The sequence below is a fragment of the Streptomyces sp. NPDC048142 genome, assembly GCF_043202835.1.
In the GTDB taxonomy this organism is placed as follows: domain Bacteria; phylum Actinomycetota; class Actinomycetes; order Streptomycetales; family Streptomycetaceae; genus Streptomyces.
This window is the reverse complement of sequence record NZ_JBIDBC010000010.1, coordinates 1-227,697: the sequence shown is the minus strand read 5'-3', so window position 1 is coordinate 227,697 and position 227,697 is coordinate 1. Positions and strand designations below refer to the sequence as shown.

194 protein-coding genes, 2 tRNA genes, 4 pseudogenes and 1 riboswitch (1 of these 201 only partly in view) are annotated in these 227,697 nt (G+C 71.7%); of the genes and pseudogenes, 123 read left to right on the top strand and 77 right to left on the bottom strand.

Features of this window, described 5'->3' with window-relative positions; translation table 11 throughout:
• Window positions 1-1,083, top strand: the 3' portion of a protein-coding gene (locus tag ACGF2Y_RS16315; RefSeq protein WP_392947313.1) for a sigma-70 family RNA polymerase sigma factor. The gene continues 477 nt to the left of window position 1, outside the view; 1,083 of the gene's 1,560 nt are visible here — the last part of the coding sequence; the start codon falls outside the window, past its left edge; it ends in the stop codon at window positions 1,081-1,083.
• Window positions 1,084-1,127: 44 nt separating this feature from the next.
• Window positions 1,128-1,625 (top strand): GNAT family N-acetyltransferase, encoded by a 498-nt coding sequence (locus ACGF2Y_RS16310; RefSeq protein WP_392947232.1) that lies wholly within the window; start codon window positions 1,128-1,130, stop codon window positions 1,623-1,625.
• A 466-nt stretch (window positions 1,626-2,091) separates the two neighbouring features.
• On the opposite strand, the gene ACGF2Y_RS16305 is transcribed toward ACGF2Y_RS16310, so the two are convergent.
• The gene (locus ACGF2Y_RS16305) at window positions 2,092-2,583 is read right to left on the bottom strand and encodes a GNAT family N-acetyltransferase (protein ID WP_392947229.1); all 492 of its coding nucleotides are present in this window, start codon (window positions 2,581-2,583) and stop codon (window positions 2,092-2,094) included.
• Between the two features lie 48 nt (window positions 2,584-2,631).
• On the opposite strand from ACGF2Y_RS16305, the gene ACGF2Y_RS16300 reads away from it, so the two are divergent.
• A complete protein-coding gene (locus tag ACGF2Y_RS16300; RefSeq protein ID WP_392947226.1) occupies window positions 2,632-3,447 on the top strand; it encodes an exodeoxyribonuclease III in 816 nt (271 codons plus the stop codon).
• Window positions 3,448-3,462: 15 nt separating this feature from the next.
• Here ACGF2Y_RS16300 and ACGF2Y_RS16295 read toward each other — a convergent pair whose 3' ends face one another.
• The gene (locus ACGF2Y_RS16295; RefSeq protein ID WP_392947311.1) at window positions 3,463-4,107 is read right to left on the bottom strand and encodes a MerR family transcriptional regulator; all 645 of its coding nucleotides are present in this window, start codon (window positions 4,105-4,107) and stop codon (window positions 3,463-3,465) included.
• A gap of 168 nt (window positions 4,108-4,275) precedes the next feature.
• Between ACGF2Y_RS16295 and ACGF2Y_RS16290 the strand changes: the two genes are divergently transcribed.
• The 6 genes from ACGF2Y_RS16290 to ACGF2Y_RS16265 all read left to right on the top strand — a co-directional run bounded on the left by ACGF2Y_RS16290 (window position 4,276) and on the right by ACGF2Y_RS16265 (window position 9,821).
• A complete protein-coding gene (locus tag ACGF2Y_RS16290; RefSeq protein ID WP_392947224.1) occupies window positions 4,276-5,886 on the top strand; it encodes a flavin-containing monooxygenase in 1,611 nt (536 codons plus the stop codon).
• A complete protein-coding gene (locus ACGF2Y_RS16285; protein ID WP_392947222.1) occupies window positions 5,883-6,878 on the top strand; it encodes an alpha/beta fold hydrolase in 996 nt (331 codons plus the stop codon). The genes ACGF2Y_RS16290 and ACGF2Y_RS16285 overlap by 4 nt, the downstream gene beginning before the upstream one ends.
• A complete protein-coding gene (locus ACGF2Y_RS16280) occupies window positions 6,875-7,768 on the top strand; it encodes an SDR family oxidoreductase (RefSeq protein ID WP_392947219.1) in 894 nt (297 codons plus the stop codon). The genes ACGF2Y_RS16285 and ACGF2Y_RS16280 overlap by 4 nt, the downstream gene beginning before the upstream one ends.
• A gap of 100 nt (window positions 7,769-7,868) precedes the next feature.
• On the top strand, window positions 7,869-8,084 hold the full coding sequence (locus ACGF2Y_RS16275) for a hypothetical protein (protein ID WP_392947217.1): 216 nt from the start codon (window positions 7,869-7,871) through the stop codon (window positions 8,082-8,084).
• 218 nt (window positions 8,085-8,302) lie between these two features.
• Window positions 8,303-8,902, top strand: coding sequence for an isochorismatase family protein (locus ACGF2Y_RS16270; protein ID WP_392947214.1), 600 nt, complete (start codon window positions 8,303-8,305; stop codon window positions 8,900-8,902).
• A 10-nt stretch (window positions 8,903-8,912) separates the two neighbouring features.
• A complete protein-coding gene (locus ACGF2Y_RS16265; protein ID WP_392947211.1) occupies window positions 8,913-9,821 on the top strand; it encodes a GlxA family transcriptional regulator in 909 nt (302 codons plus the stop codon).
• A gap of 32 nt (window positions 9,822-9,853) precedes the next feature.
• Here ACGF2Y_RS16265 and ACGF2Y_RS16260 read toward each other — a convergent pair whose 3' ends face one another.
• Window positions 9,854-13,234 (bottom strand): S41 family peptidase, encoded by a 3,381-nt coding sequence (locus ACGF2Y_RS16260; RefSeq protein WP_392947209.1) that lies wholly within the window; start codon window positions 13,232-13,234, stop codon window positions 9,854-9,856.
• A 212-nt stretch (window positions 13,235-13,446) separates the two neighbouring features.
• Between ACGF2Y_RS16260 and ACGF2Y_RS16255 the strand changes: the two genes are divergently transcribed.
• Both ACGF2Y_RS16255 and ACGF2Y_RS16250 read left to right on the top strand, forming a co-directional pair.
• Window positions 13,447-14,019 carry a TetR/AcrR family transcriptional regulator gene (locus ACGF2Y_RS16255; RefSeq protein WP_392947206.1) on the top strand — a complete coding sequence of 191 codons (573 nt, stop codon included), beginning with the start codon at window positions 13,447-13,449 and terminating at the stop codon, window positions 14,017-14,019.
• A 124-nt stretch (window positions 14,020-14,143) separates the two neighbouring features.
• Window positions 14,144-16,378, top strand: a complete 2,235-nt coding sequence (locus ACGF2Y_RS16250; protein ID WP_392947203.1) for an MMPL family transporter — start codon at window positions 14,144-14,146, stop codon at window positions 16,376-16,378.
• Window positions 16,379-16,523: 145 nt separating this feature from the next.
• Here ACGF2Y_RS16250 and ACGF2Y_RS16245 read toward each other — a convergent pair whose 3' ends face one another.
• Complete coding sequence (locus tag ACGF2Y_RS16245) at window positions 16,524-16,955, bottom strand: SsgA family sporulation/cell division regulator (RefSeq protein ID WP_392947202.1); 432 nt, start codon at window positions 16,953-16,955, stop codon at window positions 16,524-16,526.
• A gap of 236 nt (window positions 16,956-17,191) precedes the next feature.
• Here ACGF2Y_RS16245 and ACGF2Y_RS16240 point away from each other — a divergent pair, with 236 nt between their 5' ends.
• From ACGF2Y_RS16240 to ACGF2Y_RS16205, 8 genes are all read left to right on the top strand, one after another.
• A complete protein-coding gene (locus ACGF2Y_RS16240) occupies window positions 17,192-18,271 on the top strand; it encodes an energy-coupling factor ABC transporter permease (protein ID WP_392947199.1) in 1,080 nt (359 codons plus the stop codon).
• Window position 18,272: 1 nt separating this feature from the next.
• A complete protein-coding gene (gene cbiQ / locus ACGF2Y_RS16235) occupies window positions 18,273-19,034 on the top strand; it encodes a cobalt ECF transporter T component CbiQ (protein WP_392947196.1) in 762 nt (253 codons plus the stop codon).
• Window positions 19,022-19,825 (top strand): energy-coupling factor ABC transporter ATP-binding protein, encoded by an 804-nt coding sequence (locus ACGF2Y_RS16230; protein ID WP_392947193.1) that lies wholly within the window; start codon window positions 19,022-19,024, stop codon window positions 19,823-19,825. The genes cbiQ and ACGF2Y_RS16230 overlap by 13 nt, the downstream gene beginning before the upstream one ends.
• 220 nt (window positions 19,826-20,045) lie before the next feature.
• Complete coding sequence (locus tag ACGF2Y_RS16225; RefSeq protein ID WP_392947309.1) at window positions 20,046-21,212, top strand: serine hydrolase domain-containing protein; 1,167 nt, start codon at window positions 20,046-20,048, stop codon at window positions 21,210-21,212.
• Window positions 21,209-21,994: an SDR family NAD(P)-dependent oxidoreductase gene (locus ACGF2Y_RS16220; RefSeq protein ID WP_392947191.1), complete on the top strand. Its 786-nt coding sequence runs from the start codon at window positions 21,209-21,211 to the stop codon at window positions 21,992-21,994. The genes ACGF2Y_RS16225 and ACGF2Y_RS16220 overlap by 4 nt, the downstream gene beginning before the upstream one ends.
• Before the next feature lie 40 nt (window positions 21,995-22,034).
• Window positions 22,035-22,505 (top strand): GNAT family N-acetyltransferase, encoded by a 471-nt coding sequence (locus ACGF2Y_RS16215; RefSeq protein WP_392947188.1) that lies wholly within the window; start codon window positions 22,035-22,037, stop codon window positions 22,503-22,505.
• Window positions 22,506-22,724: 219 nt separating this feature from the next.
• Complete coding sequence (locus tag ACGF2Y_RS16210; protein WP_392947185.1) at window positions 22,725-23,678, top strand: hypothetical protein; 954 nt, start codon at window positions 22,725-22,727, stop codon at window positions 23,676-23,678.
• A gap of 261 nt (window positions 23,679-23,939) precedes the next feature.
• On the top strand, window positions 23,940-25,490 hold the full coding sequence (locus ACGF2Y_RS16205) for a hypothetical protein (RefSeq protein ID WP_392947183.1): 1,551 nt from the start codon (window positions 23,940-23,942) through the stop codon (window positions 25,488-25,490).
• A gap of 143 nt (window positions 25,491-25,633) precedes the next feature.
• On the opposite strand, the gene ACGF2Y_RS16200 is transcribed toward ACGF2Y_RS16205, so the two are convergent.
• Window positions 25,634-26,695: a hypothetical protein gene (locus ACGF2Y_RS16200; protein ID WP_392947182.1), complete on the bottom strand. Its 1,062-nt coding sequence runs from the start codon at window positions 26,693-26,695 to the stop codon at window positions 25,634-25,636.
• A gap of 353 nt (window positions 26,696-27,048) precedes the next feature.
• Window positions 27,049-27,489: an ATP-binding protein gene (locus tag ACGF2Y_RS16195; protein ID WP_392947180.1), complete on the bottom strand. Its 441-nt coding sequence runs from the start codon at window positions 27,487-27,489 to the stop codon at window positions 27,049-27,051.
• Between the two features lie 164 nt (window positions 27,490-27,653).
• On the opposite strand from ACGF2Y_RS16195, the gene ACGF2Y_RS16190 reads away from it, so the two are divergent.
• The 5 genes from ACGF2Y_RS16190 (at window position 27,654) to ACGF2Y_RS16170 (ending at window position 33,005) form a co-directional block, all read left to right on the top strand.
• Window positions 27,654-28,532: a helix-turn-helix domain-containing protein gene (locus ACGF2Y_RS16190; protein ID WP_392947177.1), complete on the top strand. Its 879-nt coding sequence runs from the start codon at window positions 27,654-27,656 to the stop codon at window positions 28,530-28,532.
• Window positions 28,529-28,738: a DUF397 domain-containing protein gene (locus ACGF2Y_RS16185; RefSeq protein WP_392947175.1), complete on the top strand. Its 210-nt coding sequence runs from the start codon at window positions 28,529-28,531 to the stop codon at window positions 28,736-28,738. Before ACGF2Y_RS16190 ends, ACGF2Y_RS16185 begins: the two co-directional genes overlap by 4 nt.
• Before the next feature lie 304 nt (window positions 28,739-29,042).
• Window positions 29,043-30,053 carry a PucR family transcriptional regulator gene (locus tag ACGF2Y_RS16180; RefSeq protein WP_392947307.1) on the top strand — a complete coding sequence of 337 codons (1,011 nt, stop codon included), beginning with the start codon at window positions 29,043-29,045 and terminating at the stop codon, window positions 30,051-30,053.
• A 21-nt stretch (window positions 30,054-30,074) separates the two neighbouring features.
• Window positions 30,075-30,986: an alpha/beta fold hydrolase gene (locus tag ACGF2Y_RS16175; protein ID WP_392947173.1), complete on the top strand. Its 912-nt coding sequence runs from the start codon at window positions 30,075-30,077 to the stop codon at window positions 30,984-30,986.
• A 444-nt stretch (window positions 30,987-31,430) separates the two neighbouring features.
• Window positions 31,431-33,005, top strand: coding sequence for an alanine/glycine:cation symporter family protein (locus ACGF2Y_RS16170; RefSeq protein WP_392947171.1), 1,575 nt, complete (start codon window positions 31,431-31,433; stop codon window positions 33,003-33,005).
• A gap of 410 nt (window positions 33,006-33,415) precedes the next feature.
• Here ACGF2Y_RS16170 and ACGF2Y_RS16165 read toward each other — a convergent pair whose 3' ends face one another.
• Entirely contained in the window at window positions 33,416-35,059 is a 1,644-nt protein-coding gene (locus tag ACGF2Y_RS16165) for a penicillin-binding transpeptidase domain-containing protein (protein ID WP_392947169.1), read from the bottom strand.
• 250 nt (window positions 35,060-35,309) lie between these two features.
• Here ACGF2Y_RS16165 and ACGF2Y_RS16160 point away from each other — a divergent pair, with 250 nt between their 5' ends.
• On the top strand, window positions 35,310-36,722 hold the full coding sequence (locus tag ACGF2Y_RS16160) for a hypothetical protein (protein WP_392947168.1): 1,413 nt from the start codon (window positions 35,310-35,312) through the stop codon (window positions 36,720-36,722).
• 100 nt (window positions 36,723-36,822) lie between these two features.
• On the opposite strand, the gene ACGF2Y_RS16155 is transcribed toward ACGF2Y_RS16160, so the two are convergent.
• On the bottom strand, window positions 36,823-37,668 hold the full coding sequence (locus ACGF2Y_RS16155; RefSeq protein WP_392947166.1) for a hypothetical protein: 846 nt from the start codon (window positions 37,666-37,668) through the stop codon (window positions 36,823-36,825).
• Window positions 37,669-37,748: 80 nt separating this feature from the next.
• A complete protein-coding gene (locus ACGF2Y_RS16150; protein WP_392947165.1) occupies window positions 37,749-39,515 on the bottom strand; it encodes a dolichyl-phosphate-mannose--protein mannosyltransferase in 1,767 nt (588 codons plus the stop codon).
• A gap of 53 nt (window positions 39,516-39,568) precedes the next feature.
• On the opposite strand from ACGF2Y_RS16150, the gene rsmI reads away from it, so the two are divergent.
• Window positions 39,569-40,489, top strand: a complete 921-nt coding sequence (gene rsmI / locus ACGF2Y_RS16145) for a 16S rRNA (cytidine(1402)-2'-O)-methyltransferase (RefSeq protein WP_392947163.1) — start codon at window positions 39,569-39,571, stop codon at window positions 40,487-40,489.
• Between the two features lie 44 nt (window positions 40,490-40,533).
• Here rsmI and ACGF2Y_RS16140 read toward each other — a convergent pair whose 3' ends face one another.
• The 5 genes from ACGF2Y_RS16140 to ACGF2Y_RS16120 are packed head-to-tail and all read right to left on the bottom strand — an operon-like array spanning window position 40,534 to window position 44,467.
• A complete protein-coding gene (locus ACGF2Y_RS16140; RefSeq protein WP_392947161.1) occupies window positions 40,534-41,589 on the bottom strand; it encodes a serine hydrolase domain-containing protein in 1,056 nt (351 codons plus the stop codon).
• Window positions 41,586-42,518 carry a DUF6895 family protein gene (locus ACGF2Y_RS16135; RefSeq protein WP_392947158.1) on the bottom strand — a complete coding sequence of 311 codons (933 nt, stop codon included), beginning with the start codon at window positions 42,516-42,518 and terminating at the stop codon, window positions 41,586-41,588. The genes ACGF2Y_RS16140 and ACGF2Y_RS16135 overlap by 4 nt, the downstream gene beginning before the upstream one ends.
• Entirely contained in the window at window positions 42,515-43,576 is a 1,062-nt protein-coding gene (locus tag ACGF2Y_RS16130; protein ID WP_392947156.1) for a DUF6895 family protein, read from the bottom strand. Before ACGF2Y_RS16130 ends, ACGF2Y_RS16135 begins: the two co-directional genes overlap by 4 nt.
• Complete coding sequence (locus ACGF2Y_RS16125) at window positions 43,573-44,280, bottom strand: hypothetical protein (RefSeq protein ID WP_392947153.1); 708 nt, start codon at window positions 44,278-44,280, stop codon at window positions 43,573-43,575. The genes ACGF2Y_RS16130 and ACGF2Y_RS16125 overlap by 4 nt, the downstream gene beginning before the upstream one ends.
• A 10-nt stretch (window positions 44,281-44,290) precedes the next feature.
• Window positions 44,291-44,467 (bottom strand): hypothetical protein, encoded by a 177-nt coding sequence (locus tag ACGF2Y_RS16120; RefSeq protein ID WP_392947150.1) that lies wholly within the window; start codon window positions 44,465-44,467, stop codon window positions 44,291-44,293.
• A 452-nt stretch (window positions 44,468-44,919) separates the two neighbouring features.
• Between ACGF2Y_RS16120 and ACGF2Y_RS16115 the strand changes: the two genes are divergently transcribed.
• The 5 genes from ACGF2Y_RS16115 to ACGF2Y_RS16095 all read left to right on the top strand — a co-directional run bounded on the left by ACGF2Y_RS16115 (window position 44,920) and on the right by ACGF2Y_RS16095 (window position 49,670).
• Window positions 44,920-45,291: a hypothetical protein gene (locus tag ACGF2Y_RS16115; RefSeq protein ID WP_392947147.1), complete on the top strand. Its 372-nt coding sequence runs from the start codon at window positions 44,920-44,922 to the stop codon at window positions 45,289-45,291.
• Between the two features lie 162 nt (window positions 45,292-45,453).
• Complete coding sequence (locus tag ACGF2Y_RS16110) at window positions 45,454-46,320, top strand: TatD family hydrolase (protein WP_392947145.1); 867 nt, start codon at window positions 45,454-45,456, stop codon at window positions 46,318-46,320.
• 262 nt (window positions 46,321-46,582) lie between these two features.
• The gene (locus tag ACGF2Y_RS16105; RefSeq protein WP_392947304.1) at window positions 46,583-47,866 is read left to right on the top strand and encodes a ubiquitin-like domain-containing protein; all 1,284 of its coding nucleotides are present in this window, start codon (window positions 46,583-46,585) and stop codon (window positions 47,864-47,866) included.
• The gene (gene rsmA, locus ACGF2Y_RS16100) at window positions 47,863-48,753 is read left to right on the top strand and encodes a 16S rRNA (adenine(1518)-N(6)/adenine(1519)-N(6))-dimethyltransferase RsmA (protein ID WP_392947142.1); all 891 of its coding nucleotides are present in this window, start codon (window positions 47,863-47,865) and stop codon (window positions 48,751-48,753) included. The genes ACGF2Y_RS16105 and rsmA overlap by 4 nt, the downstream gene beginning before the upstream one ends.
• Window positions 48,750-49,670 (top strand): 4-(cytidine 5'-diphospho)-2-C-methyl-D-erythritol kinase, encoded by a 921-nt coding sequence (locus ACGF2Y_RS16095; RefSeq protein WP_392947140.1) that lies wholly within the window; start codon window positions 48,750-48,752, stop codon window positions 49,668-49,670. The genes rsmA and ACGF2Y_RS16095 overlap by 4 nt, the downstream gene beginning before the upstream one ends.
• On the opposite strand, the gene ACGF2Y_RS16090 is transcribed toward ACGF2Y_RS16095, so the two are convergent.
• The 3 genes from ACGF2Y_RS16090 to ACGF2Y_RS16080 all read right to left on the bottom strand — a co-directional run bounded on the left by ACGF2Y_RS16090 (window position 49,648) and on the right by ACGF2Y_RS16080 (window position 51,128).
• Window positions 49,648-50,358: a hypothetical protein gene (locus ACGF2Y_RS16090; RefSeq protein WP_392947137.1), complete on the bottom strand. Its 711-nt coding sequence runs from the start codon at window positions 50,356-50,358 to the stop codon at window positions 49,648-49,650. The two genes, ACGF2Y_RS16095 and ACGF2Y_RS16090, sit on opposite strands and share 23 nt — an antisense overlap.
• Before the next feature lie 261 nt (window positions 50,359-50,619).
• Window positions 50,620-50,880, bottom strand: coding sequence for a Txe/YoeB family addiction module toxin (locus ACGF2Y_RS16085; protein WP_392947134.1), 261 nt, complete (start codon window positions 50,878-50,880; stop codon window positions 50,620-50,622).
• Window positions 50,877-51,128: a type II toxin-antitoxin system Phd/YefM family antitoxin gene (locus tag ACGF2Y_RS16080; protein WP_392947131.1), complete on the bottom strand. Its 252-nt coding sequence runs from the start codon at window positions 51,126-51,128 to the stop codon at window positions 50,877-50,879. Before ACGF2Y_RS16080 ends, ACGF2Y_RS16085 begins: the two co-directional genes overlap by 4 nt.
• Before the next feature lie 134 nt (window positions 51,129-51,262).
• Between ACGF2Y_RS16080 and ACGF2Y_RS16075 the strand changes: the two genes are divergently transcribed.
• The 7 genes from ACGF2Y_RS16075 (at window position 51,263) to galK (ending at window position 61,737) form a co-directional block, all read left to right on the top strand.
• A complete protein-coding gene (locus tag ACGF2Y_RS16075; protein WP_392947129.1) occupies window positions 51,263-53,080 on the top strand; it encodes an ABC-F family ATP-binding cassette domain-containing protein in 1,818 nt (605 codons plus the stop codon).
• A 328-nt stretch (window positions 53,081-53,408) separates the two neighbouring features.
• Window positions 53,409-55,334, top strand: coding sequence for a PQQ-binding-like beta-propeller repeat protein (locus ACGF2Y_RS16070; RefSeq protein ID WP_392947127.1), 1,926 nt, complete (start codon window positions 53,409-53,411; stop codon window positions 55,332-55,334).
• An 85-nt stretch (window positions 55,335-55,419) separates the two neighbouring features.
• Window positions 55,420-57,327, top strand: coding sequence for a PQQ-binding-like beta-propeller repeat protein (locus tag ACGF2Y_RS16065; protein WP_392947124.1), 1,908 nt, complete (start codon window positions 55,420-55,422; stop codon window positions 57,325-57,327).
• 252 nt (window positions 57,328-57,579) lie between these two features.
• The gene (locus ACGF2Y_RS16060) at window positions 57,580-58,290 is read left to right on the top strand and encodes a LuxR C-terminal-related transcriptional regulator (protein WP_392947121.1); all 711 of its coding nucleotides are present in this window, start codon (window positions 57,580-57,582) and stop codon (window positions 58,288-58,290) included.
• 164 nt (window positions 58,291-58,454) lie between these two features.
• Complete coding sequence (gene galT, locus ACGF2Y_RS16055; protein WP_392947119.1) at window positions 58,455-59,498, top strand: galactose-1-phosphate uridylyltransferase; 1,044 nt, start codon at window positions 58,455-58,457, stop codon at window positions 59,496-59,498.
• Window positions 59,499-59,530: 32 nt separating this feature from the next.
• Entirely contained in the window at window positions 59,531-60,511 is a 981-nt protein-coding gene (gene galE / locus ACGF2Y_RS16050) for a UDP-glucose 4-epimerase GalE (RefSeq protein ID WP_392947302.1), read from the top strand.
• Complete coding sequence (galK, locus tag ACGF2Y_RS16045) at window positions 60,508-61,737, top strand: galactokinase (protein WP_392947116.1); 1,230 nt, start codon at window positions 60,508-60,510, stop codon at window positions 61,735-61,737. Before galE ends, galK begins: the two co-directional genes overlap by 4 nt.
• Before the next feature lie 18 nt (window positions 61,738-61,755).
• Here galK and ACGF2Y_RS16040 read toward each other — a convergent pair whose 3' ends face one another.
• On the bottom strand, window positions 61,756-62,196 hold the full coding sequence (locus ACGF2Y_RS16040) for a GNAT family N-acetyltransferase (protein WP_392947113.1): 441 nt from the start codon (window positions 62,194-62,196) through the stop codon (window positions 61,756-61,758).
• Between the two features lie 445 nt (window positions 62,197-62,641).
• On the opposite strand from ACGF2Y_RS16040, the gene ACGF2Y_RS16035 reads away from it, so the two are divergent.
• Entirely contained in the window at window positions 62,642-63,415 is a 774-nt protein-coding gene (locus tag ACGF2Y_RS16035) for a LuxR C-terminal-related transcriptional regulator (RefSeq protein WP_392947110.1), read from the top strand.
• Here the strand turns inward: ACGF2Y_RS16035 and ACGF2Y_RS16030 are convergent.
• On the bottom strand, window positions 63,371-63,868 hold the full coding sequence (locus ACGF2Y_RS16030) for a MarR family winged helix-turn-helix transcriptional regulator (protein WP_392947107.1): 498 nt from the start codon (window positions 63,866-63,868) through the stop codon (window positions 63,371-63,373). The two genes, ACGF2Y_RS16035 and ACGF2Y_RS16030, sit on opposite strands and share 45 nt — an antisense overlap.
• Before the next feature lie 89 nt (window positions 63,869-63,957).
• Here ACGF2Y_RS16030 and ACGF2Y_RS16025 point away from each other — a divergent pair, with 89 nt between their 5' ends.
• Both ACGF2Y_RS16025 and ACGF2Y_RS16020 read left to right on the top strand, forming a co-directional pair.
• On the top strand, window positions 63,958-64,767 hold the full coding sequence (locus ACGF2Y_RS16025; RefSeq protein ID WP_392947104.1) for a trans-aconitate 2-methyltransferase: 810 nt from the start codon (window positions 63,958-63,960) through the stop codon (window positions 64,765-64,767).
• Window positions 64,767-65,144, top strand: coding sequence for a VOC family protein (locus tag ACGF2Y_RS16020; RefSeq protein WP_392947101.1), 378 nt, complete (start codon window positions 64,767-64,769; stop codon window positions 65,142-65,144). Before ACGF2Y_RS16025 ends, ACGF2Y_RS16020 begins: the two co-directional genes overlap by 1 nt.
• A 10-nt stretch (window positions 65,145-65,154) precedes the next feature.
• Here ACGF2Y_RS16020 and ACGF2Y_RS16015 read toward each other — a convergent pair whose 3' ends face one another.
• The 3 genes from ACGF2Y_RS16015 to ACGF2Y_RS16005 form a co-directional block, all read right to left on the bottom strand.
• Entirely contained in the window at window positions 65,155-65,757 is a 603-nt protein-coding gene (locus tag ACGF2Y_RS16015) for a Uma2 family endonuclease (protein ID WP_103534942.1), read from the bottom strand.
• 102 nt (window positions 65,758-65,859) lie between these two features.
• Complete coding sequence (locus ACGF2Y_RS16010) at window positions 65,860-66,546, bottom strand: TetR family transcriptional regulator (RefSeq protein ID WP_392947098.1); 687 nt, start codon at window positions 66,544-66,546, stop codon at window positions 65,860-65,862.
• A complete protein-coding gene (locus ACGF2Y_RS16005; RefSeq protein WP_392947095.1) occupies window positions 66,543-67,529 on the bottom strand; it encodes an acyl-CoA desaturase in 987 nt (328 codons plus the stop codon). Before ACGF2Y_RS16005 ends, ACGF2Y_RS16010 begins: the two co-directional genes overlap by 4 nt.
• 399 nt (window positions 67,530-67,928) lie before the next feature.
• Here ACGF2Y_RS16005 and ppc point away from each other — a divergent pair, with 399 nt between their 5' ends.
• Window positions 67,929-70,658: a phosphoenolpyruvate carboxylase gene (ppc, locus tag ACGF2Y_RS16000; protein ID WP_392947093.1), complete on the top strand. Its 2,730-nt coding sequence runs from the start codon at window positions 67,929-67,931 to the stop codon at window positions 70,656-70,658.
• 187 nt (window positions 70,659-70,845) lie between these two features.
• Here ppc and ACGF2Y_RS15995 read toward each other — a convergent pair whose 3' ends face one another.
• The 7 genes from ACGF2Y_RS15995 to ACGF2Y_RS15965 form a co-directional block, all read right to left on the bottom strand.
• The gene (locus ACGF2Y_RS15995) at window positions 70,846-71,595 is read right to left on the bottom strand and encodes an LPXTG cell wall anchor domain-containing protein (RefSeq protein ID WP_392947090.1); all 750 of its coding nucleotides are present in this window, start codon (window positions 71,593-71,595) and stop codon (window positions 70,846-70,848) included.
• 201 nt (window positions 71,596-71,796) lie between these two features.
• A complete protein-coding gene (pth, locus tag ACGF2Y_RS15990) occupies window positions 71,797-72,390 on the bottom strand; it encodes an aminoacyl-tRNA hydrolase (protein WP_392947088.1) in 594 nt (197 codons plus the stop codon).
• A gap of 183 nt (window positions 72,391-72,573) precedes the next feature.
• Complete coding sequence (locus ACGF2Y_RS15985) at window positions 72,574-73,158, bottom strand: 50S ribosomal protein L25/general stress protein Ctc (RefSeq protein ID WP_392947086.1); 585 nt, start codon at window positions 73,156-73,158, stop codon at window positions 72,574-72,576.
• Between the two features lie 243 nt (window positions 73,159-73,401).
• Complete coding sequence (locus ACGF2Y_RS15980) at window positions 73,402-74,379, bottom strand: ribose-phosphate diphosphokinase (RefSeq protein WP_366817786.1); 978 nt, start codon at window positions 74,377-74,379, stop codon at window positions 73,402-73,404.
• Between the two features lie 119 nt (window positions 74,380-74,498).
• Complete coding sequence (gene glmU, locus ACGF2Y_RS15975; RefSeq protein WP_392947082.1) at window positions 74,499-75,947, bottom strand: bifunctional UDP-N-acetylglucosamine diphosphorylase/glucosamine-1-phosphate N-acetyltransferase GlmU; 1,449 nt, start codon at window positions 75,945-75,947, stop codon at window positions 74,499-74,501.
• A 108-nt stretch (window positions 75,948-76,055) separates the two neighbouring features.
• Window positions 76,056-76,126 (bottom strand) — tRNA-Gln (locus tag ACGF2Y_RS15970).
• The gene (locus tag ACGF2Y_RS15965) at window positions 76,112-77,005 is read right to left on the bottom strand and encodes a hypothetical protein (RefSeq protein WP_392947080.1); all 894 of its coding nucleotides are present in this window, start codon (window positions 77,003-77,005) and stop codon (window positions 76,112-76,114) included. The genes ACGF2Y_RS15970 and ACGF2Y_RS15965 overlap by 15 nt, the downstream gene beginning before the upstream one ends.
• Window positions 77,006-77,161: 156 nt before the next feature.
• Between ACGF2Y_RS15965 and ACGF2Y_RS15960 the strand changes: the two genes are divergently transcribed.
• Window positions 77,162-78,484 (top strand): sensor histidine kinase, encoded by a 1,323-nt coding sequence (locus ACGF2Y_RS15960; RefSeq protein ID WP_392947078.1) that lies wholly within the window; start codon window positions 77,162-77,164, stop codon window positions 78,482-78,484.
• A 171-nt stretch (window positions 78,485-78,655) separates the two neighbouring features.
• Here the strand turns inward: ACGF2Y_RS15960 and ACGF2Y_RS15955 are convergent, their stop codons facing one another.
• Window positions 78,656-79,153 carry an SUKH-3 domain-containing protein gene (locus ACGF2Y_RS15955; protein ID WP_392947075.1) on the bottom strand — a complete coding sequence of 166 codons (498 nt, stop codon included), beginning with the start codon at window positions 79,151-79,153 and terminating at the stop codon, window positions 78,656-78,658.
• 10 nt (window positions 79,154-79,163) lie between these two features.
• Window positions 79,164-79,688, bottom strand: coding sequence for a YwqJ-related putative deaminase (locus ACGF2Y_RS15950; RefSeq protein ID WP_392947073.1), 525 nt, complete (start codon window positions 79,686-79,688; stop codon window positions 79,164-79,166).
• A 235-nt stretch (window positions 79,689-79,923) separates the two neighbouring features.
• Between ACGF2Y_RS15950 and ACGF2Y_RS15945 the strand changes: the two genes are divergently transcribed.
• The 4 genes from ACGF2Y_RS15945 to ACGF2Y_RS15930 all read left to right on the top strand — a co-directional run bounded on the left by ACGF2Y_RS15945 (window position 79,924) and on the right by ACGF2Y_RS15930 (window position 86,010).
• A complete protein-coding gene (locus ACGF2Y_RS15945) occupies window positions 79,924-80,901 on the top strand; it encodes an SMI1/KNR4 family protein (protein ID WP_392947298.1) in 978 nt (325 codons plus the stop codon).
• A gap of 5 nt (window positions 80,902-80,906) precedes the next feature.
• Entirely contained in the window at window positions 80,907-83,471 is a 2,565-nt protein-coding gene (locus ACGF2Y_RS15940; protein ID WP_392947071.1) for an SUKH-4 family immunity protein, read from the top strand.
• A gap of 270 nt (window positions 83,472-83,741) precedes the next feature.
• On the top strand, window positions 83,742-84,635 hold the full coding sequence (locus ACGF2Y_RS15935) for a cellulose-binding protein (RefSeq protein ID WP_392947070.1): 894 nt from the start codon (window positions 83,742-83,744) through the stop codon (window positions 84,633-84,635).
• Between the two features lie 388 nt (window positions 84,636-85,023).
• Complete coding sequence (locus tag ACGF2Y_RS15930; RefSeq protein WP_392947067.1) at window positions 85,024-86,010, top strand: aldo/keto reductase; 987 nt, start codon at window positions 85,024-85,026, stop codon at window positions 86,008-86,010.
• A gap of 85 nt (window positions 86,011-86,095) precedes the next feature.
• Here ACGF2Y_RS15930 and ACGF2Y_RS15925 read toward each other — a convergent pair whose 3' ends face one another.
• Genes ACGF2Y_RS15925 through ACGF2Y_RS15915 form a run of 3 tightly spaced genes read right to left on the bottom strand, consistent with a single transcriptional unit; the run spans window position 86,096 to window position 88,594 of the window.
• Complete coding sequence (locus ACGF2Y_RS15925) at window positions 86,096-87,538, bottom strand: PLP-dependent aminotransferase family protein (protein WP_392947064.1); 1,443 nt, start codon at window positions 87,536-87,538, stop codon at window positions 86,096-86,098.
• A 29-nt stretch (window positions 87,539-87,567) separates the two neighbouring features.
• Window positions 87,568-87,687 carry a DUF397 domain-containing protein gene (locus ACGF2Y_RS15920; protein ID WP_392947295.1) on the bottom strand — a complete coding sequence of 40 codons (120 nt, stop codon included), beginning with the start codon at window positions 87,685-87,687 and terminating at the stop codon, window positions 87,568-87,570.
• The gene (locus ACGF2Y_RS15915) at window positions 87,650-88,594 is read right to left on the bottom strand and encodes a Scr1 family TA system antitoxin-like transcriptional regulator (protein WP_392947062.1); all 945 of its coding nucleotides are present in this window, start codon (window positions 88,592-88,594) and stop codon (window positions 87,650-87,652) included. Before ACGF2Y_RS15915 ends, ACGF2Y_RS15920 begins: the two co-directional genes overlap by 38 nt.
• A 137-nt stretch (window positions 88,595-88,731) precedes the next feature.
• On the opposite strand from ACGF2Y_RS15915, the gene ACGF2Y_RS15910 reads away from it, so the two are divergent.
• Window positions 88,732-89,304 (top strand): ATP-binding protein, encoded by a 573-nt coding sequence (locus ACGF2Y_RS15910; protein ID WP_392947059.1) that lies wholly within the window; start codon window positions 88,732-88,734, stop codon window positions 89,302-89,304.
• A 67-nt stretch (window positions 89,305-89,371) separates the two neighbouring features.
• Here ACGF2Y_RS15910 and ACGF2Y_RS15905 read toward each other — a convergent pair whose 3' ends face one another.
• The 5 genes from ACGF2Y_RS15905 to ACGF2Y_RS15885 all read right to left on the bottom strand — a co-directional run bounded on the left by ACGF2Y_RS15905 (window position 89,372) and on the right by ACGF2Y_RS15885 (window position 95,050).
• Window positions 89,372-89,761: a VOC family protein gene (locus ACGF2Y_RS15905; RefSeq protein ID WP_392947057.1), complete on the bottom strand. Its 390-nt coding sequence runs from the start codon at window positions 89,759-89,761 to the stop codon at window positions 89,372-89,374.
• Complete coding sequence (locus ACGF2Y_RS15900; RefSeq protein WP_392947055.1) at window positions 89,758-90,051, bottom strand: ArsR/SmtB family transcription factor; 294 nt, start codon at window positions 90,049-90,051, stop codon at window positions 89,758-89,760. The genes ACGF2Y_RS15905 and ACGF2Y_RS15900 overlap by 4 nt, the downstream gene beginning before the upstream one ends.
• Window positions 90,052-90,268: 217 nt before the next feature.
• On the bottom strand, window positions 90,269-92,386 hold the full coding sequence (locus tag ACGF2Y_RS15895; RefSeq protein WP_392947052.1) for a trehalose-6-phosphate synthase: 2,118 nt from the start codon (window positions 92,384-92,386) through the stop codon (window positions 90,269-90,271).
• Between the two features lie 29 nt (window positions 92,387-92,415).
• Entirely contained in the window at window positions 92,416-93,339 is a 924-nt protein-coding gene (locus ACGF2Y_RS15890; RefSeq protein ID WP_392947049.1) for a carbohydrate kinase family protein, read from the bottom strand.
• 211 nt (window positions 93,340-93,550) lie between these two features.
• Complete coding sequence (locus ACGF2Y_RS15885) at window positions 93,551-95,050, bottom strand: MFS transporter (protein WP_392947292.1); 1,500 nt, start codon at window positions 95,048-95,050, stop codon at window positions 93,551-93,553.
• Between the two features lie 790 nt (window positions 95,051-95,840).
• On the opposite strand from ACGF2Y_RS15885, the gene ACGF2Y_RS15880 reads away from it, so the two are divergent.
• The 3 genes from ACGF2Y_RS15880 (at window position 95,841) to mfd (ending at window position 103,232) form a co-directional block, all read left to right on the top strand.
• Window positions 95,841-96,629, top strand: coding sequence for an ABC transporter ATP-binding protein (locus tag ACGF2Y_RS15880; RefSeq protein ID WP_392947047.1), 789 nt, complete (start codon window positions 95,841-95,843; stop codon window positions 96,627-96,629).
• Window positions 96,626-99,211, top strand: a complete 2,586-nt coding sequence (locus ACGF2Y_RS15875; RefSeq protein WP_392947044.1) for an ABC transporter permease — start codon at window positions 96,626-96,628, stop codon at window positions 99,209-99,211. Before ACGF2Y_RS15880 ends, ACGF2Y_RS15875 begins: the two co-directional genes overlap by 4 nt.
• Window positions 99,212-99,698: 487 nt before the next feature.
• The gene (gene mfd / locus ACGF2Y_RS15870) at window positions 99,699-103,232 is read left to right on the top strand and encodes a transcription-repair coupling factor (protein WP_392947041.1); all 3,534 of its coding nucleotides are present in this window, start codon (window positions 99,699-99,701) and stop codon (window positions 103,230-103,232) included.
• A 169-nt stretch (window positions 103,233-103,401) separates the two neighbouring features.
• Here mfd and ACGF2Y_RS15865 read toward each other — a convergent pair whose 3' ends face one another.
• A complete protein-coding gene (locus ACGF2Y_RS15865) occupies window positions 103,402-103,989 on the bottom strand; it encodes a TetR/AcrR family transcriptional regulator (RefSeq protein WP_392947038.1) in 588 nt (195 codons plus the stop codon).
• 115 nt (window positions 103,990-104,104) lie between these two features.
• On the opposite strand from ACGF2Y_RS15865, the gene ACGF2Y_RS15860 reads away from it, so the two are divergent.
• Complete coding sequence (locus tag ACGF2Y_RS15860) at window positions 104,105-105,007, top strand: hypothetical protein (protein WP_392947035.1); 903 nt, start codon at window positions 104,105-104,107, stop codon at window positions 105,005-105,007.
• A 107-nt stretch (window positions 105,008-105,114) separates the two neighbouring features.
• Here ACGF2Y_RS15860 and ACGF2Y_RS15855 read toward each other — a convergent pair whose 3' ends face one another.
• On the bottom strand, window positions 105,115-105,777 hold the full coding sequence (locus tag ACGF2Y_RS15855) for a hypothetical protein (protein ID WP_392947032.1): 663 nt from the start codon (window positions 105,775-105,777) through the stop codon (window positions 105,115-105,117).
• A gap of 284 nt (window positions 105,778-106,061) precedes the next feature.
• On the opposite strand from ACGF2Y_RS15855, the gene ACGF2Y_RS15850 reads away from it, so the two are divergent.
• Together ACGF2Y_RS15850 and ACGF2Y_RS15845 are read left to right on the top strand one after the other, a co-directional pair.
• A complete protein-coding gene (locus ACGF2Y_RS15850) occupies window positions 106,062-106,808 on the top strand; it encodes an N-acetyltransferase (RefSeq protein ID WP_392947030.1) in 747 nt (248 codons plus the stop codon).
• Window positions 106,809-106,881: 73 nt separating this feature from the next.
• Window positions 106,882-107,067: pseudogene (locus tag ACGF2Y_RS15845) on the top strand (isochorismatase family protein); the annotation flags it as partial.
• Window positions 107,068-107,078: 11 nt separating this feature from the next.
• Here ACGF2Y_RS15845 and ACGF2Y_RS15840 read toward each other — a convergent pair.
• Complete coding sequence (locus ACGF2Y_RS15840; protein WP_392947027.1) at window positions 107,079-107,807, bottom strand: hypothetical protein; 729 nt, start codon at window positions 107,805-107,807, stop codon at window positions 107,079-107,081.
• 207 nt (window positions 107,808-108,014) lie between these two features.
• Between ACGF2Y_RS15840 and ACGF2Y_RS15835 the strand changes: the two genes are divergently transcribed.
• From ACGF2Y_RS15835 to ACGF2Y_RS15815, 5 genes are all read left to right on the top strand, one after another.
• Window positions 108,015-110,492 carry an N-6 DNA methylase gene (locus tag ACGF2Y_RS15835; RefSeq protein ID WP_392947025.1) on the top strand — a complete coding sequence of 826 codons (2,478 nt, stop codon included), beginning with the start codon at window positions 108,015-108,017 and terminating at the stop codon, window positions 110,490-110,492.
• Between the two features lie 121 nt (window positions 110,493-110,613).
• Window positions 110,614-111,165, top strand: coding sequence for a hypothetical protein (locus ACGF2Y_RS15830; protein ID WP_392947023.1), 552 nt, complete (start codon window positions 110,614-110,616; stop codon window positions 111,163-111,165).
• Complete coding sequence (locus tag ACGF2Y_RS15825) at window positions 111,162-112,763, top strand: protein kinase (protein WP_392947020.1); 1,602 nt, start codon at window positions 111,162-111,164, stop codon at window positions 112,761-112,763. The genes ACGF2Y_RS15830 and ACGF2Y_RS15825 overlap by 4 nt, the downstream gene beginning before the upstream one ends.
• A 141-nt stretch (window positions 112,764-112,904) precedes the next feature.
• Complete coding sequence (locus tag ACGF2Y_RS15820) at window positions 112,905-113,558, top strand: SurA N-terminal domain-containing protein (protein WP_392947018.1); 654 nt, start codon at window positions 112,905-112,907, stop codon at window positions 113,556-113,558.
• A 46-nt stretch (window positions 113,559-113,604) separates the two neighbouring features.
• Window positions 113,605-114,588: a nucleoside triphosphate pyrophosphohydrolase gene (locus ACGF2Y_RS15815; protein ID WP_392947015.1), complete on the top strand. Its 984-nt coding sequence runs from the start codon at window positions 113,605-113,607 to the stop codon at window positions 114,586-114,588.
• A 102-nt stretch (window positions 114,589-114,690) separates the two neighbouring features.
• On the opposite strand, the gene ACGF2Y_RS15810 is transcribed toward ACGF2Y_RS15815, so the two are convergent.
• Window positions 114,691-115,992 carry a cytochrome P450 gene (locus ACGF2Y_RS15810; RefSeq protein ID WP_392947013.1) on the bottom strand — a complete coding sequence of 434 codons (1,302 nt, stop codon included), beginning with the start codon at window positions 115,990-115,992 and terminating at the stop codon, window positions 114,691-114,693.
• 109 nt (window positions 115,993-116,101) lie between these two features.
• Here ACGF2Y_RS15810 and ACGF2Y_RS15805 point away from each other — a divergent pair.
• From ACGF2Y_RS15805 to ACGF2Y_RS15765, 9 genes and pseudogenes are all read left to right on the top strand, one after another.
• Window positions 116,102-116,359, top strand: a pseudogene (locus tag ACGF2Y_RS15805) (hypothetical protein); the annotation flags it as partial.
• Window positions 116,360-116,535: 176 nt separating this feature from the next.
• Complete coding sequence (locus ACGF2Y_RS15800) at window positions 116,536-117,657, top strand: transglycosylase family protein (RefSeq protein ID WP_392947010.1); 1,122 nt, start codon at window positions 116,536-116,538, stop codon at window positions 117,655-117,657.
• A 291-nt stretch (window positions 117,658-117,948) separates the two neighbouring features.
• Window positions 117,949-118,131: riboswitch (cyclic di-AMP (ydaO/yuaA leader) on the top strand.
• A 2-nt stretch (window positions 118,132-118,133) separates the two neighbouring features.
• Window positions 118,134-118,829, top strand: a complete 696-nt coding sequence (locus tag ACGF2Y_RS15795) for a transglycosylase family protein (protein WP_392947008.1) — start codon at window positions 118,134-118,136, stop codon at window positions 118,827-118,829.
• Window positions 118,830-119,182: 353 nt separating this feature from the next.
• Complete coding sequence (gene eno, locus ACGF2Y_RS15790; RefSeq protein ID WP_392947005.1) at window positions 119,183-120,463, top strand: phosphopyruvate hydratase; 1,281 nt, start codon at window positions 119,183-119,185, stop codon at window positions 120,461-120,463.
• A 93-nt stretch (window positions 120,464-120,556) separates the two neighbouring features.
• Window positions 120,557-121,036, top strand: a complete 480-nt coding sequence (locus ACGF2Y_RS15785) for a septum formation initiator family protein (RefSeq protein WP_392947002.1) — start codon at window positions 120,557-120,559, stop codon at window positions 121,034-121,036.
• A gap of 81 nt (window positions 121,037-121,117) precedes the next feature.
• Window positions 121,118-121,660 (top strand): DUF501 domain-containing protein, encoded by a 543-nt coding sequence (locus ACGF2Y_RS15780; protein ID WP_392946999.1) that lies wholly within the window; start codon window positions 121,118-121,120, stop codon window positions 121,658-121,660.
• Window positions 121,657-122,610 carry an exopolyphosphatase gene (locus tag ACGF2Y_RS15775; protein ID WP_392946996.1) on the top strand — a complete coding sequence of 318 codons (954 nt, stop codon included), beginning with the start codon at window positions 121,657-121,659 and terminating at the stop codon, window positions 122,608-122,610. The genes ACGF2Y_RS15780 and ACGF2Y_RS15775 overlap by 4 nt, the downstream gene beginning before the upstream one ends.
• Window positions 122,611-123,099: 489 nt before the next feature.
• The gene (locus ACGF2Y_RS15770; protein ID WP_392946993.1) at window positions 123,100-124,485 is read left to right on the top strand and encodes an NAD(P)/FAD-dependent oxidoreductase; all 1,386 of its coding nucleotides are present in this window, start codon (window positions 123,100-123,102) and stop codon (window positions 124,483-124,485) included.
• Between the two features lie 339 nt (window positions 124,486-124,824).
• A complete protein-coding gene (locus tag ACGF2Y_RS15765; RefSeq protein WP_392946991.1) occupies window positions 124,825-126,186 on the top strand; it encodes a class I SAM-dependent methyltransferase in 1,362 nt (453 codons plus the stop codon).
• A 126-nt stretch (window positions 126,187-126,312) separates the two neighbouring features.
• Here the strand turns inward: ACGF2Y_RS15765 and ACGF2Y_RS15760 are convergent, their stop codons facing one another.
• Together ACGF2Y_RS15760 and ACGF2Y_RS15755 are read right to left on the bottom strand one after the other, a co-directional pair.
• On the bottom strand, window positions 126,313-128,847 hold the full coding sequence (locus ACGF2Y_RS15760) for an ABC transporter permease (RefSeq protein WP_392946988.1): 2,535 nt from the start codon (window positions 128,845-128,847) through the stop codon (window positions 126,313-126,315).
• Between the two features lie 122 nt (window positions 128,848-128,969).
• The gene (locus tag ACGF2Y_RS15755; protein ID WP_215107609.1) at window positions 128,970-129,740 is read right to left on the bottom strand and encodes an ABC transporter ATP-binding protein; all 771 of its coding nucleotides are present in this window, start codon (window positions 129,738-129,740) and stop codon (window positions 128,970-128,972) included.
• A 656-nt stretch (window positions 129,741-130,396) separates the two neighbouring features.
• Here ACGF2Y_RS15755 and ACGF2Y_RS15750 point away from each other — a divergent pair.
• From ACGF2Y_RS15750 to cutA, 4 genes are all read left to right on the top strand, one after another.
• Window positions 130,397-130,482: transfer RNA gene (locus ACGF2Y_RS15750), tRNA-Leu, on the top strand.
• A 99-nt stretch (window positions 130,483-130,581) separates the two neighbouring features.
• A complete protein-coding gene (locus ACGF2Y_RS15745; RefSeq protein WP_392946984.1) occupies window positions 130,582-131,562 on the top strand; it encodes a hypothetical protein in 981 nt (326 codons plus the stop codon).
• Between the two features lie 166 nt (window positions 131,563-131,728).
• Complete coding sequence (locus tag ACGF2Y_RS15740; RefSeq protein WP_392946981.1) at window positions 131,729-132,079, top strand: hypothetical protein; 351 nt, start codon at window positions 131,729-131,731, stop codon at window positions 132,077-132,079.
• Window positions 132,080-132,428: 349 nt separating this feature from the next.
• The gene (gene cutA, locus ACGF2Y_RS15735; RefSeq protein WP_392946978.1) at window positions 132,429-132,752 is read left to right on the top strand and encodes a divalent-cation tolerance protein CutA; all 324 of its coding nucleotides are present in this window, start codon (window positions 132,429-132,431) and stop codon (window positions 132,750-132,752) included.
• Here the strand turns inward: cutA and ACGF2Y_RS15730 are convergent.
• A complete protein-coding gene (locus ACGF2Y_RS15730) occupies window positions 132,749-134,053 on the bottom strand; it encodes a helix-turn-helix domain-containing protein (protein WP_392946976.1) in 1,305 nt (434 codons plus the stop codon). The two genes, cutA and ACGF2Y_RS15730, sit on opposite strands and share 4 nt — an antisense overlap.
• A 217-nt stretch (window positions 134,054-134,270) precedes the next feature.
• Here ACGF2Y_RS15730 and ACGF2Y_RS15725 point away from each other — a divergent pair, with 217 nt between their 5' ends.
• The 8 genes from ACGF2Y_RS15725 (at window position 134,271) to ACGF2Y_RS15690 (ending at window position 141,336) form a co-directional block, all read left to right on the top strand.
• Window positions 134,271-134,804 carry a hypothetical protein gene (locus ACGF2Y_RS15725; RefSeq protein WP_392946973.1) on the top strand — a complete coding sequence of 178 codons (534 nt, stop codon included), beginning with the start codon at window positions 134,271-134,273 and terminating at the stop codon, window positions 134,802-134,804.
• A gap of 86 nt (window positions 134,805-134,890) precedes the next feature.
• Window positions 134,891-135,175 (top strand): hypothetical protein, encoded by a 285-nt coding sequence (locus ACGF2Y_RS15720; protein WP_392946970.1) that lies wholly within the window; start codon window positions 134,891-134,893, stop codon window positions 135,173-135,175.
• A gap of 214 nt (window positions 135,176-135,389) precedes the next feature.
• On the top strand, window positions 135,390-136,643 hold the full coding sequence (locus ACGF2Y_RS15715; protein ID WP_392946967.1) for a hypothetical protein: 1,254 nt from the start codon (window positions 135,390-135,392) through the stop codon (window positions 136,641-136,643).
• Window positions 136,640-137,545: a lactate dehydrogenase gene (locus tag ACGF2Y_RS15710; RefSeq protein WP_392946965.1), complete on the top strand. Its 906-nt coding sequence runs from the start codon at window positions 136,640-136,642 to the stop codon at window positions 137,543-137,545. The genes ACGF2Y_RS15715 and ACGF2Y_RS15710 overlap by 4 nt, the downstream gene beginning before the upstream one ends.
• Window positions 137,542-138,681: a hypothetical protein gene (locus tag ACGF2Y_RS15705; protein ID WP_392946962.1), complete on the top strand. Its 1,140-nt coding sequence runs from the start codon at window positions 137,542-137,544 to the stop codon at window positions 138,679-138,681. Before ACGF2Y_RS15710 ends, ACGF2Y_RS15705 begins: the two co-directional genes overlap by 4 nt.
• 88 nt (window positions 138,682-138,769) lie before the next feature.
• Entirely contained in the window at window positions 138,770-139,267 is a 498-nt protein-coding gene (locus ACGF2Y_RS15700; protein WP_392946959.1) for a hypothetical protein, read from the top strand.
• Window positions 139,268-139,358: 91 nt separating this feature from the next.
• Window positions 139,359-140,012 carry a class I SAM-dependent methyltransferase gene (locus tag ACGF2Y_RS15695; RefSeq protein WP_392946957.1) on the top strand — a complete coding sequence of 218 codons (654 nt, stop codon included), beginning with the start codon at window positions 139,359-139,361 and terminating at the stop codon, window positions 140,010-140,012.
• Window positions 140,013-140,451: 439 nt separating this feature from the next.
• Window positions 140,452-141,336, top strand: a complete 885-nt coding sequence (locus ACGF2Y_RS15690) for a Bax inhibitor-1/YccA family protein (protein WP_392946954.1) — start codon at window positions 140,452-140,454, stop codon at window positions 141,334-141,336.
• A 112-nt stretch (window positions 141,337-141,448) separates the two neighbouring features.
• Here ACGF2Y_RS15690 and ACGF2Y_RS15685 read toward each other — a convergent pair whose 3' ends face one another.
• On the bottom strand, window positions 141,449-141,679 hold the full coding sequence (locus ACGF2Y_RS15685) for a DUF4287 domain-containing protein (protein ID WP_392946951.1): 231 nt from the start codon (window positions 141,677-141,679) through the stop codon (window positions 141,449-141,451).
• Window positions 141,680-141,778: 99 nt separating this feature from the next.
• Here ACGF2Y_RS15685 and ACGF2Y_RS15680 point away from each other — a divergent pair, with 99 nt between their 5' ends.
• The gene (locus tag ACGF2Y_RS15680; RefSeq protein ID WP_392946950.1) at window positions 141,779-142,096 is read left to right on the top strand and encodes a hypothetical protein; all 318 of its coding nucleotides are present in this window, start codon (window positions 141,779-141,781) and stop codon (window positions 142,094-142,096) included.
• Between the two features lie 27 nt (window positions 142,097-142,123).
• Here ACGF2Y_RS15680 and ACGF2Y_RS15675 read toward each other — a convergent pair whose 3' ends face one another.
• The 3 genes from ACGF2Y_RS15675 to ACGF2Y_RS15665 form a co-directional block, all read right to left on the bottom strand.
• Window positions 142,124-142,990 carry a hypothetical protein gene (locus tag ACGF2Y_RS15675; protein WP_392946948.1) on the bottom strand — a complete coding sequence of 289 codons (867 nt, stop codon included), beginning with the start codon at window positions 142,988-142,990 and terminating at the stop codon, window positions 142,124-142,126.
• Between the two features lie 338 nt (window positions 142,991-143,328).
• A complete protein-coding gene (locus ACGF2Y_RS15670) occupies window positions 143,329-144,549 on the bottom strand; it encodes an acetyl-CoA C-acetyltransferase (RefSeq protein ID WP_392946946.1) in 1,221 nt (406 codons plus the stop codon).
• Between the two features lie 154 nt (window positions 144,550-144,703).
• Window positions 144,704-145,705, bottom strand: a complete 1,002-nt coding sequence (locus tag ACGF2Y_RS15665) for a GDSL-type esterase/lipase family protein (RefSeq protein ID WP_392947289.1) — start codon at window positions 145,703-145,705, stop codon at window positions 144,704-144,706.
• Between the two features lie 159 nt (window positions 145,706-145,864).
• Here ACGF2Y_RS15665 and ACGF2Y_RS15660 point away from each other — a divergent pair, with 159 nt between their 5' ends.
• Complete coding sequence (locus ACGF2Y_RS15660) at window positions 145,865-147,271, top strand: cystathionine beta-synthase (protein ID WP_392946945.1); 1,407 nt, start codon at window positions 145,865-145,867, stop codon at window positions 147,269-147,271.
• Window positions 147,272-147,861: 590 nt separating this feature from the next.
• Here ACGF2Y_RS15660 and ACGF2Y_RS15655 read toward each other — a convergent pair.
• Window positions 147,862-148,287 (bottom strand): hypothetical protein, encoded by a 426-nt coding sequence (locus ACGF2Y_RS15655; RefSeq protein ID WP_392946943.1) that lies wholly within the window; start codon window positions 148,285-148,287, stop codon window positions 147,862-147,864.
• 238 nt (window positions 148,288-148,525) lie between these two features.
• On the opposite strand from ACGF2Y_RS15655, the gene ACGF2Y_RS15650 reads away from it, so the two are divergent.
• Window positions 148,526-149,344 carry a MurR/RpiR family transcriptional regulator gene (locus ACGF2Y_RS15650; protein ID WP_392947283.1) on the top strand — a complete coding sequence of 273 codons (819 nt, stop codon included), beginning with the start codon at window positions 148,526-148,528 and terminating at the stop codon, window positions 149,342-149,344.
• 210 nt (window positions 149,345-149,554) lie between these two features.
• The gene (locus tag ACGF2Y_RS15645) at window positions 149,555-150,094 is read left to right on the top strand and encodes a hypothetical protein (RefSeq protein ID WP_392947280.1); all 540 of its coding nucleotides are present in this window, start codon (window positions 149,555-149,557) and stop codon (window positions 150,092-150,094) included.
• A 144-nt stretch (window positions 150,095-150,238) separates the two neighbouring features.
• Here ACGF2Y_RS15645 and ACGF2Y_RS15640 read toward each other — a convergent pair whose 3' ends face one another.
• The 4 genes from ACGF2Y_RS15640 to ACGF2Y_RS15625 form a co-directional block, all read right to left on the bottom strand.
• Complete coding sequence (locus tag ACGF2Y_RS15640) at window positions 150,239-150,613, bottom strand: hypothetical protein (RefSeq protein ID WP_392946941.1); 375 nt, start codon at window positions 150,611-150,613, stop codon at window positions 150,239-150,241.
• Between the two features lie 145 nt (window positions 150,614-150,758).
• A complete protein-coding gene (locus tag ACGF2Y_RS15635) occupies window positions 150,759-151,229 on the bottom strand; it encodes a roadblock/LC7 domain-containing protein (protein ID WP_392946939.1) in 471 nt (156 codons plus the stop codon).
• A gap of 38 nt (window positions 151,230-151,267) precedes the next feature.
• Window positions 151,268-152,077: a winged helix-turn-helix domain-containing protein gene (locus ACGF2Y_RS15630; RefSeq protein ID WP_392946936.1), complete on the bottom strand. Its 810-nt coding sequence runs from the start codon at window positions 152,075-152,077 to the stop codon at window positions 151,268-151,270.
• Window positions 152,074-152,481 (bottom strand): hypothetical protein, encoded by a 408-nt coding sequence (locus tag ACGF2Y_RS15625; RefSeq protein WP_392946934.1) that lies wholly within the window; start codon window positions 152,479-152,481, stop codon window positions 152,074-152,076. Before ACGF2Y_RS15625 ends, ACGF2Y_RS15630 begins: the two co-directional genes overlap by 4 nt.
• A gap of 611 nt (window positions 152,482-153,092) precedes the next feature.
• On the opposite strand from ACGF2Y_RS15625, the gene hutU reads away from it, so the two are divergent.
• From hutU to hutI, 4 genes are all read left to right on the top strand, one after another.
• Complete coding sequence (hutU, locus tag ACGF2Y_RS15620; protein WP_392946932.1) at window positions 153,093-154,751, top strand: urocanate hydratase; 1,659 nt, start codon at window positions 153,093-153,095, stop codon at window positions 154,749-154,751.
• Complete coding sequence (locus ACGF2Y_RS15615; RefSeq protein ID WP_392946929.1) at window positions 154,751-156,031, top strand: allantoate amidohydrolase; 1,281 nt, start codon at window positions 154,751-154,753, stop codon at window positions 156,029-156,031. Before hutU ends, ACGF2Y_RS15615 begins: the two co-directional genes overlap by 1 nt.
• Window positions 156,022-157,389 carry a formimidoylglutamate deiminase gene (locus ACGF2Y_RS15610; RefSeq protein WP_392946926.1) on the top strand — a complete coding sequence of 456 codons (1,368 nt, stop codon included), beginning with the start codon at window positions 156,022-156,024 and terminating at the stop codon, window positions 157,387-157,389. Before ACGF2Y_RS15615 ends, ACGF2Y_RS15610 begins: the two co-directional genes overlap by 10 nt.
• Before the next feature lie 140 nt (window positions 157,390-157,529).
• Window positions 157,530-158,702 (top strand): imidazolonepropionase, encoded by a 1,173-nt coding sequence (gene hutI, locus ACGF2Y_RS15605; protein ID WP_392946923.1) that lies wholly within the window; start codon window positions 157,530-157,532, stop codon window positions 158,700-158,702.
• A 23-nt stretch (window positions 158,703-158,725) separates the two neighbouring features.
• Here the strand turns inward: hutI and ACGF2Y_RS15600 are convergent, their stop codons facing one another.
• Both ACGF2Y_RS15600 and ACGF2Y_RS15595 read right to left on the bottom strand, forming a co-directional pair.
• Window positions 158,726-159,127, bottom strand: coding sequence for a hypothetical protein (locus ACGF2Y_RS15600; protein WP_392946921.1), 402 nt, complete (start codon window positions 159,125-159,127; stop codon window positions 158,726-158,728).
• Window positions 159,128-159,571: 444 nt separating this feature from the next.
• The gene (locus ACGF2Y_RS15595) at window positions 159,572-160,582 is read right to left on the bottom strand and encodes an RNA polymerase sigma factor SigF (RefSeq protein ID WP_392946918.1); all 1,011 of its coding nucleotides are present in this window, start codon (window positions 160,580-160,582) and stop codon (window positions 159,572-159,574) included.
• A gap of 285 nt (window positions 160,583-160,867) precedes the next feature.
• Between ACGF2Y_RS15595 and ACGF2Y_RS15590 the strand changes: the two genes are divergently transcribed.
• The 7 genes from ACGF2Y_RS15590 (at window position 160,868) to ACGF2Y_RS15560 (ending at window position 167,491) form a co-directional block, all read left to right on the top strand.
• Entirely contained in the window at window positions 160,868-161,236 is a 369-nt protein-coding gene (locus ACGF2Y_RS15590; protein ID WP_118899212.1) for an STAS domain-containing protein, read from the top strand.
• A 202-nt stretch (window positions 161,237-161,438) separates the two neighbouring features.
• On the top strand, window positions 161,439-161,930 hold the full coding sequence (locus ACGF2Y_RS15585; RefSeq protein WP_392946915.1) for an ATP-binding protein: 492 nt from the start codon (window positions 161,439-161,441) through the stop codon (window positions 161,928-161,930).
• A 261-nt stretch (window positions 161,931-162,191) separates the two neighbouring features.
• Entirely contained in the window at window positions 162,192-162,914 is a 723-nt protein-coding gene (locus tag ACGF2Y_RS15580; RefSeq protein WP_392946912.1) for a peptidase, read from the top strand.
• A 186-nt stretch (window positions 162,915-163,100) separates the two neighbouring features.
• The gene (locus ACGF2Y_RS15575) at window positions 163,101-164,117 is read left to right on the top strand and encodes a hypothetical protein (protein ID WP_392946909.1); all 1,017 of its coding nucleotides are present in this window, start codon (window positions 163,101-163,103) and stop codon (window positions 164,115-164,117) included.
• Window positions 164,118-164,332: 215 nt separating this feature from the next.
• Window positions 164,333-165,466 carry a hypothetical protein gene (locus tag ACGF2Y_RS15570; RefSeq protein ID WP_392947277.1) on the top strand — a complete coding sequence of 378 codons (1,134 nt, stop codon included), beginning with the start codon at window positions 164,333-164,335 and terminating at the stop codon, window positions 165,464-165,466.
• 14 nt (window positions 165,467-165,480) lie between these two features.
• A complete protein-coding gene (locus ACGF2Y_RS15565; RefSeq protein WP_392947274.1) occupies window positions 165,481-166,875 on the top strand; it encodes a hypothetical protein in 1,395 nt (464 codons plus the stop codon).
• A gap of 250 nt (window positions 166,876-167,125) precedes the next feature.
• Window positions 167,126-167,491, top strand: coding sequence for a hypothetical protein (locus ACGF2Y_RS15560; protein ID WP_392946906.1), 366 nt, complete (start codon window positions 167,126-167,128; stop codon window positions 167,489-167,491).
• A 125-nt stretch (window positions 167,492-167,616) separates the two neighbouring features.
• Here the strand turns inward: ACGF2Y_RS15560 and ACGF2Y_RS15555 are convergent, their stop codons facing one another.
• A complete protein-coding gene (locus tag ACGF2Y_RS15555) occupies window positions 167,617-169,116 on the bottom strand; it encodes a peptide MFS transporter (protein ID WP_392946903.1) in 1,500 nt (499 codons plus the stop codon).
• Between the two features lie 490 nt (window positions 169,117-169,606).
• Between ACGF2Y_RS15555 and ACGF2Y_RS15550 the strand changes: the two genes are divergently transcribed.
• Entirely contained in the window at window positions 169,607-170,284 is a 678-nt protein-coding gene (locus ACGF2Y_RS15550; RefSeq protein ID WP_007450117.1) for a response regulator transcription factor, read from the top strand.
• A gap of 130 nt (window positions 170,285-170,414) precedes the next feature.
• Window positions 170,415-171,680, top strand: coding sequence for an ATP-binding protein (locus tag ACGF2Y_RS15545; protein WP_392946900.1), 1,266 nt, complete (start codon window positions 170,415-170,417; stop codon window positions 171,678-171,680).
• 20 nt (window positions 171,681-171,700) lie between these two features.
• On the opposite strand, the gene ACGF2Y_RS15540 is transcribed toward ACGF2Y_RS15545, so the two are convergent.
• Window positions 171,701-172,222, bottom strand: a complete 522-nt coding sequence (locus tag ACGF2Y_RS15540; RefSeq protein ID WP_392946897.1) for a GtrA family protein — start codon at window positions 172,220-172,222, stop codon at window positions 171,701-171,703.
• 115 nt (window positions 172,223-172,337) lie between these two features.
• On the opposite strand from ACGF2Y_RS15540, the gene ACGF2Y_RS15535 reads away from it, so the two are divergent.
• The 3 genes from ACGF2Y_RS15535 to ACGF2Y_RS15525 are packed head-to-tail and all read left to right on the top strand — an operon-like array spanning window position 172,338 to window position 175,287.
• Window positions 172,338-173,540, top strand: a complete 1,203-nt coding sequence (locus ACGF2Y_RS15535) for a 5-(carboxyamino)imidazole ribonucleotide synthase (RefSeq protein WP_392946894.1) — start codon at window positions 172,338-172,340, stop codon at window positions 173,538-173,540.
• Window positions 173,537-174,079, top strand: a complete 543-nt coding sequence (gene purE / locus ACGF2Y_RS15530; RefSeq protein ID WP_392946891.1) for a 5-(carboxyamino)imidazole ribonucleotide mutase — start codon at window positions 173,537-173,539, stop codon at window positions 174,077-174,079. The genes ACGF2Y_RS15535 and purE overlap by 4 nt, the downstream gene beginning before the upstream one ends.
• Window positions 174,080-174,090: 11 nt before the next feature.
• Complete coding sequence (locus tag ACGF2Y_RS15525) at window positions 174,091-175,287, top strand: dipeptidase (RefSeq protein WP_392946888.1); 1,197 nt, start codon at window positions 174,091-174,093, stop codon at window positions 175,285-175,287.
• A gap of 153 nt (window positions 175,288-175,440) precedes the next feature.
• On the opposite strand, the gene ACGF2Y_RS15520 is transcribed toward ACGF2Y_RS15525, so the two are convergent.
• Window positions 175,441-176,784, bottom strand: coding sequence for a UDP-glucose dehydrogenase family protein (locus tag ACGF2Y_RS15520; RefSeq protein WP_392946885.1), 1,344 nt, complete (start codon window positions 176,782-176,784; stop codon window positions 175,441-175,443).
• Between the two features lie 207 nt (window positions 176,785-176,991).
• Between ACGF2Y_RS15520 and ACGF2Y_RS15515 the strand changes: the two genes are divergently transcribed.
• Both ACGF2Y_RS15515 and ACGF2Y_RS15510 read left to right on the top strand, forming a co-directional pair.
• Window positions 176,992-178,149: an acyl-CoA dehydrogenase gene (locus ACGF2Y_RS15515; RefSeq protein WP_352240183.1), complete on the top strand. Its 1,158-nt coding sequence runs from the start codon at window positions 176,992-176,994 to the stop codon at window positions 178,147-178,149.
• Between the two features lie 58 nt (window positions 178,150-178,207).
• Window positions 178,208-178,303 (top strand): annotated as a pseudogene (locus ACGF2Y_RS15510) (XRE family transcriptional regulator); the annotation flags it as partial.
• Between the two features lie 176 nt (window positions 178,304-178,479).
• Here the strand turns inward: ACGF2Y_RS15510 and ACGF2Y_RS15505 are convergent.
• The gene (locus tag ACGF2Y_RS15505; RefSeq protein ID WP_392946883.1) at window positions 178,480-179,052 is read right to left on the bottom strand and encodes a dihydrofolate reductase family protein; all 573 of its coding nucleotides are present in this window, start codon (window positions 179,050-179,052) and stop codon (window positions 178,480-178,482) included.
• A gap of 159 nt (window positions 179,053-179,211) precedes the next feature.
• On the opposite strand from ACGF2Y_RS15505, the gene ACGF2Y_RS15500 reads away from it, so the two are divergent.
• Window positions 179,212-179,682 (top strand): hypothetical protein, encoded by a 471-nt coding sequence (locus ACGF2Y_RS15500; RefSeq protein ID WP_392946880.1) that lies wholly within the window; start codon window positions 179,212-179,214, stop codon window positions 179,680-179,682.
• Window positions 179,679-180,614: a class I SAM-dependent methyltransferase gene (locus tag ACGF2Y_RS15495; RefSeq protein ID WP_392946877.1), complete on the top strand. Its 936-nt coding sequence runs from the start codon at window positions 179,679-179,681 to the stop codon at window positions 180,612-180,614. The genes ACGF2Y_RS15500 and ACGF2Y_RS15495 overlap by 4 nt, the downstream gene beginning before the upstream one ends.
• Here the strand turns inward: ACGF2Y_RS15495 and ACGF2Y_RS15490 are convergent.
• Both ACGF2Y_RS15490 and ACGF2Y_RS15485 read right to left on the bottom strand, forming a co-directional pair.
• Window positions 180,533-183,103, bottom strand: a complete 2,571-nt coding sequence (locus tag ACGF2Y_RS15490) for a PQQ-binding-like beta-propeller repeat protein (RefSeq protein ID WP_392946874.1) — start codon at window positions 183,101-183,103, stop codon at window positions 180,533-180,535. The two genes, ACGF2Y_RS15495 and ACGF2Y_RS15490, sit on opposite strands and share 82 nt — an antisense overlap.
• Window positions 183,104-183,314: 211 nt before the next feature.
• Window positions 183,315-183,839 carry a hypothetical protein gene (locus tag ACGF2Y_RS15485; protein WP_392946871.1) on the bottom strand — a complete coding sequence of 175 codons (525 nt, stop codon included), beginning with the start codon at window positions 183,837-183,839 and terminating at the stop codon, window positions 183,315-183,317.
• Between the two features lie 480 nt (window positions 183,840-184,319).
• On the opposite strand from ACGF2Y_RS15485, the pseudogene ACGF2Y_RS15480 reads away from it, so the two are divergent.
• A pseudogene (locus ACGF2Y_RS15480) lies at window positions 184,320-185,201 on the top strand (IS5 family transposase).
• Window positions 185,202-185,503: 302 nt separating this feature from the next.
• Here the strand turns inward: ACGF2Y_RS15480 and ACGF2Y_RS15475 are convergent.
• From ACGF2Y_RS15475 to ACGF2Y_RS15465, 3 genes are all read right to left on the bottom strand, one after another.
• Complete coding sequence (locus tag ACGF2Y_RS15475) at window positions 185,504-185,902, bottom strand: heme-binding protein (RefSeq protein ID WP_392946869.1); 399 nt, start codon at window positions 185,900-185,902, stop codon at window positions 185,504-185,506.
• Window positions 185,895-186,671 carry an SDR family oxidoreductase gene (locus ACGF2Y_RS15470; RefSeq protein ID WP_392946867.1) on the bottom strand — a complete coding sequence of 259 codons (777 nt, stop codon included), beginning with the start codon at window positions 186,669-186,671 and terminating at the stop codon, window positions 185,895-185,897. Before ACGF2Y_RS15470 ends, ACGF2Y_RS15475 begins: the two co-directional genes overlap by 8 nt.
• Window positions 186,672-186,871: 200 nt before the next feature.
• A complete protein-coding gene (locus ACGF2Y_RS15465) occupies window positions 186,872-187,867 on the bottom strand; it encodes a hypothetical protein (RefSeq protein ID WP_392946865.1) in 996 nt (331 codons plus the stop codon).
• A 590-nt stretch (window positions 187,868-188,457) separates the two neighbouring features.
• On the opposite strand from ACGF2Y_RS15465, the gene ACGF2Y_RS15460 reads away from it, so the two are divergent.
• Window positions 188,458-189,504, top strand: a complete 1,047-nt coding sequence (locus ACGF2Y_RS15460; protein ID WP_392946863.1) for a DUF5954 family protein — start codon at window positions 188,458-188,460, stop codon at window positions 189,502-189,504.
• A 104-nt stretch (window positions 189,505-189,608) separates the two neighbouring features.
• Here the strand turns inward: ACGF2Y_RS15460 and ACGF2Y_RS15455 are convergent, their stop codons facing one another.
• Window positions 189,609-190,946 (bottom strand): LCP family protein, encoded by a 1,338-nt coding sequence (locus tag ACGF2Y_RS15455; protein WP_392946860.1) that lies wholly within the window; start codon window positions 190,944-190,946, stop codon window positions 189,609-189,611.
• A 117-nt stretch (window positions 190,947-191,063) separates the two neighbouring features.
• On the opposite strand from ACGF2Y_RS15455, the gene ACGF2Y_RS15450 reads away from it, so the two are divergent.
• Entirely contained in the window at window positions 191,064-191,633 is a 570-nt protein-coding gene (locus tag ACGF2Y_RS15450) for an acyl-CoA thioesterase (RefSeq protein WP_392946857.1), read from the top strand.
• A gap of 100 nt (window positions 191,634-191,733) precedes the next feature.
• Here ACGF2Y_RS15450 and ACGF2Y_RS15445 read toward each other — a convergent pair whose 3' ends face one another.
• Window positions 191,734-193,116 carry an LCP family protein gene (locus tag ACGF2Y_RS15445; RefSeq protein ID WP_392947271.1) on the bottom strand — a complete coding sequence of 461 codons (1,383 nt, stop codon included), beginning with the start codon at window positions 193,114-193,116 and terminating at the stop codon, window positions 191,734-191,736.
• Between the two features lie 323 nt (window positions 193,117-193,439).
• On the opposite strand from ACGF2Y_RS15445, the gene ACGF2Y_RS15440 reads away from it, so the two are divergent.
• The gene (locus ACGF2Y_RS15440; protein WP_392946854.1) at window positions 193,440-194,468 is read left to right on the top strand and encodes a glycosyltransferase family 2 protein; all 1,029 of its coding nucleotides are present in this window, start codon (window positions 193,440-193,442) and stop codon (window positions 194,466-194,468) included.
• 70 nt (window positions 194,469-194,538) lie between these two features.
• Here ACGF2Y_RS15440 and ACGF2Y_RS15435 read toward each other — a convergent pair whose 3' ends face one another.
• The 4 genes from ACGF2Y_RS15435 to ACGF2Y_RS15420 form a co-directional block, all read right to left on the bottom strand.
• Complete coding sequence (locus tag ACGF2Y_RS15435) at window positions 194,539-196,290, bottom strand: LCP family protein (RefSeq protein ID WP_392946852.1); 1,752 nt, start codon at window positions 196,288-196,290, stop codon at window positions 194,539-194,541.
• 37 nt (window positions 196,291-196,327) lie between these two features.
• Complete coding sequence (locus ACGF2Y_RS15430; RefSeq protein ID WP_392946849.1) at window positions 196,328-198,103, bottom strand: LCP family protein; 1,776 nt, start codon at window positions 198,101-198,103, stop codon at window positions 196,328-196,330.
• Between the two features lie 224 nt (window positions 198,104-198,327).
• On the bottom strand, window positions 198,328-199,809 hold the full coding sequence (locus ACGF2Y_RS15425) for an LCP family protein (protein WP_392946847.1): 1,482 nt from the start codon (window positions 199,807-199,809) through the stop codon (window positions 198,328-198,330).
• 177 nt (window positions 199,810-199,986) lie between these two features.
• Window positions 199,987-200,739: a TIGR03089 family protein gene (locus ACGF2Y_RS15420; RefSeq protein WP_392946845.1), complete on the bottom strand. Its 753-nt coding sequence runs from the start codon at window positions 200,737-200,739 to the stop codon at window positions 199,987-199,989.
• Window positions 200,740-200,876: 137 nt separating this feature from the next.
• Here ACGF2Y_RS15420 and ACGF2Y_RS15415 point away from each other — a divergent pair, with 137 nt between their 5' ends.
• The 3 genes from ACGF2Y_RS15415 to ACGF2Y_RS15405 all read left to right on the top strand — a co-directional run bounded on the left by ACGF2Y_RS15415 (window position 200,877) and on the right by ACGF2Y_RS15405 (window position 204,641).
• On the top strand, window positions 200,877-202,412 hold the full coding sequence (locus tag ACGF2Y_RS15415) for a peptidoglycan recognition protein (RefSeq protein WP_392946843.1): 1,536 nt from the start codon (window positions 200,877-200,879) through the stop codon (window positions 202,410-202,412).
• 80 nt (window positions 202,413-202,492) lie between these two features.
• A complete protein-coding gene (locus tag ACGF2Y_RS15410; RefSeq protein ID WP_392946840.1) occupies window positions 202,493-203,584 on the top strand; it encodes a sugar phosphate nucleotidyltransferase in 1,092 nt (363 codons plus the stop codon).
• 61 nt (window positions 203,585-203,645) lie between these two features.
• Window positions 203,646-204,641, top strand: coding sequence for a DNA-3-methyladenine glycosylase family protein (locus ACGF2Y_RS15405; RefSeq protein ID WP_392946837.1), 996 nt, complete (start codon window positions 203,646-203,648; stop codon window positions 204,639-204,641).
• Between the two features lie 256 nt (window positions 204,642-204,897).
• Here the strand turns inward: ACGF2Y_RS15405 and ACGF2Y_RS15400 are convergent, their stop codons facing one another.
• The 3 genes from ACGF2Y_RS15400 to ACGF2Y_RS15390 are packed head-to-tail and all read right to left on the bottom strand — an operon-like array spanning window position 204,898 to window position 207,693.
• Window positions 204,898-206,226: a coenzyme F420-0:L-glutamate ligase gene (locus ACGF2Y_RS15400; protein WP_392946834.1), complete on the bottom strand. Its 1,329-nt coding sequence runs from the start codon at window positions 206,224-206,226 to the stop codon at window positions 204,898-204,900.
• Entirely contained in the window at window positions 206,223-207,179 is a 957-nt protein-coding gene (cofD, locus tag ACGF2Y_RS15395) for a 2-phospho-L-lactate transferase (RefSeq protein ID WP_392946832.1), read from the bottom strand. The genes ACGF2Y_RS15400 and cofD overlap by 4 nt, the downstream gene beginning before the upstream one ends.
• A gap of 13 nt (window positions 207,180-207,192) precedes the next feature.
• On the bottom strand, window positions 207,193-207,693 hold the full coding sequence (locus ACGF2Y_RS15390; RefSeq protein WP_392946829.1) for a cysteine dioxygenase: 501 nt from the start codon (window positions 207,691-207,693) through the stop codon (window positions 207,193-207,195).
• Between the two features lie 738 nt (window positions 207,694-208,431).
• Here ACGF2Y_RS15390 and ACGF2Y_RS15385 point away from each other — a divergent pair.
• The 3 genes from ACGF2Y_RS15385 to ACGF2Y_RS15375 all read left to right on the top strand — a co-directional run bounded on the left by ACGF2Y_RS15385 (window position 208,432) and on the right by ACGF2Y_RS15375 (window position 214,953).
• Window positions 208,432-208,695, top strand: coding sequence for a WhiB family transcriptional regulator (locus ACGF2Y_RS15385; protein WP_392946826.1), 264 nt, complete (start codon window positions 208,432-208,434; stop codon window positions 208,693-208,695).
• A gap of 730 nt (window positions 208,696-209,425) precedes the next feature.
• Entirely contained in the window at window positions 209,426-213,412 is a 3,987-nt protein-coding gene (locus ACGF2Y_RS15380) for a glycosyltransferase (protein ID WP_392946824.1), read from the top strand.
• Window positions 213,409-214,953, top strand: a complete 1,545-nt coding sequence (locus ACGF2Y_RS15375) for a DUF5719 family protein (RefSeq protein ID WP_392946821.1) — start codon at window positions 213,409-213,411, stop codon at window positions 214,951-214,953. Before ACGF2Y_RS15380 ends, ACGF2Y_RS15375 begins: the two co-directional genes overlap by 4 nt.
• A gap of 133 nt (window positions 214,954-215,086) precedes the next feature.
• Here the strand turns inward: ACGF2Y_RS15375 and ACGF2Y_RS15370 are convergent, their stop codons facing one another.
• Window positions 215,087-215,515: a metallopeptidase family protein gene (locus ACGF2Y_RS15370; protein ID WP_392946818.1), complete on the bottom strand. Its 429-nt coding sequence runs from the start codon at window positions 215,513-215,515 to the stop codon at window positions 215,087-215,089.
• A 538-nt stretch (window positions 215,516-216,053) separates the two neighbouring features.
• Here ACGF2Y_RS15370 and ACGF2Y_RS15365 point away from each other — a divergent pair.
• The 8 genes from ACGF2Y_RS15365 to ACGF2Y_RS15330 all read left to right on the top strand — a co-directional run bounded on the left by ACGF2Y_RS15365 (window position 216,054) and on the right by ACGF2Y_RS15330 (window position 225,142).
• Entirely contained in the window at window positions 216,054-216,431 is a 378-nt protein-coding gene (locus ACGF2Y_RS15365; RefSeq protein WP_015608934.1) for a DUF3499 domain-containing protein, read from the top strand.
• Between the two features lie 128 nt (window positions 216,432-216,559).
• Entirely contained in the window at window positions 216,560-217,930 is a 1,371-nt protein-coding gene (locus ACGF2Y_RS15360) for a phosphomannomutase/phosphoglucomutase (protein ID WP_392946816.1), read from the top strand.
• 692 nt (window positions 217,931-218,622) lie between these two features.
• Window positions 218,623-218,805, top strand: a complete 183-nt coding sequence (locus ACGF2Y_RS15355) for a Trm112 family protein (RefSeq protein ID WP_392946814.1) — start codon at window positions 218,623-218,625, stop codon at window positions 218,803-218,805.
• A gap of 229 nt (window positions 218,806-219,034) precedes the next feature.
• Entirely contained in the window at window positions 219,035-220,171 is a 1,137-nt protein-coding gene (locus ACGF2Y_RS15350; protein WP_392946812.1) for an SIS domain-containing protein, read from the top strand.
• Window positions 220,172-220,319: 148 nt separating this feature from the next.
• Window positions 220,320-221,495 carry a mannose-6-phosphate isomerase, class I gene (manA, locus tag ACGF2Y_RS15345; RefSeq protein ID WP_392946809.1) on the top strand — a complete coding sequence of 392 codons (1,176 nt, stop codon included), beginning with the start codon at window positions 220,320-220,322 and terminating at the stop codon, window positions 221,493-221,495.
• Window positions 221,496-221,582: 87 nt separating this feature from the next.
• On the top strand, window positions 221,583-222,569 hold the full coding sequence (locus ACGF2Y_RS15340) for a cation diffusion facilitator family transporter (RefSeq protein WP_392946807.1): 987 nt from the start codon (window positions 221,583-221,585) through the stop codon (window positions 222,567-222,569).
• A gap of 277 nt (window positions 222,570-222,846) precedes the next feature.
• Window positions 222,847-224,304 carry an adenosylhomocysteinase gene (gene ahcY, locus ACGF2Y_RS15335; protein ID WP_392946804.1) on the top strand — a complete coding sequence of 486 codons (1,458 nt, stop codon included), beginning with the start codon at window positions 222,847-222,849 and terminating at the stop codon, window positions 224,302-224,304.
• 175 nt (window positions 224,305-224,479) lie between these two features.
• On the top strand, window positions 224,480-225,142 hold the full coding sequence (locus tag ACGF2Y_RS15330; protein ID WP_392946803.1) for a hypothetical protein: 663 nt from the start codon (window positions 224,480-224,482) through the stop codon (window positions 225,140-225,142).
• A 7-nt stretch (window positions 225,143-225,149) separates the two neighbouring features.
• Here ACGF2Y_RS15330 and ACGF2Y_RS15325 read toward each other — a convergent pair whose 3' ends face one another.
• Window positions 225,150-226,142: an RDD family protein gene (locus tag ACGF2Y_RS15325; protein WP_392946800.1), complete on the bottom strand. Its 993-nt coding sequence runs from the start codon at window positions 226,140-226,142 to the stop codon at window positions 225,150-225,152.
• Window positions 226,143-226,261: 119 nt separating this feature from the next.
• Between ACGF2Y_RS15325 and ACGF2Y_RS15320 the strand changes: the two genes are divergently transcribed.
• Window positions 226,262-227,269 carry a stage II sporulation protein M gene (locus ACGF2Y_RS15320; protein ID WP_392946797.1) on the top strand — a complete coding sequence of 336 codons (1,008 nt, stop codon included), beginning with the start codon at window positions 226,262-226,264 and terminating at the stop codon, window positions 227,267-227,269.
• Window positions 227,270-227,697: the final 428 nt, after the last annotated feature.

The window sequence follows — 227,697 nt, the reverse complement described above, 5'->3', positions numbered from 1 at the left end:
ACCCGGCCCGAACTCGCCGAGGCGCTGGGCCTTTCCCCGCAGCATGCCGCCGTACGCGTCCAGCGGGTGAAGAACCAGCTCGACGTCGGGCGCGCGGTCGTCCGGGCCCTGGCGTCCGACCCGCGCTGTCCGGAACTGGAACAGCTGCTGGTCGACTGGGACGGTACGCCGACGCCTCTGTGGCGCAAGCGGATCGCCCGCCATGTACGGGGCTGCGCCTCCTGCTCCGACGGCGGTACGGGGCTGGTCCCGCCGGAGGGCCTGCTCTCCGGGCTCGCCCTCGTGGTGCCGCTCTACGACAGCGGGCAGCAGGCGGCGGTGGCCGTCGCCTCATCGGCCGCGCCGGTCACCGTGTCCGCGGTGGCTCCTTCCGTTTCGGCCCCCGCCGCACCCTCCGCCTCCGCCTCCGCCGCGTTCCCGGCCGGGAAGGCGGCGGGGCTCATAGCCGGCGCGGCCGCCGTGACCGCCCTCGCCGTACTGATCTGGCCCTCCGCCCCCGCCCCGCCCGAGTCGCGGGGCGGCGGCGTCACGTACAGCCCTTCGCCCCCGCCGCCCGCGGCCGCTCCCGCCGAGCCGCTGCCCACGCCCTCCACGGCCTCGCCCTCGCCCACGGCCTCGCCGGGGCGTACGGCTGCCGCCTCCCGGCCGCCCGCCGTCGCCCCGTCGCCCTCCGCATCGCCCGCGCCCGCCGGGCCGCCCCCCGGCCCGGACGCCGGCGTGGTCACCCGGGTCAACACCCTGCGCGCCGCGAACGGCTGCCCGGAGCTGGAGACCGACCCCCGGCTGACCGAGGTCGCCCAGCGGCACTCCGAGGACATGGCCGCGCGGAACTACTTCGACCACACCGACTCCTCGGGCCGGGGCACGGGCGACCGGGTCGACGCCACGGGTTACGACTGGTCGGCCGTCGGGGAGACCATCGCGACCGGCATGAGCGATCCGGCCGCGGTCGTCGAGGAGTGGCGCAACAGTCCCGGCCGGGACGGGGACATCTTCAACTGCGACTTCGTCCATGTGGGCGTGGGCATCGCCGACTCCCCGCGCGGCCCCTACTGGACCCAGGTGCTGGCCACCCCGCGGTGAGCGGCCGGGCCGATTGTCAGTGGCGGGTGCCAGACTCGGTGGGCATGGAGAACAGCGTGCGGCTCAGGGATGTCGGACCAGCGGACCTGGAGGTTTTCCTCGCGTACGAGCACGACCCGGAGGCGGTCCGGAGATCGCGGTTCGCTCCCCGGGAGCGGGAGGCGTTCATGGCGCACTGGACGACGAGAGTGCTGGGGGATCCCACGGTCCTCGTGCAGACGGTCGACGTGGACGGCGAGCCGGCGGGGAACGTCGTGGCCTGGTGGGAGGGGGAGCGGCGCTATATCGGCTATTGGTTCGGCCGGCCGTACTGGGGCCGGGGCATCGGCACCGCGGCGCTGACCGCGTTCCTGGAGCGCGAGCCGGTCCGCCCGTTGTACGCGGACCCTGTCGTCGCAAACACCGGATCGATACGGCTGCTGGAGAAGTGCGGGTTCACGGCGACCGGCACGGTGCGGCACGGGGAGGACGAGCATGTGGTCCTGGTGCTCGGGACGGGCGCGGGCACTGGCACGGGCGCGGGCGCGGGCACTCGCGGGTGAGCAACCGCCGTGCCCAGGTGGATGGTTGACCTTGGGGCGGCGTGTGCTTTCCGGAGCCGGGTCGGGGCCGGGTCGGGCGCCGGGGATTCAGCGCCGGGCCCGCCGCCTGGCCGGCGTACCAGGGCGTGAACCAGTTCCTCGGCGTGGGCGCCGCATACCCATCGCCCTCACCGCCCCCGGATGACTCCGGCGGTCCGGATCGTCCACGCGGACACCGCCCCGTCGTCCTGCGGCACGTGGAGGAGCCGGACTTCGACCGGCCGGTCGCCCTGTCCCTGAACGCGCTGACGCACTTCCCGCGGACGAGGAGGATCCGTGCGGCGTTACGCGGACGCTCGTCGGCGAAGCGGCCCCGCGAAGCTTCCCCGTGCGGTCGCACGGCACGCCCGATCAGCACCCGGAGCTTCGGCCCGGTGGTGCCGGCCCCGTGGCACCGGTCCCATGGTGTCGGCCCCGTGGTGCCGGATCACGCCCCGGGCTGCTGGAGCGGCTTGGCCATGCAGATGCTGCTCTCGTACTCCCGGTAGTGGCCGAACTTCTCGCACACCGTGTAGCCGCTGGACGCGTACAGCGCTATGGCCTCGGGCTGCTGGTCGCCGGTCTCCAGGACCATCCGGATCCGGCCTGCGGCGCGCGCGTTCTCCTCCAGGGCGGCCAGCATCCGCCGGGCCAGTCCTCGGCCGCGCCCCTCGGGGATCACGAACATCCGCTTGATCTCGGCGTCGCCGTCCCAGTAGCCCTCGGCGTTGCGGTCCTGCGTCCGCCAGCCGCCGGTCGCCACCGGGCGGTCCCGCTCGTCGTAGGCGAGCAGGTACAGGCCGCGAGGCGGGAGGAACATCGAGGGGTCGAGCGGTGTGAGATCGCCCCCATCGCCGTAGCGCTCGTCGTATTCGAGCTGCACCTGGTCGTTGAGTTTGACGGCGTCGGGATGATCGAAAGGCCGATGCTGAATAATCATGCTATATACCGTACATCTATGCGCTGTGGGAGTGGGTACTGTTTCGGGATGCTCACAGTGACCTCCGTGAATGTTAATGGGCTCCGTGCCGCCGCCAAGAAGGGCTTCGTCGAGTGGCTGGCGGGGACCGACGCCGATGTGGTCTGCCTCCAGGAAGTGCGGGCCGAGCTCGCCCAGCTGCCCGAAGGGGTGGGCACTCCGGAAGGGTGGCACACCGTCCACGCGCCCGCCGCCGCCAAGGGTCGCGCCGGAGTCTCGCTCTACTCGCGGCAGGCCCCCGAGCGGGTCCAGGTCGGCTTCGGCGGCTTCGGGATTCCCGGGGCGGAGGAGTTCGACACGAGCGGCCGGTATGTGGAGATCGACCTTCCCGGCGTCACCGTCGCGAGCCTGTATCTGCCCTCCGGCGAGGTCGGTACCGAGCGCCAGGACGAGAAGGAGCGCTTCATGGCCGCCTTCCTGCCCTATCTCCAGGGGCTGAAGGCGCGGGCGGCGGCGGACGGCCGCGAGGTCGTGGTCTGCGGCGACTGGAACATCGCCCACCAGGAGGCGGACCTGAAGAACTGGAAGGCCAACCGCAAGAGCTCCGGCTTCCTGCCCGAGGAGCGCGCCTGGCTGACCCGGGTTCTGGAGGAGGCCGCGTACGTGGACGTCGTGCGGCAGCTGCACCCGGACGTCGAGGGTCCGTACAGCTGGTGGTCCTACCGGGGGCGCGCCTTCGACAACGACTCCGGCTGGCGGATCGACTACCAGATGGCGACCCCGGGGCTCGCCGAGCGCGCGGTCAAGGCGTGGGTCGAGCGGGTCGCCACACACGACGAGCGGTGGAGCGACCATGCGCCGGTGACGGTCGTCTACGAGCGGTAGCGCCTGCGGCCAGGCTCAATCCGCCTTCGGCGGCCGCATGCCGTCCTCGCGGCGCAGTCTGCGGTCCAGGGCCATGGACAGCTCGGCGTCCACCACCGCACGCGCCAGCGGGCGGAGTTGGGACGGTTCGGTCTCCTTCGTGTGGGCATGCAGTGCGCGTACGAAGATCTCGGCGAGCGCGTCCGCGTGCTCGCGGACGCGGCGGCCCGAGGAGAGCACCGTGGACAGCGGTACCCCTTCCCGTACGAGCTCGGCCGACACCTCCAGGAGGCGGCGGCTGATGTGCACGATCTCGTCCCCGTCGGTGGCGAGATAGCCCAGGTCCAGTGCGGTGGCGAGGTTCTCCGGCGTGACCTCGCCCTCGAAGTAGTCCGCGAGCTGCTCCGGGGTGAGGCGGACCGGGGTCTCCTCGGTCGGTTCGCCCAGGCCCAGCACCTCGGCGACATCGCGGCCGCTCTCGAAGGTGGCCGCCAGGTCGGCGATGCCGTTGAGGGTGTGGCCGCGCTCCAGCAGGCCCGCGATGGTCCGCAGCCGGGCCAGGTGGTGGTCGTCGTACCAGGCGATGCGGCCCTCGCGGCGAGGCGGCGGGATCAGGCCGCGCTCCCGGTAGAAGCGCAGGGTGCGCACGGTGATGCCGGCCTCCTTGGCCAGTTCCTCCATGCGGTATTCGCGGTGCTCGCGTCCTTCGGCCACAGGGGCACCCTATGTTGTACCGCCGGTAACTTTCCTCGCCCTGCCCCCTACCCATCGGTACGGTCCTGCTCTACTCTCCGAACAATGCCAGTGATTGCTGGCAGAGTCGTGTGGCGTACCGCGGGAGGCGGCAGCATGGCCCAGCAGGAACACGTACGTGTGGCGGTGATCGGAACCGGATTCGGGGGCCTGGGGGCCGCCGTCCGGCTGCGCCGCGAAGGCATCACCGATTTCGTCGTCCTGGAGCGGGCCGACTCGGTGGGCGGCACCTGGCGCGACAACAGCTATCCCGGCTGCGCCTGCGACGTACCGTCGCATCTCTACTCGTTCTCGTTCGCGCCCAACCCCGACTGGCCGCGCACCTTCTCCGGGCAGGAACACATCCGCGCCTACCTGGAACGCGTCGCCGACACCTTCGGGCTCCGCCCGCACATCAGGCTGAACCACGAGGTGAAGCTGATGAGCTGGGACAAGGAGAACCTGTACTGGGTGATCGAGTCGGCCGACGGGTCCGTCCTGCGTGCGGACGTCGTCGTCTCCGCCACCGGGCCGCTCTCCGACCCGAAGATGCCGGACATCCCCGGGCTCGGCTCCTTCCCCGGCAAGGTCTTCCACTCCGCGCGCTGGGACCACGACTACGACCTGGCCGGCAAGCGCGTCGCGATGGTCGGAACGGGCGCCTCCGCGATCCAGATCGTCCCGGCGATACAGCCGAAGACCGCGAAGCTCACGCTCTTCCAGCGCACCCCGCCCTGGGTCATGCCGCGCATGGACCGCACCATCAGCAAGGCCGAGCGCGCTCTGCACCGCGCTGTCCCCGCCACCGGCACGGCACGCCGTGGACTGTTGTGGGGCATAAGGGAGTTGCAGGTCAGTGCCTTCACCAAGCATCCCGACCAGCTCGGCCTGGTGGAGAAGATAGCCAAGTCCAACATGGCACGGGCGATCAAGGACCCGGCCCTGCGCGCCAAGCTGACCCCCGACTACCGCATCGGCTGCAAGCGGATCCTGCTCTCCAGCACCTACTACCCGGCCCTCGCCCAGCCCAATGTGGACGTCGTCGCCTCCGGGCTCGGCGAGATACGCGGCAGTACGGTGGTCGCCGCCGACGGGAGCGAGGCGGAGGTCGACGCGATCATCTTCGGCACCGGCTTCCATGTGACGGACATGCCGATCGCGGAGCGGGTCGTCGGCGAGGAGGGCATCACGCTCGCCGAGTCCTGGAAGGACGGGATGAACTCGCTGCGCGGCGCGACCGCCGCCGGGTTCCCCAACTGGATGACGATCATCGGCCCCAACACCGGGCTCGGAAACTCCTCCATGATCCTGATGATCGAGTCCCAGCTGAACTACCTGGCCGACTACCTGCGGCAGTTGAACGTGCTGGGCGGACGGGCCGCGCTCGGCGCCCGCTCCACCGCCGTCACCGCGTGGAACGACCGGGTCCAGCAACGGATGAAGCGCACGGTGTGGAACACCGGCGGCTGCACCAGCTGGTACCTGGACGCCGAGGGCCGCAACACCACGGTCTGGCCGGGTACGACGGGGGAGTTCCGGCGGCAGACGCGCTCGGTGGACCTCGCGGAGTACGACGTCATACGGGCCGGAGCTACCGGCGGTACGCGGCGGGCCGCCGGGGCCGGGCGCGTACCCGAACAGCCCGGCCGCATCGATCGCGAGACCGTGACCGCCGCTTCCGAAACCGCTTCCGAAACCGCATCCGTCGCCGAGGAGGCCGCGCGATGAGCAGCCTCCCGCATCGCGACGCCGCCGCCCCGGCGCCCGCGGCCGAACTGACCGCGCGTTCCGCCGACGGTTCGCGCATCCACGTCGAACTGCACGGTCCCGAGGACGCCCCGGCCGTCGTCCTGGCCCACGGCTGGACCTGTAGCACCCGTTTCTGGGACGCCCAGATCCGCGACCTGGCCGCCGACCACCGGGTCATCGCCTACGACCAGCGCGGCCACGGGCTCACCCCCGAACCGGCCCCCGGCGGCTACAGCACGAACGCGCTGGCCGACGACCTCGAAGCGGTCCTCGCCGCGACGCTCGCCCCGGGCCGCAAGGCGGTGCTCGCCGGGCACTCCATGGGCGGGATGACACTGATGGCCGCCGCCGCCCGCCCCGGACTGCGCGAGCACGCCGCCGCCGTTCTGCTCTGCTCCACCGGCAGTACGCGGCTGGCCGCCGAGGCGCGCGTCCTGCCGCTGCGCGCGGGCGCGCTGCGCACCCGGCTCACCACCGCCGTACTGGGCGCGAAAGCCCCGCTCGGGCCGGTCAACCCGGTCTCGAAGAAGATCCTCAAGTACGCGACGATGGGGGCTGGTTCGGCTCCCGAACGGGTCGACGCCTGCGCCCGTATCGTGCACGCCTGTCCGCGCCGCGCGAGGGTGGGGTGGGGCCATGTGCTCGCCGGGCTGGACCTCGCGGCGGGCGTGCGCGAGCTGCGGGTGCCGACCGAGGTGATCGCCGGCACGCACGACCGGCTGACCCCGCCGGTCCTCGCGCGGGCCATCGCGGCCGCCCTGCCGGTCGGCCTCGGGCTGACCGAGCTGGCCGGAGTGGGGCACATGACGCCGGTGGAGGCCCCGGAGGCCGTCACGGCGAAGATCAGGGAGCTGGCCACCCGGTACGTCGGCACGGGGACGGCCGACACGGGGCCGGCCACCGGGACCGTCGGTACGGGGGCCACCGCCACGGGGACCGCCGGCACGGCGGAGAAGGAGGATGTCGCATGAGCGGCAAGCGGAATCTGGAGGGCCAGGTCGTCGTCGTCACCGGCGCGGCCCGAGGCGTGGGCGAACTGCTGGCCCGCAAGCTGTCGGCACGCGGGGCGACGCTCGCGCTCGTCGGCCTGGAGCCGGACGAGCTGATGCAGGTCTCCGAGCGACTGCACGGCGAGAGCGGCCACTGGTTCGCCGATGTCACCGACCACGAGGCGATGGCCCAGGTGGCGCGCGAGGTGAAGGAACGCTTCGGCAAGGTCGACGTCGTCGTCGCCAACGCGGGCGTCGCCTCGGGCGGCCCGTTCGCCGACTCCGACCCGGACGCCTGGCGGCGGGTCATCGAGGTGAACCTCATCGGCGGCGCGGTCACCGGGCGGGCCTTCCTGCCGGTGCTGATGGAGAGCCGCGGCTACTTCCTCCAGATAGCGTCGCTGGCCGCGATCACCCCGGCCCCGATGATGACCGCGTACTGCGCGTCCAAGTCGGGCGTCGAGGCCTTCGCGCACAGCCTGCGCGCCGAGGTCGGCTACAAGGGCGTCAAGGTCGGCGTCGGCTACCTCTCCTGGACCGACACCGACATGGTGCGCGGCGCGGACCGGGACGATGTGATGCGCGAGCTGCGCCGGCGGCTGCCGTGGCCGATGAACCGTACGTATCCGCTCGGCCCGGCCGTCGACCGGATCGTCGACGGGATCGCGCGGCGCTCCCCGCATGTGTACGCCCAGTGGTGGCTGCGCGGGATGCAGTCGGTCCGCGGGTATCTGCCCTCCGTCATCGCGATCGGCGGGCAGCGCGAGATGCGGCGCTTCGAGCCGCGGCTCCACACTGTGTCGAAGGGGCTGGTGGGGGCCGGGGGAGCGGCGGACCAGGAGGCCCGCGCGGAGCGTGCTGACCGACCGTAACGGTACGAAATGCGTGGGATGTCGGGCCGTGCAACGCTGGGCGAGGCCCCGCAGGGGGCCATCCCCCACGTACCCCACGCATCCCACAGGAGTGAACAGCATGGGTATCGCAGACCAGTTCAAGGACAAGGCGCAGGAGCTCGCCGACCAGGCCAAGCAGAAGGCCGGCCAGGGCAAGGAAGAGGCCAAGGACCAGGCCGGCCGGGCCAAGGACCGGGCTTCGCAGGCCCGCGACCAGAAGTCGGACTCCTCCCCGGGCATGAAGGACCGTGCCCAGGACGCGGCGGACCAGGTGCGCGAGCGCTTTGACCGTTGACGGTCTTTGAGGTGTGACGCGTGCGCGCTGCGGTTCGCGCGTGCGTACGCGTCGCGTCAGGAGGCGCATCCGGGTGACCGGGTGCGCCTCCTTCTTGCGCGGGGGAGCGCCCCGGGCTGGAGGAGGCCCGGGGCTGGGCGTCCAGGTGACCGGATCGGTCCGCTTCCGGACCCGATGCGGTCTGTCGCCGCCCCGGTCCCACGGATCAGGGTGGGGGCATGAGCCGAGCACTGATCGTCATCGATGTCCAGGAATCCTTCCGCGCCCATCCGCTGTGGGAGACCACCTCCGACCTGCGGATCGCCGACCGGGTGAACCGGCTGGTCCGGCTCTTCCGCCAGGCCGGGGACCCGGTGGTGTGGGTACTGCACTCCGAGCCCGGCACCGGAGACGTCTTCGACCCGGCCCTCGGCCACGTCCGGCTGATGGAGGAGCTGGAGCGGTCGGAGGGGGAGCCGCTGGTCCACAAGACCTCGCACAACGCCTTCACCACCACCAACCTGCAGCAACTCCTCACCGAGCGCGGCATCCGCGACCTCACCGTCTGCGGCATCCGCACCGAGCAGTGCGTGGAGACCACCGCGCGCGTCGCCGCCGACCTCGGCTACCGGGTCACCGTCGCCATCGACGCGACCGCGACCCATCCCATCCCGCACCGTGACGCTCCCGCCGGCCGGAGCGTCGCCGAACTGCTGGCCGACCCCCGCACGCTGCCCGCCGAAGAGGTCATCAGGCGCACCGAGTACGCGCTCGCCGGACGCTTCGCCACCATCGAGACGGTCGACCGGCTGGAGGCCGCGGCGGCACTTCGGGCATGATGACCGGATCGTGAGTCACGTCGTCTTCTTCCTGGTGCCCGGAGTCCATCTGCTGGACCTGGCCGGCCCCGCGCAGGTCTTCTCCACCGCCGCCGGCTTCGGCCACCCCTACACGCTCGCGTACGTCGCCGAGCAGCCGCAGATCCTCACCGCCCAGGGGCTGCCCCTGGTGGCCGGGCTCGACTGGCCCGAGCTCGGACCCGGGGATCTGATCGTGGTGCCCGGCTGGCGGACGGGCGCCCGGGACGACGCCCCCGCGATCGGCCCCGCCTCCCTGCGGGCCCTGCGGGACCACCACGCCGGGGGCGGGACGGTGGCCAGCGTGTGCGGCGGGGCCGAGGCGCTCGGACAGGCCGGCCTGCTCGACGGCCGCCGCTGCACCACCCACCACGACGTACAGGACGGGCTGGCGCTGCGCCACCCCGAGGCGGTCGTCGTCCGGGACGTCCTGTTCACCGTCGACGACCGGGTGATCACATCGGCCGGCATCGCCAGCGGCATCGATCTGGCCCTGCACCTGGTCGCGGTCCGGCACGGCCCGGCCGCCGCCGCCCGGGTGGCCCGGGAGATGGTCGTCTACGCCCGCCGCAACGGCCATGAACGGCAGTCCAGCGCGATGCTCCGGCACCGGTCACACCTCGACGACACCGTGCACCGCGCCCAGAACCTCATCGACGCCCGCTTCGACCGGCCGCTTCCCCTGCCCGCGCTGGCCTCGGCCGTCGGCGTGAGCGAGCGCACCCTGACCCGCCTCTTCAGCCGCGCCACCGGACTCACCCCCCTGCGCTACCAGCAGACCCTCCGCCTCGAACGCGCCCAGCACCTCATCAGCCACGGCGCGACGATCGACGCCGCCGCCCGCGAGGTCGGCTTCGAGGACCCGCGCATGCTGCGCCGCCTCCGCGCCCGCACGGCCTGACCGAAGCCCGAAGCCCGGCCCCGAGCCCCGGGTCACCTCGGCGGCAGCGGCGGCCGCCGCAGATTCGGGGCCGTGTCGTACGACGGTGGCGTCGCCGCCGGGTGGGCGGCCAGGAGCTCCAGGGCCAGGCGGACCGCGTCGTCGAGGACGGCGTAGCGGCCCTCCGCCCAGTCCAGCGGGGTACGCAGGGCCTCCACGTCCGGTTCCACGCCGTGGTTCTCCACCGACCAGCCGTACGTGTCGAACCAGGCCGCGTTCATCGGGACCGTGATCACCGTGCCGTCGCCCAGCCGGTGGCGGCCGGTCATGCCGACCACCCCGCCCCAGGTGCGCTGGCCCACCACCGGGCCCAGCTTCAGCAGCCGGAACGCGGCGGTGATCATGTCGCCGTCGGAGGAGGTCGCCTCGTCGGCCAGGGCGACGACCGGGCCGCGCGGGGCGTTGGAGGCGTAGCTCACCGCCTGGGCGTTGCGGGTCAGGTCCCAGCCGAGGATCTTGCGGGTGAGGTTCTCCACGACCAGCTCGCTGATGTGGCCGCCCGCGTTGCCCCGTACGTCCACGATCAGGGCGGGGCGGGACACCTCCAGGCGCAGGTCCCGGTTGAACTGGGCCCAGCCCGAGCCGCCCATGTCCGGGATGTGCAGGTAGCCGCACTTGCCGCCGCTCAACGCCCGTACGACGTCACGGCGTTTGGCCACCCAGTCCTGGTAGCGCAGTGGGCGCTCGTCCACCAGCGGCATGATCGCCACCCGGCGGGAGGTGCCCCCGCCCGCCGGGGAGAACGTCAGCTCCACCGTCGTGCCGCCGGCCGCCGTCAGCAGCGGGTACGGGCCCGCCACCGGGTCCACCGGGCGGCCGTCGACGTGGGTGAGGACCGCGCCCTCCCTGATCCCCGTGCCCGCCAGCGGTGAACGCGCCTTGGAGTCCGAGGAGTCGCCGGGCAGGATGCGCTGGATGGTCCAGGCCCCGTCCCGGCACACCAGGTTGGCGCCGAGGAGGCCGATCGCGCGCTGGTAGTGCGGCGGGCCCTCGTTGCGGCGGGCGGGGGAGACGTACGCGTGCGAAGTGCCCAGCTCGCCCAGCACCTCGCGCAGCAGGTCCGCGAACTCGTCGGGGGACGCGACCCGTTCGACCAGCGGGCGGTACTGGTCCAGCACCCCGTCCCAGTCGATGCCGCACATGTCCGGCTCCCAGAAGTAGGAGCGGATGATCCGCCCCGCCTCCCCGTACGCCTGCCGCCACTCCGCCCCCGGGTCGACCTCGTGCAGGATGCGGCGCAGGTCCAGGTGGACCGTGGAGTCGGTGTCGCCCGGCTCGGTCGCCGGCACGGCGCGCAGGTCGCCGTCGTCCATCACGACGAGGCGGGACGCGTCGCCGCTGACCGCGAACCAGTCGAGGTGGTCCACCAGTTCGGTCTTCCGCGCCTTCGCGATGGTGAAGTGCTCCAGGGTCGGCCGCCCCGACATGTCGGCCGGGTTCGCGAACGTCTCGCCCAGCGCCCCCGAGATCGGCCAGCGCAGCCAGACCAGGCCGCCGCCGCTCACCGGAGCCAGTGCCGAGTACTTGGAGGCGGAGACAGGGAACGGTGTCACCCGGCTCTCCAGGCCCTCGAACTCCACCATCACCGTCGACCCCTCCGGCATACCCCCGTCCGGTACGTCCACCGGGTCCAGGCCGCCCGCCGCCGGACGCCCGTCCGGGGAGAGCGCGAAGGGGGAGGGCGTCGCCGAGGAGAGCGGGACCAGGTAGGGGCGGCAGCCGAGCGGGAAGGACAGGTCGCCGGTGTGGACGTCGTACACCGGGTCGAAGCCCCGCCAGGACAGGAACGCCAGATAGCGGCCGTCCTCCGTGAAGACCGGGTTCTCGTCCTCGAAGCGGCCGTTGGTGACGTCCACGATCACCGGGGCGCCGGGACCGTTGATCCGGGCCAGCTTGATCTGCCGCAGCGAGCGGCCGACACCCGGGTGCGACCAGGTCAGCCAGTCGCCGTCGGGGGAGAAGGCCAGGTCGCGGACCGGGCCGTTGACCGAGCGGATCAGCTCGGTGAGCCCGGGGTGCTCGTCGACCGGTGCCGCGCTGTCCGGGGCCGCCGCGCCCGTGGCCGCGTGGAGGTCGGCGCGGGTCGAGCCGCTGGGGGCCCGGCTCCCGGACTCCTCTTCCTCCGGCTCCGCCGTGTCCAGGAGCAGCAGGCGGCCGTCGTTCGACGCGATGGCCAGGCGCTCGCCCTCCGGGTCGGAGATCATCTCCTGCACCCGGCCCAGCTGCCCGGAGGCCAGTCTGCGCGGGGGCCGGTCGCCGCTGGCGCGCGGCAGATAGGCGATCTCGACCGCGTCCGGGCCGTCCGCGTCGGTGACGTACGCGACCTGCCCGCCGCTGCCGAGCATCTCCGGCAGCCGCACCCGGACGCCGGGGGTGTCGGCGATGGTGCGGGCGGGGCCGTCGCGGTGGGTGAGCCAGTAGAGGCTGCCGCGTACGGTGACGGCGCTGGCCCGGCCCGTCTCGTCGACGGAGAGCGAGTCGACGTTGCTGGCGGCGGGCACCTGGTGGACGCGCCGGCCGGTGCGCGGGCCGCCGAGGCGTACCTCCAGCTTGCGCGGGGTGGCGTCGGGCGAATCCAGGTCCTCGACCAGCCAGAGGTCGCCGGCGCACTGGTAGATCACCCGGCGGCCGTCGCTGGAGGCGTTACGGGCGTAGAAGGCGTCGTGGTCGGTGTGCCGGCGCAGGCCGGTGCCGTCCATCCGGCAGGAGTAGAGGTTGCCGACGCCCTCGTGGTCGGAGAGGAACGCGATGCGGCGGCCGACGAACATCGGGTTGGCGAGGTGGCCGTCGATGTCCGGGAGCAGGCGTTCGCCGTGCAGCCACAGGCGGCCCATGGCCCCGCCCCGGTAGCGCTTCCAGGCGGCCGGTTCGTGCGGGGGCGTGCCGGTGAGCAGCAGGGTGCGGCGCTCGCCGTCGATGTCGGCGACCGCGATGTCGGAGACCGGGCCCCAGGGGAGCTTGCCGCCGGGGCCCCCGTCGGTGGGGACGCTGTAGGCCCAGGAGAAGTACGAGAACGGCTGGTTGTGCGAGGACACGGCGAGGATCTGGGACGCCTCGCCCGGATCGGGGCTCCAGCCGCAGACCCGGGCGTCCGTCGAGCCCCAGTGGGTGAGCCGGCGGGCCGGGCCGCCGGCCACCGGGGCGAGGTGGATCTCGGGGTCCAGGGTGCGCCAGGTCGTGTAGGCGATGGAGGTGCCGTCGGGGGAGAAGCGCGGATGGCTGACCCGGGTCCGGTCGACGGTCACCCGCCAGGCCCGTCCGGGGCGGTGCCCCGTGGGGGCGAGGGGTGCGACCCAGAGGTCGTCCTCGGCCGCGAAGCACAGCAAGTCCTGGTGAAGGTGCGGGAAACGGAGATACGCGACGTCGTCACTCACCCCCCAATGTTTTCGGTGCGCGGGGCCCGGGGCAACTTGTGGTGCAGGACACAAGCGAAACGATTTCGTTTCGCTGGAAGGTGGGGGTACGGTTCAGGTGTACGAAACAGTTTCGTTCGATGCCGAGCGGGACTGAGCTGGACCGACCGGGATACCGGATCGGAAAGTGGCAGCGTCAGTGGAAGCGGAAGCGGAAGCGAAGGAGGCCGGCAATGGCACGCACCAGGCTGACCCCCGAGCGTGAGGGCGAGCTGTACGAGGCCGTCCTCGACCTGCTCCGCGAGGTCGGTTACGACGCTCTGACCATGGACGCCGTCGCTGCCCGCACCCGGTCGAGCAAGGCCACCCTCTACCGCCAGTGGGGCTCGAAGCCCGAGCTGGTCGCGAAGGCGCTGCGGCACAACAAGCCGGGGAGCCTCTCGGACATCGACACCGGTTCGCTGCGCGGCGACTTCCACGCCGCGCTGAGCCGGACCGACGACTGCCAGATGGAGAAGGACGCCGCGCTGATGCGGGGTCTGAGCCATGCCGTCCATGAGTACCCCGAGCTGCTCCAGGCCCTGCGCGAGCTGCTGATCGAACCGGAGATGACCGGTCTCGCCCAGCTGCTGCAACGGGCGGTGGACCGGGGTGAGCTGCGTCCGGACAATCCGGCGCTGAAGTACATCCCGCACATGCTGGTCGGCGCCATCGCCGCCCGGCAGCTGATCGAGGACCGTCCTGTCGACCAGGCCTTCCTCATCGATTACGTGGACTCCGTGGTTCTCCCCGCTCTCGGTGTTTGACGTCCCCGTCCCCACCCCCGTACGGCCCTCTCCCCGACGCTCCACCTGACGCGCCGCTCTCGTCGTCGGGCTGGTTCCTCACGCCCAGTTTCCACTCATACGACCTGACCGGGAGTACGCCCCCGTGGCCACTTTCCTCTACAAGCTCGGACGGCTGACCTTCCGCCGCCGCCGCTTCGTCGCCCTGATCTGGGTGGCGTTGCTGGCGGTCGCCGGAATCGGTGCGGCCACCGCGCCCACCGCCACCTCCAGTTCCTTCTCGATCCCCGGTACGGAGGCGCAGCGCGCCTTCGACCTGCTGGAACAGCGCAACCCCGGCTCCAGCGCCGACGGCGCCACCGCACGGGTCGTCTTCAAGGCGCCCGAGGGCGAGAAGGTGACCGACTCCGCCAACAAGAGCGAGATCAGCGGCATCGTCAAGGAGCTGCGGTCCGGCTCGGACCAGGTCGCCACGGTCGCCGACCCGTTCGAGCAGCAGGCCGTGAGCCAGAACGGTTCGACGGCGTACATATCGGTCAACTACAAGGTCAGCTCCATGGAGCTGACCGACAAGACCACCGACGCCCTGAAGGACGTGGGCAAGGACGCGCAGGACAGCGGCATGAAGGTGGAGATCGGCGGTGACGCCCTCCAGGTCATCCCGCACACCGGGGCCGCCGAGATCATCGGTGTCGCCATCGCCGCCGTCGTCCTGGTCATCACCTTCGGCTCGCTGATCGCCGCCGGGCTGCCGCTGGTGACCGCCCTCATCGGGGTCGGCATCGGGGTCTCGTCGATCACCGCGCTGGCCGGCGTCCTGGATCTCGGCTCGACGACCTCGACCCTCGCCATGATGATCGGCCTCGCGGTCGGCATCGACTACGCCCTGTTCATCGTCTCCCGCTACCGCGCCGAGCTGGCCGAGGGCCGGGAACACGAGGAGGCCGCGGGACGGGCCGTCGGCACGGCCGGATCCGCGGTCGTCTTCGCGGGCCTGACCGTGGTCATCGCCCTGGTCGGCCTCGCCGTCGTCAACATCCCGATGCTGACGAAGATGGGCTTCGCCGCCGCCGGTACGGTCGCGATAGCCGTCGTCATCGCCCTGACCCTCGTCCCGGCCCTGCTGGGCTTCGCGGGCAAGCGGGTCGTGGGCCGAAAGGCGCGCAAGGCCGCCGAGGCGGAGAAGAGCCTTGAGGCCAAGCCGAACATGGGCACCCGCTGGGCGCGGTTCGTGCTGCGCAAGCCGGTCTGGGTCATGCTCGTCGGCGTCCTCGGCCTCGGCGTCATCGCCGTACCGGCCGCCTCGCTGGAGATGGGCCTGCCCGACGACGGCGCCCAGCCGAAGTCGACCACGCAGCGTCAGGCGTACGACATGCTCTCGGACGGCTTCGGCCCCGGGTTCAACGGCCCGCTGATGGTCGTCGTCGACACGAAGAACAGCTCCGACGGCAAGGCCGCCGCAGCGCGGGTCTCCGAGGAGATCGAGTCCATCGGCGTCGCCGCCGTCGTCCCGGCCGAGTTCAACAAGGCCGGCGACACCGCGACGATCGTGGTCATCCCGAAGGACCGGCCCTCCTCGGCCGCCACCGAGAACGTCGTCCACTCCATCCGCGACGCGGGTGCGGACATCACGTCCGACACCGGGGCAGAGGTCCTGGTCACCGGCGCCACCGCGATGAACATCGACTTCTCGCAGAAGATGAACGACGCGCTGCTGCCCTACCTGGCGCTCGTCGTCGGCCTCGCGTTCCTGCTGCTGATGCTGGTCTTCCGCTCGGTCCTCGTCCCGCTGAAGGCGGCCCTGGGCTTCCTGCTCTCGGTGGTCGCGGCCCTCGGCGCGGTCGTCGCGGTCTTCCAGTGGGGCTGGCTCGGCTCGCTCTTCGGCGTCGAGCAGACCGGTCCGATCATGAGCATGATGCCGATCTTCATGGTCGGCGTGGTCTTCGGTCTCGCGATGGACTACGAGGTCTTCCTCGTCACCCGGATGCGCGAGGCGTACGTCCACGGCGAGAGTCCGGGCCAGGCCGTCGTCACGGGCTTCAAGCACGGGGCGCGCGTGGTCACGGCGGCGGCCGTGATCATGATGGCGGTCTTCGCCGGCTTCATCGGCTCCAGCGAGCAGATGATCAAGATGATCGGCTTCTCGCTCGCCATCGCCGTCTTCTTCGACGCCTTCGTGGTGCGCATGGCGATCGTGCCCGCCGTCCTGGCCCTGCTCGGCAAGAAGGCCTGGTGGCTGCCGCGCTGGCTGGACCGGGCGCTGCCCAACGTGGACGTGGAGGGCGAGAAGCTGCAGAAGCAGCTGACCGACGAGCCCGGCTCCGAGCAGGGGCCCGGGGACGGCGGCGGCGAGGGTGAGCGCGAGCTCGTCCGCGCCTGACCCGTCCTTCCTGACGGTGTCCTCCCGGCTCCGGGTCCGCGTCTGAGCGGAGCGCGGCCCCGGAAGCGCCGGTTACCTGTGGGGACGGGGACCGGGGCACAGCGAAATCCCCCGTGCGAGCAGCACGGGGGATTTCCTGGTTCTCTCAGCCGCGGGCCGGCTGGGCGCCCCGCTCCGGGCGGGTGGTGGTCGTGGTGGTCGTGCGGGACGGCGGCTGCGGCTCCCGGTCGGCGTCCGGCGGCGTGGCCGGGGCCTGTGCGCGGGTCCGGGCGAGGAAGCGGGTCAGCGTCCGGATCTCGAACTGGAACACCTCGACCCCGTCCGTCGAGTGCAGCTCCACGATCAGCTGCGTACGGCCGCACGGCCAGACGCGGACGGCGCCGCGCTCGATCGGGGTGCGCAGACCGCGTTCCAGGAGGTCGCGGCCGAACGCCCAGTCGGTGCCGTCGGGCAGCCCGATATGGACGGTGCGCCGCTCGTCGGCCGGGTCGTAGCGCAGGTCGACGGGGACCGGACGGGTCAGAGGGCCATCGGTGATGAGCCGGGCGCGAGCGTGTACTTCGACGACAGGGGACATAGGCCGGCTCCTCCTCCATGCGTACTTTCTATATGCTCAGCTTTGCCATCTAATGTCCCACATTTTACGGAAGTGGCGCGGCGGACCCCGGGTCTCGCGCGACCCGGGGCAGGGCTGCTGCTCTTGCGCATGAGTTGCAGGAGCGCACTATTATTGATGGGTTCATGACCCCGCCCGCAGGACCGCGTCCGCACGGGCGCGGAGACCGTGCGGACCCGCAGAAAGCGGAGCCTCCCATGCATGTACCCGATGGTTTCATCGATGCACCTGTCTCCGTGGCCGCCGGGGTGGTCGCCGCCGGCGCCGTCGCCGTCAGCCTGCGCGGCGCCCGCCGCGAGCTGGACGAGCGCACCGCCCCGCTCGCCGGGCTCGTCGCCGCCTTCATCTTCGCCGTGCAGATGCTGAACTTCCCCGTCGCGGCCGGCACCAGCGGGCACCTCATGGGCGGGGCGCTGGCCGCGATCCTCGTCGGGCCCTACACGGGGGTGCTCTGCGTCGCGGTGGTCCTGCTGATGCAGGGCGTCTTCTTCGCCGACGGCGGCCTCACCGCCCTCGGCGTCAACATCACCGTCATGGGCGTGGTCACCGTCGTCGTCGCGTACGGACTGTTCCGGCTGCTGACCGGGGTGCTTCCGGGCACCCGCCGGTCGGCCACCGTCTCCGCCTTCGTCGCCGCCCTGGTCTCCGTACCGGCCGCGGCCGCCGCCTTCACCCTGCTCTACTGGATCGGCGGCACCACCGACGTCCCGATCGGCAAGGTCTTCACGGCCATGGTCGGCGTGCACGTCCTGATCGGCATCGGCGAGGCGGTCATCACCGCGCTGACCGTGGGCGCGGTCCTCGCCGTCCGCCCCGACCTCGTCCACGGCGTCAGCGGACTCGCCGCCCCCCTCAAGCTCCGGGTCGACGGCGAACTGGTCGACGCGCCGGCCGCCACCCGCGAACCCGAGCCGGTCGCGGCCCGCTCCACCCGCGGGTTCTGGGTCACCGGCCTGGTCTCCGCGTTCCTGCTCGCCGGTGTCGTCTCCTTCTACGCCTCCGCCAACCCGGACGGCCTGGAGCGGGTCGCCGCCGACCAGGGCATCGACGAGAAGGCCGAGGAGCACGGCGCGGCCGGTTCCCCGCTCGCCGACTACGGCGTCGGCGACATCTCCGACGCCCGGCTCTCCGGCGGCCTCGCCGGGGTGATCGGCGTCAGCGCCACCGTCGTCGTCGGCACCGGGGTGTTCTGGGTGGTCCGCCGCCGCGAGGACGCGCGCGGCAGCGCCTCCCGCGACCGCGACCGCGACCGCGACCGCGATCACGGACGCGTCTGAGATGGGCGCGGGCCACGCCCACACGCTCTACCGGCACGGACACTCGCCGGTCCACGGACTGCCCCCGCACTGCAAGCTCGCCGCCGTCTTCTGCTTCGTCCTCGTGGTGGTCTCCACCCCCCGCGAGGCGATGTGGGCCTTCGGGCTGTACGCGGCGCTGCTGGCCGCCGTCGCCGCCGTGGCCCGCGTCCCCGCCGGCTTCCTGCTGAAGCGGCTCGTCGTCGAGGTGCCGTTCGTCGCGTTCGCCCTGCTCATGCCGTTCGTGGTGCCGGGCGAGCAGACGACCGTCCTCGGCGTCTCCGTGAGCGTCCCCGGCCTCTGGGGCGCATGGAACGTGCTGGCCAAGGCCACCCTCGGCGTCGCCGCCTCGGCGCTCCTGGCCTCCACCACCGAACTGCGCGCCGTCCTGCTCGGCCTCCAGCGCCTCGGACTGCCGCCGCTGCTCGTCCAGATCGCCTCGTTCATGATCCGGTACGGGGACGTCGTCACCGACGAGATGCGGCGCATGTCGATCGCCCGCCGCTCGCGGGGATTCGAGGCGCGCGGCGTACGGCAGTGGCGGGTGCTCGCCGCCTCGGCGGGCGCCCTGTTCATCCGCTCGTACGAACGTGGCGAACGCGTCCACCTCGCCATGGTCAGCCGCGGCTACACCGGGACGATGCCCGTGATCGACGAGGCGACCGCCACCCGCACCCAGTGGGCGTACGCGGCGGCCCTCCCCGTACTCGCCCTCGCCGTCTGTCTGCTGGGATGGACCCTGTGACCCCCTCCATGGACGATGCCCCGTCGTACGCTCCGGCACCCGCCCCGTCGCTCGAAGTCAGCGGCCTGGCCTACGCCTACCCCGACGGCCACCAGGCCCTCTTCGGGGTGAACCTGACGGTCGGACACGGCGAGCGCGTCGCGCTCCTCGGCCCCAACGGCGCGGGCAAGACCACCCTCGTCCTGCACCTCAACGGCATCCTGGACGCCGGTTCGGGCACGGTGCGCGTCGCCGGACTCCCGGTCGCGAAGCGGAACCTCGCCGAGATCCGCCGACGTGTCGGCATCGTCTTCCAGGACCCCGACGACCAGCTCTTCATGCCCACGGTCCGCGAGGACGTCGCCTTCGGGCCCGCCTCCGCCGGGCTGCGCGGCCCGGAGCTGGAGGAGCGGGTGCTGTACGCGCTGAAGCAGGTCGGCATGGAGGAGTACGCCGCCCGGCCGCCGCACCACCTCTCCTTCGGGCAGCGCCGCCGCGTCGCCGTGGCCACCGTCCTCGCGATGCGGCCGGAGATCCTCGTCCTGGACGAACCCTCGTCCAACCTGGACCCGGCCTCCCGCCGCGAACTGGCCGACATCCTGCGCTCCTTGGACGTCACCGTGCTGATGGTCACCCACGACCTGCCGTACGCCCTGGAGCTCTGCCCGCGTGCCGTCATCCTCAGCGAGGGCGTCATCGCCGCCGACGACCGTACGCAGGACCTCCTCCGCGACGAGAAGCTGATGCGCTCGCACCGGCTGGAGCTGCCGTTCGGCTTCGATCCGCGCTCGGTCACCGTTCCGTCGGCGTAAACAGATCGTGACAGTGCGGTGGTCACGGCGACCCGCCACCCGAACACCCCACCGGGACGTGCACCATGGGGGGATGAGCGGGAGCGCGGGAGTGAGCACGGCGGGCGCGGACGCGGGAACGAGCGCGGGCGCGGAACCGGGCGCGGGAGCGGGAACAGGCACGGGAGCGGGAGCGGGAGCGGGAACAGTCGCGGAGGCGGCCGAAGCCGTGGCCGCGACCGTGGATGTACGGGGCACGGTGGCACCCGGATTCGAGCCGGTAGCGGACGCGTTCGTCCGTAACTTCGAGCAGCGCGGGGAGCGTGGCGCGGCCGTCGCCGTCTACCGCCACGGGCGCAAGGTCGTCGACCTGTGGGCCGGTACGAGAGACGTCGACGGCACCGAACCGTGGGCCGTCGACACCGTCCAGATCGTCCGCTCGGCGGGCAAAGGCATCGCCGCCGCCGTCCCGCTCCTCCTCCACCAGCGCGGGCAGGTCGACCTGGACGCCCCGGTCTCCACCTACTGGCCGGAGTTCAAGCAGAACGGCAAGGAACGCGTCCTCGTCCGCGACCTCCTCGCCCACCGGGCCGGGGTCCCCGCCCTGGACACCGCCCTCACCCCCGCCGAGGCCGCCGACGGGGTCTCCGGGCCCGCCGCCGTCGCCGCCCAGCGCCCGCAGTGGGAGCCCGGCACCGACCACGGCTACCACGCCCAGACCTACAGCTGGCTGATCGGCGAACTGGTCCGGCGCGCCACCGGCCGTACCATCGGCCGCTGGGTCGCCGAGGAGATCGCCCGCCCGCTCGGACTCGACTTCTGGTTCGGGCTTCCCGCCGACGAGGCCCACCGCGTCGGCCGCATCGGCCCCGTGGAGCCTCCGGCCCCCACCGCGGCCTCCGGTGCCCTGCGCGTACGCCCCAAACGCTCCGTCGTCGAGGCCTACCGCGACCCGGACTCCCTCACCCGCAGGGCGTTCGGCGCGATCGACCCGTTCCCCGACGAGAACGACCCCGCCTACCGCGCGGCCGAACTCCCCGCCTCGGGCGGCATCGCGACCGCCCGGGGCCTGGCCCGCTGCTACGCCGCGATGATCGGTCCCGTCGACGGCCACCGCCGCCTGTTCGCCCCCGCCACGCTCACCCTGGCCCGCACGGAAGAGTCCGCGGGCCCGGACCGGGTCCTGGTCGTCAACACCCGTTTCGGCCTCGGCTACATGCTGCACGGCCCGGCCGCCCCGCTCCTGGGCCCCGGCTCGTTCGGCCACCCGGGCCGGGGCGGCTCGCTCGGTTTCGCGGACCCGGAATCGGGCATCGCGCTGGGCTACGTAACCAACGGACTCCAGAAGGGAGTCACCGCCGACCCCCGTGCCCAGGCCCTGGTCCGGGCAGTACGGTCGACGCTATGACACCAGCCCGTTTCGATGGTTACAGCGTCCTGATCACCGCCGCCGGCCAGGGCATCGGCGCGGCAACGGCCCGCCGCCTGGCGGCGGAAGGGGCCGCCGTCCTCGTCACCGACCTGGACGCGAAGCGCGCGTCCGAGACCGCGGCGGCGATACGCGAGGCAGGCGGCACCGCCGAGTCCCTGGCCTGCGACGTGGCCGACCGGGCGGCGGTCGAGGCGGCCGTCGACCACGCGGTGGCCGCCTTCGGCCGGATCGACGTCCTGGTCAACAACGCCTACGCGGCGGGCGAGGACGAGCCGCTCTTCGAGGACGAGACGGACGAGATCTGGGAACGCGACCTGGACATCACGCTCTCCGGCCCGTTCCGCTGCGCCCGCGCCGCCCTGCCGCACCTGGCCGCCTCGGGCCGGGGCGCGATCGTCACCATCGGCTCGGTCAACGGCGAACAGTCCTTCGGCGGCCACGCGTACAGCGCCGCGAAGGCGGGCCTGACCAGCCTGACCCGTACGCTCGCGGGCCACGCGGGACCGCGAGGTGTACGCGTCAACCTGGTCGCCCCCGGCACGATCCGCACCGACGCCTGGGCGGGCCGCGACGCCGAACTGGACCGGGCCGCCGCCCTCTACCCGCTCGGCCGCGTCGGCACCCCCGAGGACATCGCGTCCGCCGTCGCCTTCCTCGCCTCCGCCGACGCGGCCTGGATCACCGGGACGACGCTGCGCGTGGACGGCGGGATCCTCGCGGTGAACACGGGCTTCCGGCAGGCGATGGAGCAGCCGTAAATCCGTGGTGGCGCACCGCCGGTGGGCCTACCCTGCGCGGATGATCGACTACGGACACACCGACAGGACCGGCCGCCCCGTCACCCTCCACGCAGTGGACGCGGACAACTGGCGGGCGGTCGCCGACTGCGCTCCCCGCGACGACCAGCGCGACTGGGTCCCGGCCCTGGCCGCCCGCTACCTGCTGCTGAGCAGCTGTGAGGACACCTGGACCTCGCTGGCCGTCCGCGCGGGCGACGAGGTGGCCGGGCACATCATGTGGGCCCGGGACGAGGACGGTTCGTACTGGATCGGCGGCATGCTGATCGACGCCGCCCACCAGGGCACGGGCATCGGCCGCGCCGCCGTACGGATCCTGGCGGCCTGGCTCTCCGCCCGCGAGGACCGCACCGCCGTACGTCTCTCGTACGCCCCGGCCAACGAGGCCGCCGCACACCTGTACGGCTCGCTGGGCTTCCGCCCGACGGGGGTGGAGGAGGACGGGGAGGTGGTGGCGGAGCTGCTTACCTGATCGCAGCGCTCGTGGCAGTGGCAGTGGCCGTGGCGGTTGTGGTTCTGGAGGGTCACTCGCCCGACCGGGGGAGGCAGGTCGTCCTGGCTGTTGATGTCGTGCCGCCAGGGGCGATGCGAGGGTCATTGCGTGATGGGTGCGACGGAGACGACAGAGACGACGAAGGCGCGTGGGCGCGCATGGTTGCGGCGGTGGCCGTACTGGGTGGGCCGGGCCGCCATGCTCTGGGCAGTGGCGTACGCCGGCTTCGGCCTGGCATGCGCGCTGACCGGGACGCCGCTGCTCTACCTGGGCGGGGTGCCGGGGCCCTCCGCTCTGGGCTGGGTGGCCGTTGCGGTGGGGTCGCTTGCTGCGGTGACCTGTTACGTGGTGGGGCGGTCGGGGCTGCGGCCGGCGTCGCGGGTGGCGCTGTGGGCACTCTGCCTGCTGGCCGGGATCGCCGCGTTCGGGCTGCTGATGGACATCGTCACCCTGGCGTTCGGCCAGGGGGTGGACAGCGGGGTGGCCGCTGCGAACCACGCGCTGGCGGCGGCCGGGGCCGTGCTGCTCGCGGCCACTGCCCGATCCGTCCGCCGCCCGTCCGGAGCAGCCGTCGTGCGTCCCCCTTCCGCCGCCTCCCGGCCGGTCCAACTCGCCGCCTGCGCCGGAACGGCTGCCTTTCTCCCCTACGCGGCGATGAAGCAGATCTGGGCTTCCGGCGGCACCTTCGCCGGGATAACCGGCGAGGAAATGCTGGCGATCTCCCAGCGCAACGGTGCGTCGGGGCTCTGGCTCACCCTGGAGTCCTGGGGCCTGGACGGCACCGTGCTGCTGGCCGCGCTCGGCGTCTTCCTGCTGTGGGGGCTGGTCCGCCCGTGGGGCCAGGTCTTCCCGCGCTGGACGTGGTGGCTGAGCGGCCGGCGCGTCCCGCGCTGGCTCCCCATGGCCCCGGCCTTGATCGGCGCCGCCACTTTGGCTCCGTACGGGGTGCTCGGGTCCGGTTACGTGGCCCTGGCCACGGCCGGCGTGGTGACGATGCCGCGAGGCGACTTCGGCTCCCCGGGCGATGCCCTGCCGGTCGCCTGGATCGGCTTGGGCGCGTTCGCCGTGTACGGGGTCGCGCTGGCCGTCGCTGCCCGCTCGTACTGGATGCGGACCCGGCCCGTCCGCCCGGAGCGAGAAGGGTTCGCTTGAGCCCGCACGGGACGAGACGGTCGCGGACGGCGGTCGCCAGCCGTCCAGTCCAGTCTGTTTCCCATGCGCCTGACCGCGCTTCTGCGCGCCCTGCCGCTCGGGGAACCAGGCCACGATCATGAGTCGACCGGGCAACCGACGGCAGACGGCGCACGGCAGACGGTGCACGGCAGACGGCGTACGGCAGACGCACGCTCGCTGTCTCCGCACCCCCGCCGCCGGTATCCGCCCCGGAATCGTCGCGCTACCAGAAAGGCTTCCATGGCCCTCCGCTCGCGCCTGGCTCACCCAGTGATCATCCTCGCCGCAGCCTTCTTCGTCGCCCTGGCGCTCGTCCCCTTCACCGCCACGACCGCGAGGGCAGCGACACCGGTCTGCCTCCAGGGCAGGTTCTCCTACGCGTACCAGTCCGCCGAGGCCGGAACGAGCAAGCCCACCTTCACCAAGTACCTCCGCGCCGCCAACGCCGAACTATGGGGAGCTGAGAAGAGCGGCGACACCCCGCGCTGGCTCGGCGTCTCCCAGCTCACCTCGGACGACGGCACCTACAACCTCTGCTACACCCCCACCACGACCGTCACGATGAACAAGGTATGGGTGAAGGTCTGGTCGGAGAGCCGCCGACTGTGGCGGGTCATCGACTCGGCCAACAACGCCTACTTCACCCAGGAATCGCAGACCCTGACCGACGTCGGCGGCGGCACCCACTCCCTTCCCACCGTCATGGCCACGGGGATCGCAGGCCAGGGCTGGCACGCCCTCGACACCGTCTACGACCTGTGGCGCAAGCGCGAGAACACAGTGAGCGACTGCTGGACCGCCGGTGAGCCCGACAACAACGCCTGCACCCGGCTGGAGATCTATGTCGGGGACGGAGACACCTCCGCCGGGTACAGCCATTGGTCCAACACCGTCTACCTGGACGGCGAGGCCGCCGACTCCGAGCACACCATCCTCCACGAGGCAGGCCACTTCCTCCTGCACCGCCTCTACGACGGCATGTGGCCGAACGTGGACAACTGCACCCCCCACTACATCCCCACGGTCAGCTCCGAGACCTGCGCCTGGACCGAGGGCTTCGCGGACGCCACCGCTGCCTATGTGCTCAACGACTACGACTACGTCCACCCCAACGGCGAGCGCGTCCCCATCCAGTACGGACCTGGGTGGCAAGTCGGTGACCAGGTCCAGGGAAACGCCGCCGGATCGCTCCTGCGCCTCTGGCGCCAGGTCGAGAACGGCTGGGGACCGACCCTCGACGCCGTCGCCGCGCAGAAGCCGACCACCTTCTCGCAGTACTTCAACACCACCCGCCCGAACGCGGGCCTGTCCACCACCGGCGTGGCGCTCCTGCTCGTCTCAAGGAGCGCCATCGACTATGGTCCCAGCCCTGTCGGCGACGGCAAGGCCCACGGACTCAGCAACGGCGGCCGGTGGGGCCTGGAGCGCGCCGGCGGCTGCGCCGCCACGGCCCCGGCGAACGTCCGCATCAGCAAGTACGCCCCGGCGTACGACTCGTCACACTGGAAGGTCGACGCCCATGCGGACGGCACCGTACGGGTCTCCGACAACTGTGCCCAGTCCCTGACCCTCACCGCCCCGACCGCCGAGGGCGGCGCGGTGACCGCCAAACCCTTCAATCCGGCGGACGCCTACCAGAAGTGGACCGTCACCCGGAAGAACGGCACCTTCCGGTTCACCAACCCCCAGACCGGTCTGGTCCTCGCCACCACCGGCATCGACCAGGACTCCCCGGCCGTCGCCCAGACACCGGGCAGCGCGAACGTCCAGGGCTGGATTCGCCCCTTCTGACCGACACAGCTCCTGCCCTGCCCTCCGTCCAACTGGTCGGTTCAGGGAGTGTCATGAGTCCAGCTGCGGGTTCTGTGGTCACGACGCCCCGACGCACGGATCGGATTCAGCGCCAAGTCCCAGAACCCCGCCCCGCACGCCCATCAGGCTGCGGTCCGAACGCCCTCGGTTCGGTGCTCGTGCTGCTCGCGGTAGGTGCGGAAGGTGCGGTCCTCGCGGCAGTCGCGGCAGTGGCCGGGGGTGGGGGAGCGGAAGGCCCGGTCGCAGTCGTCGCAGGTCTGGAAGGGCGTGACGGTGATGCGGGGGCGGGCGAGTGCGTCGAGTGCGGCGCGGTCGTGGGTGCCTGGGGGTGGTGGCGGGAGCAGTTCGGTGAGCCGGTATTTGAGGAAACTGGCGGGGTGGTTGAGGGGGGCGGGCAGGTCGTCGGTGAGGGCTCGGCGGATGGCGTCGGGGCGGGCCGCGCGTTCGAGCCAGGCGGCGACTCCGGGAACCAGTCGGTGGACGTCGTCCTCGGAGAGGGTGAACTGGGGTGCGTGGCAGTGCAGGTCGCTGAGGAACGTGGTGGCTGCGCGGTCGAGTTCCGGGGTGAGTTCGCTGGGCCGGGGGAGGGGCTTGCGCGGTGGCTTGGGTGCGGTCGGGGGCGGCACGAGCGGTAGGGGTGCGAAGGGTGGGGCCGGAGGGAGCGGGGGCGGTTCGGGGAGGGCTGCGGGCGTTTCCGGTGCGGACGGCTCGGGCTGTTCGGACGTCGGGCCCGATGCTTGTGCCTGTGTCGGTACCTGGGCTTGGGGCGGTGCAGGTGCAGGTGCTGGTGCTGGTGCCGCGCTGCGGGGGTGCGGCAGGGCGCTGGGCTGGTTGCAGAAGACCGTGCGGGTGATGATCCGGCCGTTGGGCAGCCGGTCGCGGACGCGTTGGAGGTAGCCGAACGTCTCCAGTTCGCGCAGGGCGGCCGCGACGCGCTTCTCGCCTTCCCGGCAGCGGGCGGCGAGGGCTTTGATGCCGACCGCCGCACCCTGGGGCAGGGACTGGATGCGTACGGCGATGCCGACGGCGGTGCAGCTGAGGTCGGGGTGCTGGGCGAGGTGGTTGCCGACGACGGTGAAGCGGGTGGTGTGCGGGATCTCGATGTGGATCACGCCTCGGGCCGGGAGGGGCCCGGGAATCTCTGCGAGGGCGCGGGTGAGCGCAGTATTCTGCTGGGTATCCATCGGGAAGGTGCTTTCTTCCTTGGTGGTCAGGCCCTCGGTTGGGATTGCAGTCCCGGTCGGGGGCCGACGTATGTCCGGTGTGGTCTGTTCGGTGTGGTCTGGCGTGAGCATATGCCGGGCAACCGGGCCAAAAGCGAGCTGAGTTGGCAAACCTCACCCATGTGGGTGACGGCGCACGCGAGCGCCCCCCGGGGTGCGTCAGGTGGCTGCCGGGGGTGGGGTTGGGTGGGGTTATTTCTCTTGTTTCTTTAGTAGTTGATGTCGCGCTTCACCGGGTCGCGGTCGGGAACGACCCGGTCGGCGGTGTACTGGGTCGTACCGGGTCGCACCAGCTCACGACCCGGCGGGAGCCGTCACCGTACGAGGTCGATCTCCGCCCATACCGTCTTGCGGGGAACGGGCCCCGGAACGATGCCCCAGTGGTCCGCCAGCGCCTCGACGATGAGCAGGCCCCGCCCGGTCTCCGCCTCGTCCTCGGGTGGTTTGACGGTCCCCGGGCCCGCCGGAACGCTGTCGCCGCGCGTGTCGGTCACCTCGATCCGCAGCGTCCCTCCGTTGACGGCCAGGCTGAGTTGGAAGTCCCGGCCCTTCACGCGGCCGTGCACACTCGCGTTCGCCGCCAGCTCGGCCACGATGTGTGCCGCCGCCTCCGCCTCCGACGGGAGTCCCCACGCCCCGAGATGGGCTGCGGTGAGCAGTCGGGCGAGCCGGGCGCCCCGGCGGGTGGGTGAGAGCAGCACGGTGAACGCCCGTTCGGCAGGCGTGTGTTGGGTGCGGACGATTTCTTGGTTCATGTCACCAAGCGTGGCCGCGCCTGCGTACCGTGCCCAGTGACGGAGTCCTTGCGTACGGTCACTGTCCTGGGCTTGTCCGGTGTTGTCCTGGCTGTCCTCGGTGACGTGCGGGGAAGAGGCGCGGTTGAGGGAAGAACGGCACGCACGTCGGAAGTGGGGCTCGCATGAGCGTGGTTGGCGACGGTACGGGGCACGGGGACAGCGGGGTGGACGAGCCAGGCTGGGAGGTCGACCCGGACGACGAGTCGGGGGTGGCGGTGGTGGCCGCCGTGGGCCGCCAGATCAAGGCGTGGCGCGAGGCGGCGGGCATGCGGGCGTGCGAGCTCGGGGCTGCGATGGGGTACGGGGAGGACCTTGTCTACAAGGTCGAGGGCGGCCGGCGTATCCCTCGCCCGGAGTTCATGGACGGCGTGGACGTGGCGGTGGGGGCGGGCGGCAAGCTCGCGGCGATGAAGTCCGACCTGGCAGAAGTGCGGTACCCGAAGAAGATCCGGGAGCTGGCCAAGTTGGAGGCCGCAGCGGTGGAGCTCTCGGCCTACGGCAGCCACAACATCCATGGTCTCTTGCAGACAGAGGAGTACGCGCGGGCGTTGTTCGGGATGCGCAGGCCCGCGTTCTCTCAGGACGAGGTGGAGAGGCTGGTGGCCGCTCGCGTGGCCCGGCAGTCCATCTTCGGCCGCTCGCCCACCCCGGAGCTCAGCTTTGTCCAGGAAGAGGTGACCTTGAGGCGTCATCTCGGGGGCAAAATGGTGTGGCGTCGACAGCTCGAACATCTCCTGGAAGTAGGGCAGCTGCGTCATGTCGAGATTCAGGTGATGCCGACCAGCCGTGACGAACACGCTGGAATGGGCGGCGAGATGCAGGTGCTGAAGTTCAGGGACGGCTCGGCGGTGGGACGCTCTCAGGGAGACTTCGGCAGCAGGCCGGTCTCCGACCCGAAGCAGCTCCGGATCATCGAGCTACAGTGTGGCATCACCCGGGCTCAGGCTCTCGACCCGAAGGAGTCACGGGCCTTCATCGAGCAAGTACTTGGAGAGACATGATCACCGAGACCTCTGCCGGGGACGTTTCCGAGCTGGAGTGGGTCAAGAGCAGCTACAGCGACAGCAGCAACAGCAACGAGTGCGTCGAGGTCGCGACCGCCCAGCACGCCGTCCACGTACGCGACTCCAAGAATGTCCAGGGCCCCCGTCTTGCCGTCACGCCCACCGCGTGGTCCTGCTTCGTCCCGTACGCCGCAGGGCGCTGATCTCCCGCCCCGCCACTATGATGCGGGCAACGCGTCGCCATGCGCGCTGGTGTGCCGGGAAGTCTGGTCGGCGTCGGAGGGGCAGCCGTCCCTCTGTCCGCCGAGACTTCGAAGGGTTGTCCGTCGTGGACGAAAGCCTGCGCCAGCGAGCGAGACGCCCCGGTTCACCGGATTTCAGGAGACCTCGGTCCTGCGGCCGCCGGTGAAGCCGCCCCAGAGCGGGCGGCAGGCCGCGGCACCCGCGCCGAGTGGATCCGGTGCTTCCCCGTCGGCCTGTGCGCAGACCTGCCCCGGATTCGAAGCCCTGCTGGACTCGGTCGCCGCGACGGGCAGGGGGCCCGCCGGGGACGAGTTGGAAAAGCTCCGGTCCTTCGGGGAGGAGGCCGCGGTCAACGGCACCACCCTGCGGGGCCTGGTCGTGCACCACCTGTCCCGGACCCGGGCTGCCTGGCCCACCGGGACCACGGGTTCCGACCGTGTGCTCGCCGCCGTACAACTGGCCGTCGAAGCGCTCTGCGAGGGCTACGAACGCGCCCAGCAGCTCGCCGTCCGGCAGCAGGAGGCGGTACGGCGGGAGTTCATCGACGACCTTCTGTACGGGCGCGGCGAACCGGGGCACCTGGCCGAACGCGCCGAGCGGCTCGGGCTGCGGTTCTCCCACGCCCATGCCGTCGCCGTCGCCGAAGGGCCCGCCCCGTACGCCGAGGGCGACCCCGTGCCCCGTCTCGTGGAGCGGGCCGTGACCGGCCGCTTCGGGGAGCGCAGCATCCTCCTCACCACCAAGGACGGCCGGCTGATCTGCATCGCCCCCGGGGACCAGCGCGAGGTCCTCATGTACTTCGCCAAACAGGCCCATGCCGCGACCGACGGCGGACGGGCCGCGATCGGGCGGCCGCACCCCGGTGCCGGGGGCGTCGTCCACTCGTACGAGGAAGCCCTCCGGGCCCTGGACCTGGCGGGCCGTCTCGATCTGGAGGACCCGGTGCTGCACGCCGCGGATCTTCTCGTCTACCCGGTGCTGACCCGGGACCGGCAGGCCATGGCGGACCTCGTCCGGACCACGCTGGGGCCGCTCCTCAAGGCCCGCGGTGGCCCGGAACCGCATCTGGAGACACTCACGGCCTACTTCGACTCCGGATGTGTCACCACCCAGGCCGCCCGACACCTCTCCCTGAGCGTCCGCGCACTCACGTATCGCCTCGAACGCATCCACCAGCTCACCGGGTCCGACCCCGCTGACCCCCGGCACCGCTACGCCCTGCAGACCGCCGTCATCGGGGCCCGGATCCTCGGCTGGCCCGCGAACAAGTCGTAGACGCGAACAGGACGCGGAGCTGTGCCGACGACGACAAGGGACGACAAGGACGGTCACGTGACCTCGGTCTACAAGAACGAGAAGGCGCGGCGGGAGGTGCGGTCCTGGTGTGTGAACCGGATCGCCGACTGGGACTTCGCCCATGTCCGCAGTGAGGTGGTGACGTCGGCGGGGGCCACCGGCGTCGTGACCGCGGGCCCGGAGCCGCGCGGCGGGGAGCCGGACGTCGTGCTGCTGCCGGGGACGAACATGAACGCCGCCCTGTGCCTGCCCCTGGTGGAGGCGATGGCCCGGGAACGACGCGTGACCATCCTGGACCTGCCCGGTCAGCCGGGGCTCAGCGCGGGCGGCCGCCCACGTGCCCGGCGCATGTCCTGGTACGGGAACTGGCTGAGCGAGGCACTGGCACAATCCGTTCCGGGGCCGGCCGTGCTGGTGGGCCATTCCCTGGGGGGCGCGGTCGCGCTTGCCTGCGATGCGCCCCGGATCGTCGGCCGGGTACTGCTCTCCGGCGCGGGCATCACGCGCCTGCGGATTCCCGTCCCGCTCATGGCCGCCACCGTTCCCTGGCTCCTGCGGCCCTCGGTCGCCCGGTCGACGGCGTTGCTGCGCCACATGGCCGCTCCGGGGCGAGGAGAGCTGCCCGGCGGCCTGGGCGTGTGGATGGATCTGGTCGCACGCTGCTGCCGGACCAGTCTCGCTCCGGCCCCTCTGCCGTCAGATCTGCTCGAACGACGGCGCTCCGTACCGACGTTGGTCGCCACGGGGCGGTTCGATCCCTTCCTGCCCCCGCACACGTTGGGGCCTGCCGCGCGGCGTCGGCTCGGGGCGGAGTTCCGGGTGATCGAGGGGGCGGGGCACCTTCTGCTGGACGAGGCGCCGGTCGAGGTCTGCGCCGTGGTGGAGGAGTTCTGCGCGGCTCTGGGGGACTGACATGCCACGCCGGTTCGCGTACCTGGGGCCGGGGGGCCTGCGGGACCAGCGGACCCGGATCCCCGGACCCCCGCGTTCCCACCGGCCGCTCGAACGCCGCTCCGCCCCACAGATAGGTGTCCGATAAATGTATCCCGGGATCCGTATAACGATGAAGTCACCCGCCCAGCATCTTCACTTCCATTATCCGAAAATGTGATCCAGGTCACTAAGGGATCGGTAAACACCGTGGTACAAATGCCCAACTTCGCAGGCGGAAGAGCCGTCACAGCGGAGTGCCGGGACTGATCCGGCAGCAGGTCAGAGGGATCATCGTCGTCGTTCGCCCCATGCGGCACGCCTGGTCGCCATCCGGACAACGTCGTTCGCTCATCCCCCCCATCGCACACCGACCGGCGAAGGCACCCCCAAGTCCGCCGTTCCCGCGTTATCGAGGTAGCCAACGTGACACTCGACTCCATCACCGAGAACATCGATGAATCCGTCAGCGGGTTCTTCGAGCCCATAGCCGAATGGCTGGGCGGGATCGTCTTCTACTCCGTCACCGTCGCCGGGGCGGAGGTGCCGCTCATCGTCACCTGGCTGGTGGTGGCGGGCCTCGTCTTCACCGGCTGGTTCGGATTCGTCCAGGTGCGCAAGTTCCGTCTCGCCGTGGACGTGGTGCGCGGCAAGTACGACGACAAGGACTCGGCGGGCGAGGTCAACCACTTCCAGGCGCTCACCGCCGCCGTCTCCGGCACGGTCGGCCTCGGGAACATCGCCGGTGTGGCCGTCGCCGTCTCCATCGGCGGCGCCGGAGCCACGTTCTGGATGATCCTCTGCGGTCTCCTCGGCATGGCCACCAAGTTCGTCGAGGTCACCCTCGGCGTGAAGTACCGCGAGATCCACGCCGACGGCACCGTCTCCGGCGGCCCGATGCACTACCTGCCCAAGGGGCTGGCCGAGCGCTTCGGCAGGAACGGCAAGAACCTCGGCAAGGTCCTCGCCGTGCTCGCCTCGATCATGATCCTGTTCTTCGGGCTCTTCGGCGGCAACCTCTTCCAGGTCAACCAGTCCTACGCCCAGCTCGTCTCCGTCACCGGCGGCGAGAGCGGTGCGATGGGCTCCTCCGGCGGTGCGCTCTTCTTCGGCATCCTCGTCGCCGCGCTCGTCGGCATCGTGCTGCTCGGCGGCATCCGCTCCATCGCCCAGGTCACCAGCCGGCTCATCCCCGCGATGGCAGGCATCTACATCGCCGCGTGTCTCGTGGTCATCCTGGTCAACCTCACCGCCGTGCCCGCCGCGATCAGCACGATCATCGAGGGCGCGTTCAACCCCGAGGGCGTCGCGGGCGGTGTGCTCGGTGCGCTGATCATCGGGTTCAAGCGGGCCGCGTTCTCCAACGAGGCCGGTCTCGGCTCCGCGCCGATCGCCCACTCCGCGGTCAAGACCAAGCACCCTGCTAGTGAGGGCCTCGTCGCCCTGCTGGAGCCGTTCATCGACACGGTCGTCGTCTGCACCATGACCGCGCTGACCATCGTCATCGCCAACCCCGCCAGCTGGGGCGAGGCCCGCGACGGTGAGTCCATCGGCGGCGTGACGATCACCTCGGACGCTTTCGAGACCGTGCTGCCCTGGTTCCCGTACGTCCTGACCGTCGCGGTGATTCTCTTCGCGTTCTCCACGGTCCTCACCTGGGGCTACTACGGCCTCAAGGCCTGGACGTACCTCTTCGGCCGCAGCCGCACCAGCGAGACCGTCTACAAGGTCCTCTACACCCTGTTCGCCGTCTCGGGGTCCCTGCTCACCCTGCAGACCCTCATCGACCTGGCCGACGCGGTGCTCTTCACCCTCGCCGTCATCAACATCATCGGCCTCTACCTCCTCGCGCCGGTCGTCAAGCGCGAGCTCAACTCCTTCCTCGAACACGTCCGGGCCCGGAAGGCCGGCGAAGTCGGCGAAGCCGACGCGGTCGGTGCAGCCGTCGGATCCGGCGGGGACAAGGACGAGGACGACGAGCCGGAGAAGGCGAGCGTCTGAGCCCGACCCTCCGCTGATGCCTCTCGCCCCTGCCTGTCCGGAGGGGCGGGGGGCATCACGTCGTATGCGGGCAGGGCGTCACGGCGTGCGCGGGAGGAGTCCGGCGCGGCGGCGGTAGTACGCGCGAGTACGCGTACGCCGGGATCGCCGGCCCGCCAGAACCATCAGCACGCGACGCGATCGAGCGGCGTGCCCGAGGCGCGCCCTCGACGCCGTCGACCGTGCTGTACCCGGCGACGGCGAGCCCGGTACTCAGGGCGGCCACGACAGCAGGCAGGCGCGGGCGCTGAGGACCCTGCGGGCGCCTGCCGGAGCCCGGATGCCCCACGGCGTGGCCCGGCGCTGGACCTGGCGGGGCGGGGACCGGGCGGGGGCCAGGCCCGCCGCACCTCACGTCAGCCCCCCGGGCCTCAGCCGCCCGCGCGCAGCACCTCTGCCACGACCGGGCCCGCCGCGTCGCCGCCGTGGCCGCCGGACTGGACGACCGCCGCCGCGGCGAGGTCGTTGCTGAAGCCGGTGAACCAGCTGTTGGAGGTCTGCCCGTCGACCTCGGCCGAACCGGTCTTGGCGCCCTTGTCGCCGCCGACGCCTGCCATGGACTTGGTGCCGGTGCCGGTGGGGCTGGTCGCGGTGTAACGCATCATCTGCCGCAGCTGCTCCGCCACACCGGCCGGCAGCGGGCGAGCTGTGGCGAACGGACGGTTGTCCAGCTCACGGGCGACCAGGTACGGCTGCTTGAAGGAGCCGTTCTTCACCGTGGCGGTCACGGACGCCATGTTCAGGGGGCTCATCAGCACCTTGCCCTGCCCGATGTACGAGGCCGCGGTCTCGGCCCCCGAGGACTCCGGGACGCTGCCGTCGAAGGAGGCCACGCCCGTCTGCCAGTTGTCCTGGCCAAGGCCGAAATAGTCCCTGGCCTCCTGGCCCAGAGCCGATCCGGCCCGGTCGCCGAGCGGTTTGACCGGCTTGATGAAGGTGCTGTTGCAGGACTGCGCGAACGCTTCTCGCAGCGTGGCGTCAGCAATGGAGAAGTCATCGAGGTTGTGGAAGGTCACCCCTTCCCACGACACCGTGGACGGACACTCCACTTTCGCGCCCATGCTTCCGAGACCATGTTGGATGATCATCGCGGCAGTCACGATCTTCATCGTGGAACCAGGGGCCAACTGGCCGGTCATCGCGGCGTTGTAGCCGTCGGCACGGTTGTTGGCGATGGCCCGGATCGCCCCGGTGGACGGCTTCACCGCGACCACCGAGGACTCGTCGAACTTCTTCACCGCCCGCTCCGCCGCCGCCTGCGCACCCGCGTCCAGCGTCGTCCGCACCTTGCCGGGCCTGCCCTTGGCCAGGGTCAGCAGATTGACGTCCGGCAGGGCCTCGTCGGCCGGCTCGATCCACGTCTCGACGCCGGGCGAACCGCCCGCGCTCGCCCCGTACTTCTCGCGCAGCGTGTCCAGGATCGTCCCGAGCGAGGGGTACTTCTCCTTGGTCAGCACCGCCCCGTTGCGGTCGACGGCCTCGATCGCCGGCGTCGAGGCCTCGCCCGTCCTCAGCGTCGCGCCCTCCGTCAGCTGCGGGTGCACGACCGTGGGGTCCCAGTCGACCAGGGCCTTGCCCGTCGTCAGGCCGCGCACCACGGTCAGCTCCGAGGCGTACGACAGGGGCTTCGACTTGCCCTCGTACGCGACGGTGGCCTTGACCGTGTAGGGCACCTTCGTGCCGACGGCCGCGCCCGGGGTGATCTTCACCTTGCCGATACGGGCGTCCTCGCCGTACGAGGCGAGCACCGGCTCCGCGCCCGCCTCGTTGTTGGTGAGGACGGCCGCGGCCGAGGCGTCCCCCGCCGCCCACGCGTCGAAGAAGCCCTTCGACGTCTCCGCTGTCTCCTCCGCGCTCGGCGGCCCGGTCTTCACCTCCGACGACTCGGACGCGCTCCGCGTACCGCCGTCCTCGCCGACCGTGTCCCCGAGCATGCTGTACGCCCCGTAGCCGATCCCGCCGGCCACCAGGACGAACGCTCCGCCGATCACGGCGACCTTCGCTCCACTGCGCATCCTGTAGTCCCCCTCCCCAGGAGAGCCCCCTGAACACGTTCAAGGAGCAACTGTGAGGAACCCTAAAGGGTTGCGGCAGGCGGTGAGAACGTTGTTACCGGACCGGAATGCTTGGCTGGAAAGCGCTCTCCGCCGTGTGATGGGGGACCGGCGTGGGCAGACTGGCGGGGAATGCACGGGGGAGCGAGCGTCGGGGGGCGTGCGGCATGGGCAGCGGCATGGGCATACGAGGGTGCGCGGCGGTGGGCCGGTGACGGCGTATCACATCAAGCATCTGCCGCCCGAGATCCTGCCCGACGGCGGTTCCGTCACCTGGTCCGTGACCGGAAGCGGTGAGGTCTCCCGGCTGTCCGGCGGCGTCGCCACCTGGCCCGTGGCCGAGGCCGAGCGGTGGCGGAGGGCGGCGGTCCCGGCCGTGCTCGCCCCGGCCGTGGGCGGCTGGATCCTGGCCGTCCTGGTGGCGACGGCCTACGTCCTGCTGTCCGGGCTCCCGTCCGGGGCCGCGTCCGTCGCCCGGGGCGGCGGGAGCGGGGACGGGACGGACTGGCTGAGGTATCCGGGCGTGGTCCTGCTGACCGCCCTGCCGCTCTGGTACCGGTACGTTCCGGTCGCGGCCGTTCCGGCGGCGCTGTACGTCGCTGTGGAGGCCGGCCTGTCGCTGGCCCGGCCCGGCGACTCCGACCGCCTGACGGGATCCGGCCACCTGGTCGTCCTCGCCGCCTGCGCCATGGCGCTCACGGGAAGCTGCCTGCGACTGCGGGCCCGCCGCCGGCAGCGGGCGCTGGCCCTCGAAGCGGCCGGGAGACGCCGCTTCCCGCTGCCCGACCGCGTCCCGGAATCGGACGGCCACCGCGGCCACGAGCAGGTGTACCTCGGGCTGGCGCTCTGCCTGACAGCCCTCGGCATCCTGACCGACGGCCTGATCGAAGACCTGACCTCCTCCGGCGTCGCGTACGACGCCGTCGGACAGCAGCGCATCGCCCTGGTGCTCCTCGTCGCCGGTACGGCCTTCGGCGGCCGGGGTCAGCTCGCCTACCGGGCGGCGCGACGGCTGTACGAGGAGGAGCAGCCTGCCCTGATCGTGGGTGTGCGCGCCGGGGCGGACGGACGCCACTGGGTGTGCGCGGACGCCCGCACCCGCACAGCGCCGCCGCTGCTCGCGTACATCCCCCGCAAGCGCGACACCCGCGCCAGGACACGGCTGCTGGGCAGCGGCTCGGCGTACGGGGTGGGGAACGGGCACCACGACATCGATCCGAAGCACGAGCCGTTCGAAGCGGTGCTGTACGGCACCCTCGCGGAGGGCGACGAGGTCGTCCTCGCCTACGCCTGCGCCGAATACCACCGTTACCAGGAGCTGGGGCGGATGTACGCGACCGTGACCACCGCCCCGCTCCGCCCGGACCGCCGCCACGGGCTGGGCCCCTGGGAACCGGCGGACGGCCCCGCCCGGCAGCAGGAGCGGCTGCGCGAGGGCCGGGAGCGGGCGGAGCGCTACCGGCGGGCGCAGCGCGAGGCGGAGGAGCGCCGCAGGAACCCACCGCGCCGCTCGTCGAGCGGGTCGAGCGGGTCGAGCGGGAAAGACTCCGGCAACCGGCACAGCGGGGGCGGCTGCGGCTCCAGTTGCGGATCGAGCTGCGGCGGCGGCTGCGGGGGCGACTGAGTCCGGGCCGCCGGTACCGCCGACAGCTCTCGGCGGCACCGGCGGCCCGACCTCGACAGCTCCTCGCGCCGGGGCCGCCCCCGCCGTGCCGGGTACCGCGCTACTGCGCCCAGTCGAAGGCGCCCGACTCCAGGTCGATCTGTGCGTTGCCGCCGCCGAGGTTGAGCCCGCCGACGCCGTCCTCCAGCTCGAACACGTACGGGGTCAGCTCCGCCGGCAGCCCCTGGCAGGGCATCACCGTGCCGCCCAGGTGCGAGATCCCTTCCACGGACGACCAGAACGCTGTGAGCTTCTCGTCGTCCGAGGACCAGGCGCCCGTATAGCCGCCCTCGCCGCCCTCCGACGGGGCGATGCCGGTGTTCGGGTCTCCGGTGCGCTCGCCGATCCACACGGTGGTCTCGGGGGCGCTGTCGTCCCAGGCGTTCTGGCCACGGCTGTACCGGTCACCGAGCCCGGCCGGGCGGATGTCGGCCGGGGGACCGATGCGCGGCGCGGCGAACTCCTCGGCGATGAGCCATATCAGCGCGTGCGCCCCGCCGATCAGGTCCTCCAGGTCCCGCTGCTGCGGATGGCGTGCCGCCGCCGTCGCGGCCACCGCCGCGAGGAACGGATCGGCGGCCTGCTCCGCGGTGGGCGCGGTGCCCGCCAGCAGCTCGGCGACGCCCTCGATGTCGTCGGCGACATGGTCGTCGGCGTGGAAGAAGGAGATCGCCACCAGGTCCGCGCCCTCGCGCCGGTAGTCCTCGGGCAGTTCGAGCGTGATGGCATGGATCATCGGCAGGCCGGTGACCGGACTCCGTGGCCACGAGGCCGTCCCGATGCCGGGCGCACGACCGCCGCACCACCCGGCGACGCGGGCATCGGGCAGATCGATCCCGATGGCCTTGCCGGGCCGGATCACCAGCTCGTCCGCGGATTCCCCGAACCCCAGGTCGTACGCCTTCACCGTGTATGCCTCCCGTTCACATGTGACGGCTCCCAACGTACGCGAGGGCACTGACAGGGCCTCCGTAGGTCATCACGCCCCTACACCCAGGTGTCCAGCCACATCCGGTCCCGCCACAGGTCCTCCGGGATCGACGTCCCCGTGTACAGCGGCCAGAAATAGATGAAGTTCCAGATGACCAGGAGCACCAGCACGCCCACCGCGATCACCCCCAGCGTGCGGCGGCGTTCGCCGGTGGGGTCCTGGGTGGTGAGGCCCAGTTCGGCCCGGGTGCCCGTGCCCGCCGCCGGGCCCACGATCGCGCCCAGCATCATCGTCACGGCCAGACAGAGGAACGGGACGAACACCACCGCGTAGAAGAGGAAGATCGTGCGTTCCTGGTAGAAGAACCAGGGCAGCCAGCCCGCCACCACACCGCAGGCGATCGCGCCCGCCCGCCAGTCGCGGCGGAAGAACCAGCGCCAGAGCACGTACGCGAGCGCGAAGCAGGCCAGCCACCACAGCAGCGGGGTGCCGATGGCGAGGACCTCGCCGGCGCACTTGCCGGTCGCCGACTCCTCGCAGCCGGCCTGCTCCTCGTAGAAGTACGACACCGGTCGGCCCAGCACGAGCCAGCTCCACGGGTTCGACTCGTAGGTGTGGCCCGAGGTCAGGCCGACGTGGAAGTCGTACACCTGGTTCTCGTAGTGCCACAGGCTGCGCAGCCAGTCCGGCAGCCAGTTCCAGGATGAGTCCTTGCCCTCGGTGGCCGCCCAGTTGCGGTAGTAGCCCTTGTCCGTGACGATCCAGCCGGTCCACGAGACGACGTACGTGACGATCGCGACCGGCACCGTGGAGAGGAAGGCGGGGATCAGATCCCGGCGCAGCACCGCCCGGTACGGGCGCACCGCGCCCGCCGTGCGCCGCGCACCGACGTCCCACAGAACCGTCATCAGGCCGAACGCGGCCAGGACGTAGAGGCCGTTCCACTTCGTGGCGAAGGCCAGGCCCAGCATCACGCCCGCCGCAAGACGCCACGGCCGCCACCCCAGGCGCAGGGTCTCCGCGACCCCGGCGTCCGGGCGCAGCACCCCCTCCCCGTCCACCGGCAGCGCGTCGGAGAGCCTGCGCCGGGAGCGGTCCCGGTCCACCACCAGGCAGCCGAACGCGGCCAGCACGAAGAACATGACGATCAGATCGAGCAGCGCGGTCCGGCTCATCACGAAGTGCAGCCCGTCCACCGCGAGCAGCAGGCCCGCCAGACAGCCCAGGAACGTCGAGCGGAACAGCCGCCGGCCGATCCGGCACAGCAGGAGGACGGAGACCGTGCCGAGCACCGCCACCATGAAGCGCCAGCCGAACGGCGTGAAACCGAACAGCTGCTCACCGAACCCGATGATCCACTTGCCGACCGGCGGGTGCACCACATAGCCCGGGTCGGTCGGGATCGGGACGGCGGAAGGGTCCTTGAGGATCAGCTTGTCGACGTCCTTGGGCCACGACCCCTCGTACCCCTGGTTGACCAGCGCCCACGCGTCCTTCGCGTAGTACGTCTCGTCGAATATCACCGCGTGCGGCTGGTCCAGCCTCCAGAAGCGCAGCAGCCCGGCGACCAGGGTCACCAGCAGCGGGCCGCCCCACCCGGACCACCGCACCAGCCGGTCGGCCACGTGCGGAGGGATCGCGAGCACCGACCACATCTGCCGTCCCGGCCGGTTGTACGGCGGGTCCAGCCGGTCGCGGAGCGAGGTCTCCGGGCGGGGGACATGGCCGAAGCGGCGCAGCCGCCGTTGCCAGGAGGTCGGCTGCTCGCCGAGCGGGTCCCCGGCGTCCTGGCCCCGCTGGGTCTCGGGTGCGGTACTCGTCACCGCGCCATCGTAGGGAACGCATCTGTGCGAAGGGCGCTGCCCGTGCTGCGAGGATGGCTCTTGTGACTGGAACGACTGGAACGCTCGTGCTCGCAGGGACCCCCATCGGTGACGTGGCGGACGCCCCGCCGCGCCTCGCCGCCGAACTGGAGCGGGCCGACGTCGTCGCCGCCGAGGACACCCGGCGGCTGCGCCGGCTCACCCAGGCGCTCGGTATTCACACCTCGGGGCGTGTCGTCTCCTACTTCGAGGGGAACGAGTCCGCCCGCACGCCGGAACTCGTGGAAGCCCTGACCGGCGGCGCCCGGGTGCTGCTGGTCACCGATGCCGGTATGCCGTCCGTCTCCGACCCCGGCTACCGGCTCGTCGCCGCCGCCGTGGAGAAGGACATCCGCGTCACCGCCGTCCCGGGGCCGTCCGCTGTGCTCACCGCGCTCGCGCTCTCCGGGCTGCCCGTGGACCGGTTCTGCTTCGAGGGGTTTCTGCCGCGCAAGGCCGGTGAACGGCTCTCCAAGCTCCGCGAGAACGCCGACGAGCGGCGCACCATGGTCTTCTTCGAGGCCCCGCACCGGCTCGACGACACCCTTGCCGCCATGGCCGAGGTCTTCGGGGCCGAGCGGCGCGCCGCCGTGTGCCGGGAGCTGACCAAGACGTACGAGGAGGTCAAGCGCGGTCCGCTCGGTGAGCTGGCGGTGTGGGCCGCCGAGGGGGTGCGGGGCGAGATCACCGTCGTCGTCGAAGGCGCCTCCGACTCCGGCGACGAAGGGCTGGACGCCGAGGAGCTTGTGCGGCGCGTGCGGGTGCGCGAGGAGGCGGGGGAGCGGCGCAAGGAGGCCATCGCCGCTGTCGCCGCCGCCGCCGGGCTGCCGAAGCGGGATGTGTTCGATGCGGTGGTGGCAGCCAAGAACGCGGAGAAGGACGCGGGGAAGAACGCGGGGAAGCACGTAGAGAAGGACTCGGGGAAGGACGTGTAGATGAAGGACGCGGCGAAGGCGCCTCCCCAGTCGTAGGACGACTTCTACGGCGTTTCCGTCAGCAGTCCGTACGCCGTCGCCACGAACGTGTCCGCCCGGTGCACCCGCCGCGTCGCCGTCGCCGCCACCGCCAGACCCGTGTCCGGGCGGAAGCCCAGGAACGCCTGCTGACCGAGCGTCGCTCCGGCGTGGAAGAGGACCGGACCGTACGGGGACGGGTGGTGGAACCACGTGAGCGTGTGGGTGTGCGCGTGCCGCAGGCCGCGCCGCAGCAGCGGGCGGCACACATCGGCGAGCGCGGTGCTCAGGGTCGGGTCCCGGGGTTCGGGCCCGCCCAGATGCGCCTCCAGGAACGTCAGCAGGTCCAGCGGGGTCGCCCGCACCGCGCCCGCCGCCGTGAAGCCCCCGGTGTCCAGCGCGGGCACCGGCGACCCGTCGCGGCGGTGGCCGACCGCGTCCGTGCCCTCCGGGCCGGGGCGCAGCCGGGTCGCGTCCAGGTGCAGCGGGGCCAGCACCTGCTGGTGCAGCAGGACCTCCCAGGGGGTCCCGGTGGCCGCGGCCAGGGTGTGGCCGAGGACCGAGACGGCGAAGTTCGAGTAGTGCCAGCGGGTCCCGGGCCGGTGGCGCGGGCGGGCCCGCAGGAACGCCCGGACCACCCGGTCGGCCGGGTAGCCGCCGTACGGGTCGGTGGACCAGCGGGGCACCGCCTGCGGGTAGAAGTCGGCGGGCAGGCCGGGCAGCCCCGAGGTGTGGGTGAGCAGATGGCGCAGCGTGATCCGGCGCACCGCCGGGTGCACCGGGAGGCCCGGGGCCAGCAGGTCCGCCGCCCGGTCCGCGTACCGCACCCGGCCCTGCGCCACCAGCCGGGCCAGCAGCAGCCCCGCGAACGGCTTCGACGCCGAGCCCAGCTCGTGACCCAGCCGTTCCCGCGCCACCGGGCCCGGCTCCGCGCCGCCGCCGGCGTGGACGGTGCGTACCCCGTTCCGGCTGACCGCGAGCACCAGGTCCGGCGCGTCGACGGCGCGGGCCGCCCCGGCGAGGAGGCGGGCGGTGGCCGAGGCGTCGGGGGCGGTCACCGGCGACGCGGTCACGTCCGTCATGCCGGGGCCGGCGTCGCGCCGAGGCCGGACAGGGCGCGGGACATCGCGAGCGCCGAGGCGAACGCGGCGACCAGCGTCGGGTGGTAGACGAGATCGAACACCGACTCCTCGTCCCCCTCCGGCATCCCGCCGACCACCGGCATCGCCCCGTCCGGCTGCTGGGCCTGCGCGAAGCCCTGCCAGGCCGCCGGGTCCAGCGTCGGTTCCGGCAGACACGCGTCGACCACCAGCAGCTCGCCCAGCAGATCCCAGCGCTTCAGGTCCAGCCAGTCGTCCAGCCAGACCGGCAGCCACAGCGCCAGATACCCGGCGATGTCGGCGGGCAGCCCGGCCGGTCTCTCGCCCCAGTCGGTGAGGTGGAACACCGTGTGCGTGATGTCGTAGCCGATATGGCCCTCGACCGTCCACGGCTCGGGCCGCCGCGCCAGCCAGGTGTGCGCCAGCGCCGCCGTCTCCGGAACGCTCGGCTCCACCCCGAACCGCCGCTCGATCGTGCTCAGCCCCAGCCGCCGCACCGGCAGCACCTCCAGCGCCGCCCAGCTCGCGAGACGGTGGTTGAGCCGGATCGCGGACTCCAGGTCCGGCTGCCGGTAACCCAGCTCCCGGAACGGTACGTAGACCTCCAGCGGCACCGGCGAGAGCGGTTCGCGCCGCTGGCCCTCCAGCAGCCGGGTCCCGGAGCCCAGCAGCTCGTGCCAGGCGTGGTCCAGGAGCTTGTGGGCCAGCGAGGACTGCTGCGAGCCGGCCACACCCTCGCGGAAGATGACCTTGCCGATCAGCGCCAGCTCGCCCAGCGGCTTGAAACGGTCCAGCATCCCCGCCTCCGGGGCTGGGTCGCTCTCCAGCCGGAACCCCTCCCGGTGTTCGTACAGCCAGCCCAGGGCCTTCGCCCCCACCTCGTGGATCTGCTGGATGCCGCTGCTGCTCATGCGGTGCGCCTTTCCCGGCCGGGCACGGCCCCGCCCGTCTGTCCCGGCGACCTCAGCGACCTCAGGGACAGGGCCGCGGCGAAGGCCGTCACGAGCGTGGAGTGGTAGCAGTCGATGAAGGGATACGGGTCCGGCGCGGGGTCCTGAACCGGTACGCCGGTCTCCGGGACGCAGCCGGTCGGATGCTGTACGCCGGCCAGCACCGGCCAGACCGCGTCCAGCAGCTCCGCGGGCGCCCGCCCCGGCAGCGACGCCGCCACCGCCAGGAGTTCGCCGGTCAGATCCCACTGGCCGCTCTCCAGACAGCCGTCGGCCCACGCGGGCAGCCAGGTCCGCAGATAGCCGTCGATCCTCTCCGGCACCCGGCCCGGCAGCCGGCCCCAGTCCGTGAGGTGGAAGACGGTGTGGGTCAGCGCGTAGCCGGAGGGGCCCTCGAACATCCACGGCTCCGACAGCCCGCCCAGCCAGGTCCGGGACAGGACCGCGCCGGCGTCGGTGTGGGTCACCGTCCCGACCCGCCGCTCGGAGTTGACCAGGCCCAGCTGCCGGTTGGCGTGCTGCTCGGTGTGGGCCCAGGCGCGGGTCGCGGTCAGCGGGCGGGCCAGGGCCTCGAAGCCCTCGTGGCGCAGCCCGTACCCGGCGAAGGCGGCGTAGATCTCGTACGGGTACGCGGCGTACGGCTCGGCGCGCAGCAGCTCCAGGAGCAGCCCGCCCGCCGCCACCTGCTCCCAGGCGTACGCGACGAGGTCCCCGGCCAGCTCGTGCTCCGGGGTGCCGGGGGCGGTGGTGCGGCGGATCGTGGAGCCGAGCTGGGCCAGTTCGCCGAGCGGTTTGAGCGTGGCGTTGACCTGGGTGTGGGGTTCCAGTACGTCGTCGGGGAGCGCGAAGCCCGCGCGGTGGGCGTCGGTCCAGGCGAGGGCGGAGCGCAGGACGCCGGGGAGGACGGCGAGCGCGGCGCCGGGGTCCTCGGAGGAGACCGTCCCGGTCCCGGACCCCGGGGCGGGCCGGTCCTGCGGGCGGTCCTGGGAGGGGCCCTGCGCCGCGGACGTCGTCGTCACCGTGCCCTCGCCCTGGCCATCAGCCGGGCGGCCCGGATGTGCAGGGTGACCCGTGGGTCGTGGCCGCCCATCAGCTCGACGAAGTCCAGGCCGCGTTCCAGGCCCAGCGTCGCCGGTTCGCCGCCGATGGCCGCGAGCCAGCGGCCCGCGCCCGCCGCCTGGAGCCAGTCGCGCCGCCGGACCGCGCGGACGAAGCCGCGCGACAGGTCGACCGCCCGGTTCGCCGCGGCCCGCTGCACGGCCGAGGGGGCGGCCGGGACGGCGAGCGGCGCGAGGACCGAGAGCTGGTGGGTGAAGGCCTGCCAGGGGGCGTCCTCCAGCCAGGCGCTGTCGGGCTCCGCGTACGCCAGGGGCGCGGCCGAGCCCGGTGGAGGCGGCGCCATCCGCTGGAGCGTGGAGATCATGTGCCAGTGGCTCCAGGCCGTGGCGGCCGGGGCGTCGGGCTTGGGCGGGAATTCCCGCACCGCCCGGTCGAGTACGGCGACATCACCCGGATGCGGATGACGTCCGTACAGAACACTGGGCAGCAGCAGATCGGCCCCGATGACCCGTGCCGCCGCGATTCCGGTCCGGTTCTCCTCGTCGATTCCCGCCGCGCCGCACACCGTGGCGAGGTGGTCCCCGCTCCGAAGAGCGAGGACCACCTCTGTTGCCAGGTCATGCACGGCACCCGCCAGGGGCGACGAAGCATGTGTCTGGTCCATGTGCCGGCGACTAGCCCTTCTTCGGGCGCGGGGTCGGAGGCGAGAGCAGCAGGGCGCCGCCGCCGGCGAGAAGCGCGAGGTAGGCGCACTCGCGGGAGTCGCGGTACAGACCCTCGGCCTCGCCCGGGGCGAGAGCCGCGTCGAGGTCGAGCTCGATGTCGGTGGCAGTGGTGTCCGTGGTGAACATGGGGTGTTCCCCGTCCTGTGGGAAATGAGGTGGACGTAACGAGTGAAAAGGAGGAAGGGAGGCGCCGCAAATCGGCGTGCGACATCCGGGGAAATCACGCATTCAATTGAATGGTGAATTCATGAGGTACCGGCAGGGTGAAAGCCCGGGAATTCAAGGGAAATGGAAGAGGCGTGCGGGGGTGGTGCGCGGGCGCGTTCACGATCGGCGCCGGGCGCGTTCGGGGGCGCTCGGTGCTCCGGCGGTCACGCGCTGTCCTGCCTTGGCCCTGTCCCGCGCCATGCGGCGGCAAAGAGCGGCAAAAGGAGGCCAAGAACGCATCAACAATGGCGCTGAGCTGGTGCGTCCATCCGGGTGGAGGTGTCCACTGGAAGGGACGGGCCACCTGTTCGAACCCCTCGTGCGGGCCGCCCGTCCCCGGAGTGCGTGACCGGCGGCCAGGAGGAGCAGGCATGAGCGAGATCGCAGCGACCACTGTCCATGAGGCGTATGCCTTCGCCTGCATGAAGTGCGGGTACGGCTGGGAGCAGTCCTACGAGATAGAGCACCACGTCGACGTCCACGGCCAGGAGTTCGTCGTCTACACGGCGGACGGTGAGCGCGTGCCGTCTCCGCTCTCCACGCCCACCTGCACGAACTGCGGCGGACACGTGGTGCGCATCATGCGGGCGGGGCGGGTCGCGGGCGTACAGGAGCTGCTGCGTAAGCAGCAGACGCCGCACGCCGCTGAGGCCGCCGCGAAGGACCGGACGGTGTCGACCGCCGCCGCCCCGGCCCGCCACTGGCGGCTGTCCGACCTGCTCCACCCCTTCCACCGCGGGTGACGCACCGGCGCGGGAGCCGCGTACGGTCGTGCGGGGCTCCCGTGCGGTCACGCGGGCTCTCGTGCGGTCGCGTGGGGCGCGGTCGTACGGTCGCGTGGGGCCCTTGCGCGGTCGTGCGGGGCCTCTCGTGCGGTCGCGCGGGGCCCTCGTAGAGTCGTCGGCATGAGCCGTACCGAAGCGCCGCCGCTGCCCGAGCCCCTGCGGGTTCCGGTCGCCGACTCCCACACCCACCTGGACATGCAGGACGCCACCGTCGAGGAGGCCCTCGCCCGCGCAGCCGCGGTGAACGTGACGGCCGTCGTCCAGGTGGGCTGCGACGTGGCCGGCTCCCGCTGGGCCGCCGACACCGCCGCCGCGCACGCCGCCGTCCACGCCTCGGTCGCCCTGCACCCCAACGAGGCCCCGCGCATCGTCCTCGGCGACCCGGACGGCACCGCGCGGCAGGGCGCGCGCGAGCCGGGCGGCAAGGCGGGGCTGGACGACGCGCTGGCGGAGATCGACGCGCTGGCCGCCCTCGGCCACGTGCGCGGGGTCGGCGAGACGGGCCTGGACTTCTTCCGCACCGGACCCGAGGGCGTCGCCGCCCAGGAGGAGTCCTTCCGGGCCCACATCGAGATCGCCAAGCGGCACGGCAAGGCCCTGGTCATCCACGACCGCGACGCGCACGCGGACGTGCTGCGGGTCCTGGCGGACGCGGGCGCACCCGAGCGGACCGTGTTCCACTGCTACTCCGGTGACGCCGACATGGCCCGGATCTGCGCGCGGGCCGGGTACTTCATGTCCTTCGCGGGCAACGTGACCTTCAAGAACGCCCAGCCGCTGCGGGACGCCCTGGCCGTCGCCCCCGCCGAGCTGGTCCTCGTCGAGACGGACGCGCCTTTCCTCACCCCCGCCCCGTACCGCGGACGGCCCAACGCGCCCTACCTCATTCCCGTCACCCTGCGCGCCATGGCCGAGGTCAAGGGCCTCGACGAGGACGTGCTGGCCGCCGCGATCTACGACAACACCGCACGGGCGTTCGACTTCTGATGCGCTCCTGATCTTTCCCCGACCCTTCCTGATCCTTCCCGACTCCTTCCGGCCCTTCCTGACCGCCGGCCGGACCTCATCGGGCACTCTGTGTAGCCGTGTCGCTTTGGACGGTGACCGGGGTTCCGCTATCGTCCCCGCGCACGACGGGGTCGCAGTGGGCTGATCTTCGGGAGCGACGTTGAGTATTTCGCAGGGCAGTCACCGGGCGGCGCGCGGCAGACGGCGTACGACGCCGGCGCCGCCTCCCGCCCAGGTGCCGGTGGCTTTTCCCGGCGCGTTCCACGAGCAGCTGACCGTGGCCGACGGGTTCTCCGCGGAAGGCCCGGCCGGCCACGCCCCGACGGTGGTCGACACCCCGCTCGCCGGGCCGCCGCCCGCGGTGCCCCGGCAGGGCCCCACCCGCGCCGACGCCCGGCGGGCCGCCAAGCGCCGCCGTGCCCTCGTCGCGAACCCCGAGAACCTGCGGCGCCTCGTCCCGCAGGCCCTCGTCGTCGCGTTCCTGGCCGGCGGCACCACCGCGTTCGTCGCCAACGACAAGGCCGTCCGCCTGAGCGTCGACGGCACGCCCCGGACCCTGCACACCTTCGCCGACGACGTCACCGGACTCCTGGCGGAGGAGGGCCTCACCGTCGGCGCGCACGATGTCGTCGCCCCGGCTCCCGGCGCCGCCCTCGACCACGGCGACGAGGTCGTCGTCCGCCACGGGCGGCCCGTCACCCTCACCCTCGACGGCGTCCGCCGCCAGGTCTGGACGACCGCCGGCACCGTGGCGGGGGCCCTGCGCGAACTCGGGATCCGCGCCGAGGGGGCGCACCTCTCCGCCGCCCGCTCCGCGCGGATCGCCCGCACCGGCCTGACCCTCACCGTCCGCACCGAACGCACCGTGACCTTCATGGCCGACGGCCAGGAACGCACCCTGCGCACCAACGCCGCCACCGTCCGCGAGGCCCTCGCCGAGGCGGGCATCACCCTGCACGGCCAGGACACCACCTCCGTGGACCCCGCGAGCTTCCCGCGCGACGGCCGGACGATCTCCGTCATGCGGATCACCGACACCCGCGAGGTGCGCGAGGAGACCGTCCCGTACGCCGTCGAACGCAGCGAGGACCCCGAGCTGTTCCGGGGCACCGAGGTCGTCGAGCGGGCGGGCCGCAACGGCGTGCGCCGGGTCACGTACACGGTGCGCACCGTCAACGGCGTCCGGCAGAAGCCGCGCAGGGCCGCAGAGGAACTGGTCCACCGGCCGGTGAGCCGCCTCGTGCGCACCGGTACCCGGCAGCGCCCCGACTCGGTCGCCGGGGCGGACGGGCTGAACTGGGGCGCGCTCGCCGCCTGCGAGTCCGGCGGGCGCCCGGGGGCGGTCGACCCGAGCGGGACGTACGGGGGGCTGTACCAGTTCGACACCCCGACCTGGCAGTCGCTCGGCGGCAGTGGCCGGCCCCAGGACGCACCCGCCGCCGAGCAGACGTACCGGGCGAAGAAGCTGTACGGGCAACGGGGGGCGAGTCCGTGGCCCCACTGCGGCCGTAGGCTTACCGGGTGAGCAGCACAGAGCCCGACGCCCTCCTGGGCCCCGCAGACATCCGCGACCTGGCCGCCAAGCTGGGGGTCCGCCCCACCAAGCAGCGCGGTCAGAACTTCGTCATCGACGCCAACACCGTCCGCCGTATCGTGCGCACGGCCGAGGTCCGCCCGGACGACACCGTCGTCGAGGTCGGCCCCGGGCTCGGCTCGCTGACCCTGGCGCTGCTGGAGGCGGCGGACCGGGTGATCGCGGTCGAGATCGACGACGTGCTCGCGGCCGCCCTGCCCGCCACGGTCCGGGCCCGGATGCCGGAGCGCGCCGACCGCTTCGCCCTGGTCCACTCCGACGCGATGCTGGTCACCGAACTGCCGGGCCCGGCCCCCACCGCGCTCGTCGCGAACCTCCCGTACAACGTGGCCGTCCCGGTCCTGCTGACCATGCTGGAGCGCTTCCCCAGCATCGAGCGGACCCTCGTCATGGTCCAGGCCGAGGTCGCCGACCGGCTCGCCGCCCGCCCCGGCAACAAGGTCTACGGCGTGCCGTCGGTGAAGGCCAACTGGTACGCGGACGTCAAGCGCGCCGGGTCCATCGGCCGCACCGTCTTCTGGCCCGCCCCGAACGTCGACTCCGGGCTCGTCTCGCTCGTCCGGCGCACCGAGCCCATCGCCACCACCGCGAGCCGCGCCGAGGTCTTCGCGGTCGTGGACGCGGCCTTCGCCCAGCGCCGCAAGACGCTGCGCGCCGCCCTCTCCGGCTGGGCCGGCTCCGCACCCGCCGCCGAGGCCGCGCTCGTCGCCGCCGGGATCTCCCCGCAGGCGCGCGGCGAGGCGCTGACGGTGGAGGAGTTCGCGGCCATCGCGGAGAACAAGCCGGCGGCGTCCGAGCTTTCCGGGGGCGACAAGTGAGCGTCACCGTCCGCGTCCCCGCCAAGGTCAACGTCCAGCTGGCCGTGGGCGCCGCCCGCCCGGACGGCTTCCACGACCTGGCCAACGTCTTCCTCGCCGTCGGCCTGTACGACGAGGTCACCGCCACCCCCGCCGACGGGCTGCGGATCACCTGCTCGGGCCCGGACGCCGCCCAGGTCCCGCTGGACACCACCAACCTCGCCGCCCGCGCCGCCCTCGCGCTGGCCGAGCGGTACGGCATCACCCCCGCCGTCCACCTGCACATCGCGAAGGACATCCCGGTGGCGGGCGGCATGGCGGGCGGCAGCGCCGACGGGGCGGCCGCCCTGGTCGCCTGCGACGCCCTGTGGGGGACCGGCGCGAGCCGCGACGAACTCCTCGCGATCTGCGCGGACCTGGGCAGCGACGTGCCGTTCAGCCTGGTCGGCGGGGCCGCGCTCGGCACCGGACGCGGCGAGAAGCTCACCCCGATCGAGGTGGGCGGCACCTTCCACTGGGTCTTCGCGGTGGCGGACGGCGGCCTCTCCACACCCGCCGTGTACGGCGAGTTCGACCGCCTCACGGCGGACACCGACGTCCCCGGGCCGACCGCGTCCCCCGCCCTCCTCGCCGCCCTGCGCTCCGGCGACTCCGGCGCACTCGCCGAGGCCCTGAGCAACGACCTTCAGCCCGCCGCGCTCTCCCTGCGCCCCTCCCTCGCCGAGACCCTGGCCGCGGGCACCGAAGCGGGGGCCCTGGCCGCGCTGGTCTCCGGATCCGGGCCGACGACGGCGTTCCTGGTCCCGGACGAGGAGACGGGCCGGAAGGTCGCCGACGCGCTGCTGGCGTCCGGGACCTGCCGCGACGCGCGCCAGGCGGTGTCGCCGGCCCCGGGAGCCTCGGTGCGCGGGTGCGTCACTGCCAGCGGTACGGCGTGATGCTGGGGTCGTAGGAACAGGTGACCATCGTCCTGTTGGTGGCCATGAGGGTGCGGCCCCGGTCGGCCTTCGGACAGAACTGGCCGTCGACGACGGGGTGACCGTTGGACGTGCAGGCGTACCCCTGCTTGCCGTCGGGGCAGCCGGTCATCGAGCCGCCGGCCGGCTTCGTGGGGGCCGGGGCGGGAGCGCGGGTGGTGGCGGCGGGCTCCGGCTTCGGGGCGGCCGTCCTGGGCGGGACGTAGGCCGGGTCGTTCTTCTCGTGCAGATAGCCGTGGAAGCTGGTCGTGCAGTCGCTGAAGTCCTTCGCGAGCCTGACGGTGACCGTGGTGTCGGCGGCGAGCCGGGTGCCGCGGCCGGGGCTGGTGTCGCAGATGTACCAGCCGTCGTGGTCCCGGGGGAGGGTGACGTCCTTGTGCTGGGCGGCGGCCGTCAGGCGCGCGGTGGATATGTCCTGGCGGGTGAACTCGGCCCCCGCCTGCTCAAAGGTCAGGCTGTGCAGGGCGGGCACGACCGGATCGGGCGTGGCGGTCGGCGTGGGAGTGGCCGTGGGGCTGGCCGAAGCCGTGGGCGTGGCGGCGGGCGGGGTCGCCGGGGCGCTGTCGTCGGTCTGTGTGCCGCCCTCGCATCCTGCCAGGGCGAGTACGCCGAGCAGGACGACAGGGGCGAAGGGGCGAGGAATCCGCACAGTGCTGGTACTCCGGTTCTCAGGAACGGCGGGCGCTGCGGCAGACTGCCGAGGAGCGGCCGGTGTGCCTGCCCCCGCGAGCTGCGACAACAGGCCGCACGGAGCTACGAACCCTCTGGTGGCATGCGCCGTCTCCCCCGAGGAGCAGCTTCTGTGCTTGTTCTACTGGCCGATGACCGGACTGTCCAGATCTACTCCGCGGTACGGCGATTCCGACGCGATCCGTCCGCGGAATCGGCTTGTTCGTGACCGGGCCAGGGCTCAGCGGCCGTAGTGGTAACGGCAGGCGGCGATCCGGACCTCGTCGTCGGTCACCTTGTGGATGAGCCGGTGCTCCTCGGTGATGCGGCGCGACCAGTACCCGTGAAAGCCGTGCTTCAGAGGTTCCGGCTTGCCCATTCCTTCGTTGCCGTTCCGGGCGATGTCCTGGAGCAGTGTGTTGATCCTCTTGAGGATCTTGCGATCCTGGTTCTGCCACCAGACGTAGTCGTCCCACGACGACTGGTCCCACACGAACTTCACTCCGCAAGCTCCTGTACCGTGCCGCCGCCGCTCTCCAGACGGTCGATCGAAGCCAGCAGCCGACGGGCGTTCTCCGGGCTCCGGAGCTGGTACGCGGTCTCCTTGAGGGACTCGTACTCGTCGAGCGCCACTATCACCACGGGCTCGTGGCCGGCGCGCGTGACCACGACCTCTTCACGGTCGTTCACCACTGCGCTCAGGGTCTCGGCGTACTTCGCCCTTGACTCCGTGTAGGTCATGGTCCTCATGCTGCGCCTCCTGTACGTCATCCTGTACGTACAGGAAACTGTACCGCAAGTGCCTGCTGGTGAGACCGCACGTCCCGCCCCCTCCGCCGCGCCGTACCCTGGGAAGGTCGATCAACCCCCCAGGCAGGAGTGAAATGGCCGTCAATCTGGTCAATGTCGAGCAGGTCAGCAAGGTGTACGGCACCCGTGCCCTGCTCGACGGTGTATCCCTCGGGGTGTCCGAGGGCGACCGGATCGGTGTCGTGGGCCGCAACGGCGACGGCAAGACCACCCTCATCCGGATGCTCGCCAAGCTGGAGGACGCGGACACCGGCCGCGTCACCCACAACGGCGGACTGCGTCTCGGCGTCCTCACCCAGCACGACTCCCTGGACCCGAAGAAGACCATCCGCCAGGAGGTCATCGGCGATCTGGCCGACCACGAGTGGGCGGGCAGCGCCAAGATCCGCGACGTGCTCACCGGGCTCTTCGGCGGGCTCGCCCTGCCCGGCTTCGAGCACGGCCTCGACACCGTCATCGCCCCGCTCTCCGGCGGCGAGCGCCGCCGTATCGCCCTGGCCAAGCTCCTCATCGACGAGCAGGACCTGATCGTCCTCGACGAGCCCACCAACCACCTCGACGTCGAGGGCATCTCCTGGCTGGCCGGCCACCTGCGGACCCGGCGCTCCGCCCTCGTCTGCGTCACCCACGACCGGTGGTTCCTCGACCAGGTCTGCACCCGCATGTGGGACGTCCAGCGCGGCACCGTCCACGAGTACGAGGGCGGCTACAGCGACTACGTCTTCGCCCGCGCCGAACGGGAACGCATCGCCGCCACCGAGGAGTCCAAGCGGCAGAACCTGATGCGCAAGGAGCTGGCCTGGCTGCGCCGCGGCGCCCCCGCCCGCACCTCCAAGCCGCGCTACCGTATCGAGGCCGCCAACGAACTGATCGCCGACGTGCCGCCGCCGCGCGACACCAGCGAGCTGATGAAGTTCGCCAACGCCCGCCTCGGCAAGACCGTGTTCGACCTGGAGGACGTGACCGTCCAGGCCGGGCCCAAGACCTTGCTCACCCACCTCACCTGGCAGCTCGGCCCCGGCGACCGCATCGGCCTGGTCGGCGTCAACGGCGCGGGCAAGACCTCGCTGCTGCGCGCGCTCGCCGAGGCCTGCCGCACCCAGGGCGAGGAGCAGCCCGCCGCCGGGAAGATCGTCGTCGGCAAGACCGTCAAGCTCGCCTACCTCTCCCAGGAGGTCACCGAGCTGAACCCGAACCTGCGCGTGCTGGAGGCCGTCCAGCAGGTGCGCGACCGGGTCGACCTCGGCAAGGGCCGGGAGATGACCGCGGGCCAGCTCTGCGAGCAGTTCGGCTTCACCAAGGAGAAGCAGTGGACGCCCGTCGGCGACCTCTCCGGCGGTGAGCGCCGCCGGCTCCAGATCCTGCGGCTGCTGATGGACGAGCCCAACGTCCTCTTCCTCGACGAGCCCACCAACGACCTCGACATCGAGACCCTGACCCAGCTGGAGGACCTCCTCGACAGCTGGCCCGGGTCGATGATCGTGATCTCCCACGACCGGTTCTTCATCGAGCGGACCACGGACCGGGTCATGGCGCTCCTCGGCGACCGCGCCCTGCGGATGCTGCCGCGCGGGATCGACGAATACCTGGAGCGCCGGCAGAAGATGGAGGAGGAGTCCACCCCCTCCGCCGCCGCGCCCCGTACGTCCGCCGCCCCCGCGGCCGCCCCGGCGGTCTCGGCGCAGGAGGCCCGCGCCGCGAAGAAGGAGCTGCAGAAGGTCGAGCGGCAGCTCGACAAGCTCTCCACCCGGGAGACCGCGCTGCACAAGCAGATCGCGGACAACGCCACCGATTTCGAGAAGGTCGCGGGGCTCGACGCCGAACTGCGCGAACTCGTCACCGAGCGCGACGAGCTGGAGATGCGCTGGCTGGAGCTGGCCGAGGACGCCTGACGGAGGCGCACCGTGCCGTACGGCCGCCCGGGGTCCCCGCCCACCTCGCCGTCCGGCGGGGACCTGCCGGCGGGGATCACCTCCGGTGACTGTCCATCACCTCGGACCTGGGCGTAACGAGGGCATCACGGGGCGGTTCTCCCTTGGGTACAGGGGCTGGGCCGATCCGGTGCCCGGTGGCGGGCGGGTGGTACAAAGTAGCCCCGCCGACAGTCGTGACACCGCGGAAGCCATGCCCGATTCGCTCCTTTCCGAGGGGAGTTGACCCTCCTTGGAATCGCGGGGGAGACCGGATCGCGCACCGGACCGCACGAAGGGGGACGTGCTGATGAGTCAGCCGCCCAGCCAGCAAGAGCCGCAGGGAGGCTTCGGGGCTCCGCAGGAGCCGCCGAACGGAGCTCCTCAGCCGCCCCAGGACCAGCCGAACCCGGCCGGGCCGCCGCAGTCCGGTTACGGCTACCCGCAGCCGCCCGGTCAGCAGCCCCAGGGGCCGCCCCCCGCACAGCCGCCGACGCCCCCGGCCGGCCCGCCGCAGCCCGGTTACGGCTACCCGCAGCCGCCCGGCCAGGCCCCCGGCCCGTACGGTCAGCAGGCCCCCGGCCAGGCCCCGGGTCCGTACGGCCAGCAGGCGCCGGGCCCGTACGGTCAGCAGCCCGGACCCTACGGTCAGCAGGCCCCGGGTCCGTACGGTCAGCAGGCTCCCGGCCCGTACGCCCAGCAGCCCCAGCCCGGTTACGGCTACCCGCAGCAGCAGTACCCCGGCGCCCCCGCGCCCGGCGGACCGGGTTCCGGCGGTGGCGGGTTCCTCAAGGGCAGGACCGGCCTCATCGTCGCGGCGGCACTCGCCGTGGTCGTGGTCGCCGCCACGGGCACCTGGTTCCTCGTGAGCGACAGCGGCGACGAGGACAAGAAGACCCCCGTCGCCGAAGCCGGCAACGACCCCAAGCCCCCCAGCGGGTCGCCGACGGTCGACGAGGGGGACGGCGACGGCGACGGCCGCGAGGGGAACGACGACCTCAACGCCGGGCGCAAGCCGGGCGAGGCGAAGGTCGCCTGGCTCCAGAAGAACGACGTCGACCTCCCCCGCAACGGCGCGACCGTCCACGGCCCCTGGTTCGCAGGCGACGTGGTCGCCAAGGCCATGTACCGGGGAGTCTCCGGCTACTCCGTCGCCGACGGCAAGCAGAAGTGGTCCGTACCGCTCCCGGCCGACGTGTGCGCCGCGCCCGACTCCCCGACCGCCGACGGCAAGATCGTCATCGGGGTGAAGGACGGCACCACGGACCGGGCCAACTGCTCCGTCCTGCAGATGATCGACCTCAACACCGGCAAGGCCGGCTGGAAGAAGACGGTCAAGAAGAACGGCAACTGGGACTTCCTGTCGGACATCGGTCTGGCGATCAGCGGAGACACCGTCACCGTGGGGCGCACCAGCAACTCCAACGCCTACCGGGTCAGCGACGGCAAGGACCTGTTCGGCAACCCCGAGGGCAACTGCAAGCCCTTCGCCTTCGCCGGCGGCGCGAAGCTGATCGCCGCGACCAACTGCCGCACCGACGACGTCAAGAACCCGCAGCACCAGGTCCAGGAGCTGGACCCGGTCACCGGCAAGGCCAAGTGGACGTACCAGCCCAAGCGCGGCTGGGAAGTCAGCAGGGTCTACTCGGTCAGCCCGCTCGTCGTCAGGTTCGACCACGAGGAGAAGAAGCAGTACGCCATCGCCGCGCTCACCGACAGCGGCAAGCTCCGCTCGCAGCTCGCGCCCGCCAAGGGCGACACGCTCACCGCCGACTGCGGGAGCGGCTTCGCGGTCTTCGGCAAGAAGCTCGAAGGATGCAGCGGCGTCGCCACCGACGCCGACACCTTCTACATCGGGACCAAGGACGACACTACCGGGACCGCCCGGACGAACAAGGTCATCGCTTTCGACCTGGACACCGGAAAGCCCAAGTGGGAGGCGCCCGCACCGGCCGAGCGCGTCCTGAAGCCGCTGGGCATGGAGGGCGGTGACGTGCTGCTCTACATGCGGCCGAAGTACGACGCCGCAGGCGCGCTCATGACGCTCCCGCCGACCGGCGGCACCCCCAAGACGCTGCTCCAGCACCCGGAGTCGACCGGCCGGATCGAGAACGGCTTCTTCTCCTCCAAGGTCCTCCACGAGGGCGGCCGTTCCTTCATCTTCAGCAAGCGCGTGAGCGCGAGCAACGACAAGGAAGAGCTGGAGCAGACGACGATGCTGGTGTTCACCAAGTGACGGCTCGCCACGGCAGCCGGCCGCAGCCGGCCTCTTCCGGCCCCACGCGCTCCCACATCCACTCGTCCCCCGAGGTACGCACGCCATGACCCAGCCGCCCCAGCCACCGCCCCAGCCGCCCAACGAGCCGCCGAACACGCCGCCGCCCGCCGGTCCTCCGTCGGGCCCGCCGGCCGGTCCGCCCTCCGGCGGGTTCGGTGCGCCGCAGGACCCGCCGCCGGGAGGCTTCGGCCAGCCGGCCCCGCCGCCCGCGGACCCCTTCGGCAAGCAGCCGCAGCAGCCGCCCGCCGCCCCGCAGGACGCGCCCGCCGGGGGCTACGGCACCCCGCCGGCCGGCTACCCCACCCCGCCCGCGCCGCAGCCCAACGGTTACGGCTACCCCCAGGCCCCCCAGCCGGGCTACGCCTACCCGCAGGGGCCCGCCGGTCAGCCCGGTCAGCCCGGTCAGCCCGGGATGCCGCAGCAGGGGTACGGCTACCCGACCCAGCCGATGCAGCCGCAGTACGGGGCCCCGCAGCCGGACGGCAACGGCGGCAAGAAGTTCACCACCCAGATGCAGATCATCGTCGCCGCGGCCGTCGCCGTGGTGCTGATCATCGGCGCCGGGGTCATCTACGCCGCCACCGGCGACGACGGCAACGGCGGCAAGAACGAGGCCTCCACGTCCGGCTCCACCGGCGGCGAGGCCAAGGGCGGCGAGGGCGGCGGCCTGGCCGGCGGCGACGAGAAGGCGCCCGCCGAAACCAAGTCCAAGGTCGCCTTCCAGCTCCCGGTACCGACGGTCACCGACATCACCACGGTCGAGGGCTCCTGGGTCACCGACAAGGCGTACGTGAAGTCCGGCGTCGCCGAGATCATCGCCTTCGACCGCGACAAGGGCACCAAGCTCTGGTCCGTTCCGCTGCCCGGCGAGGTCTGCTCCGCCTCCCGGCACATGAGCGAGAACTACCGGACCGCGATCGTCTTCGAGGAGACGAAGGCGACCAAGGAGAACAAGTACCCCTCGTGCAACCAGGTCGGCGTGATCGACATGGCCGCCGGCAAGCTCCTGTGGAGCAAGGGCGTCACCTCCGCCACCGGCGGTGACAAGCATGTCCGCTTCGACGAGGTCACGCTCAGCGGGACCACCGTCGCCGCGGGCGGCACCTCGGGCGGCGCGGCCTTCAAGCTGGACGACGGCGCCGAGCTCTGGAAGCCGAAGGTCGGCGCGGACGGCTGCTACGACCGCGGCTACGGCGGCGGCGAGGCCCTCGCCGTGGTCCGCAAGTGCGGTACGCACGACAGCCCGCAGCTCACCGTGCAGGCGCTGAACCCGAAGACCGGCGCACCGCTGTCCTCGTTCCAGATGCCCCCCGGCGTCGACTACGCGAGCATCGTCTCCACGAAGCCGCTGGTGGTCGCGGCCGACGTCGGCGACACCGCCGGCGACGGCAGCAGCATCTCCGACTTCTTCTCGATCGACGCGGCGACCGGCAAGCTGATCGTGCGCATCCCCGCCGACGCCGAGCAGTACGCGGCCCGCTGCGGCTCCACCGAGGTCGAGCGCTGCCAGGGTCTGGCCGTCGGCAACAACCGGCTCTACCTGCCGACCGAGAAGCACGACGGCACCAGCGAATACGGCAAGACGAACGAGGTCGTCGCCTTCGACCTGACCACCGGGAAGCTCCTCGGCGGCCGGGCCGACGCGGGTGACCGCTACAGCCTGGTCCCGCTGCGGATGGACGGCACCAGCATCATCGCGTACAAGGAGCCCCCCTACGACAAGGGCGGCCAGATCGTCTCCATCGACGGCGAGACCTTCGAGCAGACCCTGCTGATGGAGAACCCGAGCGACGAGGCGGTCCGGGAGGCGGAGCGCCGCTTCTCCACCGACCACTCCGAAATCCTGTACGAGGACGGGCGGCTCTTCAAGGCCAAGCGCAACGTCAGCGAGCGCAGGGCGTCCGACGCCGACGAGAAGCTCTACCTCGTCGTCGCCTACCGCACCGACTGATCACCGCGCTCCTCCCCCGAGCAGCGCCAGGCCCCGCCGGTCGATCACCTCACCGGCGGGGCCGATCGTTTTCCGCCGGTGAAGTGATCGCCGAGTGACGGTCAACGAGCCCCGAGCAGAGCAGAATCCGGCAATCCGGGGGGCTTCTCCCACGGAAGGGCCGCGCGGCGCCGGACAAGCGTGTAGCTTGCCGGGGCAGGAGTCCGGGGGGCCGGGCGGACAGGGCGCGGACAGGGCGGGGGGTGAGGGCCGATGGGCGTGCGGCTCATGGTGGTCGACGATCACCGTCTGCTCGCCGAGGCACTCGCCTCGGCGCTGAAACTGCGCGGGCACCGGGTGCTCGCGGCGGCCGCGCCGACGTCCGGGGCAGCGGAACTGGTGGTCAGCAGGGCGCCGGAGGTCTGCCTGTTCGGTACGGCCTCGCCCGCCGCCCCCGGGGTCTTCGACCCGATCGTGCGCATCGGCCAGGAGCGCCCGCAGGTGGCGGTGGTGGTCCTCGGTCCGGTGCCCAGCCCGCGCGGGATCGCCGCGGCGTTCGCCGCCGGGGCCGCGGGATACGTCCGGCACGACGAGCGCATCGAGGGCGTCGAGCGGGCCATGCTCAAGGCACGGGCGGGGGAGAGCGCCATCGCCCCGCAGCTGCTGCGGGGGGCCTTCGCCGAGCTGCTCAACCCGGCGGTCCAGCCCGACGACGAGGGGCGCCGGCTGCTGCGGATGCTCACCCCGCGCGAGGCGGAGGTGCTGGTGCGGGTCACCGAGGGCGAGGACACCCGGCTGATCGCGGCCGGCATGGACATCGCCCCGAGCACCGCCCGCACCCATGTCCAGCGGGTCCTGATGAAGCTCGGGGTCGGCTCCCGCCTCGAAGCCGCCGCCCTCGCGGCCCGTACGGGACTGCTGGAGCGGGCCGCGGCCAACGGCGGCATGCCGCAGGGGCCGTACGTCCCCGGGCAGAGCGGCTGACGTAGGGCCCCTGCGGGACGTGGTGACCGCGCCGCAGTGCGGTCCGCCCCTCGCCGACCGACACGCGATGAAAGAGGCTGACGGCGGCCGAACCATTGACCGGGAATGTTTGATCGTGATTTGTTGTGTTCGGTTATGTTGGGAGGATCTGGTGGAGGACCCTGGTGAAGAAGACGGTTACGACCCTCGCGGACGGCCGTGAACTGATCTATTACGACTCCGCGGACGACACCGTCCGCGACGCCGTCGACCGTCGCCCCCTGGATCCCGTCTCGACCTCGTCCGAGATCCGCCGCGATCCGCTGCTCGGCGACGCGGTCGCCATCGCCTCGCACCGCCAGGCCCGCACCTACCACCCGCCGGCCGACGCCTGCCCGCTCTGCCCCACGCGGGAGGGACGGCAGAGCGAGATCCCCGACGACCACTACGACGTCGCGGTCTTCGAGAACCGCTTCCCCTCCCTGGCCGGCGACTCCGGCCGCTGCGAGGTCGTCTGCTTCACCTCCGACCACGACCTGTCCTTCGCCGGACTCACCGAGGAACAGGCCGCCCTCGTCCTCGCCGCCTGGACCGACCGCACCGCCGCGCTCGCCGCACTCGACCAGGTCACCCAGGTCTTCTGCTTCGAGAACCGCGGCGCCGAGATCGGCGTCACCCTCGGCCACCCGCACGGCCAGATCTACGGCTACCCCTTCGTCACCCCACGCACCGAGCTGATGCTCCGCTCGGCCGCCCGGCACCGCGAGGAGACCGGCCGCAACCTCTTCGACGACGTGGTCGCCCGCGAGGAGAAGGACGGATCGCGCATCGTCCTCGCCACCGACCACTGGACCGCCTTCGTCCCGTACGCGGCGCACTGGCCCTACGAGGTCCACCTCCACCCCCGTCGCCGCGTCCCCGACCTGCGGGAACTGGACGAGGGCGCGCGGACGGAGTTCCCACAGGTCTATCTGGAACTCTTGAGGCGCTTCGACCGGATCTTCGGACCCGGCGAGCCGCCGACCCCGTACATCTCCGCCTGGCACCAGGCGCCGTTCGACGTCCCCGGCCGCGAGGACTTCGCCCTGCACCTGGAGCTTTTCACCATTCGCCGGACGTCCGGCAAGCTGAAGTTCCTCGCGGGATCCGAGTCCGGCATGAGCGTGTTCATCAACGACGTGCCGCCGGAGGCCGCGGCCCAGCGACTGCGAGAGGTAGCCGGCAAGTGAGCGACCCCCAGAACGTGAGCGACCCCCAGAACGTGAGCAAGCTCCCGAAGAAGTACCTGGTCACCGGCGGCGCCGGATACGTCGGCAGCGTCGTCGCCCAGCACCTGCTGGAGGCCGGGCACACGGTGACCGTCCTGGACGACCTCTCCACCGGCTTCCGCGCGGGCGTCCCGGCCGGCGCCACGTTCATCGAGGGCCGCATCCAGGACGCCGCCCGCCACCTGGATCCCTCCTACGACGGCGTCCTGCACTTCGCCGCGTTCTCCCAGGTCGGCGAATCCGTCGCCGACCCGGAGAAGTACTGGGTCAACAACGTCGGCGGCACCACCGCCCTGCTCGCCGCGATGCGCGAGCACGGCGTGCGCACCCTCGTCTTCTCCTCCACCGCCGCCACCTACGGCGAACCGGTCTCCAGCCCCATCACCGAGACCGACCCCACCGCCCCCACCAGCCCCTACGGCGCGTCCAAGCTCGCCGTCGACCACATGATCAGCGGTGAGGCCACCGCCCACGGACTGGCCGCCGTCTCGCTCCGCTACTTCAACGTGGCAGGGGCCTACGGCAGCTGCGGCGAGCGCCACGCGCCCGAGACCCACCTCATCCCGCTGGTCCTCCAAGTGGCCCTGGGGCAGCGCGAGTCGATCTCCGTGTACGGCGACGACTACCCCACCCCGGACGGCACCTGCGTCCGCGACTACATCCACGTCGCCGACCTCGCGGACGCCCACCTGCTGGCCCTGGAGGCCGCCGCCCCCGGCGAGCACCTCATCTGCAACCTCGGCAACGGCAACGGCTTCTCGGTCCGCGAGGTCATCGAGACCGTCCGCAAGGTCACCGGCCACGCGGTCCCCGAGACCGCCGCCCCCCGCCGCGCCGGCGACCCGGCCGTCCTCGTCGCCTCCGCCGCCACCGCCGTGGAGCGCCTCGGCTGGCAGCCGTCCCGCGCCGACCTGGCCGGAATCATCGCCGACGCCTGGCAGTTCGCCCGCCGAGAGGAATCCTCGACCCCATGACCGAGACCACCGAGCGGTCCGCACCCTCCGCATCGCCCGTACCCTCCGCATCCTCCGCGGAGGCGTACGGGACCGACCCCGCCGCCACCTTCGCCGAGCTGTACGGGGCCGAGCCCGACGGCATCTGGGCGGCACCCGGACGAGTGAACCTCATCGGCGAGTACACCGACTTCAACGACGGTTTCGTCCTGCCGCTCGCCCTCCCGCACACCGCGCGCGCGGCCGTCTCCCGCCGCGACGACGGCGTCCTGCGGCTGTACTCCTGCGACGTCCCCGGTGGTGTCGTGTCCCTGCGGGTCGACGCACTCGTCCCGCACTCCGGCCACGGCTGGGCCGCCTACCCCGCCGGCGTCGTCCGGGCGCTGCGCGAGGACGGGCACCCGGTCACCGGGGCGGACATCGCGCTGACCTCGACCGTGCCCACCGGCGCCGGACTCTCCTCGTCCGCCGCCCTCGAAGTCGTCACCGCGCTGGCCCTGAACGACCTCTTCGGCCTGGGCCTCACCGCCGCCGAACTCGCCGTGATCGGCCGCCGCGCCGAGAACGACTTCGTCGGCGTGCCCTGCGGGATCATGGACCAGATGGCCTCGGCCTGCTGCACCGAGGGCCACGCCCTGCACCTGGACACCCGTGACCTCTCCGTGCGCCAGGTCCCCTTCGACCTGGCCTCCCAGGGCCTGACGCTCCTGGTCGTCGACACCCGGGTCAAGCACGCGCTCGGCGACGGCGCGTACGCGGAGCGCCGGGCCCGCTGCGAGGAGGGCGCCCGGCTGCTCGGCATACCGATGCTGCGCGACCTCCCGTACGACGGTCTCGACGCGGCGCTCACCACCCTCGCCGACGCCGGGGCGGACGAGTCCGTGATCCGCTGCGTACGCCATGTCGTGGGCGACAACCGCCGCGTCGAGCAGGTCATCGCCCTGCTCGACGCGGGCGACGTCCGGGCCGCGGGCCCCGTCCTGAACGAGGGCCACCGCTCGCTCCGCGACGACCTGCGGGTCTCCTGCCCCGAACTGGACCTGGTGGTCGAGGCGGCGAACGCGGCCGGGGCGCTGGGGGCGCGGATGACCGGCGGCGGCTTCGGCGGTTCGGCGGTCGTCCTGGTGGAGGAGGCGGCGGCCGGTCCGGTGGCCGAGGCGGTCAGCGAGGCGTTCGAGGCGGCCGGACACGCGGCCCCGGGCATCTTCGACGCCATCCCCTCGACCGGGGCACGCCGGCTGCGGTGAGCGACCCGGGCCCCGCGTTCACAGGTCTTTGACCAGGATGAACTCGGTGACGCCCGGCGGGTAGTCCGCGACCCGGCCGATCTCCTCGTACCCCTGCTTGCGGTAGAAGCCGGGGGCCTGGAAGTCCCAGGTCTCCAGCCGCGAGCGGGTGCAGGCGTGCTCGGTGCGGGCGGTCCGTTCGGCCTCGGCGAGCAGGCGCGCGCCGAGGCCGGAGCCCCGGTGCGGGGCGTCGACCCAGAGCAGATCGACATGCAGCCAGTACGCCCAGGTCCGCCCGGTCAGCCCGCCGGCCAGCGACCCGTGCTCGTCCAGCGCCCACACCTCCAGCGGGACTTCGTGCTCGGCACCGGTGGAGAGCAGCGCACGCAGGCCGGCCGCGGCCGCGATGTTGTCCTCGTGCAGACGCCCGCTCAGCAGAATGCGACGTTCTTTGTCTACTTCTGTCTCAAGACGGAACATGAATCACACCCTAAGACCCACCGGCAATTGGGGGGCGGCGTCGCGGGGCTGGGCACGCACTCCCCCAAGCTCTCGGCTTCGCTCGAGCAGGGAGGGGCCCCCTCCGGCGTTGTCGTCAATCACCAACGCTCCGCGTTGCCTCAATCCTCCGCCTTGCAGCTGCACGCACCCAGCCCCGCTCCTTCTCCCACCCCCCAATTGCCGGTGGGTCTAAACACCTGGGGCAACCAGTTCGGCGAATCACCTTCCCCTTGTGGCCACCGCCCGTACGCTGATGCTCAGCACCGGTGGGGGCCGGTGCCGATTCAGGGGAGCGAGAGAGCCGGGTACGGCGCCCGGGGCAGGGTGGCAGGCGGTGCGACGGCGGCGGCCGGAGCACGGCGGGCCGCGCAGAGGCCTCCGGACGCCGTACCCGCAGCTGTCCGCCCCCACCGATGGGGGTTCTGTGGCGCGTATCCGGGTTCTGGTGGTCGACGACCACCGCATCTTCGCCGAGTCGCTCGCGGCGGCCCTCGCGGCCGAACCGGACGTGGACGTCTTCGCCGCGGGCAGCGGCCCGGCCGCGCTGCGCGCTCTGGAGCGCGCGGCCGCCGAGGGGCGCGGTTACGACGTGCTGCTGGTGGACGCCGAGCTGGGGATCCTGACGACCGGCGGCGTGCACGCGGTCCCCGTGCCCCGGCAGGAGGAGGCGGGCGTCGTCGACGGCATCTCGCTGGTCGCCGGGGTCCGCTCGGAGCGGCCCGCCGTGCGGTCGGTGGTGCTCGCCGAGAAGGACGACCCGCGGGCCGCCGCGCGGGCGCTCCAGGCGGGCGCCTCGGGCTGGGTGGCCAAGGACTGCTCGCTGCAACGGCTGCTGGCGGTGATACGGGGAGTGCTGCGCGACGAGACGCATCTGCCGCCCGCCCTGCTCACCGGCGTACTGCGGGAGCTGACCGCCGCCCGCAAGCACCGCACCGAGAGCGAGCGGCTGGTGGAGTCCCTGACGCCCCGGGAGCGCGAGGTGCTGTGCTGCATGGTGGCGGGTCTTGGCCGCAAGGCGGTCGCCGAGCGGCTGTTCCTGTCCCCGCACACGGTGCGCACCCATATGCAGAACGTGCTGGGCAAGCTCGGCGTGCACTCGACACTGGCCGCGGTGGCGCTGGCCCGCCGGGCGGGGGTCGTCCCCGCCGAACGCCTAAGTAGGGATGTTGTCGAACGGGGCGGTCAACTGGCGCAGTAGCCCGGCCAGTTCGCCCCGCTGATGGCGGGAGAGCTCGCCGAGGATGGCGCGCTCCTGGGCGAGCAGTCCGGCCAGCGACTGGTCGGCCTTGTCGCGCCCCTCGGCCGTGAGCCGGACGAGGACGCCGCGCCGGTCGCTCGGGTCGGGCAGCCGCTCGACGAGGTTCTTCTTGGTCAGACGGTCGATGCGGTTGGTCATCGTGCCCGAGGTGACCAGGGTCTGGGTGAGCAGCTGCCCGGGGGAGAGCTGGTACGGGGCGCCGGCCCGGCGCAGCGACGTCAGCACGTCGAACTCCCACGGCTCCAGATTGTGCTCGGAGAAGGCTATGCGGCGGGCCCGGTCGAGGTGGCGTGCCAGGCGGGAGACGCGACTGAGCACCTCGAGTGGTTCCACGTCGAGGTCGGGGCGCTCTCGGCGCCATGCAGCGACCAGCCGGTCGACCTCGTCCTCCATGACGATCAGTGTAGAGGGTCCCTCGACATGAAGTCTCTTGAATTCAAGTGTCTTGACATCAAGAGATACCGGGCGTGATCCTGTTCCCCATGACCGCACCCGACCAGCCAGCCTGGGACCCGCAGCAGTACCTGCGTCACGCGGACCACCGGACCCGCCCCTTCCACGACCTCCTGGCCCGCATCGGCGACCTCCCAGGACACCCCGCACCCCGCATCGCCGACCTCGGCTGCGGCGCGGGCAACGTCACCGCCCTCCTCGCGGACCGCTGGCCGGACGCCCGGATCACCGGCTACGACACCTCACGCGCGATGCTCGCCGAAGCCGCCGCCCACGCCCGGCCGCCCCTGCTCGACTTCGCCGAGGCCGACGCCGCGACCTGGGAGCCCACCGAGACGTACGGCCTGATCGTCTCCACCTCCGCACTCCAGTGGATCCCCGGCCACGCCGGACACTTCCCCCGCTGGCTCGACGCCCTCGCCCCCGGCGGCACCCTCGCCTTCCAGGTCCCCAGCAACTTCACCGCCCCCAGCCACGCCCTCCTGGCCGGCCTCCGTGAATCCGACCGCTGGCGCCCCCTGCTCCACGGCATCGGCGACCGCACCGCCTCGGTCCTGGAACCCGCCGACTACCTCACCCGCCTGCGGGACCTCGGCTGCACGGCCGACGTCTGGGAGACCACCTACCTCCAGACCCTCCACGGCGACGACGCGGTCCTCGACTGGGTCAAGGGCACCGCCCTGCGCCCCGTCCTCACCGCCCTGGCCGACGACCCCGAGGCCCGCGACACCTTCCTCACCGAATACCGCGACCTGCTCCGCGAGGCCTACCCGCCCGGCCCCTACGGCACGGTCTTCCCGTTCCGCCGCATCTTCGCCGTCGCCCGCAAGGAGAAGTGATGCCCGGCCCAGCCGGTCTCGCCGCCGTCGACCACGTACAGCTCGCCGCCCCGCCCGGCTCCGAGGACGCCCTGCGCGCCTTCTACGCCGACGCCCTGGGCATGACCGAGACCCCGAAACCCCCCGTGCTCGCCGCACGCGGCGGCTGCTGGTTCACCTCCGGCCCGGTCCAGCTCCACCTGGGCGTCGAGGAGGACTTCCGCCCCGCGAAGAAGGCCCACCCGGGCCTGCGCGTGACGGGGATCGTGGAGTACGCGGCCCGCCTGGAGGCCCACGGAGTCACCACGGAATGGGACGGCAACCTCCCCGGCCACCGCCGCTTCCACGCCCACGACCCGGTCGGCAACCGGCTGGAGTTCCTGGAACCGGACGCGTGACCGACAGGCCCTACAGCTCCTTGAGCGCGTCCGCCGAGATGTCGATGTCCACCGGGAACGGCACACCCGTCTTCAGCCGGTCGTGATGGATCCCGGTCAGCGCATACGCCTTCGTCACCGGGTCCAGCTCGTAGACCCGCACGACGGGGTGCTGGTCGGTGCCGGTCATCTCGACGAGCCAGAAGTGCGGGATCCCCGCCGTCGCGTACTTGTGCGGCTTGGCCTCGCGGTCGCGGGCCTCGGAGTCGGGGGAGACGACTTCTACGGCGAGGAGGACGTCGGCGGCCTGATACCGGGTCACGTCCAGTCCGGTGATGGCCTCGGCCCGAACGACGGAGATATCCGGCTCGGGGCCATTGCGCCGGTCCAGCACCACGGTCATCTCACGGCGGACCTTCACCTCCGGCGGTGCCGTACTGCGCAGTCCCGTCACCAGCAGATCGATCATCGTGCTGTGAAAGTCTCGCTGCGGACTCACGAAAACCAGGCTCCCGTCGATCAGCTCTGTGTGCGGCGGGAGATCGGGCAGCGTGAACAGATCGTCCACGGTGTATCCGTCCTGCGGGGGCACCGGCCAGCGGGAGCTGTGCGCGGTGGTCGGCTCGGCGGTCATGGTTCCTCCCATGGACGAATCCTCTGCCCTCCCGACCACACTACGGCGGGAAATCCGCACCCGTCATCACAACGGGTGACGAACAGGGGAAGGGTGACACGGTCAGTTCTTCCGGTGCCCTATCAGCCGCGGCTTCGCCTCCAGGTTCTCCAGCCCGTGCCAGCACAGATTCACCAGATGGGCGGCGACCTCCGCCTTCTCCGGCTTGCGCACGTCCAGCCACCACTGGCCCGTCAGCGCCACCATCCCCACCAGCGCCTGCGCGTACAGCGGGGCCAGCTTCGGATCAAAACCCCGGGCCTTGAACTCCAGCCCCAGGATGTCCTCCACCTGCGTGGCGATGTCGCTGATCAGCGACGCGAACGTCCCCGTCGACTGCGCCACCGGCGAATCCCGCACCAGGATCCGGAAACCGTCCGTGTACGACTCGATGTAGTCCAGCAGCGCGAACGCCGCCTGCTCCAGCAGCTCGCGCGGATGGCCCGCGGTCAGCGCCCCCGTCACCATGTCCAGCAGCTGCCGCATCTCGCGGTCGACCACCACGGCGTACAGCCCCTCCTTGCCGCCGAAGTGCTCGTACACCACCGGCTTGGACACCCCGGCACGCGCCGCGATCTCCTCCACCGACGTGCCCTCGAAGCCCTTGTCGGCGAACAGCGCACGCCCGATGTCCAGCAGCTGCTCGCGGCGCTCCTTGCCCGTCATCCGGACCCGCCGGGCCCGGCGGGAGGGGGAAGGCCTGCTCTTCTCGCTGCTCGTGCTGCCGTCGGTCGCCACGTCGTCAATCATGCCGCGTCAGCCGGTAGGGACGTGCGCCGGGAGTCGATGCGCGCGGCATCGGGCCACCGCACATCGTCGGCCCAGCCCAGCTTCTCGAACCAGCGGATCAGCCGGGCACTGGAGTCGATCTGCCCCCGCATCACCCCGTGCCGGGCGCTCGTCGGGTCCGCGTGGTGCAGGTTGTGCCACGACTCACCGCACGACAGCACCGCCAGCCACCACACGTTCCCCGACCGGTCACGCGACTTGAAGGGACGCTTGCCCACCGCGTGACAGATCGAGTTGATCGACCACGTCACGTGATGCAGCAGCGCCACCCGCACCAGCGAACCCCAGAAGAACGCCGTCGCCGCACCCCACCACGACATCGTCACCAGACCGCCGACCAGCGGCGGAATCGCCAGCGAGACGATGGTGAAGGAGAGGAAGTGGCGCGAGATCCCCCGGATCGCCGGATCCTTGATCAGATCGGGGGCGTACTTCTGCTGCGGCGTCTGCTCCTCGTCGAACATCCACGCGATGTGCGCCCACCACAGCCCCTTCATCAGAGCCGGCAGACTCTCCCCGAACCGCCACGGCGAATGCGGATCACCCTCCGCGTCCGAGAACCGGTGGTGCTTGCGGTGATCGGCCACCCACCGCACCAGAGGCCCCTCCACCGCCAGCGAACCCGCCACCGCCAGCGCGATCCGCAACGGCCGCTTCGCCTTGAACGAACCATGCGTGAAATACCGGTGGAAACCGATCGTGATCCCATGGCAGCCGATGAAGTACATCGCCACCAGCAGCCCCACATCCAGCCAGCTCACCCCCCACCCCCACGCCAGCGGCACCGCCGCGACCAGGGCCACGAACGGCACCACGATGAACGCCAGCAACGCGAACTGCTCGACCGAACGCTTCTTGTCGCCACCCAGCGTGGCGGAGGGCAGCGAAGCCGCGGCGGCCCCGGGCTTCTCGGTCTCGTCGATCACATGTGGAGTGCTCGGCATAAGGGGGATACCTCGGAGGGTGAGGGAGAGAACACGGACGGCCGTGGCTACGGTTCCGTAACCTACGGCTTGGTAAGTATGACAGTGACCGGCCCCACAACACGAGAGGCCGCTCCAACCCGCCACACGCGGTAGCCCGCCCGCCCACGGGGTAGAGGAGGAGAGGCCCGGGTGTCCCGGGCGGCGACCACGACCCCCGCCGGGTCAACGGACACGCCGCCTGCGACGACACCTATCCTGGGAGCGTCGGACAGCGCGGTCCGCACCCGCTCGTCGGGGCGTGGCGACAGCACCGCTGCCAGCCGCAGGGCCCCGGACCCCGCCACCCGCCCCCACCACACCCACACGGGGACGGCGAAGCGAACGCACCTCCTCAATCACTGCAAGGAGCCGCACACTGTGAGCAGTGCCGACCAGACCCCTGCCGCCAGCCCCGCGCTGCGCGCCGACATCCGCCGCCTCGGCGACCTCCTCGGCGAGACCCTCGTACGCCAGGAGGGCCAGGAGCTCCTCGACCTCGTCGAGCGGGTCCGCGCCCTGACCCGCACCGACGGCGAAGCCGCCGCCGAACTCCTCGGCGACACGGACCTGGAGACCGCCGCACAACTCGTACGCGCCTTCTCCACCTACTTCCACCTCGCCAACGTCACCGAGCAGGTCCACCGCGCCCACGAAATGCGCGACCGCCGCTCCGCCGAGGGCGGCCTGCTGGCCCGCACCGCCGACCGCCTCAAGGACGCCGACCCCGAGCACCTGCGCGAGACGGTCAAGAACCTCAACGTCCGCCCCGTCTTCACCGCACACCCCACCGAGGCCGCCCGCCGCTCGGTCCTCAACAAGCTCCGCCGCATCGGGGCCCTCCTGGAGACCCCGGCCATCGAGGCCGACCGCCGCCGCCTCGACCTCCGGCTCGCCGAGAACATCGACCTCATCTGGCAGACCGACGAACTCCGCGTCGTCCGCCCGGAACCCGCCGACGAGGCCCGCAACGCCATCTACTACCTCGACGAACTCCACGCAGGCGCCGTCGGGGACGTCCTGGAGGACCTCGCCGCCGAACTGGAACGCGTCGGCGTCGAACTCCCCGCCGGCACCCGCCCCCTCACCTTCGGCACCTGGATCGGCGGCGACCGCGACGGCAACCCCAACGTGACGCCCGCCGTCACCTGGGACGTCCTGATCCTCCAGCACGAACACGGCATCACCGACGCCCTGGAGATGATCGACCACCTCCGCGGCCTCCTCTCCAACTCCATCCGCTACGCCGGAGCCACCGAGGAACTCCTCACCTCCCTCCAGGCCGACCTGGAACGCCTCCCCGGCATCAGCCCCCGCTACAAGCGGCTCAACGCCGAAGAGCCCTACCGCCTCAAGGCCACCTGCATCCGGCAGAAGCTCATCAACACCCGCGAACGCCTCGCCGAAGGCACCCCCCACCGCCCCGGCTGCGACTACCTCGGCACCGCCGAACTCATCACCGACCTGGAACTCATCCAGACCTCCCTGCGCAAGCACAAGGGCGGCCTCTTCGCCGACGGCCGCATGGACCGCACCATCCGCACCCTCGGCGCCTTCGGCCTCCAGCTCGCCACCATGGACGTACGCGAACACGCCGACGCCCACCACCACACCCTCGGCCAGCTCTTCGACCGCCTCGGCGAAGAATCCTGGCGCTACGCCGACATGCCCCGCGACTACCGGCAGAAGCTCCTCGCCAAGGAACTCCGCTCCCGCCGCCCCCTCGCCCCCACCCCGGCCCCCCTCGACGCGGCCGGCGAGAAGACCCTCGGCGTCTTCCACACCATCAAGCAGGCCTTCGAACGCTTCGGCCCCGAAGTCATCGAGTCCTACATCATCTCGATGTGCCAGGGCGCCGACGACGTCTTCGCCGCCGCCGTCCTCGCCCGCGAAGCCGGACTCATCGACCTCCACGCCGGCTGGGCCAAGATCGGCATCGTCCCGCTCCTGGAAACCACCGACGAGCTCAAGGCCGCCGACGTCATCCTCGACGCGATGCTCGCCGACCCCTCCTACCGCCGCCTCGTCTCCCTCCGCGGCGACGTCCAGGAGGTCATGCTCGGCTATAGCGACTCCTCCAAGTTCGGCGGCATCACCACCTCCCAGTGGGAAATCCACCGCGCCCAGCGACGCCTCCGCGACGTCGCCCACCGCTACGGCGTACGCCTGCGCCTCTTCCACGGCCGCGGCGGCACCGTCGGCCGCGGCGGCGGCCCCTCCCACGACGCGATCCTCGCCCAGCCCTGGGGCACCCTCGAAGGCGAGATCAAGGTCACCGAACAGGGCGAGGTCATCTCCGACAAGTACCTCATCCCCGCCCTCGCCCGCGAAAACCTCGAACTGACCGTCGCGGCCACCCTCCAGGCCTCCGCCCTGCACACCGCCCCCCGCCAGTCCGACGAATCCCTCGCCCGCTGGGACGCGGCCATGGACACCGTCTCCGACGCGGCCCACGACGCCTACCGCAAGCTCGTCCAGGACCCCGACCTCCCCGCGTACTTCCTCGCCTCCACCCCGGTCGACCAGCTCGCCGACCTGCACCTGGGCTCACGGCCCTCCCGCCGCCCCGGCTCCGGCGTATCGCTCGACGGACTGCGGGCCATCCCCTGGGTCTTCGGCTGGACCCAGTCCCGCCAGATCGTCCCCGGCTGGTACGGCGTCGGCTCCGGCCTCAAGGCCCTGCGCGAAGCCGGACTCGACACCGTCCTCGACGAGATGCACGAGCACTGGCACTTCTTCCGGAACTTCCTCTCCAACGTGGAGATGACACTCGCCAAGACCGACCTGCGCATCGCCCGGCACTACGTCGACACACTCGTCCCCGACGAGCTCAAGCACGTCTTCGACGCCATCGAGGCCGAACACGCACTGACCGTCAGAGAAGTCCTCAAGGTCACCGGCTCCACCGAACTGCTCGGCACCAGCCCGGTACTCCAGCAGACCTTCGCCATCCGCGACGCCTACCTGGACCCGATCTCCTACCTCCAGGTCTCCCTGCTCGACCGCCAGCGCCAGGCCGCAGCACGCGGCGACGAGCCCGACCCGCTCCTCGCCCGCGCCCTGCTGCTCACCGTCAACGGCGTCGCGGCAGGACTCCGCAACACCGGCTGACCCGCCGACGCATGAGTGCCCCGTCGGCCGGGCCGACGGGGCACTCGTATGTCTCAAACCCACACCGCACACCACGAGCGGGCGAGCGGACCGGTGAGGAGCGGATCAGACCGGAACCGAACCGGGCCGCGGCCGGCACATCGCCGACGCGACGCGGTCCGCCGACCGGCCGTCACCCCTGCGCGGCCTACTGCCGGGCGGCGCGGCGGCGGCGTGTCACCAGGAAGGCACCGCCACCCGCGAGGGCGACGGCGACGGCGGCCAGGATGCCCACCGGGGCGCTGGAGCCCGTCTCGGCCAGGTCACCCCCGCCGGTGCCCGTGCTCTCGGAGGCGGACGGCGTCGCGCCCGGGGTCTCCGACGTGGTCGGAGTCGGCGTGCCGGCCGACGGCGTCGCACTCGGCTCGTCCGTCGGAGTACCGCTCGGAGTGCCCGAAGGAGTGCCGGTCGGAGTGCCGCTCGGGGTACCCGTGGGGGTGTCGGTCGGAGTGTCCGTCGGCTCGGTCGCCGACGGCGTCGGAGTCGGAGTCACCGAGGCCGGGCAGGTGTGCGACAGGTTGAACTTGCCGTGCTTGACCGTGCCGTCGATCTCGGCCTCGACCGCGGTCAACTTGGCACCCGGCTCGGAAGAGGCGTAGGCATGGTCGTCCTTGGGCGGGCCGAAAACCGTGATCACCTGTTCACCGCCCGGCTCGAAGGTCACCGTCAGCTTCGTGAACGTCGCGGTGTTACCGGGAAGGATGAAGTGCCAGCCGTCCCTGTCGGCGGGAACCCCCGGGCAGGTGCCGCCGGAGTATCCATCCGCTATCAGCGGCAGCTCCTGACGGAGAGTGGGGTGGTCCGCATCGCCGCCGGTGGCCGCGGCGAGGGGCGCCATCGTGAGGCACGTCGTCATGGCGGCGACCAGCACGCCGAAAGAGGTCAAGGAGCGTCGCATGGGCAGTCGTCCATCTGAGAGTCGGAGGGTGCCTCGAAGAGTGGCGAGGGCAGACTAACCCCACCACCGAGCCGCCCTCGACCACCTGCCCATAACGATCGCGGCAGCCCCTCCCGGGCATCCGTCACACCACCAGCAACGCCGTCACCAGGAGCAACCCGCCCACCCCCGCCAGTGACCACACGGTCCCCAACGAAGGTCTCAGGAGTTGTACGCGCTCTGCGCCCGCTCCAGCCCCTCCGCCAGCAGACACTCCACCGCGTCCGCCGACCGGTCCACCAGGAACGCCAGCTCCTTGCGCTCGGTCGACGAGAAGTCCTTCAACACGAAATCCGCGACCTGCATCCGCCCCGGCGGCCGCCCGATCCCGAACCGCACCCGGTGATAGTCCGCACCCATCGCCTTCGTCATCGACTTCAGCCCGTTGTGCCCGTTGTCCCCGCCACCCAGCTTCAGCCGCAGCATCCCGTAATCGACATCCAGCTCGTCATGCACCGCCACGACATGATCCGTCGGCACCTTGTAGAAGTCCCGCAGCGCCGTCACCGGCCCCCCCGACAGATTCATGTACGACATCGGCTTCGCCAGGACCACCCGACGACTCGCCGGACCCGGCGGGCCGATCCGCCCCTCCAGGACCTGCGCCTGCGCCTTCTGCGCCCGCTTGAACTTCCCACCGATCCGCTCGGCCAGCAGATCGGCGACCATGAACCCGACATTGTGCCGATTCGCCGCGTAGTCGGGACCGGGATTGCCCAGGCCCACGATGAGCCAGGGGTCAGTGGCGTCGGACATCAGCGCTCGGTCTCCTCACATAAGGCCTACGGCACACGGCATCTACGGCATACGGCATACGTCCACGGCTCACGGCCACGGCACAGGCAAACGGGGCGGTGGCTCCCCCGAAAAGGGAAACCACCACCCCGTCAGTCAAGCAGGTGGAACAGGTCAAACAGAGGGAACGCCGAGCGGTACGGCTCAGGCCTCGGCGGTCTCGGCACCCTCGCCCGCGGCCGGCTCCTCCGCCTGCGCGGCGACGACCTGGATCACGATGGCGTCCCCGTCACCGGCGAGCACGGAGCCCTTCGGCAGCGGGATGTCCTTGGCGGCGATCGAGTCACCGGCGTCCAGACCCGCGACGGAAACCGTCACGGACTCCGGGATGTGGGTGGCCTCGGCCTCGACGAGCAGCGTGTTCAGCACGAACTCCAGCAGGTTGGAACCCGGCGCCAGGTCGCCCTCGGCGTGCACCGCGATCTCGACCTCGACCTTCTCGCCACGCGTCACCGTCAGCAGGTCGACGTGCTCGATGGTGCCCTTCAGAGGGTGACGCTGCACAGCCTTCGGGATGACCAGCGCGTCCTTGCCATCGATCTCCAGACCGATCAGCACGTTGGCCGTACGCAGCGCCAGCAGCAGCTCGTGACCCGGCAGCGTGACGTGGACCGGCTCGGCACCGTGGCCGTAGACGACCGCGGGAACACGGCTGGAACGACGCACACGGCGGGCAGCGCCCTTGCCGAACTCGGTACGGACCTCAGTGGCGAGCTTGATCTCAGCCATGGTTGCACTCCTCGTCAGGTGGGTGAGCCGTCGGGAGACGGAACACGAACGGTCACCCGGCCCACGACAGGCCTGCTACGAAGAGCGCGTCGATAACGGACCGCCGTACACACAGGTACGGCCTCCCTCGCCGAGCAACTCCGTGAGTCTACCCGGCGGGGAGGCCGCACCCCAAAGTGGATCACCACAGGCCGATCAGCACCACCGCCGACACCACCGCCGGCCCTGCCACCAGCCCTGCGGTCAGCCTTGCTCCTCGAAGAGGCTCGTCACCGAACCGTCCTCGAACACCTCACGCACCGCACGCGCGATCGTCGGCGCGATCGAAAGCACCGTGATCTTGTCCAGCTCCAGCTCACCCGGCGTCGGCAGCGTGTCCGTGAACACGAACTCACTCACCTTCGAATTCTTCAGCCGGTCCGCCGCCGGACCCGACAGCACCCCGTGCGTCGCCGTCACGATGACGTCCTCCGCACCGTGCGCGAACAGAGCGTCCGCCGCGGCACAGATCGTGCCACCGGTGTCGATCATGTCATCGACCAGCACGCAGACCCGGCCCTCGACATTACCGACGACCTCATGGACCGAGACCTGGTTCGGCACATCCTTGTCACGACGCTTGTGCACGATCGCCAGCGGCGCGTCCAGCCGGTCGCACCAGCGGTCGGCGACACGGACACGACCCGCGTCCGGAGACACCACCGTCAGCTTGGAACGGTCGACCTTCGCGCCCACATAGTCCGCCAGAATCGGCAGCGCGAACAGATGATCCACCGGACCGTCGAAGAAGCCCTGGATCTGGTCCGTGTGCAGATCCACAGTGAGAATCCGGTCCGCACCCGCCGTCGCCATCAGGTCCGCCACCATGCGCGCCGAGATCGGCTCACGCCCACGGTGCTTCTTGTCCTGACGGGCATACCCGTAGAACGGCACGATCACCGTGATGGAACGCGCCGAAGCACGCTTCAGCGCGTCCAGCATGATCAGCTGCTCCATGATCCACTTATTGATCGGAGCCGTGTGGCTCTGGATCAGGAAGCAGTCCGCGCCACGTGCCGACTCCTGGAAGCGCACATAGATCTCACCGTTGGCGAAATCGAAGGCCTTCGTCGGCACGAGACCGACTCCGAGCTGATGGGCGACCTCCTCGGCAAGCTCGGGGTGGGCGCGGCCGGAGAAGAGCATCAGTTTCTTCTCGCCGGTCGTCTTGATCCCGGTCACAGCACAGTCTCCTCAGACGTGTATCTGGCGCTGCACGCATAGGTCCCGATGTGCAACGAGCCAGCCGAAATGGGTGAGCATCTATCACGGTACGCCGTCACCGGCGCACCTGTTTCCGGTCAGCTTTGCCCGTCGGTCCCCTCTGACGACGCCTGAGCGGCCTGCGCGGCAGCGCTGCCCGGCCGCTTCCGGGCCACCCAACCCTCGATATTCCGCTGCTGGCCCCGCGCCACGGCCAGCGAACCAGCAGGCACGTCCTTGGTGATGACCGACCCGGCGGCCGTGTAGACCCCGTCCCCGACCGTGACCGGCGCCACAAACATATTGTCCGATCCGGTACGGCAGTGAGAGCCGATCGTCGTGTGATGCTTGGCCACACCGTCGTAGTTCACAAAGACGCTCGCCGCACCGATATTGGTGTGGTCGCCGATCGTCGCGTCACCGACGTAACTCAGATGCGGGACCTTGGTCCCCTCCCCGATCGTCGCGTTCTTCATCTCCACGTACGTACCGGCCTTGGCCTTCGTCCCCAGCCGCGTCCCCGGCCGCAGATAGGCGTACGGACCGACCAGCGCCCCCGCCCCGACCTCCGCCGAGTCCGTCACCGAGTTGTCCACCCGGGCCCCGGCACCGACGACGGTGTCCTCGATCCGCGAGTTCGGCCCCACCTCACAGTCCTCCGCCAGGTGGGTCGTCCCCAGCAGCTGCGTCCCCGGATGCACGAGCGCATCACGCTCGTACGTCACCGTCGCGTCGATCAGCGTGGACGCCGGGTCCACCACGGTCACCCCCGCGAGCATCGCCCGCTCCAGCAGCCGCTCGTTCAGCAGCCCGCGCGCCTGCGCCAACTGGAGCCGGTTGTTGATGCCGAGGATCTCCCGGTGATCGCCCGCCACCGACGCCCCGACCCGGTGCCCCGCCTCGCGCAGGATGGACAGCACATCGGTGAGGTACTCCTCGCCCTGGCTGTTGTCGGTACGCACCTTGCCCAGCGCGTCGCCCAGCAGCCGCCCGTCGAACGCGAACACCCCGGAGTTGATCTCCCGGATCGCCCGCTGCTCGTCGGTGGCGTCCTTGTGCTCGACGATCTCGGTGACCGCACCGGTGGCGGGGTCGCGCACGATGCGCCCGTAGCCGGTGGAGTCCGGGACCTCGGCGCTCAGGACGGTCACCGCGTTGGCGTCGGCGGCGTGCGCGGCGGCGAGCGCGCCGAGCGTCTCGCCGGACAGCAGCGGGGTGTCGCCGCAGACGACGATCACGGTGCCCTCGATGCTCCCGCCCAGCTCCTCAAGCCCCATGCGGACGGCGTGCCCGGTCCCGTTCTGCTCCGCCTGGAAGGCGGTGCGCACCGGGGAGTCGCCGGCGTTCAGGTGCGCGGTGACCTGCTCACTGGCATGGCCGACGACCACGACGAGGTGCTGGGGGTCCAGCTCACGGGCGGCGGCGACGACATGTCCGACGAGCGAGCGCCCGGAGATCTCGTGCAGGACCTTGGGAGTCTTCGACTTCATGCGGGTGCCCTCACCCGCTGCGAGGACGACGACGGCTGCCGGGCTGGTTGCGCTCACGGATGTGCCCTTCGGCTTCGGGTGGTGGTCATCCGCAGGATACCGGGGGTGTTTCCGGTGGAAACGGGTGCGGGCCCCGACCGGTGTGGTCGGGGCCCGTGTGCGCTGCTCCCGGGGAAGGACTCGAACCCTCATGATCAGATCCAAAATCTGACGTCTTGCCCTTAGACGACCCGGGATGGGCGTGATGTCCGATTCTCTTGATCGGCTCTTTTTGCAGCACCTACTATGCCGCACCAGGAGCCCTCGATGCGACGGTACAGCTCGGCGCTTTTCAGGACACGTACCGAGAGGCAGCCCCGGTAGTTCTCGCCGACGTTCTTTCGATTGGTCTTGGGTGAGTGCTTCTTGAGGGAAGTCTTGCCGAACGCTGAAGGGTCTGCGCCGGTGAGGGTGAGCCAGTATCGCTCGGCTGCCGTGATATCCGCGGTCTCGTGGATGTGGACGTGGAAGCGCAGGTGCTCCTCGGCCACGTCCAGCAGGCGGAGCCAGGCGAGGAAGACCTCGATCATGCCGGGGTCGCTGTTGACGAAGGTGACCCGCTCCTGGGTGCGGTACGGCTTGGACTTGGAGCCCTCTGCCCAGTAGAGGCCTACGCCGAGCAGGAAGAGTTCGCGGTCGGTCATCCCGCCGATATCGTCCTCCGCCTTGCGCTTCGTTGCCTGACGTTCCACGTCACGTCGCTTCAGTGTCGCTTCCCAGCCGCGCCGCCCGATGGCGGAGGACTCCTCCAGGGTCCGCTTGCGCTCAGGCTTCGGCAGATCCCGTACCCACAGCGAGATCGAACTTTTCGAGCATCCCAGCTCCATCTGGATCTGGTCGTACGTCATGCCCTGGAGCCGCAGCTCACGTGCCTGCGCCCGCACGCCGTCCTTGGCGTTCGGCCGCTTCGTCCACTCCGGGGCGGGTTCGCCGTCCAGGAGCCGGTTGAGGATGTCGTTGTTGTCGACGTGGATCCGGTCGCGGATCTGGCGGCGGCTGAGCCCCTCCCGGCGCAGCGCCACCGCCTGCTCGCGTAAGCCCTCGAAGTCGGCGTACTTGCTTGTGGTTTCCGTCATACGGTGATCGTCATCCGGAATGCGGACGTCCGGGTCGAAAACGCGGTCGATTCGCCATTTCAGGCGATCGGCATGTGTTTCGTGCTTGTTCGAGTGCGGAACGTGCTGTTGCCGGTCACCCGTAAATGGGATGCGTCCGCCCGTAGGCTGGATGCCATGACCGCAACGGGGGCAGACCGGGAGGCGGCGGGATCGACCACCCGCGGCTACTGGTGGTGGGAGCGGCGACGTGGTGTCGCCCTGGACGTGGGACTGGCGCTGGTGTCGGCGCTGGAGTGTGGCCTGGAGGGGGTGGAGTTCGCCCGGAGCACCGGGGTGCCGGTGCCGGTGGGTGTGGTGTTCGGGCTGTTGGCGGGTTCGGTGCTGCTGGTGCGTCGGCGGTGGCCGATCGCCGTGGTGCTCGTGACGATCGCGATGACGCCCGCCGAGATGGGTTTCCTGATGGCCCTGGTGGGCCTCTACACGCTGGCCGCGTCCGAGGTGCCGCGCCGGATCACCGTGGTGCTGGCGGGGATGGCGCTGGTGGGGACGTTCGTCGTCACCTATGTGCGGCTGCGGCAGAGCGTGGCCGAGCAGGATGATTTCGGGCCGGGGGACTGGTACGTCCCGCTGATGTCCGTCTTCATGGCGGTGGGGCTCACGGCCCCGTCGGTGTTGTTCGGCCTCTACATAGGGGCCAGGCGCCGTTTGATGGAGAGTCTGCGGGAGCGGGCGGATTCGCTGGAGCGGGAGCTGTCGCTGCTCGCGGACCGGGCCGAGGAGCGGGCCGAGTGGGCGCGTACGGAGGAGCGGACCCGGATCGCCCGGGAGATGCACGATGTGGTCGCCCACCGGGTGAGCCTGATGGTGGTCCATGCGGCTGCCCTTCAGGCCGTCGCGCCGAAGGATCCGGCGAAGGCGGTGCGGAACGCGGCGTTGGTCGGGGACATGGGCCGGCAGGCGCTGACGGAGCTGCGCGAGATGCTCGGGGTGCTGCGGACCGGGGACGCGCTGGTCGCGCCCGCCGCCGCGGGGGCGGTTCCGCTGGCGTCGGTGAAGCAGGTGGCCGTGGTCGCCGCTGCCGCCGCGTCGGAGGACGGGCCTCGGCTGGCGGAGCTGGAGGCGCTGGTGGCGCAGTCGCGGCAGGCGGGGATGACGGTGGAGCTGTCGGTGGACGGTGAGCTGCGGCCGTATGCGCCGGAGGTCGAGCAGACGGCGTTCCGGGTGGTGCAGGAGGCGCTGACGAACGTGCACAAGCATGCGGCGGGTGCGCGGACGTGGGTGCGGCTCGCGCATCGGGGGGCGGAGGTGGCGATGCAGGTGGAGAACGGTCCTTCGGACTCGGCGGCGGCCGATGCGGGGTTGCCGAGCGGGGGGAACGGTCTGGTGGGGATGCGGGAGCGGGTGCTGGGGCTGGGGGGTGTGTTCGTGTCCGGTCCCACGGATGCGGGGGGCTTCCGGGTCTCGGCGGTGCTCCCGTCCGGCCCGGCCGACGACTGAGGTCCGCTCACCCCGGTCTGTCTGGCGTTGAGGGTGCCTGTCTCAGCCCGTCCGGCGTTTGAGGACGGAACCCTGGTGCTGGGCAGCGTCACCCTTCCCGGGCAGCCGGGCAGCCGGGCAGCCGGGCGGCTCGGTGCGGGTCAGGCCGATGTCGGGCGGGCTCGGTGTGGGTCAGGCCGTCAGGCGGGCCGGCTGCGTGCCGGTGACCAGGGTCGCCAGTGCCTCGTCGATGTTCTGGCCGAGGAACCAGTCGCCCGTGTGGTCGATGCTGTATACCCGGCCCTCCGTGTCGATCGCCAGGACCGCCTGCTCCTCGCCCTCCGCCCCGAGTGGGCTGACCTCCGTCTCCAGGGCGCGGCCGAGGTCCCCGAGTGTCCGGGCCAGGTGGAGTCCGCTCAGCGGGTCGATGCGTACCGCGGCGGGTGCGATGTGCCGGCCGGGTGCGGACGCGGTGATGTGGAGGCCGCCGAATTCCGCCCAGGCCTCGACCGCGGCCGGGAAGACGGCGTGCTGGTGGCCGGCCGGGGAGGCGTGGGAGCGCAGTGCGTCGGCCCATTCCTCTGCCTGGCGGATGTTCCAGCGGCCGGGGTGCCAGCCCGCTTCGCGCAGGGCGGCGTCGACGGCGACGGGGAAGCGGGTGGTGGAGGTGTGCTGTTGGCGGTCGCGCATCGGTGGGCGGTCAGCCCTTCTCGGCGCTGGTCGCGGCGCCGGTGGAGGTCAGGTCGACGGGGCGTACGCCGAAGTGGGACAGGAGTGCGGAGCAGGATCGGCAGGGTGGTGCGTAGCTGCCGTGGAGGGGGTCGCCGTCCTCGCGGATGCGGCGGGCGGTGAGCCGGGAGTGTTTGAGCGCGCGGCGTGCTTCTCCGTTGGTGAGGGGTTTTCGCTGGGCGCGTTTGGAGCGTCCGCTCTCGGTGGCGGTGAGCTGGCGGGAGAGCAGTATGGCTTCGGGGCAGCGGCCGGTGAAGCGTTCGCGCTGGCCGCTGGTGAGGGTGTCGAGGAAGTCCTGGACGAGTGGGTGCAGGACCGGTGGCCGGTTTCCCTTGCCCGCGGTGCAGGTGAGTGTCTCGCCGCGTACGGACAGGGCGGCGGCCACGGCGGGGAGGATCCCGTCGCGGCGGTGGATCAGTCGGGGCGTGCGGCTGGTCTCGGTGCTGCTCCAGGTGAGTCGCGGATCCCCTGATGTGACGGTTTGTGTGGAATGCATCGTGCTGACGTCCCTCCCTGCAATCCCCCGAGTTGCGGGGACAGCCTGCCAAATGTGCCAGGTGGTGGGGAAGCTGGGTCGGGGAAAGGCGTCTGCGTGTCGCCCGAAGGTGCGAGACCGTCGCCTCACTGTCACGTGAATGTGACGGTTCGTGACGGAACCGGCGGGACGGGATGCCCTGTTGTCCCACCGCTTAGGCTGTGCGGAACACCGGACGCAGCAGGGGGCATCAGCCATGACGACAGGTCGGCTCGGGCAGCAAGCCGCGCCACCGAACGCGGCCTATGCCGGGCAGGTCGTGAACTTCCCGGATCCGGTCCGGGCGTCGCGTCACCCCGGAGGGGTGCGGATGGACGGGAGCGGCCGCCCGGTTCTTTCGCCGTACGCGCGCGCCGTCGCCGAGATCGCCGATCCGCCTCCGGGTTTCGGCATCGATGAGCTGCGCCTCACCGACTATGTGTCGGCGAACGCGGCGATGGCGGCGAGCGGTCATGACCTGTGGGACACGATTCCCGCGGTGGCGACCCCGCACGGCTGGACCTGGCACCACGTGCCGGGTGGCCGGCGGATGGAGCTGGTGCCGGTCGAGGTGAAGGCGCTGCTGCGTCATCACGGTGGTCTGGCGGGTACGGACGTGGACCAGAACCGGCGGGGTACCCGCCCGTTGCAGGAGACCCGTCCGGCGCACTTCCGGTTGCCGAAGGGTGCGGGTGCGGTGAGTGAGCAGCAGGTTCAGGGTGTCGAGGAGGATCTCGGGTACCGGCTGCCCGGCGCGTACCGTTCGTTCCTGAAGGCGGCGGGCGGTTCGGCTCCGGTGGGTGCGGCGCTGGACGCGGAGCTGGGGCTGCTGGTGGACCAGCCGTTCTTCACGGTGCGTGACGAGGCCGCGGTGAACGACCTGGTGTATGTGAACAAGTGCCTGCGGGACCATTTCACCAAGGATTTCCTGGGTGTCGCGTTCGTTCAGGGCGGGATCGTCGCGGTGAAGGTGCGCGGTGAGGATCTCGGTTCGGTGTGGTTCTGCCCGTACGACGATGCCCGGGATCAGGACGGCTGGAGTGTCCAGGAGCGTGTGGAGCGGCTGTTGCTGCCTTGCGGCGCGGACTTCGACGCCTTCCTTCAGCGGCTGGCGGGTAATCCGCCGGAGCTGGAGACCGTGGCGAACCTGATGGTGGACGGCGGCTTCGCGCGCGCTGTCCCGGTGGAGGGGTGAGCGCGGTGGTGACTTTCGCGCAGGCGCAGGAGCGGGCGGACGAGTGGATCAACGGTGACGTGCCCGCGTATCAGTACCGTGAGGTGCGGGTCCGTGAGTTCGAGCTGGGTTTTGTGGTGTGGGCCGAGGACCGGCCGGAGGGCCCTGTCTCGGACGGGGGCCGTCAGCGGCTGGTGATCGCCCGGGACAGTGGTGAGGCGACGTTGTGGCCGGGGTTGCCGGTGGGTGAGGTGATCCGGCGGTACGAGGAGGAGTACGGGGTTCCGGCCGGTGCTCCGGCCGCCGCGCCGGAGCCGCCGCAGCGGGTGGATCTGAATCAGACGTCGTTCTTGTTGACGCCGCCGGAGTGGCTCCAGGAGGCGGCGGACAAGCTGGGGATTCCGGATCGTCGTGCGGAGCGGGGGGATGCGGAGGCGGCTGAGCCGTCGTCGTCTCCTTCTTCGCCGGCTTCCCCGGCAGTTTCCCCCTCTCCGTCTCCCTCCCCGTCCCCGTCTCCTTCGGCATCGGTATCGGCGTCGGGTGAGACCCCCGTTCCTGGTCCTGCCGTCGCGTCGGACGCGACACCCCCGTCCTCCTCCTCTCCCTCTTCTTCCGCCGGGGGCTCCGCCGCGTCGTGGCCCGCCGCCGGAGACGCCCACGAGCCCACGGCTTCCGATGGCGTGCCCGCGGGGGCGACCCCCTGGGCGGGTACGGACACCAACTCCGACTCCGACGACGGGGCTGTTCCGCTGCCCGCGACGGTGTTCGCGCCGCCGCTGTCGGGGACGGACGACGAGGAGGCTCCGCCGCCGGTCGTCCCGGCGGAGGCGCCCACCGCGCTGATGTCCGGGGGCAGCCAGCTGCCGCGTACGCAGGTGGCGCCGGCTCTCCGGCCTGAGCAGGTTGCGCAGGGCGGGGCCGGTGACATCGCGGACGCGGCCACCGGCAAGGCCGCGGTGCCGCCGCGCGGGGCGCGTGGGGGCGGGGCGTCGACTCCTCCGCCGCCCGGTGCGCCGGGGGTTCCCGGTGTGCCTCCGGGGGCGACGCCGCCGCCTTCGGGTCCGGGTGCGCCCGGTGCTCCGGCGGGCGGGTACGTCCCGACGCAGCTCGTCTCCCAGCTCGGCCCGCCCGGTGCGACGCCGCCGCCGGGCCCGCCGCCGGGTTCCACTCCGCCTCCCGGTCCTCCCGGGCCTCCCGGTCCGCCGCCCGGTGCCACGCCGCCTCCGGGGGGTGGGGTGCACCATGCCGCGACGATGCTCGCCGACGGGAGCAGTATCGGTGCGGGCGTCCCGGGTGCGCCCAGGCCGCCGGGTCCGCCCGGTGCTCCGCAGCCTCCCGGTCCGCCGGGTGTTCCGGGTGCTCCGCAGCCTCCCGGTCCGCCGGGTGCCACGCCGCCTCCGGGGGGCGGGGTGCACCACGCGGAGACGATGTTCGCGGCTCCGGGTCAGGTCGGGCCGCCCGGTCCTCCTGGTCCGCCCGGTCCTCCCGGGGTCCCGGGCGGTTCGCTGGGCGGGGCCCCCGGTCCCGTACCGCAGCCGCCGGGTCCGCCCGGTCCGCCGCCCGGTGCGCACACGCCGCCGCCTCCGGCGTACGGCTATCCGCAGCAGCCCACCGGTCAGCCGACCGTGGGCCCCGGCTACCAGGCCGTGCTGCGGTTCCGGGCGCCGGACGGCAGTGAGCAGCAGCTGATCCGCCGCTCGGCGCCGGGCACCCCGCACCCCGAGTGGCAGATGCTGCACGAGCTGCGGGCGATGAACGTGCCGCCGCAGCAGGTCATCGAGCTGCACACCGAGCTGGAGTCCTGTGAGCTGCCGGGCGGGTACTGCGCCCGGATGATCCGGGAGACCTGGCCGCAGGTGCGGATCACCAGCGTCGCCCCGTACGGCACGGATCACGCCAGCCGGCAGCAGGGTATGCGGCATCTGCTGACGCACCAGGGCGAGCTGCACCAGGTCGCGGACGGCCCGGCGCGGCCCGCGCCGGTGCGGGCGCCGCTGCCGCAGTTGCCGCCCGCGCCCGCGCTGCCGCCGGAGGCGGTGGCCGAGGAGCTGGCGCAGGCGTTCGGGCCGCAGGGCATTCTGCGGTTCGACCAGCGGGCGGTGTCCCGTCAGGGGGTGCCGGAGGTCGTCGCGCACACGTTGGTGTGGGCGGGGCTGCCCGCCGATTTCGGGCCGTTCTTCTGGGCGCAGCCGGGGCAGCCGGTGGTGCCGACGCTGGCCGAGCTGGCGGCGCAGCGTCAGGTGCGGCCCGCGCCGGACGCGGGGTCGTATCTGGTGATGGGTACGGACTTCGGCCGGGCGCTCTGTGTTCAGTACGGGACGGCGAACATCGTGGCCGTTCCGGTGGAGGCGGGGCCCGGCGGGCAGTCGGTGCCGCCGCAGTTCGTGAACACGGGGCTGCCGGAGTTCGTGCGGTCGATGGCGTTGCTGGGCCGGATGTGGCGGCTGAGGTTCGGGCTGAACCCGGAGCAGGCGGGCCGTTGGACCGTCGACTTCCAGGCACAGCTGGTGGCGCTGGACCCGGCGGCGCTGGCGTCGCCGGAGAGCTGGTGGTCGGTGCTGCTGGAGCAGATGTGGGATGGCCTGATCTGAGCCGTACGCAGGGCTGAGCGGCGAGCGCGCAGGAGGCGCCCGGACCCGGGAAGGGGTCCGGGCGCCTTGTCGTGTGCCGGGGCGGCGGGCCGGTGGTACCGGTTCGCCCGGGTCTGTGATGCCGGTCGCTTCCGGCCTGAATGCTGCTGATCGATTCCGACTTCCGGCACCAATTGCCGCATCCTTGACGTATCGCGGGGAGGCCCGCGTGCGTCCGTGTGTCGGCGTGTCCGTATGTCGTGTCCGTGTGTCGTAGAAGGGCTTCAGGCTATGAGTGCTGGACCGGTGTCCGCGTTCGACGTCGTCGGCGTGCGGGGGCGTGGTTACCGCCCGGAGCAGGTGGACCGGGCGATGGCCGCTCGGACGGCCGAGCGGGACAGCGCGCTCGCGGAGGTCTCGCGGCTGACGGGTGTGGTGGAGGAGCTGGCTGAGGGGGCGGCCCGGCTGGCGGAGACCGCGGCGGCGCTGCCCGAGCAGGACTACGCGGAGCTGGGGGAGCGGGCCCAGCGCATTCTGGGGCTGGCGCGGGAGCAGGCCGAGTCGCTGCGGGCGGACGCGGAGGCGGCGGGCCAGCAGCTGGCGGACGCGGCCGAAGCGGCGGGCCGGGCGGCCGGGGACGTGGCGCGCGAGGCGGCGGACGTGGTGCGTGCGGCTGCGGTGGCGGCGGCGCAGGAGCGGGTCGCCGAGGCGGTCCGGGAGGCGGAGGGGATGCTCGCCTCGGCCCGCGCGGAGGCGGGGGAGGTGCGCGGGGCGGCCGAGACCGCGATGGCGCGGACCCGTGACCGTACGGCGAGTGTGCTGGCCCACCAGGAGCAGGAGCACGCGGAGCGGCTCAAGGCGGCCGAGGCCGAAATGGCCGCAGGGGAGGCGGCGTTGGAGGCCCGGCTCGCGGAGCTGACGGAGCGGGCCGAGGCGCTGCTCGCGGAGGCGGGCCGGGACCTCGCCGCCACGCAGGAGGCGGCCCGGCACGGTCAGGAGGACGCGGAGGCGCGGGCGGCGGAGCTGCTGTCGCAGGCCCGGGTCCGTGAGGAGCGGGTGGTCCGGGAGACGGAGCGGATCCTGCGGGAGCACGAGGAGGGCCGCGAGGAGGTCCAGGCGCACATGGCGCATGTGCGCAGTTCGCTGGCGGCGCTGACGGGGCGGGTGGCGGCGGAGGAGGGCTGAGGAGGGCGGAGGGCAGGCGCGGCCCTTCGGCGGGCAGGCGCGGCTCTTCGGCGGGCAGGCGCGGCTCTTCGGCCCCCGGTACTCGGCCCCCGGACCGCCCCGCCGGTATTCGGCCCCCGGTACTCGGCCCCCGGACCGCCCCGCCGGTATTCGGCCCCCGGTACTCGGCTCCCGGACTGTCCCCCGGTACTCGGCCCCCGGTACTCGGCTCCCGGACTGTCCCCCGGTACTCGGCCCCCGGCCTTCCGCAAGCGGTCTGGTTTATCGCTGCGGAATTGGTCCGGGATGCCGAGCCGTTCGGTGCCTACGGTGGTGCCAGTTCCGCCGGGCGCACGCCCGGCGCGAGAGCCGGCCCCCTCGTGGTGGCCCCTGTGCCGAGGAGTTCCGCATGCTGCGACGCCGTATCGGAGGACCCGCAGGTCCCCTTGCCAGTGCCCTGTCCCTGGGCACGTTGCCCTTCGGCACGACGGTCGACGAGAAGACGTCCTTCGCCATCCTGGACCGGTTCGTGGAGGCGGGCGGCAACCTCCTCGACACCGCCAACAACTACGCGTTCTGGGCGCCCGGCGGGACCGGGGACGAGAGCGAGGCCACCATCGGCCGGTGGCTGGCGGCCCGGGGCCCGGAGCTGCGTGACCGGGTGCTGATCTCCACCAAGACGGGCGCGCGCCCCACGGTTCCCGGTACCGGTCTGGAGACGGCCGAGGGGCTGTCCGGGGCCGTCGTCCGCAAGGCGGCGGAGGACAGCCTGCGACGCCTCGGTGCGGACCGGATCGACGTGTACTGGTCCCATATCGAGGACCGGACCGTCCCGTTGGAGGAGACGGTCGAGGCGTTCGACGCGCTGGTCGGGGCGGGGAAGGCGGTGGTGCTCGGCTGCTCGAACCACGCCACCTGGCTGACCGAGCGGGCCCGCGCGACGGCCCGCGCCGGTGGGATGACCCCGTACACGTGCGTCCAGCAGCGCTACTCCTACCTCCAGCCGCGCTTCGACCTGGGCCTGCCGGAGACCGGCCACGTGCACGTCACGCGGGAGCTGCTCGACTATGTGCGGGGTGAGGCGGACATGACGCTGATGGTGTACTCGTCGCTGATCTCGGGCGCCTACACGCGGCCGGACAAGCCGCTGCCGGAGGCGTACGACCACCCGGGCAGCGTGCGGCGCCTCGCGGTGCTCGGTGAGGTGGCCGACGAGCTGGGGGCGAGCGTGAACCAGGTGGTGCTGGCCTGGCTGATGGCCGGTGACCCGCCGGTGGTCCCGATCGTCGGGGCGAGTTCGGTGGAGCAACTGGACGAGATTCTGGGGGCGGTGGAGCTGCGCCTGCCGGGGGAGCTGAAGGGCCGCCTGGACGCGGCGGCGCTCGGGGGTGTCTGACCATTCCCGTCTGCCTCGCGGGCGACGACGGGAATGGTCAGACCCCCCTCGGCCCGGCCACCGGCTGACGGACCGGCGGCCCTGCTCAGTGGCCGCGCGCTCCGGCCCGTACGTGTGCGATGGCGTGGGCCAGGCGCTGGACGGCGCCCGGTACCGCCTGGTCGGTGAGGTTTCCGTAGCCGACGACGAGGGTCGACGTGGCCGGTGTACCCCCGGTGGCCTCGGTCGCGCGGTAGTCGTCCAGCCTCGCCAGGCGCACGTCCGCCCGTGCCGCCTCCTCCACCACCGCGTCGGCCGGGCAGTCCTTCAGCGGGAGCAGCAGGTGGAATCCGGCGGCCGCCCCGCTGACGGCCTGTCCGGGCAGCCGGGCCGCGAGTTCGTGCAGGAGGTGGTCGCGCCGGCGTTTGTAGCGCAGGCGTGAGGCCCGCAGGTGGCGGTCGTAGGAGCCGGAGGACACGAAGCGGGTGAAGGCGTCCTGGTCGATGACCGGGGGCGGGGTGCCTCCGGTGTCCTTCGAGGTCAGGGCGGCGGTCCACCGTTCGGGAGCGGCGATCCAGCCCAGCCGTACGGCGGGGGAGAGCGTCTTGCTCAGCGAACCGAGCAGGGCGACATGGTCCGGCGCCACCCCCTGCAAGGCGCCCACGGGGTGGCGGTCGTAGCGGAACTCGGCGTCGTAGTCGTCCTCCATGACCAGCCCGTCCACCTCCCGGGCCCAGTCGGCCAGCTCCGCGCGGCGGGCGGGGGAGAGGACGACGCCGGTGGGGAACTGGTGCGCCGGGGCCACGATCACGGCCCGGACGTCCGGTGTCCCGCGCAGCACGTCGACGCGCAGCCCGTGCTCGTCCACCGGTGTCGCCACGGGGGTCAGCCCCGCTGCGGCCACGGTGAGACGCAGCTGGGTCCAGCCGGGGTCCTCGACCGCGACGCGGGTGTGTCCGGCGGCCCGCAGGGCCCGGCACAGTCGCATGACTCCGTCCAACGTCCCCGCGCAGACGACGAGTTGCCCGGTCTCCACCCGGGCGCCGCGTCCGCGCACGAGGTACGAGGCGAGCTGCCGGCGCAGTCGCGGCAGACCCGCCGCGTCGGGGTAGCCCAGTTCGTCCCAGGTCAGCTCGGTGGTCGCCGCGCGCACCATGTCGGCCCAGCGCTTGCGTGGAAACGCCCGGAGGTCGGGGACTCCCGGCAGCAGGTCGAACCGCGGTGTCCAGCGGTCCTCGCCCGCACGCGCATCACCGCGTACGGAGGCGCCCGCGTGGGCCCGTACGCGTGTGGCCGAGCCGCTGCGGGCCTCGAAATAGCCCTCGGCGACGAGTTGGGCGTACGCCTCGGTCACCACCCACCGCGAGCACCGCAGATCCGCCGCGAGGGCCCGGCTCGCGGGGAGGGCGCTGCCCGCGGCGAGGCGCCCGCTGGTGACCGCGGTGCGCAGCGCCCGGGTCAGTCGCGTGTGCAGCGGCCCCCCGGCGGACGGCTCCAGCTCCAGGAAGGTCCCCCACGCGGGCCCGGTCCGCTCACGATCGGCCGTCATGTCGAGTCGAACGGGCGGGTGTGCGGGGGCTATTCGGCGGCTACGGCGTCGATGAAGGCGGCCCAGGCAGTGGCGGGGAGGACGAGTGCGGGGCCGTGGGGGTTCTTGCTGTCACGGACGGGGACGACGCCGGGGAATCCGTCCGCCACCTCCACGCAGTCGCCGCCCTCCTCGTTGCTGTAGCTGCTCTTGCGCCAGGCGGCGGCGGTCAGATCGGGACGGGACACTCGCTGCACGGTAATCAGCCTCCAGCACGGATCGGATCAGGTCGAGCGACATCAGCGGGGGCAGCGCCATCGCCCTGAGACGATCGTAAACGAGAACGAACTGCTCGACCTCGTCCGGTTCCTCGGTCAACTGACCGTGGTGCGCGCCTTCCGTGTAGGCCACTTTGCTGCCGTCCGGCATCACCAGCACGGAAAGGGAACCGGCCAGTGCGCCGTGCGCGCCCTGGTCGAACGGCAGCACCTGAAGGGTGATGTTGGGCTCCTCGGCCATCTTCAGCAGCTTTTCCAACTGGCCGCGCATCACCGCGGATCCACCGACCGGTCGGCGGAGCACGGCCTCGTCGAGGATGATCCACAGCTCCGGCCGGTCCGGCCCGGTGAGCCGCACCTGGCGGTCGAGCCGGGCCGCGATGCGTTCCTCCAGATGATCGGCGTCCCGCAGTGAGTGGCCGAAACTCAGCAACGTCCGCGCGTACTCCGGGGTTTGCAGCAGGCCGGGCACCGCGTGCGAGGCGTACTGGCGGATCACGGACGCGCGGGCGGAGTAGGCGATGAACGCCCGCGACCAGTCCGGATACGCCTCCCGGTACACGTACGGCCAGAGGTCGATCAGCAGGTCGTCCGCCACCAGCTCCCTGTCCAGGGCCCGGGTCAGCTCCAGGGTCGGTTTCGCCCCGGTCGCGCGCTCGATCTGGGCGATGCGGCTGCCGACCACATGCGTGAGCGTGCCCACTTCGGTCTGGGTGAGTCCGGCCGCCGTACGCAGCTTGCGTACGCGCGATCCGAAGAGCGCAGCCATGGACGACTGCGGGTCAATTGCTTTGGCCATGGCGCTACTTCCGATTCTTACGGACTGGGAGGTAAGGCGCTGTCACCTTTCGAGACTAGGCCGCGCTGCCGACTCTTGAGTACGGAACGTCACGGAACCCGCACGTGTGGGTGACGTGAGGAGAGTCGAGCGAGCGGATGGTCAGCATGACCGGCAAGAGGAAGAGCGCGGCGAGGGCGACCGAGGTGGCGGGGGCCGCGGTGAGGGCGACCGGGGGGCGGGAGGCGGGTCCGGCCCGGGAGGCGGGTACGGCCGGCACGCGCGGCTTCGGGCTGACCGCCAACGGATACGGATCGCTGTCACGGCAGTTCAGCTCCACACCTCGGGGAGCCCGGCTCGCCCGCCGCACCGTGGTACGGCAGTTGGGGCACTGGGGGTTCGGGCCGATGACGGACGCGTCGTGCACGGTGGCGCTGGTGGTGGCGGAGCTGGCCGCCAACGCGGTCTGCCACGGGCGGCTCCGGGGGCGGAACTTCCAGGTGCGGGTGGACTACGAAGGCCCGGCTAGCCGCTTCCGTATCGAGGTCTCGGACGCTCTGCTCGGCCTGACGCCGGAGAGCCCGGTGCTGCCGCCGGACGACCAGGAGTCGGGGCGCGGTCTCTTCCTGGTGGAGTGCCTGGCGTCGCGGTGGGGGTGGGAGCCCCGGAACCCGATCGGGAAGACCGTGTGGGCGGAGGTGACGGCCGTCCGGCCTGCCGGTGGGCCCTGAGCGTTCCGCTCCACGCGCCCTGCCGTGCCTTGTGCGGCCTGCCCTGCCCGGCCTTACGCGACCTGCCCTACGCGACCTGCACGATCTGGATCAGGTTGCCGCAGGTGTCGTCCAGGACGGCGGTGGTGACGGGGCCCATCGTCAGCGGCTCCTGGGTGAAGCGCACCCCGAGGCCGCGCAGCCGGTCGAACTCCGCCTGTGCGTCGTCCACGGCGAACGAGGTGGCCGGGATGCCGTCCTCGACCAGGGCCGTCGTGTACGGCTTCACGGCGGGGTGCTTGTCCGGCTCCAGGAGCAGTTCGGTGCCGTCGGGGTCCTCCGGCGAGACCACGGTCAGCCAGCGGTCCTCGCCGCCGAGCGGGACGTCGTGCTTCTTCTCGAAGCCCAGTACGTCCGTGTAGAAGCGCAGGGCCTTCTCCTGGTCGTCGACGAAGACGCTGTTCAGGTGGATCTTCATGGGGCGCTCTCCGGTGCTTTCGGCCCGAGCCATCGGCTGACGATGTGCTCCAGGGGTTCGGTGTTCAGGTCGTGGAACTTGCAGCGGCCCTGGCGGCGCGTGACGACCAGGTCCGCCGCTTCCAGGACGGCCAGGTGCTGGCTGATCGCCTGGCGGGACAGGCTCAGGCCGTGTCTGGTCGCCAGCCGCGCGCATATCTCGAACAGTGTCTGGCCGTTCCGTTCCACCAGCTCGTCGAGGATGCGCCGCCGGGTGGGGTCGGCCAGGGCCTTGAAGACATCGTCCGCCATGACTCCACGATAGGCAAGCAGTGACTTGCCTATCAAGGCGGGGTCTGTCGACTCCCCGCGATGGCGTCCTGCCGGGCTGCGCGGACCGCCGGGCCAAGGGGCGGGGGAGCGGTTCCCGCCGGGACTGCCTTCTCCGAGCGGATCCGCCCGGAGAACGGCGGGGAGCGGGCGCGCGCACGGAAGATCGGAAGGACGCGCTGACGCGGCCGGCGAGAACCTACCGCTGTCCGGGCTGCTCGCCGATGGCCGCGATGACTGCGCGGGCCCAGTCGCGAGGTGCGGCCGCGTCGAGCAGGTGGATCAGGCGGGCCGTGTTCGCCCTGCGGCGGGACGGGGGTGTGGTCAGCGCGGTGTGCAGGGTGTCCACGAGGTCCTGCGGGTGGTGGGGGTCGGTGAGCAGTGCCGCGTCCCCGAGTTGCCCGGCGATGCCGGTGTGGCGGGAGAGGACGAGGATGCCCGCGCGTCCGGAGGCGGCCTGGGCGGTGAGGTATTCCTGGGCGGTGAGGTTCATCCCGTCGGCCAGTGAGGTCACCCAGAAGACGTCGGCTGCCAGATAGTGGTCCATGACCTCGGTGAAGGGGAGCGACCGGGGAACGTATTCCACCGGTTGCCATACACCGTCGCCCCAGCGGGCGTTGAGGGTGGCGATGGCTTGTTCGAGTTCGGTGCGGGTCGCCTCGTAGGCGCGGATCCCGGGCTCGGGCGGCGGGCACACGAGCCGGAAGCGCAGCCGTCCGCGCAGCTCCGGCTGCCGGTCGAGGAGGGCCGCGAGGGCGCGGATCTTGTGGACGGGGCCCTTGGCGTAGTCGAGGCGTTCCACGGACAGCACCAGCGGGCCGTCCGTTGCCGTGGTGTGGGGGGTGCGGGCGCGTGCGAGGGCCGAGACGGCTGCCTGGTCGATGCCCAGGGGGTGGACGCCTGTGCGTGGCACGGTGTTCGCGCCCCGCAACAGCTGGTGGAAGTGGCCGGCGAAGGCGGCCGTGTGAAAGCCCGCCCAGTCCAGCCGGGCGAGCGAGGCACGCAGTTGCCCGGCGGCGGGCAGGGCCCGGAAGACGTCGGGCGGAGGGAACGGGGTGTGGTGGAACAGGCCGATGGTCAGGTCCGGTCGGCTGCGCTTGAGGAGACCGGGGACGAGCCAGAGGTTGTAGTCGTGCAGCCACACGGTTCCGCCGTCGGCTGCGTGGGCGCCGATGTGGTGGGCGAAGGCGGCGTTGACGTGCTCGTAGTCGGCCCAGTGGGCCGGGTCGTGGTGGATGAGGTGCGGCTGGGACATCAGGGCCGGCCACAGTGCTTCTTTGCAGGCCCGGTGGAAGTAGCCGCTCCAGCGGGACTGCGGCACGGGCAGCAGGGCCATGGGCAGACCGTCGGGGAACGGGGCGGGCCAGGTGCCGTGTCCTTCGGCCGTGACCGCGGCGGCCCACACGGCGTGCAGGCCGCCGTCCTTGTTCTTGCCGCCGAGGATGGAGGTCAGGGTGGGCAGGATGCCGTTGGGGCTGGACGGCTGTACCCAACGTCCCTCGCTCCAGCGGGCCGGCGCGCGGTGGTAGCCGATGACCACCGGCGCGGGAGCCTTGACCCATTCGAGGTGCTGCAGAGCCGAGAGGATGGCGGCGGCACCGGCGAGGCGGGAGCGGTGGATCAGAGGGTCCTGGGGGGCCCGCTCGATGAGGGCCGGCTCGGCGTTGCCCACGATGACCCCGTGAGAGCCGAGCTGGAAGAGCGACAGGTCGTTGAGCGAGTCACCGGCGACCAGCAGGCCGGACAGGGGCCACTGGTGCTTGTGGACGAGCTGACGGACGGCCGGGCCCTTGCCCGCGTGCGGAGGCAGGACGTCGAAATAGCGTTCTTCGCTGTAGGACCAGGAGCATCCCAGGCTCGCCACGGCCGAAGTGAGGGCGCCCGTCAGCCCTTCGGGAGCCAGATGGAACGAGCAGCGCCCTTCCTGGGCGACCTCCTGGTACGTGAGCTGGGAGAAGGCGCGCAGGGTCTCCCGGACGTGTTCGTGTCCGGGCCATCCTGAGCGCAGCGGTCGCTCCAGCGCGTCGATATGGCTCATGTCGGCCGCGTCGACGACGCTGGCGCCGACGTCCGCGATGATCCACCGGGGGCGTGGGAGCAGCGGGTCCTGCCGCAGGAGCGTCCGCACGGAACTCAGGCTGCGGCCCGTCGCGAAGACGACGGTGATCTCGGGGTGACGCTCCAGTGCCCGGCGCATCCGCAGGCGGCTCTCCTGGTCCCCGCCCAGCAGTGTGCCGTCGAGGTCGGCGACCAGGACCCTTTCGCCCTCGGGTACCTGTCGGCCAGGGCCGTGAGCCCGGCGCGCGCGATCGTTCACGGCAACCCCCCTGTCTTTCCGGTCCACGTTCAGTGCGGCAGCCGTGCGAGGTGTTCGAGCCGTGCGGCGAGCTCGTCGGCGTTGAGGGCGTTGCTGGAGCCCGGCCCGGTAACGGCCGCTGTCCCGCAGGCCACTCCCGCTGCCAGACAGTCGGTCAGCGGGCTGCCGACCATCCACCGGTGCACGAAGCCCACGTTGAAGCAGTCTCCGGCCCCGGTGGTGTCCACCACCGGCACCGTGAGAGCGGCTCGGGCTGCTCGACGGCCGTTCGCGGAGGCGATCGCGCCCGCTGAACCCTGCTTGATCACCACCGTGGGCACCAGGTCGGCAAGGAGTACGAGCGCCTCGTCGACCGTGTCGGCCCCGGTCACCCGCAGCGCTTCCGACGCGTTGGGCGCGAACACGTCCACCCGGCCCAGCGCCTTGCGTACGTCGTCCATGCCGATGTGCCCGGGATAGTCCTGACAGTCCATGAACACCCGGGCCCCGTGCCGGGCTGCCGTCTCCAGGGCCTCGGTGGTGTCCGGGCCGAACCGGAGGAAGGGGAGCATCACCACCGCCGGCCGGAAGACCTCGATCAACTCTGCGAGGGGACGCGCCGTGACGGGGTCCTCGTAGGAGATCATCGCCCGGTCCCGGCGGTCGGACAGCGCCACTGTCACGTTGCGCACCGGGCGTTGGTGATGCCGGAAGCCCGCCTCGTCCATGCCTTCGCGGCGCGCCGTCGCCAGGACCTCACCGCTGAAGACGTCCGTGCCGAAATCGGCCGCCCACACCGCCCGGCGTCCCAGCCGGTGCAGCCCCATCGCCAAGGTGAACGCTCCGCCGGGCACCATGTCCAGTCCACCGGCCCCTACCTCGGTCCCCGCGCTCACCGGGCCGCGCAGATCCGTCAGGACGAGGTCGACCGAGTAGGCCCCGGCGACGAGCACCGTCGCCCGCCGGGACGACACGGGCCTCACCGGCCCGCCGCCGGGCGGTGCGTTCCACCGGGCGGCCGTTGCGGCGCGTGCTGCGGATCGGACATGGTCGGAAAGGTAATCAGACGATGACGCCCGGTCGTGATGCTGCTGGAGGAAGTGGCCATTTACCGACCCTGGTTTGCCCGGAACCGTCGTGACCGGTGCACGCGGGCCGGGCCCGGCACGATCCGAGTGAGAGGTCCTACGGAGTGTTCTGCCGGTCGGCCGCCTCCGCGCTCTCCGGGGCCGCAGCGGTCTCGGTGATGACTGGGAACCGGCGCGGGGCGAGGGTGATCAGGGCGAGCAGCGCCAGGGCCGCGGCTCCGGCGGCTCCGATGTAGATGTAGTCCACCGCCGTGTCGACCGCCCGGCGCAGGTGGTCGGTCGCCGCCGCGGAGAGGGTGCCCGGGTTCTCCAGGGCGCGGGCCGCCGCGTCCAGGTCGCCGGGGAGGCCGGGCACCGGGGCGTCGAGGAGGCGGGCGGCCAGGACGCTGTTGGCGACGGCCCCGAAGAGCGCCGCGCCGATGCTCTGGCCGACCTGGCGGGAGAAGAGGACGGACGCCGTCGTCGTACCGCGCTCCGCCCAGCCGACCGTCGACTGGACGCCCACGATCAGGGGGAGCTGGAAGAGGCCGAGGGCCGCGCCGAGCAGGAGCGTGAGGAGGGCGGGGTGCCAGGGCTCGCCGGGGTAGGGGAGGAGGGGGAAGGCCAGCAGGATCAGCAGGGCGGCGCTGATGCCGATGATCGCGGTGAGCCGGAAGCCGATGCGGTTGTAGACCCGGTCCGACAGGGCCGCGGTGACGGGCCAGCTCAGCGTCATCACGGAGAGTACGAACCCGGCGGCTATCGGGCCGAGGCCCAGCACCGACTGGGCGTACGTGGGCAGGAAGACGGTCGGCGCGACCATCAGCAGGCCCATCGCGCCGAGCGCCAGGTTGACCGATGCGATGGTCCGCCGCCGCCACACCCAGCCCGGGATGATCGGATCCGCCGCCCGCCGTTCGATCACGACGGTGAGCGCGGCCAGCGCCGCGCTCACCGCGAACAGGCCGAGCGAGGGCGCCGAGAGCCAGGGCCAGCCGACGCCGCCCTGCACGAGCGCCGTGAGCAGCAGGCTGCCGGTCGCGAAGACGGCGACCGCGCCCGCCCAGTCGACGCGGAGCCGGGCGGCGGGGCGGGGGCGGGAGGGTTCGTGGAGGTGACGGACGACCAGCCAGAGGGCGATGGCTCCGACCGGGAGGTTGACCAGGAAGATCCACCGCCAGTCGGCGTACCCGGCGAGCAGCCCGCCGACGACGGGTCCCGCCACCGCCGACGCGGCCCAGACCGTGGACAGCTTCGCCTGGATGCGCGGCCGTTCCTTGAGGGGGTAGAGGTCGGCGGCGATGGTCTGGACCGTGCCTTGCAGTGCGCCGCCGCCGAGCCCCTGGACGATACGGAAGGCGATGAGCGCGGCCATGTTCCAGGCGGCCGCGCAGAGGACCGAGCCGATCAGGAACAGGATGATCCCGGCTATCAGGACCGGCTTGCGGCCGAAGGTGTCGGAGAGCTTCCCGTACAGGGGGAGCGTGACGGTGACGGCCAGCAGATAGCCGGAGAAGAGCCAGGAGAAGGCGGTGAAGCCGCCGAGGTCGCCGACGATCTGGGGGACGGCGGTGGACACGATGGTGCCGTCGATGGCGGCCAGGGCCATGCCGAGCATGAGGGCCGCCACGACGGGGCGACGGCCCCGGGGGGTGGTGAGGGCGGGGGCGGGAGCGGCGGGAGGGCCGGGAGGGCTGGGGGCGCCGGGTGGTCCGCCCGGAACTCCCGTCCGGCTGGCGCTGTTCGTACTGCCTGTGGCTCCTGTGGCTCCTGTGACTCCTGCGCCGCTGGTGCCGCTGGTGCTGTTCGAGCCGCTGGTGCCGCTGGTGCCGCTGGTGCCGCTCGTGCCGCTGGTGCCGCTCGTGCCGCTCGTACGGTCTGTCGCTCCTGTGCCGCCTGTGCCGCTGGTGCCGCCAGTGCCGCCGGTGCCGTTCGTGCTGTCCGTGGCTCCTGTGCCGCTCACCGTTTCCCTTCCCCCTGCACGTATCTCCCGTGGCACTGTCTCATCCGGGGCGTGGGCTCGGGCGGCTTTGCCGTGAGACGGAAGCCCCCGGCCGGTAGCGGCCCTCCCGTGAGGCGGCCGGCGGCGGACGTCCTCGTTCCGGTCGATGGGCCGCCGCGCCGGGCCGAACGGTACCCCTGACCTCGCCTCCGACCAGGGGACGAGACCCCTAGGGGGCGCCCCCTCATAGCGGCCAGGGCCTGTTCCTCCCGGCGGAGGACGTGGCGGCAGGGGCCGTTTCCTTAGCCTGTTCTTACGTCGCTGCTACGGCGTACCGCAGGGGGGCAGGTGGGGAAAACCCCACCCGAAGACTGCGCTGGGCACCATCGCGCCGGACACCGTCCTGAACCCAGACTCGGAACGTACTCAATGACGTCCAGTCATCGACCGACATAGGAGAAATACCGTGACAACGGCTGTGACCATTCCCAGGCACGGGGGCACTGGAGGGCGTACGGCCGTCGCGGCGCGAGCGCGGCAGGTCGTGAAGGCGTACGGCACCGGTGAGACCCGGGTCGTCGCGCTCGACCACGTCGACGTGGACATCGCCCGCGGGCAGTTCACGGCGATCATGGGCCCGTCCGGTTCCGGCAAGTCGACCCTGATGCACTGCCTGGCCGGGCTCGACACGGTGACGTCGGGCGAGATCCACCTCGACGAGACCGAGATCACCCAGCTGAAGGACAAGAAGCTCACCCAGCTCCGGCGCGACCGGATCGGGTTCATCTTCCAGGCGTTCAACCTGCTCCCGACGCTCAACGCGCTCGAGAACATCACGCTGCCGATGGACATCGCGGGCCGCAAGCCCGACGCCGCCTGGCTCCGGCAGGTCGTGGAGACCGTCGGGCTCGCCGAGCGCCTCAAGCATCGCCCGACCGAGCTCTCCGGCGGTCAGCAGCAGCGCGTCGCCGTCGCCCGTGCGCTCGCCGCCCGGCCGGAGATCATCTTCGGTGACGAGCCCACCGGGAACCTGGACTCCCGCGCCGGGGCCGAAGTCCTGTCCTTCCTCCGCAAGTCGGTCGACGAGCTGGGCCAGACCATCGTCATGGTCACCCACGACCCCGTCGCCGCCTCCCACGCGGACCGGGTGCTGTATCTCGCCGACGGTTCCATCGTCGACGAGATGTACGACCCGACCGCGGACCAGGTACTCGACCGCATGAAGCACTTCGACGCGCGCGGGCGGACGTCATGACTGTCTGGAAGACCTCGATCCGCAACTTCCTCGCGCACAAGGGCCGGATGGCCCTCTCGGCGGTGGCGGTGCTGCTGTCGGTGGCGTTCGTCTGCGGCACGCTCGTGTTCACCGACACGATGAACACCACCTTCGACAAGCTCTTCGCCGTGTCCTCCCCGGATGTCACGGTCAGCCCGAAGGGCGCCGGGGAGAACGACGAGCAGCCCGACAACGGCAAGCCCGCCTCCCTGCCCGCCTCGCTCGTCCAGCAGGTCGAGAAGGCCGACGGGGTGAAGAAGGCCGAGGGCTCCGTCATGTCTATGGCGGTCACCGTCGTCAACAGCGAGAACAAGAACATGGGCTCCCAGAGCGGAGCCCCGACCATCGCGGGCAACTGGACCGAGAACGACCTGCGTTCGATGGAGATCACCTCCGGACACGCGCCCCGCGGCCCCACCGAGGTGATGGTCGACGCCGGCACCGCGAAGAAGCACAAGCTGGAGATCGGTGACGAGCTGCGCATCATCGCCGCCACCGGCGACATCACGACGAAGATCAGCGGCATAGCCTCCTTCACCGTCACCAACCCGGGCGCGGCCGTCGTCTACCTCGACACCGCCACCGCCCAGAAGCAGCTGCTCGGCGCCGCCGACGTCTTCACCCAGGTCTCGGTGACCGCGCAGAGCGGGGTCAGCGACACCCAGCTGAAGAAGAACGTGGCCGCGGTCCTCGACGGCTCGACCGCGTACAAGCTCCAGACCCAGCAGGAGGCCGCCGACGCCAACAAGGACTCCATGGGCGCCTTCCTGGACGTCATGAAGTACGCGATGCTCGGCTTCGCCGGAATCGCCTTCCTCGTCGGCATCTTCCTCATCGTCAACACCTTCTCGATGCTGGTCGCCCAGCGGACCCGTGAGATCGGCCTGATGCGGGCCATCGGCTCCAGCCGCAAGCAGGTCAACCGGTCCGTGCTGGTGGAGGCGGTCCTCCTCGGCATCGTCGGCTCCGTCCTCGGCGTCGCGGCCGGCGTCGGCCTCGCCGTCGGGCTGATGAAGCTGATGGGCGCCGTGGGCATGGAGCTGTCCACCAGGGACCTCACCGTCGCCTGGACGACTCCGGCGATCGGCCTGGCGCTCGGCGTCGTCGTCACCGTCCTCGCCGCTTACATCCCGGCCCGCCGGGCCGGCAAGGTCTCCCCGATGGCAGCGCTGCGCGACGCCGGTACCCCCGCCGACAGCCGGTCCGGCTGGGTCAGGGCCGGTATCGGCCTGGTCCTCACGGCGGCCGGCGGTGCGGCCCTGTGGGCGACGAGCCAGGCGGACAAGGCCGCTGAGGGCTCGATGTTCCTCGCCCTCGGCGTGCTGCTGACCCTGATCGGCTTCATCGTGATCGGCCCGCTCCTGGCCGGTGTGGTGGTGCGGGCCCTGGGCGTCGTCGTCCTGCGGCTCTTCGGCCCGGTCGGCCGGCTGGCCGAGCGCAACGCCCTGCGCAACCCCCGGCGTACGGGAGCGACCGGAGCCGCCCTGATGATCGGGCTCGCCCTGGTGGCCTGCCTGTCCGTCGTCGGGTCCTCCATGGTGGCCTCGGCCACCGAGGAGCTCGACAAGTCGGTCGGCGCGGACTTCATCGTCCAGGACAGCGGCACCGGCCGCCCGATCGTGCCCCAGGCCGCCGACGCCGTGCGGGCCGTCCCCGGCCTGGCGCACATGACCGACTACACCTTCGTCGAGGCCGAGGTCACCGCCCCGAACGGAAAGACGGAGGACGAGGGGATCACCGCCGCCGACCCGACGTACCAGCAGGACGTGCGCCGTACGGTCGTCTCCGGCGACCTCGCGAAGGCGTACGGCAAGAACGCCATGTCCGTCGGGGACGGGTACGCCGAGCGGCACGGGGTGAAGGTCGGCGACACGATCACCGTCGCCTTCAAGGCGGGGGAGACCGCGAAGCTCAAGGTCGCGGCCATCACCTCCGACGACACCAACATCGACCGCGGCGCGATGTACACCAACCTCACGACGGCCGCGTCCTACATCCCGGCCGACCGGATGCCGCACAACGTGGTGATGTTCGCGCAGGCAGAGGAGGGCAAGGAGAAGGAGGCGTACGCGGCCCTCAAGAGCGCCATGGCCGAGTACCCGGTCTACCAGGTGCAGAACCAGGCCGACTTCAAGGAACAACTGAAGGACCAGATCGGCCAGTTGCTGAACATCGTGTACGGTCTGCTCGCCCTGGCGATCATCGTCGCGGTGCTCGGTGTGGTGAACACCCTCGCCCTGTCGGTGGTCGAGCGGACCCGCGAGATCGGCCTGATGCGCGCCATCGGGCTCTCCCGCCGACAGCTGCGCCGCATGATCCGGCTGGAGTCCGTGGTCATCGCCCTCTTCGGGGCGCTGCTCGGACTCGGCCTCGGGATGGGCTGGGGCACCGCGGCCCAGAAGCTGCTGGCTCTGGAGGGGCTTGAGGTCCTGGAGATCCCGTGGCCGACGATCCTCACGGTCTTCGCCTGCTCCGCCCTCGTCGGACTGTTCGCCGCCCTCGTCCCGGCCTTCCGGGCGGGCCGGATGAACGTCCTGAACGCCATCGCCGCGGACGGGTGAGCGAGGGCCCTCCCAGCATCGCCACGGACGGTGAGCAGGGCCCTCCCAGCAACGGTGACCCTCCGGGTGTCACCGTAGGATGACCGGCAGGCCCCGGGACGTTCCTCCAAACGTCCCGGGGCCGAACGCGTTGCCCGGGGCTTCAGCCCCTCCGGCTGCTCGATGCCCTGCGGAGCGGGCGTAACGCCCCCCGGCACCGCGCGTAGACCGGTAATGACGTGCCGCGACCGGGTGACGTGCCGCGACCGGGTGACGCGCTACAGCGCCGCCCGCCCCTGCCCCGTCCGGCGGCGGCCGCGGTCTGGCCGGTTGCGGGCGCGACTGTCACTCCCGGGTCGTACTCTGGAAACCACCCCGGCCCCCGGGGTGCCCGGCGGATCATGGCCGGGCACCTGCGACGTGTCGGGCCTTTCGCGTTGCCCCTGGCAGCAGCCGGCTGCCAGTGACCCCTGAGCTACCCCTGATCTGATCCCCGGACGGAAACTTCATGAGTCTGCACGGTCTGCTGGATGTCGTCGTTACGGACCCGGCGCTCGCCGAGGCGGTGAAGGCCGCCGGAGACGGGCACCGGGCGCATGTCGACCTGGTGGGTCCGCCCGGTGCGCGGCCGTTCGCCGTGGCCGCGCTGGCCCGGCAGACCGGCCGGACCGTGCTGGCCGTCACCGCGACGGGCCGGGAGGCCGAGGACCTGGCCGCCGCGCTGCGCACCCTGCTGCCGCCGGACACCGTGGCGGAGTACCCGTCCTGGGAGACCCTGCCGCACGAGCGGCTCTCGCCCCGCTCGGACACTGTGGGCCGCCGGCTCGCCGTGCTGCGGCGCCTGGCCCACCCGCGCGAGGACGACCCGGAGACCGGCCCGGTCTCGGTGGTCGTCGCGCCGATCCGCTCCGTGCTCCAGCCGCAGGTCAAGGGGCTCGGAGAGCTGGAGCCGGTGGCCCTGAGCAGCGGACAGAGCGCGGACCTGGGTGAGGTGGTGGACGCGCTGGCGGCCGCCGCGTACTCCCGGGTCGAACTGGTCGAGAAGCGCGGCGAGTTCGCCGTACGGGGCGGGATCCTGGACGTCTTCCCGCCGACCGAGGAGCACCCCCTCCGGGTGGAGTTCTGGGGCGACGAAGTCGAGGAGATCCGCTACTTCAAGATCGCCGACCAGCGGTCCCTGGAGGTCGCGGCGCACGGGCTGTGGGCCCCGCCCTGCCGCGAGTTGCTGCTGACCGACCAGGTGCGCGAGCGGGCAGCGGCCCTGGCCGAGGCGCACCCGGAGCTGGGCGAGCTGCTCGGCAAGATCGCCGAGGGCATCGCGGTCGAGGGCATGGAGTCCCTGGCCCCGGTCCTCGTCGACGCCATGGAACTGCTGCTCGACGTCCTGCCGAAGGGCGCGATGGCGGTGGTCTGCGACCCGGAGCGGGTCCGCACCCGGGCCGCCGACCTGGTCGCCACGAGTCAGGAGTTCCTCCAGGCGTCGTGGGCGGCGAGCGCGGGCGGCGGCGAGGCCCCGATCGACGTGGGCGCGGCCTCGCTGTGGGGGATCGCGGACGTCCGGGACCGGGCCCGTGAGCTGGGCATGATGTGGTGGTCCATCTCGCCGTTCGCGGCCGACGCCGCCGAGCACGACGACGACACCCTCCAGCTCTCCATGCGCGCCCCCGAGGCGTACCGGGGCGATACCGCCCGCGCGCTCGCCGACACCAAGGGATGGCTGGCCGACGGCTGGCGCACGGTGTATGTGACGGAGGGTCAGGGGCTCGCCGCCCGTACGGCCGAGGTGCTGGGCGGCGAGGGCATCGCGGCCCGCCTGACCCCGGACCTCACCGAGATCGCCCCCTCCCTCGTCCACGTCTCCTGCGGGGCCATCGACCAGGGCTTCGTCGACCCGGCGCTGAAGCTGGCCGTGCTCACCGAGACGGACCTGACCGGCCAGCGCACCGCCACGAAGGACCTGGGCCGGATGCCGGCCCGCCGCCGGAAGACGATCGACCCGCTGACGCTGGAGGTCGGCGACTACATCGTCCACGAGCAGCACGGTGTCGGCCGGTACGTGGAGATGGTGCAGCGCACGGTCCAGGGCGCGACCCGGGAGTATCTGCTCGTCGAGTACGCCCCCGCCAAGCGGGGCCAGCCGGGCGACCGCCTCTACATCCCGACCGACCAGCTGGAGCAGGTCACCAAGTACGTCGGCGGCGAGGCCCCGACGCTGCACCGGCTCGGCGGCGCCGACTGGACGAAGACGAAACAGCGGGCGAAGAAGGCGGTCAAGGAGATCGCCGCCGACCTGATCAAGCTCTACTCCGCCCGGATGGCGGCCCCCGGCCATGCCTTCGGCGCGGACACCCCCTGGCAGCGCGAGCTGGAGGACGCCTTCCCGTACGCGGAGACGCCCGACCAGCTGTCCACGATCGCCGAGGTCAAGGAGGACATGGAGAAGACGGTCCCGATGGACCGGCTGATCTGCGGCGACGTCGGCTACGGCAAGACGGAGATCGCGGTACGGGCGGCGTTCAAGGCGGTCCAGGACGGCAAGCAGGTGGCGGTCCTGGTCCCCACCACGCTCCTCGTCCAGCAGCACTACGGCACCTTCACCGAGCGCTACTCCCAATTCCCCGTCAACGTACGGGCGCTGAGCCGCTTCCAGTCGGACGCGGAATCCAAAGCCACCCTCGAAGGCCTGAAGGACGGGTCCGTCGACCTGGTCATCGGCACCCACCGCCTCTTCTCCTCCGAGACGAAGTTCAAGGACCTCGGCCTGGTCATCGTGGACGAGGAACAGCGGTTCGGCGTCGAGCACAAGGAGCAGCTGAAGAAGCTCCGCGCCAACGTCGACGTGCTGACGATGTCCGCGACCCCCATCCCCCGTACGCTCGAAATGGCGGTCACCGGCATCCGCGAGATGTCCACGATCACCACCCCGCCGGAGGAACGCCACCCGGTCCTCACCTTCGTCGGCCCGTACGAGGAGAAGCAGATCGGCGCAGCCGTACGGCGTGAACTGCTGCGTGAGGGGCAGGTCTTCTACATCCACAACCGGGTCGAGTCCATCGACCGGGCCGCCGCCCGTCTCCGCGAGATCATCCCGGAGGCCAGGATCGCCACGGCCCACGGCCAGATGTCCGAACAGTCCCTGGAGCAGGTGGTGGTGGACTTCTGGGAGAAGAAGTTCGACGTCCTGGTCTCCACGACGATCGTCGAGTCCGGCATCGACATCTCCAACGCCAACACCCTGATCGTGGAACGCGGCGACAACTTCGGCCTCTCCCAACTGCACCAGCTGCGCGGCCGGGTGGGCCGGGGACGCGACCGGGGTTACGCCTACTTCCTCTACCCGCCGGAGAAGCCCCTCACCGAGACCGCCCACGAGCGCCTGGCGACCATCGCCCAGCACACGGAGATGGGCGCGGGCATGTACGTGGCGATGAAGGACCTGGAGATCCGTGGCGCGGGCAACCTCCTGGGCGGCGAGCAGTCCGGCCACATCGCGGGCGTCGGCTTCGACCTGTACGTCCGCATGGTCGGCGAGGCCGTCGCCGACTACCGGGCCCAGATGGAGGGCGGCGAGCAGGAGGAGCCGCCGCTGGAGGTCAAGATCGAACTTCCGGTCGACGCGCACGTCCCGCACGACTACGCCCCCGGCGAGCGGCTGCGCCTCCAGGCCTACCGCGCGATCGCCGCGGCCTCCTCGGAGGACGACATCCGCGCGGTACGCGAGGAACTGACCGACCGCTACGGCCCGCTGCCCGAACCGGTCGAGAACCTCCTCCTGGTCGCCGGCCTGCGCATGCTGGCCCGCGCCTGCGGCGTCGGCGAGATCGTCCTCCAGGGCTCCAGCATCCGCTTCGCCCCGGTGGAGCTGCGCGAGTCCCAGGAGCTGCGCCTGAAGCGCCTGCACCCCAAGACGGTCATCAAACCGGCCGCCCACCAGATCCTGGTCCCGCGCCCGACGACCGGCAAGATCGGCGGCAAGCCGGTCATCGGCCGCGAACTGCTGGCGTGGACGGGGCAGTTCCTGACGACGATCCTGGGGTCGTAGACGGGACTGCGTGCACGACCGGGCCCCGCCGGGCTTGCTCGTCCGGCGGGGCCGGTGGGTAGGCAAGCCCGGCGGGGCCCTGATGGGCAGGCAAGCTCGGCGGGGCCCGGTGGGTCCGGCCGGGCGGCGTTACGGTGCCGAGGCCGTCGGCTCCATTGGCGACTGCCTGTCAGTCGCCGCCCCCGCTCTCCGGCGTGAAGATCAGGCCGGTGAGGGACCGGAAGGCGGCCACCGGGTCCCGGCCCTCCAGCGCGTCCGGCAGGTTGCCGCTGAGCAGCAGCGTCGCGAAGCCGTGGGCCAGCGACCACGCGGCCACCCCCGCGAGGCGGTCGTCCTCGCCCCGGCCGGTCGGCGGGAGGTCCGCCACGCCCGCGCGCAACGCCTCGGTCGCCCGTGCGCGGGCGGCCAGCAGGTCCGGGTCGTCGGCGCGGTGCAGGTCCGGCTGGAACATCACCTGGAAGTGCGCGGGGTGCGTCGCCGCGAACCGTACGTACGCCACACCCCGCTCCCGTAGATCCGGCGCCCCGGCCAGCGCCTCCGCGAACAACGCGTACCCCTCGGCGGCCACGGCGGTCAGCAGACCCGTGCGGTCCTTGAAGTGGTGCGCCGGCGCGGCATGCGAGACGCCCGCCCGGCGGGCCAGGTCGCGCAGGCTCAGGGCGGCGGGGCCTTCGGCGGCGATGACGTCGAGGGCGGCGGTCAGGATGGCGCGCCGCAGATCGCCGTGGTGGTAGGTGCGCTCGCGTTCGCTGCTCATGGGCAGCACCCTACCCGGCATCTAGTCATTGACAAGTTCTGACGGGTGCGTGCATGCTGGAGGTCCGATCTAGTCACTGGCTAGATATGCGACTCCCGCCGGGAAAGTGGAGATCATGACCGGAGAACCGGCCCGTGTGCGGCAGATGTGGCACCTCCTGGAGCCCCTGCACGCCGTCCTGTACTACGCCCCCGAAGCCTTCGAGGAGGCCGCCGCGCTCGGGTACGACACCGAGGAGCGCTGGGCGGGCTACTTCGCCTGGCGTGCGGCCCCGTTGGGGGCGTTGGGGGCGGCCGATGCGCGAGAGGTGGTGCGGACGTTCCACAGCTTCGCCCCGGCGATGGTGGACCGCCATGTTCCGGCCGTCTGGGCGACCGCCGGGCCCGAGGCCGTCCTCGCCGCTCGGCTGCGGGCGGTCGACCGGTCCTGGCGGGCGCTGTTCGGGGACCGGGTGGAGGGGCCGGAGTTCGCGGAGGCCGCCGCCCTGGCCCGCCGGGCGGCGGAGGCGGCACGAGGCCCCCGGGCGGCGGAGGCGGCGTCCCCGGGGATCGCCCGCGGCCTCGGAGTCGCCAACTCCGCCCTGTCCTGGCCGAGGGCCCCGCACCTGACGCTCTGGCAGGCGGCGACCGTCCTGCGCGAACACCGGGGCGACGGGCACATCGCCGCCCTGACCGCGGCCGGCCTCGACCCGGTCGAGTCGCTGGTCTCCTTCGCGGCGGTCGGCGCGGCGGCCCCCGAGGTGTTCGCGAGCCGGGGGTGGAGCGCGCAGGAGTGGGGCGCGGCCCGGCTGCGGCTCCGGGAACGCGGGCTGCTGGCGGCGGACGGCACGGCCACGGACGCGGGGCGCGAGCTGCGCGCGAAGGTGGAGCTGCGTACCGACGAGGAGGCCGCCGCACCGTGGCGGGCGCTGGGGGAGCCGGGGCGCGAGCGGCTCGCGGAGTTGCTGGGGGAGCCCTGGCTGGAGGTCATCGGCTCGGGGCTGCTGCCCGCGGAGAACACCCTCGGCATCGGTAAGTGACCCGGAGGGCGGCAGCGGGCCGGAGCCTCGTTCGCTGGGCCGGCAAGCGGGCCGTGCTCACCCGGTGCGGCGGCTGAGCGGCTGCCGCCGCACCGGGGAGGCGGGCCTCAGACCTTGCCGCCGCAGATGACGTCGTACGGCCGGCCCATCGCCATCATCAGCTGCATGGGCTCGGTGGTCGCCGCCGGGCACTCGTCCTTCTCCTTGACGAGTCCGAGGACCTTGAAGTCATCCGAACCGGCCGAGGCACAGGCGATCTCCTGGGCCGACGCCGACACGCAGTCGCCCTCGACGAGCTGGCCGCCCCCGGCGCCCGCGTCACCGGGGTGATCCCCGGACAGGTTGCGGCCGCAGACCGTGTTGGTGGGGATGCCGCCGCTCTTCTTGTCGTCGTCGGAGCCGAAGACCCGGGAGACCTGGATGATCAGGTCCGTTCCGGCCGGGCACTGGATCGCGTTGGGCAGGATGCTCGCGCTCTTGATCTCCAGCGCCTCGAAGGTCGCTCCCGACTCGTCGCAGTCGAAGGCGCGGTAGCCGTCCGGCTTGTTCTCCGGGTCCGGCCCTCCGCAGTCGCCGATCTCCCACGACCCGCCCTTGCCGTCCGAGGCGGATGAGGAGGACGACGGCTTCGAGGACGAATCCGACGACTCGTTACCGAAGATCTTGGACGCCCCATAGCCCAGACCGAGGATCACCGCGAGCACCAGGAGGCTCTGCAGGCACCCGGCGGCTCTCCGGGGGCGGGGCGGTGTGGTGCCTGGCTGGGTCATGATTCTGCTCCTCGACGGGCGGTGCACGGGGGCGAAGTCACGGGTGGGGACGCGCCATGCACACCTCACGGTTCCGGCCGGATCACTCCGGTACGGGCGATGCCCGCCGAGGTCCCCGACCAGGGAACGGGCCGGATTCGCGATCCCCTGCCGGCTCCGCGATCCCCTGCCGGAGGCCGGAGGCCGGGCAGCGGTGGCGCGGGCCGCCGTCCCACCGGAGCGCGCGACGGTACGGAGTCGATATTCGCTGGTCGGAGCGGTCCGGGCTGCTTAGGGTCGCGCGTATGAAGCTGGACATCACCACCCTCGCCGAACGCCCGGAGCTGGCCGACGCCCTGGACCGGATGCCGGACACCTGGCCGGAGTTCGTCCTGGAGGACATCGTCGGCTGGGCGAACTTCGCCAGGATCGCGGTCGAGTTCCCCCAGCACGTGCTGGTCGCCACCGACCCCGGGGGAACCGTGGTCGCCCGCGCCTACAGCGTGCCCTTCGTGCTGGACGCCCCCGGGCGCGGTGAACTGCCCGTCGGCGGGTGGGACCGGATGCTGCTGTGGGCGTTCGCGGACCTGCGGCGCGGGCGGACGCCCGACACGGTCGGCGCGATCGAGATCACGGTGGCCACCGGCCATCAGGGCAGGGGGATATCGGGCCGGATGCTCGCCGCGATGCGCGACAACGCGCGACGGCTCGGCTTCGGGCAGGTCGTCGCCCCGGTGCGGCCGAGCGGCAAGCACCTGCGGTCCGGCCTGCCGATGGAGGAGTACGCCCGGCTGACCCGCCCCGAGGACGGGCTGCCCGAGGACCCCTGGCTGCGGGTCCACGCGCGGGCGGGCGGGACGGTGGACTCGGTCGCCACCGTGTCGATGACCGTGAGCGGTTCGCTCGCGCAGTGGCGGGAGTGGACCGGGCTGCCCTTCGACACGGACGGCCCGGTGGAGGTGCCGGGGGCGCTCGTCCCGGTGCACTGCGCGCTCGCGCACGGTTACGCGGTCTACGTCGAGCCCAACGTCTGGGTACGGCACCGGCTGTGACGGCGGCCCCGGGGCCCCGCCCGCCCCCGGGCCCTCGCCTGCCCCCGCGCTCCCGCCCGCCCCGGACGGCTTCCCGGACACGGAACTGGGCACGGAACTGGACGCGGTCCTGCGGGCCCGGGGTGTCACCACGGCCGTCGTCGTCACCGGGTTCGCCACCGAGATCCGCGTCGAGTCCACCGCCCGGCAGGCTCTGAGCCGGGGGGACGACGTGGTGCTCGCGGCGGACGGGCGCACCACGTCGGTCCGGACGGACGCCCGCGCCGAGCCCTACTGCTCCAGGTCGACGATGTCCTTCGCGGCGGGCTTCTCCGCCACGACGGGCACATCGAACTCGGACAGGTCCATCGTCATCGGCTCCTCGCCGCCCCGGGACGTGACGCGCAGGATGTACGGGTCGCCCTCGGCGGAGACGTCGATGGTGAACGTCTCCTTGCCCTCCTTCTCCGTGAGGCGCAGGGCGGGCTTGCCGGCGACCGTCGTGGGGCCCTTCTTGCGGGCTGCGTTGTCGCCCGCCTCGAACTCCTTCAGCAGTCCCTTCAGGTCGCAGAACTCGATGGTGTCCTCGGTGTCCGGGTCGGACGCCTTCGACTCCATCCAGCGGTCCGCGATCAGCTTGACCGCCGCGTCCACGTCCGCCTTCGGCTCGCCCTGCGACTGCTCGCGCAGCAGGGTCTCGTCGAGCTTCGTGTAGACCGTGTCGCCGGTCTTGCGGACCTCCATCGTGCCTGTGCCGCCCATGGTCATCGTTCCGGTGCAGTCACCCCCCAGGCTCGTGGCGAAGTCGGCCCGGACCCGGCCGTCGGAGGTGGTCATGTCGAGCCCGATCCGCAGGGACTTCACCCCGGTCGTCTTCGTGAGGGCCTTGTTCACGACCTCCGGACCGGACACTCCGGCGAACGGCCCGGTCTCCTTCGGGGAGTCCGTGCCGCAGGCGGCGAGACCGAACAGGGCCATGGCGCAGACGGTGTTGACGGATATACGGGTGATGAGACGCATGGGTCAGGCTCCGGAAGGAGAGGCGCGCGGCGCCGGGTCGACAGAGAGGAAAAGCGGTCCTGGCGTGGACGGAGCAATAACAGCAGAGCTTGTGAACCGAGTCAACACGAAGGATTCGTGACGGGTCGGGCAACGAAGCTTTCCTGTGTGGCGTGGGTGATTCGCTATGCTCGCGGGCAGGAGCGCGGACGGACCGAGGGAGAGCCAGTGCCGGAGAACGCGACGGAGGTCACCGCGGCCGGGATCGCACGGCTGGCCGGAGTGGGCCGTGCCGCCGTCAGCAACTGGCGCCGCCGTCACGCCGACTTCCCCCGGCCCGTGGGTGGCACCGCGGCCAGCCCCTCCTTCGCGCTGCCCGATGTGGAGCGGTGGCTGCGCGATCAGGGGAAACTCGCCGAGGTGCCGCTCCGCGAGCGGGTCTGGCAGGAGGTGGCCGGCCACCCCGCAGGGGTCGCGCAGGCCCTCGTGCACGCCGGCTGCGCCCTGCTGCTCGTCCGTGACCGGCCCGCCGCCTGGCTGGAGTTGACCGCCACGTCCGACGAGCGGATGGCCGACGTGCTGCCGCACGTCGTGGACCACGTGCTCACCGCCCGACTCGGCCCCGACGCCCCCGCCGGCATCTCAGCACCCGGCAGGGCCACGCCCCCAGGAACCGTCGGCACGCCGGAAATCGCCGGCACGACCGTGTCCGGTACGACCGCGTCCGGTACGACCGCGTCCGGTACGACTACCCCCAGCACGACCACGGCCGGTACGAACACGCCAGGCGCGAACACGCCAGGCGCGAACACGCCCGACGCGACTACCCCCGGCGCGACCGCGTCCGGTACGACGACCCCCGCCGCGACCACACCCGGCCCCACCGCCTCCGGTCCCGCCACACCCGGTTCCACCGCCTCCGGTCCCACCGCGCCCGGACCCGGGGTCGTTCATCCGGCGAACCCGCCCGAGGCCCCGAGCGTTCACCGGGCGCGAGCCGTTCACACCCCCACCGCACAGGACCTGCTGCCCTCCGTCCCGCTCCTGCGCGCCGCCGCGCAACTCGCCGCCGAAATCGGGGCCGGTCAGACCTTCGAGTTCCTGCTCGGTCGGCACCTGGACGCCAACCCCCGCCAGTACACGCTGACCCCGCCGCACCTCGCCGAGCTGATGGCGGACCTCGCCGAACCCCCGAAGAGCGCGGGTCGCCCGGCCCCCGACCGGCCGCTCCGCAGCGTCCTCGACCCGGCCGCCGGAACCGGCGCCCTGCTCCGCGCCGTCGCCGGGCCCGCCGCGCTGTACGCCCAGGAGGCCGACCCCGGGCTCGCCGCCCTCACCGCATTGCGCCTCGCCCTGGGCGCCGGCGGAACACAGGGCGCACCTCCCGCCCTGGCCGTGCGGACCGGGGACACTCTGCGGGCCGACGCCTTCGCCCGGCTCGCGACCGACACCGTGCTCTGCCACCCGCCCTTCAACGACCGCAACTGGGGTCACGACGAGCTGGCGTACGACCCGCGCTGGGAGTACGGCTTCCCCGCCCGTGTCGAGTCCGAACTGGCCTGGGTCCAGCACGCCCTGGCCCGGCTGCGCGACGGCGGCACCGCCGTCCTGCTGATGCCTCCGGCCGCCGCCTCCCGGCGCTCCGGTCGACGCATCCGCGCCGACCTCCTGCGCAGAGGAGCCCTCCGCGCGGTCATCGCCCTCCCGGCCGGCGCCGCACCCCCGTACGGCATTCCGCTCCACCTCTGGGTCCTGCGCAGACCGACGCCCGGAGTCCGCCCCGGACCGGACCTCCTGCTGGCCGACACCGCCGGGCTCGCGGCGCCCGCCGGAGAAGCGGGCGGCAAGGCGGCGGGCGGCGGACGCGACCGGCTCGACTGGCCCGGCGTGCGCGCCGCCGTGCTCGACGCCTGGCGCGATCGGGCCGACCTCCCCGGCGTCAGCCGTGTCGTGCCCGTGGTCGAACTCCTCGACGACGACGTGGACCTGGCCCCGGCCCGGTATCTGCCCCGCCCCGCGGCCGGGGGAGACGTGTCCGGACTCGGCGAGGTACGGGAGCGGCTTGCCGACACCCTCCGGCTGACCGCCCGCCTCACCCCGCCGCCCGCCGTCCCCGCCGCCCCCGCGCACCGCCCCCGGACCACCGTCGGTGAACTCGCCCGCGGCGGGGCGCTCTCGCTGCACACCGGCAACGCGTCACCGGGCGGCCCGGGACCCGTCCTCACCGAGCACGACGTCCTCACCGGAACGGGCCCGGCCGGATCTCCGCTCACCGGTCCGGATGCCTCGGGCGCCGCTCCCGACGACCCGGTCGTGCTCGAACCCGGCGACGTCGTGGTGCCCGTGCTCGGCGGCGGGGCCGTCGTCCGGGTCGTCGGCGAGAGGGACGTGGGCGCCGCGCTCGGCCGCAACCTCCAACTGCTGCGGCCCGATCCGGCCGCCCTCGATCCGTGGTTCCTCGCCGGGTTCCTGCGCGGCACCGCCAACAACCGGCAGGCCAGCAGCTACGCCTCCACCGCGGCCCGGCTGGACGCCCGACGCCTTCAGCTGCCCCGGATGCCGCTCGCGGAACAGCGGAAGTACGGGGATCGGTTCCGCGAACTGGCCGCGTTCGAGGACGCGCTGCGGACGGCGGAGCGGCTCGGCGGGCTGTTGGTCCAGGGGATGTACGACGGGCTGACGGACGGCACGGTCACGCCCGGATGAACGGCACGGTCACGCCCGGATGAGGTGAACCACAACGGGTGGGCCCATCCGGGGACGGCCGGTCGGCGGAGGTGTATACGCTCACCCCACACGTCCGACATACGCCTCCCAGGAGCAGCACATGCACGGCTACGGCCCGCCGCCGCAGCAGCCGACGACCCCCCGGCCGTCCTCGGCGACGCTCATCGCGGTGCGCGTGATCCTCGTGGTGGTGACCGTGCTGAGCTGCGGCCTGCTGGGCTGGGCGGCGATGCTGCGGCTCGCGATCGTCACCCGCAGGCCGCGCGACTGGGTTCTGCTGGCGGTCGTGATCGTCCTCAACGCCGGGCTGTTCGCCTTCATCATGGCCACACCGGACGACCCCGACGACATGTCGGACGCGTCCGCGCTGCTCCTGATCCTCTGGCTCGTCAGCGTGCCGGCCGGGGTGATCACCTACTACCTGTACGCGGAGACGCGCCACTACAGCACCCTCGGCCCCCCGCCCCCGTACGCCACCCCGGCCCCCGCCCCCGTGCACCCCACGCCACCCCCGTACCAGCAGCACCAGCAGCCCAATCCGTACACCGTGCAGGCCCCGCCGCCCACGCCCGCGCCCCAGCGCCTCGACCAGGTCCGCGCCGAGCTGGACGAGCTGAGCGACTACCTCCGCAAGGAGGGCGAGGGCCGGTGAGCGGGCGGATCATCGCCGACCGGTACGAGCTGGCGTCGATCCTCGGCCAGGGCGGCATGGGCCAGGTGTGGACGGCGTACGACCGGCGCCTGGACCGCCGCGTCGCCGTGAAGCTGCTGCGCCCGGACCGGGTCGCCGGGCCCACCGGCAGCGACGCGGCCGACGACCTGCGCCGCCGGTTCGTCCGCGAGTGCCGGGTGACCGCGCAGGTCGACCACCCCGGCCTGGTCACCGTCCACGACGCGGGCAGCGACGACGACGACCTCTACCTCGTCATGCAGTACGTCGAGGGCGCCGACCTCGCCGACCACCTGGCCGAACGGGACCCGTACCCCTGGCCCTGGGCCGTCGCGGTCGCCGCCCAGCTCTGCGCGGTCCTCAGCGCGGTGCACGCGGTGCCGATCGTCCACCGCGACCTCAAGCCCCGTAACGTCATGGTCCGTCCCGACGGGACCGTCACCGTCCTCGACCTCGGGGTCGCCTCCGTCCTCGACACCGACACCACCCGGCTCACGCACACCGGTTCGCCCATCGGCTCCCCGGCCTACATGGCCCCCGAGCAGGCGATGGGCGGCGCGGTCGGCCCGTACACCGACCTGTACGCCCTCGGGGCCGTGCTGCACGAACTCCTCAGCGGTGACGTCCCGTTCGCCGGGTCCACCGCGCTCGGCGTCCTGCACCGCCACCTCTACGAGCCCCCGCTCCCGGTCCGGCAGACCCGCCCCGAGGTGCCCGTAGCGCTGGAGTCCCTCGTGCTGCGGCTGCTCGCCAAGGACCCCGGGGCCCGGCCGGCCTCCGCGCAGGAGGTGTACGAGGACCTCGCCCCGCTGCTGCCCAGGCACGGGACCCCCGCCGAGCCGCTCGACCCGACCCGGCCGTTCCTGCGCCCGCACGCCCCCTGGCCGGACCGGGCCGCAGCCCCGCCATCCGTGCCCGCCCCGCCGTCCGCCACCCCGCCCCCGGCGCGGGCCGTCCCCGTACCCCCGAGCACCCCGCCCCACGCCACCCCGCCGCCGCCCGCCGGCCGGCCGGACGTCGCGCGGGCCGTGGACGAGGTGAAGAAGCTGCTCGTCGAGGGCCGGATCACCCAGGCCGTGGACGTCCTCGGCGCCATCCTCCCGGCCGCCGCCGTTGAACACGGCGAGCACTCACCGGTCGTCCGCATCCTCCGCAAGCAGTACGCCGCGACGCTGATGGACGACGGGCAGTACCGCCGCGCCCTGCCCGAGCTGCGCCGCCTCGCCGGGGACCGCGCCGCCGAAGCGGGCCCGGCCGACACCCAGGCCCTCCAGTTCCGCTACGACGCCGCCCAGTGCCTCGAACAGCTCGGCGAGGCCGGGGCCGCGCTCGGCGAGTACCGCGCGGTCCTCCCGTACTACGAGCACGCCTACGGGTCGGTCACCTCCGACCCCGGCCGCGCACTCGACATCCGGCACCGCATCGGACAGCTGCTCCTGGCGGTCGGCGACCACACCGCGGGCCGGGCACAGCTCCAGGCCCTGCTGTACGACGCCGAGCGCACCTACGGGCCGCACCACCCGCTGCCGATGGACCTGCGCCGCCTGCTCAGCCACCAGCGGGACGTCAGCGGGGGCTGACAGCGACCCCCATACCGGACCACATCCCCAACTCCTCCCGAATCGTTGGCCGAATCAGTGGCACCCGCCACATCCACTGCCTAACATCGATCACCGCAAGGCTTTGTGCACCGATGCACAAACTCTCCCCGGGAGGCTCCTTTGCACCGCCGTCCTCGCACCGCGCTCGCCGTTCTCGCCGCAACGCTCGTCGCCGCGCCGCTCCTCTCGGCCTGCGGCAACCAGGCCCACCCCGGCGCCGCGGCCGTCGTGGGCGGCGAACGGATCGAGGTGTCGGCGGTCCAGGCCCGCGCCGCGGACGTCCGCACCGCCCAGGAGAGCGCCCCGCAGGCAGCCCAGCTGGTGAACAAGTCGGGCCAGCTCAACCGCGCCAAGCTGCACGGGATGATCTTCGGCCGGATCCTCGACCGCGCCGCCGCGGACGCGGGGGTCACGGTCACCCGCAAGGAGATCCAGGAGATGCGGCGGGCCAGCCGCGCCCAGCAGGGCGGCGAGGAGCAGTTCGAGGCGATGATGCTCCAGCAGCGCTGGGTCGCCCCGGAGCAGATCGACGCCGACATGCGCCAGGAGGTCCAGCTCCCGAAGCTCGCCCGCGCGCTCGGCGCCGACCTGGGCACCCCCGCCGGGCAGCAGGCCGTCGGCGAGGCCCTCACCGAGGCGTCGGAGGCCCTCGACATCGACGTCAACCCGCGCTTCGGCACCTGGGACGACCAGAAGATGCAGCTCGGCAGCTACAGCGCGCCCTGGATCACCCAGGTCACCGAGTTCGCCCCGGAGGAGCCGACGGGCGCCTGAGCCGGTCCCGGGCCTGAGCCACCGCAGCCGGAGGTAGGTTCGCAGGGTGAACGCTGAAGCCTCCGCCGACCCCGGCCGCATCGTCCTGCTCACCGCCAGCCACCGGGTCGCCCCCGGCCTGCTGTCCTGGCCGGCCTGGCAGACGCTGCACGCGGCCGACCGCGTCCTGTGCGCGGACCCGGACCAGCCGCAACTGCCCTACCTCCGCGAGGCGGGCGTACGCGTCGATCACGCCACGCCCGCCGCCGACGACCTGGTCGCCGACTGCGCGGGAGGCCGGACCGTCGTCGTCCTGGTCGGCGGCGAGGGAAACGGGCCGCTGACCGACGGGCTGGCCCGGCTCGGCGGCTCGGGCCGGGTGCGGATGCCGGACCTGGAGCTGCTCCCCGGCTCGTACGACCTGCCCGGCGCCCGCCTGCTGGACCTGGTCCAGGTCATGGACCGGATCCGCCGCGCATGCCCCTGGACCTCGCAGAAGACGCACCGGGGCCTGGCCAAGTACGCCATCGAGGAGGCGTACGAACTGGTCGAGGCGATCGAGGACGGCGACCGGGACGAGCTGCGCGAGGAACTCGGCGACGTCCTGCTCCAGGTCGTCTTCCACGCGCGCATCGCCGAGGAGGATCCCGAGGAGCCCTTCGCCATCGACGACGTCGCGGGCGGCCTCGTCGAGAAGCTGATCCACCGCCACCCGCACGTCTTCGGCGACGAGAGCGCCGAGACCCCGGAGGACGTCCACGCGCACTGGCTGCGCACCAAGGCGATCGAGAAGCAGCGCACGTCGGTCACCGAGGGCGTCCCCCTGGGCCAGCCCGGCCTGGCCCTCGCCGCGAAACTCGGCAGCCGGGTCCGTACGGCCGGCCTCACCGTTCCGCTGCCCGCCGGCGACACCATCGGCTACGAACTCCTCGCCCTCGCCGTACGCGCCGAGGCGAACGGCACCGACCCGGAGGCCGCCCTGCGCGCGGCGGCCCGCGCCTACCGCGACGCGATCCTGGCGGCGGAGGGCGCCGGACCGCGCGCCCGGTAGGGGGCGCGGGTGCTCCCCGCACCGCGTACGGTCGCCTCCCGTCCACCGCCCCCGGAGCCTCTGCGGTGCGGGGCCGTCACCAGCCTCTGCGGTGCGGGGCCGTCACCGCGATCGACCAGTCGGCGTTTCCGGTGTGAACTCGACCGGAAGGGTGCGCAGGCCCCGCATGATCAGGCCGCCACGCCACCGCAGATCGGCCGGGTCCACCGCGAGCCGCAGGTCCGGCAGGCGGCGGAACAACGTCTCCAGCGCGGTTCGCCCCTCCAGCCGTGCGAGGGGTGCGCCGAGGCAGTAGTGGATGCCGTGTCCGTATCCCAGGTGCTGGTTGTCCCGGCGGGAGAGGTCAAGGGTGTCGGGGCTCTTGAACCTCTCGGGGTCGCGGTCCGCCGCCGCGAGCACCACGAGGACCGGGTCACCCTTTCGGATCGGCTGTCCCCCGATTTCGAGCCCCTCGGTGGCGTACCGCCAGGTCGCCAGCTCCACCGGGCCGTCGAAACGCAGCAGTTCCTCGATGGCGCTGTCGATGAGGGAGCCGTTGCCCTGCTCCACCGCTCCCTGGAAAACGGATCGCTGAACGGGGTTCCGGAAGAACGCGTGGGCACTGTTGCCGATCAGGTTGATGGTCGTCTCGAAACCCGCGAACAGGATCACGAACGCCATGGCGGCGGCCTCGTTCTCGGTGAGGTGCTCGCCGTGGTCACTCGCCCGGATCAGGTCCGAGATCAGGTCGTCGCCGGGGTCCGCGCGCTTCTTGTGAATCAGCTCGGAGAGGTAGGCGCGAATCTTCTTCACGGAGCGGGCGACGCCGCCGCGCGGTCCGCCGCCGTGCCGGATCATCATCCCGGCCCAGTCACGGAAGTCGTCCTGGTCCTCGCGGGGTACGCCGAGCAGGTCGCAGATGGCGTAGATGGGGAGCGGGAAGGCGAATTCATGGATGAGGTCGGCTTCCCCCTTCTCCGCGAAGGCGTCGACGAGGCTGTCCGCCAGTTCCTGGACCCGTGGCGCGAAGAGCGCGGTCCGGCGCGGGGTGAACGCCTTGGACACGAGCCGGCGCAGCCTGGTGTGGTCCGGCGGGTCGATGTTGAGCAGGTGCGTCATGAGGCCCGCACCGCGTTCCCCCGGGATACCGGTCTTGGCGCGGCCCTGGGCGTCATCAGCGTGGTATTCGGGGTTCTTGGAGAGCCGGGCGTCGGCGAGTGCCTGCCGCGCGTCGGCGTAGCGGGTCACGAGCCACGCTTCCACCCCGGACGGCAGTTCCGTCCGGTGCACGGGCGCGTGCTCCCGCAGCCAGGCGTACGCGGGATACGGATCGGTCGCGAACTCCCAGGAGAAGAGTTCCGGAGTCGGGGTGTCGTTCACCTGGCGACGGTATCGGGCGCTTGTGCGGCGAGGGCCCACCGGCATGGCGTGGAGATCTCGACGACGACCGGACGCCCGCCCTCCCCTAGCCAGCTCCCGCCGTCCCGGCGGCCTGAGCCCCGCGAGCGCCGGCAGGCCTCCGGCGCGGACAGGAGAGGCACCGCTGCGGTTCGACGGGCCGGTGGAGTTCGCGACCTGGCGTTATGTCACCGAGGTGCTGACGAAGGCTCGGCCGGTGGGGCAGACCGCGCCGGCCACGCCGCTGAGACGCCTTCCTGGCCTGCGACTTGCGGGAGAACCTGCCGATTTGCGCCGACGCGGCGGGCTCATCATGCGGGGATTGCGCACGCTTCCGGCCGAGTTCGAGCCGGTCGGCCGTTCCGAAAAAAGTGACACTCTGTCAAGTCTGTGACTTTCACGTGATCTGCGCTGCATCGACTTGTGACATACGTTCGAGTCCCGCTAGGTTCACGGTTCGACGCGTCGGCCGCTCGTTGCTCACGCGTCACTTGTGTGCCGGCGCAGGACCCGATTCCTGCTGCGCGGCGCTCAGGTCACTCGCTCGTCAGTCGCACGGAAGGCATACCCATGGGCTCCGCGAACGGCAGACACCGCCGCCCTCGCCAGGCACCCGCCATCGTCGTCGCCGCAGGGGTGACGGGATCGGCCATCGCCATCCCGCTGCTCGGCGCCGGCGGCGCGCACGCGGCCGAGGCCACCACCTGGGACCGGGTCGCGGAGTGCGAGAGCGGCGGCACATGGAGCGCCGATCTCGGCAACGGCTACTACGGCGGGCTCCAGTTCTCGCAGGAGACCTGGTCGGCGTACGGCGGCACGGCGTTCGCGCCCCGCGCCGACCTCGCCAGCCGGTCCCAGCAGATCACCGTCGCCGAGAAGGTCCTGGACGACCAGGGCCCGAAGGCGTGGCCCAGCTGCGCGGCCATCTCCGGCCTCGCGACGGACGGCGGTCTGCCCGGCGTCGACCCGGGCGTCTCGCCGTCCCCCGACCCGTCCCCCGCCCCGACGACGACCCCGACCGACGAAGCGGACGCAACCGGTGAAACGGATGAATCCGGCAAGTCGGCTGAAACTGACGGGTCCGATGGGGCTGATGGGTCGGACGGGTTCGATGGGGCCAACAGGTCTGACGGGTCGGATGGGTCCGGCGAGCGCGGGAAGAGCGGCGCGGCGGACACGGAGGGCAATGGCGGTACGGAGAAGGGGAGCGAAGCCCCCGGCTCCTCGGTGACGCCCCCCGCCCCGCCGGCCTCCGGCGCCCCCGACGCCTCGACGGACGAGGACGGCAAGGCGGGCAAGCACCGGGGCGCCCCCGCGCCCGAGGAGGCCGACCCGGGCCGGGAGGGCGACCCCCGCGAGTCGGGCAGGCACGCCTCGCGCGGCGAGGGCGACGCGCGGAACGGCGGCGCGGCGACGGCCGGTGCGTACACGGTGCAGCCCGGGGACAACCTCTGGGCCATCGCCGGCGCACAGGACCTTCCCGGCGGCTGGACCGGCCTGTACGAGACGAACAAGGACCTCCTGGGCTCCGACCCGGATCTGATCCTGCCCGGCCAGAACCTGGATCTGGGCCTGGGTCAGGCCGCGGACCGGGGTGCGGATCAGGCCGCGGGCCAGGGTGCGGACCGAGGTGCGGACCAGAGTACGGATCGGGTCGCGCCGGAGAGCGCCGAGGGGCCCGCCGCCAACTGATCCAATCCGGGAGAAAACGCCCCCGAAATTCGGGCAGTTCAGAGGCCTATGTCCACTTTTGCGTAAGTGAGACATGGGTCTCTTTGCTTCAACTGGCGTGCCCCGTCCGGCCGGTCCGTGCGTATCGCGCCCGACCTGCGGAAACGGCCTGCCGGCCACGGCGAGTTCGGGGTTATTGCCCCCTATGTCCATCTTTGAATGTCGGGGTTGCCTGCGCTTACGGTCGGAGCCGCTCGCACCGCGGGCCCCGTCGACCGTCACGCCGAATCCTGCCGTCGGTCGAAGGGAACAGACGCGTAAGCGCCGTAGGCAGGAGCGGGGGACCCAGGTAGGCCGCCGGGTCCGGACGCCTCGTCGAACCGACGGGGACGTACGGGACCGGCTTGGGGTGAAGTCGCATGCGGCACCGTGCGACCGGGCAACTCATCAGCCCGAACCCGACAGCTCACCTCGTAGGCGTCGGTGAGGGGATTTCCATGCTGCTGAAGAGCAAGGGCAAGCACCGCCGCCCGTCCAAGGCCACCCGTATCGCCACCCTCGCGGGTGTCACCGGTGCCGCCGTCGCCGTCCCGCTGATGGGCGCGACCAGCGCTTCCGCCGCCTCCGTCGAGACCTGGGACGCCGTCGCCCAGTGCGAGTCCGGCGGCAACTGGTCCATCAACACCGGCAACGGCTACTACGGCGGACTGCAGTTCTCGCAGTCCAGCTGGGCCGCCGCCGGCGGTACGCAGTACGCCTCGCGCGCCGACCTGGCCTCCAAGGACCAGCAGATCGCCACCGCCGAGAAGCTCCTCGACCTGCAGGGCCCGGGAGCCTGGGCCTGCGCCGGCGCCGGCGGCCTCACCAACGACGGGGTGGACCCGGGCGTGAACACCGGCTCCGGCCAGGCGCAGCCCGAGCGCCAGGCCGAGCAGCCCACCACGCGCAGCGAGCAGCGCACCGCTCCGCAGGCCGAGAAGAAGGCCGAGACCAGGAAGACCGTCACCACCCCGACCGGCGAGAAGGTCCAGAAGGGCGACGGCGAGTACAAGGTCGAGGCCGGCGACACCCTGAGCAGCATCGCTCAGAAGGAAGGCGTCAAGGGCGGCTGGAGCAAGCTCTTCCAGCTCAACGACGACATCGTCAAGGACGCGGACCTGATCTTCCCGGGTCAGCAGCTCCACCTGAAGTGACCGTCAGCTCCACCTGAAGTGACCGTCGCCCTCCTCCCCGGAGGGGAGGCGTCCGGCAGCACTTCTCCCCGCACGGCTTCCCGGCCCGGCGCGCTCTTCCCCCCCGGCGCGCCGGGCCGGGTCTTCGCGAGCGGCGGGGGTCCGGGGGCCCGCATTCGTTCATTTCTTGTCGGCAGTACTGGTTACTGCCCAGTAGATTTCTAGAGATTTGTCCGTGATGCAGGTCCTTGGGTCCTTTTTCGTCCCAGGAGGCGGGCGGTCGGCTGGCCGACGCGGCCGGGCCCGATAGGCTCGTGTCGCAAGGCCACAGTGACCCTGCACAACCAGCGTCATATCCCAGAAGGAGATGCCTCGTGCCGTCCATCGACGTCGTCGTAGCCAGGGAAATCCTCGACTCCCGGGGCAACCCCACGGTCGAGGTCGAGGTTGGCCTCGACGACGGCAGCACGGGCCGTGCTGCTGTTCCGTCCGGCGCCTCCACCGGTGCGTTCGAGGCTGTTGAGCTTCGCGACGGCGACCCCAACCGTTACCAGGGCAAGGGCGTCGAGAAGGCCGTCCTCGCCGTCATCGAGCAGATCGGCCCGGAGCTCGTCGGGTACGACGCCACCGAGCAGCGCCTCATCGACCAGGCGATGTTCGACCTGGACGCCACCGAGAACAAGGCCTCGCTCGGCGCGAACGCCATCCTCGGCGTCTCGCTGGCCGTCGCGCACGCCGCCTCCGAGGCGTCCGACCTGCCGCTCTTCCGCTACCTCGGCGGCCCGAACGCGCACCTGCTGCCCGTTCCGATGATGAACATCCTGAACGGCGGCTCGCACGCCGACTCCAACGTGGACATCCAGGAGTTCATGATCGCCCCGATCGGCGCGGAGTCCTTCTCCGAGGCCCTGCGCTGGGGCGCGGAGGTCTACCACACGCTCAAGAAGGTCCTCAAGACCAAGGGCCTGTCCACCGGACTCGGCGACGAGGGCGGCTTCGCCCCGAACCTGGACTCCAACCGCGCCGCCCTGGACCTCATCGTCGAGGCCATCAAGGAGGCCGGCTACGTCCCGGGCCGTGACGTGGCGCTCGCGCTCGACGCCGCCGCTTCCGAGTTCTACAAGGACGGCGTCTACGAGTTCGAGGGCAAGTCCCGCTCGGCCGCCGAGATGACCGCGTACTACGAGGAGCTCGTCTCCGCGTACCCGCTGGTCTCCATCGAGGACCCGCTGTACGAGGACGACTGGGCCGGCTGGAAGACCATCACCGACCGCATCGGCGCCAAGGTCCAGATCGTCGGCGACGACCTCTTCGTCACCAACCCCGAGCGCCTGGCCCGCGGCATCGAGGAGGGCTCCGCCAACGCCCTGCTCGTCAAGGTCAACCAGATCGGTTCGCTGACCGAGGCCCTGGACGCCGTCGAGCTGGCCCAGCGCAACGGCTTCAAGTGCATGATGTCGCACCGCTCCGGCGAGACCGAGGACGTCACCATCGCCGACCTCGCCGTCGCCGTGAACTGCGGCCAGATCAAGACCGGCGCCCCGGCCCGTTCGGACCGCGTCGCCAAGTACAACCAGCTGCTGCGCATCGAGGAGATCCTCGACGACGCCGCGGTGTACGCGGGCCGCTCCGCCTTCCCGCGCTTCAAGGGCTGACCCGTAGCCACCGGACGGTAGCCTCCGCCCGTCCCCGCACCCGGTCCCGTACCGTGTGCGGGGACGGACGTGTGTAACGGGGAGGCGGGAGACATGGCCGGGAAGGACCGCGACCGGTTCTCCACCGCGACCAGGCTGCGGCTGTTCGGCGAGCAGACCGCGGCCCGCGTGTACCGATCCCAGAACCGCCGTCAGGCCCGCCGCTCCCGGCTCACCGGCCGGGCCGCGTTCCTGGCGCTGGTGGTCTGCTCCCTGGTGGTGGCGCTCGCCTACCCGATGCGGCAGTACGTCTCCCAGCGCGACGAGATCGCCGAGCAGGAGCGGCTCTCGCGGCAGGCGGAGCGGCGCACCGAGGAGCTGCGGGACGAGAAGGCGCGGCTCCAGGACGACGCGTACGTCATGCGGCTGGCCCGCCAGCACCTCCATTACGTCCTCCCCGGGGAGACCGGCTACACCGTGTCCGACCCCGACGCGGCCCAGGACCGCCGCGGCGAACCGGGCGCGAGTGGCCGGCCCTGGCACTCGAACCTCTGGGGCGGCGTGGACAGCGCCGACCGTGACGACCGCGACTGACCGACCCGTACGCACCCCCTTCTCTCCGACGACTCCCTCCGACGAGCTTTCGACGAGCTTCCGAGCAGAACCTAGGCAGGCATGGAAACGCCCCCTCCGCAGACCGAGTCCACCAAGCCCACCGACGCGGACATCGCGGCGTTCGAGCAGCAGCTCGGCCGCCCGCCGCGCGGCCTGCGCGCCATCGCGCACCGCTGCCCGTGCGGCAACCCGGACGTGGTGGAGACCCAGCCCCGTCTGGAGGACGGCACGCCGTTCCCGACGACGTACTACCTGACCTGCCCCCGGGCGGCCTCGGCGATCGGCACGCTGGAGGCCAACGGGGTCATGAAGGAGATGACGGCCCGTCTGGAGACCGACCCGGAGCTGGCCGACGCCTACCGGGCCGCGCACGAGGACTACATCACCCGCCGCGACGCCATCGAGGTCCTGACGGGCTTCCCGAGCGCGGGCGGTATGCCGGACCGGGTGAAGTGTCTGCACGTCCTGGTCGGCCACTCGCTGGCCGCCGGGCCCGGGGTCAACCCGCTGGGCGACGAGGCCATCGCGATGCTGCCCGAGTGGTGGGCCAAGGGCCCCTGTGTCGCACCGTGCGCCGTGGACGCGGAAGGGCAGGACGGATGACCCGGGTCGCCGCCGTCGACTGCGGTACGAACTCCATCCGGCTCCTCGTCGCCGATGTGGACCCTGCCACCGGCGCCTTCACCGAGCTGGACCGGCGGATGACGATCGTCCGCCTCGGCCAGGGCGTCGACCGGACCGGCCGGCTCGCCCCCGAGGCGCTGGAGCGGACGTTCGCCGCCTGCCGCGCGTACGCGACGGCGGTTCGGGAGCTGGGCGCGGAGCGGATCCGTTTCGTCGCCACCTCCGCCTCCCGGGACGCCGAGAACAGCGATGTGTTCGTGGCCGGGGTCCGGGACATCCTCGGCGTCGAGCCCGAGGTGATCACCGGCGACCAGGAGGCGCAGCTCTCCTTCGACGGGGCCACCAAGGAGCTGGCGGGCAGCGACCACCTGGCGAAGCCGTATCTGGTCGTGGACATCGGCGGCGGCTCCACCGAGTTCGTCCTCGGCTCGGACCGGGTCGAGGCGGCCCGGTCCGTGGACATCGGCTGCGTACGGATGACGGAACGCCACCTGGTCGTGGACGGGGCCGTCATGGACCCGCCCAGCCACGAGCGGGCCGCCGCGATCCGCGCGGACGTCGACGCCGCCCTCGACCTCGTCGAGCGGACCGTGCCGCTCAAGGGGGCCGGCACCCTCGTCGGCCTGGCGGGCACCGTCACCACGGTCGCCGGGATCGCGCTGGAACTGCCGGAGTACGACTCCAAGGCCATCCACCACTCCCGGATCTCCCGCGGCCAGGTCCGCGCGATCACCGAACACCTGCTCCGCTCCGCCCACGAGGAGCGCGCGGCGATCCCGGTGATGCACCCCGGCCGGGTCGACGTGATCGGCGCGGGGGCGCTCGTCCTGCTCGCCGTGATGGAGCGGACGGGAGCCCACGAGGTCGTCGTCAGCGAGCACGACATCCTCGACGGGATTGCCTGGGATGCGGCAGAGGACCCTCAGTAGCGCTTTGGACGACATCCTCGACGGGATCGCCTGGAGCGCCGCGTAGCCCTGCGGGCAGTCCTCCGGCGGCCCGCTCAATCGCATCGTCACCTGCACCGTTGAGCCCCGATCGGGCCCCCCGGAGCCGCTCGGGAGACCCCTCCGGGGGCGCGTCGCGAGAAAGTTCGTGAACTTCTTCACAAGGAATCGGGCCCGGTTGGTCGCAGTTGGGGCCCATCGGGCCGGAACTGGTCGCCCCGGAGGCCATGCGGAGGTGCGGCGCGCGCGTTCCGGGTGCGTTGCGTCCGCATGAAGGGGAGGGGTGGTTCACCCCGCCCGAAGGGTCAAGGGCCAGCTCACAAGCGGTGAACAACGTCTCCCGCGGTGTCGTGGTTCCCTTTCGTACCCATGATCTGGGTCACGTGGGCGGCGAAGTGTAGCAGAGGGTCGCCCAATCCTTGTGAAGGGGCTCACGAGCACCCCCCTGGGGCGGGGTGGATACTCGATGGCATGAGCACCACGGAGCGTCCCAGGATCCTCGTTGTAGGCGGTGGGTACGTAGGCCTGTACGCAGCTCGTCGCATTCTGAAGAAGATGCGATACGGAGAGGCGACCGTCACGGTCGTCGACCCGCGGTCGTACATGACGTACCAGCCCTTCCTCCCCGAAGCTGCTGCCGGCAGCATCTCGCCTCGGCATGTCGTCGTCCCGCTGCGACGCGTGCTGCCCAAGGCCGAGGTTCTCACCGGTCGTGTCACCACCATCGATCAGGACCGCAAGGTCGCCACGGTCGCGCCGCTCGTCGGCGAGGCCTACGAGCTGCCCTTCGACTACCTGGTCATCGCGATGGGCGCGGTCTCCCGTACCTTCCCGATCCCCGGCCTCGCCGAGCAGGGCATCGGCATGAAGGGCATCGAGGAGTCCATCGGTCTGCGCAACCACGTCCTGGAGCAGCTGGACAAGGCTGACTCCACGACCGACGAGGACGTCCGCCGCAAGGCGCTGACGTTCGTCTTCGTGGGCGGCGGATTCGCCGGTGCGGAGACCATCGGCGAGGTCGAGGACATGGCCCGCGACGCGGTGAAGTACTACACCAACGTGAAGCGCGAGGACATGCGCTTCATCCTCGTCGACGCCGCCGACAAGATCCTTCCCGAGGTCGGCCCGAAGCTGGGCGCCTACGGCAAGGAGCACCTGGAGAGCCGCGGCGTGGAGATCTACCTCTCCACCTCGATGGACTCCTGCGTCGACGGTCACGTCGTGCTGAAGAACGGCCTGGAGGTCGACTCCAGCACCATCGTGTGGACCGCCGGTGTGAAGCCGAACCCGGCACTGGCCCGCTTCGGCCTGCCGCTCGGTCCTCGCGGTCACGTGGACACCTCCGAGAAGCTCCAGGTGCAGGGCACCGACTACATCTGGGCCGCGGGCGACAACGCCCAGGTGCCGGACATGGTCGGCCGCCGCGCCGGCAACCCGAACGCCTGGTGCCCGCCCAACGCCCAGCACGCGCTGCGTCAGGCGAAGGTCCTCGGCGACAACGTGATCTCCGGTATGCGGGGCTTCCCGCAGAAGGAGTACAGCCACGCCAACAAGGGTGCGGTCGCCGGTCTCGGCCTGCACAAGGGCGTCGCGATGATCGTCATGGGCAAGGTGAAGATCAAGCTCAAGGGCCGTCTCGCCTGGTACATGCACCGCGGCTACCACGGCATGGCCATGCCGACCTGGAACCGTAAGATCCGGATCTTCGCCGACTGGACGCTGGCGATGTTCCTCAAGCGTGAGGTCGTCTCCCTCGGCGCCATGGAGACGCCGCGCGAGGAGTTCTACGAGGCCGCCAAGCCGGCCCCGGCTCCGGCCGCCGCCAAGACGGAGGGCGAGAAGGCCAAGGCCTCCTGACCCTCCGGTGAGACGCCCCGCGAGGGGCGCACCGTACGACGCCCGAAGGGGCCGTCCGCCATCCGTGGTGCGGACGGCCCCTTCGGCGTATCCGGCCGGCGGCCCGGACCGGGCCCCGGACCGTGACGACGGCCCGCTCCCGCCTATGTGGATGGCATATGCACGCGCTTTGCCGATTCGTTGCCCGGTAGCGGGATGACGGAGTGTGCGAGGAGAGTTGACGCAGGTGTACCTCGCTGCGGCACAGGGGTGTGGCAGCGGGTTTACGAGCATGTCTGTACGCATTGTGCTTGTTGTGCTTGTTGTGTTTGTCGGGGAAACACCACGGAGGTGTGCGCCATGGCCGACGCCGCGTCGCGGCTGACCGCTCTTGCCGAAGAGTTGCTCTCGGAACCCCTGCCGGTCCGGATCCGGGCCTGGGACGGCAGCGAATCGGGGCCGCCCGGCGCCCCGGTCCTGGTGATCCGCCACCGCCGCGCCCTGCGCCGGCTGCTGTGGAAGCCGGGCGAACTGGGCCTGGCCCGCGCCTGGGTGGCCGGCGAGATCGACATCGAGGGTGACCTGTACGAAGCGCTCGGCCACCTGGCCGGTCTGCTCTGGGACCGCGGCGCCGACGCCAAGGACGCCGTCCACCCGGTCCGCGACCCCAAGGTCCGCGCCTTCGCCCGCGGCCTCCTCGACCTCGCGGGCCCCTGGCCGCCGCCCGCCCCGCCCGCCGAGGAGGTGCGCCGGCGCACCGGGCCGCTGCACACCAAGCGCCGCGACAAGGAGGCCATCAGCCACCACTACGACGTCGGCAATGATTTCTACGCCCTGGTGCTCGGCCCCTCGATGGTCTACTCCTGCGCCTACTGGCAGGACGGGGAGACCCTGGAGGACGCCCAGCGCGACAAGCTCGACCTGGTCTGCCGCAAGCTCGGCCTGAAGGAGGGCGACCGGCTCCTGGACGTCGGCTGCGGCTGGGGCTCGATGGCCATCCACGCGGCCCGCGAGTACGGGGCGCAGGTCACCGGCATCACCCTCTCCCGGGAACAGGCCGCCCACGCCCGCAAGCGCATCGCCGAGGAGGGGCTGACCGACCGGATCGAGATCCGCGTCCAGGACTACCGGGACGTCCTTCCCCGAGCTCTCGGCTCCGCTCGGACAGGGGATACCCCACCCGGGCCGTACGACGCGATCTCCTCGATCGGCATGGCCGAGCACGTCGGCTCGGTCCGCTACCGGGAGTACGCGGACGACCTCTACGCCCTCCTGAAGCCCGGCGGCCGCCTCCTGAACCATCAGATCGCCCGCCGCCCCGAGAAGGACGAGGACGCCTACCGCATCGACGCGTTCATCGACGCCTACGTCTTCCCGGACGGCGAGCTGGCCCCGGTCGGCCGCACCCTGGCCACGCTGGAGGAAGCCGGCTTCGAGGCCCGGGACGTCCAGGCGCTGCGCGAGCACTACGCGCTGACCCTGCGCCAGTGGGTGGCCAACCTGGAGCAGCACTGGGAGCGGGCGGTACGCGCCACCTCCCCGGGCCGGGCCAGGGTCTGGCGGCTGTACATGGCGGCGTCGGCGCTCTCCTTCGAGCACAACAGGATCGGCGTCAACCAGATCCTCGCGGTGCGCCCGCTGGACGGCGGCGGCTCCCGGATGCCGCTGCGCGCCCGAGCCTGGACGGAGGCCCGGAGGCCTGACCCGTACCCGTACCCGTAACGGAGGCCCGGAGGCCTGACCCGTGCCCGTACGGCATGGGCGAGGGGCCGGTGCACCGCTCTCCAGCGGTGCACCGGCCCCTGGGCGTGTCCGGTGGATCCTTCGTCCCGGCCCCGGGACCTGCGGCTACTCCGTCTTGATCGCCGTCAGCATGTTGAGCTTCGCGGCGCTGCGGGCGGGCCACAGCGAGGCGAGGACGCCCACCAGGCCGGCCAGGAGCAGGAAGAGGCCGAGCCGGTCCCACGGGATGACCAGGGCGTATCCGGGGATGTCGGCGGACAGGGTCTGACCGATCGCCCAGCCGAGGAAGACCCCGAGGCCGACCCCGATCACCGCGCCGAAGACCGAGATGACGACGGCCTCCAGACGGATCATCCGCTTGACGCGACCCCGGTCGAGACCGATCGCGCGGAGCATGCCGATCTCCTGCTGCCGCTCGAACACCGACATCGCGAGGGTGTTGACGACCCCGAGGACCGCGATCAGCAGGGCCATGGCGAGCAGCCCGTACATGATGTTCAGGGCGGTGTTGATGAAGCCGCCGAACATGTCACGGATGTCCTGCCGGTCCATGACGCTCATCGCCGGGTTGTCGCCGAGCGCGTCCACGATGGACTGCTCGTTGGCCTTGCTCGCGCCGCCGTCCGTCTTGATCCAGATCTCGCGGATGTCGGGGCGCGAGGCGGCGCTGTGCTCGTCCGCCATCTCCTTCGGGATGAGGAAGGTGGAGAGGAACTCGTTCTCCTCGTAGACGGCCCCGACCGTCACTTCGCCCTTCTTCTCGTCGTCGAACTTCACCGGAAGCGTGTCGCCGGTCTTCCAGCCGTTGGACTTCGCGGTCTTGGCGCCGACCGCGACCTGGCCGTCCTTCAGCGAGCCGAGCGAACCGGAGACGGTCCTCAGCGAGAAGACCTTCTCCACGTCGCCCGGAGTGACGCCGGAGGCGGACTGGTATGCACCGTCGACCTCGAACCAGGCCGCCTGCTGCGGGGAGAGCGCGGCGACGCCGTCGGCCTTCGCCAGGGCCTTGAGCGCGGACTCGTCGAGCGCGTCGCCGCTGGCCATCGAGACCATGTAGTCGGCCTTGATGTCGTCCGTGGTCATCTTGTCGATGGCCTGGCCGAGGGTGACGCCGAGCACCGAGATGCCGGTGACCAGGGTCAGCCCGATGGCCAGCGCGGAGGCGGTGGCTCCGGTGCGCCGCGGGTTGCGGACCGCGTTCTGCGAGGCCAGCTTCCCGGAGACGCCGAACAGCTTCTTCAGCAGCGGCCGGACCAGGGCGATGACCGGGCGCGAGAGCAGCGGGATCAGGACGATGACGCCGATCAGGGCGAAGAACGCGCCGCCCGCGACCAGCTGCCTGCCGGGCGAACCGCCGGCCGCCGCGCCGCCGATGATTCCCGCGGAGCCGAGCAGGGCGATCGCGCCGCCGATGGAGTTCCGTACGACCAGGGACTTGGTGGAGGCGGTGGCGTGCACGCTGCTCATCGCGGCCACCGGGGCGATCTTCGCGGCCCGGCGGGCGGGCAGCCAGGCGGCCATCACGGTGATCAGGATGCCGACCGCGAAGGCGGAGAGGACGGCGGTCGGCGAGACGACCAGCGGGCCGGCGGGGATCTTGCCGCCCAGGAGGCCCATCGCGGAGCGCAGGCCGGTGGCGAGGCCGAGGCCGAGGGCGAAGCCGATGACGGAGGCGATCGTGCCGACGACGGCCGCTTCCAGCAGCACCGAGCGCTTGATCTGGCGGCGGGTGGCTCCGATGGCCCGCATCAGGGCCAGCTCACGGGTCCGCTGGGCGATCAGCATGGTGAAGGTGTTGGCGATGAGGAAGATGCCGACGAACAGCGCGATGCCCGCGAAGGCCAGCAGCATGCCGTTGAGGCCGGCCATTCCGTTCTCGATGTCCTTCGCCTGCTGGTCCGCCAGCGCCTGACCGGTCTGCGCGGTCGCCTCCTTCGGCAGCAGGGGGACGATCGCGTCCAGCAGCTTCTGGTCGGAGACACCGTCCGCCGCGGTGACGGTGGCGCCCTGGAAGACGCCGGGCTTCAGGTAGAGCTGCTGGGCGGTCGCGGTGTCGAACAGCACGAGACTGCCGCCCGCGTTGACCGCGCCGTCCTCGGTGGTGAAGATCCCCGAGAGGGTGTACTCCTTCACCGGGCCGTTGGTGGCGACCCGCACCGGGTCGCCGACCTTGTACTCGCCCTTGCTCGCGGTGTCCTTGTCGAGCGCGACCGAGCCGTTCCGCGCCGGGCCCGAGCCGTCGGTGAAGGCGTAACTCGCGTCCTTGCCGTCCTTGCCGGGGGCGAAGTTCGCGCCGGTGTTGGACCAGCCGTTGCCGATCAGCTTGCCGTCCGGGTCGGCGACCCCGGCGAAGCCGGAGACCCGCCCGGTGGCTGAGGTCACGCCGTCCAGGCCCCGGATCTTCTCCAGGGTGGCGTCGTCGATACCGGGGGTCTTCTCGTCGCGCCCGCCGGCGTACGTCTCCACGGCGACGGCGACATCGTCGTAGCTCTTGGCGGACTGGTTGCGGAAGGCGTTGCCGAGGGTGTCGGTGAAGACCAGGGTGCCGGAGACGAACGCTACGCCGAGCATGACGGCGAGCACGGTCATCAGCAGCCTGGCCTTGTGCGCGAGCACATTGCGCAGGGCGGTACGGAACATGTCTGTGTGTCCTGGGATGGGTTCCGGAAGTGGGGGCGGGGACGCGCGGAGGCGGCGGCCGGGGTGTGGCGGGCGCCCGCGTCAGCTGGTGCGGCGGCCGTGTCGGCCGGCCGCCGGCGACGTCAGCTCGTACGGCCCTTCGCGTCGAACGCCTTCATCCGGTCGAGGACCCCGTCGGCGGTCGGGTGCATCATCTGGTCGACGACCGCGCCGTCCGCGAGGAAGATGACCCGGTCCGCGTAGGAGGCGGCCACCGGGTCGTGCGTGACCATCACCACGGTCTGGCCCAGTTCGCGTACCGAGTTGCGCAGGAAGCCGAGGACCTCGGCGCCGGAGCGGGAGTCCAGGTTTCCGGTCGGCTCGTCACCGAAGATGATCTCGGGCTGCGAGGCCAGGGCGCGGGCCACGGCGACACGCTGCTGCTGACCGCCGGAGAGCTCGGTCGGGCGGTGCTTCAGCCGTTCCGACAGCCCCACCATGTCGATCACCTTCTGCAGCCACGCGGCGTCCGGCTTACGGCCCGCGATGTCCATCGGCAGGGTGATGTTCTCCAGCGCGGTGAGCGTCGGCAGCAGGTTGAACGCCTGGAAGATGAAGCCGATCTTGTCCCGGCGCAACTGCGTGAGCTGCTTGTCCTTCAGCGTGGACAGCTCGGTCTCGCCGATGCGCACCGAACCGCTGCTGAAGCTGTCGAGCCCGGCGACGCAGTGCATCAGCGTCGACTTGCCGGAGCCCGAGGGGCCCATGATCGCCGTGAACTCGCCCTGCGGGAAGTCCACGGTCACCCGGTCCAGGGCGACGACCTGCGTCTCGCCCTCGCCGTAGACCTTCGACAGCTCCGTGGCGCGGGCAGCCACCGCGGTGGCGCGGTGAACGGTGGGGGTGGTGGTCACAGGGACGCTCCTGGTTCGGATGACGCGGATGCTCGGACACGGGGGCCGTGCTGAGGCGGGCGCTCACGCCATGCCTCGGGGACTTACTCCATCGTTACGTCCCGATCGCGCCGGGGCGTCCCTCCCGATGCCCGTTCCCGTGGCCGTCTTGAGTCGCATCACCGGCGTGGGTTCGTCCTCCTCGGGTATGACACCGACCCTGACCGGAGTCGTGGCCGCCGCTTCACGGTCACCCGGCGTGAGCGCATGGACGCGGGTGGGAGCGCCGCGGCAGCCGCCGGGGTGGGCATCGCGACGGGCGTCGCGACGGCGGGCGTCGCGAGGGCGGGCAGGTCCTCCTGGAGCGGCGCTGGACCGGAGGTCGGAGCGGCGCAGGATCGGGGGCCGGAGCGGCGCCGGAGCCGAGGGTGGCGGATGCCCTGGCGAAGCCTGGCGCGGACCTGGCGCATTGGGCCGTCCGAGTGCGGCGACTTTCCGTCATTCCCGGGTGGTGTGCCGACCGCCCACGATCGGCCGTGGGCGTGTGGTCAGCCCGGCCGCATGTGCTGACGGACCCTCAAGCGGTCAATAAAATAAGACAACATCGCGCCACTGTTCCGCTGATCGAGGGATCTCCCCGGATAGGGTCGGTAGCCGAACGCGGAGTCGCGCGGCACGCCCGGATGGTGGAACGCAGACACGGCGAGCTTAAACCTCGCTGCCCCTCGGGGGCGTGCCGGTTCGAGTCCGGCTCCGGGCACCACGCGCCGCACTGTGCGTGACCAGGGGTGATGACCCGCTACCGCCGGGTAGTTTCTTGGTTTCTGGCGCACACCTGGCGCACGCTGACTGCGTTGTGTGTATGGCATACGTGGATCCAGTGGAGAACAAGGCCGGAGAGGCGACCGGCTACCGGGTGAAATGGCGCCTGGGCGGGACCCGCAACGGCGACTGGCAGGGCGAGTGGTTCCTCGACGTGACCTCTGCGGAGGTCTTCCGGGACGCGGTGAACGACAACGCGCAGCAGTGGCCCCCGGGCTGGGTGAAGGGCAAGGGGTACATCGCCCCGGGGTCGGAGGACGAGGCCCGGTTCCTCTTCGAGGCGTACGCCCGGGAGTCCATCGAGAACCGGACCGGGATCGAGGGCCGCTACCGGGGCGCGATCGTGAAGGAGCTGGAGACCTACATCCTGCCGACGTTCCGGAACTGCGACGTCCGGTCCACCGATCACTTCTCGAAGGCCACGATCGGGGCCTGGGTGAACGAGCTGGCGGCCACCCACGTCTGGCGCGGGTCGAAACGGAAGCTGATGGCACCCAAGACGGTGAAGAACCTCCACGGGCTGCTGTCCAGCATCCTCCAGGAGGCCGTCCTTGAGGAGCCGCCGCTGAGGCTGCGGAACCCGTGCGCGCTGACGCGCCTGCCCCGGCTCGACGATGACGGCCTGGACGAGGACGACGACGGCGGCGGCGAAGAGATGGAGTTCATGACCCCCGAGGAGGTCGAGGGGATCGCGTCGCACATGCCATCGGAGGGTGGTGCGCAGCTGGTGCGGGACAAGTACGCGATGGGTGCCCGCTGGGGGGAGATCACCGCGGTCGCCCGGAGGCACCTGACGCCTCCGGAGCAGCGCGCGGACGGGAAGCCGCACATGCGGATCGCGCGGGCGTGGAAGCGGTCGACGGAGAAGGGTCACTATCTCGGCGAGCCCAAGCCGAAGCGCTCCAGGCGCTCTTTGAGAGTCGACGGGGTGACGTGGGCGCGGATGGTCGGGCGTGGCCTTCTCGGGATGCCTCACGGTGACCTGCTGTACCAGGGCCCGAACGGTGGGCGTTGGGTGTAGCTGAGCGATCCGGGGCGGAAGGACTCCCGGGTGACGTACCCGGGTGTGCGGATCGTCGAGGCCGCCCTGATCAACGAGGGGCTGTTGGCGAAGGCGTACGGGGATGGGCACTACGGGCTGGCGGCGCTGTCCGGGTATTCGCGGTGGCAGGAGTACCTCGGGTTCCGTGGGCGCCGCCCGGGTAACGGTGTTGGTGTGGGGTGGCGCGCTGACGGTCCTCGGCGGCATCGGTGCGGCGCTGTGGCGAGTCGGGCGGGGTATCGTCCGGACCGTACGGCGGATGGATGACTTCATGGGCGACTGGTGCGGCGAGGAGGGGCGTCCTGGTGCCCCGGCCCGGCCGGGGTTGATGGAGCGGGTATCCGCAATCGAGGCCCGGCTGCTGGGCGTCGAGCACGAGCTGCACCCGAACGACGGGGGCAGCCTGCGGGACGCGGTCGACCAGGTGAACCGGCGACTGGTGGACCTGTGCCCGGACCGTGCCGCCCCTGCCCGACGGCTACCGCCGCCGTCCTGAGACCGGGCGTCCCGCTCCACGACTGCGGGAGCGGGCCGCCCGACTTCCGCGTTTCGCCTGCGTCCGATCACCCCTGTGGTGAATCCTGGTGGTACGGGCTGCTTCTCCCGTTGGTAGCGGTCCGGACCGTGATGCTCCGATCGCGGTTGTGGACGAGCCCGGCCGCCCCCTCCCCCGAGAGCGGCCGGGCTCGCTACTGCCCGGGGCCGGTGTCAGTGGCTCCGCGTAGCGTGGTGTTTGTCCAAGAAGTTTGCTGCTTTGGGCCCGCGAAGACGCCCCGCTCGGGCCGAGTGGGGCGTCTTCGCGGGCCCGGCAGACCAACGGGGTCGGCTCTCGTAGGCTCCGGGCCATGACTGATTGCGTGCAGGTATCCACGGCCACCGCGACGAGGGACGAAGCGGTCACTCTTGCAGGCGGGGCTGTTAAGGAGCGCTTGGCTGCTGGTGCCCAGATTGTGGGGCCCGTCGTCAGCGTCTTCTGGCACCTCGGGGAGTACGGCACCGGCGAGGAGTGGCAGCTCCTCCTGAAGACGACGACGGAGCGGTACGCCGAGCTGGAGGCGCATCTCTTGGAGCGGCACCCTTGGGACAATCCGGAGCTGTGCGCCGTGCCGATCGTCGAGGGTGCAGACCGGTGCCTCGACTGGATTCGGGAGTCAGTGGCGCGCTCCTAGGCGGCGGTGCTTTCCAGGAGTTCGCGGACTGCGGGGAGGCCGGCATGCGGACGTAGGTGGTTGATGAGCGGGACGAGACGTTGCGCCGGGCGTTGAGAGGCGACGCCCCGGGCGAGGGCGGCCGCGCGGTGGACGTGCTGTGCGGCCACCTCGACTTCGTCGGCGGTGAGGTAGGCCTGTGCCAGCCAGGACAGATACAGCGACTTGTCGCGCGCGTTGTCGTCGCTGTACTGGCCGAGTGCGCGGGTGAGGGCAGGTACTGCGCGGAGGGGGCGCCGCAGCTCCGTCCAGCAGCGGCCGGTCATGATGTCCAGCTCGACGTCGTCGACCCAGGCCGCCCAGTCGGGTTGGGGCTCGCCGTCCTGTGCGCTGTCGAGGGCTTCGCGGGCCGCCTCCAGTGCGCGCTCGGTTCCGGCGACCTGGCCGTCGACTGCGCAGGCCCAGGCGTGGCGCTCGTGCAGTAGCGCGCGGACGGTGGACGGGGTGCGGGCCGTGATCGTGGTGCAGGATGCCTCGGCGACGGCGACAGCGGCCTGCCGGTCGTCGGGGCCGATCTTGTAGGCGAGGAACGCGAGGGCGTTGCCGTAGAGGTCCGGGTCGCTGGCTTCGCGCGCGAGGTCTCGGCTCTCCTCGTACAGGTCTGCCGCCTCCCGTGTGCGTCCGCCGTCGAATGCGGACCATCCCGCTTGCTGGGCCTGCTCGGCGAGGAGCGCGGTTGCTCTCTGGCGGGCGTCGTCGGTGAAGACGGCGCCACGCAGGAGGGACTTCATGCGCTGGACCTCTGCGAGGTACACCCGGTAGGTGTCGCCGCCGCCGAGGTAGATGTCGAGACGCCGGAGACGGGCGGCCCGTGCGCGCAGTTCCTCGATGTAGCCCGGGGTGATTCGGCTTGGTGGCTCTGGGCTGTGCAGGGCGGGGAGCGCCGCCGCAAGGCCGGTAGCGGTAGCTGCCTGGAGGATGGTTCGGCGTCGCACTGAGGGTCCGATCTCTTCACTGGAGTGACCAGGAGAGTCCGCTTCCCATGGGCGAGGGGCCAGGCCCAGGACCTGTCCCGGGACGCGTAAAGCGTCGGCGATCTGGACGATCTTCTCGAAGGTCGTGATGCGCCCGCGGCCCTTGGCGAGTTCCCCCACCCGGTTCGGCTTGATGTCGCACTCGGTGGCGATCTTGGAGAACGAGATGCCAGCGCGGTCGCGTGCCAGACGGAACACAGCTCCGAAATCGTGGCCTACCAGCGCGCGATGCATCTCCTCCTCGTCGATGAGGTCGCGCGGTAGAGCTGTCGGCGGCTGGTAGGTCATGCGGATCTCCTGCCTGCTCGTCCCACTGTGCGCGGGGGGCGTCCGCGTGGTGTACCCATCATGGGTATACCCGCGAGGGGCAGGCGGGGCATTCGCCGAAAAAGGACTCTCGGACGCCAAGGCCCCGGGAGCGGTTACGCCCGCCTGCCCGGGGCGACGACTGACTAGGAGTCGCCGTGCGTGAGGGTACCCATTGCAGTGTCGCGGAGTTGACGCGATGACTGATCTGACTGGAAACGGCGTCTCGCTCGGGAGGGAGCGGGTGCTCGCTGGCGAGCACTGGCTGCTGGCCGCCGCCCCGTCGGTCCGGCGGGTGCGGTTGGACTGGGCCGACTGCGGCACCACGTTCCTGACGCCCGGCGTCCTGTTCGGCGCGGTGATCGTCCGGGCCGCCGTGGTGCACGCCGCGCTGCTCCTCGACGACCCGGAGCAGTGCGCCGGTCCGCTGCGGAAGCGCCTGGGTGGCGGCCCCGTCTTCTACGCCGAGCAGAAGTTCGGCCGCGAGGCCGGATACGTCGCCCTCGTTCCGGGGTCCGTAACCATGACGTGGAGCGTGCCCGGGTCGGTGGCGAACCACCGCAGGGCCGCGCTTGAGGTGCCGGCCCCGGGGTGCACGAGTCCCGATCACGGGCGTTCGTGGTGGGTGGTGCCCTTGGACGGCCCCGGGGTGCTGTGCGACCCGGGGCCTCTCGCCATGCTCATCGGCCAGGGCCACGGTGTCCTCACCGCCACCTTGGGGAAGCGGCCGTGATGCTGACACTTCTGCGCGTGCCCGCACCCGGGGCATCGACTCCGGCTGTCCGCAGACGCTCATCCAGACGGATCGGAGCGCTCGTCATGATCGAGACAGGGGCGGGCCCGATGCCTGCGTACACCGAGACGCTGCCGAGGGCCGCCGCTTCCGCGCACTGCGCTCGGCGCCTGGGGCGCCTGGCGCTGGATGTGTGGGGGTTCCCCGACGTCCAGGACGCGGCCGAGCTGGTCGTGAGTGAGCTGGTGGCGAACGCCGTCCTGCACGCGCAGCGGGACTCGGTCCGGGTGACGGTGACCCGGCTCGGGGCGGGTGCGGGTCGCGATGGTCGACCTGTCGAAGGACCGTCCGGCTGTTCGCGCCGCCGGTGACGATCAGGAGTCCGGGCGGGGCCTGGACATCGTGGAGGCGCTGAGCGGCGGCCGGTGGGGCGTTGACCCCTTGCCGTGGGGGAAGCGCGTGTGGGCCACGGTCGGCCTGGAGGTCAAGCCCGATGAGTGAGCGCACGGCGCAGGTCTTGTACTGGGTGGCTCTGGCGTCGCTCCTCGGGGCGCTCTGCCTCGGGATCTCCCAGGACGGGCCGACGTGACCTGGCTGCCGACATCTGAACGCAATCCGAGAACGGAGGGGTTGATGACGCTGACCACGAGCGGGGCCACAGTGGTGGACGCCGAGCAGCTGTATGAGGCGAGTAGGCATGCGATTGCCCTCACGGTCGATGACCTGTGGCCGGGCCGGAACGTGGTCCTTGGGCCGCAGTGCCCGAGCGTCACGTCGTACGTCTGCCCGGTGACGGTCGACGGCGAGGAGCTGTACGCGAAGTACAGCTGGTTGAGTTCGTCGCTGGTGTCGATCCTGCACGGCGCGCGGGGGACGCTGGACGAGGTACTGGAGGCGCAGCCCGCGTACATCAGGAGCGCCGACTCGGTGACTCGCCGGGAGTACCAGCATCTGGAGGCCCTGCGGGAGATTGGCCGGCCCCGGGTGGCGGAGACGGCCGGGTTCCGCGCCGGCGTCCTGTTCACGCGGTCTGTGCCGGGGATGACGATCGCGGAGGAGATCGCCGTGCGCCCGTGGGACACGTCGGCCTTACTCGACACGGTCCTGCTGTCGCTGAGGGAGCTGCACAGCGAGGCGGGGGCGGGGTATCTGCGGGGGACGTGGCCGATAAACGAGCGGAACATCGTCGACGTCTTCTGCCGGAAGTTCAAGGGCCCGGCCGCCGCCGGGTACGTCGCCGGCCTCGGCCGGGACAGCGGGCTTGACGAGGATGAGCGCCTGGTCGTCGTCGACCTCGTCGCGAACGCGGTACGCCGACTGCTGCGGCTCGCGACGGCGCTCTCTCCCCGGCAGCGGACTGCGGTGTTCGGTGACCTCAAGCCCGAGCATGTCTATCTGGGCGGCCACCGGCTGACGTTCATCGACCCGGCGCTCCAGTGGGCGTCCGGGCCGCAGGTTGACGTGGCGAAGGTCTGCGGGCGGACGCTGCTGCTGGCGTTGTGCCATCACGAGCTGCGAGCCGAGCAGCAGATCACGCAGGGAGTGATGGCCACGCTGAACAGGCACGTCGCGGCGCTGCCGAAAGCGCAGCGGACTGACCGGCTGCGGGAGGTGATGATCCTGTGGCTGATGGACACCATGAACTACCTGACGTCGTGCCTGAGCGCGCCGTCGGGCTTCCCGCTGTCAGCTCATCAGCGGACGCTGGTGTCGCATGGGCTGCGGGTCGCGACGGTCGCGGACCGGGCCAGTGGCCTCCTCATCGGGTCGATGACCGGGGTCGGGCTGATTGACGCCATCTTCAGCGAGGTCGAGCACACCGCGTGGGACCTGCGGTGACCGGGCCGGTGGTAGGAGTCGTCGGCGCGGGCGCGGTCGGCCAGGTGCTGGCGGCCGGCCTGGTGTCGGTGGCGCTCCCCGGGCGGCTCGTCGTCGTGTCCAGGCGCGAGGAGCAGACACGCGGCCTGGTCGCCGACCTCCAGGACCTCGCCCTGTCCGCCCGCTCGCACACCCAGGTCGAGGCCGGGAGTACCGCGGACCTCCACGGGTGCGACGCCGTGGTGGTCGCCCTGCGCACGGACTTCACGAACACCGAGGCCCGCGACGTCCGCCGTGGTGGTGCCGTGGCGAACGCGCCCGCGATCAGCGACCTGGCGGGCGAGCTCCACGGGTACGGCGGGAGCGTCCTCGTCGTGACGAACCCGGTGGACCTGATGGCCCGCCGGTTCGCCGAGGTGTCCGGGTGCGCCCGCGTCTACGGGATCGGCTCCAACCTCGACTCGGCGCGGTACCGGCTGATCCTCGCCGAGTGGGCGCGGATCTCCCCGGAGCGGGTCCAGGGCCACGTGATCGGGGAGCACGGCGACCGTGCGGTCCTGTGCCTGTCCACGACGACGGTCGACGGCCGCCCGGTGCCCGCCCCGGCCCGCGCGGTCGCGGAAGAACTCCAGCGGCGACCGGCGCTGATCCGGGCCGGGATAGGGCGTACGCGCTGCGGTCCGGCCGGTGCAGTGCTGTCGACGCTCCGCAAGGTCCTCGGCCTGGCCGACGGCGTCGAGGAGCTGACTGTTCCGTACGGGGACGTGTGGCTCGGCGTCCCGATGCGCTTCACCGGGGGTACGGCCACCCCGTGCCTGCCCTCGCTCACTCGTCACGAGCTTCTGTGTCTGGACTCTGCCGCGAGCAGTCTCCGCGACGCCTACACCCATCTGCCTGCCCCGACCGAGAGGATCCCCGCATGATCACCGCTACCCGGCTGGAGGCCGCTGCTGCGGCTGTCACCGTCATGAGCAACCGGGCGGAGGTGACGGACTGGTCGGCCCGGTACTTCGGCCAGTGGTGGAACGCCTCCTCGGTTGAGGCCTCCTCGGTGTGCGCGGGCGCTGTCCTCGCCGCCGATGTCGACCCGGAGGCGTACGCCGCGCTGACCCTCCTCGTTCACGACGGGCGGCACACGGACGAGGTCGAGTACGCGCGGCACCGGATGCTCGTCGCCCGGGACGGTGAGGACATCATCGCGACGTCGCCGGACGAGGCCATCGCGTACCGAAGCAGCCCGGCCTCCGGGCGGCTCACCCTCTCCGGCGTCGGTGCCATGGAGCTGTCGCTCGCCGCCGCGCGCCTGGCCCGCGAGGTGATCCGGGGTCAGCTCCTGCAAGACGGCTGGGCGGTGCTCCATGCCTCGGCGGTCGTGCGCCCGGAGGACGGGGCGACGCTGCTGGCGTTCGGAGGGAAGGGCGCGGGGAAGACGACGACGGCCATGCTCCTCGCCGCCTCCGGGTGGCAGCTCCTGGCCAACGACAGGGTGCTGGTCCGGCCTACCGGCGAGCAGGGGGTGGAGGCGGTGCCGTGGCCGTCTGCTGCTGCTGTCGGCCTCGGCCTGCTGGACTCGCTGGGGTGGGGCGGTGCGGCGCGCGGCCACGTGAAGGACGGCGGGAACTTCCACCCGACGCAGCACGACGCGGTGACGACGGCTCTCCTCGCCGGGGACTTCACGCCGCTGTGGGAGACCGGGAAGCGGAGGGAGCGGAAGGTCCAGGTGTTCCCGGACCAGTTCACGAGCCTGTTCGGGGTGAAGCTGGCCACCGGCGGCCGCGCGGCCGCGCTCCTCTTCCCCCGGGTCGACGCAGACGCCTCGCCCGACCTGGTCGACGGCCCGGTCCCCGTGCTGGGGGACGGCGACTTCATGAGCGGTACCACCGAGGACCGGTACCCCGACGTCTTCGAGCTGGCCGGGGGTGTGGACGGCGGCGGGCGGCGAAGCGCCCGGGATGAGGTGTCGGCCCGGCTCGCTCTGCTGCCGCATCATGCGGTCCGGCTGAGCCACGACGTCGATGCGAGCGCCGCCGCGCTCCGGAAGGCCGCCGAGGCGATCTGATACCCGGCCCGGCCGAGCAGACTCCCTCACCCCGGTCGACCGGGGTGAGGGGTTCCATCGCACCACCCGACGATCGACGGAGGACAGGATGACCATCGCAGCTCAGCCGCCCACCCTCGCCCGTACCAGCGACCCGGAACAGATCCTCAACGCACTGGCGCCGCACATCGAGCACCTGACGATCAACGTCGCGGACGGCGGACCCCTGTGGGACCGGGAGATCGCCCTCCTACTCCGGGACAACACCATGGTGCGGAACATGGCGGAGAGGATCCTCGGCCAGGCCGTGGCGTACACGGTGTGCGCCATGGAGAACCCGGACGTCCACCTGGGCGTCGGCAAGCTCGTCGACATCGGGGTGCATCAGCTGATCCTCGACACCCCTGTGTACTTCGCGCTCTGCAAGGTCCACAACGGCGGGGCGTACAAGCATCACGCCCCGTTCATCCAGCGGCGGAGCGACGGCCTGTGCCTGCGTACCGCGGACTTCCTCGCGGCTGACGGCTGGGACGTCGACGAGGAGCTGTGGGCGATCGACGGGGCGGACTGCTCGCCGTGTGACAGCAAGGCGCCCGACAGCCACTGATCCGGGGGCTACGGTCCCCCTACGCTGGCCTCTGCCCTCCGCCCGTGCGGAGGGCAGGGGCCTTCCCCGGCAACGCATCGAGAGAGGCACTGTGCCCGCACGACACGACATCGCAGCCGAGACCGAGCTGTGGGACACCTATGCCGCCAGCGCGTTCAAGGACGACATGGAACCCGTCTTCTGCTGGACGCAGTACCCCGGGCACGGCCCGGGGCCGGAACTCCTCGGCGATCCGGCGACCGCGCTGGAGATCGGTTGCGGTACCGGCCGGGCGCTCGCCTTCCTCGCCGGGCGCGGGGTCAAGGCGACGGGCATCGACCTGTCGCCGGCGATGGTGAAGAAGGTGACCGCCCGGTGGGCCGGCACGGGGGCCGACTTCGTCTGCGGCGAGGTGCTGGAGACACTCGCCGCCGACGAGACGACCTATGACGCCGTCTACTCGATCTTCGGCGCGGTCTGGTTCACCGACCCGGAGCGGCTGCTCGCGCTCGTCGCCGAGCGCCTCCGGCCGGGCGGGGTGTTCGCGTTCTCCCATCCTCCGGCGATCCCCGGGGCGTACGGGCCGCAGGGCATGTACAAGGGCGGGTTCGCCGGGAAGGCGATGTACACCTACCGGTACAGCTACACTCCGCGCGGCTGGACCGACCTTCTGGAGGCGGCGGGGTTCCGTGACGTCGATGCCAGGGTCCTCGACGCGCCGACGGCCGGGCACATCGGCACGCTCCTGGTGACCGCTCGCCGCTGACCCGTCACCCGTGTGCAGATGGAGGCCCGGCAGGTGACTGCCGGGCCTTCGCCGTTTCCGGGGGTGCGCCAAGCCGTGTGCCATCTGGCGCACGGGGGCCCGTCTGGCCCCCTCCGGCTTTCCCTGGCTGGGTCTGGCTCGGGGCGGGTTTTTGCAGGTGGGGGCGTTTCTGCTGGTCAGGGCGTCAGGGTGGAGCCGGTTCGAGTCCGGCTCCCGGCACCCTGCGCCGCACCGGGCATGACCCGGACGGCCCAGACCGTGACCGGCGGCCCGCTCCCGGACCCGGACCTTCCGGCCTTGTACGAGAGCCTCCCCCCGGGCCCTCCGCGGAATCCCGCCGCGGGCTGCCGCAAAGATCCTCCCCTGGCACTGGGGTGATTCTTTTGCCTACCCATTACTCTTGTGGCGAGGCCACGCAGTGTGGCCACGGAGGAGTGAGATGAGGAGCAGCAACCCGGTCTTCTCGCGACGGGGGTTCAGCCGCGACAACGGCCACGCGGGCTTCAACGCGACGCCGCAGGCCGGGGCCACCGCGACGGGAGCAAACCCGTACGCACAGGGCACCGCCGCCAACCCGTACGCCACCAACCCCTACGCCCAGACGGACTTCCAGGGCGCCCCGCAGGCACCCGCCCGTCCCGACGTGATGACCATCGACGACGTGGTGACGCGTACGGCGATGACGCTCGGCACGGTGATCCTGGCCGCGACCGCCGCCTGGTGGATCATGCCGGTCGACCAGGCGAACCTCGGCAGCGCCTATGGCGTGGCCATCGGCGCCGCGATCATCGGCTTCGTGCTGTCGCTGGTCAACTCGTTCAAGCGCCGGCCCTCGCCGCCGCTGATCCTGACGTACGCGGCGTTCGAGGGTGTGTTCCTCGGCATCGTCAGCAACATCGTCAGCATGTACGTCGCCCCCGGGGCGGCGATGCAGGCGGTGCTCGGCACCATGGCGGTCTTCGCCGGTGTGCTGATCGCCTACCGCACCGGACTGATCCGGGTCACGCGCCGCTTCTACGGCTTCGTGATGGCGGCCGCCATCGGCTTCATGCTGCTGATGATGGTCAACATGCTGTTCGCCGTGTTCGGCGGCGGTGACGGCCTCGGCTTCCGCAGCGGCGCGCTCGGCGTCATCTTCGGCATCGTGGCCATCGTCATCGGCGCGTGCATCCTCGCCCTGAACTTCAAGCAGGTCGAGGACGGCATCGCGTACGGCGCTCCGCGCGAGGAGTCCTGGCTGGCGGCCTTCGGCCTCACCGTGACCCTGGTGTGGATCTACATCGAGATGCTGCGCCTGGTCGCGATCCTCAGCGGAGACGACTGACCGGCCGCACGGCACCCGCAGTACCCGCAGTACCGGAACGGCCCGCAGGCATCGTGCCTGCGGGCCGTTCCGCGTCCTGCTGCTCCGGGGCGGGTGTACGGGGTGGTGCTGGTCACCGCAGCTTGCGTGCGGCCCTTCTCAGGTCGTGCTCGTGGATGATCGCCTTGGCGTGGCCGTAGGCGAGTTCGTGCTCGCCGCGCAGCCAGCTGACCTTCTCCTCGAAGCGCACGAGGGAGGGGCCTTCGTCGACGGTGCGGAGCCAGTCGGAGATCTCACGACCGGTGCATTGAGGGATCCGGGAGAGCAGGTTGCGATGGGTTTCTTCGGAGAAGACATGCGACATCGGCGCCTCCGACGCAGTGCGCGTTGCTGGTCTCCCGACACCGTGCCCGAGCGGACGGGCGTTGGCAACCACGCGGGAGGGGCGCGTAGGGTCGGCCGGGTGCTCGATACGACGCCCCTGATCCTGGCCGTGGACCGTTTCGCCGACCGGCTGCGCTCGGCCCCGCAGAGCCGCCTGCAGCGCGGTGCGGCCGCCGACGCGCTGGCCGCGGCCCGCGAACTCGCCGTACGGGCCCAGCGTCTGGAGAACCCGGACGCCGAGCCGCGTGAGCTGCCGGACGCCGGGATGTTCGCCGTGGGCGACCAACTCGCCGTCGCCGGGCGGGACCTGGCCGTGGCACTGGAAACGGCCCCGCCCCAGGAGCTGGACGAGGCCGTGCGGTATGTCGGGGAAGCGGCGGCGCGGGCTTTCGCGTGATGCGTGTGAGGGGCCCGCGCCCGGCGGTCAGAACGAGGCGATGACGCGGTCGGCGAGGATGTACACGTTGTCCTCGCCGCAGGAGAAGGTCAGCGCGTAGGCACCCGAGACACCTGAGCCGCCCAGCAGCACCGGCTGCCGGCCCGCCCGCAGGGCGTCGGCGAGCTGCTCGGCGGTCTCGCGGTGGCCGGGGGTCATGCACAGCGTGGTGCCGTCGGCGAAGACGTACACGTCGAGCGTGCCCAGCGGGCCGGGCCGCACATCGGTCAGCTCGGTCGCGGTGCCGGCCAGCTCTTCGAGCCGGTTCACGGTGCGCTCGTGGTCGGTGACCACCGGTGTCTGTACGGGGACGAAGTCCGGGTGCGAGGGGTGGCGGCGGCGGGCGGCGGCCAGCTCGGGGGAGTCCTCGGGGAACTCCACGATCTCCGGAAGGTCGGTCAGCTCGCCGATCTCGTGCTCCGCGAGAGTCCGCTCGCTCAGCTCCGCGAGCTCCTCCATCGCCTCGGCCGCCTCGAAGTCCATCGACTCCAGACCGGCGAAGTCGGCCTGCCGGGGCACGTAGTACGGGGTGTCGTCACCGAGGCCGGACAGACCGCCCAGCAGGGACGGGGCGTCGGCGGCGTCGCGGGCCTCCTGGGCGGCCCAGAAGGCGCGCGCCTCGGCCAGCTCGCGCTCCCGCTCCTCGGCGAGCGCTTCGGCGACGGCCGCGCGTATCTCCTCGGCGGGCGTGGCCGTACTGCGGCTCTGTGGTGGCACGGAGGCGCTGAGAGCATGGCCGGCGGCCAGCTCCGTGCGCAGCGCCGCGACCTGCTTGCGCAGCCCGTGAGCGGCGTGCAGTGCGGCGGCGCCGACGGCCGTGGCAGCGGCGGTGGTCAGCAACAGGGCAAATGACATGGCGCTCACTGACATACTCCCGGTTTCAATCGATACCCCCGACTTCCTACATCAGCTTGGCCTGTACCGGTACGTGCTGTCAGTGCATTACGTCACGAAATGGACAGGTCTTTCGGCCCGATGTTTAGCCCCATATCGGCGATGACCTGCAGAAACGACTCTCCCCCGGGACGCAGATCACATCCTGGGGGAGATTCGGTCACGGTCGGAGCTCGGTGGGGTTCGAAACCCCCTCGGTGAGGGACACGACGCGCCTCAGCCGGGCCGCTCGTGCCCGCGCTGAGCTTCGCCTCGGCCCAGCCGCTTGTGCTCGCGCTGAGCTTCGCCGCTGCTGCGGCTCAGCTCAGCCGCTCGATCACCATCGCCATGCCCTGGCCGCCGCCCACGCACATCGTCTCCAGGCCCCACTGCTTGTCGTGGAACTGGAGGCTGTTGATCAGCGTGCCGGTGATGCGGGCACCGGTCATGCCGAAGGGGTGGCCGACCGCGATGGCGCCGCCGTTGACGTTGACCTTGTCCAGCGGCAGGCCGAGGTCCCGGTAGGAGGGGATGACCTGGGCGGCGAACGCCTCGTTGAGCTCGGCGAGGTCGATGTCGTCGATGGTCAGCCCGGCCCGCTTCAGCGCCTGCTTGCTGGCCTCGACCGGACCGTAGCCCATGATCTCGGGGGAGAGCCCGGAGACACCGGTGGAGACGATCCGGGCCAGCGGGGTCAGGCCCAGCTCGCGCGCCTTGGTGTCGGACATGATCACCAGGGCGGCGGCGCCGTCGTTGAGCGGGCAGCAGTTGGCCGCGGTGACCAGGCCGTCGGGGCGGAAGACCGGCTTCAGGCCCTGCACGCCCTCCAGGGTGACGCCGGCGCGCGGGCCGTCGTCCTTGGAGACGACCGTGCCGTCGGGGGTGGTGACCGGGGTGATCTCCCGCTCCCAGAAGCCGTTCTTCAGGGCTTCCTCGGCGAGGTTCTGCGACCGTACGCCGAACTCGTCCATGTCCTGGCGGGTGATGCCCTTGGACCGGGCCAGGTTCTCCGCCGTCTGCCCCATCGAGATGTACGCGTCAGGGACCAGGCCGTCCTCGCGCGGGTCGTGCCAGCCCGCTCCGGACTCCTCGGCGCGGGCCGCGGTACGGGCCTCGGCCTCGGCGAACAGCGGGTTGTGCGTGTCCGGGAGGCTGTCGGAGTTGCCCTTGGTGAAGCGGGACACCATCTCGACACCGGCCGAGATGAAGACGTCGCCCTCGCCCGCCTTGATCGCGTGCAGCGCCATCCGGCTGGTCTGCAGCGAGGAGGAGCAGTAGCGGGTGACCGTGCAGCCGGGAAGGTGGTCCATCCCCATCTGTACGGCGATGACGCGGCCCAGGTTGTTGCCCTGCTCGCCGCCGGGCAGACCGCAGCCCAGCATCAGGTCGTCGATGTCCTTCGGGTCCAGCTCGGGGACCTTGGCCAGCGCGGTCTGGATGATCGTGGCGGTCAGGTCGTCCGCGCGCAGGTCCTTCAGGGACCCCTTGAAGGCGCGGCCGATCGGCGAACGGGCGGCAGAGACGATCACGGCTTCGGGCATCACGCGGCTCCAAGGGGCTGGAAGGCTGTGTGGACGGGCGGAACTCCTCTGGAAGTTACCCGGACGTATCGCCGCGGTCACCCGGCAGGCCGTGTGATGCGGGACTCTTTTCTAAGCGCTTGCTCAGATCGGCCTTCTCCGGGGCCGGCATCCGCTACACGTGCCGGTGGGCGGCGTCCGGATACGGGTGCGGGGTGGGTTCCGTGGAGGGGGGCAGACGCCGCCGCCTGCGGTGCTTGAGGAGGGCCCAGGGGGCGCGCGCCCCCGTGACCTCCGTACCGGCCTCCCGGGCCGCCTGGGAGGCGGCCTTCGCCACCGGGAGGATGTCCTCGCGCCGCGCACCGTCCAGCCGGTCGGTCTCCGGCCACAGGCCCAGCACCGCGCACAGGGTGGGCAGCACCGCCATGGCCGCCGTGGCGTAGCCCTCGGCGGAGGGGTGGTAGTTGTCCGGCCCGAACAGCTCACGCGGATTCGCCGCGAACTCCGGGCCCAGCAGGTCGCCCAGCGACACCGTGCGCCCGCCCTGCTCGACCGCCCCGATCGTCTGCGCGGCCGCCAGCTGCCGGCTCACCCGCCGGGCCAGCCAGCGCAGCGGCTGGTAGACCGGCTCGATCGTGCCCAGGTCCGGGCAGGTCCCGACGACCACTTCCGTGCCCGCCGTCCGCAGCCTGCGTACCGCCGTCGTCAGGCAGCGCACCGACTGGGTCGCGGGCATCCGGTGGGTGACGTCGTTCGCCCCGATCATGATCACGCAGACGTCCGGGACCCGCGCCGGATCCGCGAGCAGCAGCGACACCTGCCGCTCCAGATCGTCCGACCGGGCCCCCGGCAGGGCCACGTTCCGCAGGTCGACCGGCCGCTCGGCCACCGCCGCGAGCCCCGAGGCGAGCAGCGCCCCCGGGGTCTGCCCGGCCCGCCGCACCCCCTGACCGGCGGCCGTCGAGTCCCCGAGCATCCCGAGCCGCATCGGGTCGTTCGGCCCGGCGAACGCCACCCCGTACCGTCCGTCCGCGCTCGGCGGAACCGGCGCCGTCCCGCCGCCCACCTGCCTCTTCGCGAGCTGGACCTCCGCCAGGAACACGCCCACGGCCGCCGCACCGATCAACCCGATGCTGCCACCGCCGTAGGCCGCGCCCGCCGCGATCCGCCGTGCCACCCTTGCTCTCGACACAGTCCGGTCCACCTCCTCCTCGCCGTACAGCCGTACACGTACCTACCTGCCCCGCGAGGGGCTCCGCGTACTCCTTTCCGTACGCAGAGTCCGTCCTGTACGCATACTCTGGGCCGGACCATCTCGGAGATCCCGGAGTACACGGTGCAATTCCACGATTCGATGATCAGTCTTGTCGGCAACACCCCGTTGGTGAGGCTGCGCAACGTCACGGCAGGTATCCAGGCGACCGTCCTGGCCAAGGTCGAGTACTTCAACCCCGGCGGGTCGGTGAAGGACCGCATCGCGCTGCGCATGATCGAGGCGGCCGAGCAGAGCGGGGAGCTGAAACCCGGCGGCACGATCGTCGAGCCGACCAGCGGCAACACGGGCGTCGGGCTCGCCATCGTCGCCCAGCAGAAGGGCTACAAGTGCATTTTCGTATGCCCGGACAAGGTGTCCACGGACAAGATCAACGTGCTGCGCGCGTACGGCGCGGAGGTCGTCGTCTGCCCCACCGCCGTTGACCCCGAGCACCCGGACTCGTACTACAACGTCTCCGACCGGCTGGTCACCGAGACGCCGGGAGCCTGGAAGCCGGACCAGTACTCCAACCCGAACAACCCGCGCTCGCACTACGAGACCACCGGCCCCGAACTGTGGGAGCAGACGGAGGGGAAGATCACCCACTTCGTCGCGGGCGTCGGCACCGGCGGCACGATCAGCGGCACCGGGCGCTACCTCAAGGAGGTCAGCGAGGGCGCGGTCCAGGTCATCGGCGCGGACCCGGAGGGCTCGGTCTACTCCGGCGGCTCCGGGCGGCCGTATCTGGTCGAGGGCGTCGGCGAGGACTTCTGGCCGAGCGCGTACGACCGTACCGTCACCGACGAGATCGTCGCGGTGTCCGACAAGGACTCCTTCCAGATGACGCGCCGGCTCGCCAAGGAGGAGGGGCTGCTCGTCGGCGGCTCCTGCGGCATGGCGGTCGTCGGAGCCCTGGAGGTCGCCAGGCGGCTCGGTCCCGAGGACGTCGTCGTGGTGCTGCTCCCCGACAGCGGGCGCGGCTATCTCAGCAAGATCTTCAACGACGAGTGGATGGCCGACTACGGCTTCCTGGAGAACACCGGCGCCTCCGCCAACGTCGGCGCGGTCCTGGACTTCAAGGAGGGCCCGATGCCCTCCCTCGTCCACATGCACCCGGAGGAGACGGTCGGCGAGGCCATCGAGGTGCTCCGCGAGTACGGCGTCTCCCAGATGCCGATCGTGAAGCCGGGCGCCGGCCACCCGGACGTGATGGCCGCCGAGGTCATCGGCTCGGTCGTGGAACGGCAGCTGCTGGACGCGCTGTTCACCCAGCGCGCCTCACTGGCCGACCCGCTGGAGAAGCACATGTCGTCGCCGCTGCCGCAGGTCGGCTCCGGCGAACCGGTCGAGGACCTGATGGCCGTGCTCAGCGGCGCGGACGGGGCCGACGCGGCGATCGTGCTCGTCGAGGGCAAGCCCAAGGGTGTGGTGAGCCGCCAGGACCTGCTGGCGTTCCTCGCCAAGGACGCGGGCACGGCGAAGGCCTGACGGGCCGGTGGCCGGGCCGGGTGCGCGGCCTGACGGTCCGGCGGTGGCATTGAGCCTCGGCTGACGGTCCGGCGGCGGGCCTGGGTCTCGGCCCGATGGTCCCGGAAGCGGGCCTGGGGCCGCGGTTTGAAGGGGCAGTCGCTGGGCCTGAGCTGCGTCTTGACGGTCCGGCGGTGTTGCGTGGAGCCTCGGCCCGACGGTCCGGCAGCGGGTCCTGACCCGCAGCCTGACGGTCCGGCAGTGAGCTTCGCGAAAACGGGTACGAGCGCGTCATGTCCGCGCAGCACCCGCTTAACACGGCTCCGGCACATTGATGGGTGTCGGCAGGGAAACCCGCCGGCACCCAGAACGGCGACAACGGACTACGGAGCGGCTCCCGGACCTCCACCGTCGCCCGGACGCGAGCATCCGGCCCTGACCCGGACCGCGTCCCTCGCGGGGACCGCCGTCGTCCCGCCCCCGGGCGACCGGGGGTGCGGCGGTCCCCGCGACATACTTCCGCACACCGGCGCGTCCGGACTCCCCCGTGGGTCCGGCCGCGCGGTCGTGTTCCGGGCCTTGGCCGTGCGCGCGAGGATTCGGCGGCGGGCTCAGTCCTTCCAGTCGGACGGTGCGCGCTGTGCGCGCTCGTCCCGGCGGCGGAACGGACCGCCGCCCCGCACCGCCTGGAACGCGTTGACACCGACGATGCCGAGCCAGGCCACGACCAGCCCCTCGATTCCGGCGTTCGCGACACCGATCGCGGACAGCGGTATCGCCAGGATCAGCGAGACGATCCCCAGGCCGTGCCGCTCCCCGAAATTCCCCGGCTCCGCCGGCCGCGCACCCCGGGCGACACTCATCTGCTGCTCGGCGAGCTGACGGCGGACCCGGCGGTCGAGCGTGGTGTCGAGGCGCTGCTCGACCTTCTCCAGGAACGAGTCGATGAGCGCGGACTCGTACTCCGCGCCCAGCTCGCCGCGGGCCTGGAGGGTGGCGGCGAGCTCCTTCTTGAGCTCGTGGTCACGGGCTTCCATGTCGACCACGGTACGGATCCGGGTCCCCGCCGGCAGTGGGGCTAGCCCCCGGATTCCGTGGGGTTAACCCCCTGTCGGCCCGTTCCCGTTCCGTCCCGCCCCGATCCGTCCCGACCTGTCCTGGCCCTGCATATGGACATACAGCGACCTTCCTGGCTGAATAGAACGGTTGGCGCCGGTCGTGGCGCGACGGATCCAGCAAGGGGACGGCATGAGTGGGAGCGGCCCCGCCGCACGGTTGCAGCGGCTCTTCGAGGGCCACCGGCTCACACCCACCCAGCGGCGCATCGCGCACTGCATGGTCCGCCGGGCCGCCGACGCGCCGTTCCTCTCCAGCGTCGAGCTGGCCGAGCTGGCCGGCGTCAGCCAGCCCTCCGTCACCCGTTTCGCCGTCGCCCTTGGCTTCGACGGCTATCCGGCCCTGCGCAGGTACCTGCGCGAGGTCGCGCCCGCCGACGCGGAGCAGGAGGACGCGGGGGAGACGTACAACGAGTACCAGCAGGCCGTCCGCGCCGAGATCGAGAACCTCCAGCACCTCTCCGACGTGCTCGCCGACCCCGCGCCCGTGGAGCGGGCCGGGAGGCTGCTCGCCGGCTCCCGTCCGCTGCCGGTGCTGGGACTGCGCGCCGCCTCCTCCCAGGCGCGCGGCTTCGGCTACTTCGCCGCCAAGGTGCACCCCGACGTCCGGGTGCTCGACGAGGGCGGCAGCATGCTGCCCGACCGGATCGACGCCGCCCGCCGGGCCGGGGCCACCGCCCTGATGTGCTTCGCGCTGCCACGCCACCCCAAGGAGGGCGTGGACGCGCTCGCGTACGCCCAGGAGCAGGGGCTGACCGTGGTGACGGTCGCCGACTCCGCCTTCGCGCCCGTCGCCAGGCACAGCGATCTGCTGCTCCCGGCGGCGATCGGCTCCGGGCTCTCCTTCGACACCGTCTGCGCGCCGATGCTGCTCGGCCGGGTGCTGCTGGAGGCGATGTGCGACGGACTTCCCGACGCCCAGGCGCGGTTGGAGGAGTTCGACGTACGGGCGGCGGCGCGCGGTCTGTTCGTGGAGTGAGGCACCGCCCGTCCGGCCTTTTCGCGGTTTCTCAGGCATCGCTCATCTGCGGCCGTTAATCTCCGCGCCCAGAAGCACCGCGGCATCGGCGGTGCGCGGGATCACAGGTGCCCCGGATCGTGGGTGCGCCGGATCTTGGGTTCGCGGCAGCGTGGATTACGTGGAGAGAGGGGTACGGACGTGGGGCGTGGAGGGCAGTCGCTGGCGAGAGTGGCCGTGAGCGTACGGGCCGGGGCGGCACCGCTGTGGTGGGCGGGGCTGGTGGCCGCGGCGGCGGGGGCGTTCGTCCCGGGGCTGACCGGGCGGCGGATCGGACTGCTGGCCGGGGCGGCGCTCTTCATCGTCACCGCGGCCGTCGTGGCACTGGCGCGCGGGAAGCGGTACGCGGAGCTGGCCCGGGGCGCCTCCCGCGCCGGGCGGGGCGACTTCCTCCAGGACCGGGCCGTGACCGTACGGGCGTGGCGGCGCGGGCGCAGGTGGTGGCTGCTGGGGGCGTTCGTCGTGGCGGTGGCGTCCTCGTTCGCGCTGCCGGGCGCGGGCGGGCTGCTGCTCGCGGGAGCGGGCGCCGGCCTCTGGGCGAAGGCCGTACGCATCGGACAGCGCGAGCGCCACGAGGACGTCCTGTACTGGGTGCGCACCGACTGGTCCGGACACGGGAGCGCGGTCGGCAAGCGGGTGAAGGCCCACCGGACCACGGGGCCGGAAGCGGGGGACGCCGCGCCGGGCGGGGCGCGGCGTCGTCGACGGTGAGGTCGGACCTTTGCCCGGTCTGACCTGTGCGCAGAGCCATGGTCTGACCTGTGCGCAGGGCCATGGTCGGCCCTGCGCGGCAGAGCTTTGCGCGGTCGGTCCTATGGGCGTCGGACCCGGGGACGGCCCCGGCTCCGGACCCGGTCAGACCTCCAGGTCCGCCTCGATCTTCTTCAGCTGGTGGCGGGCCATCGCCAGATTCGCCCGGCCCGTGTCCAGCACGAGGTAGAGGAACAGGCCGTTGCTGCCACGGGTCTTGAGCAGCCGGATCAGGTGGTACTGGGTGCTGAGCGTGATCAGGATGTCCTCGATCTCGTCCTTGACGCCCAAGTGCTCCATGGTGCGGAGCTTGGCGCGGACCACGTCGGTGTTGCCCGCGGCGGCGATCTCCAGGTTGAAGTCCTTTCCGCCGCCGAGCGTGCCCAGGGCCATCCCGCTCGTGTAGTCGACGAGGGCGACGCCCATCGCGCCCTCGATCGAGCTCATCGCTTCCTTCAGTGACGCTTCGGTGTTCGCCATGGAGGCTCGTTTCCTTTCCCTGGCCGGTCGCGGTGACCGGGGCCGATTCTGTGGTGGCTGCTGTGCGGGCCGGTGCGCGGGCTTCTGCGTGATGGCGTGAGTCCCGGTGGTGGTGGTGACGCTGCGGGTGGGGGGATCGGGCCGCCTACGTGGGGCGTTGCGGCAGGGCGCGGCTCGGCGCGGCGGTGGGGCGTGGGGGTGCGGAGCGGGCGGTGGCGGGGCGCTCGGCGCGTCCCAGCGCGGCGTCGACGAGTTCGCCGATACGGGTGCCCGCGCGGCGGCCCTCCAGATGGAGCCGGCCGACGTTGATGCGGTCCTCGGCCAGCAGGGTCAGGACGGCGGAGGAGCCCGCGGCGTAGGTGGCGATGTAGCCGTTGCCGCCGCGGACCAGCAGTTCACGGAAGTCGCCCCGGCCGGTGGCGTCGGTCATCCGGATCGCTACGCCCAGGGCGGCGGCGGTGAGTGCGGCGACGCCCTCCGCCTCGACGCCCGGGGTGTCGTGGGCCAGGACCAGCCCGTCGGTGGAGGCGGCCAGCGCCCCGGAGAGCAGCGGGACCCGGGCCCGTAACCGCTGGAGCTCGTCGTGGACCTCACGCACTTCGGCCTCGGGAACCATCAGCTGTCTCCTCCCGGCACGCTGTCTGAGCGCGCGTATCACAGGGCCTCCAATGCGTCTCGGAGCCGGCGCAGCAGGGCGATATCAGGGTCGGCCGTCACCTCGGGGAGCGTGATCCGGCCGGATGCGGAAGCGGCAGCCCGGGGCTGGTCGCGGACCGCCTCGACCAGGCCGGCCGCCGCCAGCCGCCGCAGGTCGACCAGGATGTGGAACGCCGAACGGCCCAGCGCCTGCGCGATGTCCGAGGCCGTACGGACCCCGTCGGCCAGTTCCAGCAGCCGACGCTGCCGGGCCGGGACCGGGGCGTCGGCCGGATGCGCCGCCGTCCGCCGCAGCGGGGCGCCGTCGCAGGCGGGGTCGGGCCAGATCCGGTCCAGGAACTCCCGTCTGCGCAGCGTCTCGCGCTCCACGGCGGCCACCGGGACGGGCCGCACCGGACCGATCCAGTGCGCCACCCCGTAACGGAAGCGGGCGGGCGTCCCGGTCGGGGCGAGCGCGAAGAACGCGGCGTCGTACAGCGCGCCCAGATGGCACAGCTCCAGTGCGCCGCCCGGCACGTGGCCGCTGTCCACGAGATAGCGGCCGACCCGGCGGCGCGCCCCGGCCTGCGCCACGGCGTCCCACCAGCCCTCGTGCCGCAGGGTCCCGCCGGTGGTGAGCAGGACGTCGATGCCGGGGGTGGCGGGGCTTTCGGCGTGCACCACCTGGCCGTCGGCGAGGTAGAGCGTGCCGCGGTCGCGCATCAGGGCGCCGGTGGCCCGCTCGGCGGCGAGGCGCTGGAGCATCGGGGAGAGCGCCGGGAGCCGGTCGGTCCCGGGGGCGTCGGGGGCGGCGGCTATCGCGCTCATGCCAGCACCAGCCGCTCGGCCAGCTCGCCGAGCCGCATCCGGGCGAGCGCGAGATTGCCCTCGGATCGGTCCAGCCACAGATGCAGGAAGACGCTGCTGTCGAAGGCCGTCTCGACGAACCGGAGCATGTGGTACCCGTCGTGGGTGGTGACGATGACGTCCTCGACCGGAGTGCTCGGCGAGCCCGTGGACAGGTCGCCCTCCGCGGCGAGCTGGGCGAAGGCCGGCTGTTCGGCGGTCATCCGGGCGACCTCCGCCGTCTCGGCGGCGGTCGCCTCGTGGTCGCCGTTGGGGGATTCCCCGATGGTGCCGAGGGCGAGACCGCTCGTCCAGTCGACCACCGCGGCGCCCCGGGCGCCGGGCAGCCTCATGACTTCGAGCAGGCACTCGTCGATTCCGGGCACGCGGATTTCCCCTCCCGACGCGGCGTACGGCTGTGACGCAGAGGCTACGCAACGTGCTCACGACAGGTGGAGGTTCTGGCATTTTCCTTTGGTACATGCGGCCCGCGGTGCGACCGGGCGGCTGGAATGCGGCGGCGGGGGCGGTGGACGCCGCCCCGTCAGGCGTCCGGGGCGCCGGACTTCTCGCGGGCCGGCAGCACCGCCTTGTTGAGTTGGTGACGGCGAACAGGGCGATCGGCGCGAAGAGGTTCGGCGGGAAATCGCCCCCGGGCCTCGACCACCTCCGCACCATCTCCAGCCCGCCTACAGGCCTTCTCCAGACCATCTCTGCGTACGCGATGCCGCCCGCCTCATCGATGCCTCCGAGGTCGCCTTCCGGAGCGGCCCCTGCGGGAACGGTCTGCGGGAACGACCCTGCGGAACGGCTTGCGGAACGGCTTGCGGGAACGGTCTCCGGTTCGGCTCTCGCTCGGCTCTCGCGCGATCTTCGCCCGGCATTCGGGTCGCTGGGGGAACGTGTTCCCGATTGTGGCGGCGCGGGCCCTGTTGACTACGACTATTCAGCACATCAGGATGTGAATAGATTTTCACCGTCGCGAGGAGGCACCGCCATGTCAGGACCCCGCCCCGTACGGGCACCGCGCGGCAGCGCACTGACCGCCCTGGGATGGCAGCAGGAAGCCGCCCTGCGGATGCTGCAGAACAACCTCGACCCCGAGGTCGCCGAGCACCCCGACAAGCTCGTCGTCTACGGCGGCACCGGGAAGGCGGCCCGCGACTGGCGCTCGTTCGACGCGATGGTCCGTACGCTGCAGACGCTCAAGCAGGACGAGACGATGCTCGTCCAGTCCGGCCGGCCGGTCGGCGTCATGCAGACGCACGAGTGGGCGCCGCGCGTGCTCATCGCCAACTCCAACCTGGTCGGCGACTGGGCCAACTGGGAGGAGTTCCGCCGCCTGGAGGCGCTCGGACTCACCATGTACGGCCAGATGACCGCCGGGTCCTGGATCTACATCGGCACCCAGGGCATCCTCCAGGGCACCTACGAGACCTTCGCCGCCGTCGCCGCCAAGAAGTTCGGCGGCACGCTGGCCGGGACGATCACCCTGACCGCCGGGCTCGGCGGCATGGGCGGCGCCCAGCCGCTCGCCGTCACCATGAACGACGGCGTCGCGATCTGCGTCGACTGCGACCCGCGCGCCATCGAGCGCCGGATCGAGCACCGCTTCCTGGACGTGAAGGCCGACAACCTGGAGCACGCCCTCCAGCTCGCCGTCGAGGCCCGCGACGCCCGCCGCCCGCTCTCCATCGGCCTCCTCGGCAACGCAGCCGAACTGCTGCCCCGGATGCTCGCCGAGAGCGCGCCGATCGACATCGTCACCGACCAGACCAGCGCCCACGACCCGCTGGCCTACCTGCCGCTCGGCGTCGACTTCGACGACATGGCGGACCTCGCCGCCGAGAAGCCCGCCGACTTCACCCTGCGTGCCCGCGAGTCCATGGCCCGCCACGTCGAGGCCATGGTCGGCTTCATGGACGCCGGGGCCGAGGTCTTCGACTACGGCAACTCCATCCGCGGCGAGGCCCAGCTCGCCGGCTACGACCGCGCCTTCGACTTCCCCGGCTTCGTCCCCGCCTACATCCGCCCCCTCTTCTGCGAGGGCAAGGGCCCCTTCCGCTGGGCCGCGCTGTCCGGCGAGGCGTCCGACATCCACAAGACCGACAAGGCGATGCTGGAGCTGTTCCCGGAGAACGAGTCGCTGCACCGCTGGATCAAGATGGCCGGCGAACGCGTCCACTTCCAGGGCCTGCCCGCCCGCATCTGCTGGCTCGGCTACGGCGAGCGCGACAAGGCCGGCGAGCGCTTCAACGACATGGTCGCGAGCGGCGAACTGGCCGCCCCGCTGGCCATCGGCCGCGACCACCTCGACTGCGGCTCGGTCGCCTCCCCGTACCGCGAGACCGAAGCCATGCTCGACGGCTCCGACGCCATCGCCGACTGGCCGCTCCTGAACGCCATGGTCAACGTCGCCTCCGGCGCCTCCTGGGTCTCCCTCCATCACGGCGGCGGCGTCGGCATGGGCCGCTCCATCCACGCGGGCCAGGTCTCCGTCGCGGACGGCACGAAGCTCGCGGGCGAGAAGATCCGCCGCGTGCTGACGAACGACCCGGGCATGGGCGTCATCCGCCACGTGGACGCCGGATACGACATCGCCGAAACCGTCGCCGCCGACCGGGGCGTACGCGTCCCCATGACGGAGGGCAACTGATGCCCACGGGCGCATCCACCACCGCTTCCGGTGCCCGGGAGCAGTGGCGTGCGGGTGACTCCTTCCTCTCGATGTGGCGCGAACTGGCCCCCGTCGGACGGCACCCCGACAGCGGCGGCTACCGGCGATACGCCTGGTCGGCGGCGGATCTCGACTGCCGGGCCTGGTTCCGTACGCAGGCCGAGGCGCGCGGTCTCACCCACGAGACCGACCGCAACGGCAACCAGTGGGCCTGGCTCGGCGACCCCCTGGCCGGGGACGCCGTCGTCACCGGCTCGCACCTGGACTCCGTCCCGGACGGCGGCGCCTTCGACGGCCCGCTCGGCGTGGTCTCCTCCTTCGCGGCCCTCGATGAACTCCACCGCAGGGGAGTGGAGTTCACCCGGCCGTTGGCGATCACCAACTTCGGCGACGAGGAAGGCGCACGCTTCGGCCTCGCCTGCGTCGGGTCCCGGCTCGCCGCCGGACAGCTCGCCGTCGCCGACGCCCACCGGCTGTGCGACGCGGACGGCATCACGCTGCCCGCCGCCATGGAGAAGGCCGGATACGACCCCGGGACCATCGGACCCGACCCGGAACGGCTCGCCCGGATCGGCGCGTTCGTCGAACTCCACGTCGAGCAGGGCCGCGCCCTCGACCTGACCGGCGACCCCGTCGGCATCGCCTCCGCCATCTGGCCGCACGGCCGCTGGCGGTTCGACTTCCGGGGCGAGGCCAACCACGCGGGCACCACCCGCCTCGCCGACCGCCGCGACCCGATGCTCACGTACGCGGAGACGGTCCTCGCCGCCCGCCGAGAGGCCGAACTGACCGGCGCGCTCGCCACCTTCGGCAAGATCGCGGTCGAGCCCAACGGGGTCAACGCCATCCCCTCCCTCGTACGCGGCTGGCTCGACTCCCGCGCCGCCGACCAGGCCACCCTGGACGCCGTCGTCACCGGCATCGAGCGCGCCGCCCGGGAGTACGCCGACCGGGCCGGGATCGGCCTCGACGTCGTACGCGAATCATTCACGCCGGTCGTCGAGTTCGAGCACGCCCTGCGCGACGAGCTCGGCAGGATCCTGGAGGGGGCCGGCGACACGGGGCGGCCCGTGCCCGTCCTCGGCACCGGCGCGGGCCACGATGCGGGTATTTTGTCCGCCTCGGTGCCCACCGCCATGCTCTTCGTACGGAACCCCACCGGCATCTCGCACTCACCCGCCGAGCACGCCGCCGAGGACGACTGCACGGCCGGGGTGGAGGCACTCGCCGACGTACTGGAAGGTCTCGCGTGCAGCTGACACACCGGACGACGGGCGCGCCCGTCACCGCGACGTACTGGATGGACCACGCCTGGCTCGGCACCCACGTCGAGCCGGGCGTCACCCTGGACGTCGCGGGCGGCCGCATCGCCGGGATCAGGACCGGCGTCGGGGCACCGCCGCCCGGCGCGACCGCACTGCGCGGCCTGACCCTCCCCGGCCTCGCCAACACCCACTCCCACGCCTTCCACCGGGCTCTGCGCGCCACCGTCCAGGTCGGCTCGGGCACCTTCTGGACCTGGCGCGAGCTGATGTACCGCACGGCCTCCCGGCTCACCCCGGACACCTACTTCGACCTGGCCCGCGCCACGTACGCCGAAATGGCCCTGGCCGGCATCACCTCCGTCGGCGAATTCCACTATCTGCACCACGCCCCCGGCGGCACCCCCTACGCCAACCCGAACGCCATGGGCGAGGCGCTGATCGCGGCCGCCGCCGAGGCCGGGATCCGGATCACCCTGCTGGACACCGCCTATCTCGCCGCCGGATTCGGCGAGAAGCCCAACCGGCACCAGCTGCGCTTCTCCGACATCACCGCCGAGGCCTGGGCGGAGCGCGCCTCCCTCCTCAAGGGCGACGACCACACCCTGATCGGCGCGGCCGTCCACTCCGTCCGGGCGGTCCCGGCCGACCAGCTGGCCACCGTCGCGCAGTGGGCGGAGGAGCGCGAGGCCCCGCTGCACGTCCACCTCTCCGAGCAGACGGCGGAGAACGACGCCTGCCAGGCCGCCCACGGCCGCACCCCCACCCGGCTGCTGGCCGACCACGGAGTCCTCGGCCCGCGCACCACCGGCATCCACAACACGCACCTGACCGAGGCGGACATCGAACTGCTGGGGTCCTCGGCCACCGGCACCTGCATGTGCCCCACCACCGAACGCGACCTGGCCGACGGCATCGGCCCCGCCGCCGCCCTCCAGAAGGCGGGCTCGCCGCTCTCGCTGGGCAGCGACAGCCACGCCGTGATCGACCTCTTCGAAGAGGCCCGCGCGATGGAGCTCAACGAGCGTCTGCGCACGCACATCCGCGGCCACTGGACGGCCGCCGCCCTGCTCCGGGCCGCCTCCGCCGACGGGCACACCGCACTCGGCCGCCCCGAAGCGGGAGTGCTGGAGCCGGGCGCCCCCGCCGATCTGACCACCGTCGCCCTGGACTCCGTCAGGACGGCCGGGCCGGTGCCCCGACTGGCAGCGGAGAGCGCCGTATTCGCCGCCTCCGCCGCTGATGTGCGGCACACGGTCGTGGCGGGCCGGCACATCGTCCGGGACGGCCGTCACGCGCAGATCGAGGACGTGCCCCGGGCGCTGGCCGAGGCCGTGGCCGCCCTGCACGGCTGACCGCACCGCGAACGAGCCCCGACCACCCCGCCCCTTCCCGACGCCCGGAGCAGCCACCGGCACCCCTGACGCTCCGGGCGCCAGGGGGTGTCCCCCCGACCGGACACCCCTTGGCGCAACGCAAGGAGAACAGCCACACGATGACGACCACCGCCGTCACCCACATCGCCAGCCTGGTCACCAATGACCCCTCCCTCGGTAACGGGACCCCCCTGGGCCTGATCCAGGACGCGGCCGTCGTCATCGAGGGCGACCGCATCGTCTGGACCGGTGAATCCAGCAAAGCACCCGCCACTGACAACGTCCTCGACGCGGCCGGCCGCGCGGTGATCCCGGGCTTCGTCGACTCCCACTCCCACCTGGTCTTCGCGGGCGACCGCACCCAGGAGTTCAACGCCCGGATGTCCGGGCAGCCCTACCGCGCGGGCGGCATCCGCACCACCGTCGCCGCCACCCGGGCCGCCTCCGACGAGGAGCTCTCCGCCAACGTCGCCCGCTATCTCGCCGAGGCCCTGCGTCAGGGCACCACCACCTTCGAGACCAAGTCCGGCTACGGGCTCACCGTCGAGGACGAGGCCCGCGCCCTGCGGATCGCCGCCCGCCACACCGACGAGGTCACCTACCTCGGCGCCCACATCGTGTCCCCCGACTACGCCGACGACCCCGCCGGGTACGTCGACCTGGTCACCGGCCCGATGCTGGAGGCCTGCGCCCCGCACGCCCGCTGGATCGACGTGTTCTGCGAGCAGGGCGCCTTCGACGACGACCAGGCCCGCGCCATCCTCACGGCGGGACGCGCCAGGGGGCTGCACCCCCGTATCCACGCCAACCAGCTGACCTACGGGCCCGGTGTCCAGCTCGCCGTCGAGCTCGACGCCGCATCGGCCGACCACTGCACCCACCTCACCGACGCGGACGTCGACGCGCTCGGCCAGGGCAGCACGGTGGCGACCCTGCTCCCGGGCGCGGAGTTCTCCACCCGCGCCACCTGGCCCGACGCCCGCCGCCTCCTCGACGCGGGGGCCACCGTCGCACTCTCCACGGACTGCAACCCCGGCTCGTCGTTCACCTCGTCCGTGCCGTTCTGCATCGCGCTGGCCGTGCGCGACATGGGGATGACCCCGGACGAGGCGATCTGGTCGGCCACCGCCGGCGGGGCCGCCGCCCTGCGACGTACCGACATCGGCCGGATCACCCCCGGCGCCCGAGCCGACCTGGTCCTCCTCGACGCCCCCAGCCACGTCCACCTCGCCTACCGCCCGGGGGTCCCGCTGGTCAGCGCGGTCTGGCGGAGCGGACAGCGGATGGTGTGACGGGCGGTCAGGGTGACGGGCGGTCAGGGTGCCGGTGTCGGGGTCCAGTCGGCCTTCGGCCACGCGTACGCGTCGAAGCCGGTGGGGAGCTTCCCGCAGTCCGCGTAGGTGCTGACGGCGTACGTTCCCGTCTCCCGGTACCAGTGCGCGTACACGAGGTCCCCGTTGTCCGGGTTCCGGAAGCGGAAGCCCGGCCTGTCGACGCGGGTGTCGACGAAGGTCCAGCCTTCGTGTTCCAGCCGTGCCCGCATCCGGTGCAGGCCGGACCGGGCGACGTCCTCCGGGAGCGCCGTGACCCGCCAGTCGAGACCGAAGCTCCTGACGTCCGGGCGGCCCTGGTCGATGTGGGCCAGGCTCCGCAGCCCTCGGTAGTAACAGGTGCCCGTCTCCACCCGGACGGGGCCCACCTCGGGTCTGCCGGGCAACGCGGCCTCGTCGTAGGCGCGTTGGGCCTGGTCCTTGAGCCGGGAGGCGGCGCGGTCGGGGTCGGCCTTCGGATACGGCGTCCCGTTCCACAGCCGGACGAGTGCGGCGACCGTGGCCGCCGCTGCGAGCGCGGCGCAGGGCGCGGGCGGCGCGGGATCCGGGAAGGCGCGGACGAGGCAGGAGACGTCGGCGGGGGGCCGTGCGGTACCAGGAGCGGGGCCGGGAGCGGAGCTGGGGCCGGGGCGCGTTCATGATCGAACGCTATGAGCCGGCGGTTACCGGACGCCTCCGGTGGCGTACTCGGCGTGGATGAGCAGCCGGTCCGGCCCCGGCGCACCGCCCCCACACGCGGAAGGACCCGCTCCCGGTATCCGGGGCGGGTCCTTCCGCGGTGCTCGACGGCCCGGGGGAGCCCCGTGGCGGGGCGGCGGGGCCGGGTCGGGTCATTCCTCCAGGGTCAGACCCCTGCGGAGCTTCGTCAGCGTCCGGGAGAGCAGCCGGGACACGTGCATCTGCGAGATGTTCAGCTCCTCGCCGATCTCCGACTGCGTCATGTTGCTGACGAAGCGGAGCGAGAGGATCATCCGGTCCCGGGAGGGCAGCGCGGCGATCAGCGGCTTCAGCGACTCGACGTACTCGATGCCTTCGAGTCCGTGGTCCTCGTAGCCGATGCGGTCCGCGAGCGCGCCCTCGTGGTCGTCCTCCTCGGGCTTGGCGTCCAGCGAGCTCGCGGTGTACGCGTTGCTCGCGGACATGCCCTCGACGACCTCGTCCGGCGTGATGCCGAGGCGCTCGGACAGCTCCGCCACGGTGGGCGCGCGGTCCAGCTGCTGGGAGAGCTCGTCGCCCGCCTTCGCCAGGTCGAGCCGCAGCTCCTGGAGTCGGCGCGGCACGCGCACGGACCAGCTGGTGTCACGGAAGAAACGCTTGATCTCGCCGACGATCGTCGGCATCGCGAAGGTGGGGAACTCCACCCCGCGGCTCAGCTCGAACCGGTCGATCGCCTTGATCAGGCCGATGGTGCCGACCTGGACGATGTCCTCCATGGGCTCGCTGCGGGAGCGAAACCGGGAGGCGGCGAACTTGACGAGCGCGAGGTTCAGCTCGACGAGGGTGTTGCGTACGTAGCTGTACTCGTGGGTGCCCTCTTCGAGGGACTCCAGCCGCTCGAAGAGCGTCTTCGACAGGGCCCTGGCGTCCAGAGCGCCCACTTCGGCGTAGGGCGGGATCTCGGGAAGCCCTTCGAGCCCCTCGCACGCCGTGCCGGAGAAGTCTGAGGTGATGCCGGTGGTGCTGGTGGTGCTGGTGGTGCCGGAGGCACTGGCGGTGGTGCTGGTGGTGCTGGTGCGCGGGCCGGGGACGGCGCTCGCGGCGGGGGAGTCGGAATTGGTCGGTCCCTGAGGACATGCCGACGACGCGTTGTGGGTACGCGCTTCGTCGAGCCGGGGTGACATGGTTCTCCTCCATCGTTCTCGGCATATGGCTGCCGATGCCCATACGTGTTCCTGCGGTGAAGCGGCGCCTCCAAAGCCGGTCGTGTTTCGGGTGTACCTCTACCCATACCCGGTCCTGGCCAGCAGTGACAAGCGCCAATTGATGCGATATGTCCGGTTTGTTGAGGTCTCCGACTACCGCGTGGCGAACGGAACGCGTACTGTTTTACGCACGTCGGCGGCAGCTACGCATACAGCCGCACAGGCAGTGACGCGCACAGTGACGAACGGCGAAGAGGGACAGGCATGGACCGCGGGACGGTCGGCAGTGCGAACCGGGGTCGGCTTCAGGTCGAGGCCCGGACCGAGGGGCGCAGCGAGGTCGTGACACCGGTGGGTGAGCTCGATCACCACACCGCCGATCTGCTGCGCGAGCCCCTGGAGAATGCGGTCGAGCAGGGGCGGTCGCGCCTGGTGGTCGACTGCTCCCGCCTGGATTTCTGCGATTCCACCGGGCTGAACGTGCTGCTCGGCGCCCGCCTCAAGGCGGAGGCGGCCGGTGGAGGGGTTCATCTGGCCGGAATGCTGCCCGTCGTGGCGAGAGTGTTCGAGATCACCGGCGCCGAGGCGGTCTTCACCGTCCATGCCACGCTCGAAGAGGCCCTGGCCACCTGACCTGCTGTGAGCGTGCGACCGGGGGCGTTCCCGATGTCGGCTGTGTCACGCGATCGTGTGCCCCAAGTGGGTGTTGTTGCGAAACGGCAGGGCAGGAGACACCCCGGCGGCACCCCGCGGGGGCACCGGCACATTCGGTAACTGATCACTATCTGTTCAACGGCGACATGGCGACATGGCGAATCGGTGAGGTGAAGCGCTGATGAGCACCACCCGGCAGCATCCGCCGGGCGACCTCGGTCGCGAGCCGGACGCAGCGGGCGCAGCCTCGCCCGTCCCGGCCGAGCGGCAGTGGCGCACGCTCTCACTCGGACAGGCCGGCGGCATCGTTCCGACGGCCCGCGACTTCGCCCGGCAGGCGCTGCACGACTGGGGCTGGCTCCCGGCGTCGAGCGCGGACCGCCGGGCCGCCGCCGAGGACGTCCTGCTGGTCGTCTCCGAGCTGGTGACCAACGCCTGTCTGCACGCGGAGGGCCCCGAGGAACTCCGGATCGGCCACACCTCCAAGGTGCTGCGGGTGGAGGTCGTCGACCGGGGAGCGGGACAGCCCGCACCCCGTACGCCGCACCGCGCCGGGCGGCCCGGGGGGCACGGCATGTTCATCGTGCAGCGTCTCTGCCTCGACTGGGGTGTCGTGCGTACGCCGGACGCCCCGGGCAAGACCGTCTGGGCGGAGCTCGCCGCCCCCGCCTAGGCGGCACCCCGACGAAATACCGCCGAGACCCCCGAGATTCCCGAGGTCGCCGAGATCCCCGGCGGCCTTCGATCGTCGGCGGTCCGAGGGTCCGTGGACCTCCTTCCCCACGCCGAAGAGCGGATGCCGGATCGGCGCGCTCTTTGTCTTCCCTCCATCAGGCCCCCGGCGTACCTTGGCGCCACATCTGATGTGCCGTCAGCAATGCGGGCCCGTGCGAGTCGTGGTGCGCGGCGGCGTCCGGCATGAGGGGAACACGAGGTGTCGAACCAGAAGCGGACAACTCTCGCGCTGGCGGCTGCGCTGGCAGGCTCGATCGTGATGGCGGGCGCGCCCGCCGCGCACGCCGAGGTCGTGGACGTCGACTACCAGTGCGTGACGCCCATCGGGCCCAAAGGGGCGGTCTCGCCCATCGATATCAAGGGCGTCAAGAGCGGCGACGGCTACAAGCTCACCATGTCCTTCCGCGAGGGCGTCTCCTCCAGCCCGGTCGAGCTGGGCAAAGGGGCCATGAACCCGAGCGCCGTCATCGAGCTGGGCGGCGCGGAGCAGGGCAAGGTCCAGGTCTCCGGCCCGGCGAACGCCGAGGCGATTCCGGCCGACACCCCCATCAAGATCGGTGACTTGTCGGGGACGTACACCCCGAAGAAGGGCGGCAAGGTCACCTTCACCGCCGGGGTCCTCACGATCAAGGCCCTCGGTACGACCACCACCTGTACGCCCAAGAACAGCCCCGGCCCCTCCCTCGAACTCGACGTCCAGGGGGCGGGCGGTTCATCGGGCGGCGGTTCCACCGGAGGCGGTTCCACGGGTGGCACCACCACCGGCGGCTCGACCGGCGGCACTTCGGGAGGCGGCGAACTTCCCCGCACCGGTCCGCTGGACTCGGCGGCGGCGCTCGGCACACTCGGCGGCACCGTGCTGCTGACCGGGGCGGCAGGTGTGCTCTGGCTGACCCGGCGAGGACAGCGCTCAGCAGGCTGATCACGGCAGCCGCAGTGCTCGGCAGGCTGATCACGGCAGCCACAGCGCGTATGCCGGCACGGCACGTATGGCGCGTACGCCGGCACGGCACCTACAGCACATCCGGCGCACGCCCATCGCACGAAGCGTCCGCCCGTACGAAGCGCACGGCAGCGCCATCGGCGCCGGAAGGCAGAGGAGCCGCCCATGTCGCCACCCACCCCGCGTCTCCGCCGGACGCTGCCCGCTCTCACGGCGCTGCCCGCTCTCACGGCGCTGCCCGCTCTCACGGCGGTGCTCGCCGCGCTGCTGTGTGCGCTCACGTTGCTTCCGGCAGCCGCAGCCGCAGCCGCAGCCGCCGCCGGGAGCGACGACAACGGCCCGGTGGACTGGACGGCCCGGCCCGCAGGCGGCGGCGCCGGCCGGGACGCCAGGCCGTACGTCTATCTGGAGGGCACCCCCGGCACGGTCCTCCAGGACCGCCTCTCGGTGACCAACTCCGGCCGCGCCCCGCTGACCGTACGTCTGCGGGGCGACGGCCGGGCCGGGGCCTGGATCCGGTTCGCCGCGGACACGGTCACCGTGCCGGCCCGGACCCGCGCCGAGGTGCCGCTCGCCCTCACGGTGCCGCCCGACGCGGTGCCCGGCGACGCCTCCGGGGCGGTCGTGGCCGTCGACGGGGGCGAGGAGGTCCGCGTACCGGTCCGGGTCCGGATCGGCGGCCCGACGCTGGCGGCGCTCTCCGTCGAGGACGTCGAGATATCCGGCGGGACGATTCGGTACGCCCTGGTCAACCGGGGCAACGCAACGCTGAAGCCCCGGCTGGCGGTGCGCGTCGACGGGGTGTTCGGCACGCTGCTGGACCGCCCGGAACGGCTCCTGCCGCTGGAGCTGGCCCCCGGCCGGCGGGTGGAGCGGACCGAGCCCTGGCCCGACGCCCCGGTCCTGGACGCGGTCACGGTACGGCTGCGGGTCACCGCTTCGGGGGGCGCCCGGGACGAGGCCGAGGGCTCGGCGACGTACATCCCGGTGGCCCCGGTCGTCGGCGGCGGGCTGCTGCTCCTCGGCGGCCTGGCCGTGCTCGGCTCCGGTGCGTACCGGCGGCGACGCACCCGGCGCGGGGCCCCGGGCAGCACGGAAGCCGCCGGTGATCGGCAACCGGCCGCAGAGACGAGGCCTGTGGTGAAGGCGAGATCTCTGGTGACGGAGGGAGCGGAATCGTGACGCAGCAGCCCGGCCCCGAAGCCTCGCGGCGCACCGGCCACCCCCGGAACGGAGCGATCCGGGCCCCGGCCCCGGCCCCAGCCCCGATCCCGACCCCGGCCTCGCCCCGGACCGCGATCCCGACCCAGAACCCGGCCCCGAATCCGCCCCCGCTTCCAGCCCCGCCCCCGCTCCCGGCCCCCTCCCGCCCCGCCGCGTCGCCCGTCCTCCTGTTCCTGGCCGTCCTGCTGGTGCTCCTGCCCGCCCTGTTCGTCCTGGCCGCACCGGGCGCGCGGGCGGCCGACGGCGACCCCACCGTCACCCTGTCCACGAAGGAGGCGGGCAAGGGCGGGGAGATCACCGTCAGCGGCAGCGGCTGGCGTACCGAGGCGTTGCTGATGCTGCTGATCTGCGGGCAGTCCTCGCCGGAGCGGGGCGTGATCGGCGGTACCAACTCCTGCGCCAACGCCGACGGCCGCGCTGTCACGACCGACAAGAAGGGCGCCTTCAGCAAGAAGCTGCCGGTCGCCGAACCACCGAAGCCGTGCCCCTGTGTGGTGCACGTCGCCACGGTGACGGGTGAACAGGCCCTGGCCGACGTGGTGTTCGCGGTCGCGGGCCATCCCGCGGCGGAGCTGCCCCAGCAGACCGGCGGCGGGAAGCTCGCGGTGCTGGCCACCACCCGGCTGGACGGCGACAGCTCCCTGCTCACCTGGTTCGGGGCCCCGCCCGCCCGCCGACTCGTCTTCACCGTGGGCAATCTCGGGTCGGCCCCCGTCAAGGACCCCGTCTTCGAGATCGGCACCGCGCACGGCGTCTACGCGCCGCAGTGGGAGGAACGCCAGTGGCGCGGCACGGTCGCCCCCGGCGGCAAGGCGCAGATCAAGCTGCCGGTCGAACTGCCGGCGGGCGCGCACGGCGACTACCAGGTTTCCCTGCGGTACGGGCAGAAGGTGCTGGCCGAGCAGCCGTGGGGGGTCGGCCGCCCCTGGGGCGTCACGCTCTTCTGGGTCCTGCTCTGCCTGGTCGTCCCGGCGGCCGTCTTCCGTATCGGCATGGCGGTCGTGGACAAGGTGCGGCCCCGCCCCGTCGGTTCGCACCGTACGCGTACGCCGGCCAGGTGGACGATGCCGGGGAGGCGCAGGGGCACGCGCGACCGGCACGGCACGGGCGTCGGCCACGACCCGCGTCCGTACGACACGAACACCGACACGAACACCGGCGAAAGCACCCATACGAACACCGACTCAAACGCCGAGACGAACACCGACTCAAACGCGAACACGGCCGTGCTGCCGTGGTTCACCCCGGATTCCGCACCGTCGGAGAACCGACCCCGACCCCGACCCACGACGAAGGGACAAGCGTGAGCACGCAACGGAGGATGAGCGCGGCCGGAGTCGCGCTGATGCTCGGCGGCGCGGGCATCCTGATGGCCGCGAGTCCGGCCCAGGCCGCCGAGGTCAGTTACGCGACGGAGTGCGTTCCGCCGCCGATCTCGGGACTTCCCGCGGTGCAGGGCACCACGAAGGTGGAGCTGACCGCCCCGGCCGAGGCGAAGGTGGGAGACGAGATCGAGGTCGTCTGGAAGACGGTCGAGGCCGCGTCCAGGAACCCGGACGTGCTGGACCTGGGAGCGGACACGGTCAAGCCGACCGGAACCGTCACTTTGGGCGGTGCGGCGAGCGGCGAACTGAAGCTGGAGGGCCCCCGGCAGAACCCGCCCATTCCCAAGAACAGCCCCATGGTGCTGCCCGACATGAAGGGCACGCTGAAGCTGGAGGCCGCCGGGGAGATCACGCTGACGCCGGGCGCGTACGACATCAACGTGTCCAAGCCGATCTCCACGGACACCAAGTGCGCGCCGAAGGAAGAGGTCCAGCCGGGCGCCACGATCAAGGTCACCGAGGGCGGCGGCTCCACCACGGGCGGCACGGACTCCGGAGGCACGGACAGCGGCGGCACGGACTCCGGAGGCACCACGACGGGCGGCACCGACACCGGAGGAACCACCTCCGGAGGTGCCGATTCCGGCGGTACGACGTCCGGAGGTACGGACGGCGGTACGGACACCGGCGGCACCACGTCCGGCGGGAGCACCGGCGGCGGGGGCGGCGAGACCGACTTCCCCGGCAAGGAGGTGTCCGTCGCCTACGCGTGCAAGACCCCGATCGGGGACAGGAACGCCACCTCGCCCGTCCGGATCAGCGCCCGGAAGAACGGCGGCGAGTACGGCCTGACGGTGGAGTTCAGCAGGTCCGTGATGGACAGCCCGATCGATATCCCGGCGGGCCAGGTGAAACCGTCCATGGACGTCGGGCTGGGCGGGGCGGACAAGGGCACGGTCAAGGTCGAGGGGCCGCTGAACAAGGAGGTCATCAAGACCGGAGCCCCGATCGGGATCCCCGACCTCACCGGTACGTACAAGCCCGGCGCGAGCGGTAAGTCCACGCTCAGCCCCGGTGTCCTGACGGTGATGGCCGCCGGTACGACGACGACCTGCACCCCGCCCGACGACGTGGCCGTCTCCCTGGAGCTGGACACCTCAGCTCAGCCGGGCGGCGCGTCCGGCGGCAGCGGCAGCGGGAGCGGCGGCGCGGCGGGTTCCGGCGGCGCGGCGTCCGGCGGCGGTACGGACTCCGGCGGCGGCCTGGCCGCCACCGGGGCCGAGGGCGACGGTGTGCTGCGGGCGCTCGGCCTGGTCGCCGGTACGGCGATCCTGCTGGGCGGCGCGGTGTTCACGTTCACCCCGTGGCGGAGGCTGCGCGGCACGCGCTGAGCGGGGGCCACGAGTGGGGCCACGAGTAGGACCACGAGCGGGCGTCGCCGGACGGAGGTAGCTCGTCCGGCGACGCTCCGGCAGGCTCAGAAGTTGCTCAAATCGCCTGCCCCGCCTTGCTCGCACAAGATCGAGAAGGCTAGATTCCTCAGATGCGCCTTCGCAGAAGCGAAGGGAATCGTCTGGGTGTGGCGTTCACCGGCAGGCTTGACCACCTGCCCGCGTGGCACCGGTGAAGAAAAGGAACATCATGAAGGTGACCTGGGGGAAGAAGGCTGCGACGGGTGTGCTTGCCGGCCTGCTGATGACGTCCGGACTGACGCTGGCCACTGCGGCGCCGGCCGCCGCGGCCGGTGCGAAGTACACCTGCAAGGCCACGGCCAGCCTCTCGCTGGGACGTCCGGTCTCGACTTCTTCCTGCAAGAAGTCGGCCAAGGGGAAGACCGTCAAGAAGCACCGTGCCGTGCTCGTGTGCGACGTCGTGCGCGGTAGGGGCGCCGAGCACACCATCCCGTGGACGGTGTTCGGCAGCTGGAAGAAGCCCGGCGAGAAGTCCTCGGTGAAGTGCGGGTTCAGCAGCTTCCTGCGGAGTGTCAAGGTCCAGACCAAGAAGTAGTCACCGTGGTCACCGCCGCCGTCACCGCAGTGACGGCGGCGGCCTGCACGGCAGCGGGTCCGCACGAGAGACTGGTGCGGACCCGCTGCCGTACCCCGAGGTGGTCGGGGGACTCCTTCACGTTGCTACTTGACGCTGCCCATGAGAGCGCGGATCTTACGTCCCGCCACCATGAAAGCGAGGCCCGCAGCGACCGCCACGACCGCCTGCAAGGTGTAGTACGCGGCGTCGCCCAGCGGGGCGTTGAGCTTCGTCGTCCAGCCGTTCAGGGCGTTGCCGGTCGACGTGGCCAGGAACCACAGGCCCATGATCTGGCCGACGAACATCTTCGGCGCCAGCTTCGTGGACAGCGACAGGCCGACCGGGGAGAGGCACATCTCACCCATGGTCTGCGCCAGGTAGACGGCGAGCAGCCAGAACACGGTGACCTTGCCGGTCTCGCTGTTCGCCGCGGCCGCGCCCGCCAGGCCCATGATGCCGAAGGAGCCGCCGATGAGGAGCATCGCCAGCGCGAACTTCATCGGGGTGCTGGGCTCACGGTTGCGCGTAGCCAGCTTGACCCAGAGCCCGGCGAAGATCGGGGCGAGGATGATGACCATGGCCGGGTTGACCGACTGCAGCCAGGAAGCCGGGAACTCCCAGCCGCCGATGAAGCGGTCCGTCTTGTTGTCGGCGAAGATCGTCAGCAGCGAGCCGGACTGGTCGTAGATCATCCAGAAGAGCACGGCGGTGATGAAGAACCACACGTACGCCTTGATCTTCGGCCGGTCCTCCTTGGTTAGCGCCGGGTCCCGGAAGATCGTGACGAAGTAGACGATCGGCACGACGACGCCCAGCACGGCCAGGACGTTGACGATGTGCTCGATGTCGTACGTGCCCAGCGCCAGGTCGATCAGCAGCGCGGCGACCGCGACGCCGGACCACAGGCCCACCTTGCGCAGGATCTGCCGCCGCTCCTCGGGGGAGGCGGGCTTCGCGGGCAGCTTGCCGATCTCGCCGAGGTGCTTGGAGCCCAGCGCGTACTGGATCACCGCGAAGGTCATGCCGACACCGGCGACACCGAAGCCGAGGTGCCAGTTGACGTTCTCGCCGAGGTAACCGACCAGCAGCGGGGCGGCGAGGCCACCGATGTTGATCGCCATGTAGAAGAGGGTGAAGCCGGCGTCACGGCGGGCGCTGGGCTGGCCCTCGTAGAGCGCGCCCACCATCGCCGAGATGTTCGGCTTCAGCAGGCCCGTACCGGCCGCGATCAGCGCGAGACCGATGAAGAAGGCGATGTCGCTCGGCAGAGCCAGGGTGAAGTGGCCCAGCGCGATGACGATGCCGCCGACCAGAACAGCCTTGCGGGCGCCCCAGAGACGGTCGGCGACCCAGCCGCCGGGCATCGCGGCCATATAGACGACGGCGTTGTAGACACCGTAGATGGAGGCGGCGAGCGCCTCCCGGCCCTCAAGGGGGCCGTCGAGCACAGCGGCCACCAAGTACAGGGTGAGGATGGCGCGCATCCCGTACCAGGAGAAGCGTTCCCACATCTCCGTCATGAACAGGGTGGCCATACCGCGGGGGTGGCCGAAGAAGGTCTTCTCGCCGGAACTGGGCGAATCCTTCGTCAGGCTGGACGCCATGATCGATCCTTGCTGGTCGGGACGCGACGCCTCGTGAGCGGTACGCGCCCGGTGGGGGGCAGCCGGCACCGGCGCGGCGTACCCCGTCCCCACGCCTGAGGGGGACGTGCTCCGCGCGGCCGGGCTCCTGACGGAGATTCGGCGGCGGAGCGGGGAGGAACCGCGTCGGGATCCACGCCCGTCACGCGTACACGCGCTCCGGGCCCGGCTCACAGGTCATTCACTCACAGTGGGCCGGCCGGAACCGGCCCCGCACACAAAAGGGACCCTTGGCGCTCATGGCTGCCCAAAGGTCCTTGAGTAGTGCAACAGGCATCGGGACACAATACGACACGACAGAGCAGGATATGAAAGGACTTGAGATGTGGATCACAGGTCTTAGTGGAACCACACTCGCATATTCAAAGGTCTCCGTCCTCTTTGTGGCGCTGACCCGCAGGCGACGTCGTGGGCCTCACGTCCGGACCGCCGTCCGGACTACCATCAGTCCATGACCCGTGTACTGCTCGCCGAGGACGACGCATCCATCTCGGAGCCCCTGGCCCGCGCACTGCGTCGGGAGGGTTACGAGGTCGAGGTCCGCCAGGACGGTCCGACCGCGCTCGACGCCGGACTCCAGGGCGGTATCGACCTGGTCGTCCTCGATCTGGGGCTGCCCGGGATGGACGGTCTCGAAGTCGCCCGCAGGCTCCGGGCCGGCGGCCACACCATTCCGATCCTGGTGCTGACGGCCCGCGCCGACGAGGTCGACACGGTCGTCGGCCTGGACGCGGGCGCCGACGACTACGTCACCAAGCCGTTCCGGCTGGCCGAGCTGCTCGCCCGGGTCCGCGCCCTGCTGCGCCGCGGGGCCTCCGAGCCCGTCCCGCAGCCCGCCACCCACGGGGTCAGGATCGACGTCGAGTCGCACCGGGCGTGGATGGGCGAGGAGGAACTCCAGCTCACCGCCAAGGAGTTCGACCTGCTGCGGGTCCTGGTCCGGGACGCCGGCCGGGTCGTCACCCGCGACCAGCTGATGCGCGAGGTCTGGGACACCACCTGGTGGTCCTCCACCAAGACCCTCGACATGCACATCTCCTGGCTGCGCAAGAAGCTCGGCGACGACGCCGCCAACCCGCGCTACATCGCCACCGTCCGGGGCGTCGGCTTCCGGTTCGAGAAGAGCTGACGTACGAAGCACCCATGCGCCTTCGAGACCGCTCCGGCAACCACTCCGCCGACCGTTCCGGCGACCGCCCCGACGTGTGTGAAGGCTGCCCCGACATGCCTCCCGGCGAACTGACGAGGCGGGTACGGGTATGCGCCGCCGGCTGATCAACTCCACGCTCGCCGTGGTGCTCGTCGTCATCGCCGTCTTCGGCGTCTCCCTGGTGATCGTGGAGACCCGCACCATCAGCGCCAGCGCCCAGGAGAGCGTGGAGTCCGAGGCGCTCCGGCTGATCAGCGTGGTCGAGAGCCGGCTGCTGAGCGCGGAGCGGATCAACCCCGGGGTGCTGGACGAGCAGATCGACCCCAAGCGCTACGCACTGGTCGAGATCCCGGGCCGCGAGCCGATCGCCGTCGGCGAACGCCCCGTCGGCAGCGTCCTGCGCGCCACCGAGACCGGGGAGCAGGGCGAGAAGGTCACCGTCGAGGAGTCCCGCTCGGCCGTCACCCGCGAGGTCGGCCGCACGCTCCTGATCATCGGCGCGGTGGCGCTGCTGGCGATCGTCTCGGCCGTGCTGCTCGCCGTACGCCAGGCCAACCGGCTGGCCTCCCCGCTCACCGACCTCGCCGAGACCGCCGAACGTCTCGGCTCCGGGGACCCCCGCCCGCGCCACAAGCGGTACGGGGTGCCCGAGCTGGACCGGGTCGCCGACGTCCTGGACTCCTCGGCCGAGCGGATCGCCCGGATGCTCACCGCCGAACGCCGGCTGGCCGCGGACGCCTCGCACCAGCTGCGTACGCCGCTGACCGCGCTCTCCATGCGGATCGAGGAGATCTCCGTCACCGACGACCTCGAGACGGTGAAGGAGGAGGCGAACATCGCCCTCACCCAGGTCGAGCGCCTCACCGCCGTCGTCGAGCGGCTCCTGACGAACTCCCGCGACCCGAACACCGGCTCCGCCGTCGTCTTCGACCTCGACGAGATCGTCAAGCAGCAGATCGAGGAGTGGCGCCCCGCCTACCGCAGTACCGGCCGCGCGCTCGTCTGCTCGGGCAAGCACGGGCTGCGGGCCGTCGGCACCCCGGGCGCGGTCGCCCAGGTCCTGGCGGCGCTGATCGAGAACTCCCTCATGCACGGCGGCGGCACCGTCGCCCTGCGTACCCGCGTCACCGGCAACCAGGCGGTCATCGAGGTCACCGACGAGGGCCCCGGCGTCCCCGCCGAACTGGGGGCGCGGATCTTCGAGCGGACCATCAGCGGCCGCAACTCCACCGGCATCGGCCTGGCCGTCGCCCGCGACCTGGCGGAGGCGGACGGCGGGCGGCTGGAGCTGCTCCAGCAGCACCCGGCGGTCTTCGCGCTCTTCCTCAGCCGGGTCCCGGTCGACCGCAAGACGCCTGAGCGCCCCGTGCGCTGAACAACGACGAGCGCGGCGAGTCAGTTCCGTACGGGGTCGGGTGCTACCCGCTCCTCCGCCGGCCTGCGCTGCTCCAGAAACCGTTCCGCGCTCAGCACGGCCTCCTTGGCGGGCAGGGTCTTGAAGACCCAGGTCCGGTAGGACCAGAAGCGGAACAGGGTGGCGACCCCGATGCCGACGATCTTGAAGACATTGCTCTGGACCGGGCTGTTCCAGCCGAAGCCGTACGTCGCCAGGTACAGCACGCCCGTCTCGATCACCGCGCCCGCCGCGCTGAACAGCAGGAAGAGGGCCAGCTCACGGGTTCGGCCGGTCTTGTCACGGTCCCGGTAGGTCCAGTAGCGGAAGCCCACGTAGTTGAAGAGGATCGCGACGAACGTCGCCAGCACGCTCGCCCGGACCACCTGGAGGTCCGTCGTGTGCCGCAGCAGGTTGAAGACCGCGATATTGACCAGCAGGCCGAAAGCGCCGACCGCGCCGAACTTGGCGACCTCCCGGGCCAGCAGCTCAAGCCGGGTCCGCAGTGCGCCCCGTTCGCTCATGGTGATCGCTGGCCCCGTCCGTTGGAAGGCGTCTGGATGACGTATCGACGTAACCACGTCAACTCCGCCATGCTAACCAGCCCACCCGTGTGACGCCCCTGAGCCCGCAGGGGCGGTGGCCGTACGGCCGGCTGTAGGGCCGTCCCGGAGCCACCGGCGCGCCGGATACCCTGGAGGCGTGACGTTCCCGGTAGTCGGCATGGTCGGCGGCGGTCAGCTCGCCCGTATGACCCACGAGGCGGGCATCCCCCTCGGCCTGAAATTCAAGCTCCTCAGTGACACTCCCCAGGACTCGGCGGCCCAGGTGGTGAGCGAGGTCGTCATCGGCGACTATCGCGACCTGGACACGCTGCGCGCCTTCGCGCGCGGCTGCGACGTGATCACCTTCGATCACGAGCACGTGCCGACCGAGCATCTGCGGGCCCTGGAGGCGGACGGCATCCCCGTGCGCCCCGGCCCCGATGCCCTGGTGCACGCCCAGGACAAGGGGGTGATGCGCGCCAAGCTCCTGGAGATCGGCGCACCCTGCCCCCGCCACCGCATCGTGAGCGACCCGGCCGACGCCGCCGCGTTCGCCGAGGAGGCCGGGGGCTTCCCCGTCATCCTCAAGACCGTGCGCGGCGGCTACGACGGCAAGGGCGTGTGGGTGGTCCGCTCCGAGACGGAGGCCGCCGACCCGTTCCGCGCCGGGGTCCCCGTCCTCGCGGAGGAGAAGGTCGACTTCGTACGGGAGCTGGCGGCCAACATCGTCCGCTCGCCGCACGGCCAGGCCGTCGCCTACCCGGTCGTCGAGTCCATCCAGGTCGACGGCGTCTGCGACACGGTGATCGCCCCGGCCCCCGAGCTGGACGAGGCGCTGGCCGGCGAGGCCCAGCAGCTCGCGCTCCGCATCGCCGCCGAGCTGAATGTCGTCGGCCACCTCGCGGTCGAGCTGTTCGAGACCCGTGACGGCCGCATCCTGGTCAACGAGCTGGCGATGCGCCCCCACAACTCGGGCCACTGGACCCAGGACGGCGCGATCACCTCCCAGTTCGCCAACCACGTACGGGCGGTCCTCGACCTCCCCCTGGGCGACCCGCGCCCGCGCGCCCCCTGGACGGTCATGTGCAACGTCCTGGGCGGCGACTACCCGGACATGTACCAGGCGTACCTGCACTGCATGGCCCGCGACCCGCAGCTCAAGATCCACATGTACGGCAAGGACGTGAAGCCCGGCCGCAAGGTCGGACACGTCAACACCTACGGCGACGATCTGGCGGACGTGCGGGAGCGCGCCCGGCACGCGGCCGACTACCTGCGAGGAACGATCACCGAATGACTTCCCCCTCCGCACCGGCCGCCCCCGTGATCGGCATCGTCATGGGCTCGGACTCCGACTGGCCCGTCATGGAGGCGGCGGCCAAGGCGCTCGACGAGTTCGAGATCCCGTACGAGGTCGACGTCGTCTCCGCCCACCGCATGCCGCACGAGATGATCGCGTACGGAGAGCGGGCCGCGGGCCGTGGCCTGAAGGCGATCGTCGCGGGCGCGGGCGGCGCCGCCCATCTGCCCGGGATGCTGGCCTCCGTCACCCCGCTGCCCGTCATCGGCGTCCCGGTGCCGCTGAAGTACCTGGACGGCATGGACAGCCTGCTCTCCATCGTCCAGATGCCCGCCGGGGTCCCCGTCGCCACCGTCTCCGTCGGCGGCGCGCGCAACGCGGGCCTGCTGGCCGCACGGATCCTCGCCGCGCACGACCCCGCGCTCCAGGACCGGATGCGTGAGTTCCAGCAGGAACTCAACGACCAGGCCACCGAGAAGGGCAAACGCCTGCGCGCCAAGGTCCAGGGCGCGGACTCCTTCGGCTTCGGAAAGTAGGGGCGGCACCCATGGACCACCTGGAGCGGGCCCGCGAGCTGCTCGCCACCCACCCCGTCGTCGACGGCCACAACGACCTCCCCTGGGCCCTGCGCGAACAGGTCGGCTACGACCTCGACGCCCGGGACATCGCCGCCGACCAGCGCGGCCTGCTCCACACCGACCTGAACCGGCTGCGGGCCGGCGGGGTCGGCGGCCAGTTCTGGTCGGTGTACGTCCGCACCGACCTGACCGGCGACGCGGCGGTCAGCGCCACGCTGGAGCAGATCGACATCGTCGCCGAGCTGATCGCCCGCTACCCCACGCACCTGCGGCGCGCGCTCACCGCCGACGACCTGGAGAAGGCCCGCGCCGAGGGCCGCATCGCCTCCCTGATGGGCGCCGAGGGCGGCCACTCCATCAACAACTCGCTGGGCACCCTGCGCGCCCTGTACGACCTGGGCGTCCGCTACATGACGCTCACCCACAACGACAACATCGACTGGGCCGACAGCGCGACGGATCTGCCGCGCCTCGGCGGGCTCTCCGCCTTCGGCCGCGAAGTGGTCCGCGAGATGAACCGCGTCGGCATGCTGGTCGACCTCTCGCACGTCGCGGACGGCGTCATGCGCGACGCGCTCGCCATCAGCACCGCTCCGGTGATCTTCTCGCACTCCTCGGCCCGCGCCGTCTGCGACCACCCGCGCAACATCCCCGACGACGTCCTCGCGGCCCTCCCGGCCAACGGCGGCGTCGCGATGGCGACCTTCGTCCCGAAGTTCGTGCTGCCCGAGGCCGTCGCCTGGACCCTGGCCGCCGACCGCAACATGCGCGAGCACGGCCTGCACCACCTCGACACCACCCCGGTCGCGATGCGCATCCACGAGGACTTCGAGGCGGCCCACCCGCGCCCCGAGGCCACCGCCTCGACGATCGCGGACCACCTGGACCACATGCGCGCGGTCGCGGGCGTCGACCACATCGGCATCGGCGGCGACTACGACGGCACGGCGTTCACCCCGCGCGGCCTGGAGGACGTCTCCGGCTACCCGAACCTCATCGCCGAGCTTCTGCGACGTCACTGGTCCGAGGGCGACCTCGCCAAGCTGACCTGGCAGAACTCCGTACGGGTGCTGCGCGACGCGGAAGCCGTCGCGCGCCGCGAGCAGAGCGGACGCGGTCCGTCCCACGCCACGATCGCGGAGCTGGACGGCCCGGCCTTCCGCTAGGGCCTTCCGTTTGGATCATGCCGGGACTCCCTGGAAACACCCCTCCGGGGAGCCCCGGGAGCCCCGGGGAGCCACAGAGGAAGCCCCCTCCAGGGGGAAGCCCCGCCCAGGGAACCCCTCCGGGGAGCCCCGGGAGCCCCCAGGGCCGGCAGCCTAGGCCTTCGGGCGGCCCATGGCCCGGTACGTCCATCCGGCCTCGCGCCACACCGAGGGGTCCAGGGCGTTGCGCCCGTCCAGGATGATCCGGCGGGCGGCCACCTCGCCCAGCTCCGCCGGGTCCAGCTCGCGGAACTCACGCCACTCCGTCAGGTGCAGCACCACGTCCGCGCCGCGCACCGCCTCCAGCGCGGAGTCCGCGTAGCCGAGCGTCGGGAACAGCCGCCGGGCGTTGCCCATCCCCTTCGGGTCGAACACGGTCACCTGGCCGCCCTGGAGGTGGATCTGACCGGCGACGTTGAGGGCCGGGGAGTCGCGTACGTCGTCGGAGTCGGGCTTGAACGCCGCGCCCAGCACCGCCACCCGCTTGCCGAGGAACGAGTCGCCGCCCACCGCCTCCCGGGCCAGCTCCACCATGTGGCCGCGACGGCGCATGTTGATGGAGTCGACCTCGCGGAGGAAGGTGAGGGCCTGGTCCGCGCCCAGCTCACCGGCGCGCGCCATGAAGGCGCGGATGTCCTTGGGCAGGCAGCCGCCGCCGAAGCCGATCCCGGCCCGCAGGAACTTCTTCCCGATGCGCTCGTCGTGCCCGATGGCCTCCGCGAGCTTCACGACGTCCCCGTCGGCGGCCTCGCAGACCTCGGCCATCGCGTTGATGAAGGAGATCTTGGTGGCCAGGAAGGAGTTCGCGGAGGTCTTCACCAGCTCGGCGGTCGGGAAGTCGGTCACCACGAACGGCGAGCCCTCCGCGACCGGCACGGCGTACACCTCGCGCAGCAGCTTCTCGGCCCCCTCGCTCGTGACGCCGACGACGATCCGGTCGGGGTGCAGGGTGTCCTTCACGGCGAAGCCCTCGCGGAGGAACTCCGGGTTCCAGGCCAGCTCGGCGCCCTCGCCCACCGGGGCCAGCTCGGCGAGGCGGGCCGCGAGGCGGGCGGCGGAGCCCACCGGGACGGTCGACTTGCCGACGACCAGGGCGGGCCGGGTCAGGTGCGGGGCCAGCGAATCGAAGGCGCTGTCGACGTAACTCATGTCGCAGGCGTACTCGCCGTGCTTCTGCGGGGTGTTCACACAGACGAAGTGGACGTCGCCGAACTCCCCGACCTCCTCCCAGGAGGTGGTGAAGCGCAGCCGCCCGGTGGACCCCTCGATACCGGCGACGTGCCGCTGGAGCAGCTCGTCGAGCCCCGGCTCGTACATCGGCACGCGGCCGGTGGAGAGCAGCTCGATCTTCTCCGGCACCACGTCGAGCCCCAGGACCTCGAAGCCCATCTCGGCCATGGCGGCGGCATGGGTGGCGCCGAGATAGCCGGTGCCGATCACAGTGATCCTGAGGGCCATGGAGTGCTCCTGGGAGATACGGACGAACGTGCGGACCGAGCATAGTCGGGGACCGGGAAGCCGGAATTCACCGATCCGTCTGCCTGTTACGTCGGCTATGTCCCACCCCTGTCGGCAAGCTCACGTCCTGGGTGCGTATGCCGTCGGGTGGTCGGCGCACTAAAATTGGGTTACTTAACGGTAGTTAGCATCTGGGGAGTGAGCGTCTTGGCGGGTTCGACCGATTTCGACCTGTACCGTCCGGCCGAGGAGCACGACATGCTCCGCGAGACCATCCGCGCGCTCGCCGAGACGAAGATCGCCCCCTTCGCCGCCGCGGTCGACGAGGAGAGCCGCTTCCCGCAGGAGGCGCTGGACGCCCTGGTCGCCTCGGACCTGCACGCCGTCCACGTGCCGGAGGAGTACGGCGGCGCCGGGGCCGACGCGCTCGCCACGGTCATCGTGATCGAGGAGGTGGCCCGCGCCTGCGCCTCCTCCTCCCTGATCCCGGCCGTCAACAAGCTCGGCTCGCTCCCGGTGATCCTCTCCGGCTCCGAGGAGCTGAAGCGGAAGTACCTGGGCCCGCTCGCCAAGGGCGACGCGATGTTCTCGTACGCCCTCTCCGAGCCGGACGCCGGCTCGGACGCGGCGGGCATGAAGACGAAGGCCGTGCGCGACGGCGACTTCTGGGTCCTCAACGGCGTGAAGCGCTGGATCACCAACGCGGGCGTCTCCGAGTACTACACGGTCATGGCGGTCACCGACCCGGCCAAGCGCTCCAAGGGCATCTCCGCGTTCGTCGTCGAGAAGTCCGACGAGGGCGTCTCCTTCGGCGCCCCGGAGAAGAAGCTCGGCATCAAGGGCTCCCCGACCCGCGAGGTCTATCTCGACAACGTCCGTATCCCCGCCGACCGGATGATCGGCGAGGAGGGCACCGGCTTCGCCACCGCGATGAAGACCCTGGACCACACCCGCATCACCATCGCGGCCCAGGCGCTCGGCATCGCCCAGGGCGCGCTGGACTACGCCAAGGGGTACGTCCAGGAGCGCAAGCAGTTCGGCAAGCCGATCGCGGACTTCCAGGGCATCCAGTTCATGCTCGCCGACATGGCGATGAAGCTGGAGGCGGCCCGCCAGCTCACCTACTCGGCCGCCGCCAAGTCCCAGCGCGTCGACGGCGACCTCACGTTCTTCGGCGCCGCGGCCAAGTGCTTCGCCTCCGACGTCGCGATGGAGGTCACCACGGACGCCGTCCAGCTGCTCGGCGGCTACGGCTACACGCGGGACTATCCGGTGGAGCGCATGATGCGCGATGCCAAGATCACCCAGATCTACGAAGGCACGAACCAGGTCCAGCGCATCGTCATGGCGAGGAACCTGCCGTAGCGGCCCCCGCGCGCAGCACACAGCACGGCCCCCGGCGTTTTTCGCCGGGGGCCGTTGTCTCGTGATCGTCCAGCACGGCAATCGGCTGACCGCCCAGAGCCTGCCCGGAGCGTCGGCCAACCCGGACAGCCCTCTGTCTCTGGAGCTGACCGTGTGTCTCTGGACCTGACCGTGGACCGGAACCCGGGAGCTTCGCCTGCTCGACCGTTCCACGGGACGGGCCGGCATCGGCCGACCGCAAGGAACTGACGGCCCTCCTGGAGGAGCGGGCCCGCCCCTCCACCACGGGCGCGAACTGAGGAGGGCACCCCCGGGGCCGCTACGACCACGTCAGCGGACGACCTCGAAGACGTTCTTCTGGATGCCGTTCGCGTACGCCTCGTGCTCGACCAGCTTCAGCTTCTGGGCGTCCTTGTCCGTCGCGCTGAACAGGCGCTTGCCCGCGCCGAGCAGGATCGGGAAGACGAGCAGGTGGTACCGGTCGATCAGGCCGGCGTCCGCGAGGTTCCGGTTCAGCTCGGCGCTGCCGTGGACGATGATCGGGCCGCCCTCGGTCTCCTTGAGGGCGGCGACCTCGTCCAGCGACCGCAGGATCGTGGTCTCGCCCCAGTCGGACACCAGGTCGCCGTCGGTCAGCTTGGTGGAGACGACGTACTTCGGCATCGCCTTGTACCCGGCGAACTCCTCCATGCCCGGCCACACCGGGCTGAACGCCTCGTAGCTGGCCCGGCCCAGGAGCAGGGCCGTGGCCTCCTCCTGCTCCCGGCTCTTGAGCTCGTACGCCTCCGGCAGGAACTCCATGTCCTTGAACGTCCACCCCGAGTTCCGGTAGCCGGCCTCGCCGCCCGGGGCCTCCATGACGCCGTCGAGCGAAACGAAGGCGGTGCTGATCAGGGTGCGCATCAGATCTCCTGGCTGTGTCGTGCCGGGCCCCGGTCGGTGCCCGGCGTCGCTTCTCACGCTTACGGATGTACAGACCGCGCGCCCCACGAAAACTCATCGGTCCCGCACGGCCCGCCACCCCCGGCCATGATCGTGACACGGCCGGTAGCCTCCCTCCCCATGACCGAACTCGACAGGCTGACCGCCCTCTTCAGCGCCCTGGGGGCGGACGTCGACGCTCGCGACTGGGCCGAGTCGGAGGCCGAGGAGGGGCTGCCGCAGCTCGCCCGCTACCGCCTCCTGCGGACGGTGTGGCAGGACGTCGACGCCTGGGCCACGGAGGCGCCCCGGTGGGTGGCGGCCTACCGCACCGACGGGTCGGCGGCCGACGCCGTCGACCGCGCCCTCGCGGCCGGGCTCACCCCCGAGGACCTGGGCGCGCTGGCCCGCGAGGTCGCCAGGGAGACGGCGTTCGGGGTGCTGCACGCCCTGGCCGACCCGGCGGACGGCTCGCTCCCCACCCAGATCGAGGAGCAGCTCCCCGGCTGGCGACTGGCGGAGCTGACCCCGGCCGGCGTACCGACCGGCCGCCATCTCGACGCCCTCCACGAGGACTTCGCCGAACTCGAACCGAAGGGGGCTGTGCCATGACCGCCTCCCCTACGGGAGCGGTGACCGCCTTCGACCACGCCGAGCGGCGCATCTGGTCCGGCAAGGCCGAGGTGTACGCCCGCACCTACGCACGGCTCTGCGCCCACCCGGCGGCGGCCCTCCTCGACGCCGCCGGGGCCGGACCCGGCAGCCGCGTCCTCGACGTGGGCTGCGGAAGCGGCACGATCAGCGCCGTGGCGGCCGGGCGGGGCGCGACGGCGTACGCGGTCGACGCCGAACCCGGCATGGTGGCCGCGACCCGCCGGGCCCATCCGGGCGTCGCGGCGTGCATCGCCCGGATCCCCGAACTGCCCTACGGGGACGGCAAGTTCGACGTGGTCGCCGGCAACTTCGTGCTCAACCATGTGGGCCGCCCCCGCGAAGCCCTGGCCGAGCTGCGCCGGATCACCCGCCCCGGCGGCCGGGTCGCCGTCACCGTCTGGCGGTCGCCCGGAGCCCCCGGCCAGACGCTGATCGGCCGCGCCGCACAGGCCGCCGGGCTGACCCGCCCCGGCCGGCTCCCCGCACTCGCACCCGAGGACGACTTCCCCCGTACGGCCGAAGGGCTCGCCGCCCTCCTCGACGCGGCCGGGCTCCTCGGCGCCCAGGGCTCCGAGGCCGCCTGGGAGCACCGCTGCGACCCCGGCACCTGGTGGGCGGGGGCCGAGCGGGGGATCGGCGCGATCGGTCAGGTCCTCAACAGCGGGGGCGCGCGGGGGGTGGCGGCCGCCAGGCAGGCGTACGACGAGCTGTGCGCCGAATTCCGTTCGGCGGACAGCCTGTTGGCCCTTCCGTGGCGCATGATGCGGTGCCGCACACTCTCCACGCCGTGCGTCGTCCGCGCGCGGAGTCAGTCGCGGCGGTGGACCGTCACCGTGTGGTCGCCGCTCCACGGCGTCCCGTGCACCGTGGCCTTTCCGTCCAGGAGGTAGACGCGCTGGTCGTCGGAGGCGATCGGCAGTCCGGGCAGACCGCCGGAGACCTTCCGTCCCCGGGCGTCGAAGGTGGCGACCGGCCGGTCCACGCCCGCCCGGGTGCCGTCCCGCCGGAAGAGGCGGTCGCCCACGGCCGTGTACGACGCGGCGCCCGAGAGGGACGGCAGCTGTCGAACCGTCGCGGTGGGGCGGAACTCACCCTCGGCGAGTTCGATGGTGACGGGATGGAGTCCGTCCTTCTGCCAGCCCGCCTGGCAGACGATCAGCGGGCCGTCTCCGTGGCAGCCCGCAGCCTGGGCGGGAAACCCGGCCAGTCCCGCGCCCGTGGCCAGATAGATGACCGTCGAGCCTGCCGCGTGGGTGATCACGGCCACGCCGTCGCCCGTGACGTGCGCGACCGCCGGGTCCTGGTAGTGGTCTCCCAGCCGCCACTTCTGTTTGCCGGTCTTCGCGGTGAAGCCCACGAGGTGTGTGTTCTCCGCGCGGCTCCCGGGCTTCCGGATCTCCGCTGTCACCGTGCCGTCGTACAGGTACGGGTTGCGGGCATCCTTCCTGGTCGCGGTCAGCTCGCCGGACTTCAGGTCGTACACGCGTACTTCGGAACGCCGGATCCGGTTCTCCGCCGTGTCCTGCCGCTCGACGAACTCGACGGCGTAGGAATCCGCGTCGGCGGCCTTCACCGTGCCTCCCGATTCGGCTGCCTCAGCACGCTTCCACACGACACCGCCGTCCTCGACGGACAGCGCGACCGTCCCGCCGACCCCGTCCTGCCGGTCGTAGTAGCGCACCAGGATCAGGCTGTCGCCGGCCGCGGCCACCCCGGGCGTTCCGAGATCGTCGGCGGGATTCAGCGTGGACGAAATGGAGTGGTCCTTGCCGAGGTCGACTCCGTCGAAGGTCCAGCGCACCGCCCCGCTCGCCGGATCGAGTGCGACCAGACGGCCGTCGGTGAGGCCGCCGTTGTCGGTGCTTCCGCTGTACACCAGAGTGTCGCCCACCGGCGTGACGTCGGTGACCTTCCGCAGCCCCAGGTCCGCCGCCTTCGGCCCGTTCACCATGGCCTTCGATCGGGTGGCCGAGACCACCGACCACTCCGGCTTCCCGGTGTAGGCGAGCGGACGCACCGACGCCTTGCCCAGGCCCGTCGGCTCGGACGGGGTCTTGCCGTCGTAGGCGACCCGGAACACCTTCAGCCCGGGGTCGTCGGACTTCTCCGACTCCGTACGGAAGGCCACGTGCCGGTCCGAGACGGCGGCCGCCTGGCCCGGGAGGCCGTCCCGCACCGTCCTGCCGGACAAGTCGGTGACCAGCCCGCCGCTCAGATAGACGCGGTCCGCGTGCACGGCCTCCACGGACAGGGCCGGCTTCGGCTTCGGCTCGACGGTGCTCTGCACGGGTCCGCCGTCCACGCGTGAGGGAAACGTGAGAAGCCCGGAATCGGTGGTGGAACAGGCCAGCCGTCGTCCGGCGGAGTCCTCACGGCAGCTGTACGCGCTGTGGTCGAGTTCGGCTTTCCTGCGCCCGTCCCGGGTTCCGACGATCAGCCCGTTGGACTCGGAGCGCCGGTCCTGGACAGCGAGCACCGCACCGTGCGAGACCGCACCCCTCAGCCGGTAGCCGGGATACTCCGACTTCAGGTTCCACCGCTCCTCACCCGTCTTGGCGTTGAGCGCCAGCACCCAGCCGCCGCTGTTACGGCTGTGGGGCTGCTCCGGGGCGAAGCCCTTGTCCGTCGCCTGCTCGCCGAGGACGGTGGTCGCGTTGGCGCTGTCGAAGTCGTACACCCAGGCGCCCGCACGCTTCCAGAGGATCTTCCCGTCGCGTCCGTCGAGCGCGTACGTGACCACCTTGGTGCTGTCCTCGGGGACCACGGCGACGAGGGCCATCTTGTGGTTGCCGGCCAGCAGTCGGATGTCGTCGCGGTGGTGCGTGCGGTCGCCGGGATCATCGACGTCGCTGTCCTCGGTGGGCAGCTCCGTACGCCATCGCGGCGCGCCGCCCTTCCGCTCCAGAGCGACCACCCCGCGCCCGGACCCGCTTTCGTAGGGCGCCAGCACCAGTGTTCTCGCTACGAGCACAGGACGGGAGTCCATGCCGGTCATCGACCCGATCCGCTGGGTGTCCAGGGTGGGATCCTCCTTGGCGCTCGCGGTCCCGCCGATCCGCTTCTCCACCGCCAGGTCACCGTCCCGCCTGATCCAGCGGGGCGTGCCGGTATCCGCGTCCACCACCCCCAGCTCCCCCTCCGAGCCCACGACCACCGCGTCGTTCACGTCGAAGGCGACCGCCTCGACCGACCGCACGCCCAGGGCGCCCAGGCTGTCCCAGGCCGTCGTCCTGGAGAGCGCCACGGCCGTGCCGGCCTTCTTCCCTCCGGCCGGTTCCTCGCCGTCCTCGCCCTGACCGGTGCAGCCTGTCGCCAGAAGCGCCGCTGCCACCGCCGAAAGCACCACGCGGCGCATCCGTGCCGACCTCAGATCTCGCATGTCCCGCTGTCCCGTCGATGTCGATGAGTTCATGGCCACGATCGGAGCCTGCCGCCCTGATCGCCACGTGTCGGAAAGTTCTGCGTCTGCCGCGGTCGTCCGGCGTGCGGGCCGGGGTCGCGGGGGAGAGACGGGGGACGGGGGCTCGACCAGGGAGCGGATGGCGGCCATGACGGTCACCGGGTCGCGGGGCGCGGTCCGTGCTCGGCGGTCATCCCTTCGGGCACAGGCCGTCGTGCTGTTCCACGGTGAACGACCACGGGCGGGGATCGGGGTTCTGGGCGGTCAGTTCCTGTTGCTCTGCTTCGAGTTGGATGCAGACGATTTCGTCGTCCTCGTCGCGAGCGCCCTCGTCGCGGCCGGGGGCGCTCCAGCCTCGCTGGACGATCTGGTAGAAGCGAGTGGTCGCCCGTTCCCCTCCATAGTCGTAGCCGTCCTGAAGCTGCGAGCCGTCTCCGTCCATGTGCTTTACGTCGGGAACGGGGACGCCCTGCCGCTGCGCGGACAGCACCACCGCCTCCCGGACGGTCCGTTCGCCGTTGTTGTACAGAGGGTTGTCATCGAAGCGTTCTCCTCGCACCCACTCGACGGCCTCCGTCGCGACCTCCCGCAGCTCGGCCTGGCTCAGGTGCGCCCGTTCCCACAGCACGCCGCCGACAGCGGAGGCGAGCAGCAACGGCCACAGGACCAGCGCCGCCAGCGTTCCCCGTCCTATGCGCAGTTTTCCGTCGTGCATGTTCCCGATCCCCGTTTCGGTTCGTCTTCGCAGGCCGAAGGCATGCGCGCGGACGGGAAGCCTCCCGTTCCCGTCTTCCCGTCCGTTTCCGGCCGCTGGCCGGAGCATGTCGATCAAGCCTAGAGGCGCTTATCCGTCAGCCACCCTCGTATATATGAGGATTGACAGTCTCGCGCGAGTATGACATTCCGCGCACGCTCGATCCGCCCGTCGCTCCTCCTGGCGCAGGAGGCCGGCCGTGGTGTCGGCACCGGCCCGGTGCCCCTGGCGGGCCGGCGACAGCCGCCGCCGCTGCCGCTCACCCAGACGCGGGGTCAACACCACGAACTTCACAGCAAGTTGGTCACGAATCGCGTACGGCGTGCGCGTACGGGATCAACGAGACCCACCTCCGAAAACGACACCTTGAGGATCGGCAGACCCCTAGGGCGTGTCCGGTGGGTCGTGTGACTGCCGAGTTCCCTCGTCGTTCCAGAAGGTGTGGGACGGGGCGACTTATCGAACGAGGAATGGGTCCGGCTGGGGCCCCACTTGCCGACGAACGTTGGCCGGGGCGGGCGCTGGAAGAACCACCGTCGGGTGATCAACGGGATTCTGTTCCGGTTGCGGACTGGCATCCCGTGGCGGGATCTGCCGACTCGGTTCGGGAAGTGGAAAACGGTGTATGACCGGCATCGTCGCTGGTCGGCGGATGGCACATGGGAACGGATTCTGCAGGCCGTCCAAGCTGACGCCGACCAACAAGGGCGTATCGACTGGTCACTTGTGAGCGTGGACTCCACCGTGTGCCGCGCCCATCAGCACGCCGCGGGCGCCCGTCGGCGTCCGCCCCGCATATTGGGCAAGCGGGCTCGTCCTGCTCGGCATCGGGCTGATGAGGCACTGGGACGTTCGCGCGGTGGCTTCACTTCGAAGATCCATGTGGCGAGTGAGGGCGGACGACGCCCCTGGCGTTCGTCATCACGCCAGGGCAGTGGGGTGACGCGCCACAAATGGCCGAAGTCCTGGGGCAGATTCGCGTTCCTCGACCGAGCGGCGGACGCCCGCGGACCCGACCGGACCACCTGTGCGGTGACAGGGCCTACAATTCCCGCCGCAACCGCCGCTATTTGCGCCGACGACAGAGCAAGCACACCATCCCCGAGCCGGCCAACCAACGTGTCAACCGCCAACGTCGTGGTAGCGCGGGCGGTCGTCCCATTGGCTTCGACCGGCAGATCTATCGCCGCAGGAACGAAGCGGAACGGACCGTCAACGGGCTCAAGGGCTTCCGGGCCGTGGCTCCCCGATTTCGAGAAGCGGGCATACGTTTTCCACGGCACTGTGACCGTGGCTGCGTTGCGTCTCTGGTTGAGGTCGTGAGTCCCTGACGCGCCCAGGCGGACCTGCGCTGCGTGGCCGAAAGCGCTCCGCCCCCTGTGCGGCGCGACCGTCGTGCCGACCTCCTCCACCACTGCGGGAGGGAAGGGCCTGCTCCCACCTGCCCGCTGAAACCGGCGAGTTCACCGAGTCGCCGCGAGTTCAGGCTGTGATCCGATGGCAGGCTGCACCCGACTACTCGCGGCCCGACGCCGGTCCTCACCCGCGCTGCGGGCCCGCTTCACGATGATGGGGGTCCGCAGCACGGACGCTCGACGTCTTGAGGACGCGGCTACCGGGGTGGGTCAGGCGGTTGCCGCGCGTGCCAGTGCGGCGTCCTGGTCGGGTGTTCCGCCGGAGACGCCCAGGCCGCCGATCAGCTTGCCGTCGTCGTCGAACAGCGGCACTCCGCCGCCGAGGAGCAGCAGTCCCCCGGTGTGGATGTGGTCGAAGTGCGGGAGTGGTTCGCCGACTGTCAGCGGTGGGTTGAGGGTTTCGGTGGGTGCCTGGAGCATGACCGAGGTGCGTGCCTTGGCGATGGCGAGCTCGTTCGAGGCCAGCCATGCGTTGTCCATGCGGGAGAAGGTGACCAGGTTCGCGCCCTGGTCGAGGATGGCGAAGACGGCGTTCATGCCGCTGTCCTGTGCGGCGGTACGCCCGCGGGTCACGATGCGGTGGGCGTGTTCGAGGGTGATCTCAGGCATTCTGGGCCCATTCGGTGGCCTGCCACTGCTTGGCGGCGTCGATGGTCGCCAGGGGGCGCATGGTGCGGTACAGGTGGTCGTCGGCGGGGATGACCTCGACCATCGCGTCGATCATTTCCTGCGGGTCGGCCTGGTTCGCGAGGGAGTCCGCCATGTCGGGCATGGGCACGGTGGCGGTGTCGGCGTCGTACCACTGGACGTAGCTTTCGGCGCCGGTGTCGTTGAAGCCGGTGCCGAACACGCCGGGGTTCACCGTGGCGACCTTGACTCCGTGCGGTTCGAGTTCCGCCTTCATGGAGCCCGCGATGGCCTCGATGGCGTGCTTCGTGGCGCAGTACGCGCCGAGGAAGGGAACCACGAGGATTCCTCCCATGGACGAGGTCCACACCACCTTGCCCGACTTGCGTGCCACCATCTTCGGCACGATTGCCTGCACCAGGTGGACGTGTCCGAACACGTTGATCTCGAACGACTCGCGCATCCGCTCCAGGGGGATGTCGACGATGGACCCGCCTTCCATGACGCCCGCGTTCAGCACCAGGACGTCGGGGTCGAAGGAGGCGGCGTGGGCGATATCGATGTCGTCGAGCAGATTGAGCTTGATGACCTCGATCTCGACCCCCGCCTCCGCGGCCTCCGCCCGCAGGCTCCGTACCTGCGGCCAAGTCTCGGCGGTGGCCACGATCTCGTGGCCCTGGCGTGCGAGCTCGATCGCGGTACCGCGGCCGAACCCGGAGCTGGCTCCGGTGATCAGGATCTTCTTCGTCATGAGTCCCCTTCGTGTCGGTATGCCGGGATTCAGCCTAGAGGGGGGCACCGGGACCGCAAGCGGACTCCGGTTGATCGTTCAACAAGAACTCCCGGTTGAAGGAGTCACTGGCGGGCCGCACCAAGGAGCCGGCGACTTCCCGCGCCGCTCGCACTACCGCCGCGCCCGCCTCACCCTGTTCCCGACCCATCAGGCAGGCTCTAGGCCGCCTCCCAGTACTGGGCCCGGCAGTCGCGGCAGTGGCCGGGGTGGTGGGAGCGGAAGGCCCGGTCGCAGCCCTCGCAGGTCTGGAACGGGGTGGCGGCCGTAGCCCGGCGGGGCGGTACGAGGTCGTGAGCACCGGGGAGTGGCGGTGGCAGGTGCACGGCGAGGCGGTGCCTGACGATCTTCGCCGGGTACTTGGGCGGCTGCGGGAGTTCGGTCGTCAGGGCGTGGCGGATGGCGTCGGGATGCGCGTCGCGCTCCAGCCAGGCGGCCACACCGGGGATCAACTCCTCGACGTCGTCCTCGGAGAGCACCAGCTCCGGTGTGTGACGCCGCAGGTCGGCGAGGAGCGCGGAGGAGGTCTGCCGCAGCTCCGGGGTGAGCTCGCGGGGCTGGGGGAGCGGCCGGCGCGGCGGCTTGGGCGCGGTGCGTGACGGTACGCGGACCGGGGGATGCGACTCTTCCGGTACGGGGGTGGGTTCGGGCGCGGGTTCAGGCACCGCAGCGGCCGTCACGGGCACCATCGGCATCACCGCAGCCGCCACCACGGGCACAGCCACCACCGGCCCCACAGCCACCGGCACGGGCGCCGGCGCCGCCATCACCGGCACGGGCGCCACCGCCACCGCCCCCGGCTGGTTGCAGAACACCGTACGGGTCACGATCCGGCCGTTCGCCAGCCGCGCGCGGGTCCGGTGCAGGTAGCCATGGGTCTCCAGCTCGCGCAGGGCGGCGGCGATCATCGTCTCGCCCTCGGTGAAGCGGGCCGTGAGCGCCTTGATGCCGACCTGGGACCCGGCGGGCAGTGACTGGATGTGTACGCCGATCCCGATCGCGGTGAGGGAGAGCTCGGCGTGCTGCGCGAGGTGGTTGCCGACGACCGTGAACCGGCTGGTGTGCGGGATCGCGACGTGGATCACGCCGGAGGGCGGGAGAGGCCCGGGAATCCCGGTCAGGGCGCGGGCGAGAACGCTATGGTGCTGGGTATCCATCGGGAAGGTCCATTCGCTTCCTTGGTGGTCAGGCCCTCGGTCGGGATTGCCGTCCCGGCCGGGGCCGTCTCATGTCTGGGGTTGTGGTCAGCGTGAGCATATGCCTGCCAACCCGCCCAAAATCCAGTCCACTTGGCAAAGCTCACTCGTGTGGGTGACCGGCCCCTCCCGAGGCTGACCACCGGGATCGGGTGGGGTGGGGTTGGGTAATTTCTCTTGTTTCTTTAAGTACTTGATGTCGCGGCCCACCGGGTCGCGGCTGGCCACGACCCGGTGGGCCCTCACCGGATCGTGCCGCGCCACGACCCGGTGTGAGCAGCGATTTCGGGTGGACTTCCGGGGATCCGCCCCTCGGCCCGGCCCGCCGCCCCTCTTCGTCCCGTACGCCTCCGGCAGCTGAGGCCCACGCACCATCCCGCACGATCCGAGTGCGCTCGGCGGCCCGATGGGCGGCGGAGCGCGCTCGTCGGCGTCGGCGGTGGCTTCGGCGGTGGCGTCGGGCGAGCCGGTGGGTGCGCGGGATTCACGTGCCAGAGGTCTTTTGTGGCGGAAACCCTGACACCGGCAGCCCTCTTCGGCACACTGAGTGCATGGACGATCACCCGGGGAAGTCGCCGGACTATCTCACCATCAACGTCACCCACCGCGACGACCCGGTCTTCGAGGTCACCGAGGCGGACGCGTTCGCCTCGGTCCGCAAGTATCCGAACATCGTGGTCCGGGGGCCGCTGTTCGGGCTGGCCGCGCAGCGGCGCGGGGAGCGGCCGCGCTGGCGGCTGCTGGGCGAACTCGACACCGGTTTCCCGCAGATGGCCCGGGACGAGCTGAACTCGCACCTCTGGTTCAAGGCCAAGGAAGACACCGAGGACCGGGCCGTACGGCGGTCGCTGCTGGAGGCCGTGGCCCGGCTGGAGACCGAGCCGGTCAACGAGGTGACGGCGGACGGAGTCCGCTACCGCGTCGTGCGGGCCGACGAGTTCACCCGGATCGGCGACGGGCGCCTGGAGCCGCCCCGGGCCACCGACCCGGACGACGACAGCTGGGACCTGGACGCCCCCGACCTCTGCCGCACCAAGGGCTTCGTGGTCGACCACGCGGCCGCCGTCGGGCTGACCGAGGGGATCGACCGGGCCGGGCTGCTACAGCTCTCCTACACCGCGAGCCGCTTCCCCGAGGACGTACGGGCCGACTCCCGGCGGGCGTTGACCACCCACCCGGGGGTCGTGCTCCTCCCGACGACGTTCCGGGTGGTGGAGCGGAAGGAGCTGTCCTGGTCGATGGTGACCGGGCAGTACTCCACCCCGCAGGGCGCCCGGCGTTCCCTCGTCCACCACCTCACCCGGCCCGTGCCCCAGCTGCCGGATCTGCCGGACATGCCGGAGCTGCCCGCGTGGATGAAGGTGGACGAGAAGGAGGCCGCGCTCCACGCACGGGCCGCGAAGAAGTTCACCGCGCGCCGACGGCCCAACGAACTCATCGTGCGGGGGCGCCGGTTCGAGGTCGTGCGGGTCGAACGCGTGATGCGCATCGGGCCGGACGGGCCGGAGAAGCCGCGCCCGTCCGACGTGGACGAGTACGGCCCCTCCCAGATCCATCCCCCCATGGACGAACACGGGAACATCACCTACGGAACGTAGGAGGCGTCTCCCGGCGGCAGTCAGGTGCCCGGCAACTGCCGGGCACCGGGCAGTAGTCGGGAAGGAGATGACTGCCAGGCCCGGCAACTGTCCCGCGCCGGGCCTCAGTTGTCGGTGACCGTGACCTTCTCGTCGTTGTTGAGCTGCTCCACCAGCAGCTTCACCTTGGCCTTGTCCCAGACCAGATTGCTGCCGATGCTGCCCGAGATCGGCATGTTCATCGACGTGCCCTCGCCGCCCGTGACGCCCTTCATCGCGAAGAACATGTTGCTCAGCGACCAAAGCGACATGTCCTTGTCCACGATCAGCGTGTCCAGGCCCGCGCCGAGCGTCGGGTACAGCTTGAACGGGTTGATGATCGTGGACGGGGTCGCCGTCTGACTGGCCAGCGCCGCGAGGAACTTCTGCTGGTTCTTCGTACGGTCCAGGTCGCTGCGCGCGAACGCGTACCGCGTGCGGACGAAGGCCAGGGACTGCTCGCCGTTCAGCGTCTGCTTCCCGGCCTGGAAGTCGGCCCCCGACTTCTTGTCCTTGAAGGCCTTCGGGATGTCCAGCTCGACCCCGCCGATCGCGTCCACGATCTTCGCGAAGCCGCCGAAGCCGATCTCGACGTAGTGGTCGATGCGCAGTCCGGTGTTGAACTCCACGGTCCGCACCAGCAGTTCGGGTCCGTCCTCGGCGTAGGCGGCGTTCAGCTTCATCTGCCGGCCGGTGCCCGGGAACAGCTTCCCGGACTCGGACCCCTTGAAGGAGGGGATCTCGACGTTGGAGTCGCGCGGCAGCGAGATCAGCGTCGGGCCGCTGGAACCGTCGTGCAGGATCATCATCGAGTCGGTGCGCTTGCCCTCGGCGGAACCGGTGCGCAGCCGCTGCTTCTCCTCGGCCGACATGCCCTCGCGGCTGTCGGACCCGACGATCAGGTAGTTCGTGCCGTCGCCGGACTCCGGCCGCTCGATGACCTTGGAGAGGTCCACCTCGCGCTTCAGTTTCGAGTCGGCCCAGAAGTACGTCGAGACGGAGACCGCGAGCACCACGACCACCAGGGTCAGCGCGCCGAGCTTGATCCGGCGGCGCCAGTCCGGTGCCGGGCGGCCCTGGACGTAACCCCCGCCACCGCCGCCGCGACGGCCACCGCCACCCCGGCCGTCGGATCCGCCGCCGCCGGAACCGTAGACCTGGCCCGTGTTGTAGCCGCTGTCGTACCCGGAATCGGGGCTGTTGCGGTAGCCGCCGTCCTGGTAACGGTCGTCGTACCCCCCCTGGCTCTGCGGGGGCACCTGCGGCCTCTGCGGCGGCATCGGAGGCCCTTGCGGTGGCCCCTGCGGCGGTGCCGGGCGGCGCTGGATGTGCGGCATCGCCCGCGCACTCTCGGGCCGGCCGGCACTGCCCCGTCCGTAGCGCTCGCTGCGGTCGCCGGTCCGTCGATCGGGCCAATCGTTCATCCGAACAGTGTGCCGTCCCGGCCTACAGCTCTTACAGGGTGTAAGGGAAATCGCACCAGGGCTGTTGCGAACCTGATGCATTCGGCGGGATCCCGGCCCCCGCATAAGGTGGACTGTATGACAGATCAGGCCACTGGCGTAACGGATCAGGCCAACCGCCCGGAAGGGGTGATCCCGGGCAAGCCGACCGCGGCGTCCCGGACCACCCTCAGCCACATCATGACCGGCAGCGACACCAACCTCCTCGGCACGGTGCACGGTGGCGTGATCATGAAACTGGTCGACGACGCCGCGGGCGCGGTGGCCGGCCGGCACTCCGGCGGTCCCGCCGTGACCGCCTCGATGGACGAGATGGTCTTCCTGGAGCCGGTCAGGGTCGGTGACCTCGTGCACGTACGCGCGCAGGTCAACTGGACCGGCCGCTCCTCGATGGAGGTCGGCGTCCGCGTGATGGCCGAACGCTGGAACGAGTCGACCCCCGCCCAGCAGGTCGGCAGCGCCTACCTGGTCTTCGCCGCCGTCGACGGGGACGGCAAGCCGCGCCGCGTACCGCCGGTGATCCCCGAGACCGAGCGCGACAACCGGCGCTACCAGGAGGCGCAGATCCGGCGCACCCACCGGCTCGCCCGACGCCGCGCGATCAAGGAACTGCGCGAGAAGCGCGTCGCCGACGGCATCGACGACTGAGGCGCCCCCCGTACGGTCACGGAGTACCGACGACTGAGGCGCCCCCAGTACGGTCACGGGCATCCCGTACGGGCACGGGGCACCCCGTACCGTCACCCGGTCACGGGCACACCACCTCGTCGCCCGTCACCGTGGAGAACTCGCCCGTCTGCGGGCTCTCCGCCTTCACCCGCTGCACCTTCGTGAAGTCCGATCCCACGGTCACCTTCATCAGCGGGCCCCGTCCCTTCACCGCCTTCAGCTCGCTCCCGGGCAGGGCGGCGGCCAGGGACTTCGCCGACCGGTCCCAGCGCGGGTCGTACTCCACGAGCGTCCGCCGCAGATCCCGCAGCTCCCCGTTGAGCGGGGCCTCGCCGGTGGTGAACCCGGTGGCCCGCAGCGCCTCGTCCACGGTCCGGCCGAGGCCGTCCTTCGTGGTCCCGTTGTAGACCTGCACCCGGATGTCCTGCGGCGCCACGTCCACGAGCGTGGCCGGCGGCCGCTCCGGCCCGGCCGCGGGCTTCGGCTTCGCCGGGGCCAGCGGCTTGTCCTCGCGCAGCGCCTGGAACAGCTTCCTCGACTTCTTCTCGTCCCACCGCACCGTCGAGCCGATGCCCTTGACCGGGAAGCCGGGGTCCCCGATGGGCACGGAGGTGAACTCCGACGAGGCCGGACGGAAGTCCTTCATCGCCTTGCCGAGCGCCAGCATCTGCTCCGTACCGAACCCCGCGTCGGCCCGGACCGAGCCGAGCGCCGAGGCGGCGACCTGCTGGAACCTCACCGGGTTCAGCAGTACCCCGCTGCTCGTCGCCCGCTTGATCAGCGCCGCCACGAACTTCTGCTGGCGTTCCATCCGGCCCAGGTCGGAGGCCACGTCCACATGGCGCGAGCGCACGTACTGGAGCGCCTGGCCGCCGTCCAGCTCATGGCTGCCCGCGGGCAGGTCCAGACCGGTGTACGAGTCCTTCATCGGCCGCGCCGTGCAGATCTCCACCCCGCCCACCGCGTCCACCGTCTTCATGAAGCTGGTGAAGTCGACCTCCAGATAGTGGTCGACCTTGACCCCGGTCATGCTCTCGACGGTCCGCACGGTCAGCGTGGGCCCGCCCTCCGCGTACGCGGCGTTCAGCTTCACCGGGTGGCTCTCGTGGCGCTTGCCCGTGGTGCGGTCGGTGTGGGCGGGCAGCTCGGCGTAACTGTCCCGGGGGAGGCTGACCACGCTCGCCCGCTGCCGGTCGGCCGACAGATGGACCAGCATGATCGTGTCGGTGCAGTGGCAGGGCGCGCCGCCGAGCCGGTACTTCTGCCTTTCGGCCTCGGTGATCGTGTCCCGGCCGTCGGTGCCGACGAGCAGCAGATTCATGCCGTGGCCGCCCTGGGGGCGGTTCTTCATGTCCTTGAACGGGTCGATCCGGCCGATCCCGTCCTCCAGGCCGCTGATCACGGCGTGACCGATCCCGCCCGCCCCCAGCACCAGCACCGACAGACCGGTCGCCACCCGCATGCCCCAGCGCGGCCGCTCGTCCTGCTTGCGGGGGCGGACCGGCCGGGTGCCCCGGGGCGGCCGGCGGCGCGGGGGAGCGGCGCGGGGGCTCGGCGGTCGCTGCGGTCGTTGCGGCGTGGGCACGGGAGACACCTCCGGGATACCAGGGAGACACCTCTGCGGTGCAAGGGGACCAATCGCACGGTAGGCCCATACGATCTCCGCCCCGGCCCACGACCCGGCGGCGCGCACCGGTGTCCCCCATTCGCGGTAACGTGGCGGCCGAACAGCACCACCCCCGGGGTGCGAAACCCCCGGCCCCCCGAGGACCCCCCGAGGACCACATGTCTGCCGCGCAGTACGCCGCCGTCTCCGTGATCATGCCGGTGCTCAACGAGGAACGCCATCTCAGGAACTCGGTCCGGCACATCCTGGAGCAGGAGTACGCCGGTGAGATGGAGGTCGTGATCGCGCTCGGCCCCTCCGCCGACCGGACGGACGAGATCGCCGCCGAACTGGTCGCCGAGGACCCCCGGGTGCACACCGTGCCCAACCCCACCGGCCGCACCCCCGCCGCCCTCAATGCGGCGATCAAGGCCTCCCGCCACCCCGTCGTCGTACGCGTCGACGGCCACGGCATGCTCTCGCCGAACTACATCGCGACCGCCGTCCGCCTCCTGCAGGAGACCGGCGCGCAGAACGTCGGCGGCATCATGCACGCCGAGGGCGAGAACGCCTGGGAGGACGCCGTCGCCGCCGCGATGACCTCGAAGATCGGCGTCGGCAACGCGGCCTTCCACACCGGCGGCCAGGCGGGCCCCGCCGAGACCGTCTACCTGGGCGTCTTCCGCCGCGAGGCACTGGAGCGGGCGGAGGGCTACAACGTCGAGTTCATCCGCGCCCAGGACTGGGAGCTGAACTTCCGCATCCGCGAGGCCGGCGGGCTGATCTGGTTCTCGCCCGAGCTGAAGGTCCAGTACCGCCCGCGCCCCACGGTGAAGGCGCTCGCCAAGCAGTACAAGGACTACGGCCGCTGGCGCCACGTGGTGGCCCGCTACCACTCCGGCTCGATCAACCTCCGCTACCTGGCCCCGCCGACCGCCGTCGTCGCCATCGCGGCGGGCCTGGTCCTGGGCGCGGCCGTCACCCCGTGGGCCCTGGTCGTCCCGGGCGGTTACGCGGCCGCGATCGTCGCCGGGTCGCTGCCCGCGGGCAAGGGGCTCCCGCTGAAGGCCCGCGTCCGGATCCCGGTGGCGCTGGCGACGATGCACATGTGCTGGGGCTTCGGCTTCCTCACCAGCCCCCGGTCCCTGGCCAGGCGGGTCATCGCGAGCCGCCGCCCGGCGATGACCGGACACAGCGAGACCGTCTGACCCGGCGGCGCGATCAGGGCCCCACCGCTCGGCGGTGGGGCCCTGCTCACGCGTACGGTCCGCTACGGCGTCACCAGGTGTAGTTCGGGTTGACCGTCATGCAGGCGTCTTTCTTCTCGCCGTTGAGGGCTCCCGCCGAATCCGGGGTCTTCTCCGTGCCCTTGGACACCGGGTAGGTTCCGTCCTCGCGCCAGTCCGCGCCCACGGCGAGCGAGATCCCCGAGACGTCGGTGGACTTCGTCACCTGCGACAGGGGAATGCCGAGCGCCTTGGCGACCGCCTGCGCGTCGCCCTCCAGATCCGCGCTCGGATACTGGATCGCGGTCCGCGCCGCGCCCGTCACGTTGTTCGGATCGACGGTGGTCTTCGCGAAGCCCGCGTTCTTCAGCTGCTCCGCCACCTCACCCGCACGCCCCGGGGCCGCTCCGAGCGCGTCGGTGGCGGTCCCGTTCCGTACGGCGACGGCGATCTCGCCGACCGGCGCCGACGCGTCCTTGGGCTCCTCCGGCTTCCGCTTGGAGGCCTTGCCGTCCAGCGGGACGTCGTCGCGGACCATCCGGAACAGCTGCTCCGCGTCGCCCGCCTTCGGGTAGACCCGGCCCTTGTTCGTGCCGGTGCCGTACACGTTCGGCATGGTCGACATCGTGATGCGCTTCGTGGGGACCTTCTTGAACTCCTCGGCCAGGTCGTAGAGCTTCTTGACCGTGTCGAGGCCCTTGTCGACCGTCAGCGCGTTGGTGGCCGCCTCGGCGAGGTTCATCAGCTTCGCCGGGTCGGTGAGCTTGGTGCCCTTGCGCAGCTCGCGGATCATCGCGTTCATGTACTGGTGCTGGGCCTTCGCCCGGCCGAGGTCGGTGTTGTCCTCGAAGCCGTAGCGGGTGCGCAGCCACTGGAGGGCCTGCTCGCCCTTGACGTAGGTGGTGCCCTCCTCCAGCTTCAGCCCGGAGCCCTTGCCGTCCCGGCCGCGTGAGTGGATGTTGGCGTTGACACAGACGGGGACGCCGCCGATCGCGTCGGCCATCGAGACGACACCGGCGAAGTCGATCATCATGAAGTGGTCGATCCTGATGCCGGTCAGTTCGTACCAGGTGGCCACCGTGCACCCCGGACCACCGCGGCCCAGGCTCTGGTTGGTCTGCACGTCTCCCGTACTGGCCGGGAAGACCTCGCCCTCCGGGGACGTGCACTTGGGCATCTTGAGCATGGTGTCGCGCGGCATGCTGACCACGGAGAGGTTGCTGCGGTCCGCGGAGATGTGGAGCAGCATCTGCACATCGGCCAGCGGCGGTGCGCCGAAGGTCTCCTTCGCCCCGCCCAGCTTCTGGTTGGCCTCGGAGTCCCGGGCGTCGGAACCGATCAGCAGGATGTTGAGCGGGGTCTGCCCGGCGGCGTTGGCCTTGTGGTCGGCCATCCGCTTGTCGCCGAGGGTCAGATCCTCTTTCTTGATGTTGCTGTTGAGGTGCTCGTAATAGAGATAACCGGCGCCGCCGGTGGCGAGTATCAGCACGGCGAGTACGCAGGCGCTCCAGCGCAGTACGCGCCACTTGGTGCTCTTGGGGGCGCGGCGGCTGCTGCGTCCCCGGGCACCGCCCCCGTTGCCGCGCCGGCCCTTCGCCGCCCGCCGGCCGCCCTCGCCGCGGGACTCCGTCGAGCGTGCGCCGCGGGACCCGGAACGGCCTGCGGCGTTGTCCCCGCCACCGGTCCCCGGCCCGTCGCCGTCCCCTTCGTACAGAGTCTCGTCCCAGCCGAGTTGATCGGCGCGGCGGACACGTGACCGCGTCCCCTCCCCGGGCGTACTGCTCCGTCCCACCGGACCCCCCATGCTGTTCAGATTTCCGCTGCGGTGCGGTGACCCGGTATCACTTGGCGCATACCGCCTTGTCGGCGCTTGCCTGCTCGACGCCCTCCGGAGCCTTGGCCGGCCCGGTGATGAGCTGGCCCGCGCCCTTGAAGTCCGCCCCCAGCGTGAGCACCATCGCCTCAAGCCCCTCGGCGTCGGTGGTGCCCTGCTTCATGGCGGTGGCGGGCAGCCCCATCATCGCGGCCAGCGCACGGGCCTGATCGGCCTGGTTGGGCGCGTACTCCAGTGTCGTCTTGTTGATCTTCTCGGGTGCGTTGGCCTTGTTGGTGGACTTCGGCACCCCCTGCTCGTTCTGGAGCCAGGCGACGGTCGAGCCCGCAGCCCCCGCGATGTCGCCGCCGTTGAGGACGTCGACGCGTATGTCGGCGGCCTCGGCCTTCGGTCCCTTGAGCAGAGCGGCCTGCTTGCTCTTGGCGGCCTTCTCCTTCTGTTTCACCTCGGTCAGGGAGGTGTCGGAGCGCAACATCGCGAAGAGCGGGTCGCCCTGCTGCGGGTGCACGACCACGGTGACGGGCTTCGGCTCGGCAGGGTTGTCTATGACCGGCATCGTGACGAAGGTGATGTTCTCCGTCTTGACCTTGCTGATCTCCTGGGCGAGCGTCATCAGCTTCTTCGCGCTGCCGATGCCCTGGTCGACCGTCAGCGCGTTCGTTGCCGCGTCGGCGAGCTCGAAGAGCTTCTTGGGGTTGGTGAGCGTGTCGCTCGACTTCATCTCCCGGATCATCGAGCCGAGGAACTGCTGCTGCACCTTGATCCGGTCGAGGTCGCTCCGGTTGCCGAAGCTGTCCCGGGTACGCAGCAGGGCCAGCGCGTTCTCGCCCTGCACCTTCGACTCGCCCTGAGGCAGCTTCAGATGCGACTTCGGGTCGTCGATCGGCTTCGCCATGCAGACCTTGACGCCGCCGACCGCCTCCGTCAGCTCCTTGACCGCGTTGAAGTCGACCATCATGAAGTGGTCGGGCTGGATTCCGGTGATCGCCTCGACGGTCCGCATCGTGCAGCCGGGGTCGCGGCCCTCCTGGCCGAGACTGGTGTTGAAACGGACGTTCGCGCTGCCCGGGATCACCTTCGTCGACCCGTCGGGCTGCTTCGTCTCGCAGTCCGGTACGTCCGTGATCAGGTCGCGCGGGATACTCATCGCCGTCGCGTTGGTGCGGTCCTCGGAGACGTGGAAGAGGATGTTGGTGTCGGCGTGGCCCGCGCTGCCCTGGTCGCCGTAGCCCTCGTTGCCCTTGCCGGTGCGCTTGTCGGTGCCGATGATGAGGATGTTCATCGGGCCGTCGCTCACGACGTCCTTGTTGCCGGCGTCGCCCACGTCGACGGTGTCGATGTTGCCGTTGAGCCGCTGGTACAGCGCGTACACGCCGATCGAGGTGCCCACCACGACGCACGCCATGACCCCGCCCGTCCACAGCAGCGCCTTCTTCTTGCGCGACTTCCTGGGCTTGCGCTTCCGGCGGCCGGACGAGGGCGGCTCGGCGGAAGCGCGCCCCCCCTGGGAGCTGCGGCGGCTGCGCTGCCCCGGCACCTCGCGGCGCGGTCCGTCCGGGGCGCCCTCCGCGCCTGCCCCGCGGTGCCCCTGACCCTCGCGGTGCGAACCGGCCCGGGAGTCTCCGCGGCGACCGGTTCCTTCGGCGGTGGCCGTACGCGAAAAGCCGCTCGACTCCCCAGCGGAGTGGTCCAGTCGCAATTCGTAATTACCGGTGTGCGGGTTGAGTACCCACTGGTCGGCGGGGTCGATATCGTCCGCCTGTCCACGACTGTGCGCGTCCACGGTTGCCTACGTCCTCCGTCGGTGCCACGCGAGGCGCCCTCCCCCGGCAAGGCGCTCGTTCCTTCGCTCCAGCAGTGCACGACCTGACGGCCGGAAGCACCGGATCGCGTCACACTATCCGGCCGATTCCGCGCCGAGCGACGTGCGTGACGCATTCAACGCCCCTTACAACCGGGCATTCTTCTCATTATGCGTCGATTGTGTTCTCTGTCTTGGTGATTGCTTTACTGCTTGCACAGGTCGTCCGCCGCACTCGAACCCGAATAAGTGGGTGTCGGCGTCGGACTTTCGGACCCGGTGCCGTCAGGTTTCCCGTCCTGCCCCCTTTCCTGGTCCTGTCGTGCTTCCTCGAGTTCGTCGGCCGGGACCACGGCGACGGGCCGGTCCTCACGGAGTTGCCTGAACAGGTCACTCGCGTCCGGTTCGACGAGTTCGTCCCGGTTCCGGTCGTTGCGGTACGGCTGCCGGGGCACGGTCAGGAACCGCACCTGCTCGGTCGGCACGTCGCGCATCCCGCGCACCAGGTCGTACAGGTCGCGCAGCGAGTCAAGCCCCGGGTCCGTGGTCAGCGACTTGGTCGCCGCGTCCAGCACCGGGTAGAGCCGCGTCGGGTTGAGCAGGACGCCGTTGCTCTGCATCTTGTTCACCAGGGCGCCCAGGAACTGCTGCTGGCGCTCCATCCGTTCGGTGTCGCTGCCGTTGCCGAGGGTCTTGCGCGCCCGTACGTAGCCGAGAGCCTCCTCGCCGTTCAGCGTCTGCCGGCCGGCCGGGAGCTCCAGGTGCGCGTCCTTGTCGTCGATCGGCTCCTTGAGGCAGATCTCGACCCCGTCCACGGCGTCGACCATGTCCTTGAAGCCGTTGAAGTCGACGACCATGTGGTGATCGATGCGGATGCCGGTCATCCGCTCCACGGTGCGGACCGTGCAGGCGGTGCCGCCGAGCTCGAACGCCGCGTTGAACTGGGTGAACCGCTCCCGTGTCTCCTTGTCGTCCGCGGTGCGGCAGCGGGGGATCTCCACCATCAGGTCGCGGGGGAGGGACACGGCCGTCGCGCTCTTCCGGTCCGCCGCGAGGTGCAGCAGGATCGTGGTGTCGGAGCGCTGGCTGCCGCCGTCGTCCCGGCCGTACTCGCTGTTGTCCCCGGCCCGGCTGTCGGACCCGATGAGCAGGATGTTCTGCGCGTCCATGACGACCGGGGTCGGCCGTTCCCTCTCGTACGCCTTGAGCTCGGCGGCGGCGCTCGTGTCGGTGGTGATGTTCCCGTCGAGCTTTTTATAGAGCCACCAGCCCGCCCCCGCGGCGACCAGCACGAGGAACGAGGCGGCGAGCGCGGCCCAGCGCAGCCAGTGGCTCCTGCGCGCGGCGGCGCCGCCGTCCTTGGGCCGGTCGGCCCAGGTCTGCACGCCGTCACCGCTCCCGGCCGCGCCGCCGGGGCCGGGAGCGGTACCGCCCTCGCCCTCGGCTTCGCGCTTCCCGGAACTCTCCGTGCTCCCGACGCTCTCCGTACTCTCCGGGCTCCCGGCGCTCTCCGTGCTCCCGCCCTTTCCGGGCCCGGCGGCCTCAGAACTCCCGGCCTGCGGGCTCCCGTCCTCGGGACTCCCGCCCCCGGGCCCGGACTTCTCCTGCGACCTGCCCTGCGGCTTGTTCCCGGCCGGGTGGTCCGGGTCGGACGGCGGGCCAGCACTGTCGGTCACGTCTGCGTCCATCCTTCGCGTTCGGCGGCGCGAGGGGCCGCCGGTCGCAGGAGTAGACGGCTGAAACTCACGCTTGGTTGTGTACAGCCAGGAGAGTGGTCTGTACCGCCCGATCATCTACCCGCTCCGGTGCCGTGTACCGGGGACTCGGCCCGCTGTGGGCCGGACGAGTGGACCTCACGGCGTTTGTCATACCGCGGTGTTGGTGACCCGCTCGCTCGCGGTCCGCCCGGCCAGCCCGTCCGGGCCGAGCTGCCCGAGGTGGCGGCACAGCACCACGGACCCGCCGGCCGCCAGGGGCGCGAAGAGCCCGGCGCTCAGCCCTTCCCAGGTGTCGTACGTACGCCCGGTGAGCAGCCGGGACCCCGGTACGAGCCCGAGGGCGCCGGCGTCCTCGCGGGCCTTGGCGACGAGCTGCGCACCCGTCAGCTCCATCCCGCCGACCGTCAGCGCGGGCCCCTCGGGGTCCACCGGGGCGAAGGGCGCGAAGCGGTCGCCCTGGCCCGGCACCTCCACCGCGTAGTCCGCGAACCCCTCGGGCGGCTGCGGGAACCGGCCGCCCATCGGACGCAGGGCGAGGGCGACACGCTCACCCCGGCAGGCCCGCGCCCGCTCCAGGGTGTCGGGGCCGGTCACGACGAGGTCGGCGGCGGCCGGGTCGCCCTGGACATCGGCGACGACCCCCACCGAGGAGCAGGCGAGCAGCCAGACGGCGGACTGCCAGTGCGCGGGAAGCAGCAGGGCGAGCCGGTCGCCGGGCTCCGCGGCGAGGTCGCCCTGGAGCAGATTGGCGGTCTTGGCCACCCAATTGGCGAAGGTGGCCACCGACAGTTCGACGCGTTCTCCGGTGGCGTCGTCGTAGAAGGTGACCAAGGGGCGGGCCGGGTCCGCGGCGAGGGCGGATCGCAGCAGGTCGGCAGGGGTGCGGTCGCTGGAGTTCATCCGCGCAAGCGTACGCGGGGACGCTGTGCGGGGCGGGCTGAACGGGTGTCACGTACACCGGTTCGGCAGACGGAGCGTCACGACGAGGCCGATGTCCGGGTCGCCGGAGTCATGACTGTATGGCCAAGATCGTGCGTATGCGTGCACTATTGGTCACCTCAGTCGGCGTCACCTGCGCGGCGGCCCTCACTCTGCCGCTCGCCGCCCCAGCCCTGTCCGCCCCGGCCCCGCACTCCGCCTCGGCCCGGCCGCCTTGGGTGTCCCCCGAATCACCGGGGTCACCTGGGTCACCGGGGTCCGGTCCACCGTCGGCACGGGCCGAAGCCGCCTACGGCGAGGCGAATGCCTCCGATGCCGCCCCGCCGTCGGCACGGGCCGGCGAGACCCGCGCGGCCGAGCCGGCCGGCTCGACGCAGTCCCTGCCCCTGGAGCCCCTCGCCGCACCGTCCGACCGGGGCCTGGGCCGGTCAGCGGCCGGCCAGGGGCTGGACCGGCGGACGGCCCGGCCGTTCTCCCTGGTCGGCGTGGTCTGGGACGACGCCGGGGCCGAACTGCACGGCACGGTCCAGGTCCGCACCCGGGCGACCGGCGGCACGAGCTGGTCGGACTGGCAGGACGTCGAGACCCACAACGCCGAGCACGCCGCCGATCTCGGCAGCGCCGAGCGGGCGTCCGGCGCCGTGCGCGGAGCGACCGCCCCGCTCTGGGTCGGCGACTCGGACGGCGTGGAGGTACGCGTACGCCCGGAGGCGGCCGGTCCGCAGCACCGGTCCGCCGCCGTACCGCTCCCCGAAGGGCTGCGCCTCGAACTCGTCGACCCCGGCGAGGACCCCGCGCCGGAACCCGCCCGCGCCGCCCCCGCCGGCCGGGCCGCCACCCCGGCGATGTTCGCAGGCAACCCGGTTCCGCCGACCACGACGACGGGCATGCCGGAAGTGCTCACCGCCGAATCCGCCGCCGCATCGGCCGTCAACGCGGAACTCGCGCCGCTCGGTGCGGCCGTCATCCCCGCGCTGACCAAGGCGCAGACGGAGGAGGCGGCGATCGTCGCGGCCGGGGCGAAGCCGTACATCGGGCCCCGCCCGGGGATCGTCACCCGCAGGGGCTGGGGCGCGGACGAGAGGCTCCGCGAGCGGAACTTCGTGTACACCAGGTCCGTCAAGGCGGCCTTCGTGCACCACAGCGCGACCGGGAACAACTACACCTGCAAGCAGGCCCCTTCGGTGCTCCGCAGCATCTACCGCTACCACACCCTGAGCAGCGGCTGGCGCGACATCGGCTACAACTTCGCCATCGACAAGTGCGGAAACATCTACGAGGGCCGCGCCGGAGGTGTGGCGAAGGCAGTGATGGGCGCTCACACGCTGGGCTTCAACACCAACACCATGGGGGTCGCGGTGCTCGGCACCTACTCCTCCTCCAACCCGCCCGCCGCCGCGGTGACCGCCGTCTCCAAGCTCACCGCCTGGAAGCTCGGACTGTTCGGGGCCAACCCCAAGGGCAAGGTCACCCTCGTCTCCGCCGGAAGCAACAAGTACAAGAAGGGCAGGAAGGTCAAAATGGACGTCATCTCGGGCCATCGGGACGGTTTCGCAACCGAATGCCCCGGAGCGCGTCTCTACAAGAAGCTCGGCACGGCCCGGACCACCTCCGCCAAACTGCAGGGCCGCTGACCGGGGTGTGTCCGACCGGTCTGCTTAGACTGGCCAGCCGCAAACCAGGCCAGGCCCCAGCAGGAAGCAGAGACGGTGCTGTGACAGAGGCAAAAGAAGCGATTCTCCTGGTCGGTGGCAAAGGCACCCGGCTGCGCCCGCTCACGGTGCACACCCCGAAGCCGATGGTCCCGGCGGCGGGGGTCCCCTTCCTCACCCACCAGCTGGCGCGGGCCAGGGCGGCCGGGGTGGAGCACATCGTGCTCGCCACGTCCTACCTGGCGGAGGTCTTCGAGCCGTACTTCGGCGACGGTTCCTCGCTCGGCCTGCACATCGAGTACGTCACCGAGCAGGAGCCGCTCGGCACCGGCGGAGCCATCCGCAACGTCGCGCCGAAGCTGTCCTCGGGGCCGGACGAACCGGTCCTGATCTTCAACGGCGACATCCTGACCGGGCTCGACATCCGGGCCCTGGTCACCTCGCACACCGTCTCCGGTGCGGATGTCTCCCTCCACCTGACCCGGGTCGAGGACCCGCGCGCCTTCGGCCTCGTGCCGACCGACGCGACGGGCAAGGTCACGGCCTTCCTGGAGAAGCCGCAGACGCCGGAAGAGATCGTCACCGACCAGATCAACGCCGGGGCGTACATCTTCCGGCGCTCGGTCATCGACTCCATCCCGTCCGGCCGCCCGGTCTCCGTCGAACGCGAGACCTTCCCCGGACTGCTCGCCTCCGGCGCCCACCTCCAGGGCATGGTCGACTCCACGTACTGGCTGGACCTCGGCACTCCGGGAGCCTTCGTCCGCGGCTCCGCCGACCTCGTCCTCGGCCGCGCCCCGTCTCCGGCGGTGCCCGGCCGCTGCGGCGACCGCCTGGTCCTGCCGACCGCCTCCGTGGCCCCGGACGCCAAGCTCACCGGCGGCACGGTGATCGGCGCCGACGCGGTGATCGGTGCGGGCGCGAGAATAGACGGCTCGACGATCCTGGCGGGCGCGGTCGTCGAGGCGGGCGCGGTCATCACGGACTCGCTGGTCGGGGCGGGCGCCAGGATCGGCGACCGTACGGTGCTGGCGGGCGCGGTGGTCGGCGACGGGGCGCGGGTGGGCGCGGACAACGAACTGCGCGACGGGGTCCGGATCTGGTGCGGGGCGGTCCTGCCGGACGCCTCGGTCCGCTTCTCCTCGGACCAGTAGACCGCGAACCCGTACCCTCAAGAGGACCCGACCTCCGCACCAGGAACACCGAGGCCCACCCGTGGCAGGACGATTCGTCCCCCGCACCGCGACGCGAGCGGCGCTGCCGACGCAGCCGGCCCCTCCGTGCTCCTCGCACGACGGCCCGCCGCTGGCCAGGGAATGGACCCCGCCCGGCCCGCTGGACCTCCGCCTGGTGCTGGGCCCGCTGCGCCGGGGCCCGGCGGACCCCACGTTCCGGATGGCCGCCGACGGCACGTTCTGGCGGGCCACCCGCACGCCCGAGGGTCCCGGCACCCTGCGGGTGGCGGCGCACGGCGACCGGATCACGGCGGCGGCCTGGGGCCCCGGCGCGGACTGGCTGCTGGCGGGGCTCCCCGCACTGCTGGGCGCGGCGGACGACCCGGACGCGTTCGTCCCCCGCCACCGACTGCTCGCCCTGACCCGGCACCGCCGCCCCGGCCTGCGCCTGCTGCGTACGGGCCTGGTCATGGAATCGCTGATCCCCTCGATCCTGGAGCAGAAGGTCACCACGGACGAGGCCTACCGCGCCTGGCGCCACCTGGTCCGCCGCTTCGGCACCCCGGCCCCGGGCCCCACCGCGGACCTGGGCCTGCACGTCATGCCGGACCCGCGCGGCTGGGCGATGATCCCGTCCTGGGAATGGCACCGGGCGAACGTCGACGCCAAGCGGTCGTCGACGATCCTGCGCGCGGTACGCGTGGCCCGCCGGCTGGAGGAGGCGGCGACGATGAACCTCCCCGAGGCCCAGGCCCGCCTGCAACTGATCCCCGGCATCGGCCCCTGGACCTCGGCCGAGACCCTCCAGCGCTCGAACGGCGCGGCGGACGCGGTCACGGTCGGCGACCTGCACCTCCCGGGCATCGTGGGCCACGCCCTGGCGGACAACCGCGACGCGGACGACGAGGAGATGCTGTCCCTGCTGACCCCGTACGAGGGCCAGCGCCACCGCGCGACCCGCCTGATCCTGCTCTCGGGCCGCACCCCGCCCCGCAGGGCCCCCAGGATGACCCCGGGCAACATCACGAACCTGTAGCCCTCCTCAAGGGGCCCCGCCCCAGCCCGTCCGGAACCCCAGCCCGTCCGGAACCCCAGCCCCTCGGAACCGCAGCCCGTCCCAGAACCCCAGCCCCTCCGGCGCTTGAGGAGCGGGGCCCGGGGCAGCGCCCAGAACCCCAGCCCGTCCGGCGCTTGAGGACAAAAAGGGGGCCGGGGCAACGCCCCGGTTTCGGGAAGGGGCGGGCAGGGGACAAGCCCCGCGCAGCGGCACACCGCCCCCACCCCCGCCCACCTCACCGCACGGTGAGAAACGCCTCCGCATCCCGAGCCGCCCGCTCACGGACCACCCCCACCGCATGCCCCACAGCCACCGCCCCCAACGGATCCCAGGACGACGGCAGCGACAGCACCTCCCGCACCACCGGCCGGCAGAACATCGTCGAGGACACCCACGCCGACCCCAGCCGCTCACCGGCCAGCGCCACCAGGAAGTTCTGCACACCCGCCCCCGCCGCGACCACGAACATCTCGCGCTCCGCCGTGTCGCGGCGCTCGTCCCCGTACGTATGGGAGCCGTCCATCACCAGGCACGGCACCACCAGATACGGCGCGTTGCGCAGCACATCGCCGCGCCGCACCCGCTTGGCGATCGACTCCTCGCTCCTGCCGTCACGCCGCAGATCCTCGATCCACGCGTCCCGCATCGCGTCGAGCAACCGCGTCCGCGACTCGGCCGACTCCAGCAGCACGAACCGCCACGGCGTCGTGTGATGAGGCGCGGGAGCGGTGACGGCAGCGGCGACGGCCCGCCGCACGGCCCCCGAATCGACCGGCTCGTCGCTGAACTCGCGCACCGTACGCCGCAGGGTCACCGCCTCACGGACCGCCTCCGACGTACCGAGCCGGAACATGTCGTCGGCCGCACCCCGTACGAGCGCGCGAGCGCCCGGACCGTCCGCGTCGTCGGAGGAGACCACATGCGGCAGCCCCCGCACCACGGCGACCGGCAGCCCCTGCGCCTTGCCCTTGACCAGGTCCCCGGCGGCGGCCAGCTCGTCCGCCGTGGCCACGACCGTGGCGCTGAGCGGATTGCCGTACGCGTCCGTCCCGCCGCGCAGATCGTCCAGCACCCGCACCCCGGCCGCACCGATCGCGACGTCGGTCAGCCCGTTGCGCCAGGGCCGCCCGAAGGTGTCCGTGACGACGACCCCGACATCGACACCGAGGGCGTCCCGCAGCCCGTCCCGGATGGTCCGGGCCGAGGCGTCGGGGTCCTCGGGCAGCAGCAGCACGGTCCCGGCCGGCGTGTTCGAGGCGTCGACCCCGGCGGCGGCCATGACCAGCCCCTGCCGGTTCTCCACGATCCGCAGCGTCCCGCGCCGGGCCACGACCCGCACGGTCTCGGCGTCGATCGCCGCTTCCCGGTCGGCGGCCCCGACGATCCGGCCCTCCGCCTTGGAGACGATCTTCGAGGTGACGAGCAGAACGTCCCCGTCGACCAGCCCCGGCGAGGCCGCGGCGATCAGCTTGGCGAGATCGTCACCGGCCCGCACCTCGGGAATCCCGCGAAGCGCCCAGACCCGGAACGAGGGAGCATCGCCCCCCTCGGCGGAAGTGCTCACGCCCGGACCTCCTCGGCCAGCTCCAGCGCCTGCCGGGCCATCTCGGTGGTCGTGTCCACGTCCGTCATCATCAGCGGCACCGACCGGCACCGGATTCCCGCCGCCTCGACCTCGCCGACCGCACCCGCGTCCACCGTGTCGACCAGCCACCCGTCCAGCAGCCCCGAACCGTAGTGCTGAGCCACGGCGGCCGCCGTCGACTCGACGCCCACAGCCGCGAGCACCTTGTCCGCCATCCCGCGCACGGGCGCGTCCCCGACGATGGGGGAGAGGCCGACGACCGGCACCCCGGCCTCGGCGATGGCCTCCCGGATCCCGGGCACGGCGAGGATCGTGCCGATGGACACCACCGGGTTCGACGGCGGGAAGACGATGACATCGGCGGAACCGATGGCCTCCAGCACCCCCGGAGCCGGCTTGGCCTGCTCCGCGCCGACCGGCACGATCGCCTGCGCCTCGACGGAGGCGCGCAGCTTCACCCAGTACTCCTGGAAGTGGATCGCCTTGCTCTCACCGTCCATCTCGACGGCGACATGCGTCTCGACCCGGTCGTCGGACATCGGGAGCAGCCGCACACCCGGCTGCCAGCGGGCGCAGAGCGCCTCGGTGACCGCGCTCAGCGGATAGCCCGCGCCCAGCATCTGCGTACGGACGATATGGGTCGCGAAGTCACGGTCGCCGAGCCCGAACCACCCGGGGCCCACGCCGTACGCCGCGAGCTCCTCCTTGACCTGGAAGGTCTCGTCGGTCCGCCCCCAGCCCTGCTCCTCGTTGATGCCACCGCCGAGGGTGTACATCACGGTGTCGAGGTCGGGACAGACCTTCAGCCCGAACAGATGGATGTCATCACCCGTGTTGCCGATCACCGTGATGTCCGCGTCGGGCGCGGCCTGCTTGAGGCCGCGCAGAAAGCGGGCACCGCCGATACCACCGGCCAGAACAACAATGCGCATGCACAGCAGTTTGTCAGGCGGGTACGACATCCACGGCCGTCGGGGCGCTTTGCGTGGCGTGCATCGGCATCTCGGTCAGGCCCGGGTAGTAGATGTGCAGACTGACGGCCGGTTCGAGCGAGTCGTTGACCACTTCGTGGACGTACCCCGGGGCGAAGGCACGCTGTGCGCCCGCGCCGAGAGCCCTCGTCCCGCGCTCGGTGTGCTCGGTCAACTCGCCTTCGAGGACCGTCAGTACGCCGGCGGAGGGTCCGTGGTCGTGGAGCCCGCTGCCCTGGCCGGGCACCCAGCTGAGCAGCCACACCTCGTAGCCGGGGCCCTGCTCCAGGCGGTGGTACCAGCGGGAGGCGGAGTCGTACTGGACGATTCCGGCCCACTGGTCACGGTCGGCCGCGATGGAGCGCGCGAGGCCGACGAACTCGGAGACGGTGGAGGGGTGCTCGCGGGCGGGCTGCAGGAGGTGCTGGACCTCAAGGATGTCGCCGGCGATCTGAAGGTCGCTGTCGCTGTTCATGGCTGCGGTGGTTCCTCGGCGTGAGAGGTGCACGTGCGGGGGAGTCGCGGTGAGCGTCAGCAGCTCGGAAGGAGCTGCGGAGGAGCACGGGAGCTACGGAGAAGTACGGAGCTACGGGAGGAGCGGGAAGCGGCGACGCTCGACCGCTCCGGAGAGAGCCGGAGGGGCTGGATCAGAGCTGGAGCGCTACGGCATCAACAGCTGTGACAGCTGGAACAGCAACAGCGGGCCTGGACAGCGCTGCGGAACCCACGGACGTGGGTGACGTGCATCGCTGTGGTCGCTGGCATGAAATCAAGGAGACCGGCTCGACCGCCCGCTGTCAACCCAATGCCCGATATGGGGGCAATGTTTCACTCCTTCCGGTCGTCGGATTCGGAGAAGGGTTTATGCAGCCACAGGCAAGGACATGTGGCGCACCATCCGCGCCCTCAAACGTGACTGACGCTCCGTGACCTGACTGTGATCTTGATCGCTTCGGTGATCGAATCGCAACACGGGGGCGCCGTCGTTCGTCTCACCCGACGAGAAGGCGCGGAGTCGTGGGGCCTGTGGCATATGTCAGGTTTTTGCTGATTTGAACACTTTCTGCATACGCTTGGTTCCGCAGAGTGAATCCCTGGGCCAATAGCAGATCCTCGCTTGACTGGCCTGGAGCTACACACTTGTAATTTCACTCGTGTCGTTCAGCCGCAAACGGCTGCATCACGGGACGCAAGAGACAGACGAGGGGCGCACATGACCGAGCTGTTCCAGCAACTGCTGGTCGAGGACGTGGACGAGGAACTCGGCTGGCAGGAGCGCGCACTGTGCGCCCAGACCGATCCCGAGTCCTTCTTTCCGGAAAAGGGCGGGTCCACCCGCGAGGCCAAGAAGGTCTGCCTCGCCTGTGAGGTGCGCTCGGAATGCCTGGAGTACGCCCTTTCCAACGACGAACGCTTCGGCATCTGGGGCGGACTCTCCGAGCGGGAGCGCCGGCGCCTCAAGAAGGCCGCCATCTAAGGCCGCCATCCGGCGTCCGCCCCCGGCCTGCCACCCCGGACGCGCCGGCCGCCGACCAGCGCACACCTGACCCCCCGGTCCGGGTACCTCCCGGACCTCCCCGACCAGGCCTCCGACGTACCCGGGGCGCACCCCGGCCCCGAGCCCAAGCCCCGAGCCCGGCTCCAAGCCCCGCCCAAGCCCGGCCCCAAGCGCCGCTCAAGCCCCGAGCCCGGCTCCAAGCCGCGGGCGCATCCCGGGCGCATCCCGCCCTCTCCCCGACCGGCACCGGGCGTATCCCGGCCCCCCGGGCGTATCCCGGACCAGGACAGGCCCGCTCCACCCCGCGAGCCGCAGAACGGCCCGCACCCCGCACCCCCGGCTACTCCCGCCCCCGCTACCCCCGCCCCGCTCCGTCGCGCTTCCGGGCTTCCGCGCTCCGCGCCACCGCGCCTCCGCCCGAGGCCGTCAGGCCGCCCCTCTCCCCGGCCCCGGCCCCCCGGCCCCGCTTCCCCACCCCGGCTACCCCGATACCCGACGGCCCGTCCGCCGGCCCCTTCCCCGGGGCCCGGCCGGCGGGCCGTCGGCAGGTCCGCGCTCCCCCTTCACCGGCTCGGCCCCCCGCCCTCGGTCCGTACCGTTAGTGTGGGGCCCCGTCCGAGATGCGCCAACGCCCCGCCGGGGCGCGCGTGTACACCGATGCAGCCCCCGGGGATACGCCCCCGGACCCGGCCGGAGGGCCCGTACCTCGATGTCCGTGCACAGCCACTCGGCGGCGCCGAACGCGGCCGCCGCCGCCCCAGAGTTCCCCCGGCACGTCGTCACCGCCGTGCTCGTCTCGCACGACGGCGCCCGCTGGCTGCCCGACGTGCTGGCCGGGCTGCTCGGGCAGGAACGCCCCGTACAGAACGTCGTCGCCGCCGACACCGGCAGCGCCGACGACTCCGCCCGGCTGGTCACGGAGGCGCTCGGCGACGACCGTGTCCTGCACCTCGCACGCCGTACGAGCTTCGGCACCGCCGTCGACGAGGCGGCCCGCACGGCCGGTGTCCTCACCCCGGACGACCTGCCCTACCTCAAGCGCCCCGGCGGCTGGGACCCGCAGACCCGCACCTGGGTCGACGAGAACTACGCCCTCCCCGAGCTGCCGCACGGCGAACCGGTCCAGTGGCTCTGGCTGCTGCACGACGACTGCGCACCCGAGCCGGACGCGCTCGCCGAGATGCTGCGCGTCGTCGACACCGACCGGCACGCCACGATCGTCGGACCCAAGCTCCGCGGCTGGTACGACCGCAAGCAGCTCCTGGAAGTCGGCGTCTCCATCGCCAACAGCGGCCGCCGCTGGACGGGCCTGGACCGCCGCGAGCAGGACCAGGGCCAGCACGACCAGGTCCGTACCGTCCTGTCCGTCTCCTCCGCCGGCATGCTCATCCGCCGCGACGTCTACGAGGAGCTCGGCGGCTTCGACCGCGGGCTCCCCCTGATGCGCGACGACGTCGACCTGTGCTGGCGCGCCCACCTCGCCGGACACCGGGTCCTCGTCGCCCCGGACGCCGTCCTGCGGCACGCCGAGGCCTCCGCCCGTGAACGCCGCCCCATCGACTGCGCCGGCCGTTCGGTCGCCGGCCCGCACCGCGTCGACAAGGCGGGCGCGGTCTACACGATGCTCGTCAACGCCCGCGGCAAGGCCCTGCCCTGGGTCCTGCTCCGGCTCGTCGTCGGCACCCTGCTCCGTACCCTCGCGTACCTCGTCGGCAAGGTGCCGGGACAGGCCCTCGACGAGGTCACCGGCCTGCTCGGCACCCTGCTGCGCCCCGGCCGCATCCTCACCGCCCGCCGCAACCGCCCGAAGGGCGTCGTCGACGCGGCCGAGCTGCGCGCCCTGTTCCCGCCGCCCGGTGCGACCGTACGGGCCACCGTCGACCAGATCGCGGGCAACTTCGGCGGCCGTACGGAGGCCGACTCGGGCGGTTCGCGGCACGGGGCCGTCGAATCCGGGCCCGGCGGCGACGACGCCGACTTCCTCGAAGTCGACCAGTTCGCCCGCCTCAAGCGCATCGGCCGCAAACCGGGACCCGTCCTCTTCGCGCTGCTCCTGATCGTCTCCCTCGTCGCCTGCCGCAACCTCCTCAGCGGCGGCGCACTGGCGGGCGGCGCGCTGCTGCCCGCCCCCGCCGAGGCCGGCGCGCTCTGGGGGCGGTACGCGGACGCCTGGCACACCGTCGGCACCGGCGGCACCCCGGCCGCCCCGCCCTACCTCGCCCTGCTCGCCGCCCTGTCGGCCCTGTTCCTCGGCTCGACCGGCCTCGCCGTCAGCGTGCTGCTGGTCTGCTCGATCCCGCTGGCCGGTCTCACCGCCTACTTCGCCTCCCGCCCGCTGCTCCCCTCCCGGCTGCTGCGGGCCTGGGCGAGCATCGCGTACGCCTTCCTGCCCGCCGCGACCGGCGCCCTGGCCACCGGCCGCCTCGGCACCGCCGTCCTCCTCGTCCTGCTCCCGCTGACCGCCCGCGCGGGCGTGGCCGCCCACGGACTGCGCGGGGACAGCGCGGCGGGGGAGCGCGGCAGCTGGCGCGCCACCTGGGCGTACACGCTGCTGCTGACCGTCACCATGGCGTTCACCCCGATCGTCTGGCCGCTCGCCGTGGTCCTCGGCCTCGGCGTGCTGGTGCTGCGGCGCGGCGACATCACCGCGTACGGCCTGCGCTTCGTCGCCGCCGTCGGCACGCCGGTGCTGGTCCTCGCCCCCTGGTCGATCGGCCTCCTGACGAACCCGTCCGCGCTCCTGACCGAGGCCGGCCTGGACATCGGTACGGGAGAGGCCTCGGGCCTGGACCTGCTCGGCATCGGCCCCGGCGGCCCCGGTGCGGCGGGCGGCGTCCTGTTCCTCGGCATCGTGCTGGCGGCGCTCGCCGCCCTGCTGCGCGGGGAGCGGCAGTTCGCCGTCCGCACCGCCTGGGCCGTCGCACTCGTCGGCTTCCTCTTCGCCGCCATCGCCAACGGATCGGCCTGGGCCGGACCCGCCACCCTCGTCTACGGCGCCGCCCTCATCGCCGCCGCCCTGGTGGGCGCGGACGGGGCCCGCATCCGGGTCGCCGAGCAGAGCTTCGGCTGGCGCCAGCCCGTCGCCGTGCTGATCGCGCTGGCCGCCGGGCTGGCCCCGGTCCTGGCCGCGTTCGGCTGGATGATCGGCGGCGCGGACGGCCCGCTGGAGCGACGCGACCCCGTCCAGGTGCCCGCCTTCGTGGCCGAGGAGAGCGCCACCCGCGACCAGCCCCGCTCCCTCGTCCTCGGCGGCACCGCGCCCGAGGCCGTCTCGTACAGCCTGGTCCGCGGCTCGGGCGTCCGCCTCGGCGACGGCGAACTGACCGAGGCGGTCGGCAGCAACAGCCACCTCGACAAGGTCGTCGCCAACCTCGTCGCCGGCTCCGGCGCCGACCAGGGCGGCCGGCTCAGCGGCTTCGCGATCCGCTACGTCCTCGTCCGGGACGGAGCGCCGCGCCAGCTGAGCCGGGTCCTCGACTCGACCCCCGGCCTCAGCCGGCTCAGCCAGCTCGACGGCAGCGCCCTGTGGCGGGTGGACCGGCAGGTCGCCCGCGTCATGATCACCCCGGCTTCCGGCGAGGGTGAGCACGTTCCGGTCGGCTCGGCCGCCGTCGAGGCCCACTCCGAGATCCCGTCCGGCGAGGCGGGCCGCGTGCTGCGGATCGCGGATGCCGCCGACCCGGGCTGGACGGCCACCCTGGACGGCAAGCCGCTGACCCGCAAGACCGTCGACGGCTGGGCCCAGGGCTTCGAACTGCCCGCGGCCGGCGGCCGCCTGGACCTCACCCACGACGCCCCGATCACGCACACCGCGTGGATCTGGGCGCAGGCCGGGCTCCTCGTGGTCCTGGTGGTCATGGCCCTGCCGGGCCGCCGCCGGGAGATCGACGACGACCTGCCCGAGGAGGCGCTCGCCGCCGCCGCCGAGCCGGCCGACGGAGAGGGCCGCCGCGCCCGCAGGCTGCGCGCGGCGGCCCAGGCCGAGGCAGCGGCCGCCGAGGAGGCCGGGAACGACGCCTACCGGCCCGACGGCCACGGCACGGACGGCGTACCCGCCCAGGACCACAGCCACCCCGACGCCCACGGCCACCCCGACGCCCACGATCACGCCCACGCCCAGGACCACGACCCGTCGCGAGGAGCGGACCCGGGGGAGTACATCCCCGCGCAGCAGTCCGCCGACCCGTACGCCGCGAACCCCCCGGCGCACGACCCGCAGGAGGCCACCGGCGGCTACGCGGCGGTCCCGCAGCAGCAGTACGGCGAGTACGGGCGGTGGGACGGGCAGCAGCAACAGCCGGGCGCCGACTACTACGCGGCGTACCAGCCGGACCCGTACGCCCAGCAGCAACAGCAGAACGCCGGCTACCAGGGCTACGGCGACCAGAGCGGCGGCTACGGCGTCCAGGACCCCTACCCGCAGCAGCAGTACGACGAGCAGGGCACGTACAGCCAAGGCGGGTACGACGAGCAGGGCACGTACAGCCAAGGCGGGTACGACGAGCAGGGCACGTACAGCCAAGGCGCGTACGACGAGTACGGCCAGTACACCGGCGGGCAGCACCAGTACACCGACCCCGCCCAGCAGCCCGCCCCCGACCGGCACCCCACCGAGAACGGCGACCACACCGACCCCCCGGCCCCGGGTCAGGCCCCGTGGCAGACCGGTAACGCATCGCGAGGCGAGTCCGAGTGAAGTCCACCCACCTGTCCCTGATCGCGGGCGCCGCCGTCCTGGCCGCCATCACCGGATTCGCCACGGTCGCCGCGCCCGGCGCCCCGGCGGACACCCGGGCGAAGCCCGCCGGGCTGCTGCCGGTCGAACGCTCCAGCCTGGTCTGCCCGGCGCCCGGCAACTCCGACCTGGCGGAGACGCGGTACACCTCGTTCACCCCGGCGGGCGAGGGCGGCGACGCCGAGGGGACCGCCGAGCTGAAGCCGGCCCTGCCGGTCGTGGACGACGACGACGCGGACGAGACCGACCCGAAGAAGGTCAAGAAGGCGGAGGAAGCGGCGAAGAAGGCGAAGGAGAAGGCCGACAAGCCGGTCCTCGCCGTGAAGGAGCCCGGAAAGCCGGTCGTCGCCGAGGCGGACGGCGCCGGCGCCCCGGCCCTCGTCGGCACGGCCACCGGCCGCCTGGCCCCCGGCTGGGCCGCCCAGCAGACCACCGAGGTCACCGCCGGCGGCGCTCGCGGACTCCTCGGGGTCACCTGCACCGCCCCCGACACGGACTTCTGGTTCCCGGGCGCGAGCACCGCCAAGTCCCGCCAGGACTACATCCACCTCACCAACCCCGACGACTCCGGCGCCGTCGCCGACATCGAGCTGTACGGCCCCGAGGGCGCGCTCAAGTCCGACGTCGGGGACGGCATCACCGTGCCGGCCCGCTCCAGCGTCGCCCTCCTGCTGTCCACCCTCACATCCGAGGCCGTCGACCAGCTGACCGCACACGTCACCACCCGCTCGGGGCGGATCGGAGCGGTCGTCATGAGCGCCGACGACGGTGTGGGCAGCGACTGGATCACCGCGTCCGAGGACCCCTCCGGCACGCTCGTGCTGCCCGGCATCCCGGCCGACGCCACCTCCGTACAGCTGGTGGCGTTCGCGCCCGGCGAGGACGACGCGGACGTGAAGATCCAGCTCATGGGGAAGAACGCGACGTTCTCCCCGGCCGGGAACGCCACCCTGCACATCAAGTCCTCGATGACGGCGACCGTCGACCTCAAGGACGTCACCCGCGACGAGCCGGGCTCCCTGCGTCTGAGCCCGGTGCGGAAGGACCGGGCGACCCCGATCGTGGCGGCGCTGCGCGTGGTCCGGGGCAAGGGCGACAAGCAGGAGGTCGCCTACATCCCGGCCACCGGACCGGTCGGCGCACGGGCGAGCGTCCCGGACAACCAGGACAAGGGCTCCACGCTGTCCCTGACCGCCCCGGGTGCCACGGCCAAGGTGAAGGTCACCGCGTCGGCGGGCAGTGAGGGCGGCGACCCGGCCGTGGAGACGTACACGGTCAAGGCCGGCACGACCCTCGCCGTCACCCCGAAGGCCCCGGACGGGCTCAAGGGCACGTACGCGCTGACCGTCGAGACGACCTCGGGCGGCCCGGTCCACGCGTCGCGCACCCTGGCGCGCACGGAGGGCGGCGTCCAGATGTTCACCGTGCAGACGCTCCACGACGACGGGGGCACGGTCGAGGTCCCGACGGCCCGCCAGGACCTCTCGGTCCTGGACGACTGACGACGGGGCCGGCGGGAGACGCGTCCGACAGCCGGGCGCACGTCCGACGGGACGACGCGCCCGACCGGGACGAGACATCCGACAGCCGGGCCCCCTGGGAGGGCGAAGGACTGGTCCCGGGAAGGGCGAAGGGCTAGTCCTGCCCGTACCGGGGGTCGACCGACTCGGGGGCCAGCCCCAGCAACTCGGCGACCTGCTCGACGACGACCTCGTGTACGAGCAGGGCACGCTCGTCGCGGCTCTTGGTACGGATCTCGACGGGCCGCCGGTAGACGATGATCTGTGCGGGCTGCCCCTTGCCCGCGGGCACCGCGCTGCCGAGCGGAACGACCTCCTCCGGCGTGCTGGGCACATCGAGGACGATGAAGTCGACCTCGGCCAGCTGGGGCCAGCGCCGCTCCAGCCGCTCCACCGAGTCCTGGACCAGATCACGGAAGGTCTCCCCCCGGCTGGCCGACAGCGGTACCTGGGGTGGCGCGACCGGCCCGCGCATACCGCGGCCATGACGGTCACGGCGCCGGGGCCGCGGCTCGAACGGGTGGGGAGGTACGGAGCTGTCCATCACCGACGCAGCGTAACGCTCCGGGGACGGGAACGACCGGGGAGACGACGTGGCCGACCGGGTAGGTACGGGCGAGGCGGCGGGGGAGAGCAGGGGCACGGCACAAGCACGGGCAACGGGTAACGGGCAAGGCAGGAACGATCGCCCCAGGAGCGATCGCCCCCGCAGTCCCCGCTCCCTCCGGGTGCCGCTCCCTGGCGGTCGGGGCCGGGGCCGCTCCCGGGGGGCCGGGGCTGGAGGCCGGGGGCCGGGGAGCGGAACCGGGTCCTCCCGCTTCCAGATGTCCGCAGTTCAACATTTCGGCCAAGGTTGAGCCCTTTTCAGGCCCGTAACCCGATCGTTGAGCCTGCGCCCGACGCCACGATCCACTCCCGCCCGCGACCGGTGCGACCACGGTGCGATCGCCGGCCCGCGCCCCGGCGCAGGTCAGGGCGGCCGCCGGAAATTCGACTGTGCCGCAGGTCACAGGGCGACACGGTGGGGCGACCCGAGGGACAGTCGTCGCAGCCCGCTCAAGAGTGCGGTACCGTCCAACATCGTGAGCCCTGTACGTCGCTGTTCGCGCACCGCGTGCGGCCGCCCTGCCGTCGCGACACTGACGTACGTCTATGCCGATTCGACTGCGGTCCTCGGCCCGCTCGCCACCTACGCCGAGCCCCACTGTTACGACCTCTGCGCCGAACACAGTGAGCGGCTTACCGCGCCACGGGGCTGGGAAGTGGTGCGGCTCTCCGACGGCTCCGCACCGGCGCACCCCAGTGGCGACGACCTCGAAGCACTGGCCAACGCGGTCCGCGAAGCGGCACGCCCGCACGACCGGGGCCCGGACGGCGGGGGCCGGGGACCGCGCTCGGCCGACCCGGTGGAAGTGGCCCGCCGAGGCCATCTCAGGGTGCTGCGCTCCCCCGACTCCTGAGGCCGACCTCCGGGGCCGACTCCTGGGCCGACTTCTGGGTCCGATGGGCCCGACTTCCGGGGCCGATGTCTGCGGTACTACCGGGCAGGTAGTTTGGGCGGTCCGTAAAGACCCCAGGAGGACCGGCCGTGGTTGCTGATCTGTCGCAGCTCGTGAAGGCGTATGACGTGCGCGGAGTGGTGCCCGACCAGTGGGACGAGTCCCTGGCCGAACTCTTCGGAGCCGCGTTCGTCCAGGTCACGGACGCCGAAGCGATCGTGATCGGCCACGACATGCGCCCGACCTCACCCGGCCTCGCCGGAGCGTTCGCCCGGGGCGCGGCGGCCCGGGGCGCGGACGTCACGCTCATCGGCCTCTGCTCGACGGACCAGCTGTACTACGCGTCGGGGGCCCTCGGCCTCCCCGGGGCGATGTTCACGGCCTCGCACAACCCGGCGCAGTACAACGGCATCAAGATGTGCCGGGCGGGTGCCGCCCCGGTCGGCCAGGACACCGGTCTCGCCGAGATCCGCACCCTGGTCGAGCAGTGGTCGCAAGGCGCCCTGCAGCCGCCGGCCGCCACCGCCCCCGGCACGATCACCGAACGGGACACCCTCACCGACTACGCGGCCCACCTCCTGGGCCTGGTCGACCTCAGGTCCATCCGTCCCCTGAAGGTCGTGGTCGACGCGGGCAACGGCATGGGAGGCCATACGGTCCCCACGGTCTTCGACGGCCTCCCGCTCGACCTCGTACCCCTGTACTTCGACCTGGACGGCACGTTCCCCAACCACGAGGCCAACCCCCTCGACCCGAAGAACATCGTCGACCTCCAGGCCCGCGTCCTCGCCGAGGGCGCCGACCTCGGCCTCGCGTTCGACGGCGACGCGGACCGCTGCTTCGTGGTCGACGAGCGGGGCGCGGGCGTCTCCCCGTCCGCGATCACGGCCCTGGTCGCCGCCCGCGAGCTGGCCCGCAACGGCGGCGAGGGCATCGTCATCCACAACCTGATCACCTCCTGGTCCGTCCCCGAGGTGGTCCGCGAGCACGGCGGCACCCCGGTCCGCACCCGGGTCGGCCACTCCTTCATCAAGACGGAGATGGCGGAGCACGGCGCGATCTTCGGCGGCGAGCACTCGGCGCACTACTACTTCCGCGACTTCTGGAACGCCGATACGGGCATGCTCGCCGCCCTCCACGTGCTCGCCGCACTCGGCGGCCAGCAGAAGCCGCTCTCCGAGCTGGTCGCGGAGTACGACCGGTACGTCGGCTCCGGCGAGATCAACTCCACCGTCGCCGACCAGACCGCCAGCCTGACCACGGTCAAGACGCTCTACGGCACCCGCGACGACGTCACCTTGGACGACCTGGACGGCCTCACGGTCACGGCCGCGGACTGGTGGTTCAACCTCCGCGCCTCGAACACGGAACCTCTGCTGCGCCTGAACGTCGAGGCGAGGGACGAGAAGACGATGACAGCGGTACGCGACGAGGTCCTGACCCTGATCCGCACAACCTGACCGCTCTTCAGGGCCCTTCCGGCGCTTCCACCCCCTCCACCCCCTCCGGCAGCTCTGGCTGCTCTGGCCCTACAAGTCCCTTTGGTAGCTCCGGCCTGTCAGCTAGCTCCGGCCTGTCCGGTAGCTCCGGCACCCTCTGGCCCCTCCAGTTCCCCTGGCCGCTCTGACTTTGTTCACGAGACCGGTTCTCGTGAACAAAGCCACCGCTCTGATCGCTCGGGCCCTTCGATCCTCTCTGGCCCCTCCAGTCCCTCTGCTGCTTGGCGCTCCGGCCCTCCAGTTCCTCTGGCCCGTCCAGTCCCCACTGCCGCTCCGAACCATCCAGTTCCTCCGGCCGCCCTGGCTGCCCCGGCAGCTTGGGCCCTCCGGTTCCTCTAGCCTCTCGGGTCCTTCCGGCCCCTCTGGCCGTTCCCGCCCCTCTGGCCCCTCGCCCTCCCACCCCTCCGGCCTCTGCAGCCCCTCCGGCGTTTGAGGAGCGGGGCCCGGGGCGGAGCCCCGGTTACGGGAAGGGGCGGGGAGAAGCCCGCCGCAGGCGACCCGCCCAGCTCGGCACCCACTCACCCCCGCACCCACCCACCCCGCATCCCCCGTTTCGTCCCCCCGGCCAGGCCGCGCCCCCTCCACCCCGGCGGTAGGCTGACGACGCCTGATCCACGCGGATCGGAACTCGCATGCTCGAAGGGACTCACCCCATGGCGCTCGAAGCCGGCCTCCTGGAGATCCTGGCCTGCCCTGCCTGTCACTCCCCGCTCGAGGACCGTTCGGCGGCAGACAGCCCCGAACTGCTCTGCACGGGCGACGACTGCGGACTGGCCTACCCGGTCCGGGACAGCATCCCGGTCCTGCTCGTCGACGAGGCCCGCCGCCCCGCCTGACCGCGAGCGACACGCGTACGGACGGGACGACGCAGGACGAGGCAGGACGGCGCACGGCACCGCACCGCAGCCGAGCCCGACCACAGACGGCAGGCAGGCCACAGACGGCAGGCAGTCACACAGCCCGGCACCTCGCCCGGCCGGCCCGGCGGCCAAGCCACCGCACCCGCCCGCCCCGGCACCCGTACCCGCAGCCCGCACCCCACCCGGTGATCGGAGGCCCACCGCCATGCTCGACGAGTCCTTGCTCGACGCCCCGGAAGCCCTGGCCCGAGCCGACCGCCGCGATCTGCTGCGCGGCGCCGCCGAGGCAGGCGCCCGGGTCCGTACCGCCGCCCGGCACGCCGCCGAGGCCGGCATCGGCGGCCTGAACCCGGAGGGCCGGCCCCGGGCCGTCCTCGTCGCGGGCCCCGGCACCGCCGCCTCCGGGGTAGCCGACCTGATCGGCGCACTCGCGGGCGCGGCCGCCCCCGTCGTACGCATCCACCCCACGGGCGTCGCCCCCGCCCCCGGCGCCCTCCGCTGGGCCCTGCCCGGCTGGGCCGGATCGGTGGACCTCCTCCTCATCGCGACCGCCGACGGCTCCGAACCGGGTCTCGCCCTGCTCGCCGAGCAGGCCTACCGCCGCGGCTGCACCGTCGTCGCCGTCGCCCCCACCCGCTCACCGCTGCGGGAGGCGGTCGACGGGGTCCACGGTCTGGTCGTCCCGATGGCGGCCGCCCCGCACGGCGACTACGACGCGGAGATCTCCGCCGCCGGCCCCGGCACGCTGTGGGCGCTGCTCACCCCCCTGCTGGCGCTCCTGGACCGGGTCGGCCTGGTGACCGCACCCCCCGAGGACCTGCAGAAGGTGGCCGACCGCCTGGACCGCACCGCGGAACGCTGCGGCCCGGCCATCGCCACGTACAGCAACCCGGCCAAGACACTCGCCGCCGAGCTCGCCGACAGCCTGCCGCTGCTGTGGACGGAGGGCGACGCCGCAGGCCCGGTGGGGCGCCGCTTCGCCGCGGTACTGTCCGAGCTCGCCGGCCGCCCCGCCCTGGCCGCGGAACTGCCCGAGGCGCTGCCCTCGCACGGCACGCTCCTCACCGGGGACTTCGCGGCAGGCGCGGACCCCGACGACTTCTTCCGCGACCGGGTCGACGAGGGCGAGACGCTCAGGGCCAGGGTCGTCCTGCTCCGGGACCGCCCGACGGGAGGCCTCAGCGCCTACCCGGCGGCCCGGGAACTGGCCCTCGGCCACGACACGCCGGTCAGCGAACTGGAACCGGACGAGGGCAACGAGCTGGAAGCCCTGGCCGAACTGCTGGCGATCACCGACTTCGCGGCGGTCTACCTGTCACTGGCCTCGTCCCCCCAGCCCTGACACAAACCCACACCCCCCGGCCATCCCCGCGACGCCAGAACCTCACGCAACACCGACATCCCTGACGGAATATCCCTGGTGGCACTCCACCCCACCGCACCCACTCCACTTCACCCCACCCCACCCCGCCCCACCCGAGGACGACTCCATGGACCGGCTGTCCAACACCGTGCGCCCCTACGCCTGGGGATCCACCACGGCCATTCCCGCCCTGCTCGGCACCGCGCCCACCGGCGAACCGCAGGCCGAGATGTGGATGGGCGCCCACCCCGGAGCGCCCTCGCGCATCAGCCGCACCACCCCGGCGGGTGAGACGGAACTCGCGCTCACCGAGGCCATCGCCGCCGACCCGGAAGGCGAGCTCGGCACAGCCACGCTCGACCGTTTCGGCCCCCGCCTCCCCTTCCTCCTGAAGCTCCTCGCCGCCGGCGCCCCCCTCTCCGTCCAGGTCCACCCGAACCTGGACCAGGCCCGCGAGGGTTACGCCGACGAGGAGGCGCGGGGCGTCCCGATCGACGCCCCGCACCGTACGTACAAGGACGCGAACCACAAGCCCGAACTGATCTGCGCCCTCACCCCCTTCGAGGGACTGTGCGGCTTCCGCAGGCCCACCGAAGCGGCGGACGCCATGGAGGCGCTGGGAGTCGATTCCCTCAAGCCGTACGTGGACCTCCTCCGCGCCCATCCCGAGGAGGCCGCCCTCCGCGAGGTGCTCACGGCGATCCTCGGCGCGGACCCGACCGAGATGGCAGAGACCGTGGCGGAGGCGGCGGCCGCCGCGACCCGCCTGGGCGGCGCCCACGCCCCGTACGCCCGTATCGCCCACCACTTCCCCGGTGATCCCGGGGTTCTGGCCGTGATGCTGCTCAACCACGTACAACTCCAGCCCGGTGAAGCCCTGTTCCTCGGCGCAGGTGTACCGCACGCCTACCTCGACGGCCTCGGCGTCGAGATCATGGCCAACTCGGACAACGTGCTGCGCTGCGGCCTGACCCCCAAGCACATCGACGTCCCCGAACTCCTGCGGGTCGTCCGGTTCGAGGCCACCGAGCCCGGCGTGCTGCGCCCCGAGGCGGCCCCGTCGGGCGAGGAGCGCTACGAGACCCCCGTCGACGAGTTCGCCCTGTCCCGCTACACCCTCGCGTCAGGGGCCGCCCCCACCGGACTGACCACCCCCGCCCCCCAGATCCTGCTCTGCACGGCGGGCACGGTCCGGGTCGGCGAACTCGCCCTGGGCCCAGGGGAATCCGTCTACGTTCCGGCCGGCGAGACGGTCGAGGCAGCGGGACCGGGAACACTCTTCCGGGCGACCGTGGCGGCCTGACCCACGGACCGTCCCGACGGCTGCAACAATGTGCCGCCTTACCGCGACGGCGTGTGCCGCGCACCGACGAAGGGACACCACGCACCCATGAGCGCGTCAGGCGGAACCAAGGCGATCGTGGCGGCACTGGCCGCCAACCTCTCGATCGCCGTGGCCAAATTCGTAGCGTTCCTCTTCAGTGGTTCCTCGTCGATGCTCGCGGAGAGCGTCCACTCGCTCGCCGACTCGGGCAACCAGGGGCTCCTGCTGCTCGGCGGCAAGAAGGCCAAGCGCGAGGCGACCCCCCAGCACCCCTTCGGCTACGGGCGCGAGCGCTACATCTACGCGTTCCTCGTCTCCATCGTCCTCTTCTCGGTCGGTGGCATGTTCGCGGTGTACGAGGGCTACGAGAAGATCAAGGACCCGCACGAGATCGAGGCCTGGTACTGGCCGGTCGGGGTTCTGGTCTTCGCGATCATCGCCGAGATCTTCTCCTTCCGTACGGCGATCCGTGAGTCCAACCGGACGCGCGGCGACCGCTCCTGGACCGAGTTCGTCCGCCGGTCCAAAGCGCCCGAGCTCCCGGTCGTTCTCCTGGAGGACCTCGGCGCTCTCGTCGGCCTGGTCCTGGCACTCGCGGGCGTCGGCCTCGCCCTCGGCACCGGCAACGGCGTCTGGGACGGCATCGGCACCCTCTGCATCGGCATCCTGCTGATCCTCATCGCTATCGTCCTGGCCGTCGAGACGAAGTCCCTCCTGCTCGGGGAGTCCGCCGGCATCGAGGACGTCGAGAAGATCAAGGCGGCCCTGGTGGACGGCGACACCGTCACCCGCATCATCCACATGCGCACCCTTCACCTCGGCCCCGAGGAACTGATGGTCGCCGCCAAGATCGCGGTCCGGCACGACGAGACCGCGACCGAGGTCGCCGACGCCATCAACGCCGCCGAGAACCGCATCCGCGAAGCAGTCCCGATCGCCCGGGTCATCTACCTGGAGCCGGACATCTACAACGCGGAGGCCGCAGCGGCCGGAACCAACCCGGGCAACATGATCGACGGCTCGCCCGACGCCTCGAGCGATTCCGGCCACTGACCCACCGCACACCGGCCCCGATCGGCCCGGTGACCGCTCACACACACCCCTCTTCACGAACGGGCTGGGGCTCACTGGGCCGTTCGGTGTAGATTCGGATACGGAAAACAGACGTCGCTGCTGATGGCGGTCGACCGGCTGGCGGGAGCGAGCCGGGCGAGGGACAGAGGGCCTCCGACGGACTGCACTGCGAACCGTCCGGGCATTCGTGTGCCCGTCGCGCCGCAGAGTCAGCCCAGACAGCCCACCCTCGACCCATCACGAGGAGCAGCCCGTTATGACGACGGCCACCAACCGCCAGGACTTCAAGGTCGCCGACCTCTCCCTCGCCGCTTTCGGGCGCAAGGAGATCACGCTCGCCGAGCACGAGATGCCCGGCCTGATGTCGATCCGCAGGGAATTCGCCGCCGCTCAGCCGCTGGCCGGCGCCCGGGTCACCGGTTCGCTGCACATGACCGTGCAGACCGCCGTGCTCATCGAGACGCTCGTCGCCCTGGGCGCCGACGTCCGCTGGGCCTCCTGCAACATCTACTCCACCCAGGACCACGCCGCCGCAGCCATCGCGGTCGGCCCGAACGGCACCCCGGAAGCCCCTGCGGGCGTCCCGGTCTTCGCCTGGAAGGGCGAGACGCTCGAAGAGTACTGGTGGTGCACGGAGCAGGCGCTGACCTGGCCGAACACCCCCACCGGCGGCCCGAACATGATCCTGGACGACGGTGGCGACGCCACCCTCCTCGTCCACAAGGGCGTCGAGTTCGAGAAGGCCGGCGCGGCCCCGGACCCGTCGACCGCGGACAGCGAGGAGTACGCCCACATCCTCACCCTGCTGAACCGCACCCTCGGCGAGGCCCCGCAGAAGTGGACCCAGCTGGCGTCCGAGATCCGCGGTGTCACCGAGGAGACGACGACGGGTGTGCACCGCCTGTACGAGATGCACCGTGACGGTTCCCTCCTGTTCCCCGCGATCAATGTGAACGACGCGGTGACCAAGTCGAAGTTCGACAACAAGTACGGCTGCCGCCACTCCCTCATCGACGGCATCAACCGTGCCACCGACGTCCTGATCGGTGGCAAGACCGCCGTCGTCTTCGGCTACGGCGACGTGGGCAAGGGCTGCGCTGAGTCCCTGCGCGGCCAGGGCGCCCGGGTGATCATCACGGAGATCGACCCGATCTGCGCGCTGCAGGCGGCGATGGACGGCTACCAGGTGGCCACGCTGGACGACGTCGTGGAGCAGGCGGACATCTTCGTCACCACGACGGGCAACAAGGACATCATCATGGCCAAGGACATGGCCCGGATGAAGCACCAGGCGATCGTCGGGAACATCGGCCACTTCGACAACGAGATCGACATGGCCGGCCTCGCGCAGATCGACGGCATCGTCAAGGACGAGGTCAAGCCCCAGGTCCACACCTGGACGTTCCCCGACGGCAAGGTCCTCATCGTCCTGTCCGAAGGCCGCCTTCTCAACCTGGGCAACGCGACCGGACACCCGTCCTTCGTGATGTCCAACAGCTTCGCGGACCAGACCCTCGCGCAGATCGAGCTGTTCACGAAGCCCGAGGAGTACCCGACCGACGTGTACGTGCTGCCCAAGCACCTGGACGAGAAGGTCGCCCGCCTCCACCTCGACGCCCTGGGCGTCAGGCTCACGACCCTGCGCCCGGAGCAGGCGGCGTACATCGGCGTCCAGGTCGAGGGCCCGTACAAGCCCGACCACTACCGTTACTGACGCATCCGGGGCCACTGATCCACCCTCGGTGTTCGGGAGGCCGGCCTCCCGAACACCGAACGGCGTCAAGCCCTCAGTAGTCACCAGCAGATCCGAGTGCAGGCCCCCGCACCCCCGTGCCGGGGGCCTGCACCCGTTACCGCCCCCGCACAGCCCGAGGAACCCGAAGGACCCCATGCCCCGCGGCAGGTATTCGCTCCACGACCTTCACGATCACACCCCCCTCGGTGAAGAACACTTCCACTGCGCCCCCGGCCCCTCCGGCTGGCGCTACGTCTCCCAGACCACATCCCCCTCCGGAGATCACCTCGGCTCCGTCGACCTCGCCCTGGACGAGCTGGGCCGGCCCATCCGCCTCGGACTCCACGCCGCGAGCTGGCAGGTACGAGGAGCAGCCCTGGAAGGGGTCACCTGGGTCCGGACCGATCCGACCGGCAGCCACGCCACCGAAGGCAACGTCCGCGCCCACGCCTTCGTCGGCACGTCTCCCGCGTTCCTCATCGCTATGACCCGCCTCCTGCGCCTCACCCCCGATTCCCCCACGACCCGCGTCCGCGTGGTCACCTTCACGGACCCGGTCCTCGCACCCAGGACCATCGACCAGTCCTGGGCCCTGATGAACAGTGAAGCGCACGCCACTGACAACGGCCCCCTGATCGTGGACGAATACCAGGTCAGCGCCCTGGACACCGGCGAACAGCACACCGTCCACATCGCCGGTGACGTGGTCCTCGCGGCACCCGGCATCGAACTCGAACACCTGGAGACACCTCCGTCCCCCCGCGCCTCCGGCACCCCGGCCGCACCGCCCGCCGACCCAGGACCGGACACCGCCTAGGCGAGGATCAGCCGGGCGGAGCGAACCCGGCCGAGGAAGCACCCCCGCGCCGCTGCTCGTGAGCCCCGCCGGTACCACCCATCGGCCCGGAACCGACCACGGCCGATCCCTCACCAACAGGGCTGCTCCCACCACCGAACCCCCCAGCTCCGCTGCCCCCGCGCCCCCCAGCGCCGTCGGGGCCCCCAGGAGCCCCGACGTACCCCCCGAATCCGGCAGGCACGGACGGCAGGGGCCCTTCGGCCCGAGGCCCGGCGAACACACGCCGTGCATCCCTTGCCCGCCGCTCATGAACGACCGCGGCGAGGAACGCGGCCGCGGGAACGCCCTGCGGCGCGGCGGCTCCCGTCCGCGCGACCAGTTCACCGGCCAGCCGCTCCGCGATCGAACGGCCCACGCCGGGATCCAGCTGCTGCATTCGCGTCAGGTACTGCCGTATCGCGGACCAGAGCTCGTCCGGCACGGCCGACAGATCCAGCTGCGCGAACCGGCCGACCAGCCAGGGCGGGGGAGGCGGCACGGCGACGGACCGGCCCGTCGCCGCGACGCGTTCCCGGATCACCAGTGTCCCGGCGAACACGTCACCGATCCGGCGCCCCCGCGCCGACACCAGGGACGCGATGGAGGCCAGCGCGCCGAACGTCATGAGGATCTCGACGAGCCCCATGGCTCCTCGCACGAGCGCGTGCCGGAACCGGATCGGCCCTCCGTCGTCCCGCACCACCCGCAGCCCGCAGGCCAGCTTCCCCAGGGAGCGGCCATGGCTCAGCGTCTCGACCGCGACCGGCCCACCGATCAGGACCAGCAGGAACGAGGCGACCCCGATCGCCGCGACGGCCGCTTCGTCCAAGGAAACGGAAGCGATGCCCAGCACCACCGAGACCAGGATGAAAACGGCGAACGTCACGGCCAGATCGATCGCCGAGGCCAGCGCCCGGCTCGGCAGCCGCGCGGGCCTCACCCCCAGAACGACCGCGTCCCCGGTCACCAGCTCACTCATCGGGCCCCACCCTTCGCCGACCTTCTCTGCCCCAGCCGGACCCAGTCTGCCAAGCTGACCGCCAGCGCGCCGCAGTAGTACGGCCCCGTACGCACCTTTGCCTGGAGCAACAGACGCCCATGGACCTCGATGTCTTCGTCACCGCCCACCGCACGGAGTGGGACCGCCTCGAACACCTCCTGCGCCGAGGACGCCGCCTCACGGGCGCAGAAGCGGATGAACTCGTCGTCCTCTACCAGCGCACGGCGACCCACCTCTCGCTGATCCAGTCGAGCAGCCCCGACCCGGTCCTCACCGGACGTCTCACTCAGCTCGTGGCCCGCGCCCGTTCGACAGTGGCCGGCACCCGCAAGGCCACGTGGCGGGACGCGGCCCGGTTCCTCACCGCGGGATTTCCCGCCGCGGTTTACCGCTCGCGTCACTGGTGGGTCCCCACCGCGGTGCTCTCGACCGCGCTGGCGGCACTACTGGGCTGGTGGATCGGTACACACCCCGAGGTGCAGGCCGCGATCGCCGCACCGGAAGACCTCCGTGCGATGACCCGGCCGGGCGGGGAGTACGAGACCTACTACTCCAGCCATCCGGCAGCGTCGTTCGCGGCACAGGTATGGACGAACAACGCGCAGGCCGCGGCGCTGTGTCTGGTGCTGGGGGCGTTCCTCTGCATACCGGTGATCTGGATCCTCTTCCTCAACATGCTCAACCTCGGCGTCGGCATAGGCCTCATGTCCTCCGCGGGCCGTCTCGACGTCTTCCTCGGCCTGGTGCTTCCCCATGGCCTGCTCGAACTGACCGCGGTGTTCGTCGCCGCCGGCACGGGGCTCCGCCTCGGCTGGACCGTGATCGACCCGGGCCCCTTGTCACGCCGCACCGCCCTGGCTCAACAGGGACGCGCCGCACTGGGCATGGCGATCGGCCTGGCCCTGGTCCTGTTCGTCTCCGGACTCATCGAGGGCTTCGTGACCCCGTCGGGCCTCCCGACCTGGGCCCGGATCACCATCGGCATCGTCGCTGAGCTGGCTTTTCTCGCGTACGTCTACGTCCTGGGCGGCCGCGCGGCACGCGCCGGCGACACGGGTGACCTCACAGCGGTCGAACGCAGTGCCGAACTGCCCACCGCAGCCTGACCGCCGATGTGCCTTCACCCCCGCTGAGCTGCTAGTGTCCTCCTCGCCCACAAAAACCGTTGACACGGCAGATGTGGGGAGGTAGATTCGAACGGTTGCCTCGGACTAGACAGGTCCGAGTTGAGCGCGTAGCATCTATTACGCCCGTGAAGGAGCGCTTGCCGCTTCGCCGGGCCAAATGATTCTCTTTATTCTGAATCACCGGGTCGTTGGTTTAGTCCCGAGAGTTTCTGATAAAGTCGGATCAGTCGAAAGGCAAGGCCACTCCACAGGCCACCGGAAATCGAATTCGGACCGGAAACGGAACGAATGAGAGTCTGGTAAGGTTGGAACCGCCGGAAAGGGAAAACGCGAAAGCGGAGGACCTGGAAAGCGAAAACTGCTTGACCCGCTTCGGCCGGGAATCGGACACGAAAGAGTCTGATAGA

Excerpts from the sequence above, each read along its gene's own strand:
- ACGF2Y_RS15995 (WP_392947090.1), bottom strand. The coding sequence starts at position 71,595 with ATGCGACGCTCCTTGACCTCTTTCGGCGTGCTGGTCGCCGCCATGACG.
- ACGF2Y_RS15575 (WP_392946909.1), top strand. The coding sequence starts at position 163,101 with ATGTCGCCACCCACCCCGCGTCTCCGCCGGACGCTGCCCGCTCTCACG.
- ACGF2Y_RS16060 (WP_392947121.1), top strand. The coding sequence starts at position 57,580 with ATGGGCGTGCGGCTCATGGTGGTCGACGATCACCGTCTGCTCGCCGAG.
- ACGF2Y_RS15855 (WP_392947032.1), bottom strand. The coding sequence starts at position 105,777 with ATGACCCAGCCAGGCACCACACCGCCCCGCCCCCGGAGAGCCGCCGGG.
- ACGF2Y_RS15390 (WP_392946829.1), bottom strand. The coding sequence starts at position 207,693 with ATGAACAGCGACAGCGACCTTCAGATCGCCGGCGACATCCTTGAGGTC.
- ACGF2Y_RS15795 (WP_392947008.1), top strand. The coding sequence starts at position 118,134 with ATGCTGCTGAAGAGCAAGGGCAAGCACCGCCGCCCGTCCAAGGCCACC.
- ACGF2Y_RS15595 (WP_392946918.1), bottom strand. The coding sequence starts at position 160,582 with ATGTCACCCCGGCTCGACGAAGCGCGTACCCACAACGCGTCGTCGGCA.
- hutU (WP_392946932.1), top strand. The coding sequence starts at position 153,093 with ATGTCAGGACCCCGCCCCGTACGGGCACCGCGCGGCAGCGCACTGACC.
- rsmI (WP_392947163.1), top strand. The coding sequence starts at position 39,569 with ATGGCTCTTGTGACTGGAACGACTGGAACGCTCGTGCTCGCAGGGACC.
- ACGF2Y_RS15380 (WP_392946824.1), top strand. The coding sequence starts at position 209,426 with ATGTCCGTGCACAGCCACTCGGCGGCGCCGAACGCGGCCGCCGCCGCC.
- ACGF2Y_RS15340 (WP_392946807.1), top strand. The coding sequence starts at position 221,583 with ATGAGCGCGTCAGGCGGAACCAAGGCGATCGTGGCGGCACTGGCCGCC.
- ACGF2Y_RS16240 (WP_392947199.1), top strand. The coding sequence starts at position 17,192 with ATGCATGTACCCGATGGTTTCATCGATGCACCTGTCTCCGTGGCCGCC.
- ACGF2Y_RS15865 (WP_392947038.1), bottom strand. The coding sequence starts at position 103,989 with ATGAGCAGCGAACGCGAGCGCACCTACCACCACGGCGATCTGCGGCGC.
- ACGF2Y_RS16075 (WP_392947129.1), top strand. The coding sequence starts at position 51,263 with ATGGCCGTCAATCTGGTCAATGTCGAGCAGGTCAGCAAGGTGTACGGC.
- ACGF2Y_RS15765 (WP_392946991.1), top strand. The coding sequence starts at position 124,825 with ATGGCCGACGCCGCGTCGCGGCTGACCGCTCTTGCCGAAGAGTTGCTC.
- ACGF2Y_RS16215 (WP_392947188.1), top strand. The coding sequence starts at position 22,035 with ATGATCGACTACGGACACACCGACAGGACCGGCCGCCCCGTCACCCTC.
- ACGF2Y_RS15485 (WP_392946871.1), bottom strand. The coding sequence starts at position 183,839 with ATGCACGACGGAAAACTGCGCATAGGACGGGGAACGCTGGCGGCGCTG.
- ACGF2Y_RS15930 (WP_392947067.1), top strand. The coding sequence starts at position 85,024 with ATGCTGCGACGCCGTATCGGAGGACCCGCAGGTCCCCTTGCCAGTGCC.
- ACGF2Y_RS15445 (WP_392947271.1), bottom strand. The coding sequence starts at position 193,116 with ATGCGGGTGGCGACCGGTCTGTCGGTGCTGGTGCTGGGGGCGGGCGGG.
- ACGF2Y_RS16205 (WP_392947183.1), top strand. The coding sequence starts at position 23,940 with ATGGCCCTCCGCTCGCGCCTGGCTCACCCAGTGATCATCCTCGCCGCA.
- ACGF2Y_RS15505 (WP_392946883.1), bottom strand. The coding sequence starts at position 179,052 with ATGCGCACCCTGATCAGCACCGCCTTCGTTTCGCTCGACGGCGTCATG.
- ACGF2Y_RS16120 (WP_392947150.1), bottom strand. The coding sequence starts at position 44,467 with ATGTTCACCACGGACACCACTGCCACCGACATCGAGCTCGACCTCGAC.
- ACGF2Y_RS15770 (WP_392946993.1), top strand. The coding sequence starts at position 123,100 with ATGAGCACCACGGAGCGTCCCAGGATCCTCGTTGTAGGCGGTGGGTAC.
- ACGF2Y_RS15325 (WP_392946800.1), bottom strand. The coding sequence starts at position 226,142 with ATGAGTGAGCTGGTGACCGGGGACGCGGTCGTTCTGGGGGTGAGGCCC.
- ACGF2Y_RS16210 (WP_392947185.1), top strand. The coding sequence starts at position 22,725 with ATGCTCTGGGCAGTGGCGTACGCCGGCTTCGGCCTGGCATGCGCGCTG.
- ACGF2Y_RS16230 (WP_392947193.1), top strand. The coding sequence starts at position 19,022 with ATGGACCCTGTGACCCCCTCCATGGACGATGCCCCGTCGTACGCTCCG.
- ACGF2Y_RS15910 (WP_392947059.1), top strand. The coding sequence starts at position 88,732 with ATGGTCAGCATGACCGGCAAGAGGAAGAGCGCGGCGAGGGCGACCGAG.
- ACGF2Y_RS16200 (WP_392947182.1), bottom strand. The coding sequence starts at position 26,695 with ATGGATACCCAGCAGAATACTGCGCTCACCCGCGCCCTCGCAGAGATT.
- ACGF2Y_RS15475 (WP_392946869.1), bottom strand. The coding sequence starts at position 185,902 with ATGCCTGAGATCACCCTCGAACACGCCCACCGCATCGTGACCCGCGGG.
- ACGF2Y_RS15320 (WP_392946797.1), top strand. The coding sequence starts at position 226,262 with ATGGACCTCGATGTCTTCGTCACCGCCCACCGCACGGAGTGGGACCGC.
- ACGF2Y_RS15630 (WP_392946936.1), bottom strand. The coding sequence starts at position 152,077 with ATGAGCGCGATAGCCGCCGCCCCCGACGCCCCCGGGACCGACCGGCTC.
- ACGF2Y_RS15720 (WP_392946970.1), top strand. The coding sequence starts at position 134,891 with ATGATCGAGACAGGGGCGGGCCCGATGCCTGCGTACACCGAGACGCTG.
- ACGF2Y_RS15500 (WP_392946880.1), top strand. The coding sequence starts at position 179,212 with ATGACCGAACTCGACAGGCTGACCGCCCTCTTCAGCGCCCTGGGGGCG.
- ACGF2Y_RS15810 (WP_392947013.1), bottom strand. The coding sequence starts at position 115,992 with ATGCCGGTGGGCCCTCGCCGCACAAGCGCCCGATACCGTCGCCAGGTG.
- ACGF2Y_RS15490 (WP_392946874.1), bottom strand. The coding sequence starts at position 183,103 with ATGCGAGATCTGAGGTCGGCACGGATGCGCCGCGTGGTGCTTTCGGCG.
- ACGF2Y_RS16140 (WP_392947161.1), bottom strand. The coding sequence starts at position 41,589 with ATGACGGACGTGACCGCGTCGCCGGTGACCGCCCCCGACGCCTCGGCC.
- ACGF2Y_RS15840 (WP_392947027.1), bottom strand. The coding sequence starts at position 107,807 with ATGCGTCTCATCACCCGTATATCCGTCAACACCGTCTGCGCCATGGCC.
- ACGF2Y_RS15945 (WP_392947298.1), top strand. The coding sequence starts at position 79,924 with ATGACGACAGGTCGGCTCGGGCAGCAAGCCGCGCCACCGAACGCGGCC.
- ACGF2Y_RS15675 (WP_392946948.1), bottom strand. The coding sequence starts at position 142,990 with ATGTCATTTGCCCTGTTGCTGACCACCGCCGCTGCCACGGCCGTCGGC.
- ACGF2Y_RS15900 (WP_392947055.1), bottom strand. The coding sequence starts at position 90,051 with ATGGCGGACGATGTCTTCAAGGCCCTGGCCGACCCCACCCGGCGGCGC.
- ACGF2Y_RS15960 (WP_392947078.1), top strand. The coding sequence starts at position 77,162 with ATGACCGCAACGGGGGCAGACCGGGAGGCGGCGGGATCGACCACCCGC.
- ACGF2Y_RS16070 (WP_392947127.1), top strand. The coding sequence starts at position 53,409 with ATGAGTCAGCCGCCCAGCCAGCAAGAGCCGCAGGGAGGCTTCGGGGCT.
- ACGF2Y_RS15725 (WP_392946973.1), top strand. The coding sequence starts at position 134,271 with ATGACTGATCTGACTGGAAACGGCGTCTCGCTCGGGAGGGAGCGGGTG.
- ACGF2Y_RS16275 (WP_392947217.1), top strand. The coding sequence starts at position 7,869 with ATGGGTATCGCAGACCAGTTCAAGGACAAGGCGCAGGAGCTCGCCGAC.
- ACGF2Y_RS15435 (WP_392946852.1), bottom strand. The coding sequence starts at position 196,290 with ATGGGGGGTCCGGTGGGACGGAGCAGTACGCCCGGGGAGGGGACGCGG.
- ACGF2Y_RS15760 (WP_392946988.1), bottom strand. The coding sequence starts at position 128,847 with ATGTTCCGTACCGCCCTGCGCAATGTGCTCGCGCACAAGGCCAGGCTG.
- ACGF2Y_RS15585 (WP_392946915.1), top strand. The coding sequence starts at position 161,439 with ATGAGCACCACCCGGCAGCATCCGCCGGGCGACCTCGGTCGCGAGCCG.
- ACGF2Y_RS15860 (WP_392947035.1), top strand. The coding sequence starts at position 104,105 with ATGACCGGAGAACCGGCCCGTGTGCGGCAGATGTGGCACCTCCTGGAG.
- ACGF2Y_RS15965 (WP_392947080.1), bottom strand. The coding sequence starts at position 77,005 with ATGACGGAAACCACAAGCAAGTACGCCGACTTCGAGGGCTTACGCGAG.
- ACGF2Y_RS15935 (WP_392947070.1), top strand. The coding sequence starts at position 83,742 with ATGAGTGCTGGACCGGTGTCCGCGTTCGACGTCGTCGGCGTGCGGGGG.
- ACGF2Y_RS15685 (WP_392946951.1), bottom strand. The coding sequence starts at position 141,679 with ATGTCGCATGTCTTCTCCGAAGAAACCCATCGCAACCTGCTCTCCCGG.
- ACGF2Y_RS16300 (WP_392947226.1), top strand. The coding sequence starts at position 2,632 with ATGCTCACAGTGACCTCCGTGAATGTTAATGGGCTCCGTGCCGCCGCC.
- ACGF2Y_RS15955 (WP_392947075.1), bottom strand. The coding sequence starts at position 79,153 with ATGCGCGACCGCCAACAGCACACCTCCACCACCCGCTTCCCCGTCGCC.
- mfd (WP_392947041.1), top strand. The coding sequence starts at position 99,699 with ATGAGTCTGCACGGTCTGCTGGATGTCGTCGTTACGGACCCGGCGCTC.
- ACGF2Y_RS16220 (WP_392947191.1), top strand. The coding sequence starts at position 21,209 with ATGACACCAGCCCGTTTCGATGGTTACAGCGTCCTGATCACCGCCGCC.
- ACGF2Y_RS15800 (WP_392947010.1), top strand. The coding sequence starts at position 116,536 with ATGGGCTCCGCGAACGGCAGACACCGCCGCCCTCGCCAGGCACCCGCC.
- ACGF2Y_RS16305 (WP_392947229.1), bottom strand. The coding sequence starts at position 2,583 with ATGATTATTCAGCATCGGCCTTTCGATCATCCCGACGCCGTCAAACTC.
- ACGF2Y_RS16015 (WP_103534942.1), bottom strand. The coding sequence starts at position 65,757 with ATGACCGCCGAGCCGACCACCGCGCACAGCTCCCGCTGGCCGGTGCCC.
- ACGF2Y_RS15850 (WP_392947030.1), top strand. The coding sequence starts at position 106,062 with ATGAAGCTGGACATCACCACCCTCGCCGAACGCCCGGAGCTGGCCGAC.
- ACGF2Y_RS15465 (WP_392946865.1), bottom strand. The coding sequence starts at position 187,867 with ATGGATACCCAGCACCATAGCGTTCTCGCCCGCGCCCTGACCGGGATT.
- ACGF2Y_RS15830 (WP_392947023.1), top strand. The coding sequence starts at position 110,614 with ATGCACGGCTACGGCCCGCCGCCGCAGCAGCCGACGACCCCCCGGCCG.
- ACGF2Y_RS15705 (WP_392946962.1), top strand. The coding sequence starts at position 137,542 with ATGATCACCGCTACCCGGCTGGAGGCCGCTGCTGCGGCTGTCACCGTC.
- ACGF2Y_RS16165 (WP_392947169.1), bottom strand. The coding sequence starts at position 35,059 with ATGCGCAGTGGAGCGAAGGTCGCCGTGATCGGCGGAGCGTTCGTCCTG.
- ACGF2Y_RS16005 (WP_392947095.1), bottom strand. The coding sequence starts at position 67,529 with ATGCCGAGCACTCCACATGTGATCGACGAGACCGAGAAGCCCGGGGCC.
- cofD (WP_392946832.1), bottom strand. The coding sequence starts at position 207,179 with ATGCGCATTGTTGTTCTGGCCGGTGGTATCGGCGGTGCCCGCTTTCTG.
- ACGF2Y_RS15560 (WP_392946906.1), top strand. The coding sequence starts at position 167,126 with ATGAAGGTGACCTGGGGGAAGAAGGCTGCGACGGGTGTGCTTGCCGGC.
- ACGF2Y_RS16310 (WP_392947232.1), top strand. The coding sequence starts at position 1,128 with ATGGAGAACAGCGTGCGGCTCAGGGATGTCGGACCAGCGGACCTGGAG.
- ACGF2Y_RS16125 (WP_392947153.1), bottom strand. The coding sequence starts at position 44,280 with ATGGACCAGACACATGCTTCGTCGCCCCTGGCGGGTGCCGTGCATGAC.
- manA (WP_392946809.1), top strand. The coding sequence starts at position 220,320 with ATGGACCGGCTGTCCAACACCGTGCGCCCCTACGCCTGGGGATCCACC.
- cutA (WP_392946978.1), top strand. The coding sequence starts at position 132,429 with ATGACTGATTGCGTGCAGGTATCCACGGCCACCGCGACGAGGGACGAA.
- ACGF2Y_RS15355 (WP_392946814.1), top strand. The coding sequence starts at position 218,623 with ATGGCGCTCGAAGCCGGCCTCCTGGAGATCCTGGCCTGCCCTGCCTGT.
- ACGF2Y_RS15745 (WP_392946984.1), top strand. The coding sequence starts at position 130,582 with ATGGCATACGTGGATCCAGTGGAGAACAAGGCCGGAGAGGCGACCGGC.
- ACGF2Y_RS15885 (WP_392947292.1), bottom strand. The coding sequence starts at position 95,050 with ATGCTCGGCATGGCCCTGGCCGCCATCGACGGCACCATCGTGTCCACC.
- ACGF2Y_RS15520 (WP_392946885.1), bottom strand. The coding sequence starts at position 176,784 with ATGGCCCTCAGGATCACTGTGATCGGCACCGGCTATCTCGGCGCCACC.
- ACGF2Y_RS16255 (WP_392947206.1), top strand. The coding sequence starts at position 13,447 with ATGGCACGCACCAGGCTGACCCCCGAGCGTGAGGGCGAGCTGTACGAG.
- ACGF2Y_RS16285 (WP_392947222.1), top strand. The coding sequence starts at position 5,883 with ATGAGCAGCCTCCCGCATCGCGACGCCGCCGCCCCGGCGCCCGCGGCC.
- ahcY (WP_392946804.1), top strand. The coding sequence starts at position 222,847 with ATGACGACGGCCACCAACCGCCAGGACTTCAAGGTCGCCGACCTCTCC.
- ACGF2Y_RS15875 (WP_392947044.1), top strand. The coding sequence starts at position 96,626 with ATGACTGTCTGGAAGACCTCGATCCGCAACTTCCTCGCGCACAAGGGC.
- ACGF2Y_RS16195 (WP_392947180.1), bottom strand. The coding sequence starts at position 27,489 with ATGAACCAAGAAATCGTCCGCACCCAACACACGCCTGCCGAACGGGCG.
- ACGF2Y_RS15370 (WP_392946818.1), bottom strand. The coding sequence starts at position 215,515 with ATGGACAGCTCCGTACCTCCCCACCCGTTCGAGCCGCGGCCCCGGCGC.
- ACGF2Y_RS15455 (WP_392946860.1), bottom strand. The coding sequence starts at position 190,946 with ATGAACGATTGGCCCGATCGACGGACCGGCGACCGCAGCGAGCGCTAC.
- ACGF2Y_RS15950 (WP_392947073.1), bottom strand. The coding sequence starts at position 79,688 with ATGCATTCCACACAAACCGTCACATCAGGGGATCCGCGACTCACCTGG.
- purE (WP_392946891.1), top strand. The coding sequence starts at position 173,537 with ATGACTTCCCCCTCCGCACCGGCCGCCCCCGTGATCGGCATCGTCATG.
- ACGF2Y_RS16010 (WP_392947098.1), bottom strand. The coding sequence starts at position 66,546 with ATGATTGACGACGTGGCGACCGACGGCAGCACGAGCAGCGAGAAGAGC.
- ACGF2Y_RS15590 (WP_118899212.1), top strand. The coding sequence starts at position 160,868 with ATGGACCGCGGGACGGTCGGCAGTGCGAACCGGGGTCGGCTTCAGGTC.
- ACGF2Y_RS16040 (WP_392947113.1), bottom strand. The coding sequence starts at position 62,196 with ATGTTCCGTCTTGAGACAGAAGTAGACAAAGAACGTCGCATTCTGCTG.
- ACGF2Y_RS15420 (WP_392946845.1), bottom strand. The coding sequence starts at position 200,739 with ATGAACTCCAGCGACCGCACCCCTGCCGACCTGCTGCGATCCGCCCTC.
- ACGF2Y_RS15785 (WP_392947002.1), top strand. The coding sequence starts at position 120,557 with ATGGCCGGGAAGGACCGCGACCGGTTCTCCACCGCGACCAGGCTGCGG.
- ACGF2Y_RS15640 (WP_392946941.1), bottom strand. The coding sequence starts at position 150,613 with ATGGCGAACACCGAAGCGTCACTGAAGGAAGCGATGAGCTCGATCGAG.
- ACGF2Y_RS15350 (WP_392946812.1), top strand. The coding sequence starts at position 219,035 with ATGCTCGACGAGTCCTTGCTCGACGCCCCGGAAGCCCTGGCCCGAGCC.
- ACGF2Y_RS16110 (WP_392947145.1), top strand. The coding sequence starts at position 45,454 with ATGAGCCGTACCGAAGCGCCGCCGCTGCCCGAGCCCCTGCGGGTTCCG.
- hutI (WP_392946923.1), top strand. The coding sequence starts at position 157,530 with ATGACGACCACCGCCGTCACCCACATCGCCAGCCTGGTCACCAATGAC.
- ACGF2Y_RS16030 (WP_392947107.1), bottom strand. The coding sequence starts at position 63,868 with ATGGAGGACGAGGTCGACCGGCTGGTCGCTGCATGGCGCCGAGAGCGC.
- ACGF2Y_RS15495 (WP_392946877.1), top strand. The coding sequence starts at position 179,679 with ATGACCGCCTCCCCTACGGGAGCGGTGACCGCCTTCGACCACGCCGAG.
- ACGF2Y_RS15730 (WP_392946976.1), bottom strand. The coding sequence starts at position 134,053 with ATGACCTACCAGCCGCCGACAGCTCTACCGCGCGACCTCATCGACGAG.
- ACGF2Y_RS15470 (WP_392946867.1), bottom strand. The coding sequence starts at position 186,671 with ATGACGAAGAAGATCCTGATCACCGGAGCCAGCTCCGGGTTCGGCCGC.
- ACGF2Y_RS16290 (WP_392947224.1), top strand. The coding sequence starts at position 4,276 with ATGGCCCAGCAGGAACACGTACGTGTGGCGGTGATCGGAACCGGATTC.
- ACGF2Y_RS16245 (WP_392947202.1), bottom strand. The coding sequence starts at position 16,955 with ATGTCCCCTGTCGTCGAAGTACACGCTCGCGCCCGGCTCATCACCGAT.
- pth (WP_392947088.1), bottom strand. The coding sequence starts at position 72,390 with ATGTCCGACGCCACTGACCCCTGGCTCATCGTGGGCCTGGGCAATCCC.
- ACGF2Y_RS15385 (WP_392946826.1), top strand. The coding sequence starts at position 208,432 with ATGACCGAGCTGTTCCAGCAACTGCTGGTCGAGGACGTGGACGAGGAA.
- ACGF2Y_RS15780 (WP_392946999.1), top strand. The coding sequence starts at position 121,118 with ATGGAAACGCCCCCTCCGCAGACCGAGTCCACCAAGCCCACCGACGCG.
- ACGF2Y_RS15615 (WP_392946929.1), top strand. The coding sequence starts at position 154,751 with ATGCCCACGGGCGCATCCACCACCGCTTCCGGTGCCCGGGAGCAGTGG.
- ACGF2Y_RS15555 (WP_392946903.1), bottom strand. The coding sequence starts at position 169,116 with ATGGCGTCCAGCCTGACGAAGGATTCGCCCAGTTCCGGCGAGAAGACC.
- ACGF2Y_RS16280 (WP_392947219.1), top strand. The coding sequence starts at position 6,875 with ATGAGCGGCAAGCGGAATCTGGAGGGCCAGGTCGTCGTCGTCACCGGC.
- ACGF2Y_RS16295 (WP_392947311.1), bottom strand. The coding sequence starts at position 4,107 with ATGGAGGAACTGGCCAAGGAGGCCGGCATCACCGTGCGCACCCTGCGC.
- ACGF2Y_RS15700 (WP_392946959.1), top strand. The coding sequence starts at position 138,770 with ATGACCATCGCAGCTCAGCCGCCCACCCTCGCCCGTACCAGCGACCCG.
- ACGF2Y_RS15690 (WP_392946954.1), top strand. The coding sequence starts at position 140,452 with ATGAGGAGCAGCAACCCGGTCTTCTCGCGACGGGGGTTCAGCCGCGAC.
- ACGF2Y_RS16185 (WP_392947175.1), top strand. The coding sequence starts at position 28,529 with ATGATCACCGAGACCTCTGCCGGGGACGTTTCCGAGCTGGAGTGGGTC.
- ACGF2Y_RS16115 (WP_392947147.1), top strand. The coding sequence starts at position 44,920 with ATGAGCGAGATCGCAGCGACCACTGTCCATGAGGCGTATGCCTTCGCC.
- ACGF2Y_RS15330 (WP_392946803.1), top strand. The coding sequence starts at position 224,480 with ATGCCCCGCGGCAGGTATTCGCTCCACGACCTTCACGATCACACCCCC.
- cbiQ (WP_392947196.1), top strand. The coding sequence starts at position 18,273 with ATGGGCGCGGGCCACGCCCACACGCTCTACCGGCACGGACACTCGCCG.
- ACGF2Y_RS15440 (WP_392946854.1), top strand. The coding sequence starts at position 193,440 with ATGTCTGCCGCGCAGTACGCCGCCGTCTCCGTGATCATGCCGGTGCTC.
- ACGF2Y_RS16270 (WP_392947214.1), top strand. The coding sequence starts at position 8,303 with ATGAGCCGAGCACTGATCGTCATCGATGTCCAGGAATCCTTCCGCGCC.
- ACGF2Y_RS16080 (WP_392947131.1), bottom strand. The coding sequence starts at position 51,128 with ATGAGGACCATGACCTACACGGAGTCAAGGGCGAAGTACGCCGAGACC.
- ACGF2Y_RS15425 (WP_392946847.1), bottom strand. The coding sequence starts at position 199,809 with ATGGACGCAGACGTGACCGACAGTGCTGGCCCGCCGTCCGACCCGGAC.
- ACGF2Y_RS15540 (WP_392946897.1), bottom strand. The coding sequence starts at position 172,222 with ATGAGCGAACGGGGCGCACTGCGGACCCGGCTTGAGCTGCTGGCCCGG.
- ACGF2Y_RS15545 (WP_392946900.1), top strand. The coding sequence starts at position 170,415 with ATGCGCCGCCGGCTGATCAACTCCACGCTCGCCGTGGTGCTCGTCGTC.
- ACGF2Y_RS15655 (WP_392946943.1), bottom strand. The coding sequence starts at position 148,287 with ATGGAAGCCCGTGACCACGAGCTCAAGAAGGAGCTCGCCGCCACCCTC.
- galK (WP_392947116.1), top strand. The coding sequence starts at position 60,508 with ATGACCGAGACCACCGAGCGGTCCGCACCCTCCGCATCGCCCGTACCC.
- ACGF2Y_RS15905 (WP_392947057.1), bottom strand. The coding sequence starts at position 89,761 with ATGAAGATCCACCTGAACAGCGTCTTCGTCGACGACCAGGAGAAGGCC.
- ACGF2Y_RS15525 (WP_392946888.1), top strand. The coding sequence starts at position 174,091 with ATGGACCACCTGGAGCGGGCCCGCGAGCTGCTCGCCACCCACCCCGTC.
- ACGF2Y_RS15985 (WP_392947086.1), bottom strand. The coding sequence starts at position 73,158 with ATGGCTGAGATCAAGCTCGCCACTGAGGTCCGTACCGAGTTCGGCAAG.
- ACGF2Y_RS15925 (WP_392947064.1), bottom strand. The coding sequence starts at position 87,538 with ATGACGGCCGATCGTGAGCGGACCGGGCCCGCGTGGGGGACCTTCCTG.
- ACGF2Y_RS15450 (WP_392946857.1), top strand. The coding sequence starts at position 191,064 with ATGACAGATCAGGCCACTGGCGTAACGGATCAGGCCAACCGCCCGGAA.
- ACGF2Y_RS15460 (WP_392946863.1), top strand. The coding sequence starts at position 188,458 with ATGGACGATCACCCGGGGAAGTCGCCGGACTATCTCACCATCAACGTC.
- ACGF2Y_RS15635 (WP_392946939.1), bottom strand. The coding sequence starts at position 151,229 with ATGGTTCCCGAGGCCGAAGTGCGTGAGGTCCACGACGAGCTCCAGCGG.
- ACGF2Y_RS16135 (WP_392947158.1), bottom strand. The coding sequence starts at position 42,518 with ATGAGCAGCAGCGGCATCCAGCAGATCCACGAGGTGGGGGCGAAGGCC.
- ACGF2Y_RS15670 (WP_392946946.1), bottom strand. The coding sequence starts at position 144,549 with ATGCCCGAAGCCGTGATCGTCTCTGCCGCCCGTTCGCCGATCGGCCGC.
- ACGF2Y_RS15915 (WP_392947062.1), bottom strand. The coding sequence starts at position 88,594 with ATGGCCAAAGCAATTGACCCGCAGTCGTCCATGGCTGCGCTCTTCGGA.
- ACGF2Y_RS15565 (WP_392947274.1), top strand. The coding sequence starts at position 165,481 with ATGAGCGCGGCCGGAGTCGCGCTGATGCTCGGCGGCGCGGGCATCCTG.
- ACGF2Y_RS16025 (WP_392947104.1), top strand. The coding sequence starts at position 63,958 with ATGACCGCACCCGACCAGCCAGCCTGGGACCCGCAGCAGTACCTGCGT.
- ACGF2Y_RS16190 (WP_392947177.1), top strand. The coding sequence starts at position 27,654 with ATGAGCGTGGTTGGCGACGGTACGGGGCACGGGGACAGCGGGGTGGAC.
- ACGF2Y_RS15550 (WP_007450117.1), top strand. The coding sequence starts at position 169,607 with ATGACCCGTGTACTGCTCGCCGAGGACGACGCATCCATCTCGGAGCCC.
- ACGF2Y_RS16065 (WP_392947124.1), top strand. The coding sequence starts at position 55,420 with ATGACCCAGCCGCCCCAGCCACCGCCCCAGCCGCCCAACGAGCCGCCG.
- ACGF2Y_RS15415 (WP_392946843.1), top strand. The coding sequence starts at position 200,877 with ATGCGTGCACTATTGGTCACCTCAGTCGGCGTCACCTGCGCGGCGGCC.
- ACGF2Y_RS16020 (WP_392947101.1), top strand. The coding sequence starts at position 64,767 with ATGCCCGGCCCAGCCGGTCTCGCCGCCGTCGACCACGTACAGCTCGCC.
- ACGF2Y_RS15775 (WP_392946996.1), top strand. The coding sequence starts at position 121,657 with ATGACCCGGGTCGCCGCCGTCGACTGCGGTACGAACTCCATCCGGCTC.